The sequence below is a fragment of the Teichococcus aestuarii genome, assembly GCF_003116135.1.
Taxonomy (GTDB): domain Bacteria; phylum Pseudomonadota; class Alphaproteobacteria; order Acetobacterales; family Acetobacteraceae; genus Pseudoroseomonas; species Pseudoroseomonas aestuarii.
The window spans coordinates 1-183,724 of record NZ_PDOA01000008.1 but is presented as its reverse complement, the minus strand read 5'-3'; the positions used below and the strand labels follow the sequence as shown (position 1 = coordinate 183,724).

The 183,724-nt window shown below is 73.1% G+C and carries 177 protein-coding genes, 3 pseudogenes and 1 riboswitch; of the genes and pseudogenes, 92 read left to right on the top strand and 88 right to left on the bottom strand.

Going from position 1 to position 183,724, the window contains the following annotated elements:
* The 3 genes and pseudogenes from CR165_RS13910 to CR165_RS13900 form a co-directional block, all read left to right on the top strand.
* Positions 1-118, top strand: a pseudogene (locus CR165_RS13910) (IS5-like element ISMex42 family transposase); the annotation flags it as partial.
* A gap of 110 nt (positions 119-228) precedes the next feature.
* Positions 229-579: pseudogene (locus tag CR165_RS26235) on the top strand (GTP-binding protein); the annotation flags it as partial.
* Complete coding sequence (locus CR165_RS13900; RefSeq protein WP_109517594.1) at positions 536-1,096, top strand: GNAT family N-acetyltransferase; 561 nt, start codon at positions 536-538, stop codon at positions 1,094-1,096. The pseudogene CR165_RS26235 and the gene CR165_RS13900, both read left to right, overlap by 44 nt.
* 149 nt (positions 1,097-1,245) lie before the next feature.
* Here the strand turns inward: CR165_RS13900 and CR165_RS13895 are convergent, their stop codons facing one another.
* The 8 genes from CR165_RS13895 to CR165_RS13860 form a co-directional block, all read right to left on the bottom strand.
* Complete coding sequence (locus CR165_RS13895; protein ID WP_245906411.1) at positions 1,246-3,567, bottom strand: recombinase; 2,322 nt, start codon at positions 3,565-3,567, stop codon at positions 1,246-1,248.
* 325 nt (positions 3,568-3,892) lie between these two features.
* Positions 3,893-4,777 carry an ABC transporter permease gene (locus tag CR165_RS13890; RefSeq protein WP_109517592.1) on the bottom strand — a complete coding sequence of 295 codons (885 nt, stop codon included), beginning with the start codon at positions 4,775-4,777 and terminating at the stop codon, positions 3,893-3,895.
* Positions 4,777-5,709 carry an ABC transporter permease gene (locus tag CR165_RS13885; RefSeq protein ID WP_109517591.1) on the bottom strand — a complete coding sequence of 311 codons (933 nt, stop codon included), beginning with the start codon at positions 5,707-5,709 and terminating at the stop codon, positions 4,777-4,779. The genes CR165_RS13890 and CR165_RS13885 overlap by 1 nt, the downstream gene beginning before the upstream one ends.
* On the bottom strand, positions 5,710-6,711 hold the full coding sequence (locus CR165_RS13880; RefSeq protein ID WP_109517590.1) for an ABC transporter ATP-binding protein: 1,002 nt from the start codon (positions 6,709-6,711) through the stop codon (positions 5,710-5,712).
* A complete protein-coding gene (locus tag CR165_RS13875) occupies positions 6,708-7,700 on the bottom strand; it encodes an ABC transporter ATP-binding protein (RefSeq protein WP_109517589.1) in 993 nt (330 codons plus the stop codon). Before CR165_RS13875 ends, CR165_RS13880 begins: the two co-directional genes overlap by 4 nt.
* 4 nt (positions 7,701-7,704) lie before the next feature.
* The gene (locus CR165_RS13870; RefSeq protein ID WP_109517588.1) at positions 7,705-9,342 is read right to left on the bottom strand and encodes an ABC transporter substrate-binding protein; all 1,638 of its coding nucleotides are present in this window, start codon (positions 9,340-9,342) and stop codon (positions 7,705-7,707) included.
* Positions 9,339-10,871 (bottom strand): phosphoric/sulfuric ester hydrolase PehA, encoded by a 1,533-nt coding sequence (gene pehA / locus CR165_RS13865; RefSeq protein ID WP_109517587.1) that lies wholly within the window; start codon positions 10,869-10,871, stop codon positions 9,339-9,341. Before pehA ends, CR165_RS13870 begins: the two co-directional genes overlap by 4 nt.
* A 149-nt stretch (positions 10,872-11,020) precedes the next feature.
* The gene (locus CR165_RS13860) at positions 11,021-13,201 is read right to left on the bottom strand and encodes an amylo-alpha-1,6-glucosidase (protein WP_245906409.1); all 2,181 of its coding nucleotides are present in this window, start codon (positions 13,199-13,201) and stop codon (positions 11,021-11,023) included.
* A gap of 509 nt (positions 13,202-13,710) precedes the next feature.
* Between CR165_RS13860 and CR165_RS13855 the strand changes: the two genes are divergently transcribed.
* Together CR165_RS13855 and CR165_RS13850 are read left to right on the top strand one after the other, a co-directional pair.
* Entirely contained in the window at positions 13,711-15,471 is a 1,761-nt protein-coding gene (locus CR165_RS13855; protein WP_181378160.1) for a glycosyltransferase family 2 protein, read from the top strand.
* 5 nt (positions 15,472-15,476) lie between these two features.
* Positions 15,477-16,451, top strand: a complete 975-nt coding sequence (locus CR165_RS13850; protein WP_109517584.1) for a glycosyltransferase family 2 protein — start codon at positions 15,477-15,479, stop codon at positions 16,449-16,451.
* Here CR165_RS13850 and CR165_RS13845 read toward each other — a convergent pair.
* Entirely contained in the window at positions 16,420-17,487 is a 1,068-nt protein-coding gene (locus CR165_RS13845; RefSeq protein ID WP_181378159.1) for a histidine kinase dimerization/phosphoacceptor domain -containing protein, read from the bottom strand. The genes CR165_RS13850 and CR165_RS13845 overlap by 32 nt on opposite strands.
* A gap of 521 nt (positions 17,488-18,008) precedes the next feature.
* Here CR165_RS13845 and CR165_RS13840 point away from each other — a divergent pair.
* Positions 18,009-19,673, top strand: coding sequence for an alpha-glucosidase (locus tag CR165_RS13840; protein WP_109517582.1), 1,665 nt, complete (start codon positions 18,009-18,011; stop codon positions 19,671-19,673).
* Positions 19,674-19,713: 40 nt separating this feature from the next.
* On the opposite strand, the gene CR165_RS13835 is transcribed toward CR165_RS13840, so the two are convergent.
* The gene (locus tag CR165_RS13835; protein WP_109517581.1) at positions 19,714-20,331 is read right to left on the bottom strand and encodes a flavin reductase family protein; all 618 of its coding nucleotides are present in this window, start codon (positions 20,329-20,331) and stop codon (positions 19,714-19,716) included.
* 141 nt (positions 20,332-20,472) lie between these two features.
* Between CR165_RS13835 and CR165_RS13830 the strand changes: the two genes are divergently transcribed.
* Complete coding sequence (locus tag CR165_RS13830) at positions 20,473-22,056, top strand: ABC transporter substrate-binding protein (protein WP_109517580.1); 1,584 nt, start codon at positions 20,473-20,475, stop codon at positions 22,054-22,056.
* Between the two features lie 70 nt (positions 22,057-22,126).
* Positions 22,127-23,290 (top strand): M20 aminoacylase family protein, encoded by a 1,164-nt coding sequence (locus CR165_RS13825; protein ID WP_109517579.1) that lies wholly within the window; start codon positions 22,127-22,129, stop codon positions 23,288-23,290.
* A gap of 59 nt (positions 23,291-23,349) precedes the next feature.
* Here the strand turns inward: CR165_RS13825 and CR165_RS13820 are convergent, their stop codons facing one another.
* The 7 genes from CR165_RS13820 to CR165_RS13790 are packed head-to-tail and all read right to left on the bottom strand — an operon-like array spanning position 23,350 to position 29,884.
* Positions 23,350-24,273 (bottom strand): allantoinase PuuE, encoded by a 924-nt coding sequence (locus CR165_RS13820; RefSeq protein WP_109517578.1) that lies wholly within the window; start codon positions 24,271-24,273, stop codon positions 23,350-23,352.
* 13 nt (positions 24,274-24,286) lie between these two features.
* Entirely contained in the window at positions 24,287-24,763 is a 477-nt protein-coding gene (locus CR165_RS13815) for an ureidoglycolate lyase (protein WP_146201905.1), read from the bottom strand.
* Positions 24,760-25,578, bottom strand: coding sequence for an ABC transporter permease (locus tag CR165_RS13810; protein WP_109517576.1), 819 nt, complete (start codon positions 25,576-25,578; stop codon positions 24,760-24,762). Before CR165_RS13810 ends, CR165_RS13815 begins: the two co-directional genes overlap by 4 nt.
* Positions 25,571-26,401, bottom strand: coding sequence for an ABC transporter permease (locus tag CR165_RS13805; protein ID WP_109517575.1), 831 nt, complete (start codon positions 26,399-26,401; stop codon positions 25,571-25,573). The genes CR165_RS13810 and CR165_RS13805 overlap by 8 nt, the downstream gene beginning before the upstream one ends.
* On the bottom strand, positions 26,398-27,426 hold the full coding sequence (locus CR165_RS13800; RefSeq protein ID WP_109517574.1) for an extracellular solute-binding protein: 1,029 nt from the start codon (positions 27,424-27,426) through the stop codon (positions 26,398-26,400). The genes CR165_RS13805 and CR165_RS13800 overlap by 4 nt, the downstream gene beginning before the upstream one ends.
* Entirely contained in the window at positions 27,423-28,550 is a 1,128-nt protein-coding gene (locus CR165_RS13795) for an ABC transporter ATP-binding protein (protein WP_109517611.1), read from the bottom strand. The genes CR165_RS13800 and CR165_RS13795 overlap by 4 nt, the downstream gene beginning before the upstream one ends.
* Before the next feature lie 41 nt (positions 28,551-28,591).
* Positions 28,592-29,884, bottom strand: a complete 1,293-nt coding sequence (locus CR165_RS13790; protein WP_109517573.1) for a Zn-dependent hydrolase — start codon at positions 29,882-29,884, stop codon at positions 28,592-28,594.
* A gap of 87 nt (positions 29,885-29,971) precedes the next feature.
* Here CR165_RS13790 and CR165_RS13785 point away from each other — a divergent pair, with 87 nt between their 5' ends.
* A complete protein-coding gene (locus CR165_RS13785) occupies positions 29,972-30,871 on the top strand; it encodes a polysaccharide deacetylase family protein (RefSeq protein ID WP_109517572.1) in 900 nt (299 codons plus the stop codon).
* Between the two features lie 130 nt (positions 30,872-31,001).
* Complete coding sequence (locus tag CR165_RS13780; protein ID WP_109517571.1) at positions 31,002-32,360, top strand: serine hydrolase domain-containing protein; 1,359 nt, start codon at positions 31,002-31,004, stop codon at positions 32,358-32,360.
* A gap of 48 nt (positions 32,361-32,408) precedes the next feature.
* Here the strand turns inward: CR165_RS13780 and CR165_RS13775 are convergent, their stop codons facing one another.
* From CR165_RS13775 to CR165_RS13755, 5 genes are all read right to left on the bottom strand, one after another.
* Positions 32,409-32,600: a hypothetical protein gene (locus CR165_RS13775; RefSeq protein ID WP_109517570.1), complete on the bottom strand. Its 192-nt coding sequence runs from the start codon at positions 32,598-32,600 to the stop codon at positions 32,409-32,411.
* Positions 32,601-32,641: 41 nt separating this feature from the next.
* Positions 32,642-32,851 carry a hypothetical protein gene (locus CR165_RS13770; RefSeq protein ID WP_109517569.1) on the bottom strand — a complete coding sequence of 70 codons (210 nt, stop codon included), beginning with the start codon at positions 32,849-32,851 and terminating at the stop codon, positions 32,642-32,644.
* Between the two features lie 206 nt (positions 32,852-33,057).
* Positions 33,058-33,264 (bottom strand): cold-shock protein, encoded by a 207-nt coding sequence (locus tag CR165_RS13765; protein ID WP_109517568.1) that lies wholly within the window; start codon positions 33,262-33,264, stop codon positions 33,058-33,060.
* A gap of 265 nt (positions 33,265-33,529) precedes the next feature.
* Complete coding sequence (gene dinB, locus CR165_RS13760) at positions 33,530-34,570, bottom strand: DNA polymerase IV (RefSeq protein WP_109517610.1); 1,041 nt, start codon at positions 34,568-34,570, stop codon at positions 33,530-33,532.
* Between the two features lie 62 nt (positions 34,571-34,632).
* On the bottom strand, positions 34,633-34,917 hold the full coding sequence (locus CR165_RS13755) for a hypothetical protein (protein WP_109517567.1): 285 nt from the start codon (positions 34,915-34,917) through the stop codon (positions 34,633-34,635).
* A gap of 118 nt (positions 34,918-35,035) precedes the next feature.
* Here CR165_RS13755 and CR165_RS13750 point away from each other — a divergent pair, with 118 nt between their 5' ends.
* Complete coding sequence (locus tag CR165_RS13750) at positions 35,036-35,767, top strand: maleate cis-trans isomerase family protein (protein ID WP_109517609.1); 732 nt, start codon at positions 35,036-35,038, stop codon at positions 35,765-35,767.
* A 7-nt stretch (positions 35,768-35,774) separates the two neighbouring features.
* On the opposite strand, the gene CR165_RS13745 is transcribed toward CR165_RS13750, so the two are convergent.
* The 4 genes from CR165_RS13745 to CR165_RS13730 are packed head-to-tail and all read right to left on the bottom strand — an operon-like array spanning position 35,775 to position 37,143.
* Entirely contained in the window at positions 35,775-36,176 is a 402-nt protein-coding gene (locus tag CR165_RS13745) for a DUF6691 family protein (protein ID WP_109517566.1), read from the bottom strand.
* A gap of 4 nt (positions 36,177-36,180) precedes the next feature.
* Positions 36,181-36,609 (bottom strand): YeeE/YedE family protein, encoded by a 429-nt coding sequence (locus CR165_RS13740; protein WP_109517565.1) that lies wholly within the window; start codon positions 36,607-36,609, stop codon positions 36,181-36,183.
* A complete protein-coding gene (locus tag CR165_RS13735; protein WP_219929750.1) occupies positions 36,606-36,935 on the bottom strand; it encodes an ArsR/SmtB family transcription factor in 330 nt (109 codons plus the stop codon). Before CR165_RS13735 ends, CR165_RS13740 begins: the two co-directional genes overlap by 4 nt.
* A 1-nt stretch (position 36,936) precedes the next feature.
* Positions 36,937-37,143, bottom strand: coding sequence for a YgaP family membrane protein (locus tag CR165_RS13730; RefSeq protein ID WP_109517564.1), 207 nt, complete (start codon positions 37,141-37,143; stop codon positions 36,937-36,939).
* A 238-nt stretch (positions 37,144-37,381) separates the two neighbouring features.
* Between CR165_RS13730 and CR165_RS13725 the strand changes: the two genes are divergently transcribed.
* Positions 37,382-38,869 carry a DUF4403 family protein gene (locus CR165_RS13725; RefSeq protein WP_245906407.1) on the top strand — a complete coding sequence of 496 codons (1,488 nt, stop codon included), beginning with the start codon at positions 37,382-37,384 and terminating at the stop codon, positions 38,867-38,869.
* On the opposite strand, the gene CR165_RS13720 is transcribed toward CR165_RS13725, so the two are convergent.
* The 5 genes from CR165_RS13720 to CR165_RS13700 form a co-directional block, all read right to left on the bottom strand.
* A complete protein-coding gene (locus CR165_RS13720; protein ID WP_109517563.1) occupies positions 38,866-40,404 on the bottom strand; it encodes an aldehyde dehydrogenase family protein in 1,539 nt (512 codons plus the stop codon). The genes CR165_RS13725 and CR165_RS13720 overlap by 4 nt on opposite strands.
* On the bottom strand, positions 40,397-41,287 hold the full coding sequence (locus CR165_RS13715; protein WP_109517562.1) for an NAD(P)-dependent oxidoreductase: 891 nt from the start codon (positions 41,285-41,287) through the stop codon (positions 40,397-40,399). Before CR165_RS13715 ends, CR165_RS13720 begins: the two co-directional genes overlap by 8 nt.
* 112 nt (positions 41,288-41,399) lie before the next feature.
* A complete protein-coding gene (locus CR165_RS13710) occupies positions 41,400-42,188 on the bottom strand; it encodes a DUF3750 domain-containing protein (protein WP_109517561.1) in 789 nt (262 codons plus the stop codon).
* An 87-nt stretch (positions 42,189-42,275) separates the two neighbouring features.
* Positions 42,276-43,481: a mandelate racemase/muconate lactonizing enzyme family protein gene (locus tag CR165_RS13705; protein ID WP_109517560.1), complete on the bottom strand. Its 1,206-nt coding sequence runs from the start codon at positions 43,479-43,481 to the stop codon at positions 42,276-42,278.
* Between the two features lie 17 nt (positions 43,482-43,498).
* Positions 43,499-44,482 (bottom strand): Bug family tripartite tricarboxylate transporter substrate binding protein, encoded by a 984-nt coding sequence (locus CR165_RS13700; RefSeq protein ID WP_109517559.1) that lies wholly within the window; start codon positions 44,480-44,482, stop codon positions 43,499-43,501.
* A 144-nt stretch (positions 44,483-44,626) separates the two neighbouring features.
* Here CR165_RS13700 and CR165_RS13695 point away from each other — a divergent pair, with 144 nt between their 5' ends.
* On the top strand, positions 44,627-45,322 hold the full coding sequence (locus CR165_RS13695; RefSeq protein ID WP_109517558.1) for a FadR/GntR family transcriptional regulator: 696 nt from the start codon (positions 44,627-44,629) through the stop codon (positions 45,320-45,322).
* A gap of 10 nt (positions 45,323-45,332) precedes the next feature.
* Here CR165_RS13695 and CR165_RS13690 read toward each other — a convergent pair whose 3' ends face one another.
* Positions 45,333-46,130: an SH3 domain-containing protein gene (locus CR165_RS13690; RefSeq protein ID WP_109517557.1), complete on the bottom strand. Its 798-nt coding sequence runs from the start codon at positions 46,128-46,130 to the stop codon at positions 45,333-45,335.
* Positions 46,131-46,207: 77 nt separating this feature from the next.
* Positions 46,208-47,689, bottom strand: coding sequence for a dihydropyrimidinase (gene hydA, locus CR165_RS13685; RefSeq protein WP_109517556.1), 1,482 nt, complete (start codon positions 47,687-47,689; stop codon positions 46,208-46,210).
* Positions 47,690-47,850: 161 nt separating this feature from the next.
* Here hydA and CR165_RS13680 point away from each other — a divergent pair, with 161 nt between their 5' ends.
* On the top strand, positions 47,851-49,284 hold the full coding sequence (locus CR165_RS13680; protein ID WP_109517555.1) for a M20 family metallopeptidase: 1,434 nt from the start codon (positions 47,851-47,853) through the stop codon (positions 49,282-49,284).
* A gap of 3 nt (positions 49,285-49,287) precedes the next feature.
* On the opposite strand, the gene CR165_RS13675 is transcribed toward CR165_RS13680, so the two are convergent.
* The 6 genes from CR165_RS13675 to CR165_RS13650 form a co-directional block, all read right to left on the bottom strand.
* Positions 49,288-50,070, bottom strand: coding sequence for an ABC transporter ATP-binding protein (locus CR165_RS13675; RefSeq protein ID WP_109517554.1), 783 nt, complete (start codon positions 50,068-50,070; stop codon positions 49,288-49,290).
* Positions 50,067-50,849 carry an ATP-binding cassette domain-containing protein gene (locus CR165_RS13670; RefSeq protein ID WP_245906405.1) on the bottom strand — a complete coding sequence of 261 codons (783 nt, stop codon included), beginning with the start codon at positions 50,847-50,849 and terminating at the stop codon, positions 50,067-50,069. Before CR165_RS13670 ends, CR165_RS13675 begins: the two co-directional genes overlap by 4 nt.
* A complete protein-coding gene (nikC, locus tag CR165_RS13665) occupies positions 50,846-51,661 on the bottom strand; it encodes a nickel ABC transporter permease subunit NikC (RefSeq protein ID WP_109517553.1) in 816 nt (271 codons plus the stop codon). Before nikC ends, CR165_RS13670 begins: the two co-directional genes overlap by 4 nt.
* Positions 51,658-52,596 carry a nickel ABC transporter permease subunit NikB gene (nikB, locus tag CR165_RS13660; protein ID WP_109517552.1) on the bottom strand — a complete coding sequence of 313 codons (939 nt, stop codon included), beginning with the start codon at positions 52,594-52,596 and terminating at the stop codon, positions 51,658-51,660. The genes nikC and nikB overlap by 4 nt, the downstream gene beginning before the upstream one ends.
* 6 nt (positions 52,597-52,602) lie before the next feature.
* Positions 52,603-54,177, bottom strand: a complete 1,575-nt coding sequence (gene nikA, locus CR165_RS13655) for a nickel ABC transporter substrate-binding protein (RefSeq protein ID WP_109517551.1) — start codon at positions 54,175-54,177, stop codon at positions 52,603-52,605.
* Positions 54,178-54,297: 120 nt separating this feature from the next.
* Complete coding sequence (locus CR165_RS13650; RefSeq protein ID WP_109517550.1) at positions 54,298-55,275, bottom strand: LysR family transcriptional regulator; 978 nt, start codon at positions 55,273-55,275, stop codon at positions 54,298-54,300.
* A 109-nt stretch (positions 55,276-55,384) separates the two neighbouring features.
* Here CR165_RS13650 and CR165_RS13645 point away from each other — a divergent pair, with 109 nt between their 5' ends.
* The 10 genes from CR165_RS13645 to CR165_RS13600 all read left to right on the top strand — a co-directional run bounded on the left by CR165_RS13645 (position 55,385) and on the right by CR165_RS13600 (position 64,954).
* On the top strand, positions 55,385-55,792 hold the full coding sequence (locus CR165_RS13645; RefSeq protein ID WP_109517549.1) for a cupin domain-containing protein: 408 nt from the start codon (positions 55,385-55,387) through the stop codon (positions 55,790-55,792).
* A complete protein-coding gene (locus CR165_RS13640; protein ID WP_109517548.1) occupies positions 55,789-56,781 on the top strand; it encodes a Bug family tripartite tricarboxylate transporter substrate binding protein in 993 nt (330 codons plus the stop codon). Before CR165_RS13645 ends, CR165_RS13640 begins: the two co-directional genes overlap by 4 nt.
* Positions 56,778-57,914 carry a CaiB/BaiF CoA transferase family protein gene (locus tag CR165_RS13635; RefSeq protein ID WP_109517547.1) on the top strand — a complete coding sequence of 379 codons (1,137 nt, stop codon included), beginning with the start codon at positions 56,778-56,780 and terminating at the stop codon, positions 57,912-57,914. Before CR165_RS13640 ends, CR165_RS13635 begins: the two co-directional genes overlap by 4 nt.
* 3 nt (positions 57,915-57,917) lie before the next feature.
* Complete coding sequence (locus CR165_RS13630; RefSeq protein WP_109517546.1) at positions 57,918-59,084, top strand: acyl-CoA dehydrogenase family protein; 1,167 nt, start codon at positions 57,918-57,920, stop codon at positions 59,082-59,084.
* 19 nt (positions 59,085-59,103) lie between these two features.
* Positions 59,104-59,568: a MaoC family dehydratase gene (locus CR165_RS13625; RefSeq protein ID WP_109517545.1), complete on the top strand. Its 465-nt coding sequence runs from the start codon at positions 59,104-59,106 to the stop codon at positions 59,566-59,568.
* On the top strand, positions 59,565-60,422 hold the full coding sequence (locus tag CR165_RS13620; RefSeq protein WP_109517544.1) for an HpcH/HpaI aldolase/citrate lyase family protein: 858 nt from the start codon (positions 59,565-59,567) through the stop codon (positions 60,420-60,422). The genes CR165_RS13625 and CR165_RS13620 overlap by 4 nt, the downstream gene beginning before the upstream one ends.
* A 167-nt stretch (positions 60,423-60,589) precedes the next feature.
* On the top strand, positions 60,590-61,360 hold the full coding sequence (locus CR165_RS13615) for an SDR family NAD(P)-dependent oxidoreductase (RefSeq protein WP_109517543.1): 771 nt from the start codon (positions 60,590-60,592) through the stop codon (positions 61,358-61,360).
* A gap of 151 nt (positions 61,361-61,511) precedes the next feature.
* Entirely contained in the window at positions 61,512-62,474 is a 963-nt protein-coding gene (locus CR165_RS13610) for a sugar-binding protein (protein WP_109517605.1), read from the top strand.
* A gap of 6 nt (positions 62,475-62,480) precedes the next feature.
* Positions 62,481-64,001 carry a sugar ABC transporter ATP-binding protein gene (locus CR165_RS13605; protein WP_109517542.1) on the top strand — a complete coding sequence of 507 codons (1,521 nt, stop codon included), beginning with the start codon at positions 62,481-62,483 and terminating at the stop codon, positions 63,999-64,001.
* Complete coding sequence (locus tag CR165_RS13600; RefSeq protein WP_109517541.1) at positions 63,998-64,954, top strand: ABC transporter permease; 957 nt, start codon at positions 63,998-64,000, stop codon at positions 64,952-64,954. Before CR165_RS13605 ends, CR165_RS13600 begins: the two co-directional genes overlap by 4 nt.
* A gap of 53 nt (positions 64,955-65,007) precedes the next feature.
* Here CR165_RS13600 and CR165_RS13595 read toward each other — a convergent pair whose 3' ends face one another.
* From CR165_RS13595 to CR165_RS13575, 5 genes are all read right to left on the bottom strand, one after another.
* Positions 65,008-65,979 (bottom strand): tripartite tricarboxylate transporter substrate-binding protein, encoded by a 972-nt coding sequence (locus tag CR165_RS13595; RefSeq protein WP_109517540.1) that lies wholly within the window; start codon positions 65,977-65,979, stop codon positions 65,008-65,010.
* 39 nt (positions 65,980-66,018) lie between these two features.
* Positions 66,019-66,981, bottom strand: coding sequence for a tripartite tricarboxylate transporter substrate binding protein (locus tag CR165_RS13590; RefSeq protein WP_109517539.1), 963 nt, complete (start codon positions 66,979-66,981; stop codon positions 66,019-66,021).
* 85 nt (positions 66,982-67,066) lie between these two features.
* Positions 67,067-68,218 carry a 2-methylaconitate cis-trans isomerase PrpF family protein gene (locus CR165_RS13585; RefSeq protein WP_245906403.1) on the bottom strand — a complete coding sequence of 384 codons (1,152 nt, stop codon included), beginning with the start codon at positions 68,216-68,218 and terminating at the stop codon, positions 67,067-67,069.
* Positions 68,215-70,854, bottom strand: a complete 2,640-nt coding sequence (acnA, locus tag CR165_RS13580) for an aconitate hydratase AcnA (protein WP_109517538.1) — start codon at positions 70,852-70,854, stop codon at positions 68,215-68,217. The genes CR165_RS13585 and acnA overlap by 4 nt, the downstream gene beginning before the upstream one ends.
* Positions 70,851-71,537: a GntR family transcriptional regulator gene (locus tag CR165_RS13575; protein ID WP_245906402.1), complete on the bottom strand. Its 687-nt coding sequence runs from the start codon at positions 71,535-71,537 to the stop codon at positions 70,851-70,853. Before CR165_RS13575 ends, acnA begins: the two co-directional genes overlap by 4 nt.
* A 417-nt stretch (positions 71,538-71,954) precedes the next feature.
* Here CR165_RS13575 and CR165_RS13570 point away from each other — a divergent pair, with 417 nt between their 5' ends.
* The 4 genes from CR165_RS13570 (at position 71,955) to CR165_RS13555 (ending at position 77,501) form a co-directional block, all read left to right on the top strand.
* The gene (locus tag CR165_RS13570; protein ID WP_109517536.1) at positions 71,955-73,343 is read left to right on the top strand and encodes an ABC transporter substrate-binding protein; all 1,389 of its coding nucleotides are present in this window, start codon (positions 71,955-71,957) and stop codon (positions 73,341-73,343) included.
* A gap of 71 nt (positions 73,344-73,414) precedes the next feature.
* Positions 73,415-74,587: a CaiB/BaiF CoA transferase family protein gene (locus CR165_RS13565; protein ID WP_109517535.1), complete on the top strand. Its 1,173-nt coding sequence runs from the start codon at positions 73,415-73,417 to the stop codon at positions 74,585-74,587.
* A gap of 70 nt (positions 74,588-74,657) precedes the next feature.
* Positions 74,658-76,301, top strand: coding sequence for an ABC transporter substrate-binding protein (locus tag CR165_RS13560; protein WP_219929749.1), 1,644 nt, complete (start codon positions 74,658-74,660; stop codon positions 76,299-76,301).
* An 87-nt stretch (positions 76,302-76,388) separates the two neighbouring features.
* Positions 76,389-77,501, top strand: coding sequence for an ABC transporter substrate-binding protein (locus CR165_RS13555; protein ID WP_109517534.1), 1,113 nt, complete (start codon positions 76,389-76,391; stop codon positions 77,499-77,501).
* A 4-nt stretch (positions 77,502-77,505) separates the two neighbouring features.
* On the opposite strand, the gene CR165_RS13550 is transcribed toward CR165_RS13555, so the two are convergent.
* Complete coding sequence (locus tag CR165_RS13550) at positions 77,506-79,656, bottom strand: TonB-dependent siderophore receptor (protein ID WP_109517602.1); 2,151 nt, start codon at positions 79,654-79,656, stop codon at positions 77,506-77,508.
* 168 nt (positions 79,657-79,824) lie between these two features.
* Positions 79,825-80,838: a Bug family tripartite tricarboxylate transporter substrate binding protein gene (locus CR165_RS13545; protein ID WP_109517533.1), complete on the bottom strand. Its 1,014-nt coding sequence runs from the start codon at positions 80,836-80,838 to the stop codon at positions 79,825-79,827.
* Between the two features lie 224 nt (positions 80,839-81,062).
* On the opposite strand from CR165_RS13545, the gene CR165_RS13540 reads away from it, so the two are divergent.
* From CR165_RS13540 to CR165_RS13530, 3 genes are all read left to right on the top strand, one after another.
* Positions 81,063-82,040: a LysR substrate-binding domain-containing protein gene (locus CR165_RS13540; RefSeq protein ID WP_109517532.1), complete on the top strand. Its 978-nt coding sequence runs from the start codon at positions 81,063-81,065 to the stop codon at positions 82,038-82,040.
* 124 nt (positions 82,041-82,164) lie between these two features.
* Positions 82,165-83,904: an IlvD/Edd family dehydratase gene (locus CR165_RS13535; RefSeq protein ID WP_109517531.1), complete on the top strand. Its 1,740-nt coding sequence runs from the start codon at positions 82,165-82,167 to the stop codon at positions 83,902-83,904.
* A gap of 68 nt (positions 83,905-83,972) precedes the next feature.
* Positions 83,973-84,896: a dihydrodipicolinate synthase family protein gene (locus CR165_RS13530; protein ID WP_109517530.1), complete on the top strand. Its 924-nt coding sequence runs from the start codon at positions 83,973-83,975 to the stop codon at positions 84,894-84,896.
* 19 nt (positions 84,897-84,915) lie between these two features.
* Here the strand turns inward: CR165_RS13530 and CR165_RS13525 are convergent, their stop codons facing one another.
* Together CR165_RS13525 and CR165_RS13520 are read right to left on the bottom strand one after the other, a co-directional pair.
* Positions 84,916-85,482 carry a Uma2 family endonuclease gene (locus CR165_RS13525; RefSeq protein ID WP_109517529.1) on the bottom strand — a complete coding sequence of 189 codons (567 nt, stop codon included), beginning with the start codon at positions 85,480-85,482 and terminating at the stop codon, positions 84,916-84,918.
* An 86-nt stretch (positions 85,483-85,568) separates the two neighbouring features.
* Positions 85,569-86,636 carry an alkene reductase gene (locus CR165_RS13520; protein ID WP_109517528.1) on the bottom strand — a complete coding sequence of 356 codons (1,068 nt, stop codon included), beginning with the start codon at positions 86,634-86,636 and terminating at the stop codon, positions 85,569-85,571.
* Between the two features lie 94 nt (positions 86,637-86,730).
* Between CR165_RS13520 and CR165_RS13515 the strand changes: the two genes are divergently transcribed.
* Complete coding sequence (locus tag CR165_RS13515; protein WP_109517527.1) at positions 86,731-87,051, top strand: ArsR/SmtB family transcription factor; 321 nt, start codon at positions 86,731-86,733, stop codon at positions 87,049-87,051.
* 62 nt (positions 87,052-87,113) lie between these two features.
* Here the strand turns inward: CR165_RS13515 and CR165_RS13510 are convergent, their stop codons facing one another.
* Positions 87,114-87,458 carry a RidA family protein gene (locus CR165_RS13510; RefSeq protein ID WP_109517526.1) on the bottom strand — a complete coding sequence of 115 codons (345 nt, stop codon included), beginning with the start codon at positions 87,456-87,458 and terminating at the stop codon, positions 87,114-87,116.
* Positions 87,459-87,712: 254 nt separating this feature from the next.
* Between CR165_RS13510 and CR165_RS13505 the strand changes: the two genes are divergently transcribed.
* Complete coding sequence (locus CR165_RS13505) at positions 87,713-88,717, top strand: MBL fold metallo-hydrolase (protein ID WP_245906399.1); 1,005 nt, start codon at positions 87,713-87,715, stop codon at positions 88,715-88,717.
* Between the two features lie 157 nt (positions 88,718-88,874).
* Here CR165_RS13505 and CR165_RS13500 read toward each other — a convergent pair whose 3' ends face one another.
* The 3 genes from CR165_RS13500 to CR165_RS13490 form a co-directional block, all read right to left on the bottom strand.
* Positions 88,875-89,537 carry a 3-oxoacid CoA-transferase subunit B gene (locus CR165_RS13500; RefSeq protein ID WP_109517525.1) on the bottom strand — a complete coding sequence of 221 codons (663 nt, stop codon included), beginning with the start codon at positions 89,535-89,537 and terminating at the stop codon, positions 88,875-88,877.
* Complete coding sequence (locus tag CR165_RS13495) at positions 89,534-90,211, bottom strand: 3-oxoacid CoA-transferase subunit A (protein ID WP_109517524.1); 678 nt, start codon at positions 90,209-90,211, stop codon at positions 89,534-89,536. Before CR165_RS13495 ends, CR165_RS13500 begins: the two co-directional genes overlap by 4 nt.
* Before the next feature lie 70 nt (positions 90,212-90,281).
* Positions 90,282-90,746, bottom strand: a complete 465-nt coding sequence (locus tag CR165_RS13490; RefSeq protein WP_109517523.1) for a PaaI family thioesterase — start codon at positions 90,744-90,746, stop codon at positions 90,282-90,284.
* 190 nt (positions 90,747-90,936) lie between these two features.
* On the opposite strand from CR165_RS13490, the gene msrB reads away from it, so the two are divergent.
* The 6 genes from msrB (at position 90,937) to CR165_RS13460 (ending at position 96,018) form a co-directional block, all read left to right on the top strand.
* Positions 90,937-91,344 (top strand): peptide-methionine (R)-S-oxide reductase MsrB, encoded by a 408-nt coding sequence (gene msrB / locus CR165_RS13485; protein ID WP_109517522.1) that lies wholly within the window; start codon positions 90,937-90,939, stop codon positions 91,342-91,344.
* A 118-nt stretch (positions 91,345-91,462) separates the two neighbouring features.
* On the top strand, positions 91,463-92,428 hold the full coding sequence (locus CR165_RS13480; RefSeq protein ID WP_181378158.1) for a Bug family tripartite tricarboxylate transporter substrate binding protein: 966 nt from the start codon (positions 91,463-91,465) through the stop codon (positions 92,426-92,428).
* Between the two features lie 123 nt (positions 92,429-92,551).
* Positions 92,552-93,544, top strand: coding sequence for a LacI family DNA-binding transcriptional regulator (locus tag CR165_RS13475; RefSeq protein WP_181378157.1), 993 nt, complete (start codon positions 92,552-92,554; stop codon positions 93,542-93,544).
* Positions 93,545-93,612: 68 nt separating this feature from the next.
* Positions 93,613-94,761, top strand: coding sequence for an acyl-CoA dehydrogenase family protein (locus CR165_RS13470; RefSeq protein WP_367604217.1), 1,149 nt, complete (start codon positions 93,613-93,615; stop codon positions 94,759-94,761).
* On the top strand, positions 94,758-95,537 hold the full coding sequence (locus tag CR165_RS13465; RefSeq protein ID WP_109517519.1) for a 3-ketoacyl-ACP reductase: 780 nt from the start codon (positions 94,758-94,760) through the stop codon (positions 95,535-95,537). The genes CR165_RS13470 and CR165_RS13465 overlap by 4 nt, the downstream gene beginning before the upstream one ends.
* A 25-nt stretch (positions 95,538-95,562) precedes the next feature.
* Positions 95,563-96,018: a MaoC family dehydratase gene (locus tag CR165_RS13460; RefSeq protein ID WP_109517518.1), complete on the top strand. Its 456-nt coding sequence runs from the start codon at positions 95,563-95,565 to the stop codon at positions 96,016-96,018.
* Between the two features lie 16 nt (positions 96,019-96,034).
* Here CR165_RS13460 and CR165_RS24530 read toward each other — a convergent pair whose 3' ends face one another.
* Both CR165_RS24530 and CR165_RS13455 read right to left on the bottom strand, forming a co-directional pair.
* The gene (locus CR165_RS24530; RefSeq protein WP_146201903.1) at positions 96,035-96,223 is read right to left on the bottom strand and encodes a hypothetical protein; all 189 of its coding nucleotides are present in this window, start codon (positions 96,221-96,223) and stop codon (positions 96,035-96,037) included.
* Positions 96,224-96,449: 226 nt separating this feature from the next.
* Positions 96,450-97,241 (bottom strand): IclR family transcriptional regulator, encoded by a 792-nt coding sequence (locus tag CR165_RS13455; protein ID WP_109517517.1) that lies wholly within the window; start codon positions 97,239-97,241, stop codon positions 96,450-96,452.
* A 97-nt stretch (positions 97,242-97,338) separates the two neighbouring features.
* Between CR165_RS13455 and CR165_RS13450 the strand changes: the two genes are divergently transcribed.
* From CR165_RS13450 to CR165_RS13430, 4 genes are read left to right on the top strand one after another with little or no spacing between them, the layout of a single operon-like run.
* On the top strand, positions 97,339-98,103 hold the full coding sequence (locus CR165_RS13450) for an SDR family NAD(P)-dependent oxidoreductase (RefSeq protein ID WP_109517516.1): 765 nt from the start codon (positions 97,339-97,341) through the stop codon (positions 98,101-98,103).
* Positions 98,096-98,380, top strand: coding sequence for a hypothetical protein (locus CR165_RS25060; protein ID WP_181378156.1), 285 nt, complete (start codon positions 98,096-98,098; stop codon positions 98,378-98,380). The genes CR165_RS13450 and CR165_RS25060 overlap by 8 nt, the downstream gene beginning before the upstream one ends.
* A 12-nt stretch (positions 98,381-98,392) precedes the next feature.
* Positions 98,393-99,223: a polysaccharide deacetylase family protein gene (locus CR165_RS13435; protein ID WP_109517515.1), complete on the top strand. Its 831-nt coding sequence runs from the start codon at positions 98,393-98,395 to the stop codon at positions 99,221-99,223.
* Between the two features lie 19 nt (positions 99,224-99,242).
* Entirely contained in the window at positions 99,243-100,637 is a 1,395-nt protein-coding gene (locus CR165_RS13430) for an amidase (RefSeq protein ID WP_109517514.1), read from the top strand.
* A gap of 128 nt (positions 100,638-100,765) precedes the next feature.
* Here the strand turns inward: CR165_RS13430 and CR165_RS13425 are convergent, their stop codons facing one another.
* Positions 100,766-101,377 carry an alpha/beta hydrolase gene (locus CR165_RS13425; protein WP_109517513.1) on the bottom strand — a complete coding sequence of 204 codons (612 nt, stop codon included), beginning with the start codon at positions 101,375-101,377 and terminating at the stop codon, positions 100,766-100,768.
* Positions 101,378-101,388: 11 nt separating this feature from the next.
* Positions 101,389-102,312: a ring-cleaving dioxygenase gene (locus CR165_RS13420; protein ID WP_109517512.1), complete on the bottom strand. Its 924-nt coding sequence runs from the start codon at positions 102,310-102,312 to the stop codon at positions 101,389-101,391.
* A gap of 192 nt (positions 102,313-102,504) precedes the next feature.
* Between CR165_RS13420 and CR165_RS13415 the strand changes: the two genes are divergently transcribed.
* Complete coding sequence (locus CR165_RS13415) at positions 102,505-103,395, top strand: LysR family transcriptional regulator (protein WP_109517511.1); 891 nt, start codon at positions 102,505-102,507, stop codon at positions 103,393-103,395.
* Between the two features lie 16 nt (positions 103,396-103,411).
* On the opposite strand, the gene CR165_RS13410 is transcribed toward CR165_RS13415, so the two are convergent.
* The 13 genes from CR165_RS13410 to CR165_RS13350 all read right to left on the bottom strand — a co-directional run bounded on the left by CR165_RS13410 (position 103,412) and on the right by CR165_RS13350 (position 114,009).
* Positions 103,412-104,470, bottom strand: coding sequence for an EscU/YscU/HrcU family type III secretion system export apparatus switch protein (locus CR165_RS13410; protein ID WP_109517510.1), 1,059 nt, complete (start codon positions 104,468-104,470; stop codon positions 103,412-103,414).
* Between the two features lie 10 nt (positions 104,471-104,480).
* Positions 104,481-105,257, bottom strand: coding sequence for a flagellar biosynthetic protein FliR (locus tag CR165_RS13405; RefSeq protein WP_109517509.1), 777 nt, complete (start codon positions 105,255-105,257; stop codon positions 104,481-104,483).
* Positions 105,254-105,529 (bottom strand): flagellar biosynthetic protein FliQ, encoded by a 276-nt coding sequence (locus CR165_RS13400; protein ID WP_109517508.1) that lies wholly within the window; start codon positions 105,527-105,529, stop codon positions 105,254-105,256. Before CR165_RS13400 ends, CR165_RS13405 begins: the two co-directional genes overlap by 4 nt.
* A gap of 103 nt (positions 105,530-105,632) precedes the next feature.
* Positions 105,633-105,947 (bottom strand): flagellar hook-basal body complex protein FliE, encoded by a 315-nt coding sequence (locus tag CR165_RS13395; RefSeq protein WP_109517507.1) that lies wholly within the window; start codon positions 105,945-105,947, stop codon positions 105,633-105,635.
* Positions 105,944-106,354: a flagellar basal body rod protein FlgC gene (flgC, locus tag CR165_RS13390; RefSeq protein WP_109517506.1), complete on the bottom strand. Its 411-nt coding sequence runs from the start codon at positions 106,352-106,354 to the stop codon at positions 105,944-105,946. Before flgC ends, CR165_RS13395 begins: the two co-directional genes overlap by 4 nt.
* Positions 106,355-106,369: 15 nt before the next feature.
* Positions 106,370-106,765, bottom strand: a complete 396-nt coding sequence (locus CR165_RS13385) for a flagellar basal body rod protein FlgB (RefSeq protein ID WP_109517505.1) — start codon at positions 106,763-106,765, stop codon at positions 106,370-106,372.
* 70 nt (positions 106,766-106,835) lie between these two features.
* Positions 106,836-110,051 (bottom strand): hypothetical protein, encoded by a 3,216-nt coding sequence (locus CR165_RS13380; protein WP_109517504.1) that lies wholly within the window; start codon positions 110,049-110,051, stop codon positions 106,836-106,838.
* A 14-nt stretch (positions 110,052-110,065) separates the two neighbouring features.
* Positions 110,066-110,605, bottom strand: a complete 540-nt coding sequence (locus CR165_RS13375; RefSeq protein ID WP_109517503.1) for a protein phosphatase CheZ — start codon at positions 110,603-110,605, stop codon at positions 110,066-110,068.
* A complete protein-coding gene (locus tag CR165_RS13370) occupies positions 110,598-110,984 on the bottom strand; it encodes a chemotaxis response regulator CheY (RefSeq protein WP_109517502.1) in 387 nt (128 codons plus the stop codon). The genes CR165_RS13375 and CR165_RS13370 overlap by 8 nt, the downstream gene beginning before the upstream one ends.
* A 40-nt stretch (positions 110,985-111,024) precedes the next feature.
* A complete protein-coding gene (locus CR165_RS13365) occupies positions 111,025-111,801 on the bottom strand; it encodes a MotE family protein (protein ID WP_109517501.1) in 777 nt (258 codons plus the stop codon).
* Positions 111,798-112,316, bottom strand: a complete 519-nt coding sequence (locus CR165_RS13360) for a DUF6468 domain-containing protein (RefSeq protein WP_109517500.1) — start codon at positions 112,314-112,316, stop codon at positions 111,798-111,800. Before CR165_RS13360 ends, CR165_RS13365 begins: the two co-directional genes overlap by 4 nt.
* The gene (fliM, locus tag CR165_RS13355) at positions 112,313-113,515 is read right to left on the bottom strand and encodes a flagellar motor switch protein FliM (protein ID WP_109517499.1); all 1,203 of its coding nucleotides are present in this window, start codon (positions 113,513-113,515) and stop codon (positions 112,313-112,315) included. Before fliM ends, CR165_RS13360 begins: the two co-directional genes overlap by 4 nt.
* Positions 113,512-114,009: a flagellar basal body-associated FliL family protein gene (locus CR165_RS13350; RefSeq protein ID WP_109517498.1), complete on the bottom strand. Its 498-nt coding sequence runs from the start codon at positions 114,007-114,009 to the stop codon at positions 113,512-113,514. Before CR165_RS13350 ends, fliM begins: the two co-directional genes overlap by 4 nt.
* A 215-nt stretch (positions 114,010-114,224) precedes the next feature.
* Between CR165_RS13350 and flgF the strand changes: the two genes are divergently transcribed.
* The 12 genes from flgF (at position 114,225) to CR165_RS13290 (ending at position 125,011) form a co-directional block, all read left to right on the top strand.
* Positions 114,225-114,965, top strand: a complete 741-nt coding sequence (gene flgF / locus CR165_RS13345) for a flagellar basal-body rod protein FlgF (protein ID WP_109517497.1) — start codon at positions 114,225-114,227, stop codon at positions 114,963-114,965.
* An 82-nt stretch (positions 114,966-115,047) separates the two neighbouring features.
* Positions 115,048-115,833: a flagellar basal-body rod protein FlgG gene (flgG, locus tag CR165_RS13340; protein WP_109517496.1), complete on the top strand. Its 786-nt coding sequence runs from the start codon at positions 115,048-115,050 to the stop codon at positions 115,831-115,833.
* Entirely contained in the window at positions 115,833-116,822 is a 990-nt protein-coding gene (flgA, locus tag CR165_RS13335) for a flagellar basal body P-ring formation chaperone FlgA (protein WP_109517495.1), read from the top strand. Before flgG ends, flgA begins: the two co-directional genes overlap by 1 nt.
* Before the next feature lie 52 nt (positions 116,823-116,874).
* Positions 116,875-117,600 (top strand): flagellar basal body L-ring protein FlgH, encoded by a 726-nt coding sequence (gene flgH, locus CR165_RS13330; protein ID WP_109517494.1) that lies wholly within the window; start codon positions 116,875-116,877, stop codon positions 117,598-117,600.
* An 11-nt stretch (positions 117,601-117,611) separates the two neighbouring features.
* A complete protein-coding gene (locus CR165_RS13325; RefSeq protein WP_109517493.1) occupies positions 117,612-118,739 on the top strand; it encodes a flagellar basal body P-ring protein FlgI in 1,128 nt (375 codons plus the stop codon).
* A 23-nt stretch (positions 118,740-118,762) separates the two neighbouring features.
* Positions 118,763-119,122, top strand: coding sequence for a rod-binding protein (locus tag CR165_RS13320; RefSeq protein ID WP_245906395.1), 360 nt, complete (start codon positions 118,763-118,765; stop codon positions 119,120-119,122).
* Positions 119,119-119,508, top strand: coding sequence for a hypothetical protein (locus CR165_RS13315; protein ID WP_109517492.1), 390 nt, complete (start codon positions 119,119-119,121; stop codon positions 119,506-119,508). The genes CR165_RS13320 and CR165_RS13315 overlap by 4 nt, the downstream gene beginning before the upstream one ends.
* A 160-nt stretch (positions 119,509-119,668) precedes the next feature.
* On the top strand, positions 119,669-119,977 hold the full coding sequence (locus tag CR165_RS13310; RefSeq protein WP_109517491.1) for a flagellar biosynthetic protein FliO: 309 nt from the start codon (positions 119,669-119,671) through the stop codon (positions 119,975-119,977).
* Positions 119,977-120,714 carry a flagellar type III secretion system pore protein FliP gene (gene fliP / locus CR165_RS13305; RefSeq protein WP_109517490.1) on the top strand — a complete coding sequence of 246 codons (738 nt, stop codon included), beginning with the start codon at positions 119,977-119,979 and terminating at the stop codon, positions 120,712-120,714. The genes CR165_RS13310 and fliP overlap by 1 nt, the downstream gene beginning before the upstream one ends.
* Positions 120,707-122,371 carry an EAL domain-containing protein gene (locus tag CR165_RS13300; RefSeq protein WP_146201902.1) on the top strand — a complete coding sequence of 555 codons (1,665 nt, stop codon included), beginning with the start codon at positions 120,707-120,709 and terminating at the stop codon, positions 122,369-122,371. Before fliP ends, CR165_RS13300 begins: the two co-directional genes overlap by 8 nt.
* Positions 122,372-122,419: 48 nt before the next feature.
* Positions 122,420-123,925: a flagellar hook-associated protein FlgK gene (locus CR165_RS13295; protein ID WP_146201901.1), complete on the top strand. Its 1,506-nt coding sequence runs from the start codon at positions 122,420-122,422 to the stop codon at positions 123,923-123,925.
* A gap of 15 nt (positions 123,926-123,940) precedes the next feature.
* The gene (locus CR165_RS13290; protein ID WP_109517487.1) at positions 123,941-125,011 is read left to right on the top strand and encodes a flagellin; all 1,071 of its coding nucleotides are present in this window, start codon (positions 123,941-123,943) and stop codon (positions 125,009-125,011) included.
* 16 nt (positions 125,012-125,027) lie between these two features.
* On the opposite strand, the gene CR165_RS13285 is transcribed toward CR165_RS13290, so the two are convergent.
* Positions 125,028-125,819 (bottom strand): lytic transglycosylase domain-containing protein, encoded by a 792-nt coding sequence (locus CR165_RS13285; protein ID WP_181378154.1) that lies wholly within the window; start codon positions 125,817-125,819, stop codon positions 125,028-125,030.
* A gap of 430 nt (positions 125,820-126,249) precedes the next feature.
* Between CR165_RS13285 and CR165_RS25055 the strand changes: the two genes are divergently transcribed.
* The 4 genes from CR165_RS25055 to motA all read left to right on the top strand — a co-directional run bounded on the left by CR165_RS25055 (position 126,250) and on the right by motA (position 129,371).
* Positions 126,250-126,423 carry a hypothetical protein gene (locus tag CR165_RS25055; protein ID WP_181378153.1) on the top strand — a complete coding sequence of 58 codons (174 nt, stop codon included), beginning with the start codon at positions 126,250-126,252 and terminating at the stop codon, positions 126,421-126,423.
* A 217-nt stretch (positions 126,424-126,640) separates the two neighbouring features.
* On the top strand, positions 126,641-127,414 hold the full coding sequence (locus CR165_RS13275; RefSeq protein ID WP_109517484.1) for a response regulator transcription factor: 774 nt from the start codon (positions 126,641-126,643) through the stop codon (positions 127,412-127,414).
* 50 nt (positions 127,415-127,464) lie between these two features.
* Positions 127,465-128,505: a flagellar motor protein MotB gene (locus tag CR165_RS13270; RefSeq protein ID WP_109517483.1), complete on the top strand. Its 1,041-nt coding sequence runs from the start codon at positions 127,465-127,467 to the stop codon at positions 128,503-128,505.
* A complete protein-coding gene (gene motA, locus CR165_RS13265) occupies positions 128,502-129,371 on the top strand; it encodes a flagellar motor stator protein MotA (protein ID WP_109517482.1) in 870 nt (289 codons plus the stop codon). The genes CR165_RS13270 and motA overlap by 4 nt, the downstream gene beginning before the upstream one ends.
* Positions 129,372-129,419: 48 nt before the next feature.
* Here motA and CR165_RS25050 read toward each other — a convergent pair whose 3' ends face one another.
* Complete coding sequence (locus tag CR165_RS25050) at positions 129,420-130,616, bottom strand: flagellar hook protein FlgE (RefSeq protein WP_181378152.1); 1,197 nt, start codon at positions 130,614-130,616, stop codon at positions 129,420-129,422.
* 265 nt (positions 130,617-130,881) lie between these two features.
* Between CR165_RS25050 and fliK the strand changes: the two genes are divergently transcribed.
* From fliK to CR165_RS13200, 12 genes are all read left to right on the top strand, one after another.
* Positions 130,882-132,000: a flagellar hook-length control protein FliK gene (gene fliK, locus CR165_RS26000; protein WP_181378151.1), complete on the top strand. Its 1,119-nt coding sequence runs from the start codon at positions 130,882-130,884 to the stop codon at positions 131,998-132,000.
* A 29-nt stretch (positions 132,001-132,029) separates the two neighbouring features.
* Entirely contained in the window at positions 132,030-132,710 is a 681-nt protein-coding gene (locus CR165_RS13250; RefSeq protein WP_109517479.1) for a flagellar hook assembly protein FlgD, read from the top strand.
* A 234-nt stretch (positions 132,711-132,944) separates the two neighbouring features.
* Complete coding sequence (fliF, locus tag CR165_RS13245) at positions 132,945-134,591, top strand: flagellar basal-body MS-ring/collar protein FliF (RefSeq protein ID WP_109517478.1); 1,647 nt, start codon at positions 132,945-132,947, stop codon at positions 134,589-134,591.
* A complete protein-coding gene (gene fliG, locus CR165_RS13240) occupies positions 134,588-135,607 on the top strand; it encodes a flagellar motor switch protein FliG (RefSeq protein ID WP_456316318.1) in 1,020 nt (339 codons plus the stop codon). The genes fliF and fliG overlap by 4 nt, the downstream gene beginning before the upstream one ends.
* Entirely contained in the window at positions 135,604-136,329 is a 726-nt protein-coding gene (locus CR165_RS13235) for a hypothetical protein (protein ID WP_109517477.1), read from the top strand. Before fliG ends, CR165_RS13235 begins: the two co-directional genes overlap by 4 nt.
* A gap of 87 nt (positions 136,330-136,416) precedes the next feature.
* A complete protein-coding gene (gene fliN, locus CR165_RS13230; RefSeq protein ID WP_245906413.1) occupies positions 136,417-136,677 on the top strand; it encodes a flagellar motor switch protein FliN in 261 nt (86 codons plus the stop codon).
* A gap of 4 nt (positions 136,678-136,681) precedes the next feature.
* Entirely contained in the window at positions 136,682-138,082 is a 1,401-nt protein-coding gene (locus CR165_RS13225) for a sigma-54-dependent transcriptional regulator (protein WP_109517475.1), read from the top strand.
* A gap of 6 nt (positions 138,083-138,088) precedes the next feature.
* Positions 138,089-140,170, top strand: a complete 2,082-nt coding sequence (gene flhA / locus CR165_RS13220) for a flagellar biosynthesis protein FlhA (RefSeq protein ID WP_109517474.1) — start codon at positions 138,089-138,091, stop codon at positions 140,168-140,170.
* A gap of 11 nt (positions 140,171-140,181) precedes the next feature.
* Positions 140,182-141,291, top strand: a complete 1,110-nt coding sequence (locus CR165_RS13215) for a flagellar biosynthesis protein FlhF (protein WP_109517473.1) — start codon at positions 140,182-140,184, stop codon at positions 141,289-141,291.
* Positions 141,288-142,127: a nucleotide-binding protein gene (locus CR165_RS13210; protein WP_181378150.1), complete on the top strand. Its 840-nt coding sequence runs from the start codon at positions 141,288-141,290 to the stop codon at positions 142,125-142,127. Before CR165_RS13215 ends, CR165_RS13210 begins: the two co-directional genes overlap by 4 nt.
* 131 nt (positions 142,128-142,258) lie before the next feature.
* The gene (locus CR165_RS13205; protein WP_109517472.1) at positions 142,259-144,577 is read left to right on the top strand and encodes a methyl-accepting chemotaxis protein; all 2,319 of its coding nucleotides are present in this window, start codon (positions 142,259-142,261) and stop codon (positions 144,575-144,577) included.
* A 123-nt stretch (positions 144,578-144,700) separates the two neighbouring features.
* Positions 144,701-145,690, top strand: a complete 990-nt coding sequence (locus tag CR165_RS13200; protein ID WP_109517471.1) for a Bug family tripartite tricarboxylate transporter substrate binding protein — start codon at positions 144,701-144,703, stop codon at positions 145,688-145,690.
* A 40-nt stretch (positions 145,691-145,730) separates the two neighbouring features.
* Here the strand turns inward: CR165_RS13200 and CR165_RS13195 are convergent, their stop codons facing one another.
* The gene (locus tag CR165_RS13195; RefSeq protein ID WP_109517470.1) at positions 145,731-146,594 is read right to left on the bottom strand and encodes a fumarylacetoacetate hydrolase family protein; all 864 of its coding nucleotides are present in this window, start codon (positions 146,592-146,594) and stop codon (positions 145,731-145,733) included.
* A gap of 112 nt (positions 146,595-146,706) precedes the next feature.
* Here CR165_RS13195 and CR165_RS13190 point away from each other — a divergent pair, with 112 nt between their 5' ends.
* Together CR165_RS13190 and CR165_RS13185 are read left to right on the top strand one after the other, a co-directional pair.
* Complete coding sequence (locus CR165_RS13190) at positions 146,707-147,402, top strand: GntR family transcriptional regulator (protein WP_181378149.1); 696 nt, start codon at positions 146,707-146,709, stop codon at positions 147,400-147,402.
* The gene (locus CR165_RS13185; protein WP_109517468.1) at positions 147,399-148,109 is read left to right on the top strand and encodes a metallophosphoesterase; all 711 of its coding nucleotides are present in this window, start codon (positions 147,399-147,401) and stop codon (positions 148,107-148,109) included. Before CR165_RS13190 ends, CR165_RS13185 begins: the two co-directional genes overlap by 4 nt.
* A 16-nt stretch (positions 148,110-148,125) precedes the next feature.
* Here the strand turns inward: CR165_RS13185 and mnhG are convergent, their stop codons facing one another.
* The 16 genes from mnhG to leuC all read right to left on the bottom strand — a co-directional run bounded on the left by mnhG (position 148,126) and on the right by leuC (position 162,874).
* The gene (gene mnhG, locus CR165_RS13180) at positions 148,126-148,527 is read right to left on the bottom strand and encodes a monovalent cation/H(+) antiporter subunit G (RefSeq protein WP_109517467.1); all 402 of its coding nucleotides are present in this window, start codon (positions 148,525-148,527) and stop codon (positions 148,126-148,128) included.
* Positions 148,524-148,805, bottom strand: a complete 282-nt coding sequence (locus tag CR165_RS13175; protein ID WP_109517466.1) for a K+/H+ antiporter subunit F — start codon at positions 148,803-148,805, stop codon at positions 148,524-148,526. The genes mnhG and CR165_RS13175 overlap by 4 nt, the downstream gene beginning before the upstream one ends.
* Positions 148,802-149,287 (bottom strand): Na+/H+ antiporter subunit E, encoded by a 486-nt coding sequence (locus CR165_RS13170; RefSeq protein ID WP_109517465.1) that lies wholly within the window; start codon positions 149,285-149,287, stop codon positions 148,802-148,804. The genes CR165_RS13175 and CR165_RS13170 overlap by 4 nt, the downstream gene beginning before the upstream one ends.
* Positions 149,284-150,897 carry a monovalent cation/H+ antiporter subunit D gene (locus tag CR165_RS13165; protein ID WP_109517596.1) on the bottom strand — a complete coding sequence of 538 codons (1,614 nt, stop codon included), beginning with the start codon at positions 150,895-150,897 and terminating at the stop codon, positions 149,284-149,286. The genes CR165_RS13170 and CR165_RS13165 overlap by 4 nt, the downstream gene beginning before the upstream one ends.
* Before the next feature lie 8 nt (positions 150,898-150,905).
* Complete coding sequence (locus tag CR165_RS13160) at positions 150,906-151,250, bottom strand: Na+/H+ antiporter subunit C (RefSeq protein ID WP_109517464.1); 345 nt, start codon at positions 151,248-151,250, stop codon at positions 150,906-150,908.
* Entirely contained in the window at positions 151,250-154,123 is a 2,874-nt protein-coding gene (locus CR165_RS13155) for a monovalent cation/H+ antiporter subunit A (RefSeq protein WP_109517463.1), read from the bottom strand. The genes CR165_RS13160 and CR165_RS13155 overlap by 1 nt, the downstream gene beginning before the upstream one ends.
* A gap of 76 nt (positions 154,124-154,199) precedes the next feature.
* Positions 154,200-154,673 carry a PTS sugar transporter subunit IIA gene (locus CR165_RS13150; protein ID WP_109517462.1) on the bottom strand — a complete coding sequence of 158 codons (474 nt, stop codon included), beginning with the start codon at positions 154,671-154,673 and terminating at the stop codon, positions 154,200-154,202.
* A 316-nt stretch (positions 154,674-154,989) separates the two neighbouring features.
* Positions 154,990-155,910, bottom strand: a complete 921-nt coding sequence (locus CR165_RS13145) for an NAD(P)-dependent oxidoreductase (protein WP_109517461.1) — start codon at positions 155,908-155,910, stop codon at positions 154,990-154,992.
* On the bottom strand, positions 155,907-156,365 hold the full coding sequence (locus CR165_RS13140) for a carboxymuconolactone decarboxylase family protein (protein ID WP_245906389.1): 459 nt from the start codon (positions 156,363-156,365) through the stop codon (positions 155,907-155,909). Before CR165_RS13140 ends, CR165_RS13145 begins: the two co-directional genes overlap by 4 nt.
* On the bottom strand, positions 156,362-157,036 hold the full coding sequence (locus tag CR165_RS13135; RefSeq protein WP_109517460.1) for an ABC transporter ATP-binding protein: 675 nt from the start codon (positions 157,034-157,036) through the stop codon (positions 156,362-156,364). The genes CR165_RS13140 and CR165_RS13135 overlap by 4 nt, the downstream gene beginning before the upstream one ends.
* The gene (locus tag CR165_RS13130; protein WP_109517459.1) at positions 157,023-157,793 is read right to left on the bottom strand and encodes an ABC transporter ATP-binding protein; all 771 of its coding nucleotides are present in this window, start codon (positions 157,791-157,793) and stop codon (positions 157,023-157,025) included. The genes CR165_RS13135 and CR165_RS13130 overlap by 14 nt, the downstream gene beginning before the upstream one ends.
* Entirely contained in the window at positions 157,790-158,731 is a 942-nt protein-coding gene (locus CR165_RS13125) for a branched-chain amino acid ABC transporter permease (RefSeq protein ID WP_109517458.1), read from the bottom strand. Before CR165_RS13125 ends, CR165_RS13130 begins: the two co-directional genes overlap by 4 nt.
* The gene (locus CR165_RS13120; RefSeq protein WP_109517457.1) at positions 158,728-159,663 is read right to left on the bottom strand and encodes a branched-chain amino acid ABC transporter permease; all 936 of its coding nucleotides are present in this window, start codon (positions 159,661-159,663) and stop codon (positions 158,728-158,730) included. The genes CR165_RS13125 and CR165_RS13120 overlap by 4 nt, the downstream gene beginning before the upstream one ends.
* A gap of 216 nt (positions 159,664-159,879) precedes the next feature.
* On the bottom strand, positions 159,880-160,746 hold the full coding sequence (locus tag CR165_RS13115) for an HpcH/HpaI aldolase/citrate lyase family protein (protein WP_109517456.1): 867 nt from the start codon (positions 160,744-160,746) through the stop codon (positions 159,880-159,882).
* Positions 160,747-160,826: 80 nt separating this feature from the next.
* Positions 160,827-161,456 carry a 3-isopropylmalate dehydratase small subunit gene (gene leuD / locus CR165_RS13110; RefSeq protein WP_109517455.1) on the bottom strand — a complete coding sequence of 210 codons (630 nt, stop codon included), beginning with the start codon at positions 161,454-161,456 and terminating at the stop codon, positions 160,827-160,829.
* The gene (leuC, locus tag CR165_RS13105; protein ID WP_109517454.1) at positions 161,456-162,874 is read right to left on the bottom strand and encodes a 3-isopropylmalate dehydratase large subunit; all 1,419 of its coding nucleotides are present in this window, start codon (positions 162,872-162,874) and stop codon (positions 161,456-161,458) included. The genes leuD and leuC overlap by 1 nt, the downstream gene beginning before the upstream one ends.
* 130 nt (positions 162,875-163,004) lie before the next feature.
* On the opposite strand from leuC, the gene CR165_RS13100 reads away from it, so the two are divergent.
* The 18 genes and pseudogenes from CR165_RS13100 (at position 163,005) to CR165_RS13015 (ending at position 182,997) form a co-directional block, all read left to right on the top strand.
* A complete protein-coding gene (locus CR165_RS13100; protein ID WP_109517453.1) occupies positions 163,005-163,835 on the top strand; it encodes a GntR family transcriptional regulator in 831 nt (276 codons plus the stop codon).
* Positions 163,832-165,049, top strand: a complete 1,218-nt coding sequence (locus CR165_RS13095; protein WP_109517452.1) for an ABC transporter substrate-binding protein — start codon at positions 163,832-163,834, stop codon at positions 165,047-165,049. Before CR165_RS13100 ends, CR165_RS13095 begins: the two co-directional genes overlap by 4 nt.
* Before the next feature lie 10 nt (positions 165,050-165,059).
* On the top strand, positions 165,060-165,932 hold the full coding sequence (locus CR165_RS13090; protein WP_109517451.1) for a branched-chain amino acid ABC transporter permease: 873 nt from the start codon (positions 165,060-165,062) through the stop codon (positions 165,930-165,932).
* The gene (locus CR165_RS13085) at positions 165,929-166,885 is read left to right on the top strand and encodes a branched-chain amino acid ABC transporter permease (RefSeq protein WP_109517450.1); all 957 of its coding nucleotides are present in this window, start codon (positions 165,929-165,931) and stop codon (positions 166,883-166,885) included. Before CR165_RS13090 ends, CR165_RS13085 begins: the two co-directional genes overlap by 4 nt.
* Positions 166,882-167,634 (top strand): ABC transporter ATP-binding protein, encoded by a 753-nt coding sequence (locus tag CR165_RS13080; RefSeq protein WP_109517449.1) that lies wholly within the window; start codon positions 166,882-166,884, stop codon positions 167,632-167,634. Before CR165_RS13085 ends, CR165_RS13080 begins: the two co-directional genes overlap by 4 nt.
* Positions 167,627-168,328: an ABC transporter ATP-binding protein gene (locus CR165_RS13075; RefSeq protein WP_109517448.1), complete on the top strand. Its 702-nt coding sequence runs from the start codon at positions 167,627-167,629 to the stop codon at positions 168,326-168,328. The genes CR165_RS13080 and CR165_RS13075 overlap by 8 nt, the downstream gene beginning before the upstream one ends.
* 7 nt (positions 168,329-168,335) lie before the next feature.
* Positions 168,336-169,742, top strand: coding sequence for an MmgE/PrpD family protein (locus CR165_RS13070; protein ID WP_109517447.1), 1,407 nt, complete (start codon positions 168,336-168,338; stop codon positions 169,740-169,742).
* Positions 169,742-170,623 (top strand): isocitrate lyase/PEP mutase family protein, encoded by an 882-nt coding sequence (locus CR165_RS13065; RefSeq protein WP_109517446.1) that lies wholly within the window; start codon positions 169,742-169,744, stop codon positions 170,621-170,623. Before CR165_RS13070 ends, CR165_RS13065 begins: the two co-directional genes overlap by 1 nt.
* Positions 170,620-172,272 carry a hydantoinase B/oxoprolinase family protein gene (locus tag CR165_RS13060; protein ID WP_109517445.1) on the top strand — a complete coding sequence of 551 codons (1,653 nt, stop codon included), beginning with the start codon at positions 170,620-170,622 and terminating at the stop codon, positions 172,270-172,272. The genes CR165_RS13065 and CR165_RS13060 overlap by 4 nt, the downstream gene beginning before the upstream one ends.
* Positions 172,269-174,323, top strand: a complete 2,055-nt coding sequence (locus tag CR165_RS13055) for a hydantoinase/oxoprolinase family protein (RefSeq protein ID WP_109517444.1) — start codon at positions 172,269-172,271, stop codon at positions 174,321-174,323. The genes CR165_RS13060 and CR165_RS13055 overlap by 4 nt, the downstream gene beginning before the upstream one ends.
* Positions 174,324-174,345: 22 nt before the next feature.
* The gene (locus CR165_RS13050; RefSeq protein WP_109517443.1) at positions 174,346-174,960 is read left to right on the top strand and encodes a cysteine hydrolase; all 615 of its coding nucleotides are present in this window, start codon (positions 174,346-174,348) and stop codon (positions 174,958-174,960) included.
* On the top strand, positions 174,957-176,345 hold the full coding sequence (locus CR165_RS13045) for an FAD-dependent oxidoreductase (protein WP_109517442.1): 1,389 nt from the start codon (positions 174,957-174,959) through the stop codon (positions 176,343-176,345). The genes CR165_RS13050 and CR165_RS13045 overlap by 4 nt, the downstream gene beginning before the upstream one ends.
* 81 nt (positions 176,346-176,426) lie before the next feature.
* Positions 176,427-176,660 (top strand): annotated as a pseudogene (locus tag CR165_RS25645) (DUF6525 family protein); the annotation flags it as partial.
* A 131-nt stretch (positions 176,661-176,791) separates the two neighbouring features.
* Positions 176,792-177,046, top strand: a riboswitch (cobalamin riboswitch).
* Between the two features lie 38 nt (positions 177,047-177,084).
* On the top strand, positions 177,085-178,662 hold the full coding sequence (locus CR165_RS13035) for an ABC transporter substrate-binding protein (RefSeq protein ID WP_181378148.1): 1,578 nt from the start codon (positions 177,085-177,087) through the stop codon (positions 178,660-178,662).
* Positions 178,653-179,612, top strand: a complete 960-nt coding sequence (locus tag CR165_RS13030; RefSeq protein ID WP_109517440.1) for an ABC transporter permease — start codon at positions 178,653-178,655, stop codon at positions 179,610-179,612. The genes CR165_RS13035 and CR165_RS13030 overlap by 10 nt, the downstream gene beginning before the upstream one ends.
* Complete coding sequence (locus CR165_RS13025; RefSeq protein ID WP_109517439.1) at positions 179,609-180,445, top strand: ABC transporter permease; 837 nt, start codon at positions 179,609-179,611, stop codon at positions 180,443-180,445. Before CR165_RS13030 ends, CR165_RS13025 begins: the two co-directional genes overlap by 4 nt.
* Positions 180,442-181,866: an ATP-binding cassette domain-containing protein gene (locus CR165_RS13020; RefSeq protein WP_109517438.1), complete on the top strand. Its 1,425-nt coding sequence runs from the start codon at positions 180,442-180,444 to the stop codon at positions 181,864-181,866. The genes CR165_RS13025 and CR165_RS13020 overlap by 4 nt, the downstream gene beginning before the upstream one ends.
* Before the next feature lie 66 nt (positions 181,867-181,932).
* Entirely contained in the window at positions 181,933-182,997 is a 1,065-nt protein-coding gene (locus CR165_RS13015) for an Ldh family oxidoreductase (protein WP_109517437.1), read from the top strand.
* Positions 182,998-183,724 lie beyond the last annotated feature (727 nt).

The window sequence follows — 183,724 nt, the reverse complement described above, 5'->3', positions numbered from 1 at the left end:
GAACCTTTGGGCCCGCCTCAAAGAATGGCGTGCCGTCGCCACCCGCTACGAGAAGACCGCCCGATCCTTCATCGGCATCCTCTGCCTCGCAGCAGCCGCCGACTGGCTCAAGCTCTAACAGGCCCTAGCGCGAGCGGCTCTCCAATCCTGACCAGGGGCGCGATGTCCACGCTTATTTCGGCCGCAGCCGAGACGGAGGCCTCGCGGCGGTGAACCTTCGCCGTCGCCGCCCGCCCTGATGCGGGCAAGACCACACTCACAGGCAAGCTGCTGCTCGAAGGGGGAGCGATCCAGTGTGCCGGGCAGGTCCACGCCAAAGGCAACCGGCGCCGCACCCGCTCCGATGGGACCAGGGTCAAGCAGGAACGCGGCCTCTCTGTCGGCACCAGCGTCATGACCTGCGAACCGGATAACCTTCGAATTTGGTGCCAGCTCGGCATTCAGCCAGCGCTTGCCTCAATCCTGCTTCTATCGGTCCAGGACCAACCTTATGTCGGCCTGAACTTCGGGCTCATTATATTGTATGATCAGCCCCATGGTCGGAAATCTAATCACCCTCGCCATTGCGGAACCCAGTGACATCGCCTCCTTCAAAAAGGAGCTACAGGACGCTTTCGCGGTGGCCGTAGTTGATGAGTTCGGGTCGCTGCCAGATGGCCCAATTCCATCCGATGATGTCTTAAACAACGCCATCAATGCCAAAAACTCTGTGGTTTTGCGAATTCTACGCGACGATCAGAAGATTGGTGGCGCTGTGCTCACCATTAATACAGAAACTCATCATAACTCGCTCGACCTCTTTTTCCTGAAGGTTGGCGAGCAGGGTCACGGTATTGGTCTCAAAGCTTGGTTCGCCATTGAGCGGAGGTATCCTGAGACGATTACATGGCAGACGCATACCCCGTATTTTGAGAAACGAAACATCCACTTCTATGTCAACAAGTGCGGCTTCAAGATTATTGAATTTTTTAACAAATATCATTCTGACCCAAACCACCCCGGCCAAGACGACCTCCCTGGCGGGGACGGCGATGCGTTCCAATTCGAGAAGATCATGCGTTGCGCCGACGCTATACCCAAAGCTGAACCTGCATGACTGCCATCCATCGTTCTTGGATCCTGCCGCCTAGCAATTGAGCCCGATAATCCTTCATTATCGTGCTGAACGATTTGCGTAGGGGCCGATGCCTTCAAGCTGGGGCTAGAGCCCTTGGGAGGAGGACTCCTCCTCCCAAGGGCAAGCCTTCAGATGGGGCAGACACCGCTGGCGCATTGCAGATGCGCCCAGTCCACCGCCTCCTGCACCGCGCCGTCGTGGATGTTCTCCACCATTGCGGCGAAGCGGGCGGTGGAGACCTCCTCCTCGGGCAGATACTCGTAGCCCAGTTCGTTGTCCGGCCGGCTCGGCAGTACGGAGCAGCAGCGCACCTGCGGCTGGTGCTCGCGCACCATGGCGCGGAAGGATTCCAGGTCGTGCCGGTCGGTGTAGACCTTCAGCGTGTAGCTCACCTGGTTGCCGCGCTCGGCGCCGATCCAGAAGGCCTCCAGCAGCTGCAGCCAGCGATACTGCTCCTCCGGCGTTGCCTCGGGCGCGGTGACGAGCGCCTCGTCCATGCCCAGGCGCTGCGCCAGCGGCACGGTGGGAAAGCCCACGATGGTCATGCCGGGAAAGCTGCGAAGCTCGCGCAGCGGGTAGCCGCGCGCCTCGTACTCAGCCAGCAAGGGGTCGGAACCCACCGCCCAGCCCCCGGCCGCCGCATCCCGCGTGCCCTTGAACTGCACCCAGCGGAGATATTGCCGCCGCGCCGGGAGATGCGCGCCCTCGGTCAGGCCGAACAGCTTGCTGGTGGTGCCGGCGGGCTTCACCGTGGTCACCGTCACGGGATCAGCCATGCCGAGGCTGGCCGCGTACTCGGCCGCTTCCTGCTTGGCTGCATCCGAGAGCCGACGCAGCGCCTGCCAGAAGGGGGCGGAGCGGCGCTCGTCCAGCAGGTCCTGGAAGCCGAGGCCGAAGCGCATCCAGGCCCATTCATGCAGCCCGGTGGGGCCGATGCCGATGCGGTTGGTGCGTGCGACCTCCTCGCCATAGAGCGCATCCATCCGGTTGGCGCGGATCAGGAAGCGCACGCCGAGCCGGACCGAATCCTCCACCCGCTCATCCCACAGCCGCGCCACATCCTCCGGCGCCGTGCCAGGGCGGAACTGCTCGAACCCCACGGGGCAGGCCATCAGCGGCGCGAAATCGGCGATGACGCAGTAGCCGCCCGTGACATGCAGGGTGATCTCGCCGCAGGGGTTGGTGGTGACGGGGAAGCGCGCCTGTGCGGCGCGGCGGGATGCCTCGGCCAGCAGCCCGGCGGCGGCGTCCACCTGGTAGCGGGCGGAGCGGAAGTCGCGGCCATCCTCGTGCACCGGCTTGTCCCAGGCGCTGCCGGTGCGGTGGTCCTCCAGCAGGTCGCCGTTGATGAAGCCGGGCTCGCCATTGATGTAGGCGCAGGCCGTCACCTCCTCGAACACCATGCGGGCCTGGGCGGTGAGCGGGTCCGCCCCGTCGCCCTCGCGCAGGCGCTGCCAGAATTCGCGGTCCACCATGACGGAGTGGTTCGCCGTCCAGAGCCCGCCCTCCGACTTGGCGCGGATGAAGCGGCGGATGCCGGGGTCGCGCCAGGACTTGGTGGCCATGCGCGCGGCGCGGCGGGCACCGCCCACCTGCACCTCCACCGAGAGGTGGTGATCGACCAGCAGCGCCTGCTCCCAGGGCTGCAGCGCCTCGCCCTCCGGGTCCCGCGTCCGGGCCGGCTCGATAACGTGGCGGCGGATGTTGATCAGCCCGCGCAGCAGCGAGATGGGGCCGGAGGAGGGGCGGCCCTGCATGCCCTTGATCGGGCTGCCGCCGGGGCGGATGCCCGAGAGGTCGATCACCAGGGTGCGGCCGCGCTCGGCGCGGAAGGCCATGGCCTCCAGCACCTCAATCGCCTTGGCCCAGCCCTCGCGGCTGTCCTCCACCCGGTGCAGCACGGCGCCTTCGGGGAGGCCGTCCAGCGAGGGCAGCAGCGTCTCGGCCAGGAAGCCGCGCACCGTGGCCTCGGCCTCGGGGCCGAACTGCTCGGGGCCGGTGCCCCAGGGCAGCAGGTTCAGCTCGATGCCGAAGCGGCACAGCGCCGCCGCGTCCTGCGGATAGTCGGCATGGTCCGGGGCCAAATAGAGGCCGAGCGCGGGAGCCTGGCCCCAATCCGTGGTGATCAGCGCGTCGTCATAGGCGCGGCCGACGCCGGAGCCGTTCAGCAGCAGGTAGAATTCGGCGAAGGAGGCGATGGCCGTCGCGCAGTTGGTGAACACCTCCATGTTGCGGCCGGGCTGCGCGGCATCGCCATGCTGGAGGTGGCGGCCGGAGGTGAGCAGTGCCCCGGTCGCGATGGCGTTGCGCAGCCGGGCGCGCTCCACCTCCAGCGCCCCGCCGGCGCCGAGCAGGCCGATATTGCCGGTGGAGACACGCTCCGCCACCCGGCCGAAATCCTCCTGGTCCTCCGGGCGGAACACGGTGCGGCGGCCGACCGCCAGTCCCATGCCCCTGTCCAGCGGGCGGGCAGCCAGTGCTTTCTCGCCAAAGCTCTCCCCCGGAATCCGCGCTTGTGGGCGCGGCCGGGCGAGGGCGTGAATCGGCTGGCTGAATCCATCCATGGGAAAGGCTCCGGTAGACTGTTCGCGGCGGCCCCGAGTTGCGAATCGGTCTCAGGCGCCACACCAGATATGGTATGACCGAAAACCGCTATACACTAAATAGGGTTTCTGGGGTGTGAGTTCACGCCCTCAGGAAGCGCCATGAAAACAACGGCCCGGCGGAGTTTCCTCCGCCGGGCCTGAGGCCGGCCGCGCAAGGGGCTGGAATGATTCAGCGCAGGGTGGGGTCCAGCCGGTCCCGCAGCCAGTCGCCCAGCAGGGAGACGGAGAGGGTGGTCAGCACGATCACCAGCGAGGGCGAGAGCAGGATCCAGGGCGCCCGCGTCAGATATTCCCGCCCGTAGCCCACCATGTTGCCGAGCGAGGTCTGCGGCGGCTGCACGCCGAGCCCGAGGAAGGAGAGGCCGCTCTCCAGCAGGATGATCTCGGGGAAGGCCAGCGTCATCGAGACGATCAGGGTGGAGGCGATGTTGGGCAGCACGTGCCGGCCATAGACCCGCCAGGGCGTGGCGCCGAGCTGCTTCACCGCCGCGGCATAGCCCTGCGCGCCCGCGCTGACGGCCAGGCCGCGGGCGATGCGCGCGTAGCGTTCCCACCCGTGCAGCCCGAGCAGGCAGACGAACAGGGTGAGCGAGTTGCCGAAGAAGGCCAGCACCGAGAGCGCCAGGATCAGGAAGGGCATGGCCGCCTGGAAATCTACCAGCGCCAGCACCGCCTGCTCGGCGAGGCCGCGGAAATGCGCGGCGAGGAAGCCCATCGTCACGCCCAGCGCCGCCGAGATCATCGCCGCGCCGAAGGCGATCAGCAGCGAGATGCGGATGGAGACGATGAGGCGGCTCAGCACGTCCCGCCCCAGCTCGTCCGTGCCCAGCGGGTGCAGCCAGGTGCCGCCCATGAAGACGGGCGGCGCGAGGCGGCTGCGCAGGTCGAGCGCGGTGATCGAGTAGGGGGTGATCCACTCCGCCAGCAGCGCCACGCCCAGCATCAGCGCGATCCAGCACAGCGCGAAGATGACGAGAGGCGGCAGCCCGGCGCGCTTCGGCTTCGGCGGGGCCACCGCCGGCGCGGCGGCGTGGTCCATCGTGGCGTCGGACATCAGGCGGTCCCCCGCGCGCCGTTCCGCAGCCGCGGGTCCAGCACGCCATAGAGCAGGTCCACCACCAGGTTGGCGGTGACCATGGTGGCGGCGACCAGCAGCAGGATGGCCTGCACCACCGCCAGGTCCCGGTTGGCGACGGCCACCACCAGCAGCCGCCCCACGCCGGGCCAGGAGAAGACGCTCTCCACCACCACCGCACCGGCCAGCAGGCTGCCGATCATGAAGCCGACGATGGTGACGGTGGGGATGGCGGCGTTGGGCAGGGCATGGCGGCGCACCGCCACCTGCCAGGGCACGCCCTTGGCCAGCGCGGTGCGCATGTAGGGCTGGCCCAGCACCTCCAGCATGGCGGAGCGTGTGAACCTTGCCAGCACCGCCGCGCCGCCCAGCCCCAGCGTGATGACGGGGAGGATAGCGTGGCGCCAGCTTTCCTGCCCGCCCGAGGGCAGCCAGCCGAGCTGCACCGCGAACAGCAGCACCAGCATCAGGCCGAGCACGAAGGAGGGCACCGTGAAGCCGGCCACGGCCAGCAGCATCACCGCCCGGTCGGCCCAGGAATTGCGGTGCAGCGCGGCATAGACCCCGGCCGGGATGCCGAGCCCGATCTTGATGAACAGCGCCGGCACGGTGAGCGCCAGGGTGGCGGGAATGCGCTCGCCCACTAGGCTGACCGCGCTGCGCCCGTCGCGCATGGAATTGCCGAGGTCGCCCTGGAAGATGGCGGTGAAGTAGCGGAGATACTGCGCCCAGAGCGGGTCATCGAGGCCCCAGGCGCGGCGGAAGGCGGCGATCGCCTCCGGCGGCGCGTCGGCCGACATGATGAGCAGCGCCGGGTCGCCCGAGAGGCGCAGTACGACGAAGGCGAAGGTCACCACCAGCACCAGGGTCAGCAGGGCGCGCGCGAGGCGCAGGCTGAGGAAGCGCAGCATTCAGGCGGCCTTGGCAAGCGTGGTTTCGGAAAGGCCGGTGCCGGGCGCGGTCTCGCCCTGCGCCACGTGGCAGGCGACCAGCCGGCCATCGGCGCGCGGCTTCAGCGCGGGGGTCTCGGCGGCGCAGCGGGCGCTGGCCACCGGGCAGCGGGGATGGAAGGCGCAGCCGGCGGGCCGCGCCGCCGGGTTCGGCGGGTCCCCCTGCAGCACGATGCGCTGCCCCCGCCGCTGCGGATGCGGGATGGCCGAGACCAGCGCCCGCGCATAGGGGTGGGCCGGGTCGTGCAGCACCGCGTCCGGCTCGCCTTCCTCGACGATGCGGCCGAGATACATCACCGCGACCCGGTGGCTCATCTGCCGCACGGCGCGCAGATCATGGCTGATGAACAGCAGCGAGACGCCGCGCTCGGCCTGGATCTCGGCCAGCAGGTTCATCACCTGCGCCTGGATCGAGACGTCGAGCGCGCTGATCGGCTCGTCGCACACCAGCAGGGCGGGGTCGGTGGCCAGGGCGCGGGCCAGCACGGCGCGCTGCCGCTGGCCGCCCGAAAGCTCGTGCGGGTAGCGCGCCGCATGGTCCGGCCGCAGCCCGACGCTCTGCAACAGCGCCGCCACCTGCGCGGGCGAGGAGGCCCGGCCATGGATAGCCCAGGGCTCGGCCACCTGGGCGCCGATCGTCAGGCGCCGGTCCATGGCGCCGAGCGGGTCCTGGTAGACCATCTGCATCCGTGCCCGCAGCCGGCGCCATTCGGCGGTGCCGGGGGCGGGGAGGGGCTGGCCCTCGAAGCGGACATGGCCCTCGTCCGGCGTCTCCAGCCCCAGCACCAGGCGCCCGGTGGTGGACTTGCCGCAGCCGGATTCGCCCACGAGGCCCAGGGTGCGGCCATGTTCCAGGGTGAGGGAGACGCCATCCAGCGCCCGCACCTCGACCGGCCGCCCGAGCCAACCGCGCCGCATGGTGTAGCGGCGGACCAGCCCTTCGGCCTTCAGCAATTCGCTCATGCCGGCATCAGCGCCGGCGCGGGGGAGACCATGGCGGCGGCTCCGGGATAGAGGCAGGCGGCGCGGTGATCAGGGGCCACCTCGGCCAGGGGGGGTGGCGCCGCCTCGCAGGCGGCGGCGCGGCGCGGGCAGCGTGGCGCGAAGGCGCAGCCGCGTGGCATCGCCCAGGGCTCCGGCACGCCGCCGGGAATGGCGGCGAGCGGCCGGCGCGGCCCGTCCATCGGCGGCAGTGCGGCCAGCAGCCCTTCCGCATAGGGGTGGGCCGGGCCGGCGAAGAGCCGCTCCGCCGCCGTCTCCTCGACGATGCGCCCGGCATACATGACGCAGACCCGCTCGCAGGTCTCGGCGACGACGCCGAGATCGTGGCTGACCAGCACCAGCGCCATGCCCGTGTCGCGCCGGATTTCCGCCAGAAGCTCCAGGATCTGCGCCTGGATGGTGACGTCGAGCGCGGTGGTCGGCTCGTCCGCCACCAGCAGCTCGGGGCGGCCGGCCAGCGCCATGGCGATCATCACGCGCTGGTTCTGCCCGCCCGAAAGCTCGTGCGGGAAGGCATCGAGCCGGCGCCGGGCATCCGGCATGCCGACCTGGTCGAGCAGCCGCCGCGCCTCCTCGCGCGCCGCGGCGCCGGAGAGGCCCCGGTGCAGCCGCAGCGCCTCGACGATCTGCTTGCCGATGCGGTGCACCGGGTTGAGGCTGCTCGCCGGGTCCTGGAAGATCATGGCGACGCGGCCGCCGCGGATGCGGTCCAGCGCCGGGGCGGGGGCGCCGATCAGCTCGGCGCCCTCCAGCGTCACGCTGCCGGAGACCCTCGCCTTGCCCGGCAGGAGGCCCAGCGCCGCCAGCCAGGTGACGGACTTGCCGCAGCCGGACTCGCCCACCAGCGCCACGGCCTCGCCCCGCCCGATGGCGAGGTCGACGCCGCGCAGCGCCGGCAGCCCGTCGAAGCTGACGGTGAGGCCGCGGATCTCGACGAGAGGCTCCGCCATGTCCTCAGCTCTTCCAGTTGCCGGCGCGGAAGTCCATCGCGAAGGCGGGCGCCGCCTTCCAGCCGATGTCGCGCCGCTTGGCGGTGAAGGTCGCGTTCTGGTGCAGCACGGTGTAGGCGGGGTCCTCGCGCTCGCAGATCTCCAGCATGCGGCGGAACACCTGCTTGCGGCGGGCGCGGTCCGTGCTCGTCTCCAGCTCGACGGAGAGGCGGTTCATCTCGTCGTTGCTCCACTCGCCGACCTGCTGCTGCTGGCCGTTCGGCCCGTGCTGGTTGACGATGGAGGAGACGGGATCGTTGAACGGCGCGCTGTTCGACCAGTCGCGCACCGCGCGCCCCGGCTCGCGGGAGAGGATCTGCGACCAGTTCTCCTTCATCTCGATCTGCACGTTGAGGCCGACCTGCTTCCACATCTCCACCAGCACCTGCGCCGTCGGCGTCTGGTTGGTGTAGTAGTTGTTGAGCAGGCGGTAGGGGATCGGGTCGCCCTTGTAGCCGGCCTCCTTCAGCAGGCGCTGCGCCTCGGCCGGGTCATACTTCGGCACGCTCCAGTCGGAGACGAACATGTCGCCGTAGTATTCCCACTGCAGCCCCTTCGGCACGACCGTGCGGCCGGACCACAGGCTGTCCACGATCGCCTGGCGGTCGATGGCGTGGGTGAAGGCGCGGCGGATGCGCGCATCGGCGAGCTGCGGGTGGTTCTTGTCGAAGACGGTGAGGCGGTGGTTGAGGATGGTGCCGCCCTGCACCTCGAAGCGCCGGTCGCCCTCGATGCCGCCGATCTGGTCGGGCGGGATGTCGCAGGCGAACTGCACCTCGCCCGAGCGCAGCATGTTGACGCGGGCCGAGACCTCCGGCACCTCGATGAAGCGGATCTCGCGCAGCGGCGGGCGGCCACCCCAGTATTCATCGTGCGCGACGAGGCGCAGCAGCTGGTCCGGGCGGAACTCGGCCACCTTGTAGGGGCCGGTGAGGACGGGCTTGCGCGCCCACTCGAACCAGGTCTCGGCCTCGATGTAGCCGCGCTTGCTGATGATCTGGCTGCCGTAGCGGGAGAGGCGGCCCTCCAGCGTCACGTCCGGCGTCGCGTTGTGGACGCGCACCGTGTACTTGTCGACGATCTCGACGCGCTCCAGCGCCGGCCAGGAGCGGCGCGCCACGGCGGGCACCTCCGCCGGCAGGTCGCGCCCGGCGCGGGTCGGGATGCGGTCGCCCGAGACGCTGATGGTGCGGCCCTGCGCCGTCGGGTTGGTGTCGCCGAACATGCGCTCGGGGCCGAAGGTGAAGACCACGTCCTCGGCGGTCATCTCGTCGCCATTGTGGAACTTCACGCCCTGGCGGAGCTTCAGCTCCACCACCTGGTCGCTGATGCGGCGCCACTCGGTCGCCAGCTCCGGCACGGCGCCGAGGCCGCCCAGCCAGTCGCGCCCGATCAGCCCTTCCCACAGCGAGGAGAACAGCACGCGCTCGCCGACATTGGACTGCTCGCGCAGCACTTCCAGCGTGTTGCTGTTGCTGATCTTCTGCACCGCGATGGCGATGCTCGGGCGGTTGTCGGCCTGCGCAATGGCGAAGCGCGGCAGGGCCGAGAGACCCAGCGCGCCACCGGCGCCGAGCAGGAGGGAACGGCGGGGCGTCATCATGGATTGCGCTCCTCAAGGCCACCCGGGGTGGCGCGGAAATGCGTCAGGGTGCGCTCGGCGTGCCGCATCCGGTGCGACAGCGCCTTCTGCGCGTATTCGGCGACGATTGCGGCATGCGCGGGATCGTTCGCCAGGTTGTCGAATTGCTGCGGGTCGCGCTGCAGGTCGAAGAGCAGCGGCGGCAGGCCGGAGAAATGGACGTATTTCCAGTTCTCGTCCTGCACCACGCAGAGCGACGCGTCGTCCAGGCCGAGGCCGAGCGCGGTCTCGGGCTTGGAATAATGCACGTCGCGGAAATCGTATTCGTAGAACAGGTGCTCCCGCCAGTCGGCCGGCGGGCCGTCCTGCAGCAGCGGCAGGATGGAGCGGCCGTCGCAGGCGCGCGGCGCCTCGCCGCCCAGCCATTCCAGGATGGTCGGCAGCACGTCGACGCTCTCGGTGAAGGCGCTCTCGATCTCGCCCGCGCGGGGCGAGGCACCGGCTTCCTTCACCACCAGCGGAATGCGGAAGCTCTCGTCGTGGTAGCCGATCTTGCCGAGCAGGTAATGGTCGCCGAGCTGCTCGCCATGGTCGGAGGTGAAAATGACCATGGTGTCATCCCACTGCCCCGTCGCGTCGAGGTAGTCGAAGACCTCGCCCAGCGCGTTGTCCACCTCGGTGATCAGGCCGGCATAGGTGGCGCGCATGGTGCGGATGGCCGCCTCGTCCAGTGCGCTCGCGGCACCGCCGGCGCCGTGGAAGAAGGAGCCCTGGCTGATGCCGCGCAGGTAGAAATCCAGCAGCGGGTGCTGCGCCGCCTCCTCCTGCCAGGTGGGGCGGCGGTGCAGCGCCGGCATATCGGCCGGGCTGTACATGGTGTTGTAGGGCGCGGGCGCGATGAAGGGCGGGTGTGGCCGCCAGTAGCCGAGATGCAGGAACCAGGGCTTGTCGCCCTTGCCCTTCAGGTAGGTCAGCGCCCGCTCGGTGAAATAGGCGGTGTCCGACAGCTCGGCCGGGATGCGGCAGGGGCGGTCGGTGGCACCCGGCACGCTGTCCTCGCCCTCGGGCAGCCAGATGTCCTCGCGCTTCTCGGGCAGGGCGTAGCCCTTCTGGGCGAGCCAGCCGAAATAGCCGTCCATGCTGGGCTCGAAGGCGCCGACGGCGCGGAAGCCCTCCATCAGGTCGCCCAGCGTGGTGAAGCGCGGGTCGCGCGCGCCGGTGGTGCGCGGGTCGGGGGTGGAGGTGGTGTAGCCGATCAGCGCCGGGTCGTAGCCGATATGCCGCAGCGCCTTGCCGAGGTTCATGTGGCGCGAATCCAGCGGCACGGTGTTCTGCACCGCCCGGTGGTTCATCAAATAGAGGCCGGTCAGCAGGCTGGCGCGCGCCGGGCCGCAGGGCACGGCGTTGGTCACGTGGTTGCGGAAGGTGACGCCCTCCCGGCACAGCCGGTCCAGGTTCGGCGTCCGCAGGAATCCGGCCCCCAGCGCGGGCACGAAATCCGCCCGCCACTGGTCCACAACGATCAGCAGAACATTTTTCCGTCGCGCCATGCGGCAATCCGTCCCGTCATACTCTTCGGGCGGAGCGCTTAGGCTGTGTGCCGCGACGGGCGGATGACAGGGTTATGGCAGTGTCGTGACACTCGACGGCAACGGCCGGCCCCGCTCGACGAGGCCGGCCCGGCCCGCGCGGCCTGGCTTCAGCCGCTGCGCAGCACGGCCTGCAGCCCGCCGGAGCGGTGCAGCACCTGCATCCCCACCTCCTCCCCCGCGCGGTGGAAGGCGATGTCCAGATGGCCTTCTCCCAGGCGGAGGCTGCGCAGGGTCAGCCTTTCCAGGAAGCGCGGCAGCACCGGCTGGTCGAAGCGGATGCAGTGTTCCTCGGCATCGAAGCCGAGCCCCAGGCAGGCACCCAGCAGGGCGAAGGGTGCCGTGGCCGCCCAGGCCTGCGGCGCGCAGGCCACCGGATAGAGCGTCGGCCCCTGGCCGCGGCGGCGCGGGAAGCCGCAGAACAGCTCCGGCAGGCGGCGCAGCTCCACATAGGTGGCGGCGTCGAACAGGGCGGAGAACACCTTCGCAGCCTGCCGCCGGAAGCCGTAGCGGGCCAGCCCCTCGGCCACCAGCGCGTTGTCGTGCGGCCAGACGGAACCGTTGTGGTAGCTCATCGGGTTGTAGCGCGACTGGCCGGCGGCGATGGTGCGGATGCCCCAGCCGGAGAAGGAATCCGGCTCCAGCAGTGTGTGCGCCACCCGCGCCGCGCGCTCCGGCAGGGCGATGCCGGCGAACAGCGCGTGCCCGGCATTGGAGCTGCGCACCCGGCAGGGCTGCTTCCGCCCGTCCAGCGCCAGGATGTAGGTGCCCAGTTCCTCGTCCCAGAAGCGGGCGTCGAAGGCCAGGCGCAGCGCGTCGGCGCGGCGGTCCAGTGCCTCGGCGGCGAGCGGGTCGCCCAGGCGGCGGAAGATGCGGGCGGCGGCGCGCCAGGCGCCATAGACATAGGCCTGCAGCTCCACCAGCGCGATCGGTCCCTCCGCCAGCCGGCCATCGGCGTGGAAGATGGCGTCGTGGCTGTCCTTCCAGCCCTGGTTCAGCAGCCCGTCCGGCCGCTTGCGGCTGTATTCGACGAAGCCGTCCCCGTCCGTGTCGCCGTGCCGGTCGATCCAGCCCAGCGCCGCCTCGATGTTCGGTCGCAGGACGCGCAGCGTGGCCAGGTCGCCGGTTCGGTCGAGATAGGCGCCGGCCAGCATGACGAAGAGCGGGGTGGCGTCGGCGCTGCCGTAGTAGCGGCGGAACGGCACCTCGCCGAGCAGCGCCATCTCGCCCTGCCGCGTCTCATGCAGGATCTTGCCGGGCTCGGCGTCGGTGGCCGGGTCTTCCTCCGTCGCCTGATGGGCGGCCAGGAAGCGGAGCACGCCGCAGGCCAGGGCGGGGCTGTACCAGAGGGTGTGCCAGGCGGCGATCAGCGCGTCCCGCCCGAAGGCGGTGCTGTACCAGGGGATGCCGGCATAGGGGTAGGGGCCCTCCGGCGTCTCGGTCACCAGCATGCTGAGATCGGCCGCGGCGCGGCGCATCGTCTCGTTGAAGATGTCGTTGCTGCTGTCGAGGCCGGCCCGCAGCGTGGCGTCGCGCCGCTGCGCCCGCCGCGCCTCGCGCAGGGCCAGGCCGAAGGCCTGCCGCGCCGTGCAGGGCGCCGGTTCGCGGTTGCAGCCGATTTCGATGAACACCGCCTGCCGGGTGCGCGGCGGCAGGGTGAGCTCGTAGATGGCCCGCTGCGCCTCCAGGCGGGTGGGTGCGGGATCGAAGCGCAGCACGGTCTGGCGCCGCTGGGCATCCAGCCCGGTGTAGGAGAGGGTGACGTGGTCCCGCTCCTGCAGGGGCGCGTGCAGTGTGCCACGGCGCTCGCGCCGGGCGCCGCGTGCCTCGAACAGGTCGGCGAAATCGGCGGCGAAGCGGAGCTCCAGCCGCAGGCGGTGCGGACGGTCGTCGAAATTCCGCAGCGACAGGCGCTCGTGGCAGGCCCCCTTCCAGAGGAAACGGCTGCGGCGCAGGTGCAGGAGATCGTTCGGCACCGCCTCCAGCCCGCCGCCGGCGGGCAGGTCGGGGTTCGTCAGGTCGCAGGTGAGGGCGGCGTTGTCGTCCTGCACGGCGGCGCTCAGCAGCAGGGGCCGTGCGCCGTTCAGCCACAGCGAGAGGTGCGACAGGTGGCGCGTGTCGTCGTGGTAGAGGCCTTCCGGGCCGCCGCCGAGGTCGCCCGCATGGTCGAAAAGGGCAAAGGTGTCGCCATGCTTCAGGGTGGTGGAGCGCCCTTCCTGCAACGAGGCCGTGGCCGCGACGGGGAAGCCATCGTCATCCGGATGGGGTGCGCCGGGAGCGGAGATGTCCATGGGGCGGTCCATCAGGTGCCGGCCGCAAGGCGACGGGGCGGGGTGCGGGCGAACATCAGGGGTGATCCTCCAGCCTCGGTTGCCTTGTTTATGCGTTGGGACCCGTCACCACTTGGTCAAGTGGCCGCCAGACGGCGACGGGCCACGTCCACCTGATTTCCGGAGGATGCAACGGGCTGGCGGGTCGGCAGGGGCGCGGCGGAGAGGCCAGCAGCCGGCGACCTGAAAAATATCGGGTTAACGCCCAAAAAAAAGCGAAATATTTCGTAATATGTCAGGATATCCGGAGAAACGCGGTCCTGCTCCTGGCCTCCGCTGTCGCGCAGATGATTTGCGTCGCTCGGGGGCGCTTGCCATAACCGGCCGATCGCATGGTGCAAACACGACAAGACACGGGTTCGGGGCCGGTTCTGCCGCTGGTTCCAGGCCGCCCTTCCGCGGAGATCGCCGGCCGGCTGCGGAGCTGGCTGCGGCGTCATCCGCGTATCCTCAACCCACTCCGGCGCCTGATGCTGGATACCGCGCCCTATCTGCCGGGCATGGCGCAGCTGATGACGCGCATGGGCGGGCGCTGCTGGGGCCCTTCGCCCGCCGCCTACCAGCGCTGGGTGGCCGAGCACGACACGCCGTGCCCGGAAGCCCTGGCGGCCATGGCCAGCGCCGCCCAGGCCATGCCGGACCCGCCGCTGATCTCGGTGGTGATGCCGGTCTACAACACGCCGGAGCCCTTCCTGCGGGCCGCCATCGCCTCCGTGCGGGCGCAGGCCTACCCGCACTGGGAGATGTGCATCGCCGACGACGCCTCGCCCGCGCCCCATGTGCAGGCGGTGCTCGCCGAGGCGGCGGCGTCGGACCCGCGCATCCGCACCGTGCGCCGGAGCCGCAACGGCCATATCAGCGCCGCCAGCAACTCCGCCCTGGAACTGGCGCGCGGCGAGTTCGTGGCTTTGATGGACCATGACGACCTGTTGCCGCCCCAGGCGCTGTTCGTGGTGGCGCAGCACATCCGCGCCTGCCCGGAGGCCGACCTGTTCTTCTCGGACGAGGACAAGGTGGACGGGCAGGGCCGGCGCTATGGCCCCTATTTCAAGCCCGGCTGGAATCCGGAGCTGCTGCTGGGGCAGAACCTGGTCAGCCATCTCGGCGTCTACCGGCGGGAGCTGCTCCTCCGGCTGGGCGGGCTGCGGGAGGGGCTGGAGGGCAGCCAGGACTGGGACCTCGCGCTGCGGACCGTGGCGGCGGCGGGGGTGGAGCGGGTGCGCCACATCCCGGCCATCCTCTACCACTGGCGGCAGGGCGCGGAGGCGGCCTCCTTCTCGGAGGGGGCGCTGGATCGCTGCGCGGCCGCAGGGCGCCGGGCGGTGGTCGAGCACCTGGAGCAGAGTGGCCTCCCCGGCGCCAGCGTCACCCCGCAAGGCGACCTGCCCGGCTGGTCGCGCGTGCGCCACGTCATGCCCCAGCCGCACCCGATGGCCAGCCTGGTCCTGGCACTGCCCGCCGCCCCGGCCGCGCCGGAGGACTTCCTTTCGCTGCTGGAGATGGCCGGGTATGCCCCGGCGGAGCTGCTGCTGACCTGGCCGGGCGGCACGGCGCCGGCCGTTGCGGATGCGCGGTTGCGGTTGCTGCCGGGCCAGGCCGGAGCGGGGCGGGCGGCGTTGCTCAACGCCGCGGCCGCACAGGCGCGGGGCGAGGTGCTGGTGCTGCTGGAGCCGGGGGTCGCGCCAGCCGGCGAGGGCTGGCTGCGCGAGCTCGTGGCCCAGGCGCTGCGCCCGGAGATCGGCGCCGTCGGCGCCATGCTGCTGGGGCCGGGGCGGCGGATCCGCCACGCGGGCTATGTGCTCGACGGCGTGACGCCCGCCAGGAGCTGGCCCGCGCTCGGCCGGGCGGTGGAGAACGAGTCCGGCTATGCCGGCCATCTGCGGCTCCCGCGCGATGTCTCGGCCGTCAGCGGCGCCTGCCTGGCGGTGCGCAAGGCCAGCTTCGAGGCCGTCGGCGGCCTTGCGCCGCTGCCCTGCTGGTCGGACCTGGATCTCTGCCTCAAGCTGCGCGCCGCCGGGCTGCGGGTGCTGTGGACGCCGTTCGCGCGCCTCCGGCAAGAAGGGGAGGACAGGCGGGTGGACCGCACCGGGCAGGCCGAGGCCCTGTCCTGGCTGCGCACGCGCTGGGGGCGGCGGCTGGGGGAGGAAGCCTTCTTCAGTCCGCTGCTGCCGCTGGCGGAGGGAGAGCCACCCATTCTCCCCAGGCCGCGCCTCGCGGTCAGCGCCGGCTGAAGCGGATGCCACCCCTGCATGTCCTGCTCGCCACCTACAATGGCGCGCGCTACCTGCCGGAGCAGCTCGACAGCCTGGTGTCGCAGCGGGAGGCGGCATGGAGCCTGCTGTGGCGCGACGATGGCTCCACCGATGGCACGCCGGCGCTGCTGGAGGCATTCGCCCGCCGCACCGGCCGCGCCGCCGAGGCGGTGACGCTGCCAGGGCGTGCCGGCGCCATGGGCAGCTTCATGCGCCTGCTCGCCGCGGCGCCGGAGGGCGGCCACTATGCCTTCTGCGACCAGGACGACGTCTGGCTGCCGGGCAAGCTGGCGCGGGCCCAGGCGGCGCTCGCCGAGATGCCGGAAGCACGGCCGGCGCTCTACTGCAGCCGTCAGCAGCTTGTGGATGCAGCGCTGCGGCCGACCGGCCTCTCGCCGCTGCCGCGCCGTCCGCTCGGCTTCCGCAACGCGCTGGTGCAGAATGTGGTGACGGGCTGCACCCTGGTGCTGAACGATGCCGCGCGCCGGCTGGTGCTGGCGGCGCCGCCGCCGCCGCCCGGCACGATGCATGACTGGTGGTGCTACCTGCTGGTCAGCGGTGCGGGCGGAGCGATGCGGTTCGATCCCGAGCCGGGCCTGCTCTACCGCCAGCACGGCGCGAATGCGGTGGGGACCCAGCCATCCCTGCTGCGGCGTGGCCTGGCGGCGTTCACGCGCGGGCCGGAGCGGTTCCTGGCGGTGTTCAGCGGACATCTGGAGCGCCTGCGGCCGGCCGCCCCGCTGCTCACCGCCGAGGCCCGGGAGACCCTGGCCCTGGTGGCGCCGCTGCTCACCCTGCCGCGGCGGGAGCGGCTGCGCCGGCTGCGCCGGGCCGGCCTCTACAGGCAGGGAGCCGCGGAAGATGCGGTGCTGCGCGTCTGGCTGCTGATGCCGCCCGGCATGGCGGCCCCGGCCAGCCTGCCGGGAATCAGCCCGCCGGGCGGCGCAGGCTCACGGTGATGGCGACTCCGGGGGGCGGGCCGGGGTCGACATTCGCGGCGTTGCCGCCCGCGATCAGCCGGATCAGCCCCAGCCCCGATCCCTGGCTGCCGCGCCTGCTGGCCGCCGCGACCGTGGCGGCATCCGGTCCCGGCCCTTCATCGCGCACGATGATGCGCAGCTGGCTGGCCTCCGGCAGGGGCTGAAGCGCAATCTCCACATGGCCGCGGCCATGCCGCAGCGCGTTGGCGAGCAACTCCCAGGCGATGATGCCGATGCGCGGGGCATCCAGCGCGCTGATCGCCAGGTCCGGCGCCGGCTGCAGCGTCAGGGTGCGCCCCGGCTCCGGCCTGCACTCCTGCAGGCGGCGCAGCAGCAGCGCCACGTATTCGCGGACGGAAACCTGGCCTGTCGCCGGGCGGCGCTGAAGATGGGCATGCGCCTCGGCCACGGCCTGCACCCGGCCGGCGGCGGCGTCCAGCCGGGCCGCCGCCGCCGTGTCCCCCAGCGAAAGGGCCTGGAGGGACAGCATATCGTTCACCATCTGCAGGCCGTTGCGGATGCGGTGGTCGATCGCCCGCACCAGCCCCTCCTGATCCTGCTGCGACCGTTCGAAGCGGGCCTTCAGCGCCTCCGCCACCTGCCGCGTCTCGGCCAGCTCGCGCCGCAGGGCCAGCTCGCTGCCCAGCAGGTCGGCCACCGCCTGGAGGCGGTGCAGCTCCCCCACGCCCGGCGCCTGCTGGTGCCCCTTGGAGCTCAGAACGGCCAGGATGCCGCGCTGCGCGCCATCCGGCTCGCGCACCGCCACGGCGGCGCAGGTGCCGCCGGCACGGCCGGCCGCCCCTGCGCCGCTTCCCCCGCCATGGACCGGCAGCACGACCGGCAGCGGCCGCCCCTGCAGCATCTTCAGCACCGCATCGAGCTCGGCGGCCGCGAGGCCGGAGGTGGCCCGGCAATGCCTGGAGCGTGCACCCGGCGCCTCGGACAGAAACAGCATGGCCGCGTCGGCGCCGGCGCCATCCAGGGCCAGCCCCAGCATGCGGTCCAGCGCGGCCATGTCAGGCCAGGCACCCCCGGACTGCAGCAGGGCGCCTGAGGTCGCCCTGCTGCAGTCCGGGGCAAGGGAGGAATGATCCATGCGATGGTCCCGCGCCGCCTCCCGCTCCTTTGTCATGCTGAGCCTCATGAAGTTCGCCGAGCCCCACAACCCTAGCGGGTCGCAGGCATGTAGGCACGGCAGATTGGAGGTCGTCCCAAAAATACGCAATTGTTGATTTTTAGGGTGGGCGGGGTGCCTCAACAAAGGGCTCGGAAGGAGAATCGATAATTTTCGATGGTTTACCCCTGAACTCTCTTCCGAGGAGCGCCTTGCTCCGGATTTCGGTCACGATCATTGCGGCGTGCAAAATACACTTATGGTTGCATAAGCCGCTTCCACTGTGCCGAAAATCCCACGCCCCTTCCTAAAGCCACGAAGAGCAGGTTTTTGTCATTGAGTTGACATCACGAAATCGCGACCATCGCCTTGGCCCCACCGGCGGCCCAAGCCTAGAGCGGAATAATCAGGGAGATGGTGCGATGGTTGCGGGAGCGGAATGGTGGCGCGGCGCCGTACTCTACCAAGTCTACCCACGTAGCTTCGCGGACAGCAACGGAGACGGCATCGGTGACCTGCGCGGCATCGAGGCCAGGCTCGACCACATCGCCGGCCTCGGGGTCGATGCCATCTGGATCTGCCCCTTCTACGCCTCGCCCGGGCGGGATTTCGGCTATGACGTGTCGGACCACCTGGCCGTCGATCCGCAATTCGGCACGCTGGAGGATTTCGACCGGCTGCTGCGCGCCGCCCATGCCGCCGGGCTGAAGGTGCTGGTCGACCTGGTGGGCGGCCACACCTCGGACCAGCACCCCTGGTTCCAGCGCAGCCGCGCCAGCCGCCAGGCGCCGGAGGCGGAGTGGTATGTCTGGGCCGATCCGAGCCCCGACGGCACGCCGCCCAACAACTGGCTCAGCGTCTTCGGCGGCGCCGCCTGGACCTGGGAGCCGCGCCGGCGGCAGTACTACCTGCACCATTTCCTCTCCAGCCAGCCCAGCCTGAACCTGCACAACCCGGCGGCGCTGGAGGCCGTGCTGGCGGTGGGCGAGTTCTGGCTCAAGCGGGGCGTCGACGGCTTCCGCCTCGATGCGATCGACTTCCTGGCGCATGACCCGGCGCTGCGCAGCAACCCGCCCCGCCCCGCCGCCGACGGGCAGGTGCCGGCCAAGCTGTTCGCCCTGCAGGAACACCGGCACGACATGATCCAGCCGGGGCTGTTCGGCATCCTGCGCCGCATCCGCGCGCTGACCGACCGGTATCCGGGCACCGCCACGCTGGGCGAGGTGTCGAGCCAGGACGGTGCCTTCGACCGGGTCCGCCGCTACAGCGCCGGGCAGGACCTGCTGCACATGGCCTACACCCTGCGGCCGCTGCGCGGCGGCTTCGACCACGCCACGGTGCGCGACCTGCTGGCCGAGGCGGGGCGGGAGGCGGAGGGCTGGCCCTGCTGGTCCTTCTCCAACCACGACGCGGAGCGGGCCGTCACCCGCTGGAACCCGGCGGGGCGCGATGCGCCGCCCGACCCGCGCTTCGCCCGGCTGCTGGCGGCGTTGATGGTCTCGCTGCGCGGCAGCCTCTGCCTCTACCAGGGCGAGGAGCTGGGCCTGCCGGAGGCGGTGCTGAGCTTCGAGCAGATCCGCGACCCGTTCGGCCTGACCTACTGGCCGGAATTCCGCGGCCGCGACGGCAGCCGCACGCCGATGCCCTGGCAGGCCGGGGCGCCGCATGCCGGCTTCAGCAGCGCCGAGCCCTGGCTGCCGGTGCCGGAGGCCCACCACCCCCTGGCGGTGGACCGGCAGGAGCTGGACGATGACAGCCTGCTGCAGGTGTGGCGCCGCGCGCTCGGCATGCGGCGGGCCTACCCGGCGCTGGCGCGCGGCGGGCTGCGGCCGCTCGACCTCGGCGCGCCGCTGGTGGGCATGGTGCGGGAGTATGGCGGGCAGCACATCCTGGTCGTGCTGAACCTCTCCAACACGCCGCAATCCTTCCAGGACGCGCGGCTCGGCACCGCCCGGCTGCTGCCGGACTTCACCGGCCAGGGCGCGTGCCGGGAGGGCGACGCCGCCACATTGCCGCCCTATGGCGTGCTGTTCGCGGCGCTGGAGGCGGTGGAGCAGCCCCGCTTCGCGGCGGCGCTGACGGCCTGAGGAGGGCCGGGCCGGGGGATCTTCCCGGCCCGGTGCAGCCTCACGCGGTGGGGCGGATCATCTCGAACAGGCCCGTCACCTCGGTGTAGTCGCCGCGGTAGCCGCAGCGCGCCACGGGCCGCGCGGCCACCGTGTCGAACCGGCCCTCCTTCAGGAACTCGTGCCGGATGTGCACGCCGATCACCTGGCCGATCATCAGCCAGGTGTTCAGGCCGCGCCCCGTCACGTCCTTCATCTCCACCACCTGGGTCAGCCGGCACTCAAAGGCGGCCGGGGAGCGCGCCACGCGCGGCGGCTTCACCAGGGTGGAGGGCGCGGCCTCCAGCCCGGCGCGGAGCATCTCGTTCTCGCCGGGCGCGAGCGGGGCGCAGGTCTCGTTCATCGCCTCGGCCAGATCACGGGAGACCAGGTTGCAGACGAACTCGCCCGTCTCCTCGACGTTGCGCATGCTGTCCTTCCGCCCCTCGACCGAGTAGCCGACCATGGGCGGGCTGGTGTTGAGCCCGGCGAAGAAGCTGTAGGGCGCCAGGTTCACCCGGCCCTGGCCGTCGAGGCTGGTGATCCAGCCGATCGGGCGCGGGGCGAGGATCGCCTTGAAGGGGTCGTGCGGCAGGCCGTGGCCCTGGCGGGGGTCATAGAAATAGGTGTCTTGGGTCATGCGGCGCATCAAGCCCGGCGGGATGGGCGCTGTCGAGAGTGCCGCCTTGCCGCCGGCGCGCGGGCGGTGTTTGCTGGCCGCGTGAAAGGGCCCGCAGAGGCCCGCCAGCCCGGCTTCACCCCCATGCGGAGCGTCCTCCCCATGCATCGCCGCACCCTGCTGACGGCCGCCGCAGCCGCCCCTTTCCTGTCCCGCCCCTCCCTGGCGCAGCCGGCCTCGGCGCGGGTGCTGAAATACGTGCCGCAATCCGACCTGACCATCATCGACCCGGTGATGACCACGGCCTACATCACCCGCACCCACGGGCTGATGATCTGGGACCAGCTCTACGGCCTGGATGCCGAGCTGCGGCCGCAGCCGCAGATGGTCGAGGGGCACACGGTCGAGGATGACGGCCGCCGCTGGACCTTCCGCCTGCGCGAGGGCCTGGTCTTCCACGATGGCGAGCCGGTGCGGGGGCGGGACTGCGTCGCCTCGATCCGCCGCTGGGCACAGCGGGATTCGCTCGGCCAGGCGCTGATGGCCCGGCTCGACGAGATGAGCGCGCCCGACGACCGCAGCTTCGTCATCCGCCTCAAGCGCCCCTATGGCGCCATGCTGGAGACGCTGGCCAAGGTCGGCCCCTCGGCGCTGTTCGTCATGCCGGAGCGCATCGCGGCCACGGAGGCCACGCGGCCGATCACCGAGATCGTCGGCTCCGGCCCGTTCCGCTGGAAGGCGGATGAGCGCGTCGTCGGAGCCCGGGTGGTGTACGAGAAGTTCGGCGGCTACCGCCCGCGCGAGGGCGGCGCCTCATCCTGGGCCGCCGGCCCCAAGCGGGTGCATTTCGACCGGGTGGAGTGGCACGTGATGCCCGACCCCGGCACCGCCACCTCGGCGCTGACCAATGGCGAAGTGGACTGGTGGGAGAACCCGACCAACGACCTGCTGCCGATCCTGGAGCGCAATCGCAACATCGCCACCCAGCTGGCCACGCCGCTCGGCACCATGGGCACCGGCATCTTCAACCACCTGCACCCGCCCTTCGACAAGCCGGCGGTGCGCCGCGTGGTGATGGAGGCGATGTCGCAGGAGGACTGCATGATCGCCGCCGCCGGCACCGACCCGGCCCTGCGCCGCACCGGCATCGGCTTCTTCACGCCCGGGACGCCGATGGCGAGCGATGCCGGGCTGGAGCCGCTGACGAAGCGGCGCGACATGGAGACGCTGAAGAAGGCGCTGGCCGAGGCCGGCTACAAGGGCGAGCGCGTCATCCTGATGATCCCGACCGACCAGGCGGTGCTGGCCGCCATCGGCGAGGTCTGCCTCGACACGCTGCGGCGGCTGGGCATGAACGTGGAGCCGGCCGTCTCCGACTGGGGCACGCTGGTGCAGCGCCGCGCCAGCAAGGCGCCGCCGGAGCAGGGGGGGTGGAACATGTTCAACACCACCTGGGCCGGGCTCGACATGATCAACCCGGTGGTGCAGCAGGTACTGCGCGCCAATGGCGAGCGCGCCTTCTTCGGCTGGCCCACCATCCCGCGCCTCGACGAGCTGCGCGAGGCCTGGCTGGACGCGCCGGACGTGGCGGCGCAGCAGCGCATCTGCGCCGAGATCCAGAAGGTGGCGGTCCAGGAGGTGCCCTACGTCCCCACCGGCCAGTATCTCTACAAGACCGCCTATCGCCGCAGCGTGACGGATGTGCCGAACGGCCTGTTCGTCTTCTGGGACATCCGCCGCGCCTGACGCGCCCGCCGGCCGGGCGCGCGCCGCGCACCGGCCGGTACCTGCCTGCCCATACCGGAGTTTCCGCCTGATGCCTGCCCTCGACCATATCCGCCGCTACCACGGCGAGTTGACCGCCATCCGCCAGGACCTGCACGCCCACCCCGAGCTCGGCATGGAGGAGCACCGCACCGCCGAGATCGTGGCGCGCAGGCTGGAGGAATGGGGAGTGGACGAGGTGCATCGCGGCATCGGCGGCACCGGCGTGGTGGGGGTGCTGCGGGCGGGCCGCGGCAACCGCGCCATCGGGCTGCGCGCCGACATGGACGCGCTGCCGATGGCCGAGCTGACCGGTCTTCCCTACGCCTCCACCGTGCCCGGCAAGATGCATGCCTGCGGGCATGACGGCCACACCACCATGCTGCTCGGCGCCGCGCGCTACCTCGCCGAGACCCGCAATTTCGACGGCACGGTGCACCTGATCTTCCAGCCCGGCGAGGAAGGCTGCGGCGGCGCGCTGGCCATGCTGGAGGACGGGCTGCTGGAGCGCTTCCCCTGCGATGCGCTCTACGGCATGCACAACGCCACGGGGCTGGATGTGGGGCGCTACGCCATCGGCGCCGGGCCGTTCATGGCGGGCGGCGCCTTCTTCGACATCACGGTGCACGGCAAGGGCTCGCATGGCGCGCGGCCGGAGGCGAGCATCGACCCGGTGCTGACGGCCTGCCACATCGCCACGGGGCTGCAATCCATCGTCTCGCGCAACCTCTCCCCGCGGGAGACGGCGGTGGTGAGCGTGACCAAGGTGACGGGCGGCGACGCCTACAACGTCATCCCGCAGACGGCGGTGCTCTCGGGCACGGCGCGCTTCTTCAGCAAGGAGGTCGCCGGGCAGATCGAGGAGGCGATGCGCCGCATGGCGGAGGGCGTGGCGGCCGGCTTCGGCGCCACGGCGGAGGTGGATTTCCGCCTGATCTTCGCGCCGCTGGTGAACCAGGCCGAGCGCACCACGGAGATCGCCGACGCCGCCGCCGACCTCGTGGGCGAGGAGGCCGTGCGCCGCGACCGCGCGCCGGTGATGGGCTCGGAGGATTTCAGCTTCATGCTGGAGAAGGTGCCCGGCGCCTACATCCATGTCGGCAACGGCCCTGGCGCTGCCGCGCACAACCCGCACTACAACTTCAACGACGAGGCCACGCCCTTCGGCGCCGCCCTCTACGCCCAGGTGGTGGAGCGCGTCCTGAAGCCCGCCTGAAACGGCCAGAAAAAAGAAGTGGGGGTCCGGGGGAGAATTCATTCTCCCCCGGCCTTTCCCTACTCGTTGAGACCCTTCCCAACATAGGGATGCTCCTGCATCCAGTGCCGCGCGATGTCGATGCGCCGCGTCACCCAGGCCCCTTCGCGCTTCTGGATATGGTCGAGCAGCCGCGCCAGCCCGGCGGCGCGCGCCGGGTGCCCGATCAGCCGCATGTGCAGCCCGATGGACATCATCTTCGGCGTGCGGGCGCCTTCCTCGTAGAGCATGTCGAAGGCGTCGCGCACGAAGGAGAACCATTGGTCAGAGGTGCCGACCGAGCCCGCGTATTTCCCGTCATTGTTGGTGAGGGAATAGGGCACGACGAGATGCGGCTTCCCCTCCACCGTCACCCACCAGGGCAGTTCGTCGGCGTAGCTGTCGCTGTCGTAGAGGAAGCCGCCCTCCTCGGCGACGAGGCGGCGGGTGTTCACACTGGGCCCGTAGCGGCAGTACCAGCCGAGCGGCCGGTTGCCGACGGTGCGCTGCAGCGATTCCACCGCCAGACGGATATGCTCGCGCTCCTCGGCCTCGGTGAGTTCGAAGTGCTTCACCCAGCGCCAGCCATGGCAGCAGACGTCGAAGCCGCTCTCGCGGATGGCGGCGGCGGCTTCCGGGTTGCGCTCCAGGGCGAGGGCGCAGCCGAACACCGTCATCGGCAGGTCGCGCTCCTGGAAGAGGCGCATCAGCCGCCAGAAGCCGACGCGGGAGCCGTACTCGAACATGCCCTCGGCGGCGAGGTCGCGCCCCTTCACGCCCTGGCCGAGGCCCATCGCCTCGGTCAGCCCCCATTCGGAATAGCCCTCGCCATCCTGGATGGAAGGCTCGGAGCCTTCCTCGTAGTTCATGACGAAGTTGACGGCCACGCGCGCCCCGCCCGGCCAGCGCGGATCGGGCGGGTTGGCGCCGTAGCCGATGAAGTCGCGCTTCACCTCGTAGGTCATTGCTGCCTTCCTCTCAGCCCAGGGCCAGATCGAACGGGGTGACGGAGACGAATTCCTCGTCCGCCGCCGTGCCGTCGCGCCACATCACCACGGCGAAGCGGCCGGGGGCGTCGAGCACGGTCAGCGGGTGGTGCCAGACATCGGCGCCATAGGTGACGCCCTGGCCGTGGCTGGCGATGAAGGCCTCGGCGTGCGCCATGTCCGGCCCGCCCTCCGCCGCGTGCGGCGCCACGATCACCAGCCAGCGCACGGGCCCGAGCGGGATGAAGCTCTGCGAGGAGAATGCGTGCCGCTCCATCTGGTGCACGCGGAGCGGCCCGCCGTCATGCGGCTCCTTCATCGAGAGGGAGAGGCTCGGCCAGGCGCCGGGGCGGGAGGTGGCGAGGGCGCGCTCGTAGTAGAGGCGCCCGGCTTCCGCCGGCACCTCCAGCACCTCGCCGAACGGCGCGAAGGCCTCCGGCGTGAGCGGGCGGGGGGTCAGCATCGTCATCCGGCCATCCTTCGGACCAGCCCCACGGCACGGTCCATCAGCAGCAACAGGAGGAAGGCCACCGCCACCAGCACGCCCGAGGCGGCGGCGACGCGGACATCCAGCGAGGTCTCCATCATGCCCCAGAGTCGGATGGGCAGCATGTCCGTCTCCGCCGAGGAGAGGAAGAGGGAGACGGGCACGTTGTCGAGCGAGGAGATGAAGGCGAGGAAGCCGCCCGAGGCGACGCCCGGCATGATCAGCGGCAGCACGACGCGGCGGAAGGTGCGCCAGGGCGAGGCGCCGAGGCTGGCGCTGCTCTCCAGCAGGGCGGGGTCGAGCCCGGCGGCGGAGGCGCCCACGGTGCGCAGCGCGAAGGGCGCGGCGATCATGGCATGCCCCATCACCAGCAGCGCGAAGGAGGGCGGCTGCCGCAGCCAGGAGAAGAACATCAGCGCGGCGAGGCCGAAGGCGATGCCGGGCAGCACCAGCGGCGCCAGGAAGGCGCCCTCGGCCAGCCGCGCCCAGCCGGCGCGGGAGCGGGCGATGGCCAGCGCCGCGCCGGTGGCCATCGCCGTGGAAAGCACCGCCGTGCAGAAGGCCACCAGCAGCGAGTTGCCCGCCGCCTTGTGGATCTGCGCCGAGCGCACCGGGTCGAACAGCTCGGCGTACCAGCGCAGCGTCAGCCCCGGCGGCGGGAAGCGCAGCGCCTGGGAGGTGGTGAAGGAGGTGAGCAGCACGATCAGCACCGGCCCCACCAGCACCAGCAGGGCGATGACGGCCAGCGCCAGGATCAGCAACGCCAGCGGCCGGTCGGCGGGGGCGAGCCTATGCATGGGCGGCCCTCCGGCCGAGCATGGAGAGCGCGGCGGCGACGGTGAGCACCGAGCCCATCAGGGTGAGTGCCAGCGCCGCGGCCAGCGGCCAGTTGAACACCACCATGGCCTGCTGCCAGACCAGCATGGGCAGATAGGCCAGCCGCCCGCCGCCGATGACGGATTGCGAGATGAAGGCGGTGGAGGCGCTGGCGAAGACCAGCGTGCAGCCTGCCAGCAGCCCCGGCAGCGCCATGGGCAGCACCACCTTCCGCAGCGTCCGCGCCAGCGAGGCGCCGAGCGCCGAGGAGGCGTCGAGCAGGGCGGGGTCGATCCGCCTGAGCGCCGCGATCAGCGGCAGCAGCATCAGCGGCATTTCTATTTGCGTCAGCGCCAGGACGAGGCCGTGCTCAGTCTGCAGCAGGGGGATGGGCGCGGCGATGGCCCCGGTCGAGAGCAGCGCGCTGTTGATGACACCCTCCCGCCCCAGGATGACGATCCAGGCGAAGGTGCGCACCACCACGGAGGTCAGCAGCGGCAGGATGGCGGCGAGCAGGATCAGGCGCCGCAGCCCCGGCCCCGCCACCAGGTGCAGCAGCGCCAGCGGCACGGCCAGCAGCAGCGTCGCCAGCACCGTGACGGCGCCGAGGCGCAGCGTGTTCAGCACGGCCTGGAGGTGGAAGGCATCGCCCAGCACATCGGCCCAGGCGGCCAGGCTGAGGCTGCCGAGGTTCTCGTCGGTCGCGAAGGAGGTCGCCGCCAGCAGCAGCAGCGGCGCCAGGAAGAACGCCGCCTGCGCCAGGGCGAGTGGCAGCGCGAGCCGCCACGCGCCCTGTTCGGTCACTTCGCCATCTCGCGGTTGAAGCGGTCGATCCAGCGCGGGCGCTGCGGGTTGATCTTCGTCCAGTCATGCGTGACGAAGCTCCTGAGGTCGTCGATCGACTTCATCGGCACGTCGGCGCCGGGCTTCACCTCGGTGTTGACCGGCACGAAGGAGTAGGGGGGCGCCGCCAGCGCAGCCTGCACCGGCGTGCTGATCATGGTGTCGATATACTGGTAGGCGGCGTCGATGTTCCGGCTGCCCTTGGCGATGTGCATGGTGGTGCCGAAGGCCGCGGCGCCCGTCTCCGGCACGGCGAACTCGATGTCCACGCCACGGGATTTCAGCAGCGTCACCGTGTAGGTGTTGGTGTACATGATGTCGATCTGCCCCTGCTGGAACAGGCCGGGCATCGCCGCCGGCTGGGCCACGGCCGGCACCAGCGAGAGGATTTTCCTCAGTTCGGTGAAGAGCGGCTCCATGTCCGCCTCGGAACCGCCGACGGACTTCGCCATCTCGATCAGCGAGATGGTGCCGAAGGTGGTGCCGAAGCCGGTGAGGCCCAGATGCTTCGCGAATTCCGGCTTGAACAGGTCGCGCCAGCCGGCGGGCCTGGCCACCTTCTTCGGGTTGTAGGCGATGCCCACCACCTGCGCGGCCACACCTGCGCCCACCTCGTCCGAATAGCCGGCGGGCAGCCTGGCGCGGTTGGAGAGGCGCGCGGGGTCGAAGGGCTCGAACAGCTTCAGGTCCATGCCGCTGACGCGCGGCCCGGGGTCGAGCACGAACACGTCGAACGGCGCCACGCCGCGCGCGGCGCGGGCCTTGGCGATCTGGTCCACGGCGAAGAGGGGCTCGAAGGCCACGTCCACGCCATGCGCCTGCTTCAGCGCGGGGGCGAGCACGGCGCGCAGCGCCTCGTCCCAGCCGCCGGGATAGACGGCGGCGGTCATGCTGCCGGCGGCCTGTGCGGCGCGGAAGGGCAGGCCAGCGGCGCCGAGCGTGCCGAGGGCGGCGCCCATCAGGGTGCGGCGGGAAAGGGTGGTCATGCGTCGTCTCCGGCGGGGAAGAGGGCGGGTCGGGCGGTGGGCAGCAGGGCGACGCGCACCGGCCCCGGCGCGGGGGGCTGGCCGTGCCGCGCCTCGTGCAGCTTGAGCTCCGTGGCGCCGGCCTCGACGTCGTGCACCAGGGCCGGGCCGAGCGGCAGGGAGATGCGCAGCCGGGCGGGCCAGCTCTCCGGCGTCTCCGCCGTGGCATCGCGCAGCGCCAGGTGCTCGGGGCGGGCGCAGAGCAGCACCCGCTCCCCCACCGCGAAGCCGCGCGGGCTGGCAAGGATCACAGAGGCGCCGACATCGAGCCGCACGCGGTAATCGGCCCCCTCGCGCGCCTCGACGCGGCCATGCAGCCTGTTGCTGGTGCCGACGAAGCCGGCGACGAAGGGCGTGGCCGGGCTGTCATAGACCGTGGCGGGCGCGTCTACCTGCTCCACCCGGCCGCCGCGCATCACCGCCATGCGGTCGGCCATGCTCATCGCCTCGTCCTGGTCGTGCGTGACCAGCACGGCGGTGACGCCGAAGCGGCGCTGGATGCGCTTGATCTCCAGCTGCAGATCCAGCCGCAACGCGCGGTCGAGTGCGGCGAAGGGTTCGTCCAGCAGCAGGATGGCGGGCTCGATGGCGAGCGCGCGGGCCAGCGCCACCCGCTGCTGCTGCCCGCCCGAGAGGGCGCGCGGGCGGCGCGCGGCGAAGCCCTCCATGCGCACGGCGGCCAGCGCGGCCTCGACGCGGCGGATGACCTCCGCCTTCGGCCGGCCGCGCGCCTCCAGCCCGTAAGCCACGTTCTCGGCCGCGCTCATGTGCGGGAACAGGGCGTAGGACTGGAAGACGATGCCCACCCCCCGCTTGCCCGGCGGCAGGTGGCCGATCGGCGCGCCATCGACCAGCACGCGCCCCGCCTCCGGGCGGATGAAGCCGGCGACGGTGCGCAGCAGCGTCGTCTTGCCGCAGCCGGAGGGGCCGAGCAGCGCCAGGATCTCCCCAGGCTCGACGGAGAGAGTGACGCCATCGACGGCGGTGGCCTGTCCGTAGCGGACGCGGATGCCGTCCATGTCCAGGCGGTGGCCGGCGGGCGCGGCGGGGGCGAGGGCGGCGGGGGTGTCCGTTCGGTCGAGCATGTGCGCCGAATTCTGCAAGGGGCGTGCCATGCGGCACGGCCTCAGCCGAGCCACTCCTCCAGCGCGCCCGTCAGCACGGCGAGGCCGGCGCCGAAATCGGCCATGTCCATCGCCTCGCGCGGGTTGTGGCTGCCATGGTCGTTGCGCAGGAACAGCATGGCCGAGGGGATGCCGAGCCCGGCGAAGGTGGCGCAGTCATGCCCGGCGCCGGAGGCCATGCGGCCGAGCGGAATGCCGGCGCGCTCGCCCGCGAGGCGCAGCGCGGCCTGGAGGCCCGCATCCATCCGCGCGGGCGCGGCATGGGTGCCGGCGCCGAAGTCGAACCGCACGCCGCGCTCCGCCTCCAGCGCCGCCGCCTCGCTCCGCAGCCAGGCGTCCACGGCGCCGAGCAGCGCGGCATCCTCGCTGCGGATGTCGAGGCTGAAGCGGAAATGGCCGGGGATCTTGGTGGTGGCGTGCACCGAAGGGTCGGTGGAGAGAACGCCGGCGGTGCAGACCAGGTCGGCGCCCGAGGCCTCCAGCTCCGCCCAGCGGCGGTCGAGCGCCGCGATCAGTGCCACGCCCGCCAGCGCCGCGTCGCGACGCTGGGCGCGCGGCACGGCGCCGGCATGGGCGTGCTCGCCCGTCACCGTCACCGCCGGGTAGCGCCGGCTGCCGCGGATGCCGGTGACGATGGCGGCCGGCAGCCCCTGCGCCACCAGCGCCGGCCCCTGCTCGATATGCGGCTCGATGAAGCAGGCAACGCGCCGTGGATCGAGCAGGGCGCGTCCGGCGCGGATCGGGGCGGGGTCGAAGCCCTCGGCGGCCATGTGCTCGGCCAGGGTGCTGCCGGTATCGCCGCGGCGGAGCGTGTCCGGCGCTTCGGGCGGCAGCAGGCCGAACAGGGCGCGGCTGCCGAGGTAGTGCGCCGGGAACCAGCACATTTCCTCGGCACGGATGCCAAGGATGAGCAGATCACGGGCAGATTTCAGCCCTCTGCGCGCCCGGTGGGCAGCGGCCGCCAGCCCCATCACCACGCCCGCGGCGCCATCGAAATTGCCGCCATGCGGCACGCTGTCGAGATGCGAACCGATCACCACGGCGGGCAGGGCGGGGTCCCGCCCCGGCAGGGTCATGCGCAGCGTGCCGATGGCGTCCACCGCCACGCGCAGCCCGGCGGCGCGGGCGGCATCGGCCAGCAGGGCATGCGCCGCGCGCTCGCCGGCGCCGTAGGAGGCGCGGGTGACGCCCGGCTCGTCGCGCGAGGCGGCGCGTAGCCGGTCGAACAGGGAGGCGGCCAGGTCCAGCGCCGGCCGCAGCTCCGGCGCCAGGGCAGGGAGGGAGGAGGCGGTCATGCCCGGCCTCCCAGCAGGCGGCATGCCAAGGGGCTGGCCCCGCGCTTGCCAGGGGCGCGGCAGACTCTCGGAGGGAAGGAATCCGGCATGACGCGCGACCTCATCGGCTATGGCGGCGAATGGCCCGATCTGCGCTGGCCCAATGGCGCGCGGCTGGCGGTCTCGGTGGTGGTGAACCTGGAGGAGGGGGCCGAGCAGCAGGTGGGCGACGGCGACCCGCAATCGGAGCGGATGGGCGAGGTGATGAGCGTCGTGCCCCCCGGGGTGCGGGACATGGGGCAGGAGCAGATCTTCGCCTACGGCACCCGCGCGGGTCTGTGGCGGATGCTGGAGGCGCTGGACCGCCATGCCATCCCCGCCACCTTCCTGATGTGCGGCCGCGCCGTGCAGCGCGCCCCCGCTTTGGCCGGCGCCGTGGCGGCGGCGGGGCACGAGGCCGCCGTGCATGGCTGGCTGTGGCGCCCGCATGCCGACTACACCAGCCGCGAGGCCGAGGCCGCCGACCTCGCCCGCTGCGCCGAGACCATCGGCGCCGCCACGGGGCAGCGGCCGGAGGGCTTCTTCTGCCGGGGCGCGGAGAGCCGCTGGACGCGCGGCCTGCTGGAGGAGCAGGGCTTCACCTACACCTCCAACGCCTTCGACGACGACCTGCCCTACCGCGACCCGGCGCATCCCGGCCTGGTGGTGGTGCCCTACGCGCTGGATACCAACGACATGAAGTTCTTCCACCCCAACGGCTTCGTCCGCGCCGGCGAGATGGTGGAGTATGTGTCGGACGCGCTGGACGTGCTGCTGGCCGAGGCGGAACGTGGCCGGCCGCGCCTGCTGAACATCGGCTACCACCTGCGCATCGCCGGCCGCCCCGGCCGCTTCCGCGCCTTCGAGGGCGTGCTGGAACAACTGGCCGCGCTGCGGGACCGCCTCTGGCTCGCCCGGCGCGCCGAGATTGCCCGCGCCTTCGCCGTGGCCGTGCTGCCCGGAGGCTGAGCGGCAGGCCGATCAAGAAAAGGATGGCGGCCCGGCGGAATGCCGCCCGGCGGATTTCGTTCCGGCTGAAGCCGCGTTAGCCTGCCCCCGGCCCCGTCAGGAGGCCCAAGATGCCAAGGGCAGGAAACGCATGAACCAGTTCACCACTTCGCGCCGCGCGGCCTTCGCCGTGGGCATGACGGGCCTTGCCGCCGGGCTGGCAGGCCCGGCCCTGGCGCAACCGTCCACGCAGCCATCCGGCACCCCGCCGCACCCGCATCGCGGCCCGATGCGCCCCCGCCCGCCCGGCGGGCCGGACCTGATCCGCGGCTTCTCGCGGGAGCGGCTGGCGCGCATGGAGCGGGCCTTCGCCGACGAGGCGGAGCGCGGCTCCTTCGCCGGCTGCGTGGCGCTGGTGGCGCGCGAGGGCGAGATCATCCACCACGAGGCCTATGGCCACCAGGATGCGGCGCGGACGAAGCCGATGCCGCGCGACGCCATCTTCCTCCAGGCATCGATGACCAAGCCGATGACCTCGGCGGCGGCGATGATGCTGGTGGAAGAGGGGAGGATGAAGCTCGGCGACCCCATCACTCGCTGGATGCCGGAACTGGCCAACCTGAAGGTGGAGCGCAGCCGCGACGGCCAGCCGCCCGAGGAGGTGGCGCTGGAGCGGCCGGTCACGGTGCAGGACCTGCTGCGCCACACCTCCGGCTTCGCCTATTCCAACGCCGTGCCCTCGGAGCGCATCCGCGACGCCTACCGGGAGCAGAACATCGAGGCCGGGCGCGAGGCCATCACCGGCGACGAGATGCTGCGCCGGCTGGGCGGCATCCCGCTCGCCTTCCAGCCGGGCACGATGTTCTTCTACTCCATCTCCACCGACGTGCTGGGGCTGCTGATCGAGCGCGTGGCCGGGCAGCGGCTGGACCGGCTGCTGCAGGAGCGGCTCATCGGCCCCCTCGGCATGCGCGACACGGCCTGGTTCGTCGAGCCCGGCAAGCGGGCGCGGCTGGCGGAATCCCCCACTACCGACCCGCAGACCGAGCCGATGTGGCGCGCCTACCGCATCCTGGAGGACGATGCGGGGCGTTCCTACCTGAAGGGCGGCGCCGGGCTGGTCTCCACCGCGGCGGACTACTTCCGCTTCGCGCAGATGATCGCCAATGGCGGGCATTTCGAGGGGAGGCGCTACCTGGCGGCGCCGGTGGTGAACTATATGCTCTCCAACCACATCCAGGGCATGGGCGGATCGCCCACCGCCTCCACCGGGCCGGGCTACGGCTTCGGGCTGGGCTTTGCGGTGCGGTTGCAGGACGGGCTCGGCGTGGCGCCCGGCAGCAGGGGCGACGCGATGTGGGCCGGTGCCTGGGGCACCTCCTTCACCATCGACCGGGCGGAGGGGCTGGTCGGCATCCTGATGGCGCAAGGCCCGAGCGCGCGCGGGCAGACCCGCATGCTGTTCAAGAACCTCGTCTATGGCGCCATGGTGGAGAGCCGCCGCGCCTGAGCAGGCGCGGCATCCCGCCCCGGCAGCGATGCCGGGCGGGGGCCCGGCTCAGCGGCGGGCCTTGCTCTTCTGCAGCTCGCGCTCGATCGAGGATTTCTCGCTGGAGCCCGAGCGGCGGATGATCTCGCGGATGATGGCGGGCGAGACCCGGTGCCGCTTCGCCAGGGAGGCAATCTCCTGCTCCAGCCTGGCTTCGGCCTCGGGGTCCTGGACCGCCGCTTTCTGAGGATTTGGCGGCACGACACGTCTTTCCTGGTTCTGGGCCGCGGGCGGCGCGGGCTTCAGCCCGGCATCGCGGCGCTGCCGCGGATCTGGCTTTCGCGCACCACGCGCTCATGGCCGTCGCGGAGGTTGCGGACGCGGTATTCGCGGTCTGTGGCATCGTTGGGCAGTTGCCGCAGCACCGTGTAGGTGCCGCGCGGCGCCGAGCCGTCGAAGCGGCCGGGCACGAATTCGACGCTCTGGCCGATGGTGAAGCCGTGAGGGGGCATGCGGAACTCCTGGGCGGGCCGGCGAAGGGTCACGCGAGCCAGATGGGAGCGGCAGGCCGGCGGCCCGCGCGCGGCATGGCCCTCAGCGGCTCCCACAATGCTTCCGGAGGCCGGAACAGGCCCGGCCTCCGCTGCCATTGCGCGGGCATGCGCCCGCGCCTCTTCCAGGCCGGCGCCGCCCCGAAAGGCGGCCCCGGCGGGGAGGATCAGGCCATCTTGAGGTTGGTGGCCGAGGTCTTGCCCTGCTGGCCGCGCTGCAGGTCGTACTCGATCTTGTCGCCCTCGCGCGGCTCGCGCAGGCCGGAGCGCTGCACGTCGGAGATGTGCAGGAAGACATCCTTGCTGCCGTCATCCGGCTGGATGAAGCCAAAGCCCTTGGTCGCGTTGAACCACTTGACGGTGCCGGTGGACATGATGGTGTTCCGTTCATGAATGAGAACCGCTCCGCAAAACCGCAGAACGGATCAAGCTGCGAGGGGAAACGGACACCAGGCTCGGCGCTCAAGCATGAGCAAGGAGAACAGGCCGAACCAAACGAGTTTGACGGTTAACATATGGACGCTTGCACCGCTTTCCGCAAGCATCGATGGCGGAATTGTCGAAGCGCAGGCGCCCTCTGCGGCGCGCGGCCCGGCCCGCGCCGCATCGCGCCGGAACGGGCCTTTCATTGCCGGACGGCTAGAACGCCAGCGTCATCTGCTCCGCCGCGCCGTCCCGCTCGCCACCCAGCGCGGAGAGGGTGACACCCAGCAGACGGATGCCACGCGGCGGCGGCAGCACCCCGCCCAGCAGCTGCGTGGCGATGCCCTCCAGCTCCGCCAGGCTGCCGACCGGCAGGGCGGAGGACTGGCTGCGGGTGATCTGGCGGAAGTCGCTGAACTTCACCTTCAGCGTCACGGTGCGGCCCTGCAGGCCGTGGCGCGCCACATGCTCCCACACCTTGGCGGCGAGCGGGCGCAGCGCCTCGCGCAGGGCGGCGAACTCGGCGAGATCCTGGCTGAAGGTGGTCTCGGCGCCGACCGACTTGCGCAGCCGGTGCGCCTGCACCGGGCGGTGGTCCTCGCCACGCGCGATGGCGTGGTAGAAGGCGCCGGCCTTGCCGAACTCGGCCTGCAGCGCCGCCAGGCTCTGCTGCCGCAGGTCGAGCCCCGTCTGGATGCCGAGGCGGTTCATCCGCGCCGCCGTCTTCGGCCCGATGCCGTGGAAGCGGCCCACGGGCAGGTCCTCCACGAAGCCCGGCCCCATGCGCGGGGTGATGACGAACAGCCCGTCCGGCTTGCGGTGGTCGGAGGCGAGCTTGGCCAGGAACTTGTTGTAGGAGACGCCGGCCGAGGCGGTGAGGCCCGTGCGCTCGCGGATGGCGGCGCGGATGCGCTGCGCGATTTCGGTGGCCGAGGCGATGCCCTGCAGGTTCTCCGTCACGTCGAGATAGGCCTCGTCGAGCGAGAGCGGCTCGATCTGCGGCGTGTGCTCGGCGAAGACGGCGCGGATCTGCTCGGAGACGGCGCGGTAGACCTCGAAGCGCGGGCGGACAAAGACGAGGTCGGGGCAGAGCCGCCGCGCGGTGAGGGAGGGCATGGCCGAGCGCACGCCGAAGCGCCGCGCCTCGTAGCTGGCCGCCGCCACCACGCCACGCGCGCTGGAGCCGCCCACCGCCACGGGCAGGCCGCGCAGAGCCGGGTCGTCGCGCTGCTCGACCGAGGCGTAGAAGGCATCCATGTCCACATGGATGATCTTGCGCACGGGCACGGGCACCGGCGCGGGCGGGGCCGCTTCCCGCGTCACGGCGCGCGGCGCGTGGCGGTGGGCGGCAGAAAGGGCGGCGGCGCCGCCGCGATGGCCGCCAGCATGCCGTCCTCCACCGGGCCGGAGAGCAAGGTGGCGGCGGGGAAAGCCGGGAACAGGGCGTCGGTGACGTCACGCATGAGGGCAGGAAGGTAGGAGATTTCATGGTCATGGTCACGCGCGGCCGCCCGCCGCGCCCGGCTCGCACGCGTGGCGGGGCGCGCCATGGCCGGGCTGTTCGGCGGCCCCCTCGGCGCCGCGGCCTCGGCGGCCAGCGCCATGAGCGGCGGCTTCCTGCCCTGCGGGCGGCCGAGGGCCGGCAGAGAGGAGGGGAATTGCCAGCACGCGCATTCTCCGGTCTCCTGGCCGGCGCCTGAGGCTGAGGAGGACCGAGTGACCGTGAGCAAGCGCATCCTGCTGGGCATGCTGACCCCTTCCTCCAACACCGTGCTGGAGCCGGTGACGCAGGCGATGGTGGCGGCGCTGCCGGAGGTCTCGGCGCATTTCGGCCGCTTCCGGGTGACCGAGATCGCCCTCTCCGACCAGGCGCTGGGCCAGTTCGACGACGGCGAGATCCTGCGCGCCGCCGAATTGCTGGCGGATGCGAAGGTGGATGTGATCGCCTGGAACGGCACCTCCTCCGGCTGGCTCGGGTTCGAGGCGGATGAGCGGCTCTGCCGCCGCATCACCGAGGCCACCGGCATCCCCGCCACCACCTCGATGCTGGCGCTGAACGAGATCCTCGCCCGCACCGGCGTGCGGCAACTCGGGCTGGTGACGCCCTATCTGGATGATGTCCAGGCGCGCATCGTCGGGAACTACGCGGCGCTCGGCTTTCCCTGCGCGGCCGAGCGGCATCTCGGCCTGCGCGACAATTTCTCCTTCTCCGAGGTCTCCGCCGCCACGCTGCACGGCATGGTGCGGGAGGTGGCGGCGGCGGGGCCGGACGCCATCGCCGTGGTCTGCACCAACCTGCGCGCCGCACCCCTGGTGGCGGCGCTCGAGGCGGAGACCGGCCTGCCGGTCTACGACACCATCGCGACCGTGGTGTGGAAGAGCCTCGTCATGGCCGGCGCCGACCCCGGCCGGGTGCAGGGCTGGGGCGGGCTGTTCCAGGCGCTGCGGGGCTGAGCCGGGCTCAGAGCCGCCGCGCCAGCGCCATGCCCGCCAGCATGGCCGGCAGGAAGGCCAGCGTGCCCGGCGCGCCGAGGCCGAGCGAGGCCAGCGCCGGGCCGGGGCAGAAGCCGCCCAGCCCCCAGCCGATGCCGAAAAGCGCCGCGCCGAGCAAAAGGCGCCCATCCACCGCGCGGCGGGTGGGAAGCTGGAAGGCTTCGGCCAGCAGCGGCCGGGGGCGGCGCAGCACCAGCCGGTAGCCCAGCGCCGTGGTCAGCACCGCGCCCGCCATGACGAAGGCCAGCGAAGGGTCCCAGGCGCCGCCGAGGTCGAGGAAGTTCAGCACCTTCGCCGGGTCGGCCATGCCGGAGACCAGCAGGCCCAGGCCGAACAGCAGCCCGAGGCCGAGATTGACCAGGAAGGGCATGGGCTCAGCTCCCGAGGCCGTGCCGCATCAGCGCGACGGTGAGGAATCCGGTGATCATGAAGGTCAGCACCGCCGCAAGGGAGCGTGGCGAGAACCGGGCCAGCCCGCACACCCCGTGGCCCGAAGTGCACCCATGGCCGAGCACCGCGCCGAACCCCACCAGCAGCCCGGCGAGCGCCATCAGCGGCAGGTTGCCCGGCACGCTCTGGGCGGGGGCGTCGCCGGTGGCCAGCCAGGCCGCCAGCGGTGCCGCCACCAGCCCGAGCACGAAGCCGAGCCGGCCCTTCCAGGCGGCGTCCGGCCAGGGCGGCAACAGCCGGCTGGCGATGCCGCTGATGCCGGCGATGCGGCCTTCCAGCGCCATCATGCCCACGGCGGCGAGGCCGATCAGCACGCCGCCCAGCAGGGCGGACCAGGGGGTGAATTCGGTCATGGGGCAGGCGCCTCCGGGACGCAGAACAGCTGGTGCAGGGTGGCGATGAAGGTCTCGGTCCGCGCATCGGCCAGGCGATAGAACACCGCCTTGCCCTCGCGGCGGGTGGCGACCAGCCCGGCCTCGCGCAGCGCGGCGAGCTGCTGCGACAGGCCGGGCTGGCGGATGCCGAGCAGCGCCTCCAGCCCGCTGACGGGCTGCTCCCCTTCCACCAGGGCGCAGGCGATCATCAGCCGGTCCGGATGCGCGAAGAGCTTCAGGAAGGCGGCGGCCTCGGCCGAGCGGGCCTGCATCTCGGTGGTGGTGAGGGAAAGGCCGCCCGCCATCTCAGCGCCGCGTCCCGGCCGGCGGGGCGGTGGACAGGCCCAGCAGGGGATAGGCCGGGCAGTGGCGGAGCAGCCCTGTGGCCAGCGGCACCAGGCCGATCAGCCCGAGCCAGCGGGCATTCCCCTCCATCCAGAAGGGCAGGGAGAGCAGGGCGAGGCCAAGGACGATGCGCAACGCGCGGTCGAGGCCGCCGACATTGGGAGTCATGCGAGGAGTCCTTCTGGGTGCCAGGCGGGAATGCCGCATGGCGGCTGCATCTACGGGCGAAGTTAGCTTCAATTACGTAAAAACGAAATAGAAAAATTGCAATTGAAGTAAGGTCGCCCTGCCCCGCCGAGGGGCCGCATTGCCGTGGCGGGCTGGCCTGCCTATCAGGCGCGGCGGCGAAACCGGCTTCAGCACGGCGGCGTTGCTGGGCGCGGGCGGGCAGCAGGGGAGAGACGCAATGATTCAGGCCCGGCCATGGCTGCGGCGCGTCCGGCTGGCCCTGGCGCTGCTGCTCGGCGCGGCGGCGCTGGCGGCCGCCGTGGCGGGGGTGCTCTGGGTGCAGGCGCGCGAGGGGCAGCTCAGCGAGGCACCGCCGCGCCGCTCCAGCACCCTCGCCCTGCCGGAGCGCGAGAGCCGCATGGTGCTGCGCCTGCGCGTGCCCTTCACCCTGCTTCGCCAGGCGGCGCAGGAGGCGGTGCCGGGCAGCTTCACCCTGCGCAGCGGGCCTGAGGCCTCCACCCGCCACGAGGTCACCATCCGCCGCGTCGGCGAGATCGCCCTCTCGGCCGCCGGGGAGCGGCTGCGGGTGACGGTGCCGCTGGCCGTGGAGGGCACCGTGGGGCTGGGCGGCGCGCTGGCCGAGCTGCTCTCCCTCGGCCGCAAGAACATCGACGCCGCGGCCGAGGTGCAGGCCGACCTCGGCCTGACGCTGGACGATGGCTGGTGCCCGGCCTGGAGCGTGGCGGTGCAGTACCGCTGGCTGCGCCTGCCGCGGCTGGAGGTGATCGGCGGCGTCTGGGTCGGCATCGAGCAGCAGGTGCGGGCGCAGGTGGAAGCCGCGCTACGTGACCTTCCGGCGCAGCTGGCCGCGCTGCTGCCCTGCCGGGCGGTGCGCGAGCAGGCGCTGGCGCTGTGGCAGCCGCGCAGCCTGACGGTGCAGCTCCCCGCCGCCCCGCCGCTGCACCTGACGGTGCGGCCGCAATCCATCGGCCTCTCGGAGATCGCCGTGGCGCCCGGCGATCTCAGCGTGATGCTCGGCCTGCGCGCCACCACCGCCATGGCCTCCCGCCGCCCGCCGGAGGCGCCGCCCAGCTTCCTGCCGCCGCTGCACGCCCTGCCCGAGCGCTGGCAGGAGCGGGACGGGCGGCTGCGCGTCGCCATCCCCGTCCGCGCCGGCTACGACATGATCCGCGACTGGCTGATGCGCGAGTTCGGCGGGCGGGACATCCACTTCGAGACGCCGCTCGGGCCGGTGCGGCTGCGGGTGCGGGAGATCTTCCTCTACCCCAGCGCCCCGGCGCTGGCGGCGGCCGTCACCTTCGACGCCAGCCTGCCCGGCCTGCTGCCCGACACCACGGGGCGGGTGGTGTTCTCCGCCCGGCCGGTGCTGAGCCAGGGCGGCACGCGCGTCGGGATCGAGGAGCTGCGCTTCGCGCGCGACCTGGACAGCCGGCTCTGGTCGCTGGCGACGCTGGTCTTCGAGCGGCAGATCCGGGCGTGGCTGGAGGGCATCGCCGTCTATGATTTGCGCGAAGTGATGGAGGGCGCGCTCCAGGCGATGCGCGACCTGGCCGCCGACCCGGCCAACACCGGCGGGCTGCGCCTGACGCTGACGCGCCCCAGCCTGAAGCTGGAGCGCCTGGTGCCGGAGCTGGATGCGCTCACCGTGCTGGGCAGCGCCGAGGCGGGGGTGGAGGCGGAGCTGACTGCCCTGCCGCTGCCCTAGCCGACATAGCCGAAAGCCACCGCCGGGCTGGCGGCGGTCTCCACCCAGACGCTCTTGGTCTGGGTGTAGGCCGCCAGCGCCTCCCGCCCCGAGGAGCGGCCAAAGCCGCTGCGGCCGAAGCCGCCGAAGGGCGAGGCGACGTTGATGGTCTTGTAGCTGTTGACCCAGAAGGTGCCGGCCCGCACCGCCGCCGCCACCCGGTGGGCGCGGCCCACATCCTGCGTCCACACCGCGCCAGCCAGGCCGTAGGGGGTGGCGTTGGCCAGGGCCACGGCCTCCTCCTCCGTGTCGAAGGGCAGCACCGCCAGCACGGGGCCGAACACCTCCTCCCGCGCGATCGGCGCCTCGGGTGCCACGCCGTCGAGGATGGTGGGGGCGTAGTAGAAGCCGCCCGTGCCGCGCAGCGCCTCCGGGCAGCCGCCGCCCGTGGCGAGGCGCGCCCCTGCATCCGCCGCCGCCCGCACCATGCCGGCGATGCGCTCCAGCTGCCGGCGGTTGTTGATCGGGCCGATCTGCGTCGCCGGGTCCGCGGGCACGCCGAAGGGGATGCGCGCGGCGGCATGGGCCAGCCGCTCCACCACCGTGCCGTGCACGGCGCGCTGCACCAGCAGGCGGGAGCCCGCCACGCAGCTCTGCCCCGCACCGCCGAACACCGCCGCCTGGGCGCCGAGGATGGCGCGGTCGAGATCCGCGTCGGCGAAGACGATGTTGGCCGACTTGCCGCCCAGCTCCAGCACGCTCGGCACGATGTTGCGCGCCGCCTCGGCGGCGATGCGCGCCCCCGCCTCGGCCGAGCCCACGAACACCACCAGCCGCGTCTCGGGATGCGCCACGGCGGCGGCGCCGGTGCCCGGGCCGGAGCCTGCCAGCACGCTGACGAGGCCGCGCGGGATGCCCTCCGCCCGGTGGCACAGCCCGGCGAGGGCGAGGGAGGTGAGCGGCGTCAGCTCCGAGGGCTTCAACACCACCGCGTTGCCGGCGCAGAGGGCGGGGGCGACCTGCCAGCCGGCGGTGAAGAGCGGCGCGTTCCAGGGCGTGATCTGCACCACCGTGCCGAGCGGCTCGTGCCGGGTGTAGTTCAGGTGGCTGCTGGGCACGGGGATGACGTCGCCATGCAGCTTGTCCGCCCAGCCGGCGTAGTACTCGAACATCTCGGCGACCTTGGCCACCTCGCCGCGCGTGTCGCGGATCGGCTTGCCGGCGGAGAGCGTCTCGATACGGGCCAGCGCCTCGGCCTCGGCGCGCACCAGCCGCGCCACTTCCCATAGGGCGCGGCCGCGCGCGGCCGCGCTCATGCCCCACCAAGCGCGCTGTGCCGGGCGGGCGGCGTCCATCGCCGCCTGCACCACCGTGGCGCAGGCATCGGCGTAATCCAGCAGCGGCAGGCCGTCGGCCGGGTTCACCAGGGTGAGCCGCTCGCCGCCGCCGGGCAGGATCTCGCCGGCCACGAAGCTGCCCACCGCGCCCCCGGGCAGGAAGCGTTGCAGCAGCGGCGCCAGGGCGGCGGCATCCAGGGAAAGGCGGGTCTCAGCCATGCGGGGCCTCCTCGGCGGCGCGGTAATCGGCCATGCGGGTGAAGTCGGCGGCGTCGGGCAGGGCGGAGGCTTCCTCGGCCCAGAGGCGCTGCACCAGGGCGGCCAGCGGCAGGTCGAGACCCACCGCCTCGGCCAGCTCGGCGGCGAGGCGCACATCCTTGCGCATCAGCCCGGCGGTGAAGCCGCTGTCGAAGCCGCCGGGCAGCACCCAGCGCGGCACCATCACCTCGGTGGCCGCGCTGCGGCCCGTGGCGGCGTTGATCACGGCCAGCGCCTCGGCGGCCGGCAGCCCGGCGGCCTCGGAGAGGCGCAGCGCCTCCCGCGCCGTCACCAGATGCGCCGCCACCAGCATGTTGTTCACCAGCTTGGCGATGTTGCCGGCGCCCGAGGCGCCGACATGCACGAGCTTCGCCGCCATCGCCTCCAGCACCGGGCGCACCGCGGCGAGGTCCCCGGCCGTGCCGCCCACCATCATCGTCAGGCTGCCGGCGGCCGCGCCGGCGGGGCCGCCGCTGACCGGCGCGTCCAGCAGCCCGTGCCCCGCCGCCTCCAGCCGCGCGGCGAGGCGGCGGGTGGTGACGGGGTCGGAGGTGGAGGTGTCGATCAGCACCACCCGCCGCCCCGGGCGCGCCAGCAGCCCGCCCGGCGCGGTGGCCACCGCCTCCACGTCGCGCGCATAGGGCAGGGAGAAGACCAGCGCGTCGGCCTGGGCCAGCACCTCCTGCTGCGCCGCCGCGACCGCGATGCCGGCCGCGCGGGCGGCCTCCTGCCGTGCCGGGCTGATGTCGTGGCCCAGCACGGTGAAGCCGGCGCGCAGCAGGCTCGATGCCATGCCCAGCCCCATCTGCCCCAGCCCGACCACGCCGATGGTGGAGAGTTCCATGCCTGCTTCCCCTGCGGTTGGGCGCAGGGTGGCGGCGGGCCGGCATCGCAACAAGACGCAGTTTCCGAACGAGGCGTTGCCGTTCCGGCAACGCTCCGCCGCCCCCGCCGGTTCAGCCGGTGGCCGCGCGGTGCGGTGCCTCCGGCGTCTCCAGCGTCTGCGCCGGCAGGCCGAAGCGCCCGAGGCCCGGCAGCTTGATGGCCGGCCGCCGCAGGTCGAGCCCCGCCACGGCGCCGAGCAGGTTCAGCTCGATCCCCTCCACCCAGCCCAGGGTCAGCCCCGCATAGCCGGCGAGCGAAAGGGTGAACCCGGTGCCCGAGCCGGTGCGCCGAAGCCAGCGCCCGTTCCAGGGGTAGTCCTTGCCGATGGCGGTGGGCGGCAGCACGATGCCGAGCCCCGGCACGGCGCCCATCACGGCGGCGACGAAGGTGTTGGAGTTGGGTCCCGGCCAGGCGCGGTAGTCGCCGCGCTCGCGCCAGGCGTAGCTGGCGATGGCATCGCGCAGCGCCGGGATCATCGCCGCCGCCTCCGCCCCGTCGAGGGCGAAGACCGTCTCCGGCGCGTGGCCGAACCAGCGGCCATCGGCCTCGAAGCCGTTCATGCGGATCGGCTCGCCCCAGGCGGTGTAGTCGTAGCGGGTGTAGGCGGCGGCGCCTTCCGGCTTGAAGACGATCCAGCAATGGGTGGCGAAGATGCCGCGCCAGCGCACCGTCTGCGCGGCGAAGACGCGGACCAGGGCAGGCCGGTGCGCCGCGGCGGGCGGCAGCAGCCCGGCGCTGGAACGGTCCGCGATGCGCCAGCCGGCGCCGCTGCCGCTGTTGAAGTAGAGCGCCGCCGAGATGGCCAGCGGCAGCAGGTAGGCGAGGGCGAAGAACCAGAGGAAGAGGCGGAGGAGGGTCATGCACGGTCCCTGGCGGGGGGCGGCGCCGGCGGCGCGGTCCAGGCCAAAGTTCCAGGGATGGGGCCGCCGGCCGCCCTCCGCAAGGCTTCAGCCGGCGCGGCTCTGCCGCACCACCGCGTCCTCCCGCCGCCGGATCTCGGGCCGCAGCGCGGTGCCGAGGCCCGGCGCGGTGGGCGCCTGCACCATGCCCTGCTGGATAAGCGGCAGATCGGTGACGAGGTCGCGGTACCAGGTGGCGAGCGTGGCGCGCACCACCTCCTGGAAGATGGCGGTGGGAGCGTGCAGGGCGAGGTGCAGCCCGGCCATCAGCGTCACCGGCCCGGTGCAGTCATGCGGGGCGACGGGCTTGGCATGGCTCTCGGCCAGGGCAGCGATCTTGCGCCCCTCCGTCAGCCCGCCGCACCAGGCGAGGTCGAGCATGACGATGTCGATGGCGTCCGCCGCCAGGAGCTGCCGGAAGGGCACGGTGCCGGCGAGCGTCTCGCTGCCGCAGAGGGGGGTGCGGGTCTGCCGGCGCAGGTCGGCCAGCCCGCCGATGTCGTCCATCTTGTTCAGCGGGTCCTCGGCCCAGAACACGCCGTAATCCTCCAGCGCGCGGCAGATGCGCGCGGCGGCATGGGCGCCCCACAGGCTGTGCAGCTCGCACATCACCTCGATCCGGTCGCCCACGGCGGCGCGGACCTTGCGGAAGGGCTCCAGCCCGGCCTTGAGGTCCTCCAGCGTGATCAGGTGGCCGCCGGAGGCGGGGGCGTAGATGTCGAAGGGCCAGATCTTCATGGCCGAGTAGCCCTCGGAGAGCAGGCTCTCGGCCAGCGCGCCCGCGTCGCGCATGAAGGCCACCTGATCGTCATAGGGGCCGGCCGGCCTGTCCCCGGCGCCGATGTCGCGCCGCGCCACGCCGCTGGTGTTGTAGGCGTAGCCGGCGCAGGTGTTGTAGGCGCGGATGGCGAGGCGGCTGGCGCCCCCCAGCGCCTCATGCACCGGAATGCCGTGGCGCTGGCCCATCAGGTCCCACAGGGCAAGGTCCACGGCGCTGGCCGCGCGCACCTCGGCGCCGGCGCTGTGGAAGCCGAGATAGGGCGTCATCAGGTGGCGCGAGACGGCCTCGATCTGCCGCGCGTCGCGCCCGAGCAGCCAGGGGGCCACCTGCTCGTGCAGGACGGCCTCCACCGCCTGGGCGCCGCGGAAGCTCTCGCCCAGGCCGGTCAGCCCCTCATCGGTCTCGATCTCCACCCAGATCAGGTTGGGCCGCTCGGCGATGCGGATGGTGCGCAGGCAGGTGATGCGGGACATGGGCCAGGCTCCTCGGGTTACTCGGCGCGGATGTCGTTGGCGCGGATGACGGCGCCCCAGCGGGCGGTCTCGGCGCGCACATGCTCGCCCATCCGCTCCGGCGGGCCGCCGAGCGGCACCACCGCCGCCTCCTGCAGCCGGCGGCGGATGGCGGGGTCGTCCAGCGCCTTGTTGAAGGCGGCGTTGAGCGCGGCGACGGCCTCGGGCGGCGTGCCGGCGGGCGCCAGGAAGCCGAACCAGCTGTCGATGACGATGCCGGGGATGCCGGCCTCGGCGAAGGTCGGCACCTCCGGCAGCTCGGGGATGCGCTCGGCCGAGACGGCGGCCACGGCGCGCACCGCGCCGGCGCGGATCTGCGGCAGGATGGAGGGCAGGTTGTCGAAGAACACGTCGATGCGGCCGGCGATCAGGTCGGTGATGGCGGGGCCGCTACCGCGATAGGGCACGTGCACCCATTTCAGCCCCAGCCGGCCGCGCAGCAGCTCCGGCGTCAGGTGGTTGGAGGCGCCGACGCCGGAGGAGCCGAAGCTCAGCCCGTCCGGCCGCTTCGCCAGTTCCAGCACGCCGGCGAGGTCTCGGGCCGGCAGGCCGGGCCGCACCGCCATGACGTTGCGCACCGCGCCGGTGAGGATGACGGGGGTGAAGCTGCGCGCGAGGTCGTAGCCTGGGTTCGCGTAGAGCGAGGGGTTCGCCCCGCAGGTGCCGATGGTGCACTGGATCAGGGTGGTGCCATCGGGCTGGGCGCGGGCCACCTCGGCGGTGCCGATGTTGCCGGCGGCGCCGGCCTTGTTCTCCACCACCGCGCCGGCGGGCAGGTGCGGCGCCGCGCCCTGGGCCAGCAGCCGGGCGACGATGTCGCTGGTGCCGCCGGGCGCGAAGGGCACGATGATGCGCACGGGCCGCTCCGGCAGCTGCGCCAGGGCCGGGCGCGGCAGCGCGGCGGGCAGGCTGGGAAGGCCGAGGGCGAACAGCAGCGCCAGGGCGCGGCGGGGCTTGGGCATGGCGTCCTCCTTCCCCTCTGGCGGGGGTCGGCGGCAGCTTCGCCGCGCGGCAGGATTTGTCAAACAGATTCGCCAATATGGCCGGAGTAATATGACAGATATTTACAGCTTGTCGGCCGCTTCCCGGGCTCCCATAACCGCGCCATGGAGACGGACCCCGCCCCCTCGCTCAGCGACACCGTCTATGCCCGGCTGACCGAACTTCTCGGCACGGAGGCCTTTCCGGAGGGTGCCCGGCTGCCGGGGGAGAACGAGCTGGCGCGGCGCTTCGCCGTCTCCCGCCCCGTGCTGCGGCAGGCCCTGGCGCGGCTGCGGGCCGAGGGGCGGCTGGAGTCGCGCAAGGGGTCCGGCACCTATGTGCGCCAGGTGGCGCTCCCGGCCCTGCCGCCGATCGGCTTCGGACCGCTCGGCAACATCCCCGATGTCCGGGCCTTCCTGGAATTCCGCTGCGGGGTGGAGAGCGCCATGGCCGCCGAGGCGGCGCGCCGGGGCGACGCGGCGGCGCTGCGGCGGCTGGCGCAGGCGCGCGACACGCTGGCGGCGGAGACCCAGGCCGGCCGCCCCTCCATCGAGGCCGACATCGGCTTCCACCAGGCCGTCGCGGAGGCCAGCGGCAACCGCTTCTTCGTGGCGGTGATGGCGGCGCTGGCCGAGCAGACGCGCTTCAGCATCCGCCTGACGCGGGAGCTTTCCGACACGCCGGATGCGGAGCGCTTCGCCACCATCCGGCGCGAGCATGGCCGCATCGCCGAGGCCATCCTGGCCGGCGATGCGGAGGCGGCCGGTGCCGCCATGGCCGAGCATCTGCGCGGCGGCATCCTGCGCCTGTTCGGCGGCTGAGGCGGCGGCCTCAGCGCTCCAGCACGGATTCGTGCACCCAGCCGAAGGGGGCGTCCTCGCCCACCTGCAGCCAGCCGCCCGGCGCCTCGCCGAAGACGCGGAGGGCGGAAGCCCGCGGCACGACCCGCACCACCGCGCCGCCGCCGCCCGGGCTGCTGCGGATGTTGACCGGATGCGCGGCGGTGGTGGTGACGCTGCCCGCCCCCGTCGGCACCTGGGATGGAGCCGCCTGTGTCGCCGGAGCCTGGGCCGCCGGCGCCTGGGCGGATGGCGCCTGCGCCCCGGACGGCGGGGCGGCATGCGGTGGTGCCGCCGGCGCGGGGGCCGGGCCGGATTGCTGCATCAGCGCCGTGTCGGAGGGGAGGGGAGGCAGGGCGCCCACCCCCTGGCCCTGACCGCTGCGCGGCCCGCCACCCTGGAAGCAGCGCTCGATGCTCTCGATGTAGACGCGGCTGGCCTCGACATTCGACATGCCGATGACGAGGCTGGCGCGGCCCGCCTTGCCGTCCTGCACCGTCACAGCAGCCACCCAGGGGATGTACGGGTCGTTCACGGCGCCGGTCGGGTTCACCTGGCCGCAGACGGCGTAGGTGCCGGGGATCTGCTGACCATAGACCTGGATGGCCCGCAGCCGCATCTCTCCGGTGGCCCGCAGGCGGGCGCGCACCTGCTCCTCGGCGGCCTGGCGCGCGGCGGCGATGCCGGCGCCCTGGCCGGCCTTCGCCTCGGCGGAGGTCTTTTCGGCGTCGTCGCAGCCGGCGAGGCCGAGCAGGGCCAGCAGCGTGAGCGGGGCAAGAAGCTTGGGCATCACAGGAGCTTAGCATGCCCTGCCCGCCTGACGAAGCCGCGGCCGGCGCGGCCCTGCCCCGCCTGCCGCGTCGCCTCTCAGGCCAGGGCGGCGTCGAACCCGTCCGGCACCACGCCGCGCGGCCGGGCCAGGGCATAGGGCCCGCGGGCCAGGAACCGGCCGGAGCCGGGCTGCGCCAGCACCTCGCCATCGCGCACCGCCACCTCGCCACGGCGGATGGTGACGCTGGGCCAGCCCTTCACCACCATGCCCTCCCAGGGGGTGTAGTCGATGGCGTGGTGCAGCGCCGCGTTGCGGATCACCCGCTCCGCATCCGGGTCCCACAGCACCAGGTCGGCATCGGCGCCGGGGGCGAGGCTGCCCTTGCGCCCGGTCAGGCCGAACAGCGCCGCCGCATTGGCCGAGGAGAGGCGCACGAAGGTCGGCAGGTCGATGCGGCCCTTCGAGACGCCCTCGGAGAACAGCACGGGCAGCCGCGTCTCGATGCCCGGCACGCCGTTGGGGATGGCGTTGAAGGCCGGCGTGCCGTCCGGCCGCTGCACGGCGGCGCCGGTGCCGTAGGCGCTGCCGCCGGCCACCCGCTTCTGCGTGGCGAAGGAGAAGCCGCAATGGTCGGAGGTGACGACATCCAGCGTGCCGTCCTGGATGCGGCGCCAGATGCGCGCATTCTCGCCCTTCTCGCGCAGCGCGGGGGAGCAGACCGCCTTGGCGCCGGCGAAATCGGCGCCGGTCAGGTCATCATGGTCGAGGGTGAAGTATTGCGGGCAGGTCTCGCCCCACACCTTCAGGCCACGGCCCTTCGCGCGGGCGATCTCGGCCGCTGCCTCCTCGCAGGAGACGTGGAAGACCTGGATCGGCTGGTCCACCAGCTCGGCCAGCGCGATGGCGCGGTGCGTCGCCTCGCGCTCCACCACGGGGGGGCGGGACCAGGCGTGCTGCAGCGGGTCGGTGAGGCCGGCCTTCAGCAGCGCCTGGATGCGCCAGCCGATGGCGTCGAAATTCTCGCAATGGACGGTGACGAAGGCGCCGAGCCGCTTCGCCGCCGCCAGCACCTCCAGGAACTCGGCATCGGTCAGGCGCAGCGGGTCGTAGGTGAGGAACACCTTCAGGCTGCGGATGCCGCGCGCGACGAGGGCGGGCACCTCCTTCTGCATCACCTCGGGCGTCGGGTCGGTGATGATCTGGTGGAAGGAATAGTCGGCCCGCGACCGCGCCGCCCGCGCCTCGTAGCCGGGGGCGGAGGCCGCGAGGCTGTGCCCCTTCCACTGCGGCAGGAAGCAGATGAAGGCGGTGGTGCCCCCCGCCAGCGCCGCCGCCGAGCCACTGGCGAAGCTCTCCTCGTGCAGCGAGCCGTCCTGGCCCATTTCTTCGAGATGGCAATGGGAGTCGAGGCCGCCGGGGGTGACGATCATCCCCTTGGCCGAGATCTCCTCCCGCCCGCGCCCCAGCCCGTGGCCGAGGGCGGCGATGCGGCCGTCGCGGATGCCGATATCCGCCTCGAACACCTCCGCCGCCGTGGCCAGGGTGCCGCCGCGCACCACCAGATCGAACCCGTCCATGCCTGTCTCCCTCAAGCCCCGCCCACGCCGCAATGGCCTCCCCCAGCTAGCAGAGCGGCGCCGGGGCGGATAGCGCCGCCCGCAGGGGCCACGCGGTGACAGGGCACGCTCGCCCGTGCATCCTGCGCCGCCTTCCCGAACCGCATGAGGCCCCGCCCGCCATGTCCCGAGACGCCGCCATCGCCGCCGCCCGCCAGACGCTGGAGGACGGTTCCCTGCTGGAGACCCTGGCGCGCCGCGTGGCCTTCCCCACCTCCAGCCAGGACCCGGAGAGCGCCCCGCATCTGCTGGCCTATCTGGAGCGGGAGATCGCGCCGGACCTGGAGCGGATGGGCTTCGCCTGCGCCATCCACCCCAACCCCAGCGGGCAGGGCGGCCCGTTCCTGATCGGCCGCCGCATCGAGGACCCGTCCCTGCCCACGCTGCTGACCTACGGCCATGGCGACACGGTGCGCGGCATGGAGGGGCAGTGGCTGGAAGGCCTCTCCCCCTGGGTGCTGGCCCAGCACGGCGAGCGGCTCTACGGCCGCGGCATCGTCGACAACAAGGGCCAGTTCACCAGCAACCTCGTGGCGCTGGACGCGGTGCGGCGGGTGCGCGGGCGGCTCGGCTTCAACGTCGTCGTGCTGCTGGAGATGAGCGAGGAGGTCGGCTCCCCCGGCATCGACGAATTCTGCCGCGCCCACCGCGAGGAACTGGCGGCCGACGTGCTGATCGCCTCCGACGGCCCCCGCCTGGTGCCGGAGGTGCCAACGCTGAGCCTCGGCACGCGCGGCGCCATCAGCTTCGACCTGCGCGTGCGCTACCGCGAGGGCGGGCACCATTCGGGCAACTGGGGCGGCGTGCTGGCCAATCCGGGCGTGCGGCTGGCGCATGCGCTGGCCAGCATCATCGACCGCGACGGCAAGGTGCTGGTGCGCGAGCTGGTACCGGAGGGCATCTCCGACAGCATCCGCCGGGCGCTGGCCAAGTGCCGCGTCGATGGCGGGCCGACGGGGCCGAAGATCGACCCCTGGTGGGGCGAGCCGGGCCTCTCGGCGGCGGAGAAGGTGTTCAGCTGGAACACCTTCGAGGTGCTGGCCTTCAGCACCGGCAACCCGCTGGCGCCGGTGAACGCCGTGCCGCCCGAGGCCTTCGCCCGCTGCCAGATCCGCTACACGGTGGACCGGCCGGTGGAGAGCTTCGTTCCCGCCATCCGCCGCCACCTCGCCGCCCAGGGCTTCAACGACGTGGTGGTGGAGGAGGTGAAGGAAGGTGCCGACTGGGCCGCCACCCGCATGGACCCCGAGGGGCCCTGGCCGACGCTCGTCGCCGCCTCGGTGGAGCGCAGCCTGGGCAAGGCACCGATGATCGTCCCCAATGCCGGCGGCTCGCTGCCGAATGACAGCTTCGCCATCACGCTGGGGCTGCCCACCGTCTACATCCCGCATTCCTACAGCGGCTGCTCGCAGCACGCGCCGAACGAGCACGCGCTGCTGCCGCTGGTGCGGGAATCGCTGGAGCTGGCCGCCGGCCTGTTCTGGGATCTGGGCGAGCAGAGCTGGCCGGGGCGGCAGGGCGCGCAGCCGGCCTTCCTGCCCGCCGCCGCGGGCTGAGCCTCAGCCGGGGCGCGGCCGGGCCGGCAGGATTGCGGCCCGCAGCGCCGCCAGGGCGGGGGGCAGAGGCCCCGGCCCGAAGGGGTCGGGCACCTCTACCGGCCGGCGCTCCTGCATCAAGTAGCAGCGCCCGGCGAAGCCGCGCACCAGCCGCAGGTCGTGGGTGACGAAAAGATAGGCCACCCCCGTCTCCCGCCGCAGCCGGTGCAGCAGGGCAAGGACCTGCGCCTGCGTCTCCAGGTCCAGGCTGTTCACCGCCTCGTCCAGCAGCACCAGGCGCGGCGCGGGCGCCAGGGCGCGGGCGATGCAGAGCCGCTGCAACTGCCCGCCGCTGAGCCGGTGCGCCAGCCGGTCCATCAGGGCGGGGTCCAGCCCCACCGCCCGCATCAGCCCGGCCACCCGCTCCCGCAGCGCGGGGCGGGGCAGGCGCCCGGCCAGCAGCGGCTCCGCCACCACCGCGAAGGCGGAGAGGCGCGGGCTGGTGGCGGCGAAGGGGTCCTGGAACACCGCCTGGATGGCACGCCGCGCCGCCGGCGCCACCCGGCCGCGCGCATCGCGCAGCGGCTGCCCCTCGAACAGCACCGCGCCGGCATCGGGCGGCTCCAGCCCCAGCATCAGCCGCCCCAGCGTGCTCTTGCCCGAGCCGGTCGGGCCGAGCAGGGCGACGCATTCCCCGGCGCCGATCCGCAGCGCCGCATCCTCCAGCACCGGCAGGCGGCGGCGGGAGAGCAGCCCGCCCTGGCGGTAGGCGTGGTGAATGCCGCGCATCTCCAGCAGCGGCGTCATGCCGGTAGCGCCTCGCCATAGAGCGCCAGATGCGCGGCCAGCAGCGCCCGGCTGTGAGGGTGGCGGGGGGCGTCGAAGAAGCCCCGCACCTCCTGTTCCTCGACGAGCCGCCCGCCCAGCATCACCGCCACGCGGTCGGCCAGCCGCGCCACCACGGAAAGGTCGTGCGTCACCAGCAGCAGGCCGAGGCGCCGCCGCGCCACCAGCCCTTCCAGCAGGGAGAGGATCTGCGCCTGCACGATCAGGTCGAGGTCGGTGGTGGGCTCGTCGGCCAGCAGGAAATCCGGCGCGCGCGCCAGGGCCAGGGCCAGCATCGCCCGTTGCAGCATGCCGCCGCTGAGCTGGCCGGGGTAGAGCGGCAGCAGCCGCGCCGGCGCGTCGAAGCCCACCTCGCGCAGCAGCGCCTCGGCCCGCGCCGTGGCGGCGGCGCCGCGCAGCCCGTCGCAGGCCAGGGTCTCTCGGAAATGCCGGCCGAGGGTGACGAGCGGGTTGAAGCCGCCGCGCGGCGCCTGCTGCACGAAGCCGATCCGCCGGCCGCGCAGCGCCGCCTGGGCGGCCGCGTCCAGCACCGCGCCGTCTAGCCGCAGCACGCCGGCCACGCGCCGCACGCCGCGCGGCAGCAGGCCGAGCAGCGCCAGCGTCGTCAGGCTCTTGCCGCCGCCGCTGGTGCCGACGAGGCCCAGCACCTCCCCCCGCCGCAGGGCGAGCGAGACGCCATCGACCAGCGCCACGCCGCCCGCCTCCAGCCGCAGCCCTTCCAGCGCGAGGCCGGCACTCAATGCGCGTGCTCCCGCAGCGCCGGGTCCAGCCGGTCGCGCAGCGCGTCGCCCAGCAGGTTGAAGGCCAGCACGGTGAGCAGGATGGCCGCGCCCGGCAGCAGCACCAGCATCGGCGCGCTGCGGAAGAAGGGGCGGGCGTCGTTGATCATGATGCCCCATTCCGGCGCCGGCGGCGCCACGCCGAGGCCGAGGAAGGACAGCCCCGCCAGGTGCAGCATCCAGTGGCCGAGGTCGAGGCTGGCCAGCACGGCGAGCTGCCCGGCCAGCGCCGGCAGCACGTGCCGCCGCAGGATGGCCAGCCGCGAGAGCCCCGCCACGCGGGCGGCCAGGATGTGGTCGCGCTGCCGCAGCGAGAGGGTGAGGCCGCGCACCAGCCGCGCATACCAGGCCCAGTGCGAGAGGGCGATGGCCACCACCACATTGCCGAGGCCCGTGCCCAGCGCGCCGATCATGAACAGCGCCAGCACCAGGGTGGGCACGGTCATGAAGGCGTCGCACAGCCGCATCAGCACCGCGTCCACCACCCCGCCCAGCATGCCGGCGAGCATCCCCACCGCGCAGCCCAGCGCCAGCACCAGCGCCAGGATGGCGGCCACCGCGCCGAAGGAGGCGCGCGCCCCCCAGAGCAGGCGGGAGAGCAGGTCCCGCCCCAGATGGTCGGTGCCCAGCCAGTGCGCCGCCGAGGGCGGCAGCAGGCGGCGGGCGAGATCGGTGGCCGCCGGGTCGTGCGGCGCGATCCAGGGCGCCAGCAGCGCGGCACCCAGCAGCAGCGCGACCAGCCCGAGCGCCAGCGGCAGCGGGAGGCGCCTCACGCCGCACGCTCCAGCCGGATGCGCGGGTCGAGCCAGGCATAGGCGAGATCGACCAGCAGGTTGCCCAGCACGAACACCGTGGTCAGCACCATGACGAAGCCCTGCAGCACCGGGTAGTCGCGGTTGGCGATGGCCTGCAGCGCCCAGCGGCCGAGGCCGGGCCAGCCGAACACCGTCTCCACCACCATGGCGCCGCCGATCAGCTCGCCCAGATGCAGCCCCATGGCAGTGAGCGGCGGCAGCATGGCGTTCAGCGCCACGTGCCGGCCGACCAGGGTGCGGCGCGGCAGGCCGCGCGCGGCGGCGAAGCGCAGATGCGGCTCGCCCAGCGCCCCCAGCACCGAGGCGCGCACCAGCCGCAGCATGACGCAGGCGGACATGGTGGCGGTGGCCAGCGCCGGCAGCACCAGGCTCGCCGGCCCGTCCCGCCCCATCGCCGGCAGCCAGCCCAGGGTGACGGCGAAGAGCAGCACCAGCAGGAAGGCCAGCCAGAAATTCGGCACCGAGACGCCGAGGAAGGCGATGAGGCGCGTCGCGTGGTCCGGCCAGCGGTCGCGCCGCAGCGCCGCCCACAGGCCGAGCGGGATGCCGAAGGCCAGCGTCACCAGCATGGCGGTGCCGGCCAGTTGCAGCGTGGCGGGCAGGAACTCGGCGATCTCGGCGGTGACGGGCCGGCGGGTGAACCAGGAGGTGCCGAGGTCGAGCCGCAGCGCATCGGCCAGCCAGGCGCCGTACTGCGCCAGCAGCGGCCGGTCGAGGCCCAGCTCCGCCCGCGCCAGGGCCAGCGCGGCGTCGGTGGGCGGGATCTGCGCCAGGCGCAGATAGTCCAGCGCCGGGTCGCCGCGGCCGAGGCGCAGCATGGCGAAGAAGCCGAAGGAGACCGCCAGCAGCAGCGGCGGCAGCGAGAGCAGGCGGCGCAGCGCGAAACCCGTCATGGCGCCTCAGCCGCGCGGGAGGATGCGGTCGAAGGGGATCTCGTAGCGCGTGTCGCCGAAGGGGACGGTGCCGAGATCCGCGCGGTGCACCAGCTTGTTGGTGAGGAAGGAGATGGGGAAGTACACCGCCTGCTCGTGCAGGGTGGTGAGCAGCCAGCGGTATTCCTCCGCCCGCGCCGCCTCGTCCGTGCCGGCCAGCGCGGCGCCGATGCGGCGGTCGATCTCGTCCTTCATCGGCAGGCCCCGCTGTGCCTGGTAGTCGGCATGGGCGGGCTGGCGCATGGCGGCCAGGAAGGCGTGCGGGTCGTAGGGCGCGCCCCAGGTCTCGGCGAAGATCAGGCCGAAATCGCCGGATTTCTGCCGGCCGAGACAGGTGGCGCTGTCCTCCCCCAGCAGCCGCGCGCCGATGCCGATGCGCGCGAGGTCGCCCTGGATGGCCTCGGCCAATGATTTCTGCAGCGCGTCGCTGCCGGTGAAGCAGAGGTCGAGCACCAGCGCGCGCCCGGCCCGCCGCCGCACGCGCTCGCCGGGGGCGAGGTGCCAGCCGGCCTGCTCCAGCAGCGCCGCGGCGGCCGCCCGGTCGAAGTCCGGGGCGCGTAGGCCGAGATCGGCGTGCGGGAAGTTCTCCGGGAACAGCGTCCCGGCCGCCGGCTCGGTGTCCAGCAGCACGTGCCGCACCAGCGCCGCCCGATCCACGCCGCGCGCGATGGCGTGCCGCACCGCCGGCGCGTCGGTGGGGAAGCGCGCCGAGTTCACCGCCAGCAGCCGCGTGGCCAGCGGCGGCGAGACGGCGGTGGTGAAGCGGCGGTCGGCGGCGAAGCGGCGGAAGGTGTCGGCGTCGAGCTGGTCGGTGCCATAGGCGAGGTCGATCTCGCCCGCCTCCAGCGCCAGGGCGCGGGTGTTGCTGTCGGCCGCCACCCGCACCAGAACCTGCTCCAGTGCCGGTGGGCCGCCCCAGTAATGCGGGTTGCGGCGGAAGAGGTCGTGCTGGCCCGGCCGTGTCTCGGCCAGCATCCAGGGCCCGGTGCCGATGGGCGCGCTGATGCCGCCATCCGGGCGCAGCACGGCGGGCGAGGCAAAGCGCAGCGGGCGGATCAGCGCCAGCTCCATCAGCGCCGGAGGGTAGGGGCCGCGCAGCCGGAGCCGGACCGTGCCGGGGCCGAGCGCCTCGGCATCCTCGATCTGCGCCACCAGCGCCAGCCAGTCATGCCGCTCGGGCCGGGCCAGCAGGGCGCGGATGTTGGCCACCACGGCGGCGGCGTCGAAGGGCGCGCCGTCGGTGAAGCGCACGCCCGGCCGCAGGGTGAAGACATGGCCGCGCCCATCCGGCTCCGCCCGCCACGCCGTGGCCAGCGCGGGCGCGAGCTGCCCGCCCTCCACATAGCGCAGCAGCGGCTCGTAGAGCATGGCCTGCGCGTACATCTGGTTCGGCGCGTAGAGGTGCGGGTGCAGCGGCCCGGCATTGGCGGGCCAGGAGAAGCGCAGCGTGCTGCGGGCCGGCGCGGCCGCCCCGGCGGTTCGGGCCAGGGCCGGCAGGGCGGTAAGCGCGGGCAAGGCCCGCAGCAGGGAGCGACGCAGCATGGGGCCGGCCTCGCGGGCATGGAGTATGAGGTTTCTGGCGAGACCTCATACGGTTTCCGGCCGGCGGGTGTCCAGCCGGGCGCGGGCAGGGCGCTAGGTCCGCTGCCGGCGCGGCGCTTCTCAGCCTTCCTGCGGCGGAACCGGCCTGGGGCGGCCGGTCCGGCGGGGCGCGGCGGGCGGCGGGCCGGAGGGCTGGCCGGATGGTGCCAGCAGGGCGGCCTCGGCCCGCAGCGCCTCGGCCAGCGCCTCGGCCGCCGGCGGCAGGGAGCGCCCGCTGCGCCGCACCAGCCCCACCATGCGCCGGATGCCGGGCGGCCCCAGCGGCCGCGCCGCCAGCTCCGGCGCCATGCGCAGCTCCGCCGCCGTGGAGGGCACCAGCGCGATGCCCAGCCCGGCCCGCGCCATGCCCACCAGCGTGCCGGTGTGCACCGCCTCCTGCGCGGGCGTGACCATCCGCCCCGTGCGCGCGAAGGCCTCGTCGACCAGGCGGCGGATGCTGCTGTCGGGCTCCAGCAGCAGCAGCCGCTCCTTGGCCAGCCGCGCCAGCGGGATGGCCGCCAGGCCGGCCAGGGCGTGGTCCGGCGGCAGCAGGGCCAGGATCTGGTCGCGGAACAGCGGATCGACCGACAGCTCGCCGCCCGGGGCCAGGTCCGTGGCGATGCCGAGATCCACCTGCTCGGCCCGCACCATCTCGTAGATCTGCCCGGTCACCGCCTCATGCAGCCGCACGCGCAGCTCGGGGTGGGTGGCGCGCAGCCGTGCCATGGCGCCGGGCAGCAGGCCGGAGGCCACCGAGGGCAGCGCCGCCAGCCGCACCGCGCCGCGCCGCCGCGCCGCCAGGTCCTGCAGGCTGCTCACCGTGTGGTCCAGCTCGCGCAGCAGCGGCTCCAGGCTGCGGGCCAGCTCGCGCCCGGCGGCGGTGGGCTCGGCCCCCTGCGGCGTGCGGTCCAGCAGGCGCAGGCCGAGCGCCGCCTCCAGCTGCCGGATCTGCACCGTCAGCGCCGGCTGGGTGATGTGCAGCAGCCCGGCGGCACGGGTGAAGCTGCCGTAGCGCAGGACGGTGTTGAAGGCGCGCAGGCCCTTCAGGGTAACGGTCATAAAAAATATCTATAGGGGGAGCAAAAATTTTCAATTGATTTATGGCCCCGCAGGGTCCGGAATTTCCAGCGAAGACAGCCGGCGGCAAGCCCGGCGCCAGGAGGAACCGATGCCCGAGACCCCGCAGCGCAGCTATTTCGTGCGGCCGGAGGATGTGCCCGGCTACAGCCCCGCCAACCACACCGGCACGGTGAACCGCCGCCTGATCGCCCCCGAGACGGTGGGGGCGACGCGGATGGAGGTGCTGCTCGGCACCATCGAGGGCGGGCAGGGGGCGCTGCCGCACGCGCATCCCGGCATGGAGCAGGCCTGCTACATGCTCGCCGGCCGCGCCCGCGCCGAGGTGTGCGGCCAGAGCCGCGAGATCGGGCCGGGCGAGATGTGCTTCTTCCCCGCCGGCGAGGAGCACATCTTCACCGTGGTGAGCGAGGAGCCGGTGCAGGTGCTGGTGATCTACTCGCCGCCCTATGGCGAGGACCCGGCCAAGGTGGTGCGCCGCGCGGGAGGCCACGCATGAGCGCCGCCCCCCTGGCGCGCCGCCGCGCCCTGCTGGCCGCCGCCGCCGCGCTGCCCGCCCTGCCCCTGCTGCCCCGGCCCGCCCGCGCGGAGGCGTGGAAGCCGCAGCGCCCGGTGACGCTGCTGGTGCCCTTCGCCGGCGGCAGCGGCACCGACGCCGTGGCGCGCATCCTGGCCGAGCTGCTGGGGCCGACGCTGGAGGTGCCCGTGGTGGTGGAGAACCGCGCCGGCGCCAACGGCACCATCGCCGCCATGGCGGCGGCGCGCGCCGCGCCGGACGGCCACACCCTGTTCATGACCACCAACACCAGCCATTCCGCCAACCCCTCGCTGATGAAGCGGATCGACTACGATCCGGTGGCCGACTTCACCCCCATCGCGCGCATGGGCAACCTGCCCTTCATGCTGGTGGTGGGGGAAGCGGTACCGGCGCGCAGCGTGGAGGAATTGCTGGCGCTGGCGCGGCGCCAGCCCGGCCGGCTCTCCTACGCCAGCGGCAACAGCACCGGCATCGTCGCCGGCGCCACCATGGCGCGGATGGGCGGCGTGGAGATGCTGCACGTGCCCTATCGCAGCACGCCGCCCGCCATGACGGACGTGATGGCCGGCCGCGTGACCTGCATGTTCGTCGACCTCGCGGCGGGGCTGCCGCATGTGCAGGCCGGCAAGCTGCGCGCCCTGGCGATGAGCACGAAGGAACGCTCGGCGCTGATGCCCGACATGCCCTCGATGGCCGAGGCCGGGCTGGCGGGGTTCGACATCACCTCCTGGAATGGCGTGTTCGGCCCGGCCGGGCTGCCCGCGCCGGTGGTGCAGACGCTGAACGCCGCCATCCGCCGCGCGGTGGAGCGGCCGGAGGTGCAGAAGCGCTTCGCCGCCCTCGGCTTCGAGGCCTTCTCCGGCCCGCCCGAGACGCTCGACGCCTTCGTCCGCGCCGAGCTGGTGAAGTGGCGCGAGCTGATCGAGGCCGCCGGGATCGAGAAGGAATGACCGCGCTCGCCGGGCTGCGGGTGCTGGATGCCAGCACCGTGGTGATGGGCCCCTATGCCACCCGGCTGCTGGCCGACCTCGGCGCCGAGGTGCTGAAGGTGGAGCCGCCGGAGGGCGACGTGCTGCGCCGCGCCGGGCAGGGGGGCGCGATGTTCGCCCACCTCAACCGCGGCAAGCGTGGCGTGGTGCTCGACCTGAAGTCGCCGGAGGGCCAGGCGGCGCTGCGCGGGCTGGCGGCGGAGGCGGACGTGCTGGTGCACAACATGCGCCCCGACGCCGCCGCCCGGCTCGGCCTGCGGCGGCAGGACCTGGCGGAGGCCAACCCCCGCCTGATCGTCGCCTGCGCCTATGGCTACGGCGCGGGCGGCCCCTACGCCGCCCGCCCGGCCTATGACGACCTGATCCAGGCGGCGGGCGGGCTCGCCGCCACCATCGGTGCGGCGCGCGGCGGCGACCCGGCCTATGTGCCGCTGACGCTGGCGGACCGCGTGGTGGGCGCGCATCTCGCCTTCGCCGTGATGGCGGCGCTGGCCTGCCGCGAGCGCACCGGCATCGCGCAGGAGGTGGAGGTGCCGATGTTCGAGACCTTCGCCGACCTCGTGGCCGGCGACCATCTTGGCGGGCTGAGCTTCGACCCGCCCGAGGGCGGGCCGCACTATGCCCGGCTGATGTCACCGCAGCGCCGCCCCTACCGCACCGCCGATGGCTGGATCGCCGTGCTGCTCTACACCGATGCGCACTGGCGCCGCTTCTTCGCCCTGGTGGGGCGCGAGGCGGAGCTGGCGGAGGATTCGCGCCTCGCCACCCACGCCGCGCGCCAGGCCCATATCGACCACGCCTATGGCCGCGTGGCCGAGGCGCTGCTGGAGCGCGGCACGGCGGCGTGGATGGCGTGCCTCTCCGACGCCGACATCCCCGTGGCCCCGGTGAACGACATCCCCGGCCTGCTGGACGACCCGCACCTGGCGGCCACCGGCTTCTGGCGGCGCGTGGAGATGCCGGATGGGCGGGTGCTGCGCAGCCCGGCGCCGCTCGGCCGCTGGTCCGGCACGCCGCCGGCCGAGCCCGGCCCGCCGCCGCCGCTGGACCCCGCCGCCCCCGCCCTCTGGTCGCAACCCGCCGGGAGACCCTGAGCCATGGACTTCACCCTGACCGAGGCGCAGGAGGCGGTGCGCGACGCCGCCGCGCGCATCTGCGCCGGCTTCGGCGACGAGTACTGGCTCAGGCACGACCGCGAGGGCGGCTTCCCGCAGGAATTCTACGAGGCCATGGCGCGGGATGGCTGGCTCGGCATCTGCATGCCGGAGGAATATGGCGGCGCCGGCCTCGGCATCACCGAGGCGGCCATCATGATGCAGGCCATCTCGCAATCCGGCGCCGGCATGAGCGGTGCCTCCGCCGTGCACATGAACATCTTCGGGCTGAACCCGGTGGTGGTGTTCGGCAGCGAGGCGCAGAAGCGGCGGATGCTGCCGCCGCTGATCCAGGGGAAGGAGCGGGCCTGCTTCGCCGTCACCGAGCCGGATGCGGGGCTCGACACCACCCGCCTTCGCACCCGCGCCGAGCGGCGCGGCGACCGCTACGTGATCCATGGCCAGAAGATCTGGATCTCCACCGCGCAGGTGGCGGAGAAGGCGCTGATCCTGGCGCGCACCACGCCGATCGAGCAGGTCAAGCGCCGCACCGAGGGCCTGAGCCTGTTCTACACCACGCTCGACCGCAGCCGCGTCTCGGTGCGCGAGATCGAGAAGATGGGCCGCAAGGCGGTGGATTCCAACGAGGTGTTCTTCGACGGGCTGGAAGTGCCGGAGGAGGACCGCATCGGCGAGGAAGGGCGCGGCTTCGAGTACATCCTGCACGGGCTGAACCCGGAGCGCATCCTGATCGCGGCCGAGGCGGTGGGGCTCGGCTTCGTGGCGCTCGAGCGGGCCACCGCCTATGCGCGGGAGCGGCGCGTGTTCGGCCGGCCGATCGGGCAGAACCAGGCGATCCAGCATCCGCTGGCCGCCAACTGGATGGAATTGCAGGCGGCGCGGCTGATGATCCTGCAGGCGGCCTGGCGCTACGACCGCGGCCTCTCCTGCGGGGCCGAGGCCAATGCCGCCAAGTACCTCGCCGCCGAGGCCGGCTTCCGCGCCTGCCAGCAGGCGGTGATGACGCATGGCGGCTTCGGCTACGCCAAGGAATACCATGTGGAGCGCTTCCTGCGCGAGGTGATGATCCCGCGCATCGCGCCCGTCAGCCCCCAGCTCATCCTCTGCTTCATCGCGGAGAAGGTGCTGGGGCTGCCGAAATCCTACTGAAGCGCGGGAAGGAAGACCGATGGGCGGATTGTGGTTCGAGGAGCTGACCGAGGGGCTGGAGATCGACGCCGGCTGGCGCCGTACCCTGACGGAAGCCGACAACGTGCTGTTCTGTGGCATGACGATGAACGTGGCGCGGCTGCACCTGGACGCCGAGTTCATGAAGGACAGCGAGTTCGGCCAGCCGCTGATGAACTCGCTGCTGACGCTCGGGCTGATGATCGGCATGAGCGTGCACAACACCACCAACGGCACCGCCATCGCCAATCTCGGAATGACGGATGTGCGCTTCCCCGTGCCGGTCTTCGCCGGCGACACGCTCGGCGTGCGCAGCACGGTGGTCTCGGCGCGGCCCAGCCGCTCGCGCGCCGATGCCGGCATCGTCACGCTGCGGCACGAGGCCTACAATCAGCGCGGCGAGGTGGTGGCAAGCTGCGAGCGCGCCGCGCTGATGCGCCGCCGCCCGGCGAAGGGCGCGGCATGAGGCTGCGCAGCCTGCTCTTCGCGCCCGGGGATTCGCCGCGCAAGATCGAAAAGGCGCTGGACGGCCTGGCCGATGGCGTGGTGCTGGACCTGGAGGATTCCGTCGCGCCCGCGGCCAAGGAGGCCGCCCGCGCCGCGCTGGCGGCGATGCTGCCGGGGCTGGCGGGCCGCCCGGTGGTGGTGCGGGTGAATGCGCGCGGCACGCCCTGGTACCTGGAGGATCTGGCGGCGGTGCTGCCGGGGGCGCCGGCGGCGGTGATGCTGCCCAAATGCGCCGGCATGGCCGACATCCTGGCGCTCGACCACCACCTGGAGGCGCTGGAGGTGGCGGCGGGACAGGCACCGGGCCGCACCGCCGTGCTGGCGCTGGTGACGGAGACGGCGGCCTCGCTGCACGGGCTGGATTACCGCGGCGCGCCGCCCCGCCTGCGGGCGCTGTGCTTCGGCGCGGAGGACCTCTCCTCCGACATCGGCGTCACCCCGCGCGACGCGGCGGGGGCCTATGCCGCGCCGGTGCGGCAGGCGCGGGCGGCGATGCTGCTGGCCGCCGCCGCCGCCGGCCTGCCCGCGCTCGACACCCCCCACCCCGACCCGCGCGACGCCGAGGGGCTGGCGCGCGAGGCGGCGGAGGCGGCGCGCGACGGCTTCGCCGGCAAGCTCTGCATCCACCCCGCGCAGATCGCGCCGGTGAACGCCGCCTTCACCCCGGATGCGGAGCGGCAGCGCTGGGCGCGCGCGGTGGTGGCGGCCTTCGCGGCGAGCCCGGACCAGGGCGTGCTCTCGCTGGAGGGGCGGATGATCGAGGGGCTGCACCTGCGGCTGGCCCGGCGCATCCTGCAGAGCGTGGAGGGCTGAGGCGGGCGCCGCGCCGCCCTCTCCACCCTGTCATGGCCGTGGGCGAGATCGCCCTGGCCTGGAGCGGCGCGCGGACGCATGCTGCCGGCGACCCCCGCCAGGAAGCGGCCCCGCCCGAAGGGGCGCCGCCTCCGGGCGCCGGGGCAGCAGCGCCGGCAGGAGACGCCATGACCCCCAATGCCATCTATCCCGACCTGCGCGACCGCAGCGTGTTCATCACCGGCGGCGGCAGCGGCATCGGCGCCGCGCTGACCGAGGCCTTCGCGCGGCAGGGCGCCCGCGTTGCCTTCGTCGACATCGCCGATGAGGCGAGCCGCGCCCTGGCGGAGCGGGTTGCCGCCCTGGACGGGGCCGTGGCGCCGCTGTTCCTGCCCTGCGACATCCGCGACATCGCCGCGCTGCGCGCCGCCATCGCCAGGGCCGCCGCGGCGCATGGCGACATCACCGTGCTGCTGAACAACGCCGCCAACGACCAGCGCCACGAGCCGGAGGCGGTGACGCCGGAATACTGGGACGACCGCATGGCCATCAACCAGCGGCCGCTGTTCTTCGCCGCGCAGGCCATCCTGCCGCAGATGCAGCGGGCGGGCGGCGGCTCCATCGTCAATTTCGGTTCGGTGAGCTGGAAGCTGCGGCAGGGCGGCATGCCCGCCTACACCATGGCCAAGGCCTCGGTGCACGGGCTGACCCGCGGCCTGGCGCGGGACTACGGCAAGCAGGGCATCCGCGTGAACACGCTGGTGCCGGGCTGGGTGATGACCGAGCGCCAGCTTTCGCTCTGGGTGACGCCGGAGGCGGAGCGAGAGATCGAGGCCGGGCAGGTGCTGGCCGGGCGGGTGATGCCGGCGCACATCGCCGACATGGCGCTGTTCCTCGCCTCCGCCGCCTCCGCCATGTGCTCGGCGCAGGAATTCGTCGTCGATGGCGGCTGGACCTGAGGCCATTCGCGGAAAGGTGATGATGCCGCCGCCAGCTTCGGCTGGCGGCGCGGCTGGCCCTCGGGGCCAAATTCCTCCGCTGGCCTGACCGGCCCGAGACTCCCCCGCCGAACGAGAGGGAGCCGGGCCTCAACGTCCTGGGAGGGACATGATGCAACGCCGCAGCCTGCTGGCCGCCCCGGCCGCCTTCGCGCTTTCCGCCGCCGCCCTGCCGCGCGGCGCGGCGGCGCAGGACAAGAAGACCCTCGCCTTCGTCGTCAACGTCTCGGCCGATTTCTGGACCATCGCGCGCCGCGGCATCGAGAAGGCGAACCGCGAATACCCGCAATACAACATGGAGATGATCGTCCCCGCCCAGGCGAGCGCCGCCGAGCAGCGCCGCATCGTGGACGAGTTGCTGGCGCGGCGTGTCGCCGGCATTGCCATCTCCGCCATCAACCCCGGCAACAGCACGGACATGCTGAACCGCGCCGCCGCCCAGGCGGTGCTGTTCACCACCGACAGCGACGCGCCCAACAGCAACCGCGCCGTCTATATCGGCACGGACAATGTCGCCGCCGGGCGCGAGGCCGGGCGGCAGATGAAGGCGGCGCTGCCGCAGGGCGGCAAGGCCATGCTCTTCGTCGGTACCATGGACGCCGACAATGCGCGCGAGCGCGTGCAGGGCATCCGCGAGGCGCTGCAGGGCGGCAACATCGAGGTGGCCGACATCCGCACCGATGAGAGCGACATGGCGCGCGCCAAGCGCAATGTCGAGGACACGCTGGCGCGCCGCGACGACATCGACCTGATGGTCGGGCTGTGGGCCTACAACACGCCGCAGATCTACCAGGCGGTGAAGGGCGCGGGGCGCGAGGGCAAGGTCCGCATCGTCGGCTTCGACGAGGACGGGCTGACGCTGCGCGGCGTGGCGGACGGCACCATCCATTCCACCGTGGTGCAGCAGCCCTACGAGTTCGGCTACCGCAGCATGGTCGGCATGGTGAAGTACCTGGAGGGGGACCGCTCCTTCATCCCCGAGAACAAGCAGATCATCGTGCCCACCCGCATCATCGACAAGAGCAACGTGCAGGAGTTCCAGGCGCAGATGCGCGAATTGCTGCGGAGCCGGTAGGCCGCCATGGACGGGGTGGCCCCGATCCTGTCGCTCGAGGGCATCAGCAAGAGCTATCCCGGCGTGCGGGCGCTGGACGATGTGAGCCTGCGGCTGAGGCCGGGGGAGGTGCTCGGGCTGATCGGCGAGAACGGCGCCGGCAAGTCCACGCTGATGAAGGTGCTGGGCGGCGTCGTCGCCCCCAGCGCCGGGCGCATCGTGGTGGGGGGGCGGGAATGGCCCCGCCTGACCGTGCCCGACGCGCAGGCCGCCGGCATCGCCTTCGTGCACCAGGAGCTGAACCTCTTCGACAACCTCGACGTGGCGGCCAACGTGCTGTTCGGGCGCGAGCCGCTGCGCGGCGGCCCGCTGCGCCTGCTCGACCGGCGCGCGGCGGCTGCGCGGGTGCGGCCGCTGCTGGCGCGGCTCGGCGCCGATTTCGCGCCCGAGACACCGCTGGCCGCGCTCTCCATCGCGCAGCGCCAGCTCGTCGAGATCGCCAAGGCGCTGGCGGCCGAGGCGCGCATCATCATCTTCGACGAGCCGACCTCCTCGCTGACGCTGTCGGAGACGGCGCGGCTGCTCGCCGTGGTGCAGGAGCTGCGCGCCGCGGGCACCGCCATCATCTACATCACCCACCGCCTGGCCGAGATCGTCGACTGCGCCGACCGCGTCGTCTGCCTGCGCGACGGGAAGCTCGCCGGCACGCTGGAGCGCGGCGAGATCGGCCACGCGGCGATGATCCGGCTGATGATCGGGCGGGAGCTGCGCGCCCTCTACACGCCGCCGCGCCGCGCCCCCGGGCCGGGCGGGCTGACGGCGGAGGGGCTGGTGACGGAAGCCTTCCCCCAGGCGCGGGCGGATCTGGAGATCCGCGCGGGCGAGATCCTGGGGCTGGCCGGGCTGGTGGGGGCCGGGCGCACCTCGCTGGCCCGCGCCCTGTTCGGGCTCGACCCGCCGCGCGGCGGGCGGGTGCTGCTGGACGGGCGGCCGCTGCGCCTGGCCTCGCCGCGCGACGCGGTGCGCGCCGGCCTCTACCTGGTGCCGGAGGACCGCAAGGCGGCGGGCCTCGTGCTCTCCATGCCCATCGCCGAGAATGTCAGCCTCGCCTCGCTGCACAGCTTCGCGCGGCTGTTCCTGCTGGACCGGCGGAAGGAGGCCGCCACGGCGGAGCGGCAGGTGGCTTCCCTGCGGATCAAGGCGCCGCATGTCGGCGTCGTCGCCGCCACGCTCTCGGGCGGCAACCAGCAGAAGGTGGTGCTGGCCAAGTGGCTCAGCATGGCGCCGCGGGTGATCCTGTTCGACGAGCCGACGCGCGGCATCGATGCCGGCGCCAAGGGCGAGATCTACGCGCTGATGCGCGCGCTGGCCGACGAGGGGGTGGCCATCCTGATGATCTCCAGCGACATGGAAGAGGTGATCGGCGTCTCCGACCGGATCGCCGTGATGCATGAGGGCCGCATCAGCGGCATGCTGGACCGCGACCTGTTCAGCGAGCAGGCGGTGCTGCGCCTGGCCATCGGCCAGGGCGAGGAGGCCGCCGCGTGAACCGCAAGGACCTCGGCCTCGGCGCGCTGCTGGTGGTGATCGGCGCCATCACCGCCTTCCTCAACCCGCTCTTCCTCTCCACCGTCAACCTGCTGAACATGGCCAACCTCATCGGCCTGTTCGGCATCTTCAGCATCGGCCAGGGGCTGATCATCATCACGGCGGGCATCGACCTCTCGGTGGGGGCGATGCTGGCGCTGCTCGGCGTCGTCTTCGTCGACCTGCTGGTGAATTACGAACTGTTCTGGCCCTTCGCCGTGCTGGTGGTGCTGGTGGCGGGGCTGCTGCTCGGCGCGCTGCACGGGGTGCTGGTGACGCGGCTGGGGCTGCAGCCCTTCGTCGTCACCCTCTGCGGCCTGCTGATCTACCGCGGCGCCGCCCGCTACTACACGCAGGACGGCACGATGGGCTTCGGCTATGCCGGCGACCTCGACACGCTCACCTGGCTCGCCTCCGGCCGCAGCTTCGGCATCCCGCACCCCTTCCTGGCGCTGCTCGTGGTGGCGCTGGTGGTGGGGGTGCTGCTGCACCGCTCGGTGTTCGGCCGCTACCTCTACGCGGTGGGGCGCAACGAGGAGGCGGCGCGGCACTCGGGCATCGACACGCGCGCGGTGGTGGTCGGCGCCTACCTGCTGGGCGGGCTGCTGGCGGGGCTCTCCACCGTGCTGCTGGTGTTCTACACCAGCTCCGTCTCGCCCTCCTCCTTCGGCAATTTCTACGAGCTCTACGCCATCGCCGCGGCGGTGCTGGGCGGCTGCTCGCTGCGCGGGGGGGAGGGCAGCGTGCTCGGCATCGTGCTCGGCACGGTGCTGCTGCAGATCCTGCAGAACCTGGTGAACATCCTCGGCATCCCCTCCTCGCTGAACTTCGCGGTGATGGGCAGCGTCATCCTGCTCGGCGTGCTGGCCGACCAGCAATTCGGCCGGCGCAAGGCGGCGCTGGCCGGTGCCTGAAGGGCCAGCATCTGGAGGCCAGGAGGGAAGCGCGCGGCCTCCCCCGGCCGCCCTCAGTTGGCCGAGATCTTCTTCTCGCGCACCACGGCGGTCCAGATCTTCGCCTGTTCCGCCAGGAAGGTCTCGAACGCCTCCGGGGTGGAGGCCACCACGTCCACCCCCTGGCTCTCCAGCGGCTGGCGCAGGGCGGGCTGGCGCAGCGCCTCCTGCAGGGCGGCGTGGAAGCGGCCGATGACCGCGTCCGGCACGCCCGCCGGCGCCAGCAGCCCCCAGAAGGCGCGGGCGGAAACGCCGGCCACGCCGCTCTCGATCAGGGTGGGGATGCCCGGCCGCAGGGGGGAGCGCGCCTCGCCCGTCTGCGCCAGGGCGCGCAGCGTCGTGCCCACCTGCCCGCCCAGCCCCACCACGCTGGCCACCGCCAGGTCCACCTCGCCCGAGGAGGCGGCGGCGCTCATCGGGCCGCCGCCGCGATAGGGCACGTGCACCATGCGGCAGCCCGTGGCGTCCTGCAGCCGCTCCATGGTCAGGTGCGCCAGGCTGCCGATGCCGACGGTGCCGTAGCTGACGCTCTCCGGCGCCCGCTTCGCCTGGGCGATGACGGCCTCCAGCGTCGCCCAGGGCTTGGCCGTGGCGGTGGCCACCAGCATCGGCGCCGTGGCCACCAGCATCACCGCGCGCAGGTCCTTCGCCGTGAAGCCGAGGGTGGGGTTGAGGGCGGGGTTCACCACATGCGTGTCGAACACCAGCACGAAGCTCTGCCCGTCCGGTGCGGCGCGGGCCACGCTGGCGGTGCCCAGCGCGCCGCTGGCGCCCGGCCTGTTCTCCACCACCACCGGCACGCCGAGCGATTGCTGCAGCGGGGTCTGCAGCAGGCGGCAGATCAGGTCGGCGCTGCCGCCGGGCGGGAAGGGCGCGACGATGCGAATGGGGCCATCCGGCCAGGGGCGCTGCGCCCGCGCCACGGCGGGCGCGGCGAGGGCGAGGCCGGCCGCCAGGGCAGCGCGGCGGCGGAGGAGGGGTTGCATGGGCTGTTCCTGTCCCTGTGAGATCGCTCGGGGCGGGCCTCAGGCGAGGCCCATCGCCTTCAGCACGCCCTCGGTGTCCGCCTGGTCCTTGGCGATGAAGGAGGCGAAGGCCTCGCCGGTGAGGAAGGCGTCGTCCCAGCCGCGCTTGCGCAGCATCTCGCCCCAGGCGGGGGTGGCGTGCAGCGCCTCGGCAAAGGCCACGAGGCGGCGCCGCACCTCCTCCGCCACGCCGGGGGCGGCGAACAGGCCGCGCCAGTTGGTGGCCGTCACGTCGTAGCCGCTCTCGCGCAGGGTTGGCACCTCGGGGTGCAGGCGGCGCGTGCCGGTGGTGGCCAGCGCCCGCACCCGCCCCGCCGCCACCTGCTCGGAGAACTCGCCCCAGCCGGCGACGGCGGCCTTCACCTGCGCGCCGATCACCGCCGATTGCGTGGCGCCGCCGCCGGGGAAGGAGACGAACTGCGCCTCCAGCGGCTTGCGGCCCAGCGCCTGGAACAGCAGGCCGAGCGCCACATGGTCCACCGTGCCGCCGCCGGCACCGGCGATCGGGATGCCGCGCGGCTCCTGCCGCAGCGCCTCGGCGAAGTGGCGGATGTCGCGGAACTCGCTGCCGGCGGGCACGACGATGACGGCGGCCTCCTCGGTCAGCCGCGCCACGGGCACCACGTCCTTCAGGCTGACCGGCGATTTGCTGGCGATGGCCGAGCCCACCACGCTGGCGCCGCAGACCAGCAGGCTGTCCGCCCGGCCGCGCCGGCTGGTGACGAAGCGGGCCAGCCCCACCGTGCCCGCGCCGCCCGGCAGGTTCTCGAACTGGCAGCGCCCGACGAGCCCGGCCCCGACGCCGACATGCTCGATGGCGCGGCCCAGCCCGTCCCACCCGCCGCCGGGCGCGGCGGGGATGAACATGGCGAGGCTCTGGATGATCTCGGCGGCGCGGGCACGGGCGCCCAGCCCCAGGAAGGGCAGGGCGGCCGCGGCGGCCAGCAGGGGGCGGCGTTGCATGATGGATGTTTCCTCGTTGCTTCTGGCAGGCGCGCGCCCCGTCGCCGGTCTGCCGCCGGCCTGGCGGGGCGCGCGGAAATCCGGTTCAGCCGGGGGCGGGGTAGACCACCATCCCCTCCATCAGCCGGCGCGCGGTGCGGTAGACCACCGTCTCCTCGGCCAGCAGTGCGCCGTCCTGCAGCCGCGTGCGCGCCGTCACCGGCAGGATGCCGGAAGGGTGCGCCACGCGCAGATCCTCCGCCGCGCCGCGCGTCCGGGCCAGACGCTGCGCCAGGCTGCCGGGAATGCGCGCCGCCACGGCCAGGCACATGGCGCCGGTGAGCGGCGTGGCCTTGTGCGGCTGCCCGGCGGAGATCATGCGCACCAGGATGTCCATGGCCCCGGCCGGCAGGGTGGAGCCATCGGCGGCGGGGGCATCCCGCGGCGCGGCGAGCAGCGCCACCTGCGGCAGGTTGCGCAGCCGGGTGCGCGCTTCCTCCAGCGTCTCCACCAGCCCCATCGCCAGCGCGGCGGCGGCGCGGACCGCCTCGAAGCGGCCGATATGCTCCGGCGTGGAGAGGGCGGCGGGGCTTTCGGTGCCCTCCAGCCCCAGCGCGGCGGCGGCGACGAACACCACCGGATTGGCCGCATCCACCAGCGAGGCCTCCAGCGGTCCGAGGCCGGGGATCTCCAGCGTGTCCGTCACCCGCCCGCTGGGCAGCAGGCGCCCCGTGGCGGCGCCGCCCGGATCGGTGAAGGCAAGGCGGATGGGCGCCGCCGTGCCGGCCACGCCCTGCAAGGCGAAATCCCCCTCCAGCCTCGGCAGCCCGCCCTCCAGCGGAAAGCGGGCGACGATGATCTTGCCGGTGTTGGTGTTGTGGATGCGCACCACCGCCTCGTCGCCCGTGGCCGGCACCAGCCCTTCCTCCACCGCGAAGGGGCCGACGGCGGAGGAGATGTTGCCGCAATTGCCGCGGTAGCCGACCACCGGCGCGTCCACCTGCACCTGGGCGAAGGTGTAGTCCACATCCGCATCGGCGCGGCTGGGCGGGCCGATCACCGCGATCTTGGAGAGGGAGGAGATGCCGCCGCCCATGCCGTCGAGCTGCCGCCCGTTCGGGTCCGGGCTGCCGAGGGCGGCGAGGAAGATGGCATCCCACTCGGCGCGTTCGGCCGGCAGGTCGCGGCTGTGGAAGAACAGGGCGCGGCTGGTGCCGCCGCGCATGTAGACGGCCGGCAGCCGGGCCAGGCGCCTCACGCCGCCACCCCCCGCGCCACCAGGGCCCGCAGCATGAAGGGCAATATGCCGCCCGCCCGCCAGACGCGGCGGTCATAGGCGCTGTCCAGCCGGCAGCGCAGCGGCAGGATTTCCGTCTGTCCGTCGGCCCGGTGCAGCGTGGCGCGCAACAGGGCGCCGGGCTGCGCCTGCTCGTCCAGCGCCTCGATGCCGAAGCGTTCCGTGCCGTCCAGCCCCAGGCTGTGCCGCGTGGCGCCGCCGGTGAATTCCAGCGGCAGGATGCCCATGCTGACGAGGTTGGAGCGGTGGATGCGCTCGAAGCTCTCGGCGATGACGGCGCGCACGCCGAGCAGCGCCGGCCCCTTCGCCGCCCAGTCGCGCGAGGAGCCGGCGCCGTAGTCGCGCCCCGCCACCACCACCAGCGGCACGCCCTCCTCACGGTAGCGCAGCGCGGCGTCATAGACGCTCATCACCGTGCCGCTCGGCGCGTGGCGGGTCAGGCCGCCCTCCTGGCCGGGCAGCATCTCGTTGCGGATGCGGATGTTGGCGAAGGCGCCGCGCATCATCACCTCGTGGTTGGCGCGCCGCGCGCCATAGGCGTTGAACTCGCCCGGCGGCACCTGATGCGCCGCCAGGAAGCCGCCCGCCGGAGAGCTGGCCGGGATGGCGCTGACCGGCGAGATGTGGTCGGTGGTGATGCCGTCGCCCAGGATCAGCAGCGGGCGGGCGCCGGAGAGTTGCGGCGCGGCCTCGGCGGCGGGCAGCCCGTCGAAGTAGGGCGGGCGGCGGATATAGGTGCTGCCGGGCGCCCAGGCGAAGCGCGTCTCGCCGGCCACGGGCAGGGCGCGCCATTCGGCATCGGCGGCGAAGAGGCTGGCGTATTCGGCGCGGTAGGTCGCCGGCGAGACGGCGCCGCGCAGCACGGCCTCGATCTCCGCCGCCTCCGGCCACAGCTCGCGCAGCATGACGGGGCGGCCCTCCCGGTCATGGCCCAGCGGCTCCGCGGTCAGGTCCAGCGTCACCCGGCCGGCCAGGGCATAGGCCACCACCAGCGGCGGCGACATCAGGTAGCCCGCCCGCGCCTGCGGGTGGATGCGACCCTCGAAGTTGCGGTTGCCGGAGAGCACGGCGCAGGCCACCAGCTCCTTCTCGCGAATGCGTGCCGCCACCTCCTCCGCCAGCGCGCCGGAATTGCCGCCGCAACTGCCGCAGCCGAAGCCGGTGAGGTGGAAGCCCAGCGCGTCGAGATCCTGTTGCAGCCCGCTGCTCTCCAGGTAGCGCGCCACCACGCGGGAGCCGGGGGTGAGCGAGGTCTTCACCCAGGCGGGCACCGTCAGGCCGCGCGCCACGGCGTTGCGGGCCAGCAGCCCGGCGCCCACCATCAGCGCCGGGTTGGAGGTGTTGGTGCAGGAGGTGATGGCGGCCAGCACCACCGCGCCATCGCCGAAGCCATCCTCCCAGCCATGCGCCGCCGCGCGCCCCGAGAAATCGGTCAGGCTGGCGGGGAGGGCGGGCAGCGCCACGCGGTCCTGCGGCCGGCGCGGGCCGGCGGCGCAGGGCTCCACCGTGCCGAGGTCGAACTCCACCAGCGTGGCGAAGCGCGGCTCCGGCGCGCCCGGCTCACGCCACAGGCCCTGGGCCTTGCAGCAGGCCTCCACCAGATCGAGCTGCGCCGCATCCCGCCCCGTGGCGGCGAGGTAGTCCAGCGTCACCCGGTCCACGGGGAAGAAGCCGCAGGTGGAGCCGTATTCGGGCGCCATGTTGGCCAGCGTCGCGCGGTCGGCCAGGGTGAGCGCGCCATCCAGCGCCGGGCCGGTGAACTCGACGAACTTCTCCACCACGCCGACCGCCCGCAGCCGCTGGGTCAGCGCCAGCACCAGGTCGGTGGCCGTGGTGCCAGCGGGCAGCCGCCCGGTGAGCCGCACCCCCACCACCTCCGGCAGGCGGAACACCAGGGGCTGGCCGAGCATCGCCGCCTCCGCCTCGATGCCGCCCACCCCCCAGCCCAGCACGCCGAGGGCGTTGACCATGGTGGTGTGGCTGTCCGTGCCCACCAGCGTGTCGGGGTAGGCCAGGCTGCGGCCGCCCTCCTCCCGCGTCCAGACCACGCGGGCGAGGTGCTCCAGGTTCACCTGGTGCAGGATGCCGCCGCCCGGCGGCGCCACGCGCAGATTCCCGAAGGCGCCCTGCGCCCAGCGCAGGAAGGCGTAGCGCTCGGCGTTGCGGCGATACTCGTTGGCGACGTTGCGCGCCATGGCATCCGGCGCGCCGGCATGGTCGACGATCAGCGAGTGGTCGACGATCAGGTCGACGGGGATGCCGGGGTTCACCTGCCGCGGATCCCCGCCGCGCGCGGCGAAGGCATCGCGCAGCGCGGCGAGGTCGACGAGGCCGGGGATGCCGGTGAAGTCCTGCATCAGCACCCGGGCGGGGCGGAAGGCGATGTCGGCCGGGCGGGCCTCGCCCCCGGCGGCGGCCAGCACGGCGCCGATCTCGGCCTCGGTGACGGTGTCGCCGTCCTGGTGGCGCAGCAGGTTCTCCAGCAGCACGCGCAGGCTGAAGGGGAGAGCGCACAGCCGGTCCTCGCCGACGATGGCCGGCAGGTCGATGATGGCGTGGTCGCGGCCGCCCGCGTGGAGGGTGCGGTAGGGGGTCATTCGGCAAGGTCCTCGGAGGCGGCGGGGCCCAGGAGCGGCGCCAGGGCCGTGTAGGAGGCGGCGATGTGGCGGCGCATCTGCCACTCGGCCATCTCGGGGTCGCGGTCCTCGATGGCGTCGAGGATGCGGCGGTGCTCGGTGACGGCGCGCCGCCCGCGCCCCGCCACCTTGCGCAGCTGCGAGCGGTAGAGGCGGAGCTGCTGGTAGAGGTCGCCGCAGAGCAGGCCGATCAGCAGCCCGTTGCCGGCGGCGCGGGCGATGGCGACGTGGAAATCCTCGTCCATGCCGCCGAGGGCGTTGGGGGCGTGCTCGCCATCCCCCTCCAGGCTGGCTTCCTGCCGGGCCAGGATGGCGCGCAGCCGGGCGAGGTCCGCCTCGCCCATGGCATGGGCGGCGGCGCGAGCGGCCAGGCCCTCCAGCGCCTCGCGCACGCCGTAGATCTCGCGGAAGGTCGTGGCCGAGAGGCTGACGACGCGGGCGCCGAGCCGGGGCGTGCGCTCCACCAGCCGGCGCTCCTCCAGCCGGTTCAGCGCCTCGCGCAGCGGCCCGCGGCTGACGCCGTACTGGCGCGAGAGCGCCGGCTCGCTGAGCTTGGCACCGAGCGGGATCTCGCCCCGGATGATCGCCTCACTCAGCCGCTGGAACAGCGCCCGCTCCAGCGCCCCATCCGCGGGAAGGGACACCTCTGGCGCCCTGGTGTCGACAATCTCTTCCATGATCGACCGAGAATGGCACGTATTCCCGAAGCGGCCCAGCACATCGACGCAGATTGTCGACAGATTTTTCGGGCGGATTCCGGCCCTTCCCCGGGCCGAACCTGCAGGCCCGGCCGAGCTACCGCCCGCGGCCTTGCCAGTGGCGTCTGTGGCAGGAAGCGGCCCGCCGGCCCTGCGGTGCCGGGCTGCCGGTGCGGCATGCTGGCCTCGGGGGCCAGGAGGCTCCCTCGCCGCAGCCTGGCGCCGCAGCTTGGCGCCGCAGCCTGGCGCGGGTGCCTGGCGAGGGCCGCCGGAGCGAAGCCGCGCCGATGGACCGGCGGGCGGTTTGATGCCAGTCTGGGCCGGTAGAGCCGTGAAACGGCCGCATCCGGAGGAGATCAGTTCATGACCAAGCCGCCTGCCCGGACGGAGCCCGCCGAGGTGTCCGCCGCCCTCGCGACCGCCCCGGCCACCACCCCGTTCTCCCGCCGCGGCGTGCTGCTGGGCGGGCTCGGCATCGGTGGCCTGGCGCTGGCCGGCCGCCCCGCCCATGCCCAGGGCGCCGCGCAGAAGCCGGCGGAGATCAAGCTCGGCATCGCCACCTACCTGTCCGGCCCCGCCAGCGTCTTCGGCGTGCCGGCGCGGCAGGCGGCCGACATGCTGATCGAGGAGCTGAACGCCGCCGGCGGCATCGCCGGGGTGAAGGTGCGGCCGATCTATGTCGATGAGGGGCCGGGCGTCGACCACTTCGTCGGCGAGTACCGCCGGCTGGTGCAGAGCGAAGGCGTGCAGATGATCTTCGCCGGCATCTCCTCGGCGGACTGCCTGGCCTGCGCGCCGCTCGCCGACGAGCTGAAGCGCCCCACCCTGCTGTGGGATTGCGGCACCCAGCGCGTCTTCGAGGATGGCACCTACGGCTATGCGCACCGCCCGCAGGCCAATGCCACGCCGGAGGTGCTGGCGGCGCTGCTCTACCTGCTGAAGGTGAAGCCGGATTTCCGCAGCCTCGCCGTGGTGAACCAGGACTATGCCTGGGGCCGCGATTCCTGGGAGATCTGGCGCACCGCGATGAACGCACTGAAGCCCGGCGTGCGCGTCTCGGCCGAGCTGTTCCCGCGCTTCGGCGCGACCGACTTCTCGAGCGAGATCACCCGCCTGCTGGCGCTGCGGCCGGATGTCATCTTCTCTACCACCTGGGGCGGCGACCTCGACACCTTCATCCGCCAGGCGGCCGACCGCAGGCTGTTCGAGCGCAGCACCTTCGTGCTGCCGCTGGCGGAATCCTCGCTCGAGCGCGTCGGCAAGGCGCTGCCCGCCGGGCACATCATCGGCGCGCGCGGCGACCACTGGTTCCTGCACCCCTCGCCCAAGGACGCCGACAAGCTGAAGAGCTTCACCGAGAACTACCGCAAGCGCTTCGACAGCTACCCGATCTACTCGACCCACCACATGGCGCAGGCGATCAACGCCATGAAGGCCGGCTATGAGAAGGCGATCGCCGCCAAGGGCGGCCAGTGGCCGACCGACGCGGAGCTGACCGCCGCCTTCCGCGGCCTCACCTTCCCCTCGCTCACCGGGCAGGTGACGATCCGCGAGGACGGGCAGGGGCTGGAGGACCAGCTGATCGGCACCACCCTGCACAGCGACCGCTACCCCTTCCCGGTGATGACCGACATGGTCGTCTTCCCCGCCGCCTCGGTGACGACGCCGGTGGGGCAGAAGAGCACCGAGTGGCTGAAGACCCTGAAGCCCGACATGCTGGAGAAGCTGCCCCAGCCCGTGGCCTTCCGCTGAGGCCAAGGCGCGGGGGCGCCGCCGCGCCCCCGCGCATCCCGACCGCGACAGCAACAGGAACCGTCCCGCTCATGACCGCTCAGACCGCACCCGACCGCGCCACCCCCCGCAAGCCGCTCGAGGGGCTGCTGGTGGTGACGCTGGAACAGGCGGTGGCCGCCCCCTATTGCAGCTCCCGCCTTGCCGATGCCGGGGCGCGGGTGATCAAGATCGAGCGGCCGGAGGGGGATTTCGCGCGCGGCTACGACGCCGCCGTGCACGGGCTGTCGAGCTACTTCGTCTGGCTCAACCGCGGCAAGCAGAGCCTGGTGGCCGACATCAAGGCACCGGACGACGCGGCGCTGCTGCACCGGGTGCTGGAGCGCGCGGATGTGTTCATCCAGAACCTCGCCCCTGGCGCCGCCGCCCGCGCCGGCTTCGGCTCGGAGGAGCTGCGGCGGCGCTACCCGCGCCTCGTGACCGTGGACATCTCCGGCTACGGCGCCGGCCATGCCTACGCCGGCATGAAGGCCTACGACCTGCTGGTGCAGGCGGAGAGCGGGCTGGCCGCCATCACCGGCCACCCGGCGGGGCCGGGGCGCGTCGGCGTCTCGGTCTGCGACATCGCCTGCGGCATGGCCTCCTACGCGGCGGTGCTGGAGGCGCTGATCGCCCGCTCCCTCACCGGCGAGGGGCGGCGCCTCGAGATCAGCCTGTTCGACGGCATGGCGGACTGGATGAACGTGCCGCTGCTGTATTTCGAGGGCACCGGCCAGGCGCCGAAGCGCGTCGGCCTCGCCCACCCCTCCATCTGCCCCTATGGCGCCTTCGAGACATCCGACGGCTCGCTGGTGCTCTTCTCCATCCAGAACGAGCGCGAGTGGCAGAAATTCTGCACGACGGTGATGCAGGAGCCGGAGCTGCCGAAGCAGCCGGGCTATGAGAGCAACAATGCCCGCGTCGCCAACCGCGCTGTGGTGGACGGGCGCGTCGCCGCCGTATTCGCGGGGCTGACCCGTGCCGAGGTGGCGGCGCGGCTGGATGCGGCCGGCACCGCCTATGGCTTCGTCAACGAGGTGGCGGACCTGGTGAACCACCCGGCATTGCGCCGGGTGAACGTGGCCACGCCGGGCGGCATGGCGTCCATCGTCGCGCCGCCCGCCATCCATGACGGCGTGGCCAGCCCCGCCTTCGGCCCGGTGCCCGCCATCGGCGAGCACACCGCGGCGATCCGGGCCGAGTTCGCGGTGACGCAGCCGGCCTGAGAGGGCCGCCCGGCACGCGAATTGCTCAAGCCTCCGGCAGAGACCTTTCTCATTCTGCCGGAGCACCGAGATGAGCTTCTCCCGTCGTGGCCTGATGGCGGCTGGCGCCAGCGGCATGATTGGCGGCCTGGGCGGCCTGCCTCTCCCTGGTGCAGTGCGGGCGGCCCTTGCGCAAAGCCCGGGCAGCGGCCGGACGCTGCGCTACGGCATCTCGATGGCCGACATCCCGCAGACCACCGGCCAGCCGGACCGCGGCGCCGGCGCCTACCAGTTCACCGGCCACACCCTCTACGACCCGCTGGTGGCGTGGGAGATGGACGTGGCCGACCGCCCCGGCCGGCTGGTGCCCGGCCTCGCCACGGCCTGGGAGACCGACCCGGCCGACCGCCGCCGCTGGGTCTTCACCCTGCGCCAGGGCGTCACCTTCCACGATGGCAGCGCCTTCGACGCGGATGCCGTCATCTGGAACTTCGAGAAGGTGATGAACCCGCAGGCGCCGCATTTCGACAACCGACAGGCGGCGCAGGTGCGGCCGCGCCTGCCCTCCGTCGCCGCCTGGCGCAAGCTCGGTGACATGACGGTGGAGGTGACCACCAAGGCGGTGGACAGCCTCTTCCCCTACCAGATGCTCTGGTTCCTGATCTCCTCGCCGGCGCAGTACGAGAAGCTCGGGCGGGACTGGCAGAAATTCGCCTTCGAGCCTTCCGGCACCGGCCCCTTCCGCCTCGCCCGCCTGGTGCCGCGCGCCAGCGCCGAGCTGGTGCGCAACACGCGCTACTGGAACCCGGCGCGCATCCCGAAGGCGGAGCGCGTCATCCTCGTCTGCGCGCCGGACGCGGTGATGCGCACCAACGCGCTGATCAGCGGCGCGGTGGACATGATCGAGACCCCGGCGCCGGACCTCGTGCCGCAGCTCCGGGCGGGCGGCATGCGGATCGTCGAGAACGTCACGCCGCATGTGTGGAACTACCATCTCTCGCAGCTCGAGGGCTCGCCCTGGCGGGATCTGCGGCTGCGCAAGGCGGCCAACCTCGCCATCAACCGCGAGGAGGTGGTGGCGCTGATGAACGGGCTGGCCAAGCCGGCGGTGGGCGTGGTCGATCCTTCCTCCCCCTGGTTCGGCAAGCCCTCCTTCCAGGTGACGTACGACCCCGACGCCGCGCGCAAGCTGGTGTCCGAGGCCGGCTTCGGCCCGCGCAACCCGCTGAAGACCAAATTCCTGGTGGCCACCGGCGGCTCCGGCCAGATGCTCTCCATGCCGATCAACGAGTATTGCCAGCAGGCGATGCGCGAGGTGGGGCTGGAGATCGAGCTGGTGCCGGTGGAGCTGGAGGTGCTCTACACCGCCTGGCGCCAGGGCGCGGCGGGGGAGCTGGCGAAGCAGAATGGCGTCACCGCCAACAATGTCGCCTATGTCACCTCCGACCCGCTCTACGCGCTGATCCGCTTCTTCCACTCGAAGCAGGTGGCGCCCACCGGCGTGAACTGGAGCCACTACGGCAACCCCGAGGTGGACCGGCTGATCGACGAGGCCGTCACCAGCTTCGACACCGAGGCGCAGGACCGGCTGATGTCCCAGGTGCACCAGCGCGTGGTGGACGAGGCGCTGCTGGTCTTCGTGGTGCACGACACCAACCCGCACGCCATGAGCGGCAAGGTGGCCGGCTACACCCAGGCGCAGCACTGGTTCCAGGACCTGACGACGCTGGGCTGAGGCGTCCGTGGCGGCGAGGGGCCGGCCCCTTGAGGGCGGGCGCCCGCGCTGCTAGGGGCGGCCAGACCGCGAGGAGGCCGCCCGACCATGCTCCACCGCCGCAGCATCCTGGCCCTGCCGCTGGCAACCGCCCCCCTGGCCCGCCCGGCGCTCGCGCAGGCCGGCTGGCCGCGCAGCGTCACCGACATGGTGGGGCGCGGCGTGACCCTGACGCGCCCGCCGCGCCGTGTGGTGGCCGCCGAGAGCGCCGTGCTGCTGAACCTGTCGCTGATCCACCCCGACCCGGTGCCGCTGCTGGTGGGCATGGGCGGCGACCTGCGGCGCATCGACCCCGGCGCGATGGCGGCGCTCGCCGCCCGCTTCCCCGGGCTGGACGCCGTGCCGGAACTGACCCGGCAGGTGGGTGAGGACCTGCCGCTGGAGCGGCTGATCGCCCTGGCGCCGCATCTGGTGCTGATGGCCGCCTGGCAGCACCGCCGCCCCGGCACCGCGGAGGCGCTGCGCACGCTGGAGCGGGCCGGCATCCCGGTGGTGTTCATCGACTTCTTCATCAACCCCCTCAGCCGCGCGCTGCCCTCGCTGCGATTGCTGGCCGAGGTGCTGGACCGGCGCGAGGCCGCCGCCGCATATGCCGCCTTCTACACGGCGCGGCTGGAGGCGGTGCGCCGCGCCGTGGCCGGCCGGCCCGGCCCCGCCGTGCTGCTGCAGGCCTTCCCCGGCCGCTGGCCCTGCTGCTGGGTGGCGGGGGACCAGGGCGGGGGGGAGCTGGTGGCGGCGCTGGGCGGGCGCAACGCGGCGGAAGGCCAGCTTCCCGGGCCCTCGGGCGGCAACCTCTCGGTCGAGCAGGTGCTGGTGACGGAGCCGGAGGTCTATATCGGCACCGGCATGGCGCAGCCGCCGGAGGGCAGCGCCGCGCTGCGCCTGGGCTGGGGGGTGGCGCCGGAGGTGGCGCGGCGCAGCCTCGCGGAAGCGCTGCGCGCGCCGGAGCTGGCGCACCTGCCGGCGGTGCGCCATGGCCGCGCCTTCGGCCTGTGGAACTATCTCGGCGGCACGGCGCTGAACGTGGTGGCGCTGGAGGCGATGGCGGGCTGGCTCTACCCCGGCCTCGCCGCCACGCTCGATCCGGCGGCGACGCTGGCCGAGATCAACGCCCGCTTCGCCGCCGTCCCCTGGCAGGGCACCTTCTGGACGGCGGCGTGACGCCTCACCAGCGATAGGCGAGGTTGGCGATCACCGTCCGCCCAGGACCGTAGTAGCAGTAGTTGGCGCCGGTGCAGGAGGAGACGTACTCCTTGTCCGCCAGGTTGCTGGCATTCACCGAGAGCTTGTAGCGGTCCCACTCATAGCTCACCGAGGCGTCGAGCAGCGTGACGGACGGGGTGCGGTACGCGTTGGCATTGTCGCCGTAGAAATTGCCCATGTAGCGCACGCCGCCGCCGAGGCCGAAGCCGGCGAGGCGGCTGCCTTCCTGGAAGCGGTACTGGCCCCAGAGATTGGCCATGTGCTCCGGCACCAGCGCCGGGCGGTTGCCCTGGCTGCCGCCGTTGTCGCTGGTGATCTCGGCGTCCATGTAGGTGTAGCTGGCGATCAGGCTGAGCCCCTCGGCCAGGCTGGCCACCGCCTCCAGCTCCAGCCCCCGCACGTTGATCTCGCCGGTCTGCACCTGCGCGGCGGGCACCACCGGGTCGCGGGTGGTGACGTTGGTCTGCGTCAGGTCGAAGGCCGAGGCGGTGAAGAAGCTGTTCATCCCCGGCGGCTGGTACTTCAGGCCGATCTCGTACTGCCGGCCCTCGGTGGGGCGGAAGGCCTCGCCGCCGGCGGTCGAGCCGGCGATCGGGTCGAAGGAGGTGGAATAGCTGACATAGGGCGAGAGGCCGTTCGGCGCCGCGTACATCAGCGCGGCGCGGCCGGTGAAGGCGTTGTCGTTCTGCGTGACGCGGTTGTCGTTCAGGCGGGAGGTCTGCTCGCTGCCGGCCCAGTCCTGCCGCCCGCCCAGCAGCAGGATCCAGTTGTTCCAGCGCATCTGGTCCTGGAGGTAGAGGCCGAACTGGTGCAGGTCGTCGTTGCGGTTGAGGGCGTAGAAGGGGGCGCGGCGCGAGTCCGGCACCGCAAGGCCCCGGGCCGGGTTGAAGATGTCGACCGACGGGCCGGTGCCGAAATAGGTCTCGTAGCGGCCCCAGTACTGCCGCACATCGACACCCGCCAGCACCTTGTGCACCACCGGGCCGGTGCTGAAATCGGCCTGCAGGCCGGTGTCGAGGTTGATCGTGTCGGAGCGCTCGCGCTGCACCAGGGTGCCGCGGTTCAGCGTCCGCAGGTCCGGCTGGAAGCCGGTCGCGTACATGGTGTCGTACTTGACGGTGTTGTGCGTGTAGCGGGTGTTCTGCCGCAGCGTGAAGACGCTGTTCAGGCGCTTCTCGATGTCCCAGCCCAGCGTGGTGGTGGTGACGTCGGAGCGGCTGAAATCCTCCTCGCCGGCATAGCGGCTGCGCGGGATCTTGCCGTTCGGGTTGTAGAGCAGCGTGCCTTGCGCCGGCAGGCCGATGGGCGAGCCGCCCTGGTCGTACTGGTAGGAGCCGAGCAGGGTGACGCGCGTCTCGCCATCCGGCCGCCAGGTGAGGGCGGGGGCGAAGAAGTAGCGGTCGTCGCCGACGTGATCCACATCGGTGTCGCTGTTCCGAACCAGCCCGGTTGCGCGGTAGGAGAACTGCCCGGCCTCGTCCAGCGGCCCGCCCAGGTCGAAGGCGCCCTGGAAGCGGTCATTGTTGCCGGCGGAGAGGTTGACCTCGCCGAAGGGCGTCTCGGTCGGCCGCTTGCTCACCAGGTTGATCAGCCCGCCCGGCACGGTCTGCCCGTAGAGCACGGAAGAGGGGCCGCGCACGATCTCGATGCGCTCCAGCCCGTACTGCTCGATGCTGGTGGGGCCGAACTGGCGCAGCAGGCGCAGCCCGTTGAGATACTGGCTTGGCCGCGCGTCGAAGCCGCGGATGCGCGCGGAATCGAAGCGCGGGTCGAAGCCGGAGAGGCCGGCGGTGACGCCGGGGGCGTAGCGCAGCGCCTCCTCCACGCTGCGCACCGCCTGGGCGTCGATGCGGTCCCGTGTGATGACGGTGATGGCCTGCGGTGTCTCGATCAGCGGCGTGTCGGTCTTGGTGGCGCCGGCGGCGCGGCCGGCGACGAAGCCCTGCACCGGGCCGGTGGCCGTCTCCCGCTGGCCCTGCACGTCCACCATGGGCAGCAGGATGGCGCCGCCCTGGGTGAGCGGGGAGGGGCCGGCCTCCTGCGCCAGGGCGCCGGCCGAGAGCGCCAGCAGCACCGGGGCCAGGGAGAGAAAACGGTAGCGACGCAAGGACATGGCCATCGGCTCGGCACCTGGGAAAGGGTCGGAGATGCCGGCGCTTTAATTCAAGTGATAATTAATCGCAAACGATTGCCGCGCGAAGCCCTGCATGGCGCCGCCATTGATGCGGAAAAGGCACGCCGTCCCGGGGCCGCAACGGCACCGGGACGGCGGCCGCGCGGCTCAGATGTCCGCGCGGATGTTGGCGGCGCGCGCCACCTCGCCCCAACGGGCATGGTCGCGCTTCACGCGCGCGTCGAACTCGGCCGCCGTGCCGCCGCCCGGCTCGTCGCCCTGGCCGGTGATGCGCTCGCGCACCGCCGGGTCCTGCAGCGCCTTGTTCAGCGCCTCGTTGACGCGCTGGACGATCTCGGGCGGCGTGCCGCGCGGGGCCGAGATGCCGATCCAGCTGGTGATGGTGAAGTCCTGCACCCCCTGCTCGGCGGCGGTCGGGATGTCGGGGAAGGCGGGGGCGCGCTGCTCGCCCGTCACCATCAGCCCGCGCACCTGCCCGGCCTTGAGGAAGGGCGCCACCACCGAGGCGGCGTCGAACAGGCAGGAGAAGCGGCCGGCGATGAAATCCTGCATCGCCGGGCCGGAGCCGCGATAGGGGATGCTCTCCATGGCCGGGTTGCCGATGCGGGTGCGGAACAGCTCCATCGCGCAGTGCGACATGCTGCCGGCGGCGGCGGTGCCGTAGTCGATGCCCTTGGGCTGCGCCTTCACCCAGGCGGCGAACTCGCTCACGGTCCTGGCCGGCACGGAGGGATGCACGCAGAGCACCAGCGAGCTTTGCAGCGCGAGGCCGACCGAGACCAGCTCCAGCGGGTTGATGGTCATGCCCGGGAAGGTGTGCGGGTTGATGGCCATGGAGCTCGAATTGGCGGCGAGCATGGTGTAGCCGTCGGGGCGCGCGCGCAGCACCGCCTCGGTGCCGATATTGCCGCCGGCGCCGCCGCGGTTCTCGATCACCACCGACTGGCCCAGCGCCGCGGACATGCCGGCCTGGATGACGCGGGCGGCGAAATCGGTCTGGCCGCCGGGGGGGAAGCCCACCACCAGCGTCAGCGGCCGGGTGGGCCAGGTCTGCGCCAGCGCCAGGCGCGGCGCCGCCAGCCCGGTGGCCGCGGCGCCGAGGCCGGCACCCAGCACGGCGCGGCGGGAAAGGGCAGGAGGGGCGTCGTTCTTCTCGGTCATCCCGGTGTTCTTTCTTGGAGGCATGAGGCGGCGCGGCGGGCAGGCCGGCCGGTGCCGCTGGATCCGCCGCGGGAGGACCATGCCGGTCCTCCCGCGCGCGCCATTCCGGCGGCAGGCCGGCCCGTGCGGGGCCGATTCATGAGCGGCATGACTAGAAGGGCGGGGGCATCAAGGTCCAGCGCAATAAATGGCGGGTGACATATCCATTCTGGTATATCGCGCCCATGCCCCGCACCCCGCCCCCGCCCGCCGCCCCGCGCCGCCTGCCGCCCGACTGGTACGCCCGCAGCCGGCTGAAGCTGCGGCATCTCCAGCTGCTGACGGCGATGGACGACCTGCGCAACCTGAACCGCGCGGCGCAGAGCCTGGGGCTGACGCAGCCCGCCGCCTCCAAGCTGCTGGCCGAGATCGAGCAGATCGCCGGCGTGCCGCTGTTCGAGCGCCGGCCGCGCGGGGTGGAGCCCAACCTCCAGGGCGAGGTGCTGCTGCGCCGCGCCCGCACCGTGCTGGTGGCGCTGGAACAGGCGGGGGAGGAGCTCAATTCTCTGCGGAGCGGCGCGGGGGGCACGGTGGCCATCGGCGCCGTCACCGGCCCGGCGGTGGACGGCCTCGCGCGTGCCGTGGAACTGGCGCAGCAGCGCAGCCCGGCGCTGCGCATCTCGGTGGAGGTGGAGACCAGCGCGCCGCTGGTGGAGCGGCTGCGCGCCGGGCGGCTGGATTTCGTGCTGGCGCGCATTCCGCAGGGCGCCAGCGCCGCCGGGCTGGAATACCGCGAGGTGGGGGAGGAGCCGCTCTGCTTCCTGGTGGGGGAGGGGCACCCGCTGCTGGCCGGCCCGCCGCCCGGCCTGGCGGCGCTGCTGGGCTACCCCTGGGTGCTGGAGCCGCCCGGCAGCCTGCTGCGGCAGGCGGTGGAGACCATGGTGGCCCGCCACGGGCTGAGCCTGCCGGGGCGGGTGCTCAACACCGCCTCCGCCCTGCTGGCGCTCTCCGTGCTCGGGCGTGGCGAGGCGGTGTGCGTGGTGAGCGAGCCGGTGGCCGCGCTGTTCGACGGCGCCGGCCGGGTGTGCCGCCTGCCGCCGCCGCCAGAGGAGCCGCATCTGGCCGTGCCGCCCTTCGGGCTGATCCGGCTGAAGGACCGGCCTCTCTCCCCTGCGGCGCAGGGGTTTTTCGGGCTACTGGAGACGGTGCTGTTTCCCGCCTGAGATATTGAAAATGGCATGTCGGAGGCCGCTCTTGTCATTGGCCCGGCATGTCTCTCCGCCCTACACTGCGCGATGGCCGGGGCGCCGACACTGCCGCCGGCGCACAGGGAAGGGGACGGGGCCGATGGCCGGGGACGACACCAAGAAAAGCACGCTGCGCAGCCAGGCCTGGTTCGGCCGGCAGGACAAGATGGGCTTCTACTACCGCTCCTTCCTGAAGAACCGCGGCATCCCGCAGGACCAGTTCGAGGGCCGCCCGGTCATCGGCATCTGCAACACCTGGTCCGAGCTGAACCCCTGCAACAGCCATTTCCGCACCATCGCCGAGCATGTGCGCTACGGGGTGCTGGAGGCGGGCGGCTTCCCGCTGGAATTCCCCGTCTCCTCGCTCGGCGAGGTGACGATGCGGCCCACCGCCATGCTCTACCGCAACCTCGCCGCCATGGATGTGGAGGAAGGCATCCGCGCCCATCCGCTGGACGGCGTGGTGCTGCTGATGGGCTGCGACAAGACGACGCCCGCGCTGCTCATGGGCGCGGCCAGCGCCGACCTGCCCGCCATCGGCGTCTCCGGCGGGCCGCAGCTGCGCGGCGTGTACCAGGGCAAGATGATCGGCTCCGGCACCAACATCATCTCGATGAGCGAGCAGCTCCGCGCCGGCGAGATCACGCTGAAGGAGTTCCACGAGGCCGAGGCAGGGATGAACCGCAGCCACGGCTCCTGCATGACCATGGGCACCGCCTCCTCCATGGCCTCGATGGTGGAGGCGCTGGGCATCGGCCTGCCGACCAACGCCGCCATCCCCGCCGTCGATGCCCGCCGCAACGAGCTGGCGCGCATGGCCGGGCGCCGCATCGTGCAGATGGTGGCCGAGGACCTGACCCCCACGAAAATCCTGACGCGCGCGGCCTTCGAGAACGCCATCCGCACGCTCGCCGCCATCGGCGGCTCGACCAATGCGGTGGTGCATCTCATCGCCATCGCCCGCCGCATCGGCGTCGACCTGACGCTGGACGATTTCGACCGGCTCGGCCGCGGCGTCCACTGCCAGGTGAATTTGATGCCCTCCGGCGAGTACCTGATGGAGGATTTCTACTATGCCGGCGGCCTGCCGGTTGTGCTGCGGGACCTGGCCGAGCAGGGGCTGCTGCACAAGGATGCGCTGACGGTGAACGGCCGCACCATCTGGGAGAACGTGCAGGACGCGCAGTGCTGGAACCGCGCCGTCATCACCACGCCGGAGGCGCCGTTCAAGCCCGATGCCGGCATCGCCATCCTGCGCGGCAACCTCGCGCCCGATGGCGCGGTGATCAAGCCTTCCGCCGCCTCGCCGCACCTGATGCAGCACACCGGCCGCGCCGTGGTGTTCGAGAGCATCGAGCACCTGCACCACGCGGTGGACGACGACAGCCTCGACATCGACGCGGACTGCATCATGGTGCTGCAGAATTGCGGCCCGCGCGGCTACCCCGGCATGGCCGAGGTGGGCAACATGCCGCTGCCGCAGAAGCTGCTGAAGCAGGGCGTGCGGGACATGGTGCGGATCTCCGATGCCCGCATGTCCGGCACCGCCTATGGCACGGTGGTGCTGCATGTGGCGCCGGAGGCGGCCGCCGGCGGCCCGCTGGCTCTGGTGCGCAACGGCGACCTCATCACGCTGGACGTGAAGGCCGGCACGCTGCACCTGCATGTGGAGGAGGCGGAGCTGGCCGCCCGCCGCGCCGCCTGGACGCCGCCCGCGCCGCCGATGGACCGTGGCTACACCCGGCTTTATGTGGAGCATGTGTTGCAGGCCGATCAGGGCGCCGATTTCGACTTCCTGGTCGGCAAGAGCGGCTCCCCCGTCCCCCGCGACAATCACTGACAGAAAAAAGATGGGGGTCCGGGGGAATTCCTTCCCCCGGCCTTCTTTTGTTTGAGGGAGTAAAAGAAATGCCCAACCCCCCCCGCTACCGCGGCGTGTTCCCCGTCGTGCCGACCATCTTCGACGAGAGCGGCGCGCTCGACCTGCCTGGCCAGCTCCGCGCCGTGGACTTCATGATCGATGCCGGCTCGGATGGCCTGTGCATCCTGGCCAATTTCTCCGAGCAGTTCGTGCTCTCCGACGAGGAGCGCGAGGTGCTGACGGCGGCGATCCTGAAGCATGTGGCGGGCCGCGTGCCGGTAATCGTCACCACCACGCATTTCAGCTCGCGCGTCTGTGCCGAGCGCAGCCGCCGTGCCGAGGCGCAGGGCGCGGCGATGGTGATGGTCATGCCGCCCTATCACGGCGCCACCATCCGCGTCGGCGAGGCGGGGGTGCAATCGTTCTTCCAGGCTGTCTCGGATGCCATCGGCATCCCCATCATGATCCAGGACGCGCCGGTGGCCGGCACGCCGCTTTCCGCCCCCTTCCTGGTGAAGATGGCGCGGGAGATCGAGCAGGTTTCCTACTTCAAGATCGAGACCGCCGGTGCCGCGACCAAGCTGCGCGAGCTGATCGCGCTGGGCGGCGACGCGATCGAGGGGCCGTGGGATGGCGAGGAGGCGATCACCCTCTTCCCCGACCTGGAGGCGGGAGCCACCGGCAGCATGACCGGCGGCGGCTACCCGGACGGCATCAAGCCCATCCTGGAGGATTACCGCGCCGGCCGGCGCGAGGCGGCGATGGCCGGCTATGCCCGCTGGCTGCCGCTGATCAACTATGAGAACCGCCAGGCCGGGCTGCTGGCGGCCAAGGCGCTGATGCAGGCGGGCGGCATCATCGGCTGCGACGCGCCGCGCCACCCCGTGGCGCCGCTGCACCCCAAGGTGCGCGAGGGGCTGCTGGAGACGGCGCGGGCGCTGGACCCGATGGTGCTGCGCTGGGGCCGCTGACCAGGGCCGGGGAGGGGGCCTACCCCTCCTCCGCCTCGCCGAAGCTGAGCCCCTCGTAGAGCTCGGCGAGCGGGATGGAGAGGCCGATCTCGGGCATCTCCAGCACCGCATCGGCGCGCAGCACATGGCCCACCCAGTCCTCGCCCATGCGGGCGAAGACGGTCGCGGCGATGCGGTCCTGCTCCAGCATCACGTAGCGGCGGATGGAGGGGGTGGCGGCGTATTCGTGGTTCTTGGTGATGCGATCCGTGCCGGCGGTGCTGTTGCTCAGTACCTCGAACACCACCACCGGGTCCCGCACCAGGGTGCTGTCATTGGCAGCGGGGGTGCAGGTCACCAGCCCGTCCGGGTAGCGGATGCTGCCCGCCACCAGCACCTTCAGGTCCGACCCCGCGAACTGGCAGGGCTTCCCGCGCAGCCGCCCGCCCACCGAGATGGCGAGGTTGCGCTGGATGAAGGCATGCGCCCGCGTGCCGCCCACCATGGCCATGGGCCGGGCGCCATCGAACTCGAAGCGCAGCTCCTGCCCTTCCTCCCAGGCGAGGAACTCCGACAGGCTCATCGGCTTGCGGTAGGCAAGGTTCATGGCGGCCAGCCTAGCATGAAGGGGCACCGGGACTTCCAGCCCGGAGATGGGGCGGCGGGCGCGGTCCCGCCAGCCCCGCCCCCCGTTCAGGCCGCCTTGGCGGCCTCCAGCGCCGGGTAGTCCACATAGCCCTCGGCGCCGCCAGCGTAGAGGGTGTCGCGGTTCACCTCGTTCAGTGGCGCGCCCTGGCGCAGGCGCTCCGGCAGGTCCGGGTTGGCGATGAACTTCAGGCCAAAGCTGATGGCATCCGCGCGGCCCTCCGCCAAATCCGCCGCCGCCTGCTCGGGCGAGAAGCGCTCATTGGCGATGAAGGGACCGCCGAAGGCCGTGCGCAGCTGCGGGCCGATGCGGTCCGGCGCCTCGTGCTCGCGGGCAAAGAGGAAGGCGATCTTCCGGCGGCCCAGCTCGCGGGCCACGTAGCCGAAGGTGGCGAGGCAGTCGCTGTCGCCCATGTCGTGGCTGTCGGCGCGGGGGGCGAGGTGCATGCCCACCCGGTCGGCGCCCCAGACGCCGATGGCGGCGTCCGTCACTTCCAGCATCAGCCGGGCGCGGTTCTCGACCGGGCCGCCATACGCGTCGGTGCGGCGGTTGGTGGAATCCTGCAGGAACTGGTCGAGCAGGTAGCCATTGGCGCCATGGATCTCGACGCCGTCGAAGCCGGCGCGCTGCGCGTTCTCGGCGCCGCGGCGGTAGGCGGCGACGATGCCGGGGATCTCGTCGGTCTCCAGCGCGCGCGGCGTCACATAGGGGCGCTGCGGCCGCACCAGGCTGACATGGCCGGCCGGCTGGATGGCGCTCGGCGCCACGGGCAGGGCGCCGTCGAGGAAGATGGGGTCGGAGATGCGGCCGACATGCCAGAGCTGCAGCATGATCCGCCCGCCGGCCGCGTGCACGGCGTCGGTGATCATCTTCCAGGCCTCGACCTGCGCCTCGGACCAGATGCCGGGGGTGTTGGCATAGCCCACGCCCATCGGCGTGACCGAGGTGGCCTCGGACAGGATCAGCCCGGCGGAGGCGCGCTGCACGTAGTAGTCGCGCATCATCGGCGTCGGCACCCGGTCCGGCGTGGCGCGGGAGCGGGTGAGGGGGGCCATGATGATGCGGTTGGGCGCCTCGATCGCGCCGAGGCGGATGGGGTCGAACAGTGTGGGCATTGCGCTATATCTCGTCCAGGCGTGACGGGAACCGGGAGGGTGCCCGTTGTTCGATGATCGTCGAATATCGAACAACTAGGAGGAGACGAGCCGGATGCAAGACCCCTATCCGCATCCCGAGATCGGCGCGGTGCCGCTGACCGAGGTGCTGCACGCGCTGAGCGACCCGCTGCGGCTGCGCATCCTGGCCGCCCTGGCGGCGGAAGGGGAGCGCGGCTGGGGCGCGTTCGAGGCGGGCGTCTCGCCCTCCACCCTCTCGCATCACATGAAGGTGCTGCGGCAGGCGGGGCTGGTGCGGCACCGCCGGGAAGGCACGCGCTGCGTCGTGGCGCTGCGCGACGAGATGGCGGAGCGCTTCCCCGGCCTGCTGGACACGGTGCTGGCGCTGGAATCCCGGACCAGCCCGGCTTCCTGACAGGCCCAGATGACGGGAGTGCCGGGGGGAGGAGTTCCGTCTTCCTCCCCTCGCGCTGCCGCTCAGCGGGCCGCGGTGAACACCACCTCGATCAGCGTGTTCGGCCCGAGATCGGCGACACCGATGGTGGCGCGGGTCGGCAGGTCGTCGCCGAAGAAGGCGGTCCAGGCCGCGTTCATCTCGTCCTTCAGCGCCATGTCGGTGATGTAGATGGTGGCGGCGAGCACCTTGCCGCGATTGCTGCCCACCTCGTCCAGCAGCTTGCCGAAGCGCGCCAGCACCTGCTCGGTCTGGCTCTTCATGCCCTGGCTGCGGTCCTCCGCCACCAGCCCGCCGACATAGAGCACGCCGTTGTGCTCGACGAAGCGGTGCATGATGGGAGTGCGGCCGTGGCGCTGGATGGTCATCCGTCAGGTCTCCTGGAGGTTCGGCGCGCGGCGCGTGCCCGCGGCGCGGGTGGCATAGTGCGGCAGGCCGGCCCGGCCTGCCAGAGGGGCAGGGCGCCCCCTGTTCAGCCCGCGCCGGATTCGATACGGTCTTGATGTGGCGCCGGGATCTCCCGCGCCTCGCTCCTCCGGGCCAGGCGAAGGGCCCGCGGCGTGCGCGGCCCCGCTGCCTCAGAAACATGCCTCAGCAAAAACAACACCGGAGGAGTACGACCATGACGATGGATCGCCGCACCCTGTTGCGCGCCGCCACGGGCCTTGCCGTCGGTGCCGGGCTGCTGCCCGCCGCCAGCTGGCACGCCGAGGCCGCCGCCCCGTTCCGCAACGACGTGCCGCCCGCCTGGTACCGCTTCCGCCTCGGCGGCTACGAGGCCACGGTGATCTCCGACGGGCGCCTGCCGCTCGGCAAGCCGGAGCCGGCCTTCCCGGCCTCGCCGCCGGAGGAGATCGTGGGCCTGCTGCGCGGCAACTTCCTGCCCCCCGACGCCGCGACGCTGGAGCAGAACGTGCTGGTGCTGAACACCGGCCGCCAGCTCATCCTGTTCGACACCGGCATGGGCGAGAGCATGGGGGCGGACAGCAAGATGTTCGGCCCCACCACGGGGCGGATGCTGGCCAACATGCGCGCCGCCGGCATCCAGCCGGAGCAGATCGACCTCGTGGTGCTCAGCCACGCGCACTGCGACCATTGCTGGGGCCTGGTGGACGCCGCCGGCAACCGCGTCTTCCCCAACGCGCAGGTGGCGCTGAGCGAGGCCGACCTGCGCTACTGGACGGATGACAGCAACAAGCGCGGCCCGGCCTTCATGACCAGCTTCATCGATGGCGCGAAGAAGAACCTCTCCGCCTATCGCGACCGCATGGTGATGGTGAAGGACGGGGCGGAGGTGGTGCCCGGCATCACCGCCATCTCCACGCCGGGCCATACGGTCGGCCACACCTGCTACACCATCGAGAGCGATGGCCAGAGCATGGTCTACACGGGCGACCTGGCGCACCACCACATCCTGCTGCTGCAGCGGCCGCTGTGGGAATTCTCCTTCGACACCGACCCGAAGCTCTCCGCCCAGTCGCGCAGCCGCATGCTCGACCGGCTGGCGACGGACCGGCAGGCGGTGCTGTCCTACCACTTCCCCTGGCCGGGGCTCGGCCATGTGGCGAAGGCCGGCGAGGGCTATGTCTGGGTGCCGGAGCCGATGGACCTGACAAGCGCCGGCTGATGCGTCCGCACCCCGGAGCAGGACGCTCCGGGGTGCTTCATCATGCCGTCCGTCTATGACGCATAATGGAAATTATGACAAATATTGGCCGGAATGGCGGTTCACCCGGGGCGTGGCGCCCGCCGCCGCCCCGGCCGGACGGCTCGCCGGGCACCGCTCAGGCTTCCAGCGGCCGCATGGCGCCCGCGCGCAGCGTGGCCTCCGTGCGCGCCTGCAATTCGTCCAGGCCGAGGCCGGGCAGGATCTCCTCCACCTCCAGCCCCTCCGGCCGCACGGCGATCACCGCGAGGTTGGTGAAGATGCGCTTCACCACGCCGGTGGCCGTCAGGGGGTAGCGGCACTGGCGCAGGATGCGCGGGCTGCCATCCCGCGCCGTGTGCTCCATCATCACCCAGATCTGCCTGGCGCCCACGGCGAGGTCCATCGCACCGCCCACCGCCGGCACGCCTTCGCCGAGGCCGGTGGACCAGTTGGCCAGGTCGCCCGCCTCGGAGACCTGGAAGGCGCCCAGCACCGAGACGTCGAGATGGCCGCCCCGCATCATCGCGAAGCTCAGCGCGCTGTCGAAGAAGCTGCCGCCGCTCCGCAGGCTCACCGGCTGCTTGCCGGCGTTGATCAGGTCCCAGTCCTCCTGCCCGGCCGGCGGGCGCGCCCCGACATGCAGGATGCCGTTCTCGCTGTGCAGGAAGATCTCGTTCTCGGGCGGGATATGGTCCGGCACCATGTCCGGCAGGCCGATGCCGAGGTTGACGAAGGCGCCATCCGGAATGGCGCGGGCCACGCGGCGGGCCATCTGCTCGCGGTTCAGCGGCGTGCTCATTGCGGCGCCTCCCTCTGCACCACGCGGTCCACGAAGATGCCGGGCGTCACCACCGCCTCCGGGTCCAGCGCGCCGAGCTCGACGAACTCCTCGACCTCGACCACCACCAGCTTCGCGGCGGTGGCCATCACGGGGGCGAAGTTGCGGGCGGTCTTGTTGTAGGTGAGGTTGCCCAGGCGGTCCGCCTGCCGGCCGCGCAGCAGCGCCACGTCGGCGGAGAGCGGCATCTCCAGCACATGCTCGCGCCCGTCGATCATGCGCGTCTCCTTGCCCTCGGCCAGGGCGGTGCCGGCGCCGACGGGGGTGTAGAAGCCGCCGAGCCCGGCGCCGGCGCAGCGCATCCGCTCCACCAGCGTGCCCTGCGGCACCAGTTCCAGCTCGATCTTGCCGGCCAGGTAGAGGGTGGTGAAGCTCGCCGTCGTGTGCAGCTTGGACTTGGGGTAGGAGCAGACGAGCTTGCGCACCTGCCCCGCTTCCAGCCAGATGCGCAGGTCCGGCTCCGCGCTGCCGCCATTGTTGGCGATCACCGTCAGGTCGCGCAACCCGGCGCGATGCACCGCGGCGACCAGCCCGAGCGGCGTGCCGGCGCCGCCGAAGCCGCCCAGCATGATGGTGGCGCCATGGCCGATGCCGGCGATGGCCTCCGTGAACGATGCGACGCGCCTGTCCAGCATTGCGCTGCCGGTCCTCCCTGTGTTTGCGGCCCTGCGGCCGTCTTCTCCCCTGGTGGCGCGCGGCGGGCGGTCAGCGCGCGCCGAGCAGCTTCCAGATCCCGTCCGCCGCCAGCACCATGCGGTCTCCCACGGTCAGCGTGCCGCGCACGAACATCACCGAGCGGCCACGCCGCATCACCTCGCCGCGCGCCTCGACGAACTCACCCGGATGCGCCGCGGAGAGGAAATGGGTGTTGAGCTGCATCGTCACGGCCGGCTGGCGCCCGGACGCCTCGTGCACGACGAGGCCGAGCGCGTTGTCGGCCAGCGTCACCAGCATGCCGCCATGCACGATGCCGCGCGCATTGCTGTGCTGCGGCCCGGCGAGGAAGCCATAGGCCCAGCTCTCGCCCTCGCGCCGGGCCCAGAGCGGGCCGACCAGGGTGGAGAAGTTGGAGTTGCCCCGGGGCTGCCAGCCGGCGCCGGCGGGGTCGAAGGCGCCCGTGCCGGCGGAGGGCAGGCTGGCGGTGGAGATGTCTGCGCCCGGAGGGGGCATGGGATCGTTCCTCTTGGCGCCATCATTTCCGCTAAGCGGAATAACGTTCCATTTTTGCTGACCGAGTATGCGCGCCCGCCACGGCCCGTCAAGCCATGCGCCCGGGGCCTCGACAGCACCCCCCCGCCACCCGATATGCGGGGCCGCGGCCCGGACCTGCCGGGCCACCCGCATCCGAGGGAGACGCCGCATGGATACCAACACCATCACCTACCCGGTGACGCGGACCGAGGCGGAATGGCGCGCCCGCCTGACACCCGAGCAGTACCGGGTGATGCGCGCCCACGGCACGGAGCGCCCGGGCAGCTGCGCCCTGCTGCACGAGAAGCGCGCCGGCACCTTCACCTGCGCCGGCTGCGACCAGCCGCTGTTCAGCACCGAGGGGAAGTTCGAGAGCGGCACCGGCTGGCCGAGCTTCGGCGCGCCGCTGGAAGGTGCCGTCGGCGTCAGCCGGGACATGAGCCACGGCATGGTGCGCACCGAGGTCCATTGCGCCAGCTGCGGCAGCCATCTGGGCCATGTCTTCCCCGACGGCCCGCCGCCCACGCATCTGCGCTACTGCATCAACGGCGTGGCGATGGACTTCCACCCCGCCTGACACCCCGCCTGAGGGGGCGGCGCGGATGGCGGCGGGCGCCCCGGGGTTGCCTCCCCGCCCCGCTGGCGGAATGATGAACCTGAAGGCGCCGGTACGGGCGCCGCAAGGGAGGTTCATCATGCAGAACTGGTCGAGGCGCGCCATCCTGGGCGGGCTGGCGGCACTGCCCGCCATCCGCGCATCCGCCGACACCTGGCCGTCCGGCACCATCCGCATCGTCGTGCCCTTCGCGCCCGGCGGTTCCACCGACGCCGTGGCGCGGCTGGCGGCGCCCGGCCTGCAGCAGCGCCTCGGCGTGCCGATCGTGGTGGAGAACCGCAGCGGCGCGGCCGGCAGCATCGGCACCGATGTCGCCGCCAAGGCCCGGCCCGACGGGCAGACCTGGCTGCTGACCTTCGACTCCCATGCCGTGATGCCGGTGCTGGTGCCCAGCCTTCCTTTCGACATCCAGCGCGACCTGGCGCCCGTCACCCAGATCGGCCATGCGCCCTATGTGGTGGCCTGCCAGCCGGGCAAGCCCTACAAGACCATGGCCGACGTGCTGGCCGCGGCCAAGCGCGGCGGCGTCACCTTCGGCTCCACCGGCAACGGCACCATCGGGCACCTCGCCATGCTGATGCTGGCCCGCCGCGCCGGGGTGAGCATGACCCACCTGCCCTATCGCGGCGGCGGGTTGGCAGTGAACGACGCGGTGGCCGGCCATATCGACATGATGATCGGCAGCAGCGCCCTGCTCGCGCCGCACATCTCCGCCGGCTCGCTGCGGCCGCTGCTGCAGCTGGGCGAGCAGCGGCTGGCCGGCCTGCCGGAGGTGCCCACCACCGCCGAGGCCGGCTTCCCGGGCCTGACCGCCGTGGCCTGGTGGGGCGTCTTCGCCCCGGCGGGAACGCCGGAGCCGGTCATCCAGCGCTTCCGCGCGGCGCTGGTCGAGACCTACCGGGAGCCGCGCATCGCCAGCCAGTTCGCCGAGCTGAACCAGGCGGAACTCGTGCTTTCCGAGCCCGCGGATCTCGCCCGCTTCGTCGGCACGCAGATCGACAGTTGGGGCCGGGTGGCGCGGGACAACGGCGTGCGCCCCGACTGAAGGCCGGGCCAGGGGCGCCGCCCCTGGCCCTCCCCCGCGCCTCGCCTCGCCTCGCCTTGACAGGGTAATTGGAACGTTCCAATCCTGCCATGGCACAGCGAGACGCGGGCGCGGATGCAGCGGGTGAGGATCAAGGACGTGGCACGTGAGGCGGGGGTGGCGCTGTCCACCGCCGCCCTGGCGCTGCGCGACGATTCCCGGCTGCGCCCGGAGACCCGCCGCGCCGTGCGCGAGGCCGCCGAGCGCCTCGGCTATGTGTATGACCGCTCCGCCGCGCTGATGCGCTCCGGCAAGTCGCACACGGTCGGCCTGCTGGTCTGCGAGCTGACCAACCCCTTCTACGCGGAGCTGACCGCCGGCGTGGAGGAGGCGCTGGACGAGGCCGGCTATGCCACCATGCTGGCCAACACCTCCGAATCCGTGCTGCGCCAGCGGCGGATGCTGGAGCGCTTCCGGGAGCAGCCGGTGGACGGCGTGCTGCTGATGCCCGCCACGGGCACACCCCCGGCGCTGATCGGCGAACTCCAGGCCTGGCGCGTGCCGCATGCCACGGTGGTGCGCGGCTTCCGCGCCGGCGCCCATGCGGGGCCGGACAACCGCGCCGGCACGCGGCTGGCCACCGAGCATCTGCTGGGCCTCGGCCACCGCCGCATCGCCTTCCTGGGCGGCGCCGCGCGCAACTCGGTCAGCACCGGGCGGTGGGACGGCTATGCGCGCAGCATGGCGCGGGCCGGGCTGGCGGCGGAACACCTCCCCTGCTCCACCGATATCGGCGCCGCCGCCGCGATCGCCCAGGCGCTGCCGCCGGAGAGTCCGACCGCGCTGGTCTGCTTCAATGATTCCGTGGCCTTCGGCGCCACGCTCGGCCTGCTGCGCGCCGGCCGCATGCCCGGCCGCGACGTGGCCGTGACGGGCTTCGACGATGTGCGGGAGGCGGCGCACTGGTACCCGCCGCTCACCACCATCCGCGTCGCGCCGCGCGTCATCGGCCAGGCGGCGGCGCGGGTGCTGCTGCACCGCATGGAACAGCCGGAGGCGCCGCCGCTGCGCGAGATCCTGCCGCCGGCGCTGGTGGTGCGCGAATCCTGCGGGGCGGGCCTGCGCCGCGCCGACTGAACCGGACCGACGCGGCCACGCCTCGAAGAAGGCCGCGCGGACCAAGCAAGAGGGAAGAACGCCCGGTGCTGGAAGACGCCCTGCCTGCCGGTGCCACGGAGTGGCACGCCGCCCTGCGCAATGCCGCGCGCCGCTTCGCGGAGGAGGAGGTGGCGCCGCTCGCCGCCGCGCTGGATGAGGAGGAGCGCTACCCCGAGGCGCTGTACCGCCGCCTCGCCGGGGCCGGGCTGTTCGGCGTCAGCGTGCCGGAGGCGCTGGGCGGCGCGGGGGCCGATGTGCTGGCCTATGCGCTGGTGATGGAGGAGCTTTCGCGCGGCTATGCCTCGGTGGCCGACCAGGTGGGGCTGGTGGAGCTGCTCGGCACGCTGCTCACCGAGCATGGCACGCCCGCCCAGCAGGAGCGCTACCTCCGCCCCCTGCTGCGCGCCGAGCGCCGCTGCGCCTATGCGCTGACCGAGGCCGAGGCCGGCTCCGACCTCGCCGGCCTGCGCACCCAGGCCCGGCGCGACGGCGATGGCTGGCTGCTGGAGGGCGCCAAGCTGTGGATCCACAACGCCCCCGTGGCCGATTTCGCCGCCGTGCTGGCGCGCACCGACCCGGCGGCGGGGCATCGCGGCATGTCGATCTTCCTGGTCGACCTGGACAGCGCCGGCGTCACGCGCGACCGCAAGGAGCGCAAGATGGGCCAGCGCGCCTCCCCCGTCGGCGGGCTGCGCTTCGAGGGCGTGCGGCTGCCGGCCGGCGCCATGCTGGGCCAGGAGGGGCGCGGCTTCCACATGATGATGTCGGTGCTGGACAAGGGCCGCGTCGGCATCGCCGCGCTGGCGCTCGGCATCCTGCGCGCGGCGCTGGAGGAGAGCATCGATTATGCCAGGCAGCGCCGGCAGTTCGGCCAGCCCATCGCCGATTTCCAGGCGGTGCAGTGGATGATCGCCGACATGGCGAAGGATGCGCACGCCGCGCGGCTGATGGTGCACCACGCCGCCCGCGTGCTCGACGAAGGCCGCCGCGCCACGCTGGAGGCGAGCATGGCCAAGTGCTTCGCCTCCGATGCCGCCGTCGCCCGCACCGCCGATGCGGTGCAGATCCATGGCGGCAGCGGCTACATCCGCGGCGTGCGGGTGGAGCGGCTGTACCGCGACGCAAAGATCACCCAGATCTACGAAGGAACGAACCAGATTCAGCGCATGATCATGGCGCGGACGCTGCTGGCATGAGCGCGCTTCCGCAAAGGCGCCCCGTTGCCCTGGTCACGGGCGGGCGGCGCGGCATCGGCCGGGCCTGCTGCTTGGCGCTGGCGGGCCGGGGCTTCGACATCCTGGCCGCCGACATCGCCGAGGAGGGCGCCGAGGAGACGGCGGCGCTGGTGCGGGCCGCCGGTGGCCGCTTCGCCTTCCGCCGGCTGGACGTGGCGCGGCTGGAGGAGCACGACGCCTTCGTCCAGGCGGCGTGGCAGGACCAGGGCGGCATCGACTGCTTGGTGAACAATGCCGGCGTCGGCGCGATGCGGCGCGGCGACCTGCTGGATGTCTCGCCGGAATCCTGGGACCGCGCCTTCGGCGTCAATGCGCGCGGCACCTTCTTCCTCACCCAGGCCGTGGCGCGGCGGATGCTGGAGGTGCCGCCGGCGGCGCAGCCGCGCAGCATCATCTTCATCTCCTCGGCCAATGCGCAGCTCGCCTCGCCCGACCGTGGCGAGTACTGCGCCGCCAAGACGGCGGTCTCCATGCTGGCGCGGCTCTTCGCGCTGCGCCTGGCGGAGGCGGGCATCGCCGTGCACGAGATCCGCCCCGGCGTCATCCGCACCGACCTGACGGCGCCGGTGGCCGAGGCCTATTCCCGCCGCATCGCCGAGGGGCTCTCGCCCATCCGCCGCTGGGGGGAGCCGGAGGATGTGGGCCGCGCCGTCGCCATGCTGGCGGCGGGCGACCTGCCCTTCAGCACCGGCGATGCGCTGCACATCGACGGGGGCCTGCATGTCGGCCGCCTCTGAGCCTGCCACGCCGGGAGCCACGCGCATGACCGACCGCCGCCTGCATTTCGAGGAGATCGAGCCCGGCCTCGAATGGATCACCGGCGGCATCCAGGTGACGGAGGCGCACCTGCTGGCCTTCGCCGGCCTCTCCGGCGATTTCTACGACATCCACATGGACGATGCCTATGCGCAGGCGCTGGGCTATCCGGGCCGGGTGGCGCACGGGCTGCTGGGCCTGGCCCTGGCGGACGGGCTGAAGAACCGGGCGCAGACCCAGCTTGCCGCCATCGTCTCGCTGGGCTGGCGCTGGCGCTTTACCGGCCCGATCCTGGTGGGCGACCGCCTCCAGGCGACCATCCGCGTTGTCGGGCTGCGGGAGACCCGCCATGCCGACCGCGGCATCGTCACCCTTGCCTTCGCCCTGCGGACGCAGCGCGGCGACACGGTGCAGGAAGGCGAGAACGACATGATGGTGCACCGCCGCGCCCCGCGGGCGTGATGGCGCGGGAACCGGATCAGAAGGTGACGAAGAAGCCGATGATCGCGGCCCAGAGCAAGGAAGAGAAAAGCAGGCCGATCATCAGGCCCTTGGAAGGAGAAAGCCGCCGCGGCACGGGCAACCGAAGTTTCCGAACCCAACCCTTCAAAGAGCTCCGGCGCAGGTCACGAAGTTCATTCGCGTGGATATCCGTACGAGATTCCATTTCTCTGACCAGGCTTTGTCTGAGGGAGGTGGATTTCGGAGTTTAGTGGAGGAAATATTAAGCTCGCGAAAAGCTCGCTGGGCCGAATCTCTCTCCTCACGGAGAGGTTATAATGCTTTCGGCAGGGTGGAAAGGGATTAAATCCACTTCCTGGTAGGCTTCCCTGCCTCAAAACAACCATGAATTGTAAGCTACTGTCCCGATTCGCTGTGGCAGGCGGAGGCGCTCAGCCACTGAGGGCGCGTGCAGCCTCCATGGCCAGCGGCGCCATCCGGCGGCGGAAATCGGCCTCCTCCCATTCCGAGAGGGAGGCGGCGATATGGATGGCCGCAACGGGCCTGCCCTGCCGGTCCCGCACCGCCGCCGCCAGCACGATCTCGCCCAGCAACCCTTCCTCGCAGGCCAGCGCGTAGCCATCGGTGCGGGCCTCGGCGATCTTGGCGCGCAGGGCAGGCAGGGCGGTGATGGTGCGGGGCGTCAGCGGCCGCCGGTCCGAACGGGCCAGGATGTCCTCCACCACCGCATCCGGCAGCGCCGCCATCATCGCGCGCCCACCCGAGGAGCAGAAGGCCGGCAGGCGGCGGCCGACCAGCGTGGCGAAGAAGGTCTCCCGCTTGCTCTGCAGCCGCACCGCATAGACGATGCTGAGGTCATCCGGCAGGCTCAGATCCACCCGCTCCTGGGTGGCGCGGCGCAGTTCCATCAGGGCCGGCGTGGCGCGTTCCACCAAGGGGTGCATGCGCAGGAAATCGAAGGAGCGGTCCATCAGCCGCAGGCCGGGCCGCAGCCCCTGCCCGCCCGGATCGGCCTCCAGGTATCCCAGGTGGCGCAGGGTATGGCAGAGCCGTTGCGCGCCGCTCTTGTCGATGCCGACGGCGGCGGCGATCTCGGCCAGGGACAATGGCTGCGGGTCATGGCCGAACACCTCCAGCACGCGCATCGCCCGCTCCACCGCCTGGATGTAGAGCCGGGGGTCGGGTGTGGCCGCCTGGGCCGGCGGGCCCTTCGCCTTTGACATCGGCGGAAAACTCCTCTTAGCTTTTCGATATAATTCGGTCGTATTGAACAAAAATACGGAAGCTTCGGATCATGGCAATCTGTCAGGCTGTTCCGGCATGAGCGCCGGGCGCTTCGCGGGGCGGATGGGCGTCGTCACCGGTGCCGCCTCGGGGCTCGGGCGGGCCACGGCGGAGGCCCTGGCGCGCGAGGGCGCCCGCCTTCTCCTGTTCGACCGCGACGAAGCCGGGCTGCGCCGCACCGCCGAGGCCTGCCCCGGCGCCGAATGGCTGGCCGGCGACGTGACCCGCGCCGCCGACCAGCAGGCGCTGGCGGAGCGCGCCGCGGCGCTGGGCCCGGTGACGCTGGTGGCCACCGCCGCCGGGTTGCTGGGCCCCACCCGGCCGGTGACAGCGCTGGAAGAGGCGGAGTGGGACCTGCTTTTCGACGTGAACGTGAAGGGCACCTGGCTCACCCTGCGCGCCCTGCTGCCGCTGCTGCGTGAAGCGGGGGGCGGCGCGGTGGTCACCTTCGCCTCCACGGCCGGCCTCACCGGCTCCGCCACCATGCCCGCCTACTCCGCCAGCAAGGGCGCGGTGGTGATGCTGAGCCGCAGCCTCGCCGTCGCGCACGCCGCCGAGGGCATCCGCGTCAACTGCATCTGCCCGGGCTCGATCGAGACGCCGATGCTGGAGGCGACCTTCGCCGGCGCCGGCAGCCCCGAGGCGCGTGCCCGGCGCGAGGCGGAGTTCCGCGCCCGCCATCCGCTCGGCCGCTTCGGCCAGGCGGCGGAGGTGGCGGAGAGCGTGCTGTTCCTGCTCAGCGATGCCGCCAGCTTCACCACGGGCGTCTGCCTGCCCGTCGATGGCGGGCGGCTTGCCTGAGGCGGAGCGCCTCGCCGGGCGCGCCGCTCTCGTCACCGGCGCGGCGCGCGGCACCGGCGCCGCCACGGCCCGCCGCTTCGCCGCCGAGGGCGCCTCCTGCTGGCCGGCCGCGACCCGGCGATGGCCGAGGGGCATCTCGCGCAACCCCGACTGCCGGCGCGCGATGCTGGCGCCCATGCCGCTGCGGCGCGCCGGGCAGCCGGAGGAGGTGGCGGCGATGATCGCGGTGGAAGGCGGCTGGCTCCTGGCCCGCAACCCGCCGCCTGGCAATGATTGAGAGGAGACCGGCATGATCGACAAATCCGTCCGTTGGCCCGGCGGCGCGCGCATCGCCGTCATGCTCACCTTCGACTTCGACGCGGAGACGCTGTGGCTCTCTCGCGACCCGGCCAATGCCCGCCGCCCCGGCACGCTGAGCCAGGGCACCTACGGCGCCAAGGTCGGCGTGCCGAAGATCCTGGAGCTGCTGCGGGAGGAGGAGGTGCGCGGCACCTTCTTCGTTCCCGGCTGGACCGCCGAGCACCATGCCGGCCGCGCCGAGATGATCGTCGCCGGCGGGCACGAGGTGGCGCACCACTCCTATTCCCACGCCTGGATCGACCCCGACTTCCCCGAGAAGGAGGTGGAGGAGATGGAGAAGGGGCTGGGGGCGCTGAAGCGCGTGCTGGGCGTGGTGCCGCGCGGCTACCGCTCGCCCGCCGGCGAATCCAGCGACAACATGCTGAAGCTCCTCCAGAAGCACAATTTCCTCTACGACAGCTCGCTGCTGGACGACGTGGTGCCCTATCGCCTCACCCTGCCGGATGGCGGGCGCGGCCCGGTGGAGCTGCCCTGGCACTGGAGCACGGACGATGCGCCGCACGCGCTGTTCTCCATCAAGTCGCCGCGGCCGATCTTCCCCAACAGCCACCTGCTGGAGATCTTCCAGGACGAGTTCCGGGAGCTCTACCGCTGGGGCGGGCTGTTCAACCTGGTGATGCATCCGCAGATCATCGGCCGCCCCAGCCGCATCGCGCTGCTGCGCGAGATGATCGGCTGGATCAGGAGCTTCCCCAATGTCTGGTTCGCGACCGGCACCGAGGTCGCCGAGGCCTGGATTGCCGCGCATGACGCCGCCTGACGCGAAGAGAGACCACGCCATGCCCGCCTCCACCTACGACCCCGCCACCTTCCGCCCGATGACCTTCCACGACGCCGTGCCCGGCTTCGTGGAAGGGCGGGACACGCCGCGCGCCTATCTGGAGCGCTGCCTGGAAGTCATCGCCGCGCGCGAGCCGGTGGTGCGCGCCTGGGTGACGCTGAACGAGGAAGGCGCCCGCGCCGCCGCCGACGCCGCGACCGCGCGCTACAAGGCGGGCCGCGCCCTCTCGCCGATCGACGGCATGCCGGTCGGCATCAAGGACATGCTGCAGACCAAGGACATGCCGACCGAGCAGGGCACCCCCCTGTTCAAGGGCGCGCAGACGAAGATGGACAGCGCCAGCGTCGTGGCGCTCCGGCAGGCCGGCGCGGTGATCCTGGGCAAGACGGTGACGACCGAGCTGGGCATGTCCCACCCCGGCCCCACCACCAACCCGTTCAACGCGGCGCACACGCCGGGCGGCTCCTCCTCCGGCTCGGCGGCGGCGATCGGCGCGGCGATGGTGCCGGCGGCGCTCGGCACGCAGGTGGTGGGCTCCATCATCCGCCCCGCCGGCTTCTGCGCCAACACCGCCATCAAGCCCACCTTCGGCGCCATCCACCGCGGCGAGCGGCTGGCCTTCAGCCAGAGCCATATCGGCGTGCATGCCGGGTGCCTGGAGGATATGTGGCGCGTCACCTACGAGATGGCGCAGCGCTCGGGCGGCGACCCCGGGCATCCCGGCCTGTTCGGCGAGGCGGCGCCGCGCCCGCCGGCAAAGCCCGGGCGGCTGATCGTCATGGAGAGCGAGGGCTGGGCGCAGACCGACCCGCGCACCGCCGAGGCCTTCGACCGCGTGCTGTGCCAGCTCCGCGATGCCGGGGTGACGCTGCTGCGCCGGGGCGACAGCCCGCTGATCGAGGCCTTCGAGCAGGCGATCGGCGAGAGCCTCGCCCTCTGCCGCGACCTTTGCGGCTACGAGCTGCGCTGGACGCTGGAGAACCTCGTCGAGCGCTTCCCGACCGGCCTCAGCGACAGCATGATGTCCCGCCTCGCCCTCGCGCGGAGCATGACGATCGACGACTACCGCCTCGCCCTGCAGAAGCGGGACTTCGCGCAGCAGGCCTTCGCCGCGCTGGCGCCGCTGGCGGATGGGCTGGTCAGCCTCAGCTCCGTCGGCCCCGCGCCGCCGATGGAGAACAGGGCGAAGGATTCCGGCGTCACCCACACCACCGGGCTGCCGGCCTACAACGCCGCCACCTCGGTGCTGGGCTCGCCCGCCATCACCCTGCCGCTGATCGCCATGGAGGGGCTGCCGGTGGGCGTGCAGGTGATCGGCCAGCGCCATGGCGATGCGGCGCTGACCGGGCTCGCCGCCTGGATGACGGCGGCGGTGCGGCCCGTAATCGTGTAAAGAGAAGCGTTCTTTTTTGGAAAAAAGAACCAAAAAACTTTTTCGGGTTTGGCCGGCATGTTGAAATGCCCCGCGCCAAACTCGAAAAGTCTTTTTGCTTCTTTTTCTTCAGAAAAAGAAGGAAGCTTTCACTTCAAGCCGTTCTCCAGCCACTCCCGTGTCAGCACGAGATCGGTGCGTGTCAGCCCGTGCCCGGTGGGCAGGCTGCGGTGCATCACAGCCGCCCCCGCGCCCTCCAGCGTGGCGGCCAGCGCCGCGCTGCCCTGGGGCGGAATGATCGGATCCGCCTGACCCGAAAGCATCAACACCGGCGTGCCGGGCAGCGCCACCTCGGGCGGCTGGCGCAGCGGCGGCATGGCGCGCAGCAGCGCGGCGCCCGCCAGCGTGCCGGGGTGCAGCAGCAGCAGCGCCGCCGCGATGTTCGCCCCGTTCGAGAAGCCGAGCGCGACGGGCGCCGCCAGCCCGTGTTGCTCCCGCGCCGCCGCCACGAAGCCGGCCAGCGCAGCCGCCTGCGCGCGCAGGTCGTCCTCGTCGAACACGCCCTCCGCCAGCCGGCGGAAGAAGCGCGGCATGCCGTGCTCCAGCACCCGCCCGCGCGGGGAGAGCAGCGCCGCGCCCGGCGCCACCTCCCGCCCCAGCGGGATCAGGTCATGCTCGTCGCCGCCGGTGCCGTGCAGCAGCAGCAGCGGGGGGAGAGCCGGGTCGGTGCCCGGCTCGAAGCGGTACTGGAAGCCTTCCATCCTCTCCTCCTTCAGCCGAGCGCCGGCAGGGCGGATTCGATGGCCACGCGATGGCCTTCGAGGAAGCCCGGCAGCTTCAGCGCCTGGCCCAGCGCGGCCGGGGCCTCGTCCACCGCGAAGCCGGGCACGTCGGTCGCGATCTCGAACAGCACATGGCCCGGCTCGCGGAAATAGACCGAGCGGAAGTAGTTGCGGTCCTTCTGCTCGGTGGTGTGGATGCCGTGGTTCTCGGCCAGGCGCCGCACCATGTCCATCTCCGCCGCGTCATCGGCGGCGCGGAAGGCCAGGTGGTGCACCGAGCCGCGGCCCAGCCGCGCCGGCGCCGCCCCCGCCGCCACGCGCAGGTCGACGATGCCGCCCAGCGCCATGCCCGGCACCTGGAAGCGGTGCGTCTCCCCTTCCCGCCCCGCCGCCGCGAAGCCGAAGACGTCGGAGAGGATGGCGCCCGTCGGCGCCGCGTCGCCCACCAGCAGCGAGACGCCGTGGAAGCCGCGGATGGCGTGCTCGGCGGGGATCTCGCCATTCTCCCAGGCCGGCTCGGCCTCGATGCCGGGCAGGCCGACGAGCGCCAGATGCATGCCATCCGGGTCGCGGAAGGCGAGCAGCGTCTCGCCGAGGCGCCCTGTCCGCTGCACGCCGTGGTTGACCAGGCGCTGCGTCCAGTAGCCGAGCGAGGCCTGCGGCACGCGGAACACCGTCTCCTGCAGCTCGCCCGTGCCGGCGCGGCCGGGGGCGGCGTTCTCCCAGGGGAAGAAGGTGAGGATGGTGCCGGGACTGCCCGCCGCGTCGCCGTAGTAGAGGTGGTAGGCGCCGGGGTCGTCGAAGTTCACCGTCTTCTTCACCAGCCGCAGCCCCAGGGTGCGGGTGTAGAATTCCAGGTTCTGCCGCGCCTTTCCGGCGATGGCGGTGACGTGGTGGATGCCGTTGCGGGTCATGGTCCGGGTCTCCTTGGCGGTGCGGGATGCACCGGGTTGACCCCAGAATGGGTGGCGGAAGGCGCGGGCGGTAGTGGAACCTGATTGCGCCCATGCAATCGGAACCTTGCAGTTTGTGGCCTGGAATTGCATCGCAGCGCGGGCTAGCCTGCCGGCCCCGGCCCATGAATCCCGGCCCGCGAAGGATGCGCCATGACCGAACCGCCGCGCGGCGTCGCCTGGGATGATGTCCGCCTGATCGACGCCATCGCCCGCACCGGCAACCTGCCGGCGGCGGCGGCGCGGCTCGGGGTGCACCACTCCACCGCCTTCCGCCGGCTGGGGCAGATCGAGGCGCTGATCGGCTGCCCGCTCTTCGAGCGCCGCCGCGCCGGCTATGTGGCGACGCCGGCGGGCGAGGAGATGGCGGCCCTGGCCGCGCGGGTGGAGGCGGACATCACCGCCGTCACGCGCCGCCTGGCGGGGCAGGTGCCGCTGCCCTCGGGCGAGGTGCGGCTGGCCACCAGCGACCTGCTGCTGGCCGGGCTGCTGCTGCCCATGCTGGCCACGCTGCGCGCCGCGCAGCCGGCGATCCGGCTCGATATCGTCACCGGCAACGCCGCCGCCAACCTCTCCCGCCGCGACGCCGACGTGGCGCTGCGCGCCAGCGACGCGCCGCCGGAGACTCTGGTGGGCCGCCGCGTGGCGCGCATCGCCTGGGCGCTCTACGGCCCGGCCGGCGGCGGGCTGGCGCCGGAGACCGCCCCCTGGGTGCTGCCGGGCGAGGCCCTGGCCGGCCTGCGGCGCCAGCGCCGCGCCGCCGCGCGTGTGCCGCCGGAGCGTATCGCCGGCCGCTTCGACAGCGTGCTGGCCATGGCGGATGCGGTGCGGGCGGGGCTCGGCATCGGCCACCTGCCCTGCTTCGCGGGGGATGCCTGGCCGGGCCTCGCGCGGCTCTCGGCGCCGGTGCCGGAGATGGCCGGCACGCTCTGGCTGCTCACGCATCCGGACCTGCGGCAGACGCCGCGCATCCGCGCCGTGATGGACCATCTGGGCGAGGCGATCTCGGCCGAAAAGGCGCGGATCGAGGCGAGCGGGGCGTGACCCGGCGCGGCGTGCCTCAGCGCGCCGCCGGGCCGCGCATCCGCCACACCAGCGCGATCAGCTCCGCCACGGCCTGGAAATGCTCGGGCGGGATCGGCGCCTCCTCCTCCAGCCGGTAGAGGGCGCGGGCCAGGGGCGGGTTGGCCACCAGCGGCACGCCATGCGCCTCGGCGATGCGGCGGATGCGCGCGGCGGCGGCGTCCACGCCACGCGCCACCACGCGCGGCGCCGCATCCGCCGCGCGGTCATAGGCCAGGGCGACGGCATAGTGTGTCGGGTTGGTCACCACCACCGTGGCCTTCGGCACCGCCTCCTGCATGCGGCGGCGGCGGCGGCCCAGCATCCTGGCGCGGCGCTTGGCGCGCAGATGCGGGTCGCCGTCGCTCTCCTTCATCTCCTCCTTCATCTCCTGCAGGCTCATCCGCATCCGCCGCGCGAAGCGCAGCCGCACCCACAGGAAATCCGCCGCCGCCAGCACGGCCAGCGCCGCCAGCGCCGCCATCACCAGCCGCCCCAGCAGCTCGGCCAGCAGTGCCGTCATCGCCTCGGGCGGCTCGGCCAGCACGCCGCGCAGCGCCGGCAGCGCATCGGCCGCCACCCACCACAGCGCCAGCCCCGTGGCGCCGAGCTTCAGCAGCGCGCGCGCCAGCTCCTGCAGCCCATGCGGGCCGAACAGCCGCTTGGCGCCGGCCAGCGGGCTGATCTTGGAGAGCTTCGGCGCCATCGCCTGGGCGGAGACCAGGAGGCGGGTCTGCAGCAGCGTCGCCGCCACGGCGCCGAGCGCCGCCATGGCGGCCACGGCCAGCATCAGCGGCAGGGCGGCGCGCAGCAGCGAGGCCGCCGCCGCATCCGCGCGCAGCATGTGCGCGCCGGCGAAGATCGCCCGCGTCTCCTCGATCAGGCTGCGGCCCAGCGCCGGGCCGAGCAGGCCGAGCGCCAGCGCGCCGCCCGCCAGGCTGGCGAGCTGCACCGCCTCGCGCGCCAGCGGCACGTCGCCCTGCTCGCGCGCGCGGTCCAGCCGGCGTTGCGAGGCCTCGAGTTGCTTGTCGTCGGCATCGCCCTGCTCCTCGGCCATGGCGCCCGCCTCAGCCCAGCCCGGGCAGCACGGAGAAGGCGGCCTGGGCGGCGGCCAGCCAGTGCTCCAGGATCAGCGGCAGCAGCGCCGCCAGCAGCGCGATGCCGGCGAGCGTCTGCGCCGGCGCGGCGATGACGAAGATCTGCGCCTGCGGCGCGGCGCGGGCGAGCAGCCCGCTGCCGGCCTGCAGCAGCACGGCCAGCAGCAGCAGCGGCGCCGCCAGCCGCATGGCCAGCGCGAAGCTGCCGGCGGTGGCCGCCACCACCGCCTCGGCCGCCGGGCCGGCGGGCAAGGGCGCGCCGGCCGGCAGCAGCGCGTAGCTCTCGGCCAGCGCCCGCAGCGGCAGGGCGTAGAGGCCGGTGCTCAGCGCCAGGATGGCGGCGGCCATCCCCATCAGCCGCCCCGTGGCGAGGCCCTGCGCGCCCTGCACAGGGTCCTGCCCCAGCAGGCTGGACAGGCCGATGAGGAAGCCGATGGCCTGCCCCGCCGTGACCAGCGCGAAGCTGGCCAGCCGTGCCAGCCAGCCCAGCCACAGCCCCACGGCCACCTCGGTGGCCACCAGCGCGGCCAGGCCGCCGATGCCCGCCGGCTCCGGCGGCAGGCCGGGTGCCAGCACCGGCAGCAGCAGCGCCACCACGGCGAGCGCCAGCCCGAGCCGCAGCGTGGCCGGCACATCGGCCTCGCCCAGCCCTGGCAGCACCATGCCGCAGGCGCCGATGCGCGCCATCAGCAGCGCCGCCTGGAAGGCCAGCAGCGGCAGCTGGCCGAGCCACTCGGCCTCGCTCACCGCAGCCCGCCGACGGCCACGACCTGCGCGAAGATCTCCTCGGTGAAGCCGCGCAGCGCGCCGGCCGCCATCGGCCCGCCCACCAGCAGCACCACCGCCAGCGCCACCAGCTTCGGCACGAAGGCCAGCGCCGCCTCCTGAATCTGCGTCAGGGCCTGCAGCACGGCCACGGCCAGGCCGACCACCAGCAGCACCACCAGCATCGGCCCGCCCACCAGCAACGCCGTCCAGAGCGCCTGCTGCCCGGCCAGGGTCACGATATCGCTGTCCATCGCCTGTGCCGCCTCCTGCGGCTGCCGGCCGCGTCCTGCGGCCCGTGCGAAGGGGTAGGGGCGCCGGCAGGAGACCGGCGCCGCGGGACGGGCCCGTGGCCCGTCAGATCGGCATGCGCATGATCTCCTGGTAGGCGGAGACCACGCGGTCGCGCAGCGCCACGGTGGTCTGCAGCGCCAGCTCGGCGCGGGAGACGGCGAGCACCACATCGGTCACGCCGGCCTGTCCGGTCAGCGCCTGCACGCTGGTGGCGTCGGCGGTGCGGGTGGCCTGCACGGCGCCCTCCATCGCCCGCTCCAGCATGGCGCCGAAGCCGCCCTGCGCGGCGGAGGAGGCGGAAGCCTGCGGCAGCACCGCCGCCGCGCCCTGCGCGCCCATCGCGCGGTAGGCGGCGAGGCCGGAGAGCGGCGCGCTCACGAGCGCAGCGCCTCGATGGTGCGCATCAGCATCCCGCGCGTCGTCTCCAGCACGGAGAGGTTGGCGCTGTAGCTGCGCTGGGCCTCGCGCATGTCCATCACCTCGATCAGGCTGTCCACGTTCGGCGTGCGGACATAGCCGCGCGCATCGGCGGCCGGGTGGTGCGGGTCGTAATGCTCGGGGAACTCGCCCGGCGCGGTGCCGGTGCGCCCGGCCCGCACCGTCTCCACCCCCGTCGCGCGGTCGAGCGTGCGTTCGAAGGTGAGGGTCTTGCGCCGGTAGGGATCGGCGCCGGGCGTGGTGCCGGTGCTGTCGCGGTTGGCGAGGTTCTCCGCCACCACCCGCAGCCGGGCCGACTGTGCCGCCATGCCGGCGGCGGAGACGTTGAGCGCGCGGTCGAGATCCATGCTGCCCGGTCCTTATCAGCTGCGCCCGAGGGCGGTGCGGTACAGCCCGGCCCAGCTGCGGCGCAGGCCGAGCGCCAGGGCGTGCGCCTGGTCGGTCTCGGCCACCTTCAGCGCCTGCTGGTCCAGCGCCACGGCATTGCCGTTCGGGCTGCGCTCGGCCGCGGCGCGGTCGGTGCGCGCGGTGCCGCCGGTGGAGGAGACCATGTGGCGCGGATCGGTGCGCGCCAGGCCGCCCGACGCGGTGGCCCGCCCCAGCGCCTGCGCGAAGGGCGTGAGGTCGCGCGGCTGGTAGCCGGGCGTGTCGGCATTGGCGATGTTCTGCGCCAGCACGCGCTGCCGCTGCTCCAGCCAGTGCAGGCGCTGCCCGGCCAGGGCCAGCGGATCGGCGGGGATGGGTCGGGAGACGCTCATGGCGGCACGCTGCCCCGGCTTTGCGACCGCCATGTTAACGGGATGGTGATTGCCGGCTCGGCGCGCCGCCTCAGCGCAGGCTGCGCAGCTGCTCGGAGAGCGCCTGCCCCATCGCCACCTCGCGGCGGAGCCGGTCGAGATCGGGCAGGCCCGGGCGCGGCGCCTCGGCGGCGAGGGCCGAGAAGGCCTCGGCCAGCGGCCCGCCGGCCAGGCGCGGCCCGTAGCTGGCGCGCAGGGCGGCGAGGCCCGCCTCGTCGCCCGCCAGGGCCTGGTAGGCGGCCAGGCGCAGCAGCAGGCGCCGCTGCGCCTCGTCGAGCGGCGCGGGCGCGGCCGGCAGGCTGGCGGCGGCATGCCGCGCCAGCGCCGCGGCGGCGCCCGTCCAGTCCTTCCGCTCGGCCAGCAGGGTGGCCAGGCGCGCGGCGCCGGCCGCGCCCAGCCCGCGTAGCGCGGCCTCGGCGCCCGCGGCATCGCCGGACAGGGCCAGGGCACGCGCCTCCGTCATCTCCCTGCGGACATCGTCCTCCTCCTCCTCCCCCGGGGCGGCGCGCAGCGCGGCCAGGGCGCCGGCACCCTCCCCCGCGCTCACCAGCAGCTCGGCCTCGCGCAGCCGCAGCGGCGCCGGCTGCGCGCTGCGCAGCGCGGCCTGGCGCAGCAGCGCGGCGCCCTGGGCATGCAGGTCCAGCCCCGCGAGGCCGTCGGCCACGCGCAGCGCCGCCGCGTCCAGGGCGGGGCCTGCGGGCAGGGTCTGCATCTCCGCCTCCAGCCGCTGTGCCGCCTCCAGCGCCGGCAGGCCGGGCTGGACGAGGCGCTGCATCGCCGCCGCGTCGCGCAGCGCGGCGATCTGCGGCGCGGCGTCGGGGAACAGGGCGAGGGTCTCCTCCAGCAGCTCCAGCGCCGCCTCGGCCTGCCCCGCCTCGCGGTACAGGGCGGCGGCGCGCAGGCGGCGCGACAGCTCCCGCTCATCGCCGCGCCAGGCGGCGATGCCGGCGGCCAGCGCGGCGGCCGCCCCGGCCGGATCGGTCTCGCCGGCGGCGAGGCGCAGCTCCGCCATGCGGCCGATGGCCCGGGCGCGCAGGTCGCGGTCCCGCCCCTCGGCCAGGGAGCCATAGGCGGCCAGCGCGGCCGTATGGTCGCCCTGCGCCTCGGCGATGCGGGCGCGGGCATAGGCGATGCCGGGCGTGGCGGCCTCGCCGTCCGGCAGGTCCCTCAGCAGCGCCGCGGCCGTATCGGCCCGGCCCTGCCCGGCCAGGCTGCGCGCCGCCAGCGGCAGAAGGCGGCGGCGCAGGGCCTCCGGCCAGGCGCGCAGCAGCGGGGCCGTGGCCTCCACCTCCCGCAGCGCCGCCTCGGATTCCGGGGCCAGCTCATCATCGCGCAGCCCGGCCAGGGCGCGCCACAGCCGCACATCCTGTTGCGCCGCCGGCAGGCGGGCATCCTCCAGCGCGGCCGCCGCCTCCTCCGCCCGGCCGGCCAGCAGGGCGCCGGCGCCGGACAGCAGGATGGCACGGGGCTCGCTGGCCAGGCGGGGGTCCTCGGTCACGGCGAGGGTGGTCAGGGCCTGCGCCTCCACCCCCAGCCCGAGCGCCAGCAGCGACTCGGCCAGCGCCAAGCGCAGCGGCCCGCGCGCCAGGGAGGGCGCGGCGGCCACCGCGTTGAAGGCGGCGTGGCGGCGGGCCAGCAGGGCGGAAACAGGCTCGTCCGGCAGCGCCAGCAGGGTCTCGCCCGCGGGTGCCGGCTGCAGCGCCAGGGCACCGCCGCGCGCCAGGGGCACGGCAAAGCCCTCCGGGACCGAACGCAGCGTCACCAGGTCGGAGCGCACCGCCAGCGCCACGCCGGCCTGGGTGGGCAGCAGGTCGAACGGCGCGTGCTGCTGCGCGCCGTGCAGGGCGGCACCGGGCGGGGCCACCAGGCCCAGCAGCAGCAGGCCGTCGCCGGCCGGGTCGGGCACGGCGATGACGCGGCCGGCACCCTCAGCGCGCAGCAGCAGGCGGGGCTGGCCCTCCGCCGGGCCCGCCTCGTGCCGGGCCTGCACGGCGGGGGCGGCGGGTGCTCCGGCGTCCTCGGGCCACAGCGCCCAGCCGCCTTCCGGCGTGGCACGGAGCTGCGCGGGGTGGCGCACCTTGCGCTGGCGCAGCACGGTGCTGCCGGGCACCTCCATCACTTCCACGGGGCCAAGCGCGGCGGCCAGGCGCCGCAGCGTGGCGGCATCGGGCGGCTGCGGGCTGTCGAAGGCGAGCAGCAGGGAATCGCCGCGCAGCAGGGCGGCGGCGGCGGTGCCGGCCGGAAAGGGCAGCGCCAGGGGCGCCGGCCGCGGCGCGGCTGCGCGCGGGAGCGGAGCGGCCGCCCGGGCCAGGGCATCGGCGGTGGGCGACCCGCCCAGGGAGGCGGGCGCCAGCGGCCGCGGCGGAACGGGCTGCGGCCGGGGCGGCTCCGCCTGGGGCGCCGGCTGCGGCACCGGCTGCGGCGCGGCGAGGGAAATGGCTGGCGCTGCACCCGTGGCCGAAGCAGCGGCCAGCGGGGGCGATGGGCTGGGCATGGCGGACGGGCCTGGCACGGACGGGCCTGGCGCCTCCGCCGGCAGGCTGGCGGCGTCTCCTGCCGCCATGGCGGGGTGCGGGACCGGCGCGGGCGCGGCAGGTGCTTCGGCCTGCCTGGCCAGGGCCGCAATGGCGGCCAGTGCCGCCTCCTCCCGCCTGGCCAGGGCCGGAGGCGCGCCGGCACCGGGTTCAGCCCGGGCAGGCCCGGCCGAAGGAGCGGCCTGGGACACGGCAGGCTGGGACGCGGCGGGCTGGGATACGGCGGGCTGGGACGGGGCGGGCTGGGACGGGGCGGGCTGGGACGGGGCGGGCTCAGCCACGCGGCGCGGCGGCAGGGTGGGGCTGGCGCCAGGCGGGTCCAGCACATCCAGCACCAGGCGCGGGCCAAGCAGGTAGTGGCGCAGCCGGGCGCCGGGACGCAGATGCAGCCGCAGCCCGCCCGGCACCGGCTCCACCCGCAGGACATTCGGCGGCGGCTTCGCCACCACGCCGCCCAGCCCCAGGCGGACCACCGTGCCGAAGCGCAGGTCGACCATCTCGCCTTCCTGCACCAGCGAGTAGCCGGGCGCCTCCGGCCAGTCGAACACCACGCGCCCCATGCCCGGATGCACGCCGGCCCGCACCGGCACGGCCAGGGGAACCACCGCGGGGGCGCCGGGCCCGGCCGCGGCGCGCAGCGGCGGCGCCGCCGGCAGCAGCGCGCCGCCGCCGAGCAGCAGGGCCAGGGCCAGGGTGGAGGCGGACCGGGGCATGGCGCGGCGGATCCTCAGTCGAACAGCGCGTCGATGGCGGACTGGCTGATGGCGTTGCCCGGCAGCTGCGGACCGTTCAGCAGCCCGGTGGAGGGCGGCGCCTGCCGCAGCAGCTGGGCCTCCTCCGCGAAGCTGGCGCGGGTGCGGCCGATGCGCTGCTCGATCGCCTGCAGCGCCGTCACCACCTTGGCGATGCGCTGCCCGGTGATGTCCTGGAAGGCGCAGGCCTCGTAGATGCGCGTGGTGGCGGCCACCAGCGCCTCGGCCTGCGCCGGGGCGGCACCGGCCATGGTCTCGAGCTGCTCGCAGGCATCGAGGATCTCGTGCGTCGCCTGCGCGGTGTGGCTGACGATGGCGGCCAGCTCGTCGGTCGCGCTCGGGATGACGCTCTCGTCGATGCCGTCGGCCCGCAGCGCCGCCACCTCGGCGCGCGCCGTGGCGATGATGCGGCCGAGCCCCTCCAGCTCCTGCAGCAGCGAGGCGGCGGTGGCCGTCAGGTCGCCGCGCAGGCCTGCGATGGCGTCCTTGGCGATGGCGTCCTTCGTGTCAGACATGCGCCATCACCTTCTCGATCTTCTCGCGCAGCGTCTCGGCGTTGAACGGCTTGACGATGTAGTTGGAGACGCCCGCCTGCTTGGCGGCGACGACGTTCTCCGTCTTGCTCTCGGCCGTGACCATGATGAAGGGCAGGTGCTTCAGCCGGGCGTCGGCGCGCACCTCCTTCAGCAGCTCGAGGCCGGTCATCGGCGCCATGTTCCAGTCGCTGATGACCAGGCCGAAATTGCCGGAGCGCAGCTTGGCCAGCGCCTCGTGCCCGTCGGCCGCCTCGTCGGCGTCGTGGAAGTCGATCTGCTTCAGCAGGTTGCGGATGATGCGCGTCATCGTCTTGTAGTCGTCGACGACGAGCACCTTGATGTTGCGGTCGATGGTCATGGCGGAAAGGTGGGTCCTGCCGGCTGGGGGTGATGGGGGCTCAGAGCGCGGGGCGGGCGGCGCGCATGCGCGCCAGCTCCGAGGTCAGGGCGCGCACGCGCTCGGGGTCCATGGCGCCGAACACGGGGGCGGCCTTCTGCTCGCGCATGCGGTTGACGATCTGCGCGAGGATCGGCAGCTCCAGCTCGTTGAAGATCATCGCCGCCTCGCGCGGGCGCATGGTCTCGTAGAGCCGGGCCAGGCTGCCCCAGTGCGCCGCCTCGCGCTCCTGCGTGGCGCGCTCGCTGGCCTCGATGCGCGCCTGCAGGGTGGAGAGCGAATCGATGCGCGCCTGCAGCCGCTTCTCGGCCGCCGCCAGCACCGCCTCGCGCGTTGCCATCGCCTGCTCGCGCTCGTCGAGCTGCAGGCGGCGGGCGCGGAGCGCGCGGGCCAGCGCCTCGTCCGAGGGCGCGGCTGCGGGAGGCGGCTCCGCCGGGGCGGCGGCGGGCGCGCGGCCGGCGGGCTGGTGGGGCGCCGGCGGCTCCGGCGCGGCCCGGCGCGGCGAAAGGGCGGGCGGCGGGTCCATGGTGCCGGCGGCCATGGGCGCGGCCGCCTGGGCGGCGCGCACCGGCAGCAGCCGGGGCGGCGGCCCGGCCGGCGCGTCCCCGGCGGGCATGACCCTGCCGGGCATGGCATTGGCCGGCGCCGCCGCCTGGGCGGGGCTGCCTCCCAGCGAGCCGGCCGCCCCGCCCCAGGCACCGGCCATGCCGAGGCCCTTCACGCCCAGCAGCAGCCCGCCGCCCAGCATCAGCGCGCGCAGCGCGAGCACGGCGCTCACGAGACGCGCTTCCGGATCAGGGCCTGCAACAGCTCGTGCTCCACACGGGTGCGCGGCATGGCCGGCTCCTCCTCGGCCAGGGATGGCGGGGCCGCTGGGTGCGGGATGGCGTGCGCCGGGGACAGGACCGGGGACCGGACCGGCGACGGGACCGGGGACGGGGCCGGGCGGGCGGCCGCCGGCGCGGTGCCGCGCGCCTGGCGGATGGCGGCATCCAGCCGGTCCGCCAGCCCCTCCGCGCGCTCGACAAGGAAGCGGAGATCCTCGCGCAGCGCCTGGGCGCTCGCGGTCTGCTCCGCCATGCCGCGGCCGGCGCTGTCGGCGGCGGCGCGCAGCCGCAGCGTGGCGCCCTCCGCCTCGCGCGTCGCCTCGGCGAAGCCCTTCATGCTGGCGGCCATCGCCTCGCGGTCGCGGCGCAGCCCGGTGAGGGCGCGCTCCAGCCGCACCGCCACGGGCAGCGCCACCAGCAGGCCGAGCGCCAGCGCGCCCTGCAGCACCCATTCCAGCGTCGTCATCGCGCTCCCTCCCCCTCCATGGCGCCGCGTGCCGCCGGGCCGCGCGGGATGGTGCGGGCGATGCGCACCGCCAGCTTGCCGTTGTGCCCGCCCACCTTGCCCTCGAAGAGCGGCACGTCGCCGCAGCGCAGCCGCACCGGCGCGCCGGGGCCGACGCCGAGGGTGATCCGGTCGCCCACGCGCAGGCCGACCACGTCGGCGAGGTTCATCGCCTGCTCGTCCAGCACCACGTCGAGCGCCACCTCGGTCTGCCGCAGCTCCTCGGCCAGGTGCGTCTCCCAGATCGAGTCGCGGCCGAACTTCTCGCCCATGAACTGCTGCAGCAGCAGCTCGCGCACCGGCTCCAGCGTGGCGTAGGGCATCAGCAGCTGGATCTGGCCGCCGCGGCTTTCCATGTCGACGCGCATGCGGGTCAGCACCGCGGCGTTGCTGGCGCGGCTGATGGCGGCGAAGCGCGGGTTCACCTCCAGCCGCTCGAAGCGGAAGCGCACCTCGGCGAGCGGCCCGAAGGCCTCGGAGAGGTCCTGCAGCACCACCTCCACCATCCGCTCGATCAGCCCGCGCTCGATGGTGGTGTAGGGCCGGCCCTCGATGCGCATCGGCGAGGTGCCGCGCCGCCCGCCCAGCAGCACGTCCACCACCGAGTAGATCAGCGCCGAATCGACGACGACGAGGCCGTAATTGTCCCACTCCTCCGCCTTGAAGACGACCAGCATGGCCGGCAGCGGGATGGAGTTCAGGTAGTCGCCGAAGCGCAGGCTGTTGATGCCCTCGATCGACACCTCGACATTGTCCGAGGTGAAGTTGCGCAGGCTGGTGGACATGATGCGCACCAGCCGGTCGAAGACGATCTCCAGCATCGGCAGGCGCTCGTAGGAGACCAGCCCGCGCGCGATCACCTTCTCGATGCCCGAGGTGGTGTCCTCCGCCGTCTCCTCGCCGTCGCCGAAGCCGAGCAGGCTGTCGATCTCGGCCTGGCTCAGCACCCGGGTCGGCTCGGGCGGGGACATGGCGGGGGCCACGGCCTCGGCCAGCGCCTCGCCCCAGCCATCGCCGGCCTCCGGCGCCTGGCCCGGTGCCTGCTCTGGCGCCTGTTCCGGCCCCCGTTCCAGCCCCCGCTCCGGCGCCGCGTCGCCGCCTGCCTCGGCCAGCGCGGCGGCCCAGTCATCCTCGGCGGGCTGCTCCGGCGCGCCGCTCATTGCATCACCAGTTCGACGAACAGCACGTCCGTCACCCGCACGGGGGCGGCGGCGACGTTGGCGCGCGCCATCATCTCCTCGCGCAGCCGGTGGGTGCCGGCGCTGCCGCGCAGCTCCTCCGGCCGGGTCTCGCGCAGATAGGTGGTGAAGATATCGAGCAGCCGCGGCATCGAGGCCTGCAGCGCCGCCGCCTGGGCGGGGCCCTCCACCTCCAGCTTGGCGCGCAGCTTGATGAAGGTCTGCCGCCGTGCCGCGGTGTTGAGGTTGGCGATGATGTCCGGCACCTCCACGAAGACCGGAGGCGCCGCCTTGGCCTCGGCCGGCGCGGCCGCGCCCGGCCAGGGAGCCGGCCATGGCAGCAGCCCGCCGAGCCACGCGCCCGCGCCGCCGCCGCCCAGCAGCAGCACCGCCGCGGCCGCCAGCAGCACGGCCTTGCGCCGCCCGCCACCTGTCTTTTCCTTTGGGGCCTTCTCGCCCCGCGCGCCGCCACTCATGGCGCCCACTCCATCCTGGAATGCAGCGGGGATTAGCGGGCACCTGTTAACGGCTCCTTGCCCGGCAAAAATTGCCTCAACTTCCTGGCAACAATTGCCCGGTAGCCCTCTGCATCGGCGCGGCAGGCCTCTTTCCAGGCCGCCCCGCGCCGATGCCGCCCCTGGCACGCCGCTTGCGGAGCCCGGACCGGCCGAACCGCAGGAGCCGCGCCACGATGGACATGCCGGGCTACATCGTCCTCTCCCGCCTCGCCGCGCAGCGGCGGGCGACGGATGGGCTCGCCGCCAACGTGGCGAATGCCGACACGCCCGCCTTCAAGGCGAGCCAGACGGTGTTCGCGACCCAGCTGGCCGGGCGGGACGGCGCCGGCGCGCTGGGCGGCCGCCCCGTCGCCTTCGCGCAGGACCGCGCCACCTGGCGGGACTTCTCGCCCGGGCCGCTGCAGACGACCGGCAACCCGCTGGACCTGGCGCTGACCGGCGAAGGCTTCTTCGCCGTGCAGACGCCGGATGGCGAGCGCTACACCCGCGCCGGCCGCTTCGCCCTCTCGCCCGAGGGCGGCGTGGTGGATGCCGCCGGCCACGCCGTGCTGGATGCCGAGGGCGCGCCGCTGGTGATCCCGCAGGGCGCGGCGCGCATCGAGATCGCCGGTGACGGCACGCTGGCCACCGAGGCCGGGCCGGTGGGGCGGCTGCGCGTCGTCAACTTCGCCAACCCGCAGCTCCTCCAGGCGGAGGGCGACCGGCTCTACGTCGCGCCGCCCGAGGCGGCGCCGCAGCCGGTGGAGCGCGCGGCCGTGGTGCAGGGCGCGGTGGAGGGCAGCAATGTCAGGCCCGTGCTGGAGCTGACGCGGCTGACCGCCGAGCTGCGCGAGTTCCAGTTCGCCGCCCAGTTCGCCGAGAAGGAAGGCGAGCGGGTGCAGAGCGCCGTCGAGCGCATCCTGCGCCGCCGATGATCACGCGCGTCCTGCGCCGCCAATGACCACGCGCATCCCGCGCCGCCGCTGAACAGCAGCCCACCGGAGAAGGAAAACGACCATGCGTAGCCTCCACGTCGCCGGCACGGGCATGCTCGCGCAGCAGACCAATGTCGAGGTGATCTCGAACAACATCGCGAACATGAGCACGACGGGCTACAAGCGCCGCCGCGCCGAGTTCCAGGACCTGATCTACCAGAACCTGCGCCGCACCGGCACGCAGAGCAGCGAGCAGGGCACGGTGCTGCCCGCCGGCGCGCAGCTCGGCCTCGGCGTGCGCACCGGCGCCATCTACCGCATCAGCGAGCAGGGCAACCTGTCGCAGACCGAGAACCGCTTCGACCTCGCCATCCGCGGCAATGGCTACTTTCCCGTGCAGCTCCCCTCGGGCGAGACGGCCTATACCCGCGCCGGCACCTTCGCCCTCTCGCCGGAGGGCATCATCGTCACGCCGGACGGCTTCCCGGTGGGCCAGGGCATCGCGGTGCCCGCCGCCGCGCGCGACGTGACGATCAACGCCGCCGGCGAGGTGCTGGCCAAGCTGGACGGGCAGGTGGAGCCGCAGAATGTCGGCCAGGTCCAGCTCGCCATCTTCCCCAACGAGGGCGGGCTGGAGGCGACGGGCGACAACCTGTTCCTCGCCACCCCCGCCTCCGGCGAGGCGCAGCTCGGCGCCGCCGGCGCGGTGGGCTACGGCCAGGTGCTGCAGGGCTTCATCGAGACCTCGAACGTCAACGTGGTGCAGGAGATCACCAACCTGATCACCGCGCAGCGCGCCTACGAGATGAACAGCAAGGTCATCACCACCAGCGACGAGATGCTCTCGACGCTGACCCGGCTGCGCTGATGCGCCGCGCCGCCGCCCTGGCCCCTGCCCTGGCCCTGCTGCTGCTCGCCGCGCCGCTGCCCGCGCGGGGACAGGGCGTGCCGCAGCCGCGCCCGCTGGCGCTGGTGGAGGGCGGCACGGTGACGCTGGGCGACCTGTTCGAGGAGGCGGGCCCGCGCGCCGGCCAGCCGCTCGGCCCCGCCCCCGCACCGGGACGGCGCTTCGTGGTGGAGGCATCGCAGCTCGCCGTCATCGCACGCGACTACGGGCTGGGCTGGACCCCGCTCGCCGGCGACGAGCGCGTGGTGGTGGAGCGCCCCGGCCGCCCGCTGGCGCTGGAGGAGGTGGAGGCGGTGCTGCGCGCCGAGCTGGCCACGCGCGGCGCCGACCCTTCCCTCGACATCGACCTGCCGGGCTACCAGCCGCCCATGGTGCCCGCCGGCGGCGAGGCGCCGCGCCTGGCGCTGGAGGCGGTGGAGTACGATGCCGCCGGCCAGCGCTTCGCCGCCACGCTGGTGGTGCTGGCGGATGGCATGGCGACGCTGCGCCAGCGGCTCGCCGGCCGCGTGCTGGCCATGCGCGGTGTGGTGGTGGCCACCCGGCCGCTGCGGGCCGGCGAGGTGCTCTCGGCGCGCGACCTGCGCCCCCAGCGCCTGCCGGCCGAAAAGGTGCGCCCCGGCATGGCCGAGCGCGTCGAGGCCGTGGCGGGGCTGCGGCTGGAGCGGGCGCTGCGCGCCGGCCAGCCCGTGCCGCTGGCCGATCTCGCGCCGCCGCCGGCGCTGCGAAAGGACGCGCCCGTGCTGCTGCTGCACGACGCCCCGGGCCTGTCCATCACCGTGCAGGGCCGCGCGCTGGAGGATGGCGCGCCGGGCGCCACGATCACCGTGCTGAACCTGGCGACCGGCGCCACGGTGCTGGCCGAGGTGCTGGGCCCGGACCGCGCCCGTGCCCTCGGCCCCCTGCCCGCCCCGACCGCCGCCGTGCCGCCCCGCCGCGCCGCCTGGCCCTGACGCGCCCGAACCCGACGCCGCCCCCTGAATCTGCACCGGAAAAATCCTGGTCATGTCCCGCTCCCTCCGCCTGCTGCCGCTGCTGCTCGGCCTCGCCGCCTGCGACAATTTCTCGCGCCTCTCCGAGATCGGCCGCGCGCCCGAGATGGCGCCGATGGAAAGCCCGACCGCCGCGCCGGCCTGGCGGCAGATCTCGATGCCGATGCCGCCCCCCGCCGCGCCGGTGGCCGAGGGCAACAGCCTCTGGCGCCCCGGCAGCCGCACCTTCCTGCGCGACCAGCGCGCCGCCCAGGTGGGCGACCTCGTCACGCTGCTGGTGCAGATCCAGGACCGCGCGCGGCTGGAGAACAGCACCGAGCGCAGCCGCACCAACAGCGAGGATCTCGGCCTGCCGCGCCTGTTCGGCTACCAGACCCGGCTGCCCGGCGCCGCCGCCGGCGGCAACCTGCTGACCGCCGAGAGCGGCTCGGTCAGCCGCGGCGAGGGGTCCATCGACCGGACGGAGAGCGTCACGCTGCGCGTCGCCGCGACGGTGGTGCAGATGCTGCCCAACGGCAACCTGGTGGTGGCCGGCCGCCAGCAGGTGCGGGTGAACCACGAGCTGCGCGAATTGCAGGTGAGCGGCATTGCCCGCCCGCAGGACATCGGCAGCGACAACACGGTGCGGCACGACCGGCTGGCCGAGGCGCGCATCGCCTATGGCGGCCGCGGCACGGTGAGCGACGTGCAGACGCCGCGCTACGGCCAGCAGTTCCTCGACATCGTGCTGCCGTTCTGAGGCGCCCCGTGATGCGCCGCCTCGCCCCCACGCTTCTCCTGCTCCTGCTGCTGGCCTTCCTCGCCGCCGCGCCCGCCCTGGCCCAGCGCGGCGCCGGCTTCGGCATGCGCGTCAAGGACATCGCCGACATCGAGGGCGTGCGCGACAACCAGCTCGTCGGCTACGGGCTCGTGGTCGGGCTGAACGGCACGGGGGACCGGCTGCGCACCGCCGTCTTCACCCGGCAATCGCTGATCGGCATGCTGGAGCGGCTCGGCGTCAACACGCGCGACCAGGAGCGGCAGCTCGACACGCGCAACGTGGCGGCGGTGATGGTGACGGCGAACCTGCCGCCCTTCATGCGCACCGGCACGCGCATCGACATCACCGTCTCGGCGCTGGGCGACGCCACCAACCTCACCGGCGGCATGCTGGTGGTGACGCCGCTGCTCGGCGCCGATGGCGAGGTCTATGCCGTGGCGCAGGGCGCGCTGGCCACCGGCGCCATCGCCGCGCGGGGCGCCGCCAGCTCCGTCACGCGCGGGGTGCCGACCTCGGGGCGCATCGCCAACGGCGCCATCGTCGAGCGCGAGGTGCCCTATGCCTTCGCCGGCAAGTCCCAGCTCCGCCTCTCGCTCCGCAACCCGGACCTGACCACGGCCCGCCGCATCGCCAACGCCATCAACCGCCTGGCCGGCGCCGGCGCGGCCAGCGCGACGGATCCGCGCACCGTCGTCGTCTCCCTCGCGGGGCGGGACCCGGTGGGGTTCGCGACCGAGATCGAGCAGCTCCGCGTCGAGCCCGACCAGCGCGCGCGGGTGGTGATCGAGGAAGCCTCCGGCACCATCGTCATGGGGGCGGATGTGCGCATCAGCACGGTCGCCATCGCCCAGGGCAACCTCGCCATCCGCGTCACCGAGGCGCCGCAGGTGAGCCAGCCCGGGCCGCTCTCCAACGGCGAGACGGTGGTGGTGCCGCGCACCGGCATCGAGATCGACGACCAGTCCGAGCGCCGGCTCAGCGTGCTGCGCGGCGGCGTCTCGCTCGACGAGCTGGTGCGCGGGCTGAACAACCTCGGCATCGGCCCGCGCGACATGATTTCCATCCTGCAGACCATCAAGGCCGCCGGCGCCCTCCAGGCCGATCTGGAGGTCCGGTGAGCCACACCGCCATGGGAGACCGCATGACCCAGCCCCTCCCCGCCCTGTCGCCGCTCGCCGCGCCCGCCGCGCCGCGCGGCGGCACCGAGGCGGCGCAGCGCCGCGCCGCCGAGGCCTTCGAGGCCCAGGTGCTCGGCGCCCTGCTGCAGCCGATGTTCGAGACCCTGGCAACCGACGGCCCTTTCGGCGGCGGCAATGCCGAGGCGCAGTGGCGCCCGATGCTGGTGGAGCAGTTCGGCCGCGCCATGGCCAAGGCCGGCGGCGTGGGACTCGGCGCCGCGGTGCTGGCCGAGATGCAGCGCCTGCAGGCGGAGGCACAGGCCGGCCCGCAGGTCGGTTCCCAGCTCGGGCCGCAGGCCCCGGCGGGAGGCAGCGGCCGATGAGCGCCATCGCCACGCTGGAGCGCGCCGCGCTGGACCTGGCCGCGGCGCTGGAGGCCGAGACCCGCGCCCTGGCGGCGCGCGACCTCGCCGCCGCCGCCACCCTGGGGGGGGCGAAGCAGGCGGCGCTGGAGGCCTTCCTGGCGGCCCGCGCCGCCATCCCGCCCGAGGCGCTGCGGCCGGTGGCCGCCGACCTCGCCCTGCTGGTGGACCGGCTGCGGGCGGGTGTCGAGGCCAACCGCGCCATGCTGCAGCAGGCCCTGGCCGTGCAGGCGCGGGTGATCGAGACCATGGCGCGCGCCGCCGGGCAGGCGGCGTCCGCCACGCAGGGCTACGGCCCTGCGGGAACTGCCGGCGCGGCACCCCTGGCGCTCTCCCTGCGGGCCTGAGCGCGGGAGACGGTTCTCTCCGGATCGCGAGAACCGTTAACAACACGTCAACGGCTTCTTGCTCCCTTCCCGCCGTCCCGCAGCCGCGGCGCGGCAGAAGGCCGCCCCGCCGGCTCCCTTCCGCGGGGCGGTCTGGGCGAGGCAGGAGGCCGGTGCCGCGATGAACTCCGAGTTGGCGCTGAGTGCCCTGGTGGCGCTGGTGGTGGTGCTGGGTCTGGTCGTGCTGGCCGGCCAGGTGGTGCGCCGCCTGGGCCTGGCGCCTGGCCTGGCGGCTGCCGGCCGCCGGGGGAGCGGCGCCGCGCCGCGCCGCCTGGCCCTGCTGGAGAGCCTGCCGATCGACCCGCGCCGCCGCCTGCTGCTGCTGCGCTGCGACGGGCGCGAGCTGCTGGTGCTGACCGGCGGCCCGCAGGACCTGCTGCTCAGCGCCACGCCCGGCGCCGGCGCCGGCGCCGCAGCGGAGCCACGCTGATGCGCCGCCTTGCCGTCTTCCTGGCGCTTGCCCTCGCCCTGCTGCCGGTCCCGGCCCTGGCGCAGAGCCTCAATCTCGACCTGGGGGCGGGCGGCGCCGGGGCCACCGCGCGACTCGTGCAGCTCACGGCGCTGATCGGCCTGCTCTCGCTGGCGCCCTCGCTGCTGGTGATGGCCACGGCCTTTGCGCGGATCGCCATCGTGCTGTCGCTGCTGCGCAGCGCCCTCGGCGCGCCCGGCATCCCGCCCAACCCGGTGCTGATCGGGCTGTCGCTGTTCCTCACCTTCTTCGTCATGCAGCCGGTGTTGGAGCAGTCCTGGAGCCAGGGGCTGCAGCCCATGGCGGCCGGGCAGATCGAGGAGATGGCCGGGCTGCGCGCCGCCGCCGAGCCGTTCCGCGGCTTCATGCTGGCCAATGCGCGGGATGAGGACATCGCGCTCTTCCTGGAGCTTGGCCGCATGCCCGAGGTGGCCGCGCCGGAGCAGACGCCCTGGCGCGCCCTGGTGCCCGCCTTCATGGTGGGCGAGCTGCGCCGCGCCTTCGAGATCGGCTTCCTGCTGTTCCTGCCCTTCCTCATCATCGACCTGGTGGTGGCCAGCGTGCTGATGGGCCTCGGCATGATGATGCTGCCGCCCCCCACCATCTCGCTGCCCTTCAAGCTGGTGTTCTTCGTCATGGTCGATGGCTGGCGGCTGGTCTCGGGCAGCCTGGTGCAGGGCTTCGCCGGTGGTGGCTGAGACGGCGCTGCGGCCGCCGCCTTCCGCCGCCACGGACGAGGCCGGCCCCGACCGCCTCGCCGCCTTCGCCTTCGCCGCCGTCGGGCTGATGGTGGAGACCGACCCCGGCGGCCAGATCGCCTTCCTGGCGGGCACGCTGCTGCCGCGGCTGGGCACGGCGGCGCTGGGCGGGCCGCTGCGCGCCCTGGTGGCGCCGGAAGACCGCCCGGGGCTGGAGGGTGCCCTGGCGCGGCTGGCCGCCGAGGGCCGGCTGCCGCCGCTGGTGCTGCGGCTGGCCTGCCCCGGACATCCGCCCCAGCTGCTCAACGGGCTGCGCCTGCCCGGGGCGCGGCTGGCGCTGTGCTTCACCGCCCTGCCCGAGCCGATGGCCATGCCGCAGGCGGCGGAGCCCTGCCCTGCGCCGGCGCCTTCTCCCGCCCCTGGCGAGCCCGGCCTGCTGGCCCGCCGCGCCGAGGCGACATTGCGGGAGGGCGAGGCCGGCACCGTGCTGTCGCTGATGGAACTCTCCGGCGCCGACGGGCGGATCTCCCCCCGCCCCGCCCTGGCGCGCGACGTGGCCGCCGCCCTGGCCGACCATGCCGGCCCGGATGGCGTGGCGGCGCAGCTGGCGCCGGGGCGCTTCGGCGTGCTCGGCCCCGCCGGCGATGCCAGCCTCGGCGCGGTGGTGGAGCGGCTGCAGGCCATCCTCGGCGCCGCCGGTCTGTCGGGGGCGGCCGTCTCGGCCCAGACCCTGCCGCTGGCGGACCCCGAGTCGGCCGGGCTGAGCGGGCCGCAGGCGGTGCGCGCGCTGCGTCTGGCGCTCGGCACCTTCGCGCAGGGGGGGGCCGCGGCCCTGGCAAGAGCGGGGTTCGAGGAGGGGCTGCACGGCTTCGTCGCCGCCGCCGGCCGGCGCAGCGCGGCGCTCGGCCGCGCCGTCGCCGGCCGCCGCTTCTCCCTGGCCTACCAGCCCATCGTCGCACTCGGCCGCGAGGGCCGGCCGGCGGCGCATTACGAGGCGCTGATCCGCCCCTGGCCCGGCGAGCCCGGCGTGCCGCACAGCCCGCAGGATTTCGTCACCCTGGCGGAGATGCTGGGGCTGGCAGTGGAGCTCGACCTGGCCGTGGTGCAGTCCACCCTGCTGGCGATGGAGCAGGGCGACACGGCGTTGCGCCTGGCCTGCAACATCTCCGGACTGTCGCTGCAGGATGGCGGCTTCCGCGCCCGGCTGCTGGCGCTGCTCGACGCCACCCCGCCGGCGCTGCGGCGCCGCCTGCTGCTGGAGGTGACGGAGACCGCCGAGATCGAGGACGAGGTGGCCGCCGCCGCCACCTGCTCCGCCCTGCGCGAGCGTGGCGTGGTGCTTTGCGTCGATGATTTCGGCGCCGGCGCGGCGGGGCTGAGCTATCTCCGCCTGCTGCGCCCGGCGCTGGTGAAGCTGGATGGCCGGCTCGTCACCGGGCTGGACGGCCCCGCCCGCGCCGAGGACCGCGCCTTCGTCACCGCGCTGGTGGAGCTGGCCCATGCCCTCGGCGCCGAGGTGGTGGCGGAGCGGATCGAGACCGAGGCGGATGCCGCCGTGGCGCTGGGCTTCGGCGCCCGCTACGGCCAGGGCTGGCTGTTCGGCCGGCCCGGCCGGCTGCCGGGGCATCTCAGCGGCCGCGCCCTGCAGGCCGAGTGAGCGGAGCCGGACGCATGCGGTTAACATTTGCCGGCTGTGATGCGCGGCATGAGCCTCGATAGCGCGCTCCTCACCGCCAGCAGCGGCCTGCGGCTGACGAGCCGGCAACTCGGCACGGCGGCGCAGAATGTCGCCGGTGCCGGCGTGGCCGGCTACACCCGCAAGCAGGTGGAGGGGCAATCCCTCCTCACCGGCGGGGTGCGGGCGCTCGACCCGCGGCGGGACATCGACCCGGCGCTGCGGCTGGAGGCGCGCCGCGCCGCCGCCGAGGAAGCCGCCGCCGGCCTGCGCAGCGACACGCTCGGCGCCCTCTCCCGCCTGCTGGGCGATCCGGCGGACGGCACCAGCCCGGCCGGGCTGATCGGCGCGCTGCGCGACAGCTTCGCCAGCCTCGCCGCCAGCCCGGCCGACAGCACCGCGCAATCCGCCACGCTGGAGTCGGCGCGCGTGCTGGCCGGGCGGATGAACGCGCTTGGCGGCGCCCTGGACCGCGCCCGCCAGGGCGTGCAGGACGGCCTGCGCGCCGATGTCGGCAGCGCCAACACCCTGCTGCAGGACATCGCGCGGCTCGACATCCTGGTGCGCAACGAGACCGCCGCCGGGCGCGGCGCCGCCGCCCTGCAGGACCAGCGCGACGCCGCCGTGGCCAGCCTCTCCACCCTGGTCGGCGTGACGCCGCTGGCGGCGGAGAATGGCGGTGTCACCCTGATGCTGCCGGGCGGCCACACCCTGCCGCTGGACCCCAAGGCCAGCCCCTTCGCCCTGGCCGATGCCACGGTGACGGCCGGCAGCTACCACGGCGCCCCGGCCGGCACCCTGCCCGGGCTGACGCTGAACGGCATGAACCTGGCCGATGGCGCGGCGCTCGGCGGCCGCATCGGCGAGGGCTTCACCCTGCGCGACGAGACGCTGCCGCGCATGCAGGCCGAGCTGGACATGACCGCCGCCACCCTGGCGCACCGTCTGGAGGAGCAGGGGCTGCGCCTGTTCACCGAGCCCGGCGGCGGCGCTCCCCCAGACCCGACTGCCGCGGGCGCCGGCCCGGCCATCGCCGGCTTCGCCGGGCGGATGGCGGTCAACCCGGCCATCGCCGCAAACCCGGCGCTGCTGCGCGACGGCACGCCCGATTCGGGCGGGTTCCCGCCCAACCCGGCGGGCGGGCCGAGCGGCTACACTGCCTTGCTCAACCGTGTGGGCGATTACGCCTTCGGTCTCGAATCGGCCGCCGGCATGCCGCATGCGGCGATCGCCGGCAACAATCTCGGCCCGGGCGGCACGCTGGCCACCGGCACCGGCGGCGCGCAGCGGATCGGCGACTACGCCGCCGCCACCCTGGGGCGGCAGAGCGCCGAGGCCGATGCCGCCTCGGCCGCCGCCGCGCAGTCCGGCGCCGTGCGGGCGCAGTTCGACGCCATGGTGCAGGCGCGCGAGGGTGTCGATGTCGATGCCGAGATGGCGGCGATGGTGCAGCTGCAGAACGCCTATGCCGCCAATGCACGGGTGATGTCCGTCGTGCAGAGCATGTGGGACGCGCTGCTGGCGACGGTGCGGTAAGGAGGGGCGCGGCCCATGGCGATCAGCGGCTTCCGGAGCCTGGACAGCACGATGCTGGCGGCGGCGCAGTTGCGCGCGCGCTTCGACGAGGCGACGCGCCAGGCCGCCTCCGGCCAGCGGGCCGACAGCTATGCCGGGCTGGGCGCCGATGCGCGCCGCTCGGTCGACCTGCGCGCCGAATGGTCGCGCCGCGAGACGCTGGCCACCAGCGCCGAGACCGCCGGCGCGAAGCTGGCCTATACGCAGACCGTGCTCGGCCGCTTCTCCGAGATCGCCAACGGCATGGCCGAGGCGGCCGGCAGCGCGCTCGGCACGCTGGGGCCGGACCGCGCCATGGTGGCGCAGAATGCCCGCGCCGCCCTGGCCGAGGTGGCCGGGCTGCTCGGCGAGCGCTACCAGGGCGAGGCGCTGTTCGGCGGCAGCGACCCCACGGGCAGCCCCATCGTCAGCCCCGGCGAGATCCAGCAGACCGGGCTCTATGCCGGCACCCGCGCGGCCATGGCCCGGCTGGGGCAGGACGGCGCCGCCGCCGTGCTGGCCGAGACCCGTGCCCTGGCCGCGAGCGACGCGCCGGGCATCACCCCTTTCTCCGCCCATGCCAGCGCCGCCGCGCGCGGCGAGATCGACGACCCGCGCCCGGGCGTCACGCTGGGCGAGGGGGTGCGCATCGAGCTCGGGCTCTACGCCAACCGCAATGCCACGGGTGCCCGGCCCGGCGAGGACAGCACCGGTTCCTGGGCGCGCGACCTGCTGCACGGGCTGAGCGTGCTGGCCAACCTCGACGCCGCGCCGGCGGAAGCCGATGTGGCGGCGCTGCTGCAGGGCACCGTGCGCACCCTGCGTGCCGCCGCCGACGGGGTGAATGGCGAGGCGGGCGCGCTGGGCAACACCGAGCAGCGCCTGGCAGGCGTCGCGGCGCAGAACCGCGAGGTGGCGGGGCAGCTCGAGCTGCAGGTGGGCGCGCTGGAATCGGTGGACCCTGCCGAGGCCTTCGTGCGCATGCAGGCGATCCAGACCCAGCTGCAGGCCAGCTACAAGAGCCTGGCCATGCTGGGCGAGATGTCCCTGGCCAACTTCCTGCGCTGAGGCCGGGCGCCGCGCCTCAGTTGGCGGCGGGCGCCGGGCTGGAGGCGAGGAAGAAGAAGGGCAGCGCCCGCGGCACGGGCTGCGGCGCCGCGGCCGAAGGAGCCCCCTTCGGAGGGGCCACCACCGAGGCGGCCTGCACGACCCGGCGCGATGCCCCGGCCACCGGCACCGGCGCGGCCCGGTAGGCGGCCAGGCCGCGCGCCGTGCCCTCCCCCGCGCCCAGGAAGAAGCCGCCCCCCACCGCGCCCTGCCCCGCCGGCGGCGCGGCCTGGGCGAGGCCCATGGCCGGCGCCGCATCCGGCAGGCGCTTCTCATCCTCCCAGGCGGCCAGCACCTTCGCCAGGTAGGGCTCGCCGAATTGCGGGTTCTGCGAGTGGTAGCTCGCGGCGGCACGGTGCCAGTCCTGCTTGGCGTCCATCAGTTCCCGCAGGAAGCGTGCGGCGTAGCGCGCATTGGCCAGGGGGTCGAAGGCTTCCTCCAGGCTGGCGAAGGCCCTTGGGTGGTGGCGCAGGTTGATCTGCATGCAGCCCACGTCGATCGAGCGCATGCCTCCGGCCTGCAATTCCTGCACCGCGGCAATTCCTGCCGAGCGCGAGGGGAACATGCTGCCGCGCCCTTCCGCGTTGATGGTCCAGGGATAGGGGTCCACCTGCCCCGTCGCCGGATTTCTCCGCCCGGACTCGACGCGCGCGATGGCCGCGAGGAGGCGCGGCGGCAGGTTGTAATCCCGCTCCGCCTGCACAATCGCCTCACGACAACTTACAGTTGCCGCCATGCTCACGCTGGGCAGCAGGAGCAGGACCCACACGACAACTTGAACAAAACCAGAAAGGGAAAGATGGCGGCTCATGCCGCTTCCGACAGCAAGGTCTGTGCCAGAAAAAGGCGCCACCCTGGGTTGCATAGGGCCGGATTCATAGATCGCTAAGAAATTCACGCAACTTCATGGCCAGCTCCGCCACAACCGGTCTGTCCCGCCCATGTCCCTGGTACCGCCCTTCCTGCCTCCTTCCGCTCTGGGTCCCACGGGTCCAGCAGCGCGGCGCCGCCCGGCCGGGCCTGGAGGAGCCTTCAGCCTGCGCGGCGGGATGCCGGGCGGAGACCGGATTTCCGCCCCGGACGGGCCGCGGGAGGCGAATGCGGTAGGGGCTCTGTCGCTGCTGGGAATCCAGGCGGAAGAGCAGGATCTGCCCCGCCGGAGGCGCCCGGCCGGGGCCGCGCTGGAGGAAGCGGCGGACATGCTGCGCCGGTTCCAGCTGCTCGCCCTGGGCCTAGGTGATCAGGTGCCCGCGCCGGCGGAGCTGTCCGCGCTGGCGCGGGAGCTGGAGGGCACGCCGGCCCTGGGGCCCGACGGCCCCGCCCTGGCCCTGCGCCTGCGCATCGAGATGGCAAAGCGCCTTCCCGGCGCATGAAGTAGATCCTGCGCAATACAACCTAGAGTGCAATTTCTATCAACCATATGGATAGTGCCGAAAAAGCACATATGGCCGTTGTGTTGCTTGATCCCCTGCAACCTCTGCTTGCGCAAATTTTTGAAAGGTCATAGATCGCTAAATTGTGAGGCTCGCTCAATGGTTGTGGAGCCTCGGCCCGGACCTCCCGTTCGCAGCGAAAATCGCAAGGACTGGCATGCTTATCCTCGCCGCTTCTCTCCTCGCCTCCCCGCAGGGTTTGCACCGCGACCTCACCCGGCTGGGTCATGTCTGCGACGTGGCGACGCCATTCTGCGAGACTGCTTCCATCGCCCAGTTCAGCGGTCCCTATGACGCGATCGTGTTGCAGGCCAACGACAACGCGGCGGAGGCCATCGCCGTGCTGCGGGAGATCCGGGGCCGCGGCCTGCGGGTGCCGGTCGTCATCCTCGCCAGCAGGCTGCGCGTCGAGGAGGAGCAGGCCGCCTTCAATCACGGCGCCGACGACGTGCTGACCATGCCGGTCAGCACGCAGCTCCTGGTGGTGCGGCTGCAGGCCATCCAGCGCCGGGTGCTGGGCCATGCCTCCGCCGTGCTGAACTGCGGCAACGTCACCCTCGACCAGGCGCAGCGCCATGTCATGGTCGATGGGCGGCATGTGCGCCTGACGGCGCGCGAGTTCGAGGTGCTGGAGACGCTGATGCTGCGCCCCGGCATGCTGCTCACCAAGGAGCAGTTCATGAGCCGCGCCTATGGCCTGAACGAAGGGCCGAATGTGCGCGTGCTCGACGTCTTCGTCTGCAAGCTGCGGCGCAAGCTGGCCGCGGCCGGCGCGGCGGAGATCGTGCGCACCGTCTGGGGCAGCGGCTATGTGCTGCGCGAGCCGGCGGAGGCCGATGTGGCCCAGGCCCGCCAGCGCTTCTTCGCCGGCCAGCCGCGCCAGCGCCGCGCCCATCTGCTGCCCGAGGCGTTCGCCGCGGCCGTGGCCTGACAGACCGCTTCCCCGCGCCCCCGCCACGGGGGCGCGGCAGGAGTTCGTGAATGGCCAAGCGACCTGGCAAAGGGGATCCCTCCCCCACCATCGTCATCCGCCGCGAGGAGGAGGGCGAGGAGCACGCCCACCATGGCGGCGCCTGGAAGATCGCCTATGCCGACTTCGTCACGGCGATGATGGCGTTCTTCCTGCTGATGTGGCTGATCAACGCCACGACCGACGCGCAGCGGCGCGGCCTGGCCGACTATTTCGCGCCCACCAACATCCTCGGCCGCGCGGCGTCCGGCTCCGGCGAGCCCTTCGGCGGCCGCACCATGAACAGCGACCGCACGCTGGCCGGGGAGACGCCACCCTCGGGCGGCGTGCAGATGGCGCTGCCGGCCATGCCCCTGCCGGCGGAGATGACCGAGCAGGACGAGGAGGACACGCTGCCTCCCGAAGCCGCCCGTTCGGCCTACCCGCTGCGCCGCCCGGCGCCGGAGATGGCGATGGCGCGGCGGGTTGTCGCCACGGCGGAGCAGGAGGCGCAGGCCGCGCCGCCGCCCGGCGCCGCCACGCACGGCCCGGAACGCGAGGCGCTGGAGCGCGAGGCGCTGGACCGCGCCGCGGCCGAGATCCGCCGCAGCGTGGCCGACGATCCGCAACTTGCCGAGCTGGCGGCGCAGCTGATGCTGGAGCAGGTGCGCGAGGGGCTGCGCATCCAGCTCGTCGACGCCGAGGGCCAGCCGGTCTTCGCCGCCGGCCAGGCGGCGCCCAATGCCCGTGGCCGCGCGCTGCTGATGCGCGTCGCCGCCGTCGTCGCGCGCCTGCCGAATCCTGTCGACATCAGCGGCCATACCGACGCCACGCCCTTCCGCGGCAATGCCGACCGCTCCAACTGGGACCTCTCGGCCGAGCGCGCCGGCGCCACGCGCCGCCTGCTGGTGGAGGCGGGCGTGGCCGAGGAGCGCATCCGCGCCGTCACCGGCCGCGCCGACCGGGAGCTGCTGCGCCCCGAGCGCCCGGAGGATGCCGCCAACCGCCGCGCCTCCATCCTGGTGGCGCTGCCCGAGACACCACGCCCCGCCGACCCCGGAGCTTCCCGATGATCCTGCTCGCCGGCTTCGGCGTCGTGCTCGCCTGCGTGTTCGGCGGCTACCTGGCGGCGGGCGGCAAGCTCGGCCCGATCCTGCACGCCCTGCCCTTCGAGATGCTCATCATCGGCGGCGCCGCCGTGGGCAGCTTCCTGATGTCCAACTCCATGGCGCATGTGAAGCACACGCTGGGCGGGCTGGCGAAGGCGCTCAAGGGCGCGCGCTATGGGCGGCAGGATTATCTCGACCTGTGCACGCTGCTGCACCGCCTGCTGCGCGTGGCGCAGACGCGGGGCGCCGTGGGGCTGGAGCCGCATATCGAGAAGCCGGAGGAGAGCAGCATCTTCACCGCCTTTCCGCGTATCCTGGCCGACCGCCATGCCACCGCGCTGATCTGCGACTATCTGCGCATGATCGGCATGAACGCCGACGACCCGCACCAGATCGAGGACGTGATGCAGCGCGAGCTGCGCAAGATCCGCGAGGAGGAGCTGCACGCCGCCCACGCCCTGCAGAGCGTGGCGGATGCGCTGCCGGCGCTCGGCATCGTCGCCGCCGTGCTCGGCGTCATCAAGACGATGGGCAGCATCGACCAGCCGCCGGCGGTGCTGGGCGCCATGATCGGCGGCGCGCTGGTGGGCACCTTCCTCGGCGTGCTGCTGGCCTACGGGCTGGTGGGGCCGCTGGCGAGCAAGCTGAAGGCGGTGGTGATGGAGGAGGCGAAGTACCTGGAGGTGGTGCGCGCCGTGCTCGTCGCCCACCTGCACGGCAACGCGCCGCAGGTGGCGGTGGAGGTCGGCCGCAAGACCGTGCCTTCCGACCTGATGCCGAGCTTCCAGTCGCTGGAGACCACCCTGAACGAGGCGGCGGCGGCCGCCTGAGCGGGCCGCCGCCGCCTCGGCGGCTCTGGCTGCGCGCCTCGCGCCGCCTCAGCGGCGCATGTTGATCGTCTCGTTCAGCATCTCGTCGCTGGTGGTGACGACGCGGGTGTTGGCGGTGTAGGCGCGCTGCGCCACGACGAGCTTCGAGAACTCGGCCGCGATATCGACGTTGGAGCGCTCCACCGCGCTGCTGGAGAGGGTGCCGGCGCCCTGGGTGCCGGCCGCCTGCACCTGCATGGTGCCCGCCTCCGCGGTCATGCCGAAGGCCTGGCCGTCCATCCGCTGCAGCGCGTCCGGATTGGTGAAGGTGACGACGGGCACCTTGGCCACGGTACGGCTCTGTCCGTTGTCGTAGCTGACGACGACATCGCCATTGTCGCGGATGGAGGCGGAGCGGAAGGCGCCGGCGCGGCTGCCGTCGACGGTGACGCTGCGCTGCTCGTAGGCGGCGACGGGCCCCTGGGCGAGGTTGGCGAGGTTCAGGGTGAGCGCCGCGTCCCCGGCGCCCAGCACCGCCTGCGGTGGATTGTTGGTGAGCGCGCCGGTGTTCGCGTCGAAGGCGAGGTTCGCCTCGCCGAGCGCCGCGCCCTCCGCCGTCGTTCCCGCGACATTCCATGCATTGTCGGCGGTGCGCGTCCAGGTCAGGTTCACCGTCTGCTGCTCGCCGGCCGCGTTGTAGATCTGCACCTGGCTCTGGATGGGGGCGGCGGCGCCCTTCGGCAGGCTGGCGTTCAGGGTCACGGTGCGCGTCGCGGTGGCCGGCAGCGGCGCATCGCTGATGCGGACCGGCGCCAGCACGCCCTGCTGCGCCTCGCCCGCCGCGTTGGCGGCCCAGCCCTGCAGCGCATAGCCGCTGCCATTGACCAGGTAGCCCGAGCTGTCCTTGCGGAAGTCGCCGGCGCGGGTGAAGAGCGGCTGGGTGTCGAAGGTCAGAGAGCCGTCGGCATTGCGGCCGGCGGCCTGCGCCACGCTGAACAGCCCATTGCCGGAAAGCGCCAGGGAGAGCGGGTTCTCCACCGTCTCCACCGAGCCCTGCAGCGAGACCGTGGCGCTCGGCGTGGCCACCACCGCGCTCGGCGCGTGGGTCCGCTCGTTCGATTGCGTCAGCAGGTTGGCGAAGCTGGTGTCGGTGCGCTTGAAGCCGATGGTCTGGCTGTTGGCGACATTGTCCGAGATGTGGCCGAGCGCGCGCGCCTGCGCGTTCATGCCGGAGATGGCGGTGGTCATGGAGCCGAACAGCGACATCCGCGGGGTTCCTTGCAGCGGGCCAGGGGCCTGTGCGGCAATGCCGCGGCCCGGATGAGGCAAGGCGGTTGCAACCGCCATGCCAGCCTGCCGGCGGGCCGGATGCGCCGCCGTGCCGGGTCCGGGTGGCAGGGATTGCCGGGCGGCCGGCAGTTTCTGCCGGGTGGCGGCGCCATGTGGCAGGGTCCGGGGGCCTGGCGGCGCGGGCCGCGCTCTGGCCCCGCTTTTGCTGGGGAGGCTTCGAGATCCTTCCAGGCCCACACCCATGATGCCCGCCATCGCCGCGCTTCCGACGCCGCCCTCCTGCCCCTCCGGCGCCAACGCGGCCGGGGCCGAGGGAGCATTCGCGGCGTTGTTCGCGGCGCTGGGCGAGGCGCCGGCCGCCGGCACGGCGCCCGCCGGCCCGAACGGCGCCGCCCCCGGCCGGAACGGCTTGCCGCTGTCGGAGGATGCCCCGCCGCAGGAACCGCCGGCCCCCGCGCCCGGCGCGGCGCCCGTCGTCGCCGCCTGGCTTCCGCTTCCGGCCGCGCTGCCGGTCCCGCCGCCGCCGGCCCCGCTGGCGCAGGACGCCGGCCAGGCCGAACCCGGCCTCGGCCAGCCGCGTGGCCGCGCCGGCACCGCCCTGCCGCCCGCCCCGCAGGCCTCCTTACCGTCGCCCGGCCCGGCGGAGGGCGCGGCGGAGCCTGCTGTGGCAGCGCCCCCTTTCCCCCAGGACATGGCGGGCATGGCGGCCTCCGCGGCGGAGGATGGCGCGGCAGCGCTTCCCTCTTCTGATGCGGCGGGGGCCGCGCCCATGGCCGCCGCTCCGGAAACCCCGCACGCCGCGCCGTCCGGTCCGGCGCCCGGTCCCGCATCCGCTCCCCTGCCCGCGCCGCTGCCGGTGGCCTCGCCCGCGGCCGCCCCGCCCGTCCACGCCCCGCCCGTCCACGCCGCGCCGCCGCCGGTACGGCAGGTCGAGCAGGGGCTGCTTGCCCTCGCCACCCGCCCGGCCACGGCCACCGCGCCGGCCCGCATCGTCGTGGCGCTGCAGCCGGAGGCGCTGGGGCGCATCGAGATCACGCTGGAAAAGGGTGTGGACACACCCGCCTCGCTGCATTTCGCCGCCGAGCGGCCGGAGACCCTGCTGCAGCTGATGCAGGACGCGCCCGCCATTCAGGCCGTGTTGCAGCAGGCCGGGCTGGCGGCCGAGCAGGGCGCGACGCTGCAGTTCGGACTGTGGAATGGCGCGCCACGCCAGGAGGACGGCTCGCCCGGGGAGGGCGAAGGCCCGCCCCACGCCATGGCCCGCCGCCGCCGCGGCGCGGGCCCGGCCTCCGCCCTCCTGGCCGCTGCCGCCGGCGCCCCGCGCGCCGGCGGCAGCGGCCAGATCGACCTCGCCCTCTGATTCCTGCCCCCAAGACGGAGCGCCCCGCCATGGCCATCACCGACAGCGCCGCCATCACCACCGCCACCACCGCGGCGCGCGGCACCGCCAGCGGCAACGCCGCCACCAGCCTGGCGGGGGATATGCAGAGCTTCCTGATGTTGCTGACGACGCAGTTGCAGAACCAGGACCCGCTGCAGCCCCTCGATCCCACCCAGTTCACCACCCAGCTCTCGCAATTCGCCGCGGTGGAGCAGCAGATCGCCACCAACCGCAACATGGAGGCGCTGCTGGAGCTGCAGAACGCCGCCGCCATGCTCACCGCCGCGCCGCTGATGGGGCAGGAGATCACGGTGGCCACCGATTCGGTGGGGCTGCAGGATGGCACTGCGCAGAAGCTGAACCTGCCGGCGCTGAAGGAGGCCGGCGGCGCCAGCGGCGCGCTCGTCACCATCACCGATGCCGCCGGCACCGTGCTGCGCCAGGCCGCCGTGCCGCTGGGCGAGGCGGCCACCGCCTGGCGCTGGGACGGCCGAGATTCACGCGGCGCCCTGCTCGCCGACGGCGCCTACAAGCTGTCCGTCGCCGGCACCGATGCGCGCGGCGTCGCCAGCAGCACGCTGGACGTGACCGTGACCGACCAGGTGGACAGCATCACCCGCAGCGGCGCAGGGCCGAAGCTCGGCCTTGGCGCCCTCACCGTCGGGCTGGAGGCGCTGCGCGGCCTGTAACGCACCGGAAAGCCACACCGCCGGCGCAAACCGCGCCGCGCCGCATCGCCGTTAATATTCAGGCAACGCCCCTGCGAAAGTTTCGCGGCGCGGGGAAGAACCCTGCGCGCGGAGAGCATGGCGTATGCGTCGACCAGGCGGCCCAAAACGGGCGATGGCAGGACCGGCGGAAGCCGGGCGGGCGGCCACGGCACGGCCGGGGCTGCCGGCGGGCCGTGATGCGCGGTGCGCCGCATGAACGCGGGCCTGCAACGCCTGCTTGCCTCGCTGCGCGCGCTTGGCCCGGCGCGGCTGGCCATGCTCGGCCTCTCGGCGGCGCTGACGCTCGGCGTGCTGGGCTACATGGTGCTGCGCACCACCACCCCGCCCATGGCCCTGCTCTATGCCGAGCTCGACCCGCGCGACGCGGCGCAGGTGGTGGCGGCGCTGGAGCGCGCCCGCGTGCCGCACCGCATCGGCCGCAACGGCACCGAGATCCTGGCGCCCGAGGAGCAGGTGCCGCGGCTGCGGCTGATGCTGGCGCGGGACGGCCTGCCGAGCGGCGGCAGCATCGGCTACGAGATCTTCGACCGCCAGGGCGGGCTGACCACCACCCCCTTCCAGCAGGACGTCAACCGCCTGCGCGCGATGGAGGGCGAGATCGCCCGCAGCATCCGCGCGCTGGAGGGCGTGGCCGCGGCGCGCGTGCACCTGGCCCTGCCGCGGCGCGAGCCCTTCTCGCGCGAGCGCAGCGAGGCGCAGGCCAGCGTGGTGCTGCAGATGCGCGGCGCCCAGCGGCTGGACCGCGAGGGCGTGCAGGCGGTGCTGCAGCTGGTCGCCTCCGCCGTGCCGGGGCTGAAGCCGCAGAACGTGGCGGTGGTGGACGGGCGCGGCGAGCTGCTCTCGCGCGGGCAGGGCGGCGAGGCGGGCGGCGCGCTGGCGCAATCGCGCGAGGAGCTGCGCCGCGCGCAGGAGATGCGCATGGCGCGCGGCATCGAGGAGATGCTGGAGCGCACCCTCGGCCCCGGCCGCGTGCGCGCCGAGGCGACGCTGGAGATGGACCTCGACCGCGTGCAGGTGACCGAGGAGCGCTTCGACCCGGACAACCAGGTGCCGCGCAGCCAGAGCTCCACCACCGAGAGCAACCGCAGCGGCGAGCCGCAGAACGTCACCGTCGCCAACCAGCTGCCCGGCGCGCCGGCGCCGCCCCAGGGCGGGCCGCAGACGCAGGAGCAGCGGCAGGAGGAGACCATCAACTACGAGATCGGCCGCACCACGCGCAGCACGCTGCGCGAGCAGCCGATGCTGCGCCGCCTCTCCGTCGCCGTGCTGGTCGACGGGGTGTGGGAGCCGGCCGAGGAGCCGGGCGGCGCACCCCGCTTCCGCGAGCGCACGGCGGAGGAGCTGGCGCGGATCAGCGCGCTGGTGCGCGGCGCCATCGGCTTCAACGAGGCGCGCGGCGACCGGCTGGAAGTGGTGTCCCTGCGCTTCGCCGACCCCGGCCAGGGCGCCGAGGGCGAGGCGCCGTCCGGCTTCCTCGGCTTCGCCTCGCTGACGCCCGCGCTGACGGTGCGGCTGGTGGAGAGCGGCCTGCTGGCGCTGGTGGTGCTGGTGGGGCTGCTGCTGGGGCGGCCGGTGGTGAAGCGGCTGATCGCCGGCATGGCGCCGCCGCCCGCGGCGCCCGCCCTGCCCGACGGCACGGGCGCCACGCCCGGCCTGCCCGCGCCGGAGGGCGGCGCCCCCGCCATCGAGACGGACCAGCCGATGATGGACCTGGCCATGGTGCAGGGGCAGATCCGCGTCTCCAGCCTGAACAACCTGGCCGAGCTCGTGGACCGCAACCCCGATGAGACGCTGGCGGTGCTGCGCCGCTGGCTCACCCCGCAGGAGGCCAAGCCGTGAGCCTGACCCGCGCGTTCAACACCCTGGGCCTGACCGGCCCGCAGAAGGCGGCGACGCTGATGCTGGCGCTGGGCGAGGACCGCGCCGGCCGCCTGCTCGCGCGCATGCATGAGGACGAGGTGCGCGACGTCTCCGCCGCCATGGCGCAGCTCGGCACCGTCTCGGCCGAGACGGTGGAGGCGCTGTGCCGCGACTTCGCCGAGCAGATCGGCCAGGCCGGCTCGCTGATCGGCAGCTGGGAGACCACCGAGCGGATGCTGCTGCGCGGCCTGCCGCGCGACCGCGTGACGCAGATCATGGAAGAGCTGCGCGGCCCCGCCGGCCGCACCATGTGGGACAAGCTGGGCAACGTGAACGAGGCGGTGCTCGCCAACTACCTGAAGAACGAATACCCGCAGACCGTCGCCGTGGTGCTGACCAAGGTGCGGCCCGACCACGCCGCGCGCGTGCTGGCGCTGCTGCCCGAGGGCTTCGCCATGGAGGTGGTCATGCGCATGCTGCGCATGGAGAGCCCGCAGGCCGAGGCGCTGGAGGGCGTGGAGCGCACGCTGAAGGCCGAGTTCATGTCGAACCTCGCCCGCTCCGCGCGGCGGGATTCGCACGAGCTGCTGGCCGAGATCATGAACAACCTCGACCGCGCCGCCGAGGGCCGCATCATGGCCGGGCTGGAGGAGCGCGCGGCCGATTCCGCCTCGCGCATCCGCTCGCTGATGTTCACCTTCGAGGATCTGCGGCGGCTCGATGCCGCCGGCATCGCCGTGCTGCTGCGCGCGGTGGAGAAGGACCGGCTGGTGATCGCGCTCAAGGGCGCCTCCGAGACGCTGCGCGAGCAGTTCTTCAAGGCCATGTCGGAGCGCGCCGGCCGCATGCTGCGCGACGACATCGCGAGCCTCGGCCCCACGCGGCTGCGCGACGTGGAGGAGGCGCAGATGGCCATGGTGGCGCTGGCCAAGGAGCTGGCCCAGCAGGGCGAGCTGCGCCTGGCCGAGGGCGAGGCCGAGGAGATGGTGTATTGAGCGCCGCCGTGTCGGGCGAGGCGCCGCTGCGCCACCACGCCCTGCTGCTGCGCCACGCCGCGCCGGCCGCCCCGGCGCGCCCGCTGGCCCGCCCCGGCGCGCCTTACGACTTCGCCGCCGAGGAGTTGCTGCCGCGCCCGCAGCCGCCACCCCAGCCGCCCGTCCCCGCCCCGCCGGCGCCGGACCCGCTGCCCGGCCTGCTCGCCGCCGAACGCGTCGCCGGCTTCGCCGAGGGCGAGGCCGCCGGCCGCGCCGCCGCCGCCGCCAGCCAGGAGGCGGCGCTGCTGGACACGCTGCGCCTCGCCGCCGCGCAGCTGGCCGAGGCCGCTCCCGCCGCCCGCGCCCTGGCGGAGGAGGCGGCGCGGTCGGTCGGCGCGCTGGTGCTGGGCGCCTTGCAGGCTGCCCTTCCCGCCCTGGCGGCGCGCCATGCCGGGGCGGAGCTGGAGGGTTTCCTGGCCCGGCTGCTGCCCGCCCTGGACGGCGAGCCGGAGCTGGCCCTGCATGTCGCCCCCGCCCTGTCCGAGGCGGCGGCCGCCCGTTGCGCCACGCTGCCCGCCTGCCGGGTGGTGGCGGACCCCGCCCTGGAGCCGGGCGATGCGGTGCTGCGCTGGCGCGACGGCCTGGCCGAGCGCCGCGCCGCCACGGCCCGCGCGGCGGTGGCCGCGCTGCTGGCCGGCTTCGGGCTCGACGCCCCTGCCGAGCCGAATCCCGAGACACGCTGAGACCGCGAGAGAGGCAAGATGCCCGACCCCACCTACGCCGCCCTGCCCCCGCTCGAGGAGCTCGAGCCCGACGCCGCCCGCCCGGCCATGCCCGGCGCCGAGGGGCTCGGCGCCATCTACGACATTCCCGTGCAGGTCTCGGCCGTTCTCGGCCGCGCCACCATGCAGGTGAGCCAGCTGCTCAAGCTCGGCCGCGGCGCGGTGGTGGAGCTGGACCGCAAGCTGGGCGAGGCGGTGGACATCTACGTCAACAACCGCCTCGTCGCGCGCGGGGAGGTGGTGATGGTGGGCGAGAACCGGCTCGGCGTCACCATGACCGAGATCGTCAAGACCGACCGGGTGACGTGACGCCATGCCGCGGGTGCTGATCGTGGGCGCGCTGGAAGGGCCGCTCGGCCAGGCGGCGCGCATGGCGCAGGCGCGCGGCGCCACGGTCGCGCAGGCCTCCGGCGTGGTGGCGGCGCTCGCCCGGCTGCGCCAGGAGGGCGCCGACGTGGTGCTGTGCGAGGTGGTGCACGATGCCGGCTGGCTGATCCGCGCCATGCTGGCCGAGCGCATCCTCTGCCCGCTCATCGCCTGCGGCCCGGAATCCGAGGCGCCCGCCGCGCTGCGCGCCATCCGCGAGGGGGCGCGGGACTTCCTGCCGCTGCCGCCGGATGCGGAGCTGATCGCCACCATGCTGCAGGCCGCCGCCGGCGAGGCGGATGAGCGGCAATCCATGGTGGCGCGCGACCCCGCCATGCTGGCCGTGCTGGCGCGCGCCGACCAGGTGGCGCGGGCCGAGGCCTCGGTGCTCGTCACCGGCGAGAGCGGCACCGGCAAGGAGCTGGTGGCGCGGCGCATCCATGCGGGCTCGCGCCGCGCGGCCGGCCCCTTCGTCGCGCTCAACTGCGCCGCCCTGCCGGAGACGCTGCTGGAGAGCGAGCTGTTCGGCCACGAGAAGGGCGCCTTCACCGGCGCCGTCGCCGCGCGCAAGGGCAAGTTCGAGCAGGCCGCCGGCGGCACGCTGCTGCTCGACGAGATCGGCGAGATGGACCTGCGGCTGCAGGCCAAGCTGCTGCGCGCCATCCAGGAGCGGGAGATCGACCGGCTTGGCGGCACGCGCCCCGTGCGGGTCGATGTCCGCATCCTCGCCGCCACCAACCGCGACCTGATGGCCGAGGTGCGCGCCGGGCGCTTCCGCGAGGACCTGTACTTCCGGCTCGACGTGGTGCGGCTGCGCCTGCCGCCGCTGCGCGAGCGGCCGGGCGACATCCTGCCGCTCGCCGAGTGCTTCGCCGCCCGCTTCGCGGCGGTGAACGGGCTGCCGCCACGCCCGCTCTCCGCCGCCGCCCGCGCCGCTCTGCTGGCGCATGCCTGGCCGGGCAACGTGCGGGAGCTGGAGAACGCCCTGCACCGCGCCGTGCTGATGGCCTGCGGCACCGAGATCGGCGCCGAGGCGATCGAGCTGGGCGGCGCCACGCCGGCGCCCGCCGCGCCGCCGCCGCCCCTGCCCCAGATCACCGTCCCCGCCGCGCCCGGCCTCGCGCCGGACGCGGCGGCGGATGGCATCGCCGCGCTGGTCGGCCGCAGCATGGAGGAGGTGGAGCGCGAGCTGATCCTGCGCACCCTCGCCCACTGCCTCGGCAACCGCACCCGCGCGGCGGAGGTGCTCGGCATCTCCATCCGCGCCCTGCGCAACAAGCTGCAGGACTACCGTGGCATGGGCCTGCCGGTGACGGCGGCGGCCGGCTACGCCATGGCGGCGCGGTAAGCCGCCATGGCCGCCGGCTTCACCCTTTCCGCCAGCCTCAACCGGCTGAATCCGGGCAGCGACATCGCGCTGGCCGTCGGCGTCGTCGCCCTGGTCGGCATCATGCTGGTGCCGCTGCCGGTGATGCTGCTGGATTTCAGCCTGGCCGTTTCCGTCACCGCCTCCGTGCTGGTGCTGGTGGTGGCGCTGATGCTGCGCCGGCCGCTGGATTTCACCAGCTTCCCCACCATCCTGCTGCTCACCACCCTGCTGCGGCTGGCGCTGAACATCGCCACCACCCGCATGGTGCTGACGCACGGGCATGAGGGGCCGCAATCGGCGGGCGGCGTCATCGCCGCCTTCGGCAGCTTCCTGATGGGCGGCGACGTGCTGATCGGCTTCGTCGTCTTCGCCATCCTGCTCGTCGTCAACTTCATGGTGGTCACCAAGGGCTCGGGGCGCATCGCCGAGGTCTCGGCGCGCTTCAGCCTGGACGCCATGCCGGGCAAGCAGATGGCGATCGACGCCGATCTCTCCGCCGGCACCATCGACGAGACCCAGGCGCGGCTGCGCCGCCGCGAGCTGGAGGAGGAGAGCGCCTTCTTCGGCGCCATGGACGGCGCGGCGAAGTTCGTGCGCGGCGATGCCGTGGCCGGCCTCATCGTCACCTTCGTCAACCTGCTGGGCGGGCTCGCCATCGGCGTTGGCCGCCACGGCATGGGCTTCGGCGACGCGGCGGAGACCTTCTTCACCCTCACCGTGGGCGACGGGCTGGTCTCGCAGATCCCCTCGCTGCTCACCTCGGTCGCCGCCGGCATCGTCGTCACCAAGGGCGCCTCGGAGGGGCGGGCGGACCAGCTCATCGCCGGGCAGCTCGGCAGCGGCGCCAAGCCGCTCGGCATCGCCGCCGGCGCGGCGGGCGTGATGGCGCTGCTGCCGGGCATGCCGGCGCTGCCCTTCCTGGCGCTGGCCGGCGCGGCCGGCGCCGCCGCCTGGTCGCGCCGCCAGGCGGAGCGCGCCGCCGCCGCGGCGCCGCCGCCCGAGGCCGCCACGCCCGATGGCGCCGCCGCCGCCGACGCACCCGTGGCCGAGGCGCTGCGGCTCGATGCCCTGAAGCTCGAGATCGGCTACGGCCTGCTGTCCCTCGCCTCGGGCGACGCGCCGCGGCTGACAGAGCAGATCCGGGCGCTCCGCCGCAGCATCGCGCAGGAGATGGGCTTCGTGCTGCCGAGTGTGCGGGTGCAGGACAACATGCAGCTCGGCGCCAACACCTACGTCATGCGCGTGAAGGATGTGGAGGCGGCGCGCGGCGAGCTGCGCCCGCCCCTGGTGCTGGCGATCGACCCGGGCGAGGCGCTGCGCGACCTGCCGGGCGAGCGCTGCGCGGAGCCGGCCTTCGGCCTGCCGGCGCTGTGGATCGAGGAGAGCCGGCGCGACCTCGCCCTGGCGCGCGGCGCCACGGTGGTGGACGCCGCCGGCGTGCTGGCCACCCACCTGACCGAGGTGGTGCGCGAGAACATGGCCGAGCTGCTCTCCCATTCCGAGACCCGCCGCCTGCTGGACGGCCTGCCCGAGGAGCAGCGCCGGCTGGTGGGCGACCTGATCCCGGCGCAGGCCAGCATCGGCACCGTGCAGCGCGTGCTGCAATCCCTGCTCGCCGAGCGCGTCTCGATCCGCGACCTGCCGACCATCCTGGAGGGCATCCAGGAGGCCACCTCGGGCGGCGGGCGGAGCATCCCCGGCATCACCGCCATCGTCCGCGCCCGGCTGGCGCGGCAGATCACCGACGCGCTGCGCGGCCCGCGCGGCGACGTGCCGCTGCTCACCCTCGGCGCCTCCTGGGAGGCCGCCTTCGCCGAGGCGCTGGTCGGCCCCGCCGAGGACCGCCAGCTCGCCATGCCGCCCGCGCAGCTCTCCGACTTCATCCAGCGGCTGCGCCAGGCGTTGGACCAGGCGGCGGCGGGCGGCGAGATGCCGGCGCTGGTCTGTTCCGGCGCGCTGCGGCCGCATCTGCGCGCGGTGGTGGAGCGCTTCCGCCCCGCCACGCCGGTGCTGGCCCAGGCCGAGATCCACCCCCGCGCGCGCATCCGCGTGCTCGGCAGCGTCTGAGGCGCGGCGGCATGCGCATCCGCGTCGTCCGCGCCCGCAGCATGGCCGATGCCATGCGCCTGCTCGCCGCCGAGCTGGGGCCGGAGGCGGTGCTGCTCGCTTCCCGCCGCGTCGGCGAGGGCTATGAGGTTACCGGCGGGGTGGAGCCGGAGCCGCCCGACGGGCCGCCCGAGGAACCGCTGCCCAAGGAATTTCTGGAGGAGCCGCTGATGCCCGCCTTTTCCCCCGCGCAGGCGCCGCTCCCGGAAAGCTTCGCCCTGCCGCTGCCCGCCCTTTCCACGGCCGGCCCCCCCCTGCGGGGCGGGGCGGCGGAGGAGGCTGCGGCCGCGCTGGCCTTCCATGGCGTGCCCGGGGCGCTGCGCGACCGGCTGCTGTCCGGCCCGCTGGAGGCCATGCTGGCCGCCACGCTGCGCTTCGGCCGGCTGCCGCCGCCGGAGGAGCGCCCGCTGCTGCTGGCCGGCCCCCCCGGCGCCGGCAAGACGCTGACCACGGTGAAGCTGGCGGCGCGCCAGGTGCTCTCCGGCGCCACGCCGCCGTTGATCGTCGACACCGACCAGCAGCGCCCCGGCGCGGCGGCGCAGCTCGTCGGCGTCGCCGCCCTGCTGCGCGCGCCGCTCAGCCACGCCGCCAGCCCGGCCGCCGCGCTGCAGGCCGTGGCGCTGCGCCCGCCCGGCGGCGTGCTGATCGACACCCCCGGCACGGACCCGTTCGACCCCGAGCAGGCGCGCGCCCTGCTGGCGCTGATCCAGGCCACCCGCGCCCATGTCGCGCTGGTGCTGCCCGCCGGGCTGGACAGCGCCGAGGCGGCCGACCTGGCCCGTGCCTTCCGCGCCCTCGGCGCCACCCACATGATCCCGACGCGGCTGGACGCCACGCGGCGGATGGGGGGGCTGCTCTCCGCCGCCGCCGCCGCCAGCCTGGTCATCGCCGAGGCCGGCGCCGGCAACCGCCTGGCCGACGGGCTGCTGCCGCTCTCGCCCGCCTGGATGGCGGAGCGCCTGCGCCGCCGCACCCATGCCGGCCCGCCCGGCTCCACGGCCGCCCATCAGCCCGCCGCGACGGCGGCGCGCAACGCCCTGTTCCGTGCCCCTGCCACGCTTCCGGCCGGAGACTTCGCATGATGATCGAACCCCGCGCGGCCTTCTCCCCGGAGCCGCTGCTGCCCGAGCCGCTGTTGCCGGAGCCCTTGCTGCCGCCGGGCCGCATCGTCGCCGTCGCCTCCGGCAAGGGCGGCGTGGGCAAGACCTGGCTTTCCATCACCCTGGCCCAGGCGCTGGCCCGGCGCGGCCTGCAGGTTCTGCTGGTGGACGCCGATCTCGGCCTCGCCAATGTCGATGTGCAGCTCGGCCTGCAGCCGGAGCGGGACCTGCACGGGCTGCTGACCGGCCGGCTCAGCCTGCGCCAGGCGGTGCTGCGCCACCCGGCGGGCGGCTTCGACGTGCTGGCCGGCCGCTCCGGCAGCGGCGCGCTGGCGGCGATGGAGGCTGCGACGGTGGAGCGCGTCGCCGCCCTGCTGCGCGACGGCGCCACCTTCTGGGACGTGGTGCTGCTCGACCTCGGCGCGGGGCTTGCGCCGCCGACGCGCCGCCTCGCCGCCAGCGCCGACCTGCTGCTGGTGGTGGCCACCGACGAGCCAACCAGCCTGACCGACGCCTATGCCGTGCTGAAGCTGCACGGCCAGGACCGGCCTGGTGCCGAGGCGCGCATCGTGGTGAACCAGGCGATGGACGCGGCGCGCGGCCGCCGCACCGCCGCCACCCTGCAGCGCGCCTGCGTCACCTTCCTGCGCCGGCAGGTGCCGCTGGCCGGCGTGGTGCGGCGCGACGAGAAGGTGCGCGATGCCATCCGCCGGCAGACCCCGCTGCTGACACGCCACCCCGGCAGCGCCGCGGCGGCCGATGTGGAGGCTCTGGCCGGCGGGCTCGGCCTGCGTGCCGCCTTCGCCGCGGTGCGGTGAAGGGTTTACAAAATCTCTCCTCGCAAGGGGGCTTGCCGGATCGGCCGGACGACCATCCGGCCGGCAGGGAAACAGGCTGTTAAGACCTGAGGAGAAGATAGGCAGTCTTCTTGCTCCAGGACCCTGCCCCGATGCGCCTTCTGAAGAATTTGTCTGTGGGGATGAAGCTGGGCCTCTCGGTCACGCTCACCCTGATCCTGCTGACGGTGCTGGTGGTGCGCACCAATCTCGGCCTGTCGGAGATCGACGAGCGGGTGAGCGACCTGCACACGGCCTCCACGGCGGACACCACCCTGCGCAGCGCCCTCGCCGAGGCGGCGCGCGCGGCGCTCGCCAACAGCACGGCGGAGAACGCGCAGTCGGCCGCCGCGCTCGACACCGCCTGGGCCAGCAACCAGGCTGCCCTCGAGGCGCTGCGCGGCCGGGTGCAGGAGAGCCTGGCGATGCTCTCCGGCGAGGACCGCGCCCAGGCCGAGGCCGTGCTGCCGCGCATCGATGCCTATGCCAAGGCCCTGGAGGCGGTGATCCAGCAGCGCCGCATGCTGCTGCAGCGGCGCGACGAGGTGCTGTTCCCCGCGATGGGCGAGTACGACCAGCGCTTCGAGGCGGTGCAGGCCAGCCTGCAGTTCGACCTGACCGAACCGGGCCGGGTGGACGAGATGCGCCAGCGGCTGATGTCCTACCACGCCGCCGTGGGCGAGATGCGCGCCAGCATCCAGCGCTTCCTGAGCACGGAGGATGAGGACCAGTCCCGCCGGCTGCGCCGCGCCATCGCGCAGCAGCGCGTGCACCTGCGCGGCTTCCAGTCCGGGCCGTTCAACGATTCCCTGCGCCAGAGCGTCGAGGTGCTGGGCCGCGCCAGCACCACTCTGGCCAGCGCGTCGGATGAGTCGGTGAATGCGCTCGACGCCATCCGCACGCTGCGCGAGCAGCAGGTGCGGCCGGCGATGGCGCAGCTGGAGGAGGCGCTGGACGGCGTCAAGGACCGGCTGGCGCTGCGCGCGCAATCCTCCATCGCCGCCGCCGAGGCGGCGATGGAGACGGTGCGGCAGAACACGCTGATCGCCGGCGTGCTGGTCGGGCTGGTGGCGGTGCTGGCCGGCTGGGGCACCACCCGCGCCATCTCCGCCCCGCTCCGCCGCCTCTCCGGCATCCTCGCCCGCATCGCCGGCGGCGACGCCAAGGTGGAGGTGACCGACCGCGACCGCCGTGACGAGATCGGCGCCATCGCCGGTGCCGTCGAGGCGCTGCGCGGCACGGTGGCCGAGGCCTTCGCGCAGCGCCAGATGCTGGAGCAGATGCCGACGGGCGTGGTGATGGCGGACCCGGAGGACGGCTTCCGCATCACCTACCTCAACGCCCGCATGCGCGAGATCCTGACCGAGCGCATCCCGCAGATCCTGCCCTGCCCGGTGGAGGAGGTGGTGGGCCGCAGCATCGATATCTTCCACCGCCAGCCCGGCGCCATCCAGGAGATCCTGGCCGATGGCTCGCGCCTGCCCTACCGCACCCGCATCCGCGTGGGCGCGGAGGTGATGGACCTCAACGTCTCCGCCATCCGCGACAATGCCGGCGGCTATGTCGGCCCGATGATGGTCTGGACAGTGGTCACGGAGCAGGCGCGCCTCGCCAACACCTTCGAGGGCGAGGTGGGCGGCGTGGTCGAGACCGTGGTGGCCCGCAGCGGCGACATGGAGACGGCGGCCCGCCATCTCTCCGCCAGCGCCGAGCAGTCCGACCAGCAGGCCGGGCTGGTGGCCGACGCCGCCGGCCGCGCCAATGCCGATGTGCAGGCGGTCGCCGCCGCCTCCGAGGAGATGGCGGCCTCCATCGTCGAGATCACCCGCCGCGTCTCCGAGGCCGCCTCGGTGACGCGCCAGGCGGTGGCCGAGGCGCGCGCGACCGACGAGACCATGCGCAGCCTGGCCGAGAGCGCGGCGCGCATCGGCGATGTGGTGAAGCTGATCGGCAACATCGCCGGGCAGACCAACCTGCTGGCCCTGAACGCCACGATCGAGGCGGCCCGCGCCGGCGAGGCGGGCAAGGGCTTCGCCGTGGTGGCCTCCGAGGTGAAGAACCTGGCCGGGCAGACCGCCCGCGCGACGGAGGAGATCGGCAGCCAGATCGCCGAGATCCAGGCGGTGACGACGCGCGCGGTGGAGGCCATCCGCGGCATCGGCAACACGGTGGAGCGGACCAACGAGATCTCCACCGCCATCGCCGCCGCCGTCGAGGAGCAGGGGGCGGCGACGCAGGAGATCGCCCGCAGCGCCGCGCAGGTGGCCGAGGCCACCGGCACGGTGACGCAGCGCATCGCCAGCGTGCGGCAGGTGGCGCAGGAGACGCGCCAGGCGGCGACGGGGATGCTGGGCGCCACGGAGGAGCTGGCCAGCCAGGCCGGGCAGCTCCGCACCCGCTCCAGCGAGTTCCTGGTGGCGATCCGCGCCTGAGGCGCGGGACCCTGGAAAGGCCGGCGGGCCGGTGCCCGCCGGTGCGGAAGCCTCTTGTCTCCGCCGCCTCGGTCGTGACAATTCCGCAAGGCCCGGAGGATGCGGGCCATGAGGAAACGCCCGATGTTCACCCGCCGCGATCTCGGCAGGGCCGCCCTGGCCCTGCCCGCCTTCTCCCTCGCCCTCCCGCGCACGGGCTCTGCCCAAGGCGCCGCCGGCTTCCCCGCCCACACGGTGACGATGGTGGTGCCCTGGGCCGCCGGCGGCTCCACCGACGCGGTGGCCCGCATCCTGGCGGCACGCCTCTCGCAGGACACCGGCAAGAGCTTCGTCATCGACAACCGCGCGGGGGCGAACGGCACGATCGGCTTCGCCTCCGTCGCGCGGGCGCGGCCGGACGGCCATACGCTGCTGGTCGGCACCGTCAGCACCTATGCCATGGCGCCGCACCTCTACAACCTGCCCTATGACAACGCGCAGGCCTTCACCGGTGTCGGCCTCATCGCCGCGCAGCCGATGATCCTGGTGGTGCCGAAGGCCTCGCCCGCCCGCAGCCTGGCGGAGTTCGTCGCCCTAGCGAAGCAGCCCGGCCACACCATGACCTTCGCCAATTCCGGCACCGGCAGTTCCACCCATCTGGCGACCGAGCTGTTCCTGCAGGCCGCCGGGCTGCGGCTCGGCGATGTCGGCTACCGCTCCGGCGCGCAGGCGGTGCAGGGCACGATGCAGGGGGAGGTCTCCATGGTCATCCAGGCCGCCTCGGGCCTGCTGCCGCTGATCCAGGCGGGGGAGCTGCGGCCGCTGGCCATCTCCTCGCGCGAGCGCAGCGCCGTGGCGCCGGAGATCCCGACCTTCCGTGAGCAGGGCTTCCCCGAATACGAGGCGGAGGAGCACATCGCGCTGCTGGCCCCGGCCGGCACCCCGGCCGAGATCGTCACCCGCCTGCATGCGCTGACCCGCGCCGCCATGACGGCGCCCGAGACGCGCGAGCGCCTCGCCGCCCTGGCGGTGACGCCCGAGACCCAGACGCCCGCCGAATGGCCGGCCTACCACACGGCGGAGAACGCCAAGTGGCGCGCGGTGATCCGGAGCCGCAACATCACCGTGCAATGAGGCCGTGGCCGCCGCGCCCGATGGCGCGGCGGCCGGCCGCTCAGGCCTCGTCCTCGACGGTGTTGACGAGGGTGCCGATGCCCTCGATCTCGATCTCCATCGTGTCGCCGCCCTTCATGAAGACCGGCGGCTTGCGGGCATAGCCGACGCCGCTCGGCGTGCCCGTGGCGATGACATCGCCTGGCTCCAGCGTCATCGCCTCGGAGAGGATGGCGAGGATGCGCGGGACGGAGAAGATCATGTCGGAGGTGTTGCTGTCCTGCATCGTCTCGCCGTTGAGGCGGGCGGTGATGCGCAGCGCGTTGGGCCCCTGCGGCAGCTCGTCGGGCGTGACGATCTCGGGGCCGAGGCCGCCGGTGCGGTCGAAGTTCTTGCCCATGCCCCACTGGGTGGATTTGCGCTGGTAGTCGCGCACCGAGCCCTCGTTCATGCAGGTGTAGCCGGCGACGCAGGAGAGCGCCTCGGCCTCGCTGAGGTGCCGCGCGCGCTTGCCGATGACGATGGCCAGCTCCGCCTCGTAGTCGAACTTGTCGGAAGCCTTCGGCCGCAGCAGCGCCTGGCCGTGCGCGGCGAGCGAGGTGGGGCCGCGGAAGAACACCGCCGGATAGTCGGGGATGGGGTTGTTCCCCTCCTTGGCGTGCAGCGCGTAGTTCAGCCCGATGCAGACGACCTTGCCGGGGCGCGGAATGACGGGCAGCAGGGTCAGCCCGGCGAGCGGCCGGCGCGGCGCATCGGCGAGGCGCGCGGCCAGGGCGGGTGCGCCCTCCGGCAGCCCGAGCGCGGCCAGGGCCAGGGCAGGGTCCTGCGGCAGGCCCGGCACCACGTCGGCGAGGAGAACGACCTCCGTGCCCAGCCGGGCACCGAGGGCCGCGCGCCCCTCGTGCTGGAAAGCGATCAGGCGCATGGGAAAATTCCTTCCGGGGTTTCCGGGAGTCTTATCGAAAAACCGCTGTCGTCAATCCGCATTTGCGGCAATCCTTGCATTGCTCCCCAGGAATGACGATCATGCGGCGCCCATGCCACCTTCCGACACCCCGCCTGACCTGCCGGACACCACGCTGGCGCGTGCCATGTACCGCCGCCTGCGCGCCGATATCCTCTCCGGCGCCCTGCCGCCCGGCGGCCGCCTGACACTGCGCGCGCTGGCGGAACGCTACGGCGCCGGTGCCTCGCCGATGCGGGAGGCGCTCTCGCGGCTGGCGGCGGAAGGGCTGGCGGAGCAGGCGGAGCATCGCGGCTTCCGCGTTGCGGCGGCGCCGCCGGGTGCCCTTGCCGGGCTGATCCGCAGCCGCGTGCTGGCCGAGTGCGCGGCGCTGCGCGAATCTCTCCGCTGCGGCGATGCCGCGTGGGAGGAGGCGGTGCTGCTGTCCGGGCACCGGCTGCAACGCCTGGCGCGCTCGCTCGACCCGCAGCGGCTCGTCGCCAACCCGGCGTGGGAGGAATGCCACCGCCACTTCCACCGGGCGCTGCTGGCCGCCTGCGGCGCGCCGGAGCTCCTGGCTTTCTGCGACAAGCTGCGCGAGGAGGCGCAGCGCTACGGGGCGATCTCCAGCCTCCGCGCCTATCCGGGCCGGGAGGTGGCCGCCGAGCACGCCGCCATCGCCCGCGCGGTGCTGGCGCGCGACGCCGAGGAGGCCGCCGCCCTGCTGGCCCGGCACTACGAGCAGACCGGGGCCTATGTCGGCGCCGGGCTGGAGGGCGGCGCGGCATGATCGACTTCCGCCCCGCCCCGGCCCGGCTGCCGCCGGAGGAGCGCATCTATGCCGTGGGCGACATCCATGGCTGCGCGGCCCGGCTGCGGCGGCTGCACGCGCTGGTGGCGGACGACCTCGCCGCCCGCCCCGTCGCGCGGCCGACGCTGCTGCATCTCGGCGACTACGTGGACAAGGGCGAGGACAGCGCCGGCGTGCTGGACTGGCTCAGCGGCCCCCCGGCCCTGCCGGCGCGGCGCATCGACCTGGGCGGCAACCACGAGGCAACAATGCTGGCGGCGCTGGAGGGCGCGCCGGGCGACGTGGCGGACTGGCTGTGGTGCGGCGGCCGCCCCACCCTGCAAAGCTACGGCCTGCCGGCCGAGGCCGCGCCCGCGCTGTGGCGCGAGGCAATCCCGGCCGCGCATCTGGCGTGGATGCGGCGCCTCGGGCGCTGGCACCGGGCGGGGGGGTATCTGTTCGTCCATGCCGGCATCCGGCCCGGCCTGCCGCTGGAGGCGCAATCGGCGGAGGACCTCATCCGCATCCGGCAGCCCTTCCTCTCCAGCGAGGCGGCGCACGGTGTCGTGGTGGTGCATGGCCACACCGCGCGGGCGGAGCCCGAGATCCGCCACAACCGCATCAATCTCGACACCGCCGCCTGGTCCGGCGGCCCCCTCACCTGCGCCGTGCTGGAGGAAGGCCGGCTGGGCTTCCTCCAGGCCTGAGGCGCGGCGGGCAGGCTCAGGCGGGCGGTCCCTCCGGCCGCGCCGCCTCCGGGTGTTCCGCGGTCTCGTCCGGCGCGGCGGCGCGCGGCACGCCGGGGTTGTTCTCCAGCCGGTCGCGGTGCAGCGCGGTGCGCGCCACCAGCATCAGCGTCACCGGCGTGGTCAGCACCACCAGCGCGCCCACCAGCACCTCGTGGATCACCAGCCGCGACTGCAGCGCGGTGAACACCACCATGGAGGCCAGCAGCACGCAGCTGATGCCCATGGAGGTGGCAATGGTGGGCGCGTGCAGCCGGTCGTAGAAGGTGCGCAGCCGCAGCAGGCCGAAGGAGCCGGCCAGCGACAGGAAGGCCCCCGCCAGCACCAGCGCCGACGCCAGCAGCGCCACCGGCGCAGGAAGCTCCGCCAGATGGTTCATTCGATCACCTCGCCGCGCATCAGGAACTTGGCCAGCGCCGCGGTGCTGACGAAGCCCAGCAGCGCCACCACCAGCGCCGCCTCGAAATAGAGGTCCGTACCGGTGCGGATGCCGAAGGTCAGCAGCAGCAGCATGCCGTTGATGTAGAGGATGTCGAGCCCCACCACGCGGTCCTGCGCACGCGGGCCATGCAGCACGCGCCAAGCGGTGCAGCCGAAGGCGAGGCCCAGCATGATCTGCGCGGCGAACAGCGACCAGCTCAGCACCACAAGGCTCATCGGAAGATCTCCAGCAGCGGCGCCTCGTAGCGCTCCTTGACGATATGCACCCACTCCGCCTCGTCGATCAGGTCGAGGACGTGCAGCAGCAGCCAGCCCTCCTCCGGGTCGAATTCCAGCCAGGCGGTGCCGGGCGTGGCGGTGAGGATGCAGGCCAGCGCGGCGAGCGCGTGCGGCTCCCGCAGCGACAGCCGGATGTGCATGAAGCCGGCGCGGCGCGCCGGCCTGCGGCTCAGCACGATCCGCGCCACGGCGATGTTGGAGCGGATGATGTCGACGAAGACCCGGCCCAGCAGCCGCAGGATTAGCCCGGGGCGGCGGATGCGCACCTGCGGCGGGTCCAGCAGGGCCAGCGCCCAGCCGCCGAGCACGGCGATGATGGCGCCCACCACCACCGGCCCCGGCGCCACGCTGCGGCTGGCCAGCAGCCAGAAGACGAACAGCCCGGCCGATACGACCGGGTGCGGCAGCAGCCACCTCATGGCCGGGCCTCCGTCGTGCCATCCACCGGCACCACGCTGCCCATGTAGCTCGGCGCCGTGTGCAGCGCGCTGGCGGTGGCCTGCATGTAGCGCAGCACCGGCCCCGCCCCCGCCGTCATGCCGATGCACAGGCCGAGCAGCAGCAGGATGGGGGCGATCTCCACCACGCCGACGCGCGGCACGGCGCGGTCGGTGGCCGCCCACAGGCTGCGGATGCCGGCGCGCGTCATCGCCAGTACCGTGGCGAGGCCGGAGAGGATCAGCGCCGCCAGCAGCGCCCAGCCATCGGGCGGCACCGCCGCCGCGCCCTGCCCCAACCCCTGCGGGTTGAGGATGCCGTCCAGCATGGCGAACTTGGCGATGAAGCCGGAGAGCGGCGGCAGCCCCGCCAGCACCAGGGCGCAGCAGAGGAAGCAGCCGCCGAGCACCGCCATGGTGGCGGGGATGGGCGTGCCCACCTCGACCTCCTCCTCATCCTCCTCGGTCTTGCCGCCATAGGCTTCCTGGGTCACCGCCAGCACGTCGGCGCCCACTTCGCGGCCGCGCTCCAGCAGCTCGACCAGCAGAAAGAAGGCGCCGATCGCCAGGGCCGAGCTGGCCAGGTAGAACAGCGCGCCGCTGGTGACGGCCTCCTGCCCCGCCCCCAGCGCCGCCAGGGAGGTGCCGGAGGAGATCAGCACGCTGGCACCGGCCAGGCGCGAGAGGTCCTGCGTGGCCAGCACGCTGATGGCGCCGAAGGCGATGGTGGCCAGCCCGCCGAGGAACAGCCAGGTGCTGCCGAAGCCGGCCGACGCCCCCGCCTCGGCGCCGAACAGCAGCAGCGAGAGGCGCAGCACGGCGTAGAAGCCCACCTTGCTCATCATCGAGAAGATGGCGGCGGCGGGTGGGCTCGCCGCCGAATAGGTGGGGGCAAGCCAGAAGCCCATCGGCCACATCGCCGCCTTGGCCAGGAAGGCCATGGCCAGGATGGCGGCGCCCGCCTCCAGCAGCGGCCGGTCCTCCGCCGGCAGGGCGGGGATGCGGGCGGCGAGGTCGGCCATGTTGAGCGTGCCCGCCACCCCGTAGATCATGCTGACGCCGATCAGGAACAGCAGCGAGGCCGCAAGATTGATGGCGATGTAGTGCAGCCCCGCCTTCACCCGCGCAACGCCCGAGCCGTGCAGGGCGAGGCCATAGGAGGCGGCCAGCAGCACCTCGAAGAAGACGAAGAGGTTGAACAGGTCGCCGGTGAGGAAGGCGCCGTTCAGCCCCATCAGCTGGAACTGGAACAGGGCGTGGAAATGCGCGCCCATGCGCTGCCACCGCACCAGGGAAAAGAGCAGCGCGGCGAGGCCGAGCACGGCGGAGAGCAGCAGCAGCATGGCCGCCAGCCGGTCCACCACCAGCACGATGCCGAACTGCGCCGGCCAGTTGCCGAGGCGGTAGACGAAGACCGGCGCCGCATCGCCGGCATCGGCCAGGAAGGCCAGGGCGATGGCGATGGCGAGCAGGCCGAGCGCCGAGGCGACGCCCAGCGCCGCGCGCAGCCGGCCGCGCTGGTCGTCCATCGGGATCATGATGGCGCCGGCCAGCAGCGGCAGCAGGATCGGCGCGATGGCGAGGTGTTGCATCCAGCCGCTCAATGGTCCTGCCTCCGCCCGTCCACATGGTCGCCGCCGGTCAGGCCGCGCGCGGCCAGCATCACCACCAGGAACAGTGCCGTGGTGGCGAAGCCGATGACGATGGCGGTGAGCACCAGCGCCTGCGGCAGCGGGTCGGCATACTGCGCCGGGTCGCCGGCGGTGCCGGGCTCCAGCACGGGCGGCCGCCCCACGGGGAAGCGGCCCATGCTGAAGATGAACAGGTTGACCGCGTAGGAGAGCAGCGAAAGCCCGATGATGAGCTGAAAGGTGCGCGGCCGCATCAGCAGCCACACGCCCGAGCCGCCCAGCACGCCGATGCTCAGGGCCAGGATGAGTTCCATCAGCGCTCCTCCTGCGGGGCCGGCGGGGGTGTCGGGGCGGCGCGCTGGCTGCGCACCGACTGGTGGGCGATGGCGATCAGCATCAGCACCGTGGCGCCGAACACCAGGGCGAAGACGCCGATGTCGAAGATCAGCGCGCTGGCCACCGGCAACTTGCCGAGCCAGCCGAGATCGGCATAGGCGAAGTAGGAGGTCAGGAAGGGTTGCCCGAAGGCCATGGCGGCGAGCCCCGTGCCGCCGGCCAGCAGCAGCCCCGCCGACATCCAGCGCAGCGGATGGACGCGCAGGTGGTCCTCCACCCAGCGCGTGCCGCCGGCCATGTATTGCAGCAGGATGGCGATGGCCAGCATCAGCCCGCCGGCGAAGCCGCCGCCCGGCAGGTCGTGCCCGCGCAGCAGCAGGTAGACCGCCACCACGCCGATCAGCGGGAAGAGCAGCTTCATGGTGACGGCGGGCACCATCATCCAGTTCCGCACGTCGCCCTGCTGCTGGTCCGGCACGCCGATGCTCTCCGGCGCCGGGCGGAAGCGGCGCAGCAGCGCGAAGACGGTGAGCGCCACGATGCAGAGCACCGTGATCTCGCCGAAGGTGTCGAAGCCGCGGAAATCCACCAGGATGACGTTGACCACGTTGGTGCCGCCGCCCTCGGTGTAGGCGCGCTCCAGGAAGAAGCGGGAGATGCCCTCGGGCGAGACGCGGGTCATGGTGGCGTAGGAGATGGCGGTCAGGCCCAGGCCCGCTCCCAGCGCGATGGCAAAGTCGCGGTAGCGCCGCAGCCGCGACAGCAGCCGGCCGGAGCCGGCGAGCTCGAGGCGCTTGGGCATCCAGCGCAGGCCGAGCAGCAGCAGCACCGTCGTCACCACCTCGACCAGCAGCTGGGTCACCGCGAGGTCGGGCGCCGAGAACCAGACGAAGGTGATGCAGACCGCGAGCCCGGCGCCGCCCAGCAGCACCAGCGCCGCCAGCCGGTGGTACTTGGCCTGGTAGGCGGCCGCCAGGGCGCAGAGGCTGCCCGCCAGCCAGACCAGCCCGATCACCGGATCGGCCGGGCTCAGCTGCAGCACGCCGAGGCCGAAATCATGCGGCGCCAGCGCCAGTACCGCGGCCAGGATGGTGACGCAGACCATCAGCCGCAGCTGGGTCTGCAGCCGGCTGGTGCCGAGCAGCCGCTCCAGCGTGCGGGCGAAGCGCCAGGAGAGGAAGACCATCACCCGGTCGAACAGGCGCCTTCCGTCCAGGCGGCGCAGCAGCGGCGTGCCGTCGATGCCGGCGTTCAGGTGGCGTTGCAGCAGGCGGTAGAGCAGCGCGCCGCCGGCCAGGGCGATGAGGCTCATCACCAGCGGCAGGTTGAAGCCGTGCCAGACCGCCAGGCTGTAATAGGGCGTGGCCTCCCCCAGCACCGAGCGCACCGCGACATCGAGGAACGGCCCGATGGTGGCGGCGGGCAGGATGCCCACCACCATGCAGCCGAACACCAGCACCTCCACCGGCAGGCGCATCCATTGCGGCGGCTCGTGCGGGGTGTGCGGCATGTCGCCGGTGGTGGGGCCGAAGAAGGCGCCGTGGATGAAGCGCAGCGAGTAGGCCACCGCGAAGATGCTGGCGAGCGCCGCGCCGAGCGGCAGCAGGCTGTGCAGGAGGGTGGGCGCCGTCGAGGCCGACAGCGTCTCGGTGATGAACATCTCCTTGGAGATGAAGCCGTTCAGCAGCGGCACGCCCGCCATGGCGGCGGCGGCCACCATCGCCAGCCGCGCCGTGAAGGGCATGGTGGCGTTGAGGCCCGAGAGCCTGCGGATGTCGCGCGTGCCGGTCTCGTGGTCGATGATGCCGGCGGCCATGAACAGCGAGGCCTTGAAGGTGGCATGGTTCATGGTGTGGAAGATCGCCGCCACCATGGCCAGCGGGCTGTTGAGGCTGAGCAGCACCGTGATCAGCCCGAGATGGCTGATGGTGGAATAGGCCAGCAGCCCCTTCATGTCGTGCTGGAAGATGGCGACATAGGCGCCGAGCAGCAGCGTGATCATGCCCGCGCTGCCGAGGATCCAGAACCAGGCGTCGGTGCCGGCCATCACCGGCCAGAGCCGCGCCATCAGGAAGATGCCGGCCTTCACCAGCGTCGCCGAGTGCAGGTAGGCCGAGACGGGGGTGGGCGCCGCCATGGCGTGCGGCAGCCAGAAGTGGAAGGGGAACTGCGCGCTCTTGGTGAGGGCGCCCAGCAGGACCAGGACCAGCGCCGGCAGGTAGAGCGGGTGGGCGCGGATGACATCGCCCGAGGCCAGCACCCGGTCCAGGTCGTAGCTGCCGACGATGTGGCCGAGCAGCAGCACGCCCGCCAACAGCGCCAGCCCGCCGCTGGCGGTGACGGTGAGCGCCATGCGCGCGCCGTCCCGCGCCTGGGCGGAGTGCTGCCAGTAGCCGATCAGCAGGAAGGAGAAGAGGCTGGTCAGCTCCCAGAAGAAGACGAGCTGGATCAGGTTGCCCGACAGCACCAGCCCCATCATCGAGCCCATGAAGGCGAGCAGGAAGGCGAAGAAGCGCGGGATCGGGTCGTCCGAGGACATGTAGTAGCGCGCGTAGAGCACGACCAGCAGCCCGATGCCCGCCACCATCACCGCGAAGACCGAGGCCAGGCCGTCCAGCCGCAGGACCAGGTTCAGCCCGAGCTGCGGCACCCAGGCGATCTCGGCGCGGACCACCCCGCCCTCGGCGATGGTGGGATAGTAGCAGAGCCACACCATGGTGAGCGTCAGCAGCGCGACGGCACCGGCCAGCCAGGATTCCAGCCTGCGGGCATTGGCCGGCAGCAGCGCGGTGACCAGCGCCCCGAGATAGGGCAGGCCGATCGCCGTCGAAAGGTAAAGAGCATCAGGCATCAGCGGCGGTTCTCTCCTTCAGGCCGGGAAGAAGGGCGGCGGAGTGATGGGTGCCCCGCAGAGGAGGCGGGCGGGCTCAGACAGCCTCGTCGGGACTGTCCACCTCCGCGGCCTGAAGCATGGCGAGCGCCTCGGCGCCGGAGCGTGCCTGGCGGAGCTGGCGCGGCAGCTGGTTGCCCCGCAGCACGCGGCAGATGCCCGAGAGCGCCGGCAGGAAGCCTTCCGCGCTGTTCTCCGGCCACAGGACCATGAAGACCAGATCGACCGGCTCGCCGTCCCGCGCTTCGAAGTCGATCGGCCGTGTCAGGCGGGCCAGCAGGGCCAGCGGCGTGCCCAGCCCCTCCAGCCGCGTGTGGGGCAGGCCGACGCCACGGCCGAGCGCGGTGGAGCCAAGCCTTTCCCGCGCCTGCAGGGCATCCAGCACCGTCGGCCCGTCATAGGACAGGCGGGCGGAGGCTTCCTGCGCCAGCATCTCGAGAAGCTCCTTCTTGTCTCCTGGAGAAAGAGAAAGAACAGAATCCTCTCCGCTGAAGAGTTTTTTGATGGCCATGACTTTTCCCGAAAATACATCCCCGGCCGAGGATATGGGTCTGCAACAGAATGAAGGCGCGAAGTATAGTTTCTTTATCTTCAAGTGTATCGCAATTTTCCGAGAAGATTGCAAGTTATTTAACTGTTGTGTTGCCGGACCGAATGGCTGGCGGTTCCGGCACCAGGACGTGTCCACGGCCAGATGCGGAACGCCGGCACGCGGCCTTCGTTCCGTGGGCTCAGGGGCGGAATTGTCTCGGGGGTGGAGGCCGGGCGGGCACGCCGCCGGGAGGCTGGCGCGGCCAGAAGCGGTGCCGCCGCTCCTGGCCGCGTTCTCAGCTCTGGCTGCTGCCGTTGCCGCCGCCCAGCGCCTGCCCGCCGAGCTGCTCGACAAGCTGGGCCACGGCGGTATGGTCCTGCCCCGGCCCAAGCAGCGTGCCGGCGCTGGCCCACATCTCGCGGCACAGCGCGGCGAAGGGCGTCGGCGTGCCGCTCTCCCGCCCCACCTCCAGGGCGATGGAGAGGTCCTTCACCATCAGGTCCAGCCCGAAGCCGGAATCGAAGCGACGCGACAGCACGAACTGCTTGAACTTCTTCTGCGTGCTGTTGTTCATGCCGGTCGAGCTGTTCAGCGCATCGACCATCAGCGCCGGGTCGAGGCCGAATTTCTGGCCGATCAGCAGCGCCTCGATGCCGATCAGGAAGCCGCCGGCCGAGACGAGGTTGTTCAGCGCCTTCATCGCCTGGGCGTTGCCGATGCCGCCGCAGCGGTGCACGGAAGTGCCCACCGCCTGCAGCACCGGCTCGATGCGGTCGAGCACCGCCGTCTCGCCGCCGGCCATGATGGCCAGCTCCCCCATGCGGGCGCGCGGCACGCCGCCCGAGACGGGGCAGTCGGCCATCGCGCAGCCCTTCGCGGCCAGGCGCTCCGCCAGTTGCCGCGTGACACCCGGCACGCCGGAGGACATCTCGATCACCACCGCGCCGGCGGGCAGGCCCTCCAGCATCTCCTCCACCACCGCCGCCACATGCTTGCTGGTGGGCAGGATGGTGATGACCGCGTCGGCCCCCGCAGCGGCCTCGGCGGCGCCGGCGGCGGCCTGGCCGCCCACCTCGCGGGCGAAGTCCCGCGCGCGGTTGGGGACGGCGTCGGCCACCGTCACCGCGAAGCCCGCCTTCAGCAGGTTGGCCGCCATCGGCCAGCCCATGTTGCCGATGCCGACGAAGCCGATGCGGCGGATCGCGCCCTCGCTCATTCCGCCGGCTTCTCGGGCAGCGCGCCCTCGGCCTTCAGCACCTCATGCGCCGCCTTGAAGGCATCGAGCCCGGCCGGTATGCCGGAATAGACCGTGGCGTGCAGCAGGATCTCCTTGATCTCCTCCACGGTGACGCCGTTGTTCAGCGCCCCCTTCACATGCAGCTTGATCTCGGGCGTCTTGCCGAGCGCCGTCAGCATGGCGAGGTTCAGCATGCTGCGCGTCTTCGGCTCCAGCCCCGGGCGGTTCCAGGCATAGCCCCAGCACCATTCGGTGGTGATGCGCTGGAAGGCCATCATGAAGTCGTCGGCCCTGGCGATGCTGCCGTCCACGTACTCGCTGCCGAGCACCTTGCGGCGCATCTCCAGGCCCTTCTCGAACATCTCGCTCTCGGCCATCGGCCCATCCTCCCTGATGATGGGCCGCAGCTTGCGGAAAACGAGATTGTCGGTCAATCCGTCAGCGCATCCGCCGGGTCCAGGATCTCGCCGCGCTCGATCACGAAGGTCTGCTCGACCAGTTGCCGCAACAGGGCCGGGCTGCTCTCGGTGATCAGGATGGCGACATCGGGCAGCGCGTCGCGCAGCCGCGCCAGCGCCTCGGCGTAGCGTTGCGCCAAGGCGGGGGCGAGGCCCTGGAAGGGCTCGTCGAGCAGCACGGCGCGGGTGCCCACCATCAGCGCCCGGCCCAGCGCCACCATCTTGCCCTGCCCGCCCGAGAGCCCCGCCGCCTTGCGCGGCGCGAAGTCGCGCAGTTCGGGCAGCAGGGTGAGGACGAGGTCCAGCCGCCGCGCCATCTCGGGCTGGGGCAGCCGCAGCACCTCGGCCGGCAGGCGGAGGTTCTCCAGCACGGTGAAGCTGCCGAACAGCCGCCGCTCCTCCGGCGCGTAGCCGATGCCGAGCGCCGCGCGGCGATACGCGGGGGCGCCCGTGCAGTTCTGCCCGTCGACGACGATGTTGCCGCCGCGCACCGGCAGCAGCCCCATCAGCGCGCGCAGGGTGGTGGTCTTGCCGGCGCCGTTGCGGCCGATCAGCGCCACCCGGCCACCGGGCGGCACCGCCAGGTTGACGCCGCGCAGCACCGGCGCGCCGGCGATATCCACCGAGACATTCTCAAGCCGCAGCATGGGCGCCTCCACCGGGCTGGATGCCAATGACGTCGCGCTGCACCATGGGGTCGGACAGGACCTGCTCCGGCGGGCCGAGCGCCGCGATCCGGCCCTGCCCCCACACCGCCACGCGGTCGGCGATGCGCGCCACCACGTCCATGTCGTGCTCGACGAACACCGCCGTCACGCCGGCCTCGCGCAGCACCCGCGCCAGCGTCTCCACCACCGCCATCTTGTCGGCGGCGGCGACGCCGCTGGTCGGCTCGTCCATCAGCAGCAGGCGCGGCTTCATGGCCACCGCCATGGCGATGTCGGTGAGCTTGCGGGTGCCCTCGTTCAGCGCATCCGCCCGCTGGTGCGCGGCGGCGGTGAGGCCGAAGCGCTCCAGCAGCGCCTCCGCCTCCGCCCGGAAGGCCGGGCGCAGCAGCGGGCGGAAGGGCGAGAAGGTGCCCTCCCGCGCGGCCACCGCCATGGCCGCGTTCTCCAGCACCGTGTGCTCGGTGAAGAGCTGCGGCAGCTGGAAGGAGCGGGCGATGCCCATGCGGACGATGTCGCGCGGCTTCATCCCCAGCACCTGCCGGCCCTGGTAGGTGATGGAGCCGCCCTGCGGCCGCAGGTGGCCGGTGCTCATGTTGATGAAGGTGGTCTTGCCCGCGCCGTTGGGACCGATGATGGCCAGGAACTCGCGTTCCATCACGTCGAGGTTGATGCCGTCGGCGGCCTTCACGCCGCCGAAGGCGAGGCGCAGATCCTGCGCCGAGAGCAGCACGCTCATGCCGATTTCCTCCGCCGCAGACCCTGCGCCATGCCGACCAGCCCGCCCGGCGCGAACAGGATGACCAGCAGCAGCACCGTGCCGAGGATGAGCTGCCAGGCATCGGCCAGGTTGGCCGCCGCGTAGACCCGCGTCAGCTCATAGACGACGGCGCCGAGGAAGGCGCCCAGCACGCTGCCCGCGCCGCCCAGGATGGCGATGAACACCAGCTCGCCCGAGGCGGTCCAGTAGGCCAGCGCCGGCGTCACGTGGCGGGAGGTGAGCGCGATGATGGTGCCGCCGCAGCCCGCCATCAGCGCCGAGAGCGCGTAGGCGGAGAGCAGCACGTAGCGCGCCGGCACGCCCATGAACTCCAGCCGCGCCTCGCGCGTCTTGATCCCGGCCAGCGCCTGGCCGAGCGGGGCGGCGAGGTAGACCCGCACCAGCAGCGCGAAGCCGATCGCCAGCACCAGCGCGATGCCGAACACCGCCCATTCATAGGTGGGGCCGGTGAGGGTCTGGCCGAGGAAGGTGGGCACGGGGAGGCGGATGCCGTCCGTGCCGTGGGTGATGGTGTAGAGCTTCTCCAGCAGCGAGTAGAACACCATGCTGAGCGCCAGGTTCAGCATGCCGAAGAAGATCTCGCGGTAGCGCATGACGAACAGGCCGACCACCAGCCCCACCGCGGTGGAGGCCAGCGCCGCCAGCGGCAGCAGCAGCAGCACCTCCGGCATGCGGGGCGCCACGAAGGCCACGGTGTAGGCGGCGATGGCGACATACATGGCATGGCCGAAGCTCACCTGCCCCGCGCGCAGCAGCAGCAGGATGCCGAGCACCGTGATGCCCTTGGCGAGCGCGATGGTCAGCACGAAGCGCAGCCAGGGCACGCCCCAGGCGATCAGCACCAGCAGCAGCGCGCCGGCCAGGCCGGCGAGAATTTCGAGGCGGGACCTGCTCATATGCGCCGCGTCTCCGTCACGCCGAACAGGCCCTGCGGCCGCACCAGCAGCACCAGCACCATGATCAGGTAGGGGATCACCACCTCCAGCTCCGGCTCCAGGTAGACGGCGATGGAGCGGCCGAGGCCGATCATCACCGCCGCCAGCGCCGCGCCCTCGATCTGGCCGAGGCCGGCGGTCGCCACCACGGCGAAGGAGAGCACGATGGTGGAGGCGCCGATGCCCGGCACCATGGAGGTCATGGGCGAGGCCAGCGCGCCGCCCAGCGCCGCCAGCGCGGCGCCGAAGGTGAAGGTGAGCATCGTCACCTTCGCCGCGTCGATGCCCTGGGAGGTGGCCGCCTCGCGGTCGGTGGTGACGGCGACGATGACGCGCCCCGTCAGTGTGCGGCGCATGAACCAGGCGAGCCCCACCAGGGTCAGCAGCGCGATGCCCGGCAGCACGAAGAGCTGGTAGGCGGTGAAGGGGATGACATCGGCGCCGAAGGGCACGTCCACCGTGCCGAGCAGCTGCATCGGCGTCTCGTTGGAGACGGGCTGCACCCCCCAGATGAGTTTCTGCACATCCTCGAGGATCATGAACAGCGCGAAGGTGACGAGGAGCTGCAGCACCGGCTCCTGCGTCTCCACCCGCTTGAGCAGCACGCGCTCGATCAGCGGGCCGAGGATGACGCCCACCAGCGCCGCGGCGATGACCAGCATCGGGTAGGAGAGCCAGGCCGGCAGCCCGGCGGCGACCATCGCGGCGGTGAGCGAGGCGGCGGTGTAGGCGCCGATGGCGTAGAGGCTGCCATGCGCCACGTTGAGGATGCGCAGCACGCCGAACACCAGGTTCAGCCCCACCGCCACCATGAAGATGGCGGCGGCCGAGGCCAGCCCGTCCAGCACCGCGAGCCCCAGCAGCAGCCCGTTATCGGAAAGCCATTCCATCATGCGCGGCACGCCTCCAGCCGCGCGGGCATGGCCCACGCTTTCTCGTTCATTCTCTCTCCCCTTTTCCTGACATGTGCTGCCAGCGTTGCGCTACTGTTCCATGGGCCTCCAAGCCCGTCAACAAATCAGCATATTGCCATACAATCCTGGGTTACTGCCGGGCCGCCTTTGCGGTGGAGGATTTGGCCTCGCCGCCAGGGCACGGCCCGGGCAGCCTTATCCGGCCAGCGCCAGGATCTCCTCGGCGCGGCGCACCACCGGCGGGTCGATCATCTTGCCGTCGATCTGGAAGGCGCCACGGCCCGCGGCGCGCGCCTCCGCGTCGCCCGCCACCACGCGGCGCGCCCAGTCGATCTCGGCGGCATCGGGCGCGAAGACCTCGTTCATGATGGCCACCTGCGCCGGGTGCACCGCCAGCGCGCCACGGAAGCCGAGCTGCCGCGCCTCGGCGATGGTGCGGCGGAAGGCGTCCAGGTCCTGGAACTGGCCGATGCTGCCGACGAAGCCCATCGGCATCAGCCCCGCCGCGCGGGCGGCCATCAGCACGGCGAGGTTGGGGCCGAGCAGCGCCGCCGGTCCGGGGATGGCACCGAGCGCCGCACAGAAATCCTCCGGCCCCAGCATCATCGCCACGCTGCGCGGGTCGGCGCCCGCGATGGCGGGCAGGGCGTAGAGGGCGGCGGGCGTCTCGATCTGCAGCAGCAGCCGCACCGTGCCGGGGGCGATGCCGCGCTCCGCCTCCAGCTCCGCCACGGCGGCGGAGACGTCCCGCACATAGCCCGGCTCCTCCACCTTGGGCAGCACGAGGCCGGCCAGGCCCGGCACCACCGCTGCCTCCAGATCGGCCGCCAGGGCGCGCAGACCCCGGTTCACCCGCACCAGCACCGCCGGCCCGTGCGCGCCGATGGCGGCGATGGAGCCGGCGAGGGAGGCGCGGGCGGCGGGCTTCTCTGCCGCCGGCACGGCGTCCTCCAGGTCGAGGATGATGCCATCCGCCCCCCGCTCATGCGCCCGGGCGATGAAGCGCTGCACATGGGCGGGCACGAAGAGCAGGGAACGCCAGCGGGGCGGGGTCAGGCTCATGGATCCTCCTGCGGGGGCGGTGCTTCGCCGCCATCCTGATTGCCGAACCCGTCCCTTGTGCGCGCCCCGTGCCGGAGTGTCTATCCGGCTTCCGGCCCCAGGGGCGGCAGCCCGGCCCAGGGGCGGCGCCGGGCATCGGCCTCCGCGAAGGCGGCGATGGCCTCCGCATGGCTCAGCGTCAGGTCGAGGTCGTTCCAGCCGTTCAGCAGCTTGGTGCGCCAGACCGGATCGATGGCGAAGCCGAAGCGGTGGTTGCCCGCCCGCACCGCGCAGGCTTCCAGGTCCACCGTGAGGTCGCGGCCGCCCTGTTCCAGCCAGGCGAGCAGCTGCTCGATCTCGCGCTCCTCCAGCCGCGCCGGCAGCAGCCCGTTGTTGACGGCGTTGCTGGCGAAGATGTCGCCGAAGCTCGGCGCCAGGACGCAACGGAAGCCGGCATCGACCAGCGCGTAGACCGCCGCCTCGCGCGAGGAGCCGCTGCCGAAGTTGCGCCGGGCGACGAGCACCCGCGCGCCCGCCCGCTCCGGCCGGTCGAGCGGCGAATCCGGCCGCACCGTGCCATCCTCGGTGAAGCGGAGGTCGTGCAGCAGGAACCGCCCGTAGCCCTCGCTGCGCGGCCGCTTCATGAAGCGGGCGGGGATGAGCTGGTCCGTGTCCACATTGGCCAGCGGCAGCGGGCAGGCCGGGGCCGCCAGGGTGGTGAAGGGCTGCATCAGCTCCGGCCTTCCAGCATCGGCCGCACATCGGCGATGTGCCCCGCCAGCGCGGCGGCGGCGACCATGGCGGGGGACATCAGATGCGTCCGCGCCCCCTTCCCCTGGCGGCCCTTGAAGTTGCGGTTGGTGGTGGAGGCGCAGCGCTCGCCCGCCGGCACCAGGTCGCCATTCATGCCGACGCACATGGAGCAGCCGGATTCCACCCATTCCAGCCCGGCCTCGCGGAAGATGCGGTCCAGCCCCTCCTGCTCGGCCTGCCGCTTGACCAGCGAGGAGCCGGGCGAGACCAGCCCCGGCACCCGCGCCTTCCGCCCCGCCAGCACCGCCGCGGCCGCGCGCAGATCCTCGATGCGGCTGTTGGTGCAGGAGCCGATGAAGACGCGGTCGATCGGCACCTCCTCGAGCCGCTGGCCGGGGCGGAGGCCCATATAGTCCAGCGCGTCGCGGATCTGCGCGGCGCGGGAGGGGTCATTGGCGCGGTCGGGGTCGGGGATGGCGGCGGTGACGGGCAGCGCATCCTCCGGGCTGACGCCCCAGGTGACGATGGGCGCGATCTCGCCGGCCTGCAGCGATACCTCGCGGTCGAATTCCGCGCCCGCATCGCCCGGCAGGGCGAGCCACGCCTCGGCGGCCTGCTCAAAGGCGGCACCCTGCGGCGCCAGCGGCCGGCCGCGCAGGAACCCGACCGTGGTGGCATCGGGCGCGACCATGCCGCAGCGCGCGCCGCTCTCGATGGCCATGTTGCACAAGGTCAGCCGCCCCTCCATCGAGAGGCCGCGCACGGCGCTTCCGGTATATTCCACCGCATGGCCCTGCGCGCCATCGGCGCCGATGCGGGCGATGATGGCGAGCGCCAGATCCTTGGCACCCGTGCCGGCGGGGAGCGTCCCCTCCACCGTGACGCGCATGCGCTTCGGCTTCCGCTGCCACAGCGTCTGCGTCATCAGCACATGCGCCACTTCCGAGGCGCCGATGCCGAAGGCCAACGCGCCGAAGGCGCCATGCGTGGAGGTGTGGCTGTCGCCGCAGACGATGGTGAGGCCCGGCAGGGTCAGCCCCTGCTCCGGCCCCACCACATGCACGATGCCCTGGCGCGGGTCGTGCAGGCCATAGAGGCGCGTGCCATGGGCGCGCGCATTGGCCTCCAACCCCTGCACCATGCCGGCGATGCCGGAATCGGCAATGCTGCGCTGCGGTGTTCGCGTCGGCACGTAATGGTCGGCGACACCGATATTGAGCGCGGGACGCGCCACCTTCGCGCCGCGCGCGCGGAGCTGCGCGAAGGCGTGGTGCGAGCCCTCGTGGAAGAAGTGCCGGTCGATCCAGAGCAGGCTCTGCCCGTCCTCCCGCGTGAGGACGACATGCGCGTCCCACAGCTTGTCGAACAGCGTGCGTCGCGGCGGCGCTTCGGCCATGCCCTGCCCTCCCCCCGGCGTTGTGGCCAGGACGATGCCGCAGAAAAACCGTTGACGCAATGCTGCTGTCTCGTAGGCTAGACAGCAGCCGGTCTGGAAAACCAGACAGGGAAAAGGGGAGAGGAACCGCGTGGACGCCGCCGTCGAGACCTTCAAGGCGCGCCGGATCTACCTGCTGCTGCGGGACCGCATCACCGGCGGCACGCTGCCCGCCGGCACGCGGCTGCCGGGCGAGCCGGACCTCGCGGCCGAGCACGGCGTCTCCCGCGTCACCATCCGCCGCGCGCTGGACCAGCTTTCCAATGAAGGGCTGGTCGAGCGGCGCCCCGGCGTCGGCACCTTCGTGCGCGGCGGCGGCGTGCTGGCGCCGACCGTGGTCGATTTCGCTGATGTATTCACGCATCTGAAGGAGATGGGGCGGCGCACCGAGGTGCGGCTGCTCTCCTTCGGCTATGTGCTGCCGCCCGCGCCGGTGGCCGCCACGCTGGGCCTCGCGCCGGCAGAGCGCGCGCAGCGCGCGGTGCGCGTGCGGCTGATGGGCGGCGAGCCCTTCTCTCACCTGACCACCCATGTGCCCGAGCGCATCGGCACCACCTATTCCGAGGCGGAGATGGCCTCGCAGCCGCTGCTGGCGCTGCTCGAGCGTTCCGGCCTGCGCGTGGCGCGGGCGCGGCAATCCATCGGCGCCACGCTGGCCGGGCCGGAGGTGGCGCAGGCGCTGCAGGTGGAGATCGGCGCCCCGCTGCTCTCCCTCACCCGCCTTGTCGAGGACGAGGCGGGGAGCGCGGTCGAGCACCTGCACGCGCTCTACCGGCCGGACCGCTTCAGCTTCGAGATGCAGCTTCAGCGCACGGGGGCCGATGGCGCCCGGCGCTGGAGCCCATTGCCGCCGCTCGCGGCCAACACTGAAAAGAACACCACGCCACGGCCCCCGCGCAGCAAGAGGAAGTCGTCATCATGAGCACATCCCGCCTGACCATCACCCGCCGCACGGCCCTGCGGGCCGGGGCGCTGCTGCCGACCCTCGCCATGCCCGGCCTGCTGCGCGCGCAGCCCGCCGCCGTGAAGATCGGCATCCTGCAGCCGCTGACCGGCGCGCTGGCGCAGGATGGCGATCTCGGCCGCCTTGGCGCCACCCTGGCAGCGGAGGCGATCAACGGCGCGGGCGGCATCCAGGCCCTCGGCGGCGCGAAGGTGGAACTGGTGGTGGCCGATGCCCGCTCCAACCCGGAAGCGGCGGTGCAGGAAGTGGAGAAGCTGCAGGCGGAGGGCGTCGTCGCCATCGTCGGCGGCTTCGCCAGCCCGATCTGCCTAGCCGCCAGCCAGGCGGCGGCGCGCTACGACCTGCCCTACATCGTCGATGTCGGCGTCTCCGACCAGATCACCGCGCGCGGCCTGCGCAACACCTTCCGCTTCGCCCCCGGCTTCGGCATGGTGACGGGCACGGCGCTCGAGAACCTCGTCCGCCTCAACGACGACGCCGGCAAGCCCTGCAAGACGGTGGTGCTGGTACACGAGGACGGGCTGTTCGGCTCCGGCCTCGCCAGGCTGCTGCAGGCGGAGCTGCCGAAGCGCGGCTTCGAGGTGCTGGAGACCATCGCCCACCCGACGCCGGCGCGCGACATGTCCAACGTGGCGCTGCGCATCCGCTCGCTGCGGCCCGACCTTGTCATTCCCTCCAGCTACTATGGCGAGTTCGTGCTGCTGGCGCGCACCATGCGGCAGCAGCGCATCCGGCCCAAGGGCATCTATGCCGTGCTGAACGGCGCCGCCTCCAACTACCGCTTCGTCAAGGAGTTCCCGGACGCGGCCGAAGCGGTGATGGATTGCAACCACTGGCACGACCCGCGCAGCGAGGAGGCGAAGGCGCTGAAGGCCAAGGTCGATGCCGATGGCCGCCTCTGGGCCTACAACGTGCCGCTGAACTATTCCTGCGTGAAGCTGGTGGCGGATGCGGTGGGCCGCGCCGGCGCCGCCGACCGCAACAAGGTCATCGAGGCCCTCGCCACCTCCGACTTCTCCGGCCATATCCTCCCCTACGGCCCGACGAAGTTCGTCAACGGCCAGAACCAGGGCGCCGCGCCGGTCAACACCCAGGTGCAGGGCGGCGACATCAAGGTGATCTTCCCCGACGCTTTCGCCGACGCCAAGCCGGTCTTCCCGGTGCAGGGCTGACCGCGGGCTCATGTACTCCCTCGCGATCATCGCCGAGGCGGTGGTGAACGGGCTGATGACCGGGGCGGCCTACGCCCTGGTCGCGCTCGGCCTCACCCTGGTCTATGGCGTGCTGCACATCGTCAACTTCGCGCATGGCGCGCTGCTGACCTGCGCCATGTTCGCCGTGCTGGGCATGGAGCAGCTGCTCGGCATCGGCCCCTACGCCGCCATCCTGCCGCTGGCGCTGCTGTTCTACGGGCTGGGCTACGGGCTGCAGCGCTTCGTCATCGGCCCCTCCAGCCATGGCGAGGATCGCAACACGCTGCTGGTCACGCTCGGCCTCTCCATCATCCTGGAGAACGCCTTGCTCGCCGCCTTCCGCTCCGACACGCGCAGCCTCGGCGGCGAGATGGGGTTCGACGTGGTGGAGCTCGGCCCCATGCTGCTCTCCCGCCCGCGGCTGGTGGGCTGCGCTGTGGCGCTGCTGGTGGCGGCGCTGCTCTGGCTGCTGCTGGCCCGCACCGATACGGGGCGCGCCATCCGCGCCGTGGCCAAGGAGCGCTTCGGCGCGCAGCTCAGCGGCATCGACCCGCGGCACATCTTCGCCGTCACCTTCGGCATCGGCTGTGCCTGCCTGGCGGTCGCGGCCTGCCTGCTGCTGCCCACCTTCTACGTCAATCCCCGCGTCGGCAACGCCTTCGTGCTGGTGGCCTTCACCATCGTGGTGCTGGGCGGCATGGGCTCGGTGACGGGCGCGCTGCTCGGCGGCCTCATCGTGGGCGTGGTGGAGAGCCTGGGCGGGTTGCTGCTGGGCGAGAGCCTGGGCCAGCTCGGCATCTTCCTCATCTTCATCCTGGTGCTGCTGTTCCGGCCCACCGGCCTGTTCGGAGCCCGCGCATGAAGGCGCGCGACATCCTTCCCCTCGCGCTGCTGCTCGGCGCGCTGGCGCTGACGCCGCTCTTCGCCAGCAACCTGCTGCTGAACTTCCTCGTCTCGGCGCTGATCATCGCGCTCGGCGCGCAGGGCTGGAACCTCCTCGGCGGCTATGGCGGGCAACTCTCCTTCGGCCACGCCGCCCTGTTCGGCACGGGCGCCTATGCCACCGCCATCCTGCAAACCACATTCGGCGTGAATGCCTGGGTGGGCTTCGCCTGCGGCATCGCGCTGGCGGCGCTGACCGGCTGGATGATCGGCTTCCTCAGCTTCCGCGCCCGGCTGCGCGGCTCCTACTTCGCCCTGGTGACGCTGGCCTTCGCCGAGGTGCTGCGCATCCTCGCCAACGCGGCCGGCTTCACCGGCGGCGCGGCGGGGCTGCTGATCAAGCTGGAGCCATCCTTCGCCAACTTCCAGTTCGCCAGCCGCGCCGGCATGCTGTGGGTGGTGCTGGCCTGCATCCTCGGCGTCTCGCTGCTCACGCTCTGGATCGACCGCGGCCGCTTCGGCGCGCAGCTCGTCGCCGTGCGCGAGAACGAGGACGCGGCGCGCGCGCTCGGCGTCGATGTGCTGGCCACCAAGCTGCGCGCCATCGCCCTCTCCGGCGCCATCACCGGCGCCGCGGGCGGGCTCTACGCGCAGAACTTCCTCTATCTCGACGCCAACATCGCCTATGGCACCTGGATCTCGGTGGAGGTGCTGATCGCCGCCATCGTCGGCGGCCTCGGCACGGTGCTGGGGCCGGTGGTCGGCGCGCTGGCGCTGCACGGCGTGGGCGAGGTCACCAAGGGCCTGCTGGGCTGGATGACGGGGGTGGACCTGATGCTGTTCGGCGTCATCCTGATCGCCGCCGTCGCCTTCGTGCCGGCGGGGCTGGTCGGCGCGCTGCGCCGCCTGCGGATGCGGAGGGCCACGCCATGATCCTTCTCTCGGTCGAGGGGTTGAGCAAGCGCTTCGGCGGCCTGCTGGCGGTGGACAAGGCCAGCATGGCGGTGCCGGAAGGCTCCATCACCGGGCTGATCGGCCCGAACGGCGCGGGCAAGACGACGCTCTTCGCCCTGGCCTCCGGCTTCCTGGAGCCCAGCGCCGGGCGCGTGCTGTTCGCCGGGGAGGATGTGACGGCCGAGCCGCCGCATCGACGGGCGCGCCGCGGCATCGCCCGTACCTTCCAGATCGTGCAGCCCTTCCAGGGGCTGACGGTGCACGAGAACATCGCGGTGGGCGCCTATCTTCGCCACGCCGGCCGCCAGGCGGCGCTGGACGCGGCCCGCGCCGTGGCGGAGGAGGTCGGCCTCGCGCCGCTGCTGGAGACGCCCGCCGCCGCGCTGACGGTGGCCGGCCGCAAGCGGCTGGAGCTGGCCCGCGCCCTGGCCACCGCGCCGCGCCTGCTGCTGCTGGACGAGGTTCTGGCCGGCCTCAACCCCTCCGAGGTGCGGGACATCCTGCCGGTGCTGCGCGCCATCCGCGCGCGGGGCGTGACCATCCTGATGATCGAGCATGTGATGCAGGCGGTGATGAACCTGTGCGACCATGTGCATGTGCTGGCGCAGGGCCGCATGATCGCCGAGGGGCCGCCGCGCGCGGTCTGCAACGACGCGGCGGTGATCGAGGCCTATCTCGGCCATGGCGCGGCGGCGCGGATGCGCGCCGAGGGAGGCGCCCATGCTTGAGATCCGCGGCCTGCGCGCCGGCTGTGGCGGCGTCGAGGTCCTGCGCGGCCTCGACATGGCAGTCTCCGCCGGCGAGATCGTCGCCGTGCTCGGCGCCAATGGCGTCGGCAAGACGACGCTGAACAAGGTGCTCTCCGGCGTGGTGCCGGTGCGCGCCGGCGAGATCCTGTTCGACGGCCAGCGCATCGACCGCGCCGCGCCGGATGCCATCGTCGCCGCCGGGCTGATCCATGTGCCCGAGGGGCGCAAGATCTTCCCCAACATGAGCGTGCGCGAGAATCTGGAGCTTGGCAGCTACCGGCGTGGCAAGCCGCGCCGCGCGCGGAACCTGGAGCGCGTCTTCGCCACCTTCCCCCGCCTGCGCGAGCGCATGGCCCAGGCCGCCGGCACCCTCTCGGGCGGCGAGCAGCAGATGCTCGCCATCGGCCGCGGCATGATGGCCGAGCCCCGCCTCCTCATCCTCGACGAGCCCTCGCTCGGCCTCTCGCCGCTGCTCGTCGAGGAGATGTTCGCCCTGATCCGCCGGCTCAACGCCGACGGGCTTCCCATCCTGCTGGTCGAGCAGAATGTGGTGCAGTCGCTCGAGGTCGCCGCCCGCGCCTACATCCTGGAGAACGGGCAGTTCGCCCTCTCCGGCACGGCGGATGCGGTGCGCGACAACCCTGAGCTGCGCCGCGCCTATCTCGGCATGTGAGGTCACGATGAGCATTGTCACGCCCGGCGTGCAGCCGGCTTCCGTGCTGCTGCGCCAGGAACGCCCCGCATGGCTGGCCGAATGGGGCCGCTTCGCCGCCGGCTTCGATCCCGGTGGCCTGCCGCCGGAGGTGCTCGCCCGCGCCCGGCTGGTGCTGCTGGACAGCATCGGCGTCATCGCCGCCGGCATGCAGGAGCCGGAGCTGCGCGCATTGCTGGCGCGGCCGAACTACGCGGGCGGCGGCGCGGCCGCCGTCATCGGTGCCGGCCGCGCCTTGCCGCCGCTGCTCGCCGCCTTCGCCAACGGCACCGCCGGCGTCATGCTGGAGCTGGACGAGGGCAACCAGTATGCGCGCGGCCACCCCGCCATCCATGTGGTGCCGGCGGCGCTGGCCGCCGCGCCGAAGGATGGGCGCGCCCTGCTCGGCGCCATCATCCTCGGCTACGAGATGGGCGCGCGCATCGGCATCGCCAGCAAGCTGCGCGTGACAATGCATCCGCACGGCACCTGGGGCACGGTCGGCGCCTTCCTCTCGGCCGCGCATCTGCATGGCGCGGATGCGGAGACCATCATCCAGGGGCTGAACATCGCCTCCAGCCTCGGCCTCTCCACCAGCCGCCGGACGATGCTGGAGGGGGCCACGGTGCGCAACGCCTATGCCGGCTTCTCCAACCAGCTCGGGCTGATGGCCTGGGACTTGGCCGCCGCCGGCTTCACCGGCGAGACGGACGGCATCGGCGCCGTCTATGGCGGCATCATCGCCGAGGAGTTCTCGCCCGCCGCCATGACCGAGCAGCTCGGCACGCGCTGGGAGATCGCCCGCAACTACTTCAAGCGCCATGCCGCCTGCCGCTACACCCATGGCGCGCTGGACGCGCTGGGCGAGATCAGCGCCCGGCTGCCCGGGCTGCGCGCTGCGGATGTGGCGGCCATCGCGGTGGAGACCTATGTCTGGGCCGCGCAGCTTGATCTGCCCCAGCCGCGCAACATGCTCTCGGCCAAGTTCTCCATCCCCTTCGCGCTCGCCACGGCGCTGGTGCATGGCGGCGCCAGCGTGCCCGCCTTCCGCCCGCCCGCCCTGCGGGACGAGGCGGTGCGCGACCTCGCCGCGCGCGTCACGGTGCGGGAGGATGCGGCGCTGACCGCGCAGCTCCCCGGCCTGCGCCCGGCGCGCCTGACGGTGACGCTGCGCGACGGCAGCACCCACCGCGCCGAGGTGCTGACCAACCGGGGCGACACCGAGGACCCCTATGCGCGCGAGGACATCCTCGCCAAGTTCCGCGAGATGGCCGCGCCCGTCTGGGGCGAGGCCGCGGCGGAGACCCTGATCACGGCGGTCGAGGCGGTGGAGGAGCCCGGTGGGCTTTCCCGCCTGCTGCCCTTGCTGGCGGCCCCGCCGCGGAGCGCTTCCTGATGAGCCTGCGAGAAGAACTGGCCGGCCCCGCCGCCGTGGTGGCGCCCGGCGTCTATGACGCGCTGACCGCGAGCCTGGCCGTGATGGCCGGCTTCCAGGCGCTCTACGTCTCCGGCGCGGCCATCGCCTATACGCGCCTCGGCCGGCCCGATATCGGCCTGGTCTCGATGACCGAGGTGGCCGAGACGGTCGGGCTGATCCGCGACCGCGTGGATGTGCCGCTCGTCGTCGATGCCGACAATGGCTATGGCAACGCGCTGAACACGCAGCGCACGGTGCGGCTGTTCGAGCGCGCCGGCGCCACGGCGCTGCAGCTCGAGGACCAGACCCTGCCCAAGCGCTGCGGCCACCTGCAGGGCAAGTCGCTGATCGGCGCGGGCGAGATGGCCGGCAAGATCAAGGCCGCCGTCGATGCCCGCCACAGCCGCGAGACGCTGATCATCGCCCGCACCGACGCCGTGGCGGTGGAGGGCATGGAGGCCGCGCTGGAGCGCGCCCGCCTCTACGCCGAGGCCGGGGCCGATGTGCTCTTTGTCGAGGCGCCGCGCTCGCGCGAGCAGCTCGGCCGCATCGCTGCCGAGCTGGGCGGCGTCCGGCCGCTGCTGGCCAATATGGTCGAGGGTGGCGACACGCCGATCTCCACCGCCGGTGAGCTGGGCGGGATGGGCTTCCGCCTCGTCATCTTCCCCGGCGGCATCGTGCGCGCCCTCGCCCACACGGCGCGCGACTACTACGCCTCGCTGGCGGCGCATGGCAGCAACCAGCCCTTCGCCGGCCGCATGTTCGATTTCGGCGCGCTGAACGGGTTGATCGGCACGCCGGAGATGCTGGCCCTGGGCGAGACCTACGCGAAGTTCGAAGGCAAGGAGGGCGCGGCGTGAGCGCGATCGACCCTGTTACCCTCGCCATCCTGAAGGGGCGGCTGGAGCAGATCGCGGACGAGATGGACGCGACCCTCTACCGCTCCGCCTTCAACCCGATCATCGCCGAGGCGCGCGACGCCTGCCACGGTTTCTACCATGCCGAGACGGGCGAGACGCTGGTGCAGGGTGCCAATGGCCTGCCCATCTTCGTCGGCGCCATGGCCTTCGCGGTGAAGGCGGTGATCGACAAGGTGGCGGCCTCCGGCGGCGTGCGGGAGGGCGACACCTTCCTGTTCAACGACCCCTATGACGGCGGCACGCATCTCAACGATTTCCGCCTGGTGCGCCCGGTCTTCCGCGAGGGGCGGCTGTTCTGCTGGATGGCCTCGGTCGGCCACTGGCTCGATATCGGCGGCAACGTGCCCGGCGGCTACAACCCCAAGGCCACGGAGAGCTTCCAGGAAGGCGTCCGCATCCCCCCCGTGCGGCTGATGACCGAGGGGCGGATGAACCAGGACCTGCTGGACATCCTCGCCGCCAATTCCCGCGTGCCGGACTCCAACTGGGGCGACCTGAACGGCCAGATCAACGCGCTCGACCTCGGCGGGCGGCGCTTCGCCGCGCTGCTCGACGAGTATGGCGAGGCCACGGTCGCCCAGGCCTTCGCCGCCTTCTCGGAGCGCGCCGAGGCGCTGATGCGCGCCGCCATCCGTGCCCTGCCGGATGGGCGCTACAGCTTCGAGGATGTGCTGGACAATGACGGCATCACCGACGAGACGCTGACCATCGCGCTCGACCTCACCATCGAGGGCGAGACGATGGCGCTGGATTTCTCGCGCTCCTCGCCGCCGGTGCAGGGGCCGGTGAACATCGCCCGCTCCACCGCCATCGCCGCCTGCTACGTGGCGCTGAAGCATGTCTTCACCGAGGTGCCGGCCAATGCGGGGTGCCTGCGCCCCATCGCCTTCACCGTGCCGGAGACGACGCTGCTCGGCGCCACGGCGCCGCGCCCGGTGGCCGGCTACACCGAGACCATCCTGCGCCTGATCGGCGTCATCTTCGGCGCGCTCGCCAAGGCCGATCCCGCCCGCGCCACGGCGGCGCCCTTCGGCACCATCAACGCGCTCTCGCTCGCCGGGCACCGCCTGGATGGCTCGCGCTGGGTGATGTTTTCGTTCTTTGGCGGCGGCCTCGGCGGCAACCCGGAGAGCGATGGCCTGAGCCACGCCAACAACCCCATCTCCACCGCCACCATCCCGCCGGTGGAGATCCTCGAGGCCGCCTATCCGGTGCTGTTCCGGCAATGGGCGCTGCGGCCGGATTCCGCCGGCCAGGGCGAGAATCGCGGCGGCCTCGGTGCGGTCTACGAGATCGAGCCGCTGACCGATGCGCGGGTCTCGCTGCTGGGCGAGCGCGGCAAGGCGGCGCCCTTCGGCGTCACCGGCGGCACGCCCGCCGCGCTGAACCGCTTCACCTGGACGGACGAGCAGGGCGCGCACAACCCGCCCATGGTCTCCAAGATCACCGATATCGCGCTGAAGGCGGGGCACAGCGTGACGCTCGAAACCCCTGGCGGCGGCGGCTGGGGCGACCCGGCGCGGCGCGACCCGCGAAAGGCCGCGCGCGACCGCCGGCTTGGCTACGTGACGGAGGGAGGCGCGGCATGAGCGCGACCATTGTCGGCGTCGATGTCGGCGGCACCTTCACCGACCTGTTCTGCTACGACGAGGCGGCGGGCCGCTTCCGCACCGCCAAGGTGCCCTCCAACCGCGGCGACGAGGCGGTGGGCTTCCTCGATGGTCTGAAGAGCTTCGGCCCCGTGGCGCAGCTGGCCTCGGTGGTGCATGGCACCACCGTCGGCACCAATGCGCTGCTGGAGCGCAAGGGCGCGAAGGTCGGCCTCATCACCACGCGCGGCTTCCGCGACGTGCTGGAGATGCGCCGCCGCGACCGCCTGCACACCTGGGGCCTCTGGGGCGATTTTCTTCCAGTTGTGGATCGGGACATGCGGCTGGAGGTGGCCGAGCGAACCCTGGCCGATGGCTCCATCCGCGCGGCGGTCGATCCGGCCGAGGTGCAGGCGGCGGTGCGCACTCTCGTCGCCCAAGGCGCCGAGGCGCTGGCCATCGTCTTCATCAACGCCTACGCCAACCCGGCCAACGAGCAGGCGGCGCTGGCGGCGGCGCGCGCGGTCTGGCCCGGCGAGGCCATCGCCTGTTCCAGCCAGATCCTGCCAGAGATCCGCGAGTTCGAGCGCACCTCCACCACGGCGCTGAACGCCTACCTCCAGCCCGTCGTCGGCAGCTATCTCGGCAAGCTGGACGCGGCCCTGGCGGGCGAGGGCTTCGGCGGCCGGTTCCACATCGTGCAATCCAATGGCGGCGTCATGTCCACCGCCACGGCGCGGCGGCTGCCGGTGCGCACGGCGCTCTCCGGGCCGGCGGCGGGCGTCATCGCCGCCGCCGCCATCGCGCGCGAGGCCGGCTTCCCCGATGTCATCACCGGCGATCTCGGCGGCACCTCCTTCGACGTCTCGCTGGTGGTGGGGGGCGGCACGGCGCTGGCGGCGCAGACCACCATCGATTTCGGCCTGGTCATCCGCACGCCGATGATCGAGATCAGCACCATCGGCGCCGGCGGCGGTTCCATTGCCCATGTCGATGCCGGCGGGCTGCTGCAGGTGGGGCCGGAGAGCGCCGGCTCCCGGCCCGGCCCGGTCTGCTACGGCCAGGGCAACACCCGGCCCACGCTGACGGATGCCAATGTCGTGCTTGGCCGCATCAACGCCGAGCGGCCGATCGGCGGCAAGCTCGCGCGCCTGGATGTGGAGGCGGCGAAGGCGGCCATCCTGGCGCATGTGGGCGCGCCGCTCGGCCTCGATGCCATGGCGGCGGCGGAGGCCATCCTGCGGGTCGCCAATGCGCGCATGGCGGGGGCCATCCGGCTCGTCTCCATCGAGCGTGGGCATGATCCCTCGCGCTTCGCGGTCGTGCCCTTCGGCGGCGGCGGCGCGCTGCACACGGGCGCGCTGATCCGCGAGGTCGGGCTGAAGGCGGCGCTGGTGCCGCGCTTCCCCGGCGTCACCTCCGCGCTGGGCTGCGTCATCGCCGACATCCGGCACGACCAGGTGCAGACGGTGAACCTGACGCTGGAGGCGATGGACGAGGCGGCGCTCGACCGCCGCATGGTGGCGGAGGCCGCCGCCGCCCGCGCCGTGGTGGAGGCCGCCGGCCTCGCCGTCGAGCGGATCGACACGGTGTTCGAGCTGGACATGCACTATGCCGGCCAGACCCACACCGTCGCCGTGCCGCTGCCGGTCGCGGTGCAGGGCGGTAGCACGGGGCTGACCCGCGCCATCGTGCACGAGGCCTTCGAGCGTGCCTACCAGACCAGCTTCTCCCGCCTGCTGCCCGGCCTCGGCGTGCGCATCGTCAATCTCCGCACGGCGGCGATCGGCCGGCGGCCGCGCTTCGACCTCGGCCTGCTGGCGCCGGAGAAGGAGGCCACGGTGGAGGGCGCGCGGCGCGGCAGCCGCCCCGTCTGGTTCGGCGGCGCCTGGCACGACACCGCCATCTATGCCCGGCTGGAACTGCCGGAGGGCGCCACCATCCCCGGCCCGGCCATCCTGGAGCAGCCGGACGCCACCACCGTGGTCGATCCCGGCCTGGTGGCGCGGGTCGATCGCCTCGGCAACGTCATTGTGGAACGCGCGGCATGAGCCGCGACGTGGAGCGCGCGGCATGAGCCACGAGCCTGTCCCGGTCACCGAGACCGCCCTGCTGATCGTCGATCTGCAGAACGACTTCATCCACCCCGAGGGCGCCTATGCGCGCGGCGGCCAGGGCGACCCCGCCATCGCCGCCCTGCCGGGCAGGCTGAAGCCGCTGGCCGAGGCGCTGCGCGCGAAGGGCGGCTGGGTGGTCTCCACCCAGTTCACCCTGGTGCCGGGCAAGGGCGGCGAGCCGATGATCTCGCCGCACCTGAAGGCGCTGCGGCCCTTCCTGCGGAAGGGCGATTTCTGCCCCGGCGCCTGGGGCCACCAGCTCGTGGACGAATTGCAGCCGGCCGATCTCTCGGTAGAGAAGCTGGCCTATTCCGCCTTCTACATGACGCGGCTGGAATGGGTGCTGCGCAAGGCGGGCATCCGGCGGCTGCTGGTGGCCGGCATCGTCACCAATGGCGGCGTCGCCTCCACGGTGCGGGACGCGCATGTGCGGGACATGGACGTGACCGTGCTGGAGGATGGCTGCGCCGCCTTCGGCGCCGAGACCCATGCCACCGCCATCGCCGCGCTGCGGCCGGTCTGCCGCATCGCCAGCATCGCGCAGGCGCTGGACGAGGTGCGCGCGGCATGAGGGTGCTTCCGGCCGAGGACGCCAGCTTCGAGATGCGGATGCCGGTGGTGGTGGTGGGCGCCGGCGCCGCCGGCCTCACCGCCGCCCTGGCGCTGCGCGCGGCGGGGCAGGAGGTGCTGGTGCTGGAGCGCGACCCGGTGCCGCGCGGCTCCACCGCCCTCTCCGCCGGGCTGATCCCCGCCCCCGGCACGCGCTGGCAGCAGGCGGCGGGCGAGGCGGACAGCCCGGAGCGCTTCGCCGCCGACATCCTCGCCAAGGCCGGCGGCGAGCCGGATGCGGCGATGGTGCGCGCCATTGCCACGCGCATCGGCCCGGTGTTGGAATGGCTGGCGGACCGGCACGGGCTGGATTTCTCGGTCATCACCGATTTCCGCTACCCCGGCCATTCCGCCTGCCGCATGCACGGCCTGCCCAGCCGCTCCGGCGAGGAACTGGTCAACCGGCTGCGCGAGGCGGCCGAGGCCGCTGGCACCGAGATCCTGTGCGAGGCGCAGGTGACGGATCTCTACGCCGATGCGGATGGCCGCATCCACGGCATCGCCTTCCGCCGGCCGGATGGCGGCGAGGAGCGCCTCGGCTGCGGCGCGCTGATCCTGGCCTGCAACGGCTATGGCGGCAATCCGGCGCTGGTGGCCGAGCATGTGCCGCAACTGGCCGGCGCGCTGTATTTCGGTCATGCCGGCAACCAGGGCGAGGCGCTGCTCTGGGGTGAGGCGCTGGGGGCGGCCACGCGGCACCTCTCCGGCCACCAGGGGCATGGCTCGGTCGCCCATCCCATCGGCATCCTGATCTCCTGGGCCACCATCACCCAGGGCGGCTTCCAGGTGAACCTGGAGGGCCGCCGCTTCTCGGACGAGAGCCATGGCTATTCCGAGCAGGCGGCGGTGGTGCTGCGTCAGCCGGAGGGCATCGCCTGGAGCGTGTTCGACGAGCGCATCGCCGGCATTGCCCGCCAGTTCGAGGATTTCCGCCAGGCCGAGGCGGCCGGCGTGGTGCTGAGCGCGCCGGACGTGGCCGCCCTCGCCGCCGCCACGAAGCTGCCCGAGGCGGCGCTCCGCGCCACGCTGGAAGAGGTGGAGGCGCTCAAGCAGGCCGGCGCCACGGATGGCTTCGGCCGCAGCTTCGCCCATCAGCCGCCGCTGGTGCCGCCCTACCGCGCCGTGCGGGTCACGGGCGCGCTGTTCCACACCCAGGGCGGGCTGGTGGTGGACGAGGCCGCCCGCGTGCTACGCCCCGATGGCACGCCCTTTCCCAACCTCTACGCGGCGGGCGGCGCCGCCTGCGGCGTCTCCGGCAGCCGGGCCGAGGGCTATCTCTCCGGCAATGGCCTGCTGACCGCCGTGGCGCTCGGCCACGCCGCCGGCGAGGCCGCCGCCCGGGCCTGACGGGAACGGGGAGGGCAGCGCCCCTCCCCGCCTCGCACCTGCCCCCTTGCGTTATGTTATACCATAACATAAACGCCGGATATGGCATCTCCCTCCCCCAACGACATCACCGCCCGCGAAGGCCGCTGGCGCCGCTGGCGCGGCGATGAGTGGGCCTGCTTCGACGCCCTGCCCCCCGCCGTGCGCCGCCGGATGCAGGAACACGCCTACGACCCCTGGGCGGTGAACGCGCATCTGCTGTGGCGCATGTTCCGCCGCCAGCTCGGCTCCTCGGCGCGGGCGGAGCGGCGGCTGCTGCGGCACCTCGACCTGTGCGAGGCGATGGAGCGGGCCGAGTTCGCCGCCGCCTACCGGCGGGCGCATGGCGTGCCGCTGCCGCACGAGGCGGCGGCGGCCTCGGTGCTGCGGGATGCAGGCGGGCGAATTGCCGCCGCCGCCGCGCCTGCCTATGCTGAGGCTTCGACGGTCCCGCGCGAGCGGGTGAAAAGGGAACACCGTGCGCCCGCACCGGAGCCGATCCGGGGGCAAGTCGGTGGCTGATCCCGCAACTGTAGGCGGCATTCCGGCGCCCGCCAGCCCTCCGCCAGGGGGGCGCGCCACTGGGCCAGCAGGCCCGGGAAGGCGGGGCACCGGAGGGCGGGGGGCGCAGGCCACCCCGCCGGGCCGCGAGCCAGGAGACCTGCCGCCGAGGCCTGTTCCCCACATCGCCGGGCGGGATTCCCCGGTGCAGGAGACGATGATGACCGACCTGCCGGGCCTTCGCGCCCCGATCCTGGCGCCTGCCCGCCCCGCCCCCGCCCTGCCGCGCCGCCTGGTGCTGGCCGCCCCCGCCCTGCTGCTCGCCCGCCCGCTGCGCGCCGAGGCGGCGGTGCTGCGCATGGTCTCCCCCTGGGAGTTCAGCAGCCCCGACCCGGTGGAGACCGGCTATGTGCTGCGCCGCCTCGGCATCGCCGAGACACTGGTGGGCGTGCGCCCTGACGGCACGCTGCGCGGCCTGCTGGCCGAGAGCTGGTCGGTGGAGCCGGACCGGCTGACCTGGCGCTTCCGCCTGCGCGAGGCGCGCTTCCATGACGGCACGCCCGTCACCGCGCCGCTCGTGGTGCGCACGCTGGAGCGGGTGCGGCCGCTGGCCGAGAGCCTGTCCGCCATTCCGCTGGCGGCGCTCTGGGCCGAGGGCGAGCGGGAGGTGGTGTTCCGCACCGAGACGCCCTTCGCCCCCCTGCCCGGCTGCCTGACCGACTATGCCGGTATCATCCTCGCTCCATCCGCCTATGACGCGGAGGGCCGGCCGCAGCGCCCGGTGGCCACCGGCCCCTTCCGCGTGACGGCGCTGGACGGCATCCGCGGCATCGAGGCCGAGGCCTTCCCGGAATACTGGGGCGCGCCGCCAGCGGTGCGGCGCCTGGCCTACAGCGCCGTGCCGCTGGGCGAGACCCGCGCCCGGCTGGCCGAGGCCGGCGAGGCGGATATCGCCTTCACCCTGCTGCCGCAGGCGGCGGAGCGCATCCAGGCCTCGGGCCGGGCGCACATCCTCAGCGCCACCATCCCGCGCCCGCGCATGATCGTCATGAATCTGCGCCGGCCGCAATTCGCCGATGTCCGGGTGCGCCGCGCCCTCTCCCTGGCCATCGACCGCGAGGGGCTGGCCGCCGCCATCCTGCGCCATCCGGCAAGCCACGCCACCCAGCTCCTGCCCCCCGTGCTCTCCGGCTGGCACGACCCGGATCTGCCGCCGCTGCGGCGGGACCCGGCCGCGGCGCGCCGCCTGCTGGACGAGGCCGGCTGGGCTCCGGGCGCCGACGGCATCCGCGCCCGGGACGGCCAGCGCCTGACGGCCGCGATGATGGTGCCCTCCAACCGCCCGGAGATCCCGGTGATGGCGCAGGCCATCCAGGCCCAGTGGCGCACCGTGGGGGCCGAGATCACGGTGCGGCCCGGCCCCTCCGGCGCGCTGCCCGGCGCCATCCGCGACGGCTCGATGGAGTGCAGCCTGCTGGCCCGCACCTACGTCAACGTGCCGGACCCGATCGGCACCATCATCCCCGACTTCACCGGCGACCGGCAGCTCTGGTCCTCCCCCGGCTTCGACAACGCCGAGATGCTGGACCTCACCCGCGCCTATCTCGGCAGCTTCGCGGAGGCGGAGCGCGCGCCGCTGCGCCGGCGCATCGCCGCCATCCTGCAAACCGAGCTGCCGGTGATCCCCGTCTCCTGGTTCGAGCACAATGTGGCGGTCTCGCCGCGCGTGGCGCTGCCCTCGGTGGTGCTGGACCCGTTCGAGCAGGATTACGGCGCGGCCGGGCTGCGGTGGGCCTGAGCCTCGCCCGCCTGCTGGCCGCCCGGCTGGCGCAGGCGGGGCTGGTGGCGCTGGTGGTGGCGACGCTCTGCTTCGCCGCGCTCCAGGCGCTGCCGGGCGACCTCGCCCTGCGCGTCGCCGCCGCACGCTTCGGCGAGGACCGGGTGAGCGCCGCGATGGTCGAGGCGCTGCGCGCGGAGGCAGGGCTGGACCGGCCGGTGCTGCTGCAATACGGCGCCTGGCTGGCCGATCTGGCGCGTGGCCGCTTCGGCCGCTCGCTCGTCACCGGGCAGCCGGTGCTGGCCGAGGTGGCGCCGCGGCTGGGGCTGACGCTGCGCGTCGGCGCGCTGGGGCTGCTGGCGGCGCTGCTGCTGGCGCTGCCCGCCGGCCTGGCGGCGGGGCGGCGGCCGGGCGGCTGGCTGGACCGGGGGGTGGCGGCGCTCGCCGCGCTGCTGGCCTCGGCGCCCTCCTTCGCGCTGGGCGGCGTGCTGGTGGTGCTGCTCTCGGTGCGGCTGCGCTGGCTGCCCGTGGCCGGCGACGCCACGCCCTGGCACCTCGTGCTGCCGGTGGTGACGCTGGCGGCGGCGCTCGCCCCCGGGTTGGCGCGGGTGGCGCGGCACGGCATGGCGGAGGCGCATGGCGCCTACGCCACGCAATTCGCCCGGATGCGCGGCGTGGCGCCCTGGCGCATCGGGTTGCGGGTGGTGGCGCGGCCGGCGCTGGTGCCGGTGGTGGCCTATCTCCCCGTGCTGGCCATGCAGGTGACGGAAGGCTTCATCGCCATCGAGATGCTGTTCAACCTCGACGGCATCGGCCAGCTCCTCATCCGCTCGCTGATGGCGCGCGACCTTCCGGTGGTCGCGGCGCTGGGGCTGGCTTTCGCGCTGCTGCTCGGCGCCGCCACGCTGCTGGCGGAGCTGTCATTGCGCGCCATGGACCCGCGCCTGCGCGCGGGGGGTGCGACGGCATGAGCCATCGTCATGGCGCGGCGCATCGCCGCTTTCCCTGGTTCGGCGCCGGGCTGGCGGCGCTGCTGGCGGCCACCGCCCTGGCCGGCCCCGCCCTGCTCACGGCCGACCCGCTGGAGCCGGACCTCATGGCTGCCGGCCTGCCGCCCGGCGGCGAGTGGCTGCTGGGCACCGACCCGCTCGGCCGCAGCGTGCTCGCGCGCACCGTCGCGGCGGCGCGGCTCTCGCTCGGCGTGGCGCTGGCGGCGAGCCTCGCCACGGCGCTGTTGGGCACGGTGGTTGGGCTGCTCACCGCCAGCCTGGGAGGGATGCCGCGCCGCCTGCTGCGCGGCCTGACCGAGACGGTCTATGCCTGCCCCGCCTTGCTGCTGGTGCTGGTGGCCACCGAATTGCTGGGCGGCGGCGTCGGCACCGTGCTGCTCGGCCTCGTGCTGACGCGCTGGCCACCCTACGCGCAGCTTGCCGAGCCGCTGGCGCGCGGCGCCCTGGCGGCGCCGGAGGCGGAGGCCAGCCTGCTGCTGGGCTTCGGCCGCGCCTACCGGCTGCGGCGCCACGCCTGGCCGGCCATCGCGCGGCCCGTCGCCTCGCTGGCGGCGCTGCATCTGGGGGGCAACCTGCTCACCGTCTCGGCGCTGGGCTTCCTCGGCATCGGCCTGCTGCCGCCGCGGCCGGAATGGGGGGCGATGATCGCCGAGGCGCTGCCCTACCTGCAGGAGGCGCCGCACATGCTGGCCGCCCCCGCCGCCGCCATCTTCCTCGCCACCTGGTCGGCCACGCTGATCGGCGAGGGGCTGGCGCGCGCCCCCGCGCCCGCCCTGCCGCTGGAGGAGACATGAAGGCGCTGCGCATCGAGGGGCTCGGCATCCGGCATGACGGGCGGGCCATGCTGCGGGATGTCTGCCTGGAGGTGGCGGAGGGGGAGAGCCTCTGCCTCATCGGTGCCTCGGGCGGCGGCAAGAGCCTGATCGCCGCCGCCGTGGCCGGGCTGCTGCCCGGCTGCATGGAGGCCACGGGCTGGATCGGTCTCGGTCCGCACCGGCTGCGCGCCGCCGACCAGCGCGGGCTGCGCGCCCTCTGGCACAGCCGCACCTGCCTGCTGCCGCAGGAGCCGGCCCAGGCGCTGGCGCCGCTGCTGCCCGCGCTCTCGCAGCTGCGGCTGACGCCGCCCTGGCTGGACCGCGCCGGCGCCCTGGGCTGGCTGGCCCGGCTGGGGCTGGATTCCAGGGCGGCGGCCCGGCTGCCCTTCCAGCTTTCGGGCGGCATGGCGCAGCGGCTGCTGGCGGCGCTGGTGCTGCGCGGCCAGGCGCCGCTGCTCCTGGCCGACGAGCCGACCAAGGGGCTGGACCCGGCACGGCGGGCCGAATTGCTGGCGCTGTTCGCCACGCTGCGCGCGGAGGGGCGCGCCCTGCTGCTGATCACGCACGACCTGGCGGTGCCGCAGGCGCTGGGGGGGCAAATCGCGGTGCTGGAGGAAGGGCGGATCGCCGAATGCGGCCCCGCCGAGAGCGTGCTGGCGGCGCCGCGCTCGGCCTTCGCCCGTGCCTGCGTGGCGGCCGATCCGCGCCTCTGGCCGGCCCGTGCCCCGGCGGCGGGCGGCGAGGAGGTGGCGCGGGCCGAGGCGCTGGCGATCGGCCGTGGCGGCCGCGCCCTGGCCGGACCGCTCGACTTCTCCCTGCATGCCGGCCGGATGACGGCGCTGCTCGGCCCCAGCGGCATCGGCAAGACGACGCTGGGCGACACGCTGCTGGCCCTGGCGCCGCCTGCGGCCGGCCGGCTCTGCTGGCTGGGCCGCCCGCTGGACACGCGGCTGCGGCAGAGCCTGCGCACCCGCTTCCAGAAGCTGCACCAGGATCCGACGCGGGTGTTTCCCCGCCAGCGCCCGCTGGGCGAGAGCCTGGCCGACTTGGCGCGGCTGCGCCCCGGCACCGCCCCCGCCCTGCCGCCCCTGCTGGAGCGGCTGGGCATCTCCCCCGCCCTGCTGCGCCGCCCGCCCGAGGCGGTGAGCGGCGGCGAGGCGCAGCGTGTTGCCCTGGCGCGGCTGCTGGCGCTGCGCCCGGCCCTGCTGGTGGCCGACGAGCCCTGCTCCCGCCTCGACCCGCCGACGCGGCGCGCCGCCCTGCACCTGCTGCGCGGCCTGGCCGACGCGGAGGGGCTGGGCGTGCTGCTCATCACCCACGACGCGGCGGCGGCGCGGGCGCTGGCCGATGCCACGCTGTGCCTCGGGCCACCCGGCGGGGGCATGGCGCGGGAGGGCTGATTGCACCGCGCCTTCCCCGGCGCCTAGGCTTTTCCCCGTAACAACCAAGAACGGGAGGAAGGCGCCATGGCGGATGCGGGAGATGGACCCATCCTGGACAGCGCGCGGCTCACCGGCTTCTGCCGGGCCGTGTTCGAGCGGGTCGGCATGCCGGAGGCGGAGGCCGCGCTCTGCGCCGAGAGCCTGGTGGAGGCGGATCTGCGCGGCGTGGCCTCGCACGGCGTGGTGCGGCTGCCGATCTACGCGGAGCGGCTGGAGCGCGGCGCCAACAATCCGCGCGCCGTGCCGCGCATCCTGCGCGAGACCCGCGGCACCGCCGTGGTCGATGGCGACAACGGCATGGGGCAGGTGGTCGGCGCCTGGGCCATGGAGGTGGCGCTGCGCAAGGCGCGGGAGGGCGAGCCGGCCTGGGTCTCCGTGCGCAACAGCAACCATTTCGGCGCGGCCGCCTGGTTCGCGGAATACGCCACCCGCGCGGAGATGATCGGCATCGCCATCACCATCGGCGGCATCAACCACATGGTGCCCTGGGGCGGGGCCGAGGCGCTGCTCGGCAACAACCCCTTCGCCATCGGCATGCCGATGCGCGGCGCGCCGCCGATGATGCTGGACATGGCCTGCTCGGTCGCGGCGCGCGGCAAGATCATCGTCGCCGCCAAGGAAGGCACGCCGATCCCTCCGGATTGGGCGGTGGACCGGGACGGCGTTCCCACCACCGACGCGGCACGCGCCCTGGAAGGCTTCGTCAGCCCGCTCGGCGGCCCGAAGGGCTACGCGCTCACCCTGACCATGGGGCTGCTGAGCACCATGCTCTCCGGCGCCGCCTTCGGCCGCGAGGTGACGCACATGTACGAGGATTTCGCACGGCCGCAGAATGTCGGCCATCTCTTCGCGGTGCTGCCGGTGACGGCCTTCGAAGACCTCGACACGTATTATGCCCGCATGGAGACCGCCGCCGCTGAGCTGCGTGGCGCCCGCAAGGCTCCCGGCGTGGCGCGGATCCACCTGCCCGGCGAGCGCGAGGCGCTGCTGCGGCAGGCGCGGCTCGGCGAGGGCGTGCCGGTCGCCGCCGCGGTGATGGAGGAGCTGGTCGCGCTCGGACTCCGCCTCGGCGTTCCTCCGCTGAAGTAAAGGCAGCAGCCGCCAGTCAATCAGGGGGAGGAGGATTCCTCCCCCGACCTCGCCTCTCTGGCGGGCCGGGATGGCACCGTCACGCCGTCCGGCAGGGCTGAGGGGGTGCGCCATGCGCCTCCTCCTGCCCTGGCACCCGCCGCCGGACGGCCTCTCCGGCACTTTTTCCCCATCGATGCGCTGTCTGGCCGCTCTTCCGGGCAATCACGGGCTGCCACAGCCCGATACCAATTAAGAGATGTTCTTCATGAATTTGGATTAAGCCCTGAAAAAAATCTCTGCGGCAACGTGCACAGGTTGTGTCTGTCAGGGCGCGATTTCCTCAAGTTACCGTGTGGTTTCAGGGCAGAAATTCACGTTTTCGTGTGGTCAGGCGCTCAGCGGGCATTCTCGTTCAGAGAGACGCAGGATTATTTTTAATATTCCAAAGTTTCTGCGAACTATTTATTTTAGCCTGAGCTTGACAATAATAAACATTATCCTTACCACTCATTACTAATTTTCCTTTGTTTTTGCTGGACCTTTCCCGGGGCTTTGCTGCTATCACTCACTTGTGAGCGAGCAATCCCCAGCGGCCTGCTCTTTTATTAGGAAAGTAAAAGCCATGACCGCTCTTGGCGTATATGTCGGCAACGACCCGGCTCTTCTGAACAAGTTCACTGGCTGGCTGGGCGATGCGCCCGATTACGTCCATGGAGTGGTCGGTTATTCCAACTGGAAGGATTAC

Coding starts and splice junctions, on each gene's coding strand:
- CR165_RS13900 (WP_109517594.1), top strand. CDS start 536: ATGGTCGGAAATCTAATCACCCTCGCCATTGCGGAACCCAGTGACATC.
- CR165_RS13895 (WP_245906411.1), bottom strand. CDS start 3,567: ATGGGACTGGCGGTCGGCCGCCGCACCGTGTTCCGCCCGGAGGACCAG.
- CR165_RS13890 (WP_109517592.1), bottom strand. CDS start 4,777: ATGTCCGACGCCACGATGGACCACGCCGCCGCGCCGGCGGTGGCCCCG.
- CR165_RS13885 (WP_109517591.1), bottom strand. CDS start 5,709: ATGCTGCGCTTCCTCAGCCTGCGCCTCGCGCGCGCCCTGCTGACCCTG.
- CR165_RS13880 (WP_109517590.1), bottom strand. CDS start 6,711: ATGAGCGAATTGCTGAAGGCCGAAGGGCTGGTCCGCCGCTACACCATG.
- CR165_RS13875 (WP_109517589.1), bottom strand. CDS start 7,700: ATGGCGGAGCCTCTCGTCGAGATCCGCGGCCTCACCGTCAGCTTCGAC.
- CR165_RS13870 (WP_109517588.1), bottom strand. CDS start 9,342: ATGATGACGCCCCGCCGTTCCCTCCTGCTCGGCGCCGGTGGCGCGCTG.
- pehA (WP_109517587.1), bottom strand. CDS start 10,871: ATGGCGCGACGGAAAAATGTTCTGCTGATCGTTGTGGACCAGTGGCGG.
- CR165_RS13860 (WP_245906409.1), bottom strand. CDS start 13,201: ATGGACATCTCCGCTCCCGGCGCACCCCATCCGGATGACGATGGCTTC.
- CR165_RS13855 (WP_181378160.1), top strand. CDS start 13,711: ATGCTGGATACCGCGCCCTATCTGCCGGGCATGGCGCAGCTGATGACG.
- CR165_RS13850 (WP_109517584.1), top strand. CDS start 15,477: ATGCCACCCCTGCATGTCCTGCTCGCCACCTACAATGGCGCGCGCTAC.
- CR165_RS13845 (WP_181378159.1), bottom strand. CDS start 17,487: ATGGCCGCGCTGGACCGCATGCTGGGGCTGGCCCTGGATGGCGCCGGC.
- CR165_RS13840 (WP_109517582.1), top strand. CDS start 18,009: ATGGTTGCGGGAGCGGAATGGTGGCGCGGCGCCGTACTCTACCAAGTC.
- CR165_RS13835 (WP_109517581.1), bottom strand. CDS start 20,331: ATGACCCAAGACACCTATTTCTATGACCCCCGCCAGGGCCACGGCCTG.
- CR165_RS13830 (WP_109517580.1), top strand. CDS start 20,473: ATGCATCGCCGCACCCTGCTGACGGCCGCCGCAGCCGCCCCTTTCCTG.
- CR165_RS13825 (WP_109517579.1), top strand. CDS start 22,127: ATGCCTGCCCTCGACCATATCCGCCGCTACCACGGCGAGTTGACCGCC.
- CR165_RS13820 (WP_109517578.1), bottom strand. CDS start 24,273: ATGACCTACGAGGTGAAGCGCGACTTCATCGGCTACGGCGCCAACCCG.
- CR165_RS13815 (WP_146201905.1), bottom strand. CDS start 24,763: ATGACGATGCTGACCCCCCGCCCGCTCACGCCGGAGGCCTTCGCGCCG.
- CR165_RS13810 (WP_109517576.1), bottom strand. CDS start 25,578: ATGCATAGGCTCGCCCCCGCCGACCGGCCGCTGGCGTTGCTGATCCTG.
- CR165_RS13800 (WP_109517574.1), bottom strand. CDS start 27,426: ATGACCACCCTTTCCCGCCGCACCCTGATGGGCGCCGCCCTCGGCACG.
- CR165_RS13795 (WP_109517611.1), bottom strand. CDS start 28,550: ATGCTCGACCGAACGGACACCCCCGCCGCCCTCGCCCCCGCCGCGCCC.
- CR165_RS13790 (WP_109517573.1), bottom strand. CDS start 29,884: ATGACCGCCTCCTCCCTCCCTGCCCTGGCGCCGGAGCTGCGGCCGGCG.
- CR165_RS13785 (WP_109517572.1), top strand. CDS start 29,972: ATGACGCGCGACCTCATCGGCTATGGCGGCGAATGGCCCGATCTGCGC.
- CR165_RS13780 (WP_109517571.1), top strand. CDS start 31,002: ATGAACCAGTTCACCACTTCGCGCCGCGCGGCCTTCGCCGTGGGCATG.
- CR165_RS13770 (WP_109517569.1), bottom strand. CDS start 32,851: ATGCCCCCTCACGGCTTCACCATCGGCCAGAGCGTCGAATTCGTGCCC.
- CR165_RS13765 (WP_109517568.1), bottom strand. CDS start 33,264: ATGTCCACCGGCACCGTCAAGTGGTTCAACGCGACCAAGGGCTTTGGC.
- dinB (WP_109517610.1), bottom strand. CDS start 34,570: ATGGATGCCTTCTACGCCTCGGTCGAGCAGCGCGACGACCCGGCTCTG.
- CR165_RS13755 (WP_109517567.1), bottom strand. CDS start 34,917: ATGGCGCTGGCCGCCGAGGCCGCGGCGCCGAGGGGGCCGCCGAACAGC.
- CR165_RS13745 (WP_109517566.1), bottom strand. CDS start 36,176: ATGCCCTTCCTGGTCAATCTCGGCCTCGGGCTGCTGTTCGGCCTGGGC.
- CR165_RS13740 (WP_109517565.1), bottom strand. CDS start 36,609: ATGACCGAATTCACCCCCTGGTCCGCCCTGCTGGGCGGCGTGCTGATC.
- CR165_RS13735 (WP_219929750.1), bottom strand. CDS start 36,935: ATGGCGGGCGGCCTTTCCCTCACCACCACCGAGATGCAGGCCCGCTCG.
- CR165_RS13730 (WP_109517564.1), bottom strand. CDS start 37,143: ATGACTCCCAATGTCGGCGGCCTCGACCGCGCGTTGCGCATCGTCCTT.
- CR165_RS13725 (WP_245906407.1), top strand. CDS start 37,382: ATGATTCAGGCCCGGCCATGGCTGCGGCGCGTCCGGCTGGCCCTGGCG.
- CR165_RS13720 (WP_109517563.1), bottom strand. CDS start 40,404: ATGGCTGAGACCCGCCTTTCCCTGGATGCCGCCGCCCTGGCGCCGCTG.
- CR165_RS13715 (WP_109517562.1), bottom strand. CDS start 41,287: ATGGAACTCTCCACCATCGGCGTGGTCGGGCTGGGGCAGATGGGGCTG.
- CR165_RS13710 (WP_109517561.1), bottom strand. CDS start 42,188: ATGACCCTCCTCCGCCTCTTCCTCTGGTTCTTCGCCCTCGCCTACCTG.
- CR165_RS13705 (WP_109517560.1), bottom strand. CDS start 43,481: ATGTCCCGCATCACCTGCCTGCGCACCATCCGCATCGCCGAGCGGCCC.
- CR165_RS13700 (WP_109517559.1), bottom strand. CDS start 44,482: ATGCCCAAGCCCCGCCGCGCCCTGGCGCTGCTGTTCGCCCTCGGCCTT.
- CR165_RS13695 (WP_109517558.1), top strand. CDS start 44,627: ATGGAGACGGACCCCGCCCCCTCGCTCAGCGACACCGTCTATGCCCGG.
- CR165_RS13690 (WP_109517557.1), bottom strand. CDS start 46,130: ATGCCCAAGCTTCTTGCCCCGCTCACGCTGCTGGCCCTGCTCGGCCTC.
- hydA (WP_109517556.1), bottom strand. CDS start 47,689: ATGGACGGGTTCGATCTGGTGGTGCGCGGCGGCACCCTGGCCACGGCG.
- CR165_RS13680 (WP_109517555.1), top strand. CDS start 47,851: ATGTCCCGAGACGCCGCCATCGCCGCCGCCCGCCAGACGCTGGAGGAC.
- CR165_RS13675 (WP_109517554.1), bottom strand. CDS start 50,070: ATGACGCCGCTGCTGGAGATGCGCGGCATTCACCACGCCTACCGCCAG.
- nikB (WP_109517552.1), bottom strand. CDS start 52,596: ATGACGGGTTTCGCGCTGCGCCGCCTGCTCTCGCTGCCGCCGCTGCTG.
- nikA (WP_109517551.1), bottom strand. CDS start 54,177: ATGCTGCGTCGCTCCCTGCTGCGGGCCTTGCCCGCGCTTACCGCCCTG.
- CR165_RS13650 (WP_109517550.1), bottom strand. CDS start 55,275: ATGACCGTTACCCTGAAGGGCCTGCGCGCCTTCAACACCGTCCTGCGC.
- CR165_RS13645 (WP_109517549.1), top strand. CDS start 55,385: ATGCCCGAGACCCCGCAGCGCAGCTATTTCGTGCGGCCGGAGGATGTG.
- CR165_RS13640 (WP_109517548.1), top strand. CDS start 55,789: ATGAGCGCCGCCCCCCTGGCGCGCCGCCGCGCCCTGCTGGCCGCCGCC.
- CR165_RS13635 (WP_109517547.1), top strand. CDS start 56,778: ATGACCGCGCTCGCCGGGCTGCGGGTGCTGGATGCCAGCACCGTGGTG.
- CR165_RS13630 (WP_109517546.1), top strand. CDS start 57,918: ATGGACTTCACCCTGACCGAGGCGCAGGAGGCGGTGCGCGACGCCGCC.
- CR165_RS13625 (WP_109517545.1), top strand. CDS start 59,104: ATGGGCGGATTGTGGTTCGAGGAGCTGACCGAGGGGCTGGAGATCGAC.
- CR165_RS13620 (WP_109517544.1), top strand. CDS start 59,565: ATGAGGCTGCGCAGCCTGCTCTTCGCGCCCGGGGATTCGCCGCGCAAG.
- CR165_RS13615 (WP_109517543.1), top strand. CDS start 60,590: ATGACCCCCAATGCCATCTATCCCGACCTGCGCGACCGCAGCGTGTTC.
- CR165_RS13610 (WP_109517605.1), top strand. CDS start 61,512: ATGCAACGCCGCAGCCTGCTGGCCGCCCCGGCCGCCTTCGCGCTTTCC.
- CR165_RS13605 (WP_109517542.1), top strand. CDS start 62,481: ATGGACGGGGTGGCCCCGATCCTGTCGCTCGAGGGCATCAGCAAGAGC.
- CR165_RS13595 (WP_109517540.1), bottom strand. CDS start 65,979: ATGCAACCCCTCCTCCGCCGCCGCGCTGCCCTGGCGGCCGGCCTCGCC.
- CR165_RS13590 (WP_109517539.1), bottom strand. CDS start 66,981: ATGCAACGCCGCCCCCTGCTGGCCGCCGCGGCCGCCCTGCCCTTCCTG.
- acnA (WP_109517538.1), bottom strand. CDS start 70,854: ATGACCCCCTACCGCACCCTCCACGCGGGCGGCCGCGACCACGCCATC.
- CR165_RS13570 (WP_109517536.1), top strand. CDS start 71,955: ATGACCAAGCCGCCTGCCCGGACGGAGCCCGCCGAGGTGTCCGCCGCC.
- CR165_RS13565 (WP_109517535.1), top strand. CDS start 73,415: ATGACCGCTCAGACCGCACCCGACCGCGCCACCCCCCGCAAGCCGCTC.
- CR165_RS13560 (WP_219929749.1), top strand. CDS start 74,658: ATGAGCTTCTCCCGTCGTGGCCTGATGGCGGCTGGCGCCAGCGGCATG.
- CR165_RS13555 (WP_109517534.1), top strand. CDS start 76,389: ATGCTCCACCGCCGCAGCATCCTGGCCCTGCCGCTGGCAACCGCCCCC.
- CR165_RS13550 (WP_109517602.1), bottom strand. CDS start 79,656: ATGTCCTTGCGTCGCTACCGTTTTCTCTCCCTGGCCCCGGTGCTGCTG.
- CR165_RS13545 (WP_109517533.1), bottom strand. CDS start 80,838: ATGACCGAGAAGAACGACGCCCCTCCTGCCCTTTCCCGCCGCGCCGTG.
- CR165_RS13540 (WP_109517532.1), top strand. CDS start 81,063: ATGCCCCGCACCCCGCCCCCGCCCGCCGCCCCGCGCCGCCTGCCGCCC.
- CR165_RS13535 (WP_109517531.1), top strand. CDS start 82,165: ATGGCCGGGGACGACACCAAGAAAAGCACGCTGCGCAGCCAGGCCTGG.
- CR165_RS13530 (WP_109517530.1), top strand. CDS start 83,973: ATGCCCAACCCCCCCCGCTACCGCGGCGTGTTCCCCGTCGTGCCGACC.
- CR165_RS13525 (WP_109517529.1), bottom strand. CDS start 85,482: ATGAACCTTGCCTACCGCAAGCCGATGAGCCTGTCGGAGTTCCTCGCC.
- CR165_RS13520 (WP_109517528.1), bottom strand. CDS start 86,636: ATGCCCACACTGTTCGACCCCATCCGCCTCGGCGCGATCGAGGCGCCC.
- CR165_RS13515 (WP_109517527.1), top strand. CDS start 86,731: ATGCAAGACCCCTATCCGCATCCCGAGATCGGCGCGGTGCCGCTGACC.
- CR165_RS13510 (WP_109517526.1), bottom strand. CDS start 87,458: ATGACCATCCAGCGCCACGGCCGCACTCCCATCATGCACCGCTTCGTC.
- CR165_RS13505 (WP_245906399.1), top strand. CDS start 87,713: ATGACGATGGATCGCCGCACCCTGTTGCGCGCCGCCACGGGCCTTGCC.
- CR165_RS13500 (WP_109517525.1), bottom strand. CDS start 89,537: ATGAGCACGCCGCTGAACCGCGAGCAGATGGCCCGCCGCGTGGCCCGC.
- CR165_RS13495 (WP_109517524.1), bottom strand. CDS start 90,211: ATGCTGGACAGGCGCGTCGCATCGTTCACGGAGGCCATCGCCGGCATC.
- CR165_RS13490 (WP_109517523.1), bottom strand. CDS start 90,746: ATGCCCCCTCCGGGCGCAGACATCTCCACCGCCAGCCTGCCCTCCGCC.
- msrB (WP_109517522.1), top strand. CDS start 90,937: ATGGATACCAACACCATCACCTACCCGGTGACGCGGACCGAGGCGGAA.
- CR165_RS13480 (WP_181378158.1), top strand. CDS start 91,463: ATGCAGAACTGGTCGAGGCGCGCCATCCTGGGCGGGCTGGCGGCACTG.
- CR165_RS13465 (WP_109517519.1), top strand. CDS start 94,758: ATGAGCGCGCTTCCGCAAAGGCGCCCCGTTGCCCTGGTCACGGGCGGG.
- CR165_RS13460 (WP_109517518.1), top strand. CDS start 95,563: ATGACCGACCGCCGCCTGCATTTCGAGGAGATCGAGCCCGGCCTCGAA.
- CR165_RS24530 (WP_146201903.1), bottom strand. CDS start 96,223: ATGGAATCTCGTACGGATATCCACGCGAATGAACTTCGTGACCTGCGC.
- CR165_RS13455 (WP_109517517.1), bottom strand. CDS start 97,241: ATGTCAAAGGCGAAGGGCCCGCCGGCCCAGGCGGCCACACCCGACCCC.
- CR165_RS13450 (WP_109517516.1), top strand. CDS start 97,339: ATGAGCGCCGGGCGCTTCGCGGGGCGGATGGGCGTCGTCACCGGTGCC.
- CR165_RS13435 (WP_109517515.1), top strand. CDS start 98,393: ATGATCGACAAATCCGTCCGTTGGCCCGGCGGCGCGCGCATCGCCGTC.
- CR165_RS13430 (WP_109517514.1), top strand. CDS start 99,243: ATGCCCGCCTCCACCTACGACCCCGCCACCTTCCGCCCGATGACCTTC.
- CR165_RS13425 (WP_109517513.1), bottom strand. CDS start 101,377: ATGGAAGGCTTCCAGTACCGCTTCGAGCCGGGCACCGACCCGGCTCTC.
- CR165_RS13420 (WP_109517512.1), bottom strand. CDS start 102,312: ATGACCCGCAACGGCATCCACCACGTCACCGCCATCGCCGGAAAGGCG.
- CR165_RS13415 (WP_109517511.1), top strand. CDS start 102,505: ATGACCGAACCGCCGCGCGGCGTCGCCTGGGATGATGTCCGCCTGATC.
- CR165_RS13410 (WP_109517510.1), bottom strand. CDS start 104,470: ATGGCCGAGGAGCAGGGCGATGCCGACGACAAGCAACTCGAGGCCTCG.
- CR165_RS13400 (WP_109517508.1), bottom strand. CDS start 105,529: ATGGACAGCGATATCGTGACCCTGGCCGGGCAGCAGGCGCTCTGGACG.
- flgC (WP_109517506.1), bottom strand. CDS start 106,354: ATGGATCTCGACCGCGCGCTCAACGTCTCCGCCGCCGGCATGGCGGCA.
- CR165_RS13385 (WP_109517505.1), bottom strand. CDS start 106,765: ATGAGCGTCTCCCGACCCATCCCCGCCGATCCGCTGGCCCTGGCCGGG.
- CR165_RS13380 (WP_109517504.1), bottom strand. CDS start 110,051: ATGCCCCGGTCCGCCTCCACCCTGGCCCTGGCCCTGCTGCTCGGCGGC.
- CR165_RS13375 (WP_109517503.1), bottom strand. CDS start 110,605: ATGTCTGACACGAAGGACGCCATCGCCAAGGACGCCATCGCAGGCCTG.
- CR165_RS13370 (WP_109517502.1), bottom strand. CDS start 110,984: ATGACCATCGACCGCAACATCAAGGTGCTCGTCGTCGACGACTACAAG.
- CR165_RS13360 (WP_109517500.1), bottom strand. CDS start 112,316: ATGACGACGCTGGAATGGGTGCTGCAGGGCGCGCTGGCGCTCGGCCTG.
- fliM (WP_109517499.1), bottom strand. CDS start 113,515: ATGAGCGGCGCGCCGGAGCAGCCCGCCGAGGATGACTGGGCCGCCGCG.
- CR165_RS13350 (WP_109517498.1), bottom strand. CDS start 114,009: ATGAGTGGCGGCGCGCGGGGCGAGAAGGCCCCAAAGGAAAAGACAGGT.
- flgF (WP_109517497.1), top strand. CDS start 114,225: ATGGACATGCCGGGCTACATCGTCCTCTCCCGCCTCGCCGCGCAGCGG.
- flgG (WP_109517496.1), top strand. CDS start 115,048: ATGCGTAGCCTCCACGTCGCCGGCACGGGCATGCTCGCGCAGCAGACC.
- flgA (WP_109517495.1), top strand. CDS start 115,833: ATGCGCCGCGCCGCCGCCCTGGCCCCTGCCCTGGCCCTGCTGCTGCTC.
- flgH (WP_109517494.1), top strand. CDS start 116,875: ATGTCCCGCTCCCTCCGCCTGCTGCCGCTGCTGCTCGGCCTCGCCGCC.
- CR165_RS13325 (WP_109517493.1), top strand. CDS start 117,612: ATGCGCCGCCTCGCCCCCACGCTTCTCCTGCTCCTGCTGCTGGCCTTC.
- CR165_RS13320 (WP_245906395.1), top strand. CDS start 118,763: ATGACCCAGCCCCTCCCCGCCCTGTCGCCGCTCGCCGCGCCCGCCGCG.
- CR165_RS13315 (WP_109517492.1), top strand. CDS start 119,119: ATGAGCGCCATCGCCACGCTGGAGCGCGCCGCGCTGGACCTGGCCGCG.
- CR165_RS13310 (WP_109517491.1), top strand. CDS start 119,669: ATGAACTCCGAGTTGGCGCTGAGTGCCCTGGTGGCGCTGGTGGTGGTG.
- fliP (WP_109517490.1), top strand. CDS start 119,977: ATGCGCCGCCTTGCCGTCTTCCTGGCGCTTGCCCTCGCCCTGCTGCCG.
- CR165_RS13295 (WP_146201901.1), top strand. CDS start 122,420: ATGAGCCTCGATAGCGCGCTCCTCACCGCCAGCAGCGGCCTGCGGCTG.
- CR165_RS13290 (WP_109517487.1), top strand. CDS start 123,941: ATGGCGATCAGCGGCTTCCGGAGCCTGGACAGCACGATGCTGGCGGCG.
- CR165_RS25055 (WP_181378153.1), top strand. CDS start 126,250: ATGCTGCGCCGGTTCCAGCTGCTCGCCCTGGGCCTAGGTGATCAGGTG.
- CR165_RS13275 (WP_109517484.1), top strand. CDS start 126,641: ATGCTTATCCTCGCCGCTTCTCTCCTCGCCTCCCCGCAGGGTTTGCAC.
- CR165_RS13270 (WP_109517483.1), top strand. CDS start 127,465: ATGGCCAAGCGACCTGGCAAAGGGGATCCCTCCCCCACCATCGTCATC.
- motA (WP_109517482.1), top strand. CDS start 128,502: ATGATCCTGCTCGCCGGCTTCGGCGTCGTGCTCGCCTGCGTGTTCGGC.
- CR165_RS25050 (WP_181378152.1), bottom strand. CDS start 130,616: ATGTCGCTGTTCGGCTCCATGACCACCGCCATCTCCGGCATGAACGCG.
- fliK (WP_181378151.1), top strand. CDS start 130,882: ATGATGCCCGCCATCGCCGCGCTTCCGACGCCGCCCTCCTGCCCCTCC.
- CR165_RS13250 (WP_109517479.1), top strand. CDS start 132,030: ATGGCCATCACCGACAGCGCCGCCATCACCACCGCCACCACCGCGGCG.
- fliF (WP_109517478.1), top strand. CDS start 132,945: ATGAACGCGGGCCTGCAACGCCTGCTTGCCTCGCTGCGCGCGCTTGGC.
- fliN (WP_245906413.1), top strand. CDS start 136,417: ATGCCCGGCGCCGAGGGGCTCGGCGCCATCTACGACATTCCCGTGCAG.
- CR165_RS13225 (WP_109517475.1), top strand. CDS start 136,682: ATGCCGCGGGTGCTGATCGTGGGCGCGCTGGAAGGGCCGCTCGGCCAG.
- flhA (WP_109517474.1), top strand. CDS start 138,089: ATGGCCGCCGGCTTCACCCTTTCCGCCAGCCTCAACCGGCTGAATCCG.
- CR165_RS13215 (WP_109517473.1), top strand. CDS start 140,182: ATGCGCATCCGCGTCGTCCGCGCCCGCAGCATGGCCGATGCCATGCGC.
- CR165_RS13210 (WP_181378150.1), top strand. CDS start 141,288: ATGATGATCGAACCCCGCGCGGCCTTCTCCCCGGAGCCGCTGCTGCCC.
- CR165_RS13205 (WP_109517472.1), top strand. CDS start 142,259: ATGCGCCTTCTGAAGAATTTGTCTGTGGGGATGAAGCTGGGCCTCTCG.
- CR165_RS13200 (WP_109517471.1), top strand. CDS start 144,701: ATGTTCACCCGCCGCGATCTCGGCAGGGCCGCCCTGGCCCTGCCCGCC.
- CR165_RS13195 (WP_109517470.1), bottom strand. CDS start 146,594: ATGCGCCTGATCGCTTTCCAGCACGAGGGGCGCGCGGCCCTCGGTGCC.
- CR165_RS13190 (WP_181378149.1), top strand. CDS start 146,707: ATGCCACCTTCCGACACCCCGCCTGACCTGCCGGACACCACGCTGGCG.
- CR165_RS13185 (WP_109517468.1), top strand. CDS start 147,399: ATGATCGACTTCCGCCCCGCCCCGGCCCGGCTGCCGCCGGAGGAGCGC.
- mnhG (WP_109517467.1), bottom strand. CDS start 148,527: ATGAACCATCTGGCGGAGCTTCCTGCGCCGGTGGCGCTGCTGGCGTCG.
- CR165_RS13175 (WP_109517466.1), bottom strand. CDS start 148,805: ATGAGCCTTGTGGTGCTGAGCTGGTCGCTGTTCGCCGCGCAGATCATG.
- CR165_RS13170 (WP_109517465.1), bottom strand. CDS start 149,287: ATGAGGTGGCTGCTGCCGCACCCGGTCGTATCGGCCGGGCTGTTCGTC.
- CR165_RS13165 (WP_109517596.1), bottom strand. CDS start 150,897: ATGCAACACCTCGCCATCGCGCCGATCCTGCTGCCGCTGCTGGCCGGC.
- CR165_RS13160 (WP_109517464.1), bottom strand. CDS start 151,250: ATGGAACTCATCCTGGCCCTGAGCATCGGCGTGCTGGGCGGCTCGGGC.
- CR165_RS13155 (WP_109517463.1), bottom strand. CDS start 154,123: ATGCCTGATGCTCTTTACCTTTCGACGGCGATCGGCCTGCCCTATCTC.
- CR165_RS13150 (WP_109517462.1), bottom strand. CDS start 154,673: ATGGCCATCAAAAAACTCTTCAGCGGAGAGGATTCTGTTCTTTCTCTT.
- CR165_RS13145 (WP_109517461.1), bottom strand. CDS start 155,910: ATGAGCGAGGGCGCGATCCGCCGCATCGGCTTCGTCGGCATCGGCAAC.
- CR165_RS13135 (WP_109517460.1), bottom strand. CDS start 157,036: ATGCTGCGGCTTGAGAATGTCTCGGTGGATATCGCCGGCGCGCCGGTG.
- CR165_RS13130 (WP_109517459.1), bottom strand. CDS start 157,793: ATGAGCGTGCTGCTCTCGGCGCAGGATCTGCGCCTCGCCTTCGGCGGC.
- CR165_RS13125 (WP_109517458.1), bottom strand. CDS start 158,731: ATGAGCAGGTCCCGCCTCGAAATTCTCGCCGGCCTGGCCGGCGCGCTG.
- CR165_RS13120 (WP_109517457.1), bottom strand. CDS start 159,663: ATGATGGAATGGCTTTCCGATAACGGGCTGCTGCTGGGGCTCGCGGTG.
- CR165_RS13115 (WP_109517456.1), bottom strand. CDS start 160,746: ATGAGCCTGACCCCGCCCCGCTGGCGTTCCCTGCTCTTCGTGCCCGCC.
- leuD (WP_109517455.1), bottom strand. CDS start 161,456: ATGCAGCCCTTCACCACCCTGGCGGCCCCGGCCTGCCCGCTGCCGCTG.
- leuC (WP_109517454.1), bottom strand. CDS start 162,874: ATGGCCGAAGCGCCGCCGCGACGCACGCTGTTCGACAAGCTGTGGGAC.
- CR165_RS13095 (WP_109517452.1), top strand. CDS start 163,832: ATGAGCACATCCCGCCTGACCATCACCCGCCGCACGGCCCTGCGGGCC.
- CR165_RS13090 (WP_109517451.1), top strand. CDS start 165,060: ATGTACTCCCTCGCGATCATCGCCGAGGCGGTGGTGAACGGGCTGATG.
- CR165_RS13085 (WP_109517450.1), top strand. CDS start 165,929: ATGAAGGCGCGCGACATCCTTCCCCTCGCGCTGCTGCTCGGCGCGCTG.
- CR165_RS13080 (WP_109517449.1), top strand. CDS start 166,882: ATGATCCTTCTCTCGGTCGAGGGGTTGAGCAAGCGCTTCGGCGGCCTG.
- CR165_RS13075 (WP_109517448.1), top strand. CDS start 167,627: ATGCTTGAGATCCGCGGCCTGCGCGCCGGCTGTGGCGGCGTCGAGGTC.
- CR165_RS13070 (WP_109517447.1), top strand. CDS start 168,336: ATGAGCATTGTCACGCCCGGCGTGCAGCCGGCTTCCGTGCTGCTGCGC.
- CR165_RS13065 (WP_109517446.1), top strand. CDS start 169,742: ATGAGCCTGCGAGAAGAACTGGCCGGCCCCGCCGCCGTGGTGGCGCCC.
- CR165_RS13055 (WP_109517444.1), top strand. CDS start 172,269: ATGAGCGCGACCATTGTCGGCGTCGATGTCGGCGGCACCTTCACCGAC.
- CR165_RS13050 (WP_109517443.1), top strand. CDS start 174,346: ATGAGCCACGAGCCTGTCCCGGTCACCGAGACCGCCCTGCTGATCGTC.
- CR165_RS13045 (WP_109517442.1), top strand. CDS start 174,957: ATGAGGGTGCTTCCGGCCGAGGACGCCAGCTTCGAGATGCGGATGCCG.
- CR165_RS13035 (WP_181378148.1), top strand. CDS start 177,085: ATGACCGACCTGCCGGGCCTTCGCGCCCCGATCCTGGCGCCTGCCCGC.
- CR165_RS13025 (WP_109517439.1), top strand. CDS start 179,609: ATGAGCCATCGTCATGGCGCGGCGCATCGCCGCTTTCCCTGGTTCGGC.
- CR165_RS13020 (WP_109517438.1), top strand. CDS start 180,442: ATGAAGGCGCTGCGCATCGAGGGGCTCGGCATCCGGCATGACGGGCGG.
- CR165_RS13015 (WP_109517437.1), top strand. CDS start 181,933: ATGGCGGATGCGGGAGATGGACCCATCCTGGACAGCGCGCGGCTCACC.